This is a genomic window from Streptomyces sp. CRCS-T-1, from assembly GCF_024442335.1.
In the GTDB taxonomy this organism is placed as follows: Bacteria; Actinomycetota; Actinomycetes; order Streptomycetales; family Streptomycetaceae; genus Streptomyces; species Streptomyces koelreuteriae.
In genome coordinates this window covers 7,378,951-7,607,000 of the sequence record NZ_CP101651.1, presented here as the reverse complement: position 1 = coordinate 7,607,000, position 228,050 = coordinate 7,378,951, and the positions used below count along the sequence as shown (strand labels likewise).

Genomic DNA, 228,050 nt, shown 5'->3' with positions numbered 1-228,050 from the left:
CGGGCCTCCTCCTGCGACGCCGTCGGCACGGGCACCGGGAACCCGGCCTCCGTGGCGGCCGTCGCACCGGCCCGCCTCCCCTCGGCCAGGCAGCCGTCGAGGCCGTACGTCCCGCGCGCCGCCCCCACGACCTGCTGCCCGCGTACGGCGCCTTCGGGGACGAACGCGACCAGTTCCTCGTCCCAGCGCAGCCGCCCCTGCCGCTGGCTGTGCAGATGCACCACCGGGCTCCACCCGCCCGACACGGCGAGCAGGTCGCAGTCGAACGACTCCGGTTCACCCCCGTCGAGGGCCCGGACGGTGACACCCGTGATGCGCCTGTCCCCCTCGGTCGCGACCACCGCGCTGCCCGTCAGCACCCGCACCCCGGTCGCCGAGGCGGCCTCGGCCGCGCGCGAGGACAGCTCGGCGCGCGCGTCCACCACGGCGGCGACGGGGATGCCCGCCCCGTGCAGAGCGGCGACCGTGTCGTAGGCACTGTCGTTGGTCGTGCTCACCACGGCCCGCGAACCCGGGGCCACGGCATAGCGGTCGAGGTACGTCCGCACGGCCCCGGCGAGCATCACCCCGGGCCGGTCGTTGCCGGCGAAGACCAGCGGACGCTCGTGCGCACCGGTCGCCAGGACCACCTGACGGGCCCGGATGTGCCACAGCCGCTGCCGGGAGATGCCTTCCGGCGTTCCGAGGTGGTCGGTGCGCCGCTGAAGGGCCAGGACGTAGTTGTCGTCGTAGGAGCCGAAGGCCGTGGTGCGGGGCAGCACGACGACCTCGGGGGCCGCGTCGAGGGCCGCCCGGACATCGGCGACCCACTCGGTGGCGGAGAACAGCGAACCGCCGGGCTCGGGCTGGTCGTCGACGAGGATCACCCGGGCGCCGGAGCCCGCGGCAGCGGCGGCCGCCGCGAGTCCGGCCGGTCCGGCGCCGACCACGAGGACGTCGGTGTGGACGTACTTCTTGTCGTAGACGGCGGGGTCGGGCGTCGGGTCGAGCCGGCCCATTCCCGAGAGGGTGGTGGCGGACAGGCCGTCGTACAGCTCCACCGTCGTCGCCGGGAGCATGCCTTCCGAGCAGGGGCCGTCGAGCTGCACCAGGGCGTTGGGTTCCTCGGGCCCCGCGGCGACGATGCCGCGCGGGCGGCCCCGGTAGAGGGACGGGGCGACCTCGACGAGGCCGTTCGCCAGCAGGGCCGAGGCGAGGGTGTCGCCGGGGTGGCCGGTCAGTTCCCGGCCGTCGACGGTGAACCGCAGCACGGCGCCGCGGTCGATACGGCCGCCCTGGGGGAGCCGGAAGCGCTGGTCGGTCATCGGTTCCCTCCGGGACGGGGCTCGTCGAGGCGGTACGAGGTCAGCACCTCGTGGGTGGCGGTGTCGCGCAGGACGTTGAACCAGCGGCGGCAGCCGATGCTGTGCATCCACCGTTCCGCGAAGGGGCCCTTGGGGTTGTCCCGGTAGAAGACGTACGCGGCCCACTGCTCGTCGGTGAGTTCGCCCGGGTTCTCGGGGTGGGGGACGTGGGCCTGGCCGCCGTAGTGGTACTCGGTCTCGTCGCGCGGACCGCACCAGGGGCAGGTGATGAGCAGCACGGTGGTGTCCTCCTCAGTGGGCCACGGCCGCCGCGCCGTGTTCGTCGATCAGGGCGCCCGTGGTGAAGCGTTCCAGGGCGAAGGGGGCGTTCAGCGGATGCGGCTCACCGGTGGCGAGGGTGTGCGCGAAGGTCCAGCCGACGGCCGGGGTGGCCTTGAAACCGCCGGTGCCCCAGCCGCAGTTGACGTAGAGGTTCTCGACGGGGGTCCGGCCGATGATCGGGGAGGCGTCCGGGGTGACGTCGACGATGCCGCCCCAGGTGCGCAGGACGTGCGCGCGGGCGAAGACGGGGAACAGCTCGACGGCGGCGGCCATCTGCCGCTCGATGACGTGGAAGGAGCCGCGCTGCCCGTAGCCGTTGTAGGAGTCGACGCCGGCGCCCATCACCAGCTCGCCCTTGTGGGCCTGGGAGACGTAGACGTGCACGTGGTTCGACATCACCACCGTCGGGTGCACCGGCTCGTGCAGCTCGGAGACCAGCGCCTGCAACGGATGGGACTGCACCGGCAGCCGTACGCCCGCCCGTTCGGCCAGCACGCTGCTGTGCCCGGCCGCCGCGAGGCCGACCCGCCCGGCGTGGATGCGGCCCCGGTTCGTCTCGACGCCCACGACGCGGTCGCCGTCCTTGAGGAAGCCGGTGACCTCGCAGCCCTGGATCAGGTCCACGCCCAGCTCGTCGGCGCGGCGGGCCAGCGCCCAGGCGACGTGGTCGTGCTTGGCGATGCCGGCCCGGGGCTGGAAGGTGGCGCCGAGGACCGGGTAGCGGGTGCGGGGCGAGACGTTGAGGATGGGGCAGACCTTGGCGACCTCGTCCGGTTCGAGCCACTGGGCGTCGACTCCGTTGAGCCGGTTGGCGTTGGCCCGGCGCACGCCCTCGCGGACGTCCTGGAGGGTGTGCGCGAGGTTAAGGACGCCTCGCTGGCTGAACAGGAAGTCGTAGTCCAGCTCCTCGGGGAGCCGCTCCCACAGTTTCAGCGCGTGTTCGTAGATCGCCGCGCTCTCGTCCCAGAGGTAGTTGGAGCGGATGATCGTGGTGTTGCGGGCCATGTTGCCGCCGGCCAGCCAGCCCTTCTCCAGGACGGCGATGTTGGTGATGCCGTGGTTCTTGGCGAGGTAGTAGGCGGTGGCCAGGCCGTGGCCGCCCGCGCCGACGATGACGACGTCGTACGAGGAGCGCGGCTCGGGGGTGCGCCACAGGAAGTCCGGGTGCTCCGGCAGCGGCTGGGCGGTCATGCGGCGCCTCCGTTCGCGTGGGACAGGTGGGGGTAGAGGGGGAAGGCGGCGGCGAGCCTGCCGACCCGGGCGCGCAGTGCGTCCTCGGGCTGTTCGCCCTTGAGGGCCTGGGCGATGATGTCGGCGACCTCGCGGAACTCGGCGTCGCCGAAGCCGCGTGTGGCCAGGGCCGGGGTGCCGATGCGCAGCCCCGACGAGACCATGGGCGGGCGGGGGTCGAACGGCACCGCGTTGCGGTTGACGGTGATGCCGACGCGGTGCAGCCGGTCCTCGGCCTGCTGCCCGTCGAGCGCGGAGTTGCGCAGGTCGACGAGGACGAGGTGGACCTCGGTGCCACCGGTGAGCACCGTGATCCCGGCCTCGGCGACGTCGTCGGCGAGCAGCCGTCCGGCGAGGATGCGGGCGCCGTGCAGGGTGCGCTGCTGGCGTTCTTTGAACTCCTCCCCCGCCGCCACCTTGAAGGCGACCGCCTTGGCCGCGATGACATGCTGCAGCGGGCCGCCCTGCTGGCCGGGGAAGACCGCCGAGTCGATCTTCTTGGCCAGGCCGGCCCGGCTGAGGATCACACCGCCGCGCGGACCGCCGAGGGTCTTGTGCGTGGTGGTCGTGACGACGTCGGCGTACGGCACCGGGCTGGGGTGGAGGCCGGCGGCCACCAGCCCGGCGAAGTGCGCCATGTCGACGAGGAGATACGCGCCCACCTGGTCGGCGATCCGCCGGAACGCGGCGAAGTCCAGCCGCCGGGCGTAGGCCGACCACCCGGCGACGATCATCCGGGGCCGGTGCGCGAGGGCGAGTCGCTCGACCTCGTCCATGTCGACGCGCAGATCCGACGCGCGCACGTGGTACGGCACGACGTCGTAGAGCTTGCCGGAGTAGTTGAGGCGCATGCCGTGGGTCAGATGGCCGCCGTGCGCCAGGTCGAGCCCGAGGATGGTGTCGCCCGGGTCGAGCAGCGCGGACATCGCGGCGGCGTTGGCCTGGGCGCCCGAGTGCGGCTGGACGTTGGCGTGCTCGGCGCCGAACAGTTCCTTCACCCGGGCGATGGCCAGCCGCTCGACGGCGTCGACGTGTGCGCAGCCGCCGTAGTAGCGGCGGCCCGGGTAGCCCTCGGCGTACTTGTTGGTCAGGACCGAGCCCTGGGCCTCCAGGACGGCGGCCGGGGCGAAGTTCTCCGAGGCGATCATCTCGAGGGTGGACTGCTGGCGGTGCAGCTCGGCGTGCACGGCGGTGGCGACGTCCGGGTCGAGTTCGCCGAGCGTCAGGGCGAGGGGGGAGGCGAGTGTGCTGGTCGACGGGCTGGTTGCCATCTGTGCACCATCCTGGTGGCCGACTAATGCGCAACTGATATATCAGGCTCTGCGGTACGGTATGGGAGCTCGCCGGACAGGTCAAGGGGGCATTCATGCAGCAGCTGGCGACCGAGCCCAAAGGCGGACAGCCGAGCGTCGGAGAGCCCGGGAGCGAGGAGCTGTCGCTCGCCGAGCGGGCCTACCGCGCCATCCGCGACCGGCTCGTCATGCTCGAGATCCGCCCGGGCGCGCCGATCCACGAGGAGCAGCTCGCGCAGTCCCTCGGCGTCGGACGGACACCGGTGCGCGAGGCCCTCAAGCGGCTCCAGTACGAGCGGCTGATCACGACCTTCCCCCGGCGCGGCACCTTCGCCACCGAGGTCAACATCACGGACCTGGCCCATATCTCCGAGGTGCGCCAGGAACTGGAGCCGCTGGCCGCCGCCCAGGCCGCGCGCCGCGCCACGGCCACGGACCGGGCGGTCCTGACGGCCCTGCGGCAGGAGCTGGCGAGCGCGCACTCCGCCCGGCACGACGACACCGCGCTCATGCACCTGGATCTCCAGGTCCACCGCGCCGTCTACGCCGCCGCGCACAACCCTTACCTGGAGGACACCCTCGTCCGCCACGACAACCTCGCCACCCGCATCTGGTGCCTGTTCCTCGACCGCCTGTCGGACATGGCCGGTCACGTCGAGGAGCACGGTCCGCTGATCGAGGCGATCGTGGCGGGCGAACCGGAGAAGGCGGCGCGGCTCGCCCGCGGTCATGTCGAGGGGTTCGAGCGGGCGATCCGCGCGGCCATCTGAGAACACGATCGCCGGCGGCGGGGAGGGTAGACAGAAGCCGCGAAGGGGTACTCGGCGGCACCGTGGAGGGACGCGTACCGGAGGATCTCGCGGTCGTCGTCGATGCCCGCGGGGCGATCACGGCGTGGAGCGACGGTGCCCGCCGCCTGCTCGGATACGACGCCGCCGAGATCGTGGGCAGGTCCGTCACCGAGCTGCTCACCGCCGACCTCCCGGAATCCACCCGGCGACATGTGGCCGACAGGCAGCGGTGGGCGGGCGAGGTGGCGCTGCGGCACCGGGACGGCGACCGGGTCGCGGTGCGGCTGCAGGGAACGCCCCTGACGGACGCGAACCGCGAGCGGCTCTGGCTGGTGACCGGCATCGCACCTGCGCACACGGCGCGACGGGCCGGACAGGAAGCCCCGCCCCTGTGGGACCTCACGCTCTCCCAGCTCCCGGTACCGGTGGCGGTCTACGACCGTGAGGCCCGGCTGGTGGCCGCCAACGCGACCATGGCGCAGGTGATGGGCCGGACCGAGGAGGAGATGAGGGGCCTGACGCTGTGGGAGATCCACCCCAGCTGGCCCTTCGACGAGTACGACCGCCTCCAGCACGAGGTCCTGCGCACCGGCGAGATGATCTTCCACGAGGAGCACGGCCTGGCCCCGGGCGAGACCCGGCGGCACGCCTGGTCCATGTACATGTCGCCGCTGAAGGACGAGACCGGCACGGTCCAGGGGCTGTCCGCGACCGTGTTCGACACCACGGAGCAGTCCTGGGCCCGCCGCCGGCTGGCGGTGCTCAACGACGCGAGCCTGCGCATCGGCAGCACCCTGGACGTGGCCCGGACGGCGGACGAGCTGGCCGAGGTGGCCGTGAGCGGGTTCGCGGACTTCGTCACCGTGGACCTGCTGGAGTCCGTCGCCCTCGGGGACGAGCCGGAACCGCTGCCGCCGGACGCGCCGGTCACCGTACGGCGCACCGCGCAGCGATCGGTGCTGGAGGGCTGCCCCGAGTCGGTGATCCCCTCCGGGGACACGACCGTCTACCCGGTGGGCACGCTGCCGGTGCGGACGCTCGTCGCCGGCCGGGGCTCCCGGCACCGGCCGGGGGATCCGGGGATGCGGGAGTGGATCAGCTCCTCGCCCGCCCGCGCCGAGTCCGTGGCCAAGCACATGATCCACTCGGTGATGATGGTGCCGCTGCGCGCCCGGGGCGTGACGCTGGGGCTGGTGCACTTCCTGCGGCACCGGACGCCGGAGCCCTTCAGCGAGGACGACCTGCTGCTCGCTGAGGAGATCGCGGCCAGGGCGGCGGTGAGCGTGGACAACGCCCGCCGCTACACCCGGGAACGCCGTACGGCACTGGCGCTCCAGCGCAGCCTGCTGCCCGACCGGCCTCCGGACCTGGCGGCGATGGAGGTCGCCTACCGCTATCTGCCGACCGGTTCCGGGGCGGAGATCGGCGGCGACTGGTTCGACGTGATCCCGCTGTCCGGCGCCCGGGTCGCCCTGGTCGTGGGCGACGTGGTGGGCCACGGCATCCACGCCTCGGCCACGATGGGACGGCTGCGGACCGCCGTACGGACGCTCGCGGATGTCGATCTCGCCCCCGACGAGCTGCTCACCCAGCTGGACGATCTCGTCCTGAGGCTCGACCGGGAGGAGGGCCCGGAGGTGCGCGGGCGCTCGGCGGAGGCGTCGGGGCAGGTCGGAGCGACCTGTCTGTACGCCGTGTACGACCCGGTGTCCCGCCGCTGCACCATGGCCCGCGCCGGGCATCCGCAGCCTGCGCTGGTCACGCCCGACGGCGACGTGCGGTTTCTCGATCTGCCGGCCGGGCCGCCGCTGGGCCTGGGCGGTCTGCCGTTCGAGTCGGCCGAGGTGCGGCTGGAGGAGAACAGCCTGCTCGCCCTCTACACCGACGGGCTGATCGAGGCCGCCGACCATGACATCGAGGTCGGGCTCGGCCTGCTGCGCCGGGCGCTGGGCAGCCCGGCCGACGCGCTGGAGGAGACCTGTGACCAGGTGCTGCGCACCGTGCTGGCGGGCCGTTCCGCCGACGACATCGTGCTGATGCTGGCCCGGACCGCCGCGCTCGACGCCGGGCAGGTGCACACCTGGCGGCTCCCGCCCGACCCCGCCGCCGTGGCCCGCGCCCGCAAACTGGCGGGCGGACAACTGTCCGACTGGGGGCTGACGGAGGTGGCGTTCACCACGGAGCTGATCGTCAGCGAACTGGTCACCAACGCCCTGCGCTACGGCGGCGCCCCCATCGAACTGCGGCTGATCCGCGACTCGACCCTCATCTGCGAGGTGTCCGACGGCAGCAACACCGCTCCCCATCTGCGCCGGGCCCGCGTCTTCGACGAGGGCGGACGCGGCCTGCTCCTCGTCGCCCAGCTCTCCGACCGCTGGGGCACCCGCCAGACCGCCACGGGCAAGACGATCTGGGCGGAACAGCCGCTGCCCGCCGAGACGTCCGGCTGACGCGGCCGGCCCCGCGCCCTACGTCCGCCGCTCCCCCGCGCCGCGCGTGGGAGATCCGGCGTCGAGGGCGCTCTCGGTGTGCGTGACGAAGTCGTCGAGGAGCCTGCGGAGGAGCACGGCGAGCTGCCGCAGCTCCCCGGGGGTCCAGTCGGACAGCGCCATCTCCATGCCCCGCCGACGGACCTCCCGCATGCGCTCGACGGCGGCCAGACCGGCCCCGGTGAGCCGGACGAGCTGGGCGCGCCGGTCGGCCGGGTCGGCGACGCGGACGACATAGCCGGCCCGCTCCAGGTGCCGCAGCTGCCGAGTGACGTGGGAGGCCTCCACCGACAGCCGGGCGGCCAGTACGCCGGGGCGTGACGGCTCGCCCCCGGCGATGTGCTGCAGGACCGCCGCGGCGGCCCGGTCCAGGGCCAGTCCCGACTCGGCCATCACCCGCTCGTGCTGCCGGGCCCGGCCGGCCAGGTGGGTGAGGCGCGTGAGGGCCTGCTCGATCTCGGCGAGCGCCGTCGAGGCGGGCTCCGCCACGGGATGTGGTGTGGGCATGGGTGCAGCCTAGGAAAGTTGCTTGACTTAGGCAAGGAGAATCTGCTTGCCTAAGTCAAGCAACCGCGCTTCCCCGTCACTCCCGGAGGGCTTCCATGTCCCACCCCGTCACCGGCCACGCGAAGGCCGGATCGTCCGCCCCGCCCAGATCGAACGCCGTGGTCGGGGTACTGGCCTTCGCCGGGATCGTGGTCTCGCTGATGCAGACCCTGGTCATCCCGATCGTTCCCGAGCTGCCCCGCTATCTGGACGCCTCCCCCTCGAACGCCGCCTGGGCGATCACCGCCACCCTGCTGGCCGCCGCCGTCGCCACCCCGGTCGTCGGCCGCCTCGGGGACATGTTCGGCAAGCGCCGCCTGCTGCTCGTCAGCGTCGTGCTGCTGGTGTCCGGCTCGGTCGTCTGCGCCCTGAGCGACTCGCTCGTCCCGATGGTCGTCGGCCGCACGCTCCAGGGCCTGTCGGCGGCCGTCGTCCCGCTCGGCATCAGCATCATGCGGGACGTCCTGCCCGCCGAGCGGCTCGCCGGCTCCACCGCCCTGATGAGCGCCTCCCTGGGTGTCGGCGGCGCCCTCGGCCTGCCCGCGGCCGCCTTCATCGCCGACCGCTACGACTGGCACATGCTGTTCTGGATCTCCGCCGCGCTCGGTGTCCTCGCCCTGGCGCTGCTGGTGCTGATCGTGCCCGAGTCGAAGGTCCGCACCGGCGGCAGCTTCGACCTGCCCGGCGCCCTCGGTCTGTCCGCCGCGCTGGTCTCCCTGCTGCTGGCCGTCTCCAAGGGCGGCGACTGGGGCTGGACCAGCGGCACGACGCTGGGGCTGTTCGCCACCGCGGTCGTGGTCTTCCTGCTGTGGGGACGCTACGAACTGCGCACCGCCCAGCCGCTGGTGGACCTGCGCACCACCGCCCGCCGCCAGGTGCTGTTCACCAACCTCGCCTCGATCGCGCTCGGCTTCTCGATGTTCGCCGTGTCGCTCGTCCTGCCGCAGGTCCTCCAGCTGCCCGAGCAGACCGGCTACGGGCTGGGCAAGTCCATGCTGGCCGTCGGCCTGATCCTGGCCCCGCAGGGGCTGGTGATGATGGCCATGTCCGCCGTCTCCGCCGCCCTCACCAAGGCGAAGGGCCCCAAGGTCACCCTGATGATCGGCGCGGTCGTCGTGGCCGCCGGGTACGCGCTGAGCCTCGCGCTGATGTCCGAGGTCTGGCACATCGTCCTGGTCGCCTGTGTCATCGGCGGCGGTGTCGGTTTCGCCTACGGGGCCATGCCCGCCCTGATCATGGCAGCGGTGCCGGCCTCCGAGACGGCGGCGGCCAACAGCCTCAACACCCTGATGCGCTCCATGGGAACGTCGTTCGCCAGCGCCCTCGCGGGCGTCATCCTGGCGCAGCTCACCACCGACTTCGGGGGCCATGCCCTGCCCTCCGAGAACGGCTTCAAGACGGTCATGGCCATCGGCGCCGGAGCGGCCCTCCTGGCCTTCCTCCTCGCCTCCTTCCTGCCGCGACGGCAGGCCGCGGGCGAACCGGCCGAGCCGGCCGAAGCCCCCGCCGAGACGGCCGTGGTGTAGCAGGCTCCACCCCCGGTCCGGGAGCGCGCTCCCTCGTCGCGGCAGGCGGCGGACGGAATCGTGGTGAGCAGGCCGGAAACGCCCGAGCCACCCCTCCCTCCCCCGCATTCCACCCCGAGAGGTACCTCCATGTCCTCGTTCCTCGCCACCGTCAAGTCCTTCGTCGCCGACCTGCTGCTCTGGAGCCTCTTCACCATCGGTCTCGGCGCCGCCCTGGGCGCCGGTGCGGTCCTCGACGGCACCCAGAAGGACGTGGCCACCGTCGCCGGGTCCGCCGTCGCGCTCGTCACCGGTACGCGCCTCGCCAAGAAGCCGAGGATCAAGGGCTTCCTGTCCAGGCCGGGCACGCTGTGGTTCCTGTTCCTGTTCAACGGCGGTGCGGCCGTGGCGATGTACGTCGCCCTGGACGGCGTGAAGGCGATCGCCGCCGCTGCCGCCATGGGGCTGGTCTCACTCGGCGCGGCCGGCGGGATCGTCGCCGGCCACCGGAACGCGGCCCACGCCTGAGACTCCGCGACCTTCTTGAACCTTCCCCTCCCCCACCCCACCTCACCGACTCACCGAGGAGACGCCATGTCCGATGCCCTGTCCTGCCCCGTCACCGGCGCCACCGGCCCGCTGCCCGAGTACCCGCTGCCGCGCGCCGAACAGTGCCCGCTGGCCCCGGCCCCGGTCGCCCAGGAACTGCGGAACGAGAAGCCGATCACCAAGGTGCGGATCTGGAACGGCAGTACGCCCTGGCTGGTCACCCGCCACGCCGACCAGCGGGCCCTGCTGCCCGACTCCCGCGTCAGCGACGACGACCTCGACCCCGGCTTCCCGTACGTCAACGCGCACCGGGCGGAGATCGCGCCGATCACCCCGCGGCTGATCACCAACACGGACGCCCCGGAGCACACGCGGCTGCGGCGGACCGTGAACGGGCCGTTCGTGGTCAAGCGGATCGAGAAGATGCGCGAGCCGGTCCAGAAGATCGTCGACGAGCTGATCGACCGGATGCTCGCCGGCCCCGGCCAGGTCGATCTGCTCAAGGCGATCGCGCTGCCGGTGCCGTCCCTGGTCATCGCCGAACTGCTCGGAGTGCCGTACGAGGACCACGACTTCTTCCAGCGCAGCAGCAGCCTGGTGCTGGACGGTTCGGCGGCGCCGGAGGAGGCCAGGAAGGCCAGCGGCGCGCTCGCCGCCTACCTGGACAACCTCATCAAGCTGAAGACGGCCGACCCGGACGACGACGTGCTGTCGGAGATGGCCGGCCGTGTCCAGGCCGGCGAGATGACACACAGCGAGGCCGTGCACATGGGCGTGGCGATGCTGATCGCCGGCCATGAGACCACCGCGACGATGATCAGCCTCGGCACCCTCGCCCTGCTCCAGCACCCCGACCAGCTCGCCCTGTTGCGCGAGACCGACGACCCGAAGCTGATCGCGAACGCGGTCGACGAGGTGCTGCGCTATCTGTCCATCGTCCAGACCGGCGTACGCCGGGTCGCCAAGGACGACATCGAAATCGGTGACGTCGTCATCCGCAAGGGCGACGGCATCATCTTCGACCTGCACGCCGCGAACTGGGACCCGGAGGTCTTCCCCGAGGCCGAGCGCCTCGACATCACCCGCCCGGCCCGAATCCACCAGGCCTTCGGCTACGGCCCCCACCAGTGCCTCGGCCAGAACCTGGCCCGCCTGGAACTCCAGGTCGTCTACGGCACCCTCTACCGCCGCATCCCGACCCTGCGGCTGGACGCGGCGATCGAGGACCTGGAGTTCGACCACACCGGGACCACCTACGGCGTGCACAGCCTGCCCGTGGCCTGGTGACCACCCACTCTCCGAGAAGAACCGAGGTGACAACGATGCGTGTGGAACTGGACGTTCCGAAGTGCGTGGCGTCGGGCCAGTGCGTGATGGCCGCCCCTGACGTCTTCGACCAGCGGGACGACGACGGTGTGGCGATCCTGCTGGAGGAGCGGCCCGGCGAGGAGCTGCGCGGCGAGGTGGAGGAGGCCGTGGCGATCTGCCCGGCCGCCGCGATCCGGCTGGTGCAGTCGTGAGGCGGGTCGTGGTCGTCGGCGCCTCGGCCGCCGGACTCGCGGCGGCGGAGACACTGCGCCGGACGGGCTTCGACGGCACGCTCACCCTCGTCGGTGACGAGCCGCGCGCCCCGTACGACCGTCCCCCGCTGTCCAAACAGATCCTCTCCGGCGAGTGGCCGGCCGAGCGTCTGCCGCTGCGCCCGCCGTCCGACCTCGACGCGCTCGGCCTCGACCTGCGGCTGGGGACGGCCGCGACCGGGCTGGACATGACGGACCGTACGGTGTGTCTGGCCGACGGGGGTCGGGTGCCCTACGACGGGCTGATCGTGGCCACCGGGGTGCGTCCCCGGCGGCTGCCCGGTGACGCGGGCGCCCATGTGCTGCGCACCCTGGACGACGCCCTGGCGCTGCGCGAGCGGCTGAGGCCGGGCTGCCGGCTGGTCGTGGTGGGCGCCGGGTTCCTCGGTGCCGAGGCCGCCGCGGTGGCGCAGGGGCTGGGCGCCCGGGTGACCCTTCTGGAACCGGCTCCCGTGCCGCTGGCGCACGCCGTCGGCCACGAGGTCGGCCGGGTGCTCTCGCGGGCCCACCTCGACCACGACGTGGAGCTGCGCACCGGCGTCACCGTGACCGAGGTGACCGACGGGGGCGTACGGCTCGCGGACGGCGAGCCGGTCGAGGCCGACGCGGTCTTGGTCGCCATCGGCTCGCTGCCCAACACCGAGTGGCTGGCGGGCAGCGGGCTCGCGGTCGGCGACGGGGTGCTCTGCGACGCGTACTGCGCAGCCGCTCCGGGTGTGTACGCGGCCGGGGACGTGGCCCGCTGGGACAACCCGCTGTTCGGGACGTCGATGCGGATCGAGCACCGTACGAACGCCGCCGAGCAGGGCATGGCCGCCGCCCGCAATCTGCTCGCCGCACCGGATGCGCGCAGGCCGTTCGCGCCGGTGCCGTACTTCTGGTCCGACCAGTACGACATGAAGATCCAGGCGTACGGCTACCTGCGCGGGCACGACGAAGTCGCCGTCGTGGAAGGCGACTTGGCCGAACGCAGGTTCGTGGCCGCCTATCGCACGGGCGACCGCCTGACCGGTGCCTTGGCGGTCGGCATGCCGCCCAAGGCCGTCCGCGGCTGGCGGCAGGCCATCGCGGGCGGAACGGCCTGGCGCGACGCCGTACCGGCCGCCGGCACCGAGGCGGCCTGACCTCAGGTTCCCCGACTCCCGGCGGGGGCGGCCCCGTTGTCGCCCCCGCCCTTTCAGCGAAGGAGAGCGCAGATGCAGAACCGTACGGACGACCCGCGCGACGTGGTCGTCGTCACCGGAGCGGGCGGGATGGGAACGGCGGTCGCGCGCCGTCTGGGCAGCGGACGGACGCTGATCATCGCCGACCACTCGCGCGAACGGCTCGATCAGGTCGTGGCGGAGCTGAGCGCCGAGGGATACGAGGTGCGCGGCGTCCCGACCGACGTCTCCGACCGTGCCTCGGTCGAGGAACTCGCGAGAGTCGCGGCGGAACTGGGCCGGATCACCGCCGTGGTGCACACCGCCGGGGTCGCCGCCGCGACGGCCTCGGTCCGCAGGATCCTCGATGTGGACCTGCTCGGCACGGTGTATGTGATCGAGGCGTTCGAGAAGGTGGCCGTCAGAGGCACCTCGCTCGTCTGTGTCGCCAGTCTGGCCGGGCACATGGCCTCGATCAGCGCCGAGGACGAGGCCGCCCTGGCGACGGCTCCCGCCGAGGAGCTGCTCGGTCTCGACGCCGTCACCGGCCTCGGTGACGACGCGACCGCCGCCTACATCCTCGCCAAGCGCGCCAACCACGTCCGTGTGCAGGCCGCCGCCCTCGCCTGGAATCGGCTCGGCGCCCGCGTCAACACCCTCAGCCCCGGTGTCATCGCCACCGCGATGGCGAAGGCGGAGGCCGACTCGGACGCCGACGGGCACATGCTGAAGATGCTCGACGCGTGCGGGGCGGGCCGGCCGGGCACACCGGGCGAGATCGCCGACGCGGTGGCCTTCCTCACCGGCCCCGAGGCGCGCTACATCACCGGCACCGATCTGCTCGTCGACGGCGGGCAGGCCGCCTGGATCCGCCGCCACATGCGGCGCCCCGGATGACGGTGGCCGAACCGGCCCGCTGGGGCAGGGCGCTGGGGCAGGCGGGGCGGGCCACGCTCCACCTGTTCCTCGCCGCCCTGCTGGCCTTCGGCCTCTACCTGTTCATCACCGTGCTGCTCATCACGGCGATCGCCACGGTCTCCGTCGTCGGGGCGTGGCTGCTGCCCGAGACGGTGCTGCTGATCCGCCGGATCGCCGGGGCGAAGCGCACCCTGGTGACGGCCTGGACGGGCCGGGAGATCCCCGAGGCGTACGAGCCGGTCACCGGCCCGCTGCGCAAGCGGCTGCGGATCGCGGTCCGGGACCCCGGCACCCTGACCGATCTGCGCTGGATGGCGGCCTCGTATGTCTATGGGGCCCTGTTCTTCCTGGCCTTGCCCCTGTGGCCGCTGGGGCTGGTGGTCGACGGCGTGCGGTGCGGGCTGGGGCGCCGTGCGGCGCTCGTCCTGCCGTGGATCACCCGCCTCGCCGATGTGGAGGCCGGCTGGTCGGAGGCCCTGCTCAAGCCCTCGCCCCGGGCACGGCTGGCCGCCCGGGTCGAGGAGCTGGCCGCCACCCGGACGGACGCGATCGCGGCGCACGGGGCCGAACTGCGCCGTATCGAGCGGGATCTGCACGACGGGGCGCAGGCCCGGCTGGTGGCGCTGTCCATGCGGATCGGGCTGGCCGTACGCGCCTACGACCATGACCCGCGGGCCGCGCAGCGGCTGCTGGCCGACGCGCAGGACCAGGCCGAGGAGGCGCTGACCGAGCTGCGGCACGTGGTCCGCGGCATCCATCCGCCGATCCTCACCGACCGGGGTCTGATCGGTGCGGTGCGGGCGCTGGCCGCGATCAGTGGACTCGAGGTGGCCGTGCGGGTGGACGGTCTGGAGGGCGAGGGGGTCCGGGCCCCGGCCGCGATCGAGGCGGCGGCCTACTTCGCCGTGGCGGAGGCCCTCACCAACGCCGCCAAGTACAGCGGCGCCGACCGGGCGTCGGTCGTTCTGGAACGGCTGCGCACCGGGCTGCGCGCCGTCGTCCGGGACGAGGGCGTGGGCGGCGCGGACGAGTCCGGTGGCGGCTCCGGGCTGCCGGGCATCCGCCGCCGCGTCGCCGCCCTGGACGGGAGCGTGACCGTGACCAGCCCCGTCGGGGGGCCGACCGTGATCGAAGTGGAGCTGCCGTGCGTGTGGTGATCGCCGAGGACAACGCCCTGCTCAGAGAAGGGCTCGTGCTGTTGCTGACCTCGGCCGGGCACGAGGTGGCGGCCGTCGCCCGTACCGGTCCCGAGGTTCTCCCGGCGCTGCTCGAACACCGTCCGGACGCGGCCGTGCTCGACGTCCGGATGCCGCCGGGCTTCCGGGACGAGGGCCTGCGCGCAGCCCTGGAGGCCCGCGAGAGGATGCCAGGACTGCCCGTGCTGGTGCTCTCGCAGTACGTGGAGGAGTCGTACGCCGCCGAGTTGCTGGGCGGCGGGGCGAGCGGGGTCGGTTATCTGCTCAAGGACCGGGTGGGCCGGGTGGACGAGTTCCTGGAGGCGCTGGACCGGGTCGCGGGCGGTGGTACGGCCCTGGACCCGGAGGTGGTCACCGAGTTGCTCACCCGGCGCCGCGACTCACCCCTGGACTCGCTGACGCCGCGCGAGCGCGAGGTGCTGAAACTGATGGCCCAGGGCCATGACAACACCACCATCGCGCGGACCCTCGTCGTCACCGAACGCGCCGTCAGCAAGCACATCGGCAATGTGTTCCTGAAGCTCGGCCTCCCGACCGGCGACAGCGGTCACCGCAGGGTGCTGGCCGTCCTGGCGTATCTGAACGGACGGTGAGTCAGCGCGGGGTCGGGGCGGGCCGGGCCAGCCGGTCACCGATGACGCCGATCACGTCCGGCGCGTGGTCGATGAGGAAGAAGTGCCCGCCGGGGTAGCGCTTCATCTCGAAGTCGCCTTCGGTGTGGGCGCTCCAGGCCCGTACCTCGTCGTGGCTCGCCTTGGGGTCGTCGTCTCCGGTCAGCGCGGTGAGGGGGCTGCGGAGGCGGTGGTCCGACGCCCACACATAGGTCTCCACCGCGCGGTAGTCGTTGCGCAGGGCCGGCAGGATCATGCGCATCAGCTCCTCGTCCCCGAAGATGCGCTGGTCGGTGCCGCTGAGTCCGCGCAGCTCGGCGATGATCCCGGCGTCGTCCCGCCGGTGCACCCGCTCGTCGCGCCGGCACGACGGTGCGCGGCGGCCCGAGACAAAGACCCGCTCGGCGAATCGCCCGGCCCGCTCCAGCCGTACGGCGACCTCGAAGGCCAGGGTCGCTCCCATGCTGTGCCCGAACAGGGCGAAGGGGCGGTCGACCGTGCGCGTCACGGCCCGGCTGACATGGTCCGCGAGACCGTCGATAGTGTCGATCATGGGCTCGTTGTGCCGGTCCTGACGGCCCGGGTACTGGACGGAGAGCACCTCGACCCGGGGGGTCAACGCCTGGGCCACCGGCCGGAAGAAGGACGCCGAACCGCCCGCGTGGGGCAGGCAGATGAGTTGTACGGGGGCGTCGGGGCTCGGGAAGAAGCGTCGTATCCACGGATCGGTGGCGGTCATGGGGCCTTCCTGTTCTCATGCTCGGAACGACTTCTCGTGCTCGGAACGACATGCTGGTATCCGATTGCCAAGATAGACGGACCGACCGGCCAGGAGGGATCGCATGACGAACCACCCCACCCGCACGGAACGCGTCGAACTGACACCGGCAGCCGAGGAACTGCTGCGGAAGCTGACCGGGGCGCACGGGCCGGTGATGTTCCACCAGTCCGGCGGCTGCTGCGACGGCAGTGCCCCGATGTGCTACCCGCGCGGTGAGTTCCGGGTCGGCGGCTCGGACGTCCTGCTGGGGCAGGTGGCCGGGGACACCCCGTTCTGGATGAGCGGCGACCAGTACACGTACTGGTCGCACACCCATCTCACCGTGGACGTCGTCCCCGGCCGAGGCAGCGGCTTCTCCCTGGAGGCCCCGGAGGGCGTCCGCTTCCTGATCCGCTCCCGGCTGCTCACCGACGAGGAGCTGCGGCACATCGAGGCGGAGCCACCGCTGCCGACCGGGGCGGAGGAGCCCGGCCGGGCCTGAACGGCCGGGTGCGCGTGTCGCCGTAGGGTGGGCGCATGTACACGACGCGGGTCTCGGGCCATGTCGACGCGCCGCGTCCGGCCGTCTACCGGGCGCTGCTGAGCGCGGAGGCGGTCGAGCGCTGGCGGGTGCCGGACGACATGCGCGCCGAGGTGCACGAGTTCGACGCGCGCGAGGGCGGCCGGTTCCGTGTCTCGCTGACGTACGACGCACCCGGCGCCACCGGGAAATCGGCCGCGCACACCGACACGTACCACGGCCACTTCGCGCGGCTCGTGCCCGACGAGCAGGTGGTCGAGGTGCTCGCGTTCGAGTCCGCCGACCCCGCCATGTCCGGCCCGATGACCATGACGACGACGCTCACCGACGCGCAGGGCGGTGGCACCGACGTCCTCGTGGTCCACGAGGGCATCCCCGACGCCGTGCCCGCCGCGGACAACGAGACGGGCACGCGCATGGCCCTGGCGAATCTGGCCCGGTACGTCGAGACGGGCCCGAGCGCCGGCTAAGGCGCGGGGCGTCGTTCGCCGAGGTCCCAGCGCCCGCCTCGCAGCTCCTGTTCTGGCAGGCCCGCGCGGCCGCGGCGGAACTGGGAAGGCGCCCTGCGGGAGACCGCCGGCGCCGGAGCGAGCGACGGCAACTTCGTCTCCGCGCTGCTGGCCGGAATCCTCGGGGCGGCAGCCGTACAGCCGGACGGCCCACCCGGCCGATTTCCATGTTCATGCCAGGCACATGGGGCGACTGCCGTGCCCTTCAGGAGCACAGCCGGAACACGGATTTCTCCGTGCACAGAAACGCATTGACCAACTGAATGCACGAAGCAATCGTGATGCCCTCGACGCCCCTCCGTGCTTCCGTGCGCCCCTATGGAGAAAGGATTCGGCGAGCCGTCGGCGGATTTCACTGGGCAGGACTGTGGCGAGCGTCAAATCGACGCGACAGCAGCGCAATCCCGTGTGCCGACCGAGGCAGGTGGTATTCGATGAGCGGCTCCGTTCCCGGACCGGCCCGAAATTGGACAGTGGGCACTGCTCCAGGCATATTCCCATTCCTGGGCCACGGTATCGACTTGGTCCGTCGCCCGCTGGCTTTTCTGGAATCTCTGCCCGCGCACGGGGATCTGGTCGAAATACGCCTGGGTCCCCAGCGAGCCTGGATGGCCTGTCACCCGGATCTCGTCCACCAGGTACTAGGGGACCCGGAGACGTTCGACAAGGGCGGCCCGCTCTACGACCGGCTGCGGATGCTGCTGGGGGACGGCGTCGGCACCTGCCGCCACCAGGACCACCGGCGCCAGCGCAGGCTGCTCCAGCCCGGCTTCCGCAAGGCCCGCGTCGCCGACCAGGTGCACCTGATGGGCGAGGAGGTGGAGTCGGTGTGCCGCGGCTGGCGGGGCGGAGGGCCGGTCGACGTCAGCGCGGCCATGATGGACCTGTCGACCCGCGTGATCAGCCGCCTCCTCTTCTCCGACTCGCTCGACGCCGCGACCGCCGCCGAGATGCGCGGCTGCCTGGCCACCGTGGTGCGCGGCATGTTCGTCCGTACGGTGATGCCCGTCGACGCCCTGTTCCGGATTCCCACTCCGGCGAACCGGCGCTACCGGCACGCCTCCGACCGTCTGCGCGCGATCGTCGACGCGGCTGTCGCCGAGCGCCGGCGAGGCGCCGCCCGGGACGACCGGGACGATCTGCTGGGCACCCTGCTGGCGGCCGCCCGCGGGGACGGCGGGGAGCCGGCGATCACCGACAGGGAAGTCCACGGCCAGGTGATCACACTGATGTTCGCCGGCGCCGAGAGCACCGCCCTGTGCCTCTCCTCCGCCTTGGAACTGCTGGGGCGCCACCCCGAGGAGGAACGTCGGCTGCACGCCGAGGTGGACGCGGTGCTCGCCTCGGGACGGCCGCCCGGTCCCGACGAACTGCCGCGCCTCGTCCACACACGGTCCGTCCTCACCGAGACACTGCGCCACCGCCCGCCCGGCTGGCTCTTCACCCGCGTCACCACGAAGGAGACGCGGCTCGCCGGGCAGCTGCTCCCGCCGGGCGCCACGATCGTGTTCAGCCCGTACCTCCTGCACCACGACCCCGCCCTGTTCCCCGACCCCGACCGCTTCCTCCCCGACCGCTGGCTGCCCGGGCAGGCCGTCGCGGTCCGCCCCGGAGCGATGATCCCGTTCGGAGCGGGCCGCCGGAAATGCATCGGGGAGACACTCGCCCTCACCGAGGCCATGGTGGCCGTCGCGTTCATCGCCCGCCACTGGCGACTGCGCCATCTGCCCGGCTACGAGGAACGGCTGCGTCCCGCGGCGTCGTTGGGCCCGCGGGGACTGGTCATGACCTGCGAACCGCGCGTCAGGAAGACGGCGGGCACACCGCCCCGGGCGGATTCCATCGCACCCCGGACAGATGTCTGCCCCGTCGCCCACAACTCCCGAACGGCAGGTGGCAACGATGTCCACGGCGCATGAGGAAATAACGCTCGCCGCGCAGGAGAAAACTCGGGCGGTCGATCTGCGGGAACTGATCGACGCGAACCTCTACATGCCGTTCCCGTTCGAACGCAATCCCCACGCCTTGGAAGCGTCGGCGGGCGTCGACGCATGGCTGAGTACCTGGGGGCTGACCGACGACCCGGCGGTGGCGGCCATGATCTCCTACACACGTCCCGCCGAACTCGCCGCCTGCAACAGTCCGTCCATGGATTCCGGGCTCCTCCAGATCGTGGCCAATCAGATCGCCTACCAGTTCGTCTTCGACGACCGGGCGGAGGACGTCGGGCGGCGCTCGCCCGCCCGGCTGCTGCCCATGCTGAGCGAGAGCATCGCGATCCTGCGCGACGGCCGCCCGCCCACCACCCCGCTCGGGGCGGCCCTGACCGACCTGTACCGACAGGTCCGGGAGCGGTGCACACCCGATCAGGCCGCGCGCTGGGCCTGGTACAGCCGTGAGTATGTGCACGGCCTCCTGTACGAGGCGGTGGCCCAGGTCGACTCCGACCCGGTGGGCAGCGGACTGTGCCGGGACATTCGTTCCCTCATCGCCGGCGTCCAGCCGTTCTACCCGCTGTGCGAGGCCGCGCAGCCGTGCGAACTGACGCCGCAGGAGATCCACCACCCCGTCATGCGACGCCTGAGCCGGTTGTCGGCCGACGCGGCGGTGTGGATACCCGACCTCTTCTCCGCGGTGAAGGAACAGCGCGCGGGCGGCATGATCAACCTGGCCCTCGCCTACCAGAGGACCCACCGGTGCTCCCTGCCGGTGGCCGTCACCCTGGCCGCACGGCACATCAACCGCACGATCCGCGAGTTCGAGGAGCTCTACGGCGAGATCGGGCCGGAGCTGAGCCCGTCCGGCGTCGGCTATGTGGAGGGCATGGCCGGCTGGATCCGCGGTTGCTACTTCTGGTCCCGCACCGTGCCGCGGTACGCCGACACGATGGCGGCACCCGCAGGGCTCTGACCGTCCGTCCGACCGGTCGCGGCCCCCCGCAGGAACCCCGAAAGGGGCGGAAACGGACCACGCTACCCCGAAAGGTGGGCACTCAAAGCACTACCGCCGGAAATTCACTCACCCTGTCTACCTCCTATTACGTCCGGGCCAAACGACCTGTTTCCGGGCGTACGCTCGCCCCGTCCGGCGGGGAGCAACGACAGGAAGCGGTAGATCACATGGCCCATGGGCTGCGGCAACCGATCACCGAACACCGGCCTCTCCTCGAACGCGACGAGGAACTCCAGGCCATCGATCACGCACTGGCGGGACTCCGGGACACCGTGGACGGCGTGCCCCGGGTACCGCGCGGCGGGCTGCTCGCCTTCACGGGTGAGGCCGGGCTGGGCAAGACGACACTGATCGCGGCGGCGCGCGCCCGCGCCGCCGCACAGGGGTTCACGGTGTTCTCGGGCAAGGGCGGCGAGAACGAGCAGGGGCTGGCGTTCCGTGTCGTCCGTCAGGTCATGCAGCCCGTCCTGGCCCAGATGAGCGGGCCGGAGCGCCGGGATTTCCTGGGCAGTTGGTACGACATCGTCGGCGCCGCGCTCGGTCTCGAGGCGACGGACACCGCCCGGATGCCGGACCCGACCGGAGTGCGCGACGGCCTCGACTGGGTCATGACGCGCCTGACGATGCTGAACTCCCCCGTCGTTCTGCTCTTGGACGACCTGCACTGGGCCGACGCCGAATCCCTCGACTGGCTCGCGTCGTTCGCGCCCCGGGTCGCGGACCTTCCGCTCCTGGTCGTCGCGGGCTACCGGCCGGACGAACTCCCCTCCGACGCACCCTCGTTCCGCACGCTCGTCGAACGCCATGAGCAGCGCCCGCACGTCCTGTCCCCGCTCGGCGAGGCCGGTGTCGCGCGGATCATCAGGGAGGAAGTGGGCGAGGAAGCCGAGGACGAGTTCTGCGGCGCGTGCTGGACGGTCACCAACGGCAGCCCCTTCGAGACCGTCGAACTGGCCATCAGGCTCCGCGAGCGGCGGCTGCGGGGAACCCGGGACGAGGTGCCCGTGATGCGGGACCTCGCCGCGGCGGTCAAGGGCCCGGGCCTGATCGAGCGGCTCAAGCGGCTCGGGCCGAGCACGGTCCGCTTCGCGTGGGCCGGCGCCGTCCTGGGCGGGCCCTTCGAAGCGGAGGCCGCCGCCGATCTCGCGGTGGTCGGCAGCGCGGAGGCCATGGAGGCGACCGAGAAGCTGCGCGCCTGCCGCATCCTCAGGGACGCCTACGAGGCCGCGGGCGCGCTGGAGTTCGTCCATCCGCTGATCGCCACGACGGTCTACCGCGACATCCCCTCGGGCCTGCGCGTCGGCATGCACGACGCGGCCGCCAACGCCGCCCGGACGGTCGAGTCCAGCCCCACCGCCGCCGCCCGTCACCTGCTGGAGGTGCCCTGCGACGCCCGGCCCGAGACGGTCGCGTGCCTGCGCGCCGCCGCGCGGGAGTACCTCCGCGCCGGGGCCCCGGAGGCCGCCCGGCGGGTGCTGACCCGGGCGTTGCGGGAACCGCCGCCCGCCGCGGACCGCGCCGCCCTGCTGCACGAACTGGCCTCCTCGACCTTCCTGATCGAGCCCACGGCCACGGTGAGCCACCTCCGGGAGGCGCTGAAGGAACCCGGAATCGAGCCGGACCTGCGCGCCTCCATGGTCTATCTGCTGACGCAGGCGCTGGCCCACACCGACCGGCTGACCGAGGCCGCGACCGTGGCCGCCGACGAGGCGCGGCGCGCCACCAATCCGCGCGTCCGACTGCGCATGCAGGCGGATCACTTCGTCTGGAGCGCCTTCCGCGCCGACGAGCCGGACTCCTCCGCCCGCTCGCGCAGGCTGGCGAAGCTGGCCGGAATGCTGACCGGACGGGGCCTGGAGGAGCGCTACATCCTCGGTCTGCGGGCGTGGGACGCCCTGGTGCGCGGCGAGCCGCGGCAAAGCGCCCTCGGGTTTGCCGAGGAGGCGCTGAGCGGAGGGATGAGCTGGACCGACGAGAACCGCGGCTTCGAGGTGCCCGCGGCGGTCGCCCTGCTGTTCATGTACTGCGACCAGCCGCGGCGGGCCGAGGAACTCTTCGCCGAGGGGATGGCCGAGTGCGAGCACCGGGGGTGGCGGGGCTCCCATCTGGCGCAGGGCCAGACGCTGCTGGGCTACATCCGCTACCGCCGGGGCTGCCTCCCGGAGGCCGAGGAACTGGTGCGGGCCGGGCTGGACACGGCCGAGCGCGTCGAGGGAGCGGTGCCCGCGCAGTGGTTCGCCATCGGCATCCTCATCCAGATCCTGCTGGCGCGCGGGCGGACCACCGACGCGCGCCGGCTCGCCGACAGCTACCACTACGGCGACGTCGTCCCCAACGCCGTCATCTTCCCCGACCCGCGCACGGTCTACGCCGAACTGCTCCTGGCCGAGGGCCGGCTCTCCGAGGCGGCACGCCTGTTGGCCAGGGTCGGGAACTGGCTGGAGGGACGGGATTGGCACAACCCCTCCTGGTGCCCCTGGCAGCTCGGGCTGGCCTCGGCACTCGCCCGCACCGCTCCCGACCAGGCGGTGCTGCACGCCGAGGACGCCACCAAGCGAGCCCGGGACTTCGGCGCGGCGTCGGCGATCGGCCAGGCGCTGCGGGTCCAGGCGGAGGTCACGGGCGGGCAGGCGGGGCTCGATCTGCACACACAGGCCGTCGATCATCTGGAGCGGTCGCCCGCCGCGTACGAACTGGCCCACGCCCTGGTGAGCCATGGCGCCGCGCTCGTCCGCAACGGCCGGCTGCACGACGCCGCCGACCGGCTCTACCAGGGCCTGGAGGGAGCGGTGCACTGCGGTGCCGAGGGACTGGCCGACCGGGCCAGGCGGGAACTCTCCGCCGCGGGCCTGCGCCCGCTGCCCCTGCGCTACCCGCAGACGGACATACTGACGGGCCCGGAACGCCGCGCCGCCGAGAAGACAGCCCAGGGCCACCCGGCAACGGTGGTCGCGAAGGACCTGCGAATCACCGAACAGGGCGTACGCCACCTGCTGTCCTCCGTGTACCGCAAACTCGGCACGGACCCGGCGGGCCTCGCCGACGCCCTGGAGAACCGCGCCCGGCCGGGGCGGTAGCGAGCCCGGGGGCGGGTCTCAGCGCGTCCGCGGATCGTGCTGTGCTCGATGCCCCATCGACTCCCAGAACCGCCGTAGCTCCGTCAGATTCGTGCGGCGTTGCCACGAGGCCCTGGGATGGAGGGGGAAGCGCGAGCGGGTCAGGAGGGTGGACTGGGCGCGGCAGAATGCCTCGCCCAGTTCCGCCCGCTGGCCGTCGAGGTCCTTGGGCGGGTAGGGGCACAGTGCGAAGGCGCAGTCGTCGCGGCAGTTGGAGCCCGCCTGGGAGGATGCCTTGCGGACGGCGGTACGGCCCGGGTCGAGCGGGGTGCGGTCCAGGGTGAGGCAGGGTGGCAGATCGGGCCGAGCGGTGTGCTGAAGGCGCCGGATGCGGTCGGTGGGCCAGTCGCCCCGTTCTGCAAGGTTCAGGAGCAGCAGAACGTCGGCGAGGAGCTGTTGTGCGCTCGGGTGCAGGGCGCTCCAGCCCGTGGACGGCGGGATCCACAGATTGTGCTTGCGTGCCTCGCCCGAGGTCGTCTGGGAGCCCACGTGGGCGGCGACGCCGGACTCGTCGATCCACAGGAACCGGGTCGGCTGCCGGGTCTCCAGGGCCCAGACGCACAGTTTCCCGGCCGCCGTCACGAACGGGTGCTCCGGCTCGCCGTCCGGCCGGGCCAGCCACTGGCGGACCTGCTGGGCGGGGTTGGCCCCGTGACCACGGGAGGGAAAGCCGGCCGTGGCCCCGTCGGGCAGATCCCACAGAGTCAGCGCGTGCAGCAGCGTCAGGCGGGTGAACCAGAACCGGGTGCGCTTGAGCATGTACCACGCCTGCTCGCTCAGGTACTCACGGGCTTCGGGCCGGGCGTGCGGATGGCGGTGCCGGCGGTTCGCCGCGAACTTGAAGCCCTGGGCCAGCGCCACCTCCACGTTGAGGTCGAGTCCGGAGGACGTGCCGGTGCTGTCCGCAGGGATGCCCACGCGCCGTACCCAGCCTTCCAGGAACGCGTAGGGGGTGTTCTGGTGCCGGTGGGTGGTGACGGAACCCACGAGCAGCGGGATCAGCCACGCGCACAGGGTGTTGTCCCGCCACCGCCGTTCCTCGATCTCGCGGCCCTCGCGTTCCCGTCTGCGCTCCTGGCGCCGCTCCGTCTCACGCTCCTTCAGCTCCCGCTTCAGACGCGCCACCTGTCCCTCGCTCCGCCGGTGCTGTCGGGCCCTCTGCTCCGTGGCCAGCTCCCGCTGCTCCTCGTCGCCCTGCTTCTGCCGCCAGCCGGGCTCCCGCTCGACCGGCGGCCCCTTGACCGCCTGCGGAGCGCGCAGCCCTCGCTGAAGCGCGGCAAAGGCGAGATCCCCGCCGGCGCCGATCTCCTGGGCGATGGCCAGCCGGACCGAGTAGGAGGGTTCGAGACGGGCGATGTCGAACAGTTCCAGGTAGGCGGGCCGAAGGGTCTGGCGCTGCGCGACCCCCCGCATGGCCTCCCCGAGCCGGTCCACGAGCAGGGTCTTCGTGGTGCGCAGGGTGTGCGGGTCGCGGGCTCGCAGATCCGGCCAGGACGCGCACAGCCGCCCGGCGATGTCGTGCTGCTTCGGCTCGGCGTCGACGCTGTCGATCTCCAGGGCGGCCGCGTACAGCTCCAGAGCCTTGCTGTGCAGGGTGCGGCCGAAGAGGAGGCGGGCCGCCTGCTTGTCGCCACTGTCCTGGTCGGAGTTCCTGACCATCTGCGCCTGACAGGCGGCCTCCAACAGCAGGTCCCGGGCGGCGCTCACCGGGCACCACGCAGTCTCGTCCGGGTCGGCCGTTCCCGGCTCCTCGTGGACGCAGGCGCCGTCGGGCAACCGGGAGTGCAGCACCATGGCGATCAGCAGTTCGCGGCCCGGCCTGCGCAGGGCAGCCGGGAAGAACCAGCCCTCTGTCGGCTCCGCCGGGACGTCCGGGTGGATCACCGCGTTGAGGAAACGGGCCCCCAGCTGGGACTGGATCACGCTGTGCTGGAAGCGGACGCGGTCCCCGCCGAGTTCGACGAGCTCCATGCGGGCGCCCCAGTGGGCGGCGAGCCGCAGGTCGATGCCGCTGTCGCCCACCCTGCTCGCCAGCTCCCGGACGATCTCGGGATAGCGGGAGCGGGCCGGGTCCTGCTCGTCGACGACGTCGGCGAACCGTACCTCGGAGGTGTCGAGGGCCAGTCCGACACATGCCAGTGCGCACAGGTAGTGGACGGTCGAGCGTCGTTCCTCCGGGGAGAGCGGCAGGTGCGGCTGGAAGCGGCCGCTGATGAGGGCGCTGAGCCAGGTCTCGAACAGGTGGAACCTCAGGGACGCCCGGTCGCCGCCCCGCGTCTCCACGGCCTCCTCCTCCGCGGGGCCGCCGAGGGCGCGCTCCAGCAGTCCCTGTTCGTGCAGTTCGGCCGCGATCTCCAAGTAGGTGGGTGCCTCCGCGATACCGGCCCTTTCGACGATCCAGTCCAGCCGCTGCCGGTCCTCCCCGGCGCCCCCGGAGGAGATGTAGGTGAGGGCGGCCTCCTCGCTCAGTGGCTCCAGCTCGGTCAGGGAGGCCTCCATACCGCGCAGTGAGTCGTGCGGCCGGGAGGTGATGATCAGCGGCATGCCCTCCTCGTTGGCGCGGCGGATGGCCAGGCGGATGATGGTGTCGCGTTCCTCCTCCAGGTCCGCGGCGGTCAGCGCCTCGTCCAGGCCGTCCGCGAGCACCACGATCCGTCCCTGCTGGCACAGCCGCCGCCACACTTTCTCCGCCTCGGCGCCGGAGCGGATGTGGCCCTGCACTTCCCGACAGAAGCGTTCGAAGGCCAGCTCGCGGAAGTCGAGGTTCTTGTCGGCGGCGCGCAGTCGCAGCGGCACGGGCACCGCCCCGTGCTCGGCGAGCCGCTGCGTCAGCAGCACGACCAGAGCCGTCTTGCCGGTCCCGATGCCCCCGACGATGACGTGTGTACGGCGGAATCGGCGGTCCCGCAGGTCTTCCATGAGGACCGCGCAGAGCTGGTCGCGGCCGACGACCCGGCCGAAGATGCCGCCCGCGGTCTCCACCAGTTCGTGAGGCTCCCGGCGCGCCTTCCTCAGGTAGGCGCGGCGCACGGAGCTGAATCGGAAGAACAGGTAGGTGACGGTGGCCAGGGCAAGGGTGAGGAACGGCATGAACAGGGACTGCAGGACGGTACAGCTGAAGCCGTCGGGTTTGCATTGCCTGTCCACCCACCTGACGGGCGATTCGAAGCTCCTCTCCTGCGGCAGGGTGACGAGGGCGGTGACGGCCAGGAACAGTAGGAGCAGGGCGCCCAGGAACGTCAGCACCAGCAGCGTCACGTACCCGCCGCTCTTGCGGACCCGCCAGGTCCTGGTCCGGTCGTAGCCCTGCCTCATCAGCCGGCGCCGGTGCAGGGCGCGGCGGACGCCCAGCCCGTCGCGCAGCACTCGTCCCAGTCGGCGCGGCAGCTCTCCTCCTTCGCTCACCCTGTGAGGGTTCCGCGCGGGCGGCGTTTCGGGCGCGGGCGGCCCCAGATTCACCCGAGGGAAGCGCCGGAGGCACCCGCCACCCGGCCGTACGAGGTCGACACCGGCTCGGTCGCAGCCAATCACCGTTTCCGCAACTTACCTACGCCACAGACCACTTGATGCTGAACCATTCCACCGCATCCCTGGCGCCTGTCCTGGGCGGGCAGCTCGCCCGTCCAGGCCGCGTCCGGTGACGGCTCGGTGTCCGAACCGGACCGGCGCCTACCTGCGGACCGGCCTCACCGGCACCACGGTGAAGGTCAGGACCAGGAACGCCGTCGACCCGTACAGCAGCCTGCTCGCGCTGGAGGTGGGTCTCACATCGGGCCCGGGCCCGCCCCTCCCTTGAGGCGTTCCAGGTCGGAGGGGCGGACCTGGATGACGATCAGGGCGATCAGCGCGGCGACGGCGGTGAAGATCGCCGCCATGATGAAGGCGGCCGAGACGCCGGCGGTGAGGATCTCGTCGGACCAGGGTTTGGGCAGTTGCCCGGTCTGTTCGAAGCGCAGGCGCTCGGCCGGGGTCGCCTGCCGGAGGAAGGCCGGGATCTGCTTCTCGGCCTCGTTGGTGCTGGCCGTGCCGTACATCGTGACCAGGATGGACAGGCCGAGCGAGCCGCCGACCTGCTGGGTGGCGTTGAGGAGGCCGGAGGCGGCGCCGGTCTCCGGGGTGGCCACGTTGGACAGGGCCATGAGGGTCAGCGACACGAACTCCATGCCCATGCCGAGGCTGAAGACGAGCATCGGACCGAGGACACTGCCCGCGTACGTGGAGTGCACATCGGTCAGGGTGAGCCAGGCGAGGCCCACCGCCGCCAGGATCGCGCCCACCACCATGAAGGGCTTGGGGCCGTAGACGGGCAGGAACCGCGAGGCCAGTCCGGCGCCGACGGCGATGACCGCGCTGACCGGCAGGAAGGCGAGTCCGGCCGCGAGCGGGCTGAAGCCCAGCACGTTCTGCACGAAGAGGGTCAGGAAGAAGAACATGCCGAAGATCGCGGCGGCGAGGCACAGCATGATGCCGTAGGTGCCCGCGCGGTTGCGGTCGGCGAACATGTGCAGGGGCGTGATGGGCTGTCTGGAGCGCCGCTCGATCAGGATGAAGGCCGCCAGGACGACGACCGCGCCGATGAACGAGGCCACGGTGAGCGGGTCCCGCCAGCCGTCCTGCGCGGCTCTGATGAAGCCGTAGACGAGCAGCACCATGCCTGCGGTGGAGGTGAGCGCTCCGGCGATGTCGAAGCGTCCGGGGTGGCGTTCGGACTCCCGGATGTAGCGGGGCGTGGCGAGCACGATGAGCAGGCCGATGGGCACGTTGACGAAGAGCACCCACCGCCAGTTGAGCCACTCCACGAGCATGCCGCCGGCGAGCAGGCCGATCGCGCCGCCGCCGGCGGAGACCGCGGCGAAGACGCCGAAGGCGCGGTTGCGTTCGGGCCCTTCGCGGAAGGTGGTGCTGATCAGGGCGAGGGACGTCGGGGAGGCGATGGCGCCGCCGACGCCCTGGAGGGCGCGTGCCCCGAGGAGTTGGCCGGCGTTCTGGGCGAACCCGCCGAGCAGAGAGGCCAGTACGAAGAGCAGCACGCCGAAGATGAAGACGCGCCGCCGTCCCAGGATGTCGCCGGCCCGGCCGCCGAGCAGCAGCAGACCGCCGAAGGTGAGGGTGTAGGCGTTGACCACCCAGGACAGGCTGGTGGTGGAGAACTCCAGCGAGCTCTGGATGTGCGGCAGCGCGATGTTCACGATGGTGATGTCGAGGACCACCATCAGCTGGCAGGAGGCGATGACGAGCAGCGCCATCGCGTTTCCGCCACCACCGGTGTCCTTGGTGGTGGCCGCCTGTGGTGAAGCCGGCTGCGGGCTGCTGCCTGCGGTGTCCACCGTTCGACGGTACGCCCGCCTCCTGGACCTCACCACTCGATCACCGTCAGCCTCTGCGGTTGCCCTTCGGTGACAGCAGTTGCTCGCGCAGGACGGTCAGTTGGTGCGAGGTGTCCACCGCTCTCTCCTCGTCCAGGGTGGTCAGGGCCAGCAGCAGGACATCGGCGACGACGAGCGCGGTGAGTGCCTCGGAGGTGATGCCGGTCGGGGTGTGCGGGGCGGTGAGGACGGCGTCGACGCGGTCGCCGAACTCCTCGCCCAACTCGTCGGTGACGAGCACGACGCGTGCCCCGACCGCGCGGGCGCGTTCGACGAGGACGGTCAGCTCGGTGAGGGCGCGTCCGGGCTGGAAGATCACCACGGCGTCGCCCTGGCGCAGGCCGAGCAGATGGTCGGCGAGGGCGAAGCCGGTCGCGTCGAGGAACCGGGAGCGGCGGCCGATACGGCCGAGCGCGAGGGCCAGGTGCCGGGCGGCCGCCTCGGAGGCGGCGATGCCGAAGCAGTGCACCTCCCCCGCGTCCGCCAGCGCCGCGACCGCCGCGCGGAGCGACTCCTGGCCGGTCAGCCGCCGGGTCTGCTCGATCCGTTCCTGGGCCTCGTCGAGCACATCGCCCCAGATGCCGTCGAGGTCCCGCCCGACGTGGGCGATGCGCTGCTTCAGCCGCACCTCGGGCGCCACCGCCGCGGTGAAGCCGGTGGCCAGCTCGCGCTTGAGGGCGGGGAGTCCCCCGTAGCCGAGGCGCTGCAGTGCGCGGACGACGGTGGCGTTGCTGGTGCCGCTGGCCGTGCCCAGTTCCTGGGCGCTGGCGAACAGCATCTGCTCGACGGGAGCGCTCGCCAGGTACTGGGCGACCGCGCGCTCGGAGGCGGACAGGGACTCCCAGTGGTCGCGGACGGCCGCGCGGAGGCGGGCCACGCCCTCTCCCAGATCCCCGGGCTCTGAAATCTCCGTTACAGGCATTGACTTCCTCGTGTCGGCCGTTACTCTCCTGGACAACGCATTCCAAGAGGAGCGGTTTTCGTAATCGACGTTACAGCACGTCGGTGCGGCGGACAGCCCTCCACTGCGAGGAGAACAATGGCACCCCCTGCATCCCCGTCCCTCCCTCTCGTCGAGATCTCCGGCACTCCTCTCGAGCGCGGACGCCAGTACGGCGAGGCCGTCCGCGACCGGCTGCACACCGCGCTCGCCTACTACGAGGAGGCCTTCGGCCACTCCGCCGGACTGACCTGGGAGCAGGTCACCGCCCGCGCCGCCCGCTGGCAGGAGCCGGTCGCCTCCTACGCCCCGCACCTGCTGGAGGAGATGCGCGGCACCGCCGAGGGCGCCGGGGTCTCACTGCTGGACGTGCTCGCCCTCAACGCACGCGGCGAGGTGCTCTACGACCGGTCGTTCGCGGCCATGGAGACGGACTCGGGCACGGACGCAGCCGTCGTCGAGGAGGAGCCCGCCGAGGGCTGCACCTCCTTCGCCGCCTACGGACCCGCCAGCGGCGACGGGCACGTCTGGGCGGGCCAGAACTGGGACTGGCGGGCCGCGGCCGCCGGCACGGTCGTCATGCTGCGGATCGTGCAGCCGCCCGCGCCGACCCTGATCATGCAGGTCGAGGCGGGACAGATCGGCCGCCAGGGCGCGAACTCCGCCGGGATCGCCCTCAACGCCAACGGGCTCGGCGGACGCTTCGACGACGCGGTCGGCCTGCCGCAGACCGTCGTCCGCCGCAGCGTCCTCGACCAGCACGCGATCACCGACGCCCTCGACGTGCTGTGCCGCACCCGGGCCCATATCGCCTCCAACGCACTGCTGACCTGCCGCGAGGGCTTCGCCGTCGACCTGGAGACGACGCCCGCGGGCTACGGCTGGATGTATCCGACCGACGGCCTGCTGGTGCACGGCAACCACTACCAGGCGGGCGTCCCCGCGGCCATCGCCGCCGACTACCGTCCCCTCTCCCCCGACTCGCTGGTCCGCGTCCCCCGCGCCGAGGAGGGCCTGAGGGCGCTGCGCGGATCCACCGGCCCCGACGAGTCCCGCAAGCTGATCAAGCAGGCCCTCTCCGACCACCTCGGCCTGCCTGAGTCGCTGTGCACGCACCCCGACACCCGCAGGCCCGCCGTGGAGCACTGGGCCACACTCGTCTCCTCCTGCGTGGACCTGACCACCGGCGACTACCACGTCACAGCGGGCACCCCTTGCGACCGCGACTACCAGCACCTTCCCTGGAACCTCTACGACGGCCCCGACGGCTCCCCGGTCCGCCGCACCAGCTGAAAGAGAAACGCCGATGAACAGAAACTCACGCGGGACCGTGACCTGCGGCCTGGTCGTCACCGGTCTCCTCACCGCCGTCGGATGCAGCGGAGCCGACACCGCCACGACCGGCGGCAGCCCGGTCGACGCCGCGCGGCTGAAGCTCACCCCGACCACGCCCGCCGCCCAGGGCCCGGTCGCGAAGGTGAACTGGCTGCTGGAGGACGAGCCCGACTCCCTCGACCTCGACAGCCAGGGCTCCAGCGCCGGCCGAGTCGTCCTCACCAACGTCTGTGAGCGGCTCTACCAGCTCCAGCCCGACATGACTGTGAAGCCGTTCCTCGCCGAGAAGGCGACGACGCCCGACGGCAAGACCCTCGTGCTGAAGATCCGCTCCGGTGTCACCTTCCACGACGGCTCGAAGCTCACCGCCGACGACGTCCTGTGGAGCCTGAAGCGGCACGCCGACCCGGACATGGAGCAGAGCGACGAGTTCACCAACGTCTCCACCATGACGAAGACGGGCGCCGACGAGATCACCGTCCGCTTCAAGCAGCCCGACGCACTGTTCACCAAGGCCCTCGCGGGCGACGCCGGCATCGTCTGGAACAAGGAGCAGGTGGAGAAGGCGGGCAAGGAGTTCGGCACCCCGGGCCAGGGCGACGCCTGCTCGGGCCCGTACGAGCTGACGGGCTGGAAGTCCGGTGACTCGATCACCATCCGCGCCTACGACGGCTACTGGGGCGAGCGGCCGCTGACCAAGGAGGTCGTCTTCCGCTGGGCCTCCGACAGCGCCCTGGTCAACGCCCTGAAGACCGGAGCCGCCGACGGCACCTTCGCCGAGTCGCCCAACACCGCCTCCGCGCTGCGCGACGCCAAGGGACTCAGCCAGTACTACGGCCCCTCCACCGCCACCCTCGACCTCATCCCCACCGAACGCGGCGGTCTGAAGGACCCGCGCGTCCGACGCGCCGTCTCCCTCACCCTGGACCGCGCGGGCATCGCCAAGTCCGGCTACGGCGGTCTGGTGCAGCCGTGGGCGAGCCCGGTCGGTTCCGGCGCCTGGGGCTACGCGAAGCCGGAGTTCGCCGCCGCGCAGAAGCAGTTGGCGGCGGGCGCGCCCGCATCGCCCGACGCGGACGACATCGCCGAGGCCAAGAAGCTCGTGAAGGAGGCCGGCGCGCCGTCGGCCCCGATCGTCATCGGCACCGACGCCAGCCAGGGCCGCACCGTCGTCGCCAACGCCCTGCGCGCCGCCCTCCAGCGCATCGGGCTCAAGGGCGAGATCAAGACGGTGCCGACGACCCAGTTCGAGGAGTTCTACAGCGACCCGCAGGCCCGCACCGGCATCGACGTCCTGGTGGGCGACTGGTACATCTCCAAGTCCGACCCGATGGGCTTCTACGACAACGGTCTGTCCGACTCCTCCAACAACTGGATCGGCTTCAAGGACGCCGCCTACGACAAGAAGGTGCACCAGGCGCTGTCCACGCTGGACGACGCGCAGCGTGCCGCCCTCGCGATCGACGTGCAGAAGCGGTTCACGGACGCGGCGGTCTGGATCCCCGTCGCCCAGGTGCCCTCGGTGCTGGTGCTGAACAGCCGGCTCACCGGGGCGCCCGCCTCCCAGGCCTATCTGTACTACCCGTGGGCGGCCGGTCTCGGCGCGAGGAAGGGCTGAGCCGCCATGGCCGCCCGGATCGTACGGCGCCTGGCCGGTTTCCTGGCCACGCTTCTCGCCGCCTCCTTCGTCATCTTCGCGGCCGTCTACGCGGCCCCCGGCGACCCCGCCGTCTTCCTGGCCGGCGGTCGCGACGAGCTCACCCCCGAGCGGCTCGCGGCCGTCCGCGCCCAGTACCACCTGGACGAGCCGCTGGTCGTGCAGTACGGGCGCTGGCTCGCCGACTGCGTCCACCTCGACCTCGGCCGCTCCTTCAAGTACGGCGACCAGGTGGCCGACCTGATCGCGGCCCGGCTGCCCACCACCGTCGAACTGGTCGCCTACGCCACCGTGCTGTTCGTCGTCCTCGGTGTGGGCTCCGGCATCCTCGCCGCGATCCGGCAGTCCACCTGGGTCGACTCGGCCGTGGTCGGCGGGACGACGCTCGCCGCGTCCGTGCCGTCGTTCGTCGCGGCGATCGCCCTCGTGTCGCTGTTCGGCGTGCAGCTGGGCTGGTTCCCGGTGACGGGGGCCGGCAGCGGCCTCGCCGGGACCCTGCACCATCTGACGCTGCCCGCGCTGTCGCTGGCGCTCGGCGCGCTCGCGCTCATCAGCCGGGTCACCCGGCAGGCCATGGCGGACGCCGCCGCCTCCGACCACGTCGAGGCGGCCCGGGCCTCCGGGATCCCGGAGCGGGACATCGTCCGCCGCCATGTGCTGCGCAACGCGCTCGGCCCGATCGTCACCATGTGCGGCCTGGTCATGGCCGGGATGCTCGCCGGGACGGTCGTCGTCGAGACCGCCTTCGGCATCAGCGGCATCGGCTCGCTGCTGGTCGGCGCGATCAACACCCACGACTTCCCGGTGGCGCAGGCCGTGCTGCTGCTCATGGTCACCGGCTATGTCGTCGTCACCACCGTCGTCGACCTGGTCCATCCGCTGCTCGACCCGCGCGTCCGTGAGGAGGCCCGTACCGCATGACCGCGCTCACGCTCGCCCCCGTCCGGGTACGCCCCCGACGCCCCCTGGGTGTGCTGGTGGCCGGCGGTTTCCTGGGCCTGGTGGTCCTGGCCGCCGTACTCGCCCCGCTGCTGGCGCCCTACGCCCCCGACGCCATCGACCTGTCCGCCTCGCTCGCCGGCACGAGCCCCGACCACCTCCTGGGGACCGACTCCTCCGGCCAAGATCTCCTCTCCCGGGTGCTGTACGGCGCCCGCAGCAGCCTCATCGCCCCGCTGCTGCTCCTCGCGGTGGCCGCGCTGCTCGGCGTCACCCTCGGGGTGCTGGCCGCCTGGCGGGGCGGCTGGGTCGACGCGTTCGTCTCCCGGCTGACGGATGTGATGTATGCCTTCCCCGGGCTGCTGTTCACCGTCCTGATCATCGCGGTCTTCGGCACCGGCATGACCACGTCCGTGCTGGCCCTCGGTCTCGCCTACACGCCGACGGTCGCCAAGTACACGCGCTCCCTGGCCCTTTCCGAGTGCCGCAAGCCGTACGTCGACGCCTATCGCGTCCAGGGCATGGGCGGTGCCCGGATCTGCGCGGGGTATCTGGTGCCGAACCTGGGCCGGTCGGTCGCCGGTTATCTGGTGGTGCTGTTCGGTGAGGCGCTGATGTCGCTCGCCACCCTGTCCTACCTCGGCTTCGGCGCCCAGCCGCCCAGTTCCGACTGGGGTCTGATGGTGCAGGAGGGGCAGGCCGCCGTCGTCCAGGGCGCGCTGCTGCCCGCGCTGGTACCCGGCACCGCGATCGCCGCGGTCGTCGTCTCCTTCAATGTCGTCGGCGTCTGGGCGGCCGACCGGCTCGGAGGGCGGAACTGATGCTGCTCACCCTCGACCACCTCACGGTGCAGCTTCCGGGCGCGGCCCGGCCGCTCCTCGACGAGGTGTCCCTGCGCGTGGCCCCGGGCGAGGTCGTCGGCCTGGTCGGCGAATCCGGCTCGGGCAAGTCGACCACGGCGAAGGCCGCCCTCGGCCTGCTGCCCGGCGGCGCCACGGCCTCCGGCTCCGTCCGGGCCGGCGACGCTGACGTCCTCGCCCTCACCGGCGAGGACCTGCGCCGGCACCGGGCCCGTACGGTCGCCATGGTCCACCAGGATCCACGCGCCGCCCTCAACCCGGTGCGCCGCATCGGGGACTTCCTCCGCGAGCGGGGCGCGGACCGTGCCCGGGCCGTGGAACTCCTCGCCGCCGTCGGCCTGTCCGATCCGGAGCGACGGCTGCGGCAGCGCCCGCACGAGCTGTCCGGCGGCATGCTCCAGCGCGTCGTCATCGCGGGCGCCCTGGCCGTGGAGCCCCGGCTGCTGCTCGCCGACGAGGCCACCAGCGCGCTCGACGTCACCACCCAGGCGGAGATCCTCGCCCTGCTGCGCACCCTGCGCGCGGAGCAGGGGGCCGGGATGCTGTTCATCACGCATGACCTGCATCTGGCCGCCGCGTACTGCGACCGCGTGTACGTCATGTACGCAGGCCGGGTCGTCGAGGAGCGCACCGCCGAGGCGCTGTTCGCCGACCCCGCGCATCCCTACACCCGCGGTCTGCTCTCCTGCTCGCCCACCCTGGGCGACACCTCCCACACCCTGCTGCCCATCCCGGGACGCCCGCCGTCCCTGTCCGACGTCTTCACCGGCTGCCCGTTCGCCGCCCGCTGCCCCGACGCCGAGCCGGAGTGCGACACCTGGCGGCCGACGGCGGCGGAACTCCCGGACGGCGGAACGGCGGCCTGCCGCCGGATACCCACCGCCGTGACCACCGCGGCGGCCTCGGCCGAAAGGAGCACGCCATGACCGAAGGCCCTCTGCTGGTCGCCGACGGCCTGCGCAAGTCCTACTCCCTGCCCGGCCGCGGCCGGCTCACCGCCGCCGAGGACGTGTCGTTCGGTGTGCCCCGGGGCGGTTCGCTCGGGATCGTCGGGGAGTCCGGGTCCGGCAAGACGACGGTGGCGCGGATGCTGGTCGGTCTGGTGCGGCCCGACGCCGGCACCGTCAGTGTCGACGGACGCCCGCGGGAGGCGCGCACGCCCCGGCGCAAGGCGGCCCGGCTGGCCCGCGCCCGGGAGATCCAGATGGTCTTCCAGGACCCGTACGTCTCGCTCGACCCGCGCCTCACGGCCGACCGGTGCCTGCGCACCGCGCTGCGCCTGCACGGCCGGGACGAGGACCTGGCCGCGGACCTCCTCGACCGGGTCGGCCTCGGCGCACGGGAGGCCGCGGCCCGGCCCCGGCAGCTCTCGGGCGGCCAGCGCCAGCGCCTCGCGATCGCCCGGGCACTCGCCCCGGGCCCGCGGGTGCTGGTCCTGGACGAGGCCGTGGCCGCCCTGGACGTGTCGATCCAGGCCCAGATCCTGCGCCTCCTCGACGAGATCCGCCGGGACACCGGGGTCGCGCTCGTCTTCGTCGGGCACGACCTGGCGGTGGTGCAGCACATCACCGACGACGTGCTGGTGATGCGCCAGGGCCGGATCGTCGAACAGGGCCCGACCCGGCAGGTGCTCACCGATCCGGCCCACCCGTACACCAAGCTGCTGCTCGCGGCCGTCCCCGGGGAGGGATGGGACCCGGCCACGGCGGTGGAGGCCCGTGCCGCAGCGCTGAGCTCCTGAGGCGCGCGCTCCGTCAGCCCGTCACCGGATCCGCCTCCGCGTCCGGCTCCGGTGAAGAGAAGGGGTGGCGGAGCGGCAGCGGCGGCCACGACGGCATCGCACAGCGCTCCACAGTGAAGGTGTGGCTGCCCGACCCGATCTCGAACGGGGCTGCGCTGCCCGGGAGTTGAACCACGGCCGTGGTGTTGGGCGGGACCACCGCCGTGACCGTGACGGTGTCGCCCCGTCGCTCCCACCCGGCCTCGGCGCGCCCGTACGGCGTGAGGTGCGCGGCGTGCGCATGGGTCAGCGTGCCGCCGGGCACGGGTGCGACGCGCAGCCGCTTCCAGCCGGGCCCGGCCTGCCCGAGCCCGGCGACGGTGCGGTGCAGCCAGTCGGCGACCGCGCCGAGGGCGTAGTGGTTAAAGGAGGTCATCTCGCCCGGGTTGACGGTGCCGTCGGGCAGCAGCGAGTCCCAGCGCTCCCAGACCGTGGTGGCGCCCATGGTCACCGGGTAGAGCCAGGACGGGCAGCCGGTCTCCAGCAGCATCCGGTAGGCGATCTCGGGCGCGCCCGCCTCGGTGAGCGCGTCGCAGATCAGCGGGGTGCCGGCGAACCCGGTCGCGATCCGGAACCCGGCCCGGCGGACGATCTCCGCCAGGCGCCGGCCGGCCCGCTCGCGCTGCCGTGCGGTGGGCAGCAGCGCGAACCGCAGGGCCAGCGCGTACGCGGTCTGCGCGTCCGAGGCGAGCAGGCCGCCCGGGGTGACGAACTCGTCGGCGAAGGCGGCCCGCACCCGCCCGGCGAGCCGTGTGTACCGCTCGGCGTGCTCCCGCTCCCCCAGCAGATCCGCCACGTCGGCCATGATCTCGGCCGTGCGGGCCGCGTAGGCGTTGGCCACCAGGTCGCCGTCCGTCCGGGCGTCTCCCGGCCGGTCGGGCGGTGCGCCCGGGTCCAGCCAGTCGCCGAGCTGGAACGCGGCGCGCCACAGGCCACCGCCCTCCGTCACATACCGCTCCAGTTCGTCGGCCCAGGCGGACATCGACTCCCACTGGGTGCGCAACAGGCCCTCGTCGCCGAAGGCCCGGTACAGCGCCCAGGGGACGAGGACCGCGCTGTCGGCCCAGATCGCGTTCGCCGTGTCCGGGAAACCGTCGGGCAGGGCGTCGGGCACGACCAGCGGCGGGATCGCGCCGTCGGGGCGGGCGAGCTGCTCGGCGGCGAGGTCGCGCAGCCAGGAGCCGAGCATGCCGGAGCAGTCGTACAGGAAGGCGGCCGTGGGGGCGAAGACGGCGATGTCGCCGGTCCAGCCGAGGCGTTCGTCGCGCTGCGGGCAGTCGGTCGGCAGATCCAGGAAGTTGCCGCGCATGCCCCACACGATGTTCGCGTGCAGCTGCTCGACCAGGGGGTCGGAGCACGCGAACCAGCCGGTGCGTTCCATGTCGGTGTGCAGGACGACGGCTTCGATGTCGTCGGGGTCCAACTCACCTGGCCAGTCGTCCACTTGGGCGTACCGGAAGCCGTGGAAGGTGAAGAGCGGCTCGTACGTCTCGCCCTCGGGGGCGCCCTTGAGGGTGTAGCGGTCGGTGGCCTCGGCCTGCCGCAGGGGGCGCAGGGCGAGTTCGCCGTGTTCCAGGACCTCGGCGTGGCGCAGGGTGACGGTCCGCCCGGCCTCGCCGCGCACCCTGAGCCGCAGCCGGCCGACGAGGTTCTGCCCGAAGTCCAGCACCGTGTGTCCGGCCGGGGTGGTCAGGACGTGTACGGGCTTCAGCGTCTGCGTGCGGCGTACGGGCGGGCCGGTCGGTGCCACCAAGTCGCCCCGGGGCATGTCCGGTTCGACGACGGGCATCCAGCCGTCGCCGGACTCTCCGGGTGCGGACCAGCCGGGGCGCTCCAGGCGGGCGTCGTACTCCTCGCCGTCGTACAGCTCGGACCGCAGCGCCGGGCCGGTCGCGGCCTGCCAGCGGCCGTCGGTGGCGACGGTCTCTCGGCTCCCGTCGGTGTAGCGGATCTCCAGTTGGGCGAGCAGGGCGGGCCGGTCGCCGTAGACGCCCCGCCGGCCGCCGTGGAAGCCGAGCCGGCCGCTGTACCAGCCCTCGCCGAGCTGGGCGCCGAGCACGTTCGCGCCCTCGCGCAGGTGCTCCGTCACGTCGTAGGTGGAGTAGCGCAGCCGGTGGTGGTACGAGGACCAGCCCGGGGTGAGGACGTCCGCGCCGACCGGGCGGCCGTTGAGCTCCGGCCGGCAGACGCCGAGGGCGGTGACGTACAGGCGGGCCGCGGCGACCGGGGCGCGCAGCCGGAAGGAGCGGCGGAGCAGAACGACGGGCTGTGGTCGCCCCGGGTCGATGCCCAGGTCCGGGTGCGGGGCGACCGGGCGGGCCGTCCAGTCCGCCGCGTCCAGCAGTCCGGTCTCGGCGTACGCGACCGGAGACCAGGCGGAGATCCGGCCCTCGGCGTCCCTGACGCGTACCCGTGCCCCGACCCGTGTGCGGGAGGCCAGGTCAGGACCGGGCCACGGCACCAGCACCTGCGCGTCCGAGGCGACCGGGCCGTCCGTCCCGCCGATCCGGGTACCGGCGTCGTCGAGCAGCTCGATCTCGTACGCCGACTGCCGCCAGTCGGGTGTATCGGTCTCGGTGCGCCAGCTCAGCCGGGGCCGGGGCTCGCCGATGCCGAGCGGCTCCCGGTGGTGTTCGAAGACAGGGGCGGTGACCTCGGCCTGCATGGGAACGCTCCTCACTCCGCATGACATGAATCGATTCAATCGGGCCGGTCGCGCATACGGCCCGAACTGAAATTCCCGGGGCGGGCGGCGATAATCCGATCGTGATCCGCGTTCTGCTCGTCGAGCACACCCGCCTGGTGCGGGGAGCGTTCGCCGCGCTGCTGTCCCGTGAGGACGACATCGAGGTCGTCGCGGAGGCCGACGGCGACGGTGACGTGGTGGCACGCGCCCTGGCCTGCCGTCCCGACGTGGCCGTGATCGACGTGGACTCCCGGGCGGGCGAGGACATCGCCGTCCGGGGCGAGCTGCGGGCGCGGCTGCCGGAGTGCCGGCTGCTGCTGGTGATGGCCTCGACGACACCCGAGCGGCTGCGCCGCATGCTCGATCTGCACGCCGCCGGTGTCATCAGCACCAACGCCCCGCCCGACCGGCTGGTCCACGGGGTGCGCAAGCTGGTCAGGGGGCAACGGTTCGTCGATCCCGAGTTCGCGCTGGCCGCCCTGGACGCGGGAGCGAACCCGCTGACCCCGCGCGAGGTGGAGGTCCTGCGGCTGACCGCCGACGGCACGCCCACCCGGGAGATCGCCGAGCGGCTGTCGCTGTCCGTGGCCACGGTCCGCAACCATCTGTCGGCGATCACACGGAAGACCGGCGGGCGGAACCGGATCGACGCGATCCGGATCGCCGGGGAGTCGGGCTGGGTGTGAACCGGGTGAGCCGGGCAGGTCATCGAGGTGTACCTGCCCGGCTCTCGCGGGCCCTCACGCCCTTCCCCCGGGATCTGAGACGAGCATCCCAGGGCGGGGCGCCCCGCAACACCACCGTTCGTCACGCGTGCGGCGTGAGACCGTCACCCCGGAACCGGGAGAAACGGCGATACGAGGTGGGCGTTCCGGCCGGTCGCCTGACCGGCCGCGCGGTCAGCGGCCGCCGCGGATCAGGCCGGTCAGATAGCGCCACAGCGAGGAGCGCTGCCGGGCGGACGGGTCCGGCAGGACCTCCTCCGCCACCCCCGGCGCGGGATCTCCGGCCACCGGGCGCACGGGCACCGAGGCGAGTTCGTAGCGCACCGGCAGCGAGCGCAGGCCCCGCATGAACGGGGAGGAACGCCAGGGCAGTTGGTCGGCGGGCAGCGCGAGGTCGAGGTGGTCGAACCGCTGGAACAGGCGCCCCACACCGGCCGCCGCGACCGTCGAGGCGAGCTCCCTGGCCGGGCACTGGCGCGGACCGGCTCCCCAGGACAGATGCGCCCGGGTGCTGATGGTGGTGCCGGAGGCGACGTGGTCGGCGAAGAGCGGGTCGGCGTGGGCCGCGGCCGAGGAGACCCACACCGGATCGCCCGCGTGGATCGTGTACTTGCCGAGCGGGGTGTCCTGGGCGGCGAAGCGCGGGACGAAGTTCACCAGGGGCGGCTTGCGCATGACCACCCGGTTCATGCTCTCCCTGACCATCCCGGCGGACAGGCTGGCGCGCACGCTGCCCTCCCCCGAGATGACCTCGACGACGGTGTTGGAGATGAGGATGCCGACGTGGTCGGAGGTCATGCCGAGCAGCATGAACAGTTCGCGGGCGAGATGGTCGAGCGAGAGGTCCGGGTGCGCGGCCAGCAGGTACGAGGGGAAGTCGTCGCCCGGCTTCTGGAGCTTGCCCGCGGCCAGTTCCGCCAGGGTCGCGAGCAGGCGCTCCAGCGCGGCCTCGGCGTCCGGGCCGGCGTCGAGCACGCGCCACATGTCCATCAGCGCGTCATCGCCCTGCGAGCCGGGGAAGCCGAGCAGATGGCTCGCCACCATCAGCGGCAGCGGCCGGGAGAACTGCGCGGACAGGTCCGCCACGCCCGTTTTCCCGCCCTCCCCCACCAGGGTGATCAGCTCGTCGGCGTAGGCGGTGACGGCGGACTTCAGGCGCTTGGCCTGCGGGTGGCGCGGGTCCTGGAACGGCTTGAGGGCCACGTCCCACGCCGAGCGCAGCGGCCGGTAGCCGGCGCCGCCCTGGATCAGGATGTGGTTGACCTCCAGGGACGGGCCGAGCGGCCAGTCGGCCGGCACCCGGCCCTCGGAGCGGGCCCGCCAGTTCTCCAGCCCCTTGGGGAAGCCGTCGTTGTCCTGGAGTACCTGCAGCGACTCGCGGTAGCCGAGGACCAGCCAGGCGGGCACGCCCAGCAGGTCGACCGGCGCGACCGGGCCGTGTTCGTGCCTCAGCCGCTCGTAGACGAGGGAGGGGCGTGTCTCGTAGTCCCGGGTCAGCAGCGGTTCGGGGCTCAAGGCCTCCAGCCGCGTGTCGTCCAGGTCCACGGATCCGCCGTCACCCCGCTGGGATTCCATCGTCTTGCCACCCCTCCGACACGCCCCGTACCGGCACCCCATCAGCCGGTAGCCGGAAACGGTGGGGACCCTACCCCAGGTCGAACTCGTGGGTAACGACGGGGGTGGGGTGATGGGACGGGGCGACGAGGGCGGCCCGGTGGCGGGGCGCGGCGCGGATCAGGCTGCCGTGTAGCCGAGTTGGCGGCGCATGTAGGGCGTCATGAGCGTTTTCGCCTTGGCCAGGGTGGTGGTACGGCTGCCGAGGACGGCGGACTCGCCGCCAGGCACGGGCAGCACGGTCAGTCCGTCGGCCGGGCCGAACGGCACGATGAGCGGGGTGCGCTGGATCGGCCGGTAGAAGCGCGGCTCCTTGCGGTGCCTGCCGGAACTCTGCAGATAGGCGCGGATGTTGTGGGCGGCAATGTCCGCCTGGGCGAGGGCAGCAGGGGTGATCTTGAGTTCGCTGACGTCGTTCACGTCGCCGACGGCGAACACGTCGAGCCTGCCCTCGACGCGCAGCGTCCGGTCGACCTTGACGTGTCCGTCCCTGTTGAGCCAGTCGCCGAGTCCGGCCAGTCGGAGCCAGAGCGTGTTGGGGGTGGTGCCCGTCGCCCAGAAGGACAGGTCGGCCTCGATGATGTCGCCGCGGGCGTCGCGGTAGGTACCGAAGTCGTTGCCGGGGGACATGAAGGCGTCGAGCCGTACCTCGACGTCATGGGACTCCAGCCAGGCCAGGGCCTTGCGTCCCGGCCGGGTGCTGCCCGTGGAGTCGAGCAGCGCGGGCCCGGAGTGGGCGAGCGTGACCCGGGCGTCGGGGCGGGCGAGGCGGATCTCGGCGCTGAGTTCGACGCCGCCGGGGCCGCCGCCGACGACGAGGACGTGTTCGGCCGTGGCGACGTTGCGCTGGTGTTCGGCGAAGGACTTGGCCGCTTCCTCGGTGGTGGTACCGGTGAAGCGGGCCGGCTCGGGGTAGTCGGCGCCGGTGGCGATCACGACCACGTCGTAGGGCAGCCGCTCGCCGGTGGCGAGGACGACCTGGCGTTCGGCGGTGTCGACGCGGACGCACTTGCCCGCGACCACCCGGCCGTTGCCGAGCAGCCGGTCGTACGGGATGAAGGGGGTGTGGGTCCACTCGGGGCGGATGCCGGCGCGCAGGGAGGCGACGCGGTGGAAGAAGACCTCCTTGCGGTCCACCAGCGTGACCCGGGCGAGGCCGTCCAGCCGCTTCGCCAGCCGGACACCGGCGTAGCCGCCGCCGATCACCACTACGTCGCCGTCGTACACACCGAGTCTCCTGTGCCTGGTGGGGTCTGACGGTGAGATTAACCCTTGAAAATTAAAGGGATTCCGAGGTTCCGTGCATGTTCCGTGAAGGGATCGCCACCCTGACCGGCCGTCACTTCCCCCAGATCTCGCGGTACGCCGCCTGGTAGCCCGACGGGTCCCAGGTCGAGGCGCCTTCACTGTTTCCGGCGGTGGCGATGTGGATGGGGGCCGTGTATCCGCTGGCCGGGCGGTCGGCGAAGGCGCGGTTGAACTCGTCGACGATCTGCCAGCCCTGGAGGGTGAGCGGCTCGGGCACGGTGGCGGCCTGGTACTGCTCGCTGTTGATGCGCTGGAAGGCGGACGGGTCGCCGTCGCCCGCGCCGATGTTGAAGGGCGGCCCCGAGCCCTTCTCACCGGCCGCGCGGAAGGCGGGGGCGGCGTCGGCGAAGTACAGGTCGTTGATGGCGACGGAGTGCGTCCAGCGGTCCTGGAACCGGGAGAGCAGGGAGGAGATCTCCCGGGGGGTGCGACTGCTGGCGTCGGGGATCGGGATGTTCTCGACCGAGAGCACCCGCACGCCGGAGCAGGCGGCGAGTTCCTTCCTGATCAGGTCGGACTTGTTCCTGGCGAAGGGGATCGAGGCGTCGGTGATGACGACGACCCCGGCGCGGCCGTCCGAGTCGGAGATGATCCACTGCGCGCTGATGCGGGCCACGTCCTGGACCCTCGTGGTGACGTTGGTGAAGAGGTCGGGCTGCCGGCTGGGGCCGGGTTCGGGGACCGCGTGCCAGCCGATGAGCGGGATGCCCTGCGCGTTGGCCCGCGCGGCCTGCTGTGCCGTGGAGTCGGGGTCGAAGCCGCCGATGACGATGCCCGCGGGCCGCAGGGCCACGGCCTCGCTCATGGCCGCCTGGATACCGGCCGGGGTGCCTCCGCCGTCGATCACCCGGACGTCCCAGCCGATGACCCGCGCGGCTTCCCGCACGCCCTTCGCGGCGCCCGCGACGCCGGGATTGGTCATGGTCTGGGCGACATAGACGATCGTCCTGCCCGACACGGCCTCGGGGCCGTCGGTGGGACCGCCCCAGGGGATGTCGGTCCGCTCCGCCCGGGTGACGGCGGCCTGGGCCCTGGCGTGGACGGCGGGGCAGCCGCTCGGGCCCGTCGCGGTCTCGTCCGCGCCGTCCGAGGAGCCGCGTTCGCAGCCGACGAGGGCGGCCGCCGTCGCCAGCAGGGCGCAGGAGGCGAGCCGGGCGGTGCGGACCGCGGGGGCGGGCTTGTGGTTGCGGTGCACGGGAGCTCCATGGAGGGGATCGACGCGGCGGGACGTGCCAGGGGTCGGAACGCGCCGGGAGTCGCGGGACGTGCCGGGGGGTCAGGGGGGTGTGCCCGCCGTTCCGGCCTCGGGCGTCGGGGAGGACGGGGGCGGGGGCGGCGTGGCGGGCGAGTCGCGTGCCGCGGCCCCGCCGCGCAGCCTGCGCCGGGCGGCGTATCCGGCCAGGCCCACGGCGATGAGCAGGGTGCCGCCGTGGAACAGCGGGACCGTCCAGAACTCCGCGCCGAGCTGGGCGATGCCGGTGAGGCCGACGGCGAGGACGGCCACGGCGACGACGGTGCCGAGGGCGTTGGGGCGGCCGGGCTTGATCGCCGTGGACCCGAGGAGGGCGCCGACGAAGGCGGGCAGCAGATAGTCGAGGCCGACGCTCGGGTTGCCGATCTGCTGCTGGGACGCGAGCAGCACCCCGGCGAAGCCGACGATCAGGCCCGAGGCGGCGAAGGCGTAGACGGTGTACTTGCGGGTCGGGATGCCGACCAGGTCGGCCGCGCGCGGGTTGGACCCGACGACGTACAGATACCGGCCGAGCGGCAGCCGTTCCAGCACCAGCCAGAGGACTCCCGCGAGGGCGAGCACGTAGAAGGCGGGGACCGGGAGGCCGAGGAACGTGGAGTCGTACAGGTCGGTGAACGCGGGCGGGAGGCCCTGCGGGCCGGGGACGATGCGGCTGCCGTCGGTGATCCAGCCGGTCACGGCGTACAGCATGCTGCCGGTCCCCAGGGTGGCGATGAAGGAGTCGATACGGCCGAACTCGACGATGACGCCGTTGAGGACGCCCACGACCAGGCCTCCGGCGATCACCGTGAGGCAGGCGAGCGGCCAGGGCCAGGACTCGTTGACGATGAGCTGCAGCACCATCACATGGGCCAGGCCCAGGCCGTAGCCGATGGAGAGGTCGAACGCGCCGGTGACGATGGGGACCATGGCGGCGAGCGCCATGACGGCGGGGATCGACTGGTTGGACAGGATCGAGTCGAGGGTGTCCAGCGTGGGGAAGGTGCTCGGCAGGGCGAGGGAGAAGACCAGGTAGAGCACGGCGGTGAGGGCGAGCAGGCCGTAGGCGCCGATGTGGTGCCCGCCCTGCCTGCGCGGTCGGGTCCGTGGGCTCTTCATGGGTGCGTCGCGGTAGTGGACGGGGGCATGGCCGAGGCGGCCCGGGTGAGCCCGGCGACGGTGAGCGCCCTGCCGCTCAGCTCGGCCGTCACCGCCCCGCGGACGAAGACCAGGGTGCGCCGGCACACGCTCGCGACCTCCTCGAAGTCGGTGGACAGCAGCAGCACCGCCAGCCCTGCCTCCAGGGCCTCGTCGAGCAGGCGGTGGATCGCGGCCTTGGCGCCGATGTCCACGCTCGCGGTCGGCTCCTCGAGGATCAGCAGCCGCAGGTCCGTGCGCAGCCAGCGGCCGATCACGACCTTCTGCTGGTTGCCGCCGGAGAGGGTGGCGATGGGGGTCTCGCTGTCGCGGGGGCGCACGGAGAACCGGTCGATCAGAGCGGCGGCCGTGGCGCGTTCGCGCCGGGGCCCGATCCAGCGCGGTCCCGGCACGCCTCCCGCGCGCGGGTTGGCCAGGAGGTTCTCCCGCACGCTCAGCTCGGCGAGACAGCTCTCCCGGAGCCGGTCCCCCGGCACGAACCCCACACCGAGACCGACGGCCTCGGCGACCGTACGGGGGTGGTACGACCGTCCGTGCAGTACGGCCCTGCCGCCCAGGATCGGCCGGTCGCCGGCGAGGGCCCGGCCCAGATCCATGTGCCCGGCGTCGGAGAGCCCGACCAGCCCGAGCACCTCTCCGGGCGCGAGTTCCAGACTGACGGGTCCGGCCAGGGGGGTGCGTACGGAGTCGAGGGTCAGGACGGGGGGTGTGCCTGCCGCCGGGGGCGTCGGCGAGTAGGCGGGGGCGGGACGGGCGGCGAGGGTCTTCTCCTCACCGACGATGTCGTGGACCAGGCGGGCCGGGCTGTGGTCCGTCAGGCTGCCGTGGCTGACGAGGTGGCCGTCGCGCAGGACGGCGAAGGTGTCGGCGACCTGGTAGACCTCGTCGAGGCGGTGGCTGACGTAGAGGACGGCGTGGCCGCGGTCGCGCAGTTCGTGCAGGACGTGGAAGAGCCGGGCGCTGTCCGTGGCGGGCAGGCGGGCGGTCGGCTCGTCGAGGACGATGAGCTTCGCGCGCGCCGCCAGTGCCCTGGCGATGGCGACCAGCGAGCGGTCGGCCGGTGCGAGCCCGGAGACCGGGACGTCGGGGTCGAGGTGGGCGGCGACGACGCGCAGTGCGTCGACACAGCGCTCCCGGGTGCGGCGCCAGGAGATCAGCCCGGTCCGGCGCCCGTACCCGGTGGTCAGGGCGATGTTCTCGGCGACCGTCATCCACTCCACGAGACCGAGGTCCTGGTGGATGAAGGACATGCCGCGGGTGGCGACGGGGCTGCCGAGCGGTTGCCCGTCCACCGTGATCTGCCCGGCGTCGGCGTGATGCACCCCGGCGAGCACCTTGATCAGCGTGGACTTTCCGGCCCCGTTGGGCCCGAGGAAGGCGAGCACGCTGCCCGCGTGCACATCGAGGTCGACCCCGGCCAGCGCGACGGTCCCGCCGAACCGCTTGCTGAGCCCGCGGATACGGACCAAGGGCTCCGGTCCGAAGGGCGAGGCCGCCTTCGCCGGTGTGTCGGGAGCGTCGCGCACTCGATCAAATTACAGCATTTCGGTCATTTCACGGGGTGCTGTGGCTCCAGTGGGGATGCCGTGGCTCCCGGGGGGCGCTCGGCGCGAACGGGGGGGCTGGGGTCGAGCGGGGAGCTGAGGTCGAGGGGGCCGCTCGGCTCGCACGGGTTGCTCGCACGGGTTGACGGGCTCGAACGGGCCGCGGCCCGGGTCACGCGGCGTCGAGGCCGCATTCGGCCCAGATGACCTTGCCCTCCGGGAGGTAGCGCGTGCCCCAGCTCTGTGAGAGCTGCGCGACGAGGAACAGCCCGCGTCCGCCCTCGTCGGTGCTGGCCGCCCGGCGCAGATGCGGGGCGGTGTTGCTGGCGTCGGAGACCTCGCAGATCAGGGCGTGGCCGTAGAGCAGCCGCACCCGGATCGGCCCGGCGCCGTGCCGGATGGCGTTGGTGATCAGCTCGCTGAGGATCAGCTCCGCGGCGAACGCGGTCTCCTCCAGCCCCCACTCGGTCAGCCGCCGCATGGCGTCCGCCCGGACCTCGCCGACGAGTGCCGGGTCGGCGGGCAGCTCCCAGGTGGCGATCCGGTCGGAGTCCAGGGCGTGGACGCGGGCCACGAGCAGGGCGATGTCGTCGTGCGGGTGCGCGGGCGCCACGGTGTCCAGGACGGCCTGGCAGGTGTCCTCGGGCGCGCGCTCCGGGTGGGCCAGGGCCGTACGCAACTGCTCCAGGACCACGTCGACGTCGCGGTTGCGGTCCTCGATGAGGCCGTCGGTGTAGAGGACGAGCTGACTGCCCGCGGGGAGGTCGACCTCGACGGAGTCGAAGGGCAGGCCACCGAGGCCGAGCGGGGGCCCGGCCGGGAGGTCGGGGTAGGTCACGGTGCCGTCGGGGTGGACGAGTGCGGGCGGCGGGTGCCCGGCGCGGGCCATCAGGCACCGTTGCGAGGCCGGGTCGTAGACGGCGTAGAGGCAGGTCGCGCCGATGACCCCGGCACCCTTGCCGTCGGGGTCCTCACGGTCCAGTCTCCCCACGAGGTTGTCGAGGTGGACGAGGACCTCGTCCGGGGGGAAGTCGAGTTCGGCGAAGCTGCGCGCGGCGGTGCGCAGCCGTCCCATGGTGGCCGCGGAGAGCATGCCGTGACCCACGACGTCGCCGACGAGCAGTCCGACGCGGGCGCCGGAGAGGGGGATGACGTCGTACCAGTCCCCTCCCACGTCGGACTCGGCGGGCAGATAGCGGTGGGCGACCTCGACGGCGTCCTGGTCGGGCAGACCGTGCGGGAGCAGCCGGCGCTGGAGGGCCAGGACCATGGTGCGTTCATGGGTGTAGCGCCGGGCGTTGTCGATGGACAGGGCGGCGCGGGTGGCGAGCTCCTGGGCCAGCGAGCAGTCGTCGTCGCCGAAGGAGCTCCCGGCGCGGTAGAAGCTGGCGATGCCCAGGAGGACACCGCGGGCGAGCAGGGGCACCGCGATGAGCGAGTGGACGTGGGCCAGCAGGCGCGCGGTGTGCTCGGGGTCCTGGGCGAGCCAGCCCGCGGCAGCCTTCAGATCCGGCTCCAGCACCGCCTCGCGGCCGTTCAGGCAGCGCAGCTGGGGCGAGGTCGGACCGTAGTCGATGCGTTTGCCGGGCGGGGTGAAGGGCAGGCCCTCGCGTGCGCCGTACAGCACCGTGCGGCGCAGGTCGGCGAGCGGGTCGGCGGACTCCTCGCCGCGCAGGACGGCGTCGGGCAGGTCGATGGTGACGAAGTCGGCCAGTCGCGGAACGGCCGTCTCGGCCAGCTCCTCGGCGGTGCGGCGCACGTCCAGGGTGGTGCCGATACGGGCACTGGCCTCGGACAACAACTCCAGCCGCCGCCGCGCGGCCAGGGCATAGGCCCCTACCTGCGGCTCCCCCAGCATCACGAGCGCCCGGGCCGGGAAGGTGTCGTCGGGGCGATCGCCCATGGCGTCGCGCCCTCCGTCGGCCACGACGGCGTCACCCGGTCTGTCCGGTCCGCCCGGGACCGTCCCGCTGGGTCCGGCGGGTCCGGCTGGTCCTCGATCACCATCAGGCGCGACGGCATCGCCCGGCCCGGCCGTGACGGTCTCACCGAGCCCGGCGGCGCCGCGATCACCGTCGCCCGCGACGCCCTCACCAGGAGCCACGGCCCCCTGGCCGCCGTCACCCGCGACACCCCCGCCGGGCTGCCCGGCTCCCCTGCCGCCGTCGGCCGCGAGGACCGGGCCGGGGCCGGTGGGGTGCCCGGACGGGAGGGACATCGCGGACCGGGAGGTCAGGGGGGCGGCGGGGACGGCGGGAAGGCTCGGCAGGTCGTCGGCTCGTTGCGGAAGGAGGAGTGACCCGCTCGCCGAGGAGTCGTGCGGCACCGCTTCGATGGCGACACCCTGCACCCCGGACGCACTCGTCATCGGACGGCTCACGAGCGTCACCCGCCGCCCGTCGGGCAGGGTCACGTCGACGGCGGCCCGCTGGGCTCGGGAGATCAGCTCGGCCGCCTTCTCCCGCAGGACCGCCTGGTCACGAGGCTGGAATACGTGCACGGGCGCACCCGCCGAGACGCCGCCGCGCAGCCCGACGACCCCACTCCCACCCTCGACCCCGGCCCCGGCCGCCAGATACGCCCGCAGCAGCGCACGCTCGTGCGCGGAACTCTGCCCCAGCAGCCGCCGCTCGATGGCCTCGGCCGCCCGGCGGATCGCCGCGGCCAGCGCCGGGCGGTCGAAACCGCGCGGATAGCCGAAGCACAGGACGCCCTCGATGCGGCCGCTGAGCGGATCACGGACGGGAAGCGCGACGCAGGCGCTCTGCTGGGCGCGTTCCGCGAAGTGCTCGGCGCCGTGGACGCGGATGAGCTGCCGCTCAGCGAGGGCCAGCCCGATGCCGTTCGTCCCGGCCACCCGCTCGGCGAAGACGAACCCGGGGACCCGCTGGATCGCCGGCAGCTCCCTGGCCATCGCCGGATCGCCGAAGCGGCGCAGCAGAACCGTCCCGTTCGCGTCCGCGACCGAGATGTTGACCTTGCTGCCGGAGAAGGCGGACTGCAGCCGGTCGAGCACGGGAACGGCCGCGCGGACGATACGGCCCCCCGGGTCGAAGTCCTCCCGGTAGGGCAGATCGGACTCGTCCGGCGACAGCCCCAGGGTCCGGCAGCGCTGCCACGAGTTCAGGATGGACGCCCGTACGCCCGCCTCGACGGACTCGCCCTGGAGAAACCGCTCGCGAGGTCGGGCGGGCCCCGTGCCGTCAGTCGCACGCCCCGCCGGCTTGGGTTCCTCGCCGGACCGAACCACGCTTCGCCTCACTTGCGCCTGCGATGAATCCGCTCATCGGAAAGAATCGTGCATTGATGAGGATACGGGCATTGCGGTCATGAGTCACGATTCGCTTGACCCGCCAGGGCTTGATCCGAACGAGGGTCTCTGCCCCAGAAACTTCGGCTGCTGTCACCTCAAGATCGCCCCATCCACCCGGAGCCCCGATCTACTGGATCTCGCCGCCTCCCGGAATTTCGCTGGGCAGTCTCGTCATCGGCCGATACCGTGCGCGGCAGCGTCAAGGGGGGGGGAGCTAATGCGTCCAGTGCTGTTGGTGGATGTGGACGGGCCTCTGAATCCGTATGCCGCGAAGCCTCACCGACGACCTGCGGGATACGAGACGCACCGGCTGCTGACACCTCGCTGGGAGGCTGCTGAGCGGCGTCGGCTGACTGCGTGGGGGTTACCGAACAAGCCGGTGAAACCGCTGCGCGTGTGGCTCAACCCGCATCACGGCCCGGCGCTGGACGCGCTTCCCTTTGACCTGGTGTGGGCGACGACGTGGGAGGAAGAAGTCAACACGTTCGTCGCACCGGTCCTGGGACTGCCCGAGCTGCCCTTCCTCGCCTGGTCCGCGCCGCGCGCCGAGCCCGGCGGCGGTGTGTTCTGGAAGACGCCGGAGATCGTCGCGTGGGCGAAAGGGCGGGCATTCGCCTGGATCGACGACGAGATCACCGAAGCGGATCGCGTCTGGGTGAAGGAGCACCACGAGGGTCCCGCCCTACTGCACCGGGTCGACCCCCGACGCGGTCTCGTCATCGACGACTTCACCACTCTGACGGCATGGGCGACCGGCCTGGGCTGACTCCATGGTCAATCGACAGCGGCCCGCCACAGCTCTCGGCGGTGGAAGTCGTAGAGGCACAGGCTTCGTTGGCCGCCGTACCTGGTCTCAACGGCAGAGCACCCCGGGAAGGTCACCGGCCTTCACTGCGTCCTGGTCGATGATCACGCCCGTGTAGGCGCCCACGGCGGTGAACACCAGCTCGGGCAGGCGCTCGGCATGCTCCTCGAAGTGCGCGACGACGTCGGCCTCGCTGGCCTCGGGCATCGACGGGAAGACCGCGCCCGCGGCGCTGAGGGCGGCATCGAGGGCCGAGCCCTGTTCGGTGTCGGTGCCGAAGTCAGCCCGGTGTGCGCGGGCACCGGGCGCATGGATGATCAGGGCCGGAGGGCTGAAACGGTTGGCGGTCAGGCAGAGGATCTCCTCGCCCTCACAGGGAAGCATCGACCTGACCTTGCCTCGGTAGCCGGTCGCCCAGGTCGCCATGCCCCAGTCCTCGAGCACGTACGTCCACTCACCGCTCATGCCGTACATGGCGCGGTTGAGGTGAGGGGAGGGCCGGCCCGGCCGCTCGACCGGTACGCGCAACTCCCTGCACGGGGTGCGCGCGGCCAGTTCGTCGAGGTCGGCGCCCAGGTTGATGAGGAACTCGTCTCTCTCCATGCCTCGGGCCAGAGTCAGTGAGATGCCGCCGAGCATGCCGGGCACGGTCGATGAAGGGGTGTGATGGTGTGCGCCCATCCACGCGATGCCGTCACTCATGCCGTCAAACTATCGACCTGGCCGTGGCGGAGGTCCCAGTACGTGACGGGATGGAGCTACCGTCCCCGTCGCCGTCGGCAGGTCAGGCCGCGGCAGGGTCGAGGGACTTGGCCTTGAACGCAGGCGCGAGCAGCCTCCTCATCACGCGCTTGCCGACCGCGTTGCCCATCAGCGATGAGGTGAGGGTGCGGGTGAGCTTGTCCTTGCGGGTCTGAGGGACGAACTGCACCAGCTCCTTACGGCCGTGCTCCTGCATGCTGTCGATGAACGGCCGCAGCTTCTGGTCCCACTCACGCAGAGCCCGCGCGGGGTTGCCCGGGTTGCGCTGCAGCAGGGTGCCGAGCAGGTCCGCACCGGTGATGGCGCTGGAGGCACCCATCCCGGAGTACAGCGTCAGGCACCAGGCGGCGTCGCCGAGGAGGACGACTCGGTCGGTGTGCCAACGGGGCATCGCCACCTGATGGACGGAGTCGAAGAGACAGTCATCGGCCTGCTCGAACTGCCGCAGGAGGTTCTCCAGCACGGGCCCGGTCGGTTCGGGACCGAAGGCGCGGCGCAGCGACTCGATCGGCGGCCGGCTGAACTCCGCGTCCTCGTCCTCGGTGCGGTAGTTGAACAGCAGCCCCGGCTGGTGGTCGGTGAAGGGGAACACCCAGGCGGAGCGGCCCGGTTCGGCCAGGATCATGCCGTCGGTAAGGCTGAAGCCGGGGACCGCTTCCTTGAGGACGGTGGCGCCGATGATGTGGTTGAACGGCCGCAGGTAGTCCGAGTGAGGGCCGAAGGCCAGTTGACGCACGGTGGAGCGCAGACCGTCGGAGCCCACCACGAGGTCGAAGCGCTCCGTGGTTTCGGTGACGGTCTCGTCCGCCGCGGTGGTGCGCAGCGTGACGTCCACCCCGTCGGGGTGTTCCTCAAGGGCCACCGGGGTGGTGCCGTAGCGGATGTCGGTGAGGGACACGGCGGAGTCGTAGAGGGCACCCTCGATGTCGCCCCGGAGCAGCAGACGGGGCTCGCCCGGCAGGTCGCCGTATCCGAGACCCGGCCGACGGCGGCCCACCCGGTCGATGTCGTAGGTGGCGCCGCCCTCGACGGCCCGGTTGCCGATCGCGTCGAGCACGCCCATCCGCTGCGCGGCGAGCCGCCCGGTCTTGAACAGTCCGACGAAGTATCCGGCGGGACGGCGCTCGGGCGCGCGCTCGACGAGCAGGGTCTCCCAGCCGATGTCATACAGGCGCACGGCCGTGGCCAGGCCTCCGATACCCATGCCCACGATCAGGGCGCGCGGCTTGCTCATGGCGATCCTTCCTTCTTCCCTCTCGGCATCACGCACGGGCACACACAGCAAGTGGAGAAGTTATCTCCGCTTACCTGTTTCACTGTAGCACCGAAAATGGAGATGTCATCTCCGGTTTCGTCTACAGTGGATGCATGAGCAGCCGAGCCGCCTCCACCCCGCCCTCCGGGAAAACTCCGGCGCGCCCCCTGCGGGCGGACGCGGAACGCAACCGGCAGCGCATCATCGCCGCCGCTCGCGAGGTCTTCGCCGAACGAGGTCTGGACGTCACGGTCGACGACATCGCCCACCACGCGGGCGTCGGTGTCGGCACCGCCTACCGTCGCTTCGCCGGCCGAGAAGAACTCATCGAAGCCGTCTTCGAAGACGAGGTGGAGCGCGTGGTCGCGCTCGCGGAAGAGGCTCTCGCGCACGAAGACTCCTGGGACGGCCTCGTACAGTTCTTCACGGCCACCGCGCGGGTCTTCGCCGAGAGCCGCGGCCTGAGAGAGTTCCTGCTGGGAGTCACGCAGGGCAGGCCCCGCGTGGCCGCCATCCCGGACCGTCTCCATCCCGCCGTCGACGCCGTCATCGCGCGCGCCCGGCAGGACGGCCGACTCCGCGACGACATCGAACCGACCGACTTCCCGCTCATCCAGATCATGCTCGGTGCCGTAACCCAGCACAGCCGCGGCGTCGCCCCGGAGCTGTGGAAGCGCTACCTCACCCTCATCCTGGACGGCATGCGCCGCGACCGGGTCGGCCCGTCCCCCTTGCCCCACCGCGCACTCGTCATGGAAGAACTCGACCAGACCCTGACGTGACGCCGCCCGCCTCCACGCGGACAGCCCGAACACGGCCCCAGCGCGAGCGACCACGGGACGAGGCCGAGGTCTGCGGCCTTCTCTTCAGTGACAGTTGGGCCGACCCCGCCCGATAGGGGTCACCAGCGGGCCGCCGAGACAAACGGCGTGACACCCGCCGAGATCGCGCACCCTCGCGACGAGGAAGTTCAGCCCCGGTCGCGACGCAGCAGGACGAGTTCCTGGTTCATCTCCGTGAGGAATCGTGCGATCACCGCGAGTTCCTCCGGCGTGAAGCGGGCCCGCGCGGTATCGGTGCTGCGCGCGAGCGGCCGAAAGTACTCCCTGGCCAGGCCCCTGGCCGCCTCCGCGAAGTGCAGGTGGACCACACGCCGGTCGTCGGCGGCCCTGACCCGGCGAATGTGACCCGCCTTCTCCAGCCGGTCGAGGCACGCGGTGACCGCGCCGGACGTGAGGTTGAGCTGCCTGCGCAGGTTCGTGGGCGTCATGGGCTCGCCCACACCGTCCGGGTCGGCGTCCAGGATCGCGATCAGGGCCTGGATGTCGGTGAGATGAAGGCCGTGTGCCTGTGCGAACTCGTGGGCGATGCGATTGAACTCGCCGTTCATCCTGCGCAACAGGACGGCGAAGGACTGCAACCCCGTCGGGTCGTCTCCCGGAAGAGGTGTCGAAGGGGTGCCTGAGCCACTCATGGCTCCAGTATATGATCACTCAATGATTGAGATACTCACTCGTCGACTTACTTCCGCTGCTGGGCATGACCGCGGGAACCGCGCACCGCGCTGGGCCCGGTGGCTCGTACCCCTGGTGCTGCTGCTGGTCTGGCTGGGGGTGGGCGGAACGCTCGGACCGTACGCGGGCAAGCTGGGCGAGGTGGCCACCAACGACCAGGCCGCGTTCCTGCCACGGAGCGCCGAGTCCACCAAGGTCCTCACGGCCCGTGAGAAGTTCGACCAGTCCGAGACCCTGCCCGCCATCGTGGTCTGGACGGCGGACGGGAAGCGGGTCAGCGAGGCGCAGCGGGCAGCTGCCACCGACTCCGTCGGCGCACTGGCAGGGAGAGCCGGGGTCGTCGGCCGCCCCTCCCCCGCCCTGCTCTCCGACGACGGCCAGGCGCTGCAGGCCGTCGTCCAACTCAAGCCCGAGCTGGGCGAGGAACTGCCCAAGGTCCTCGACGAGGTGCGCGCCGCGGCACGGAAGGTGCCGGGCACCGAGGCGCAGGTCGCCGGCCCGGCGGCGAGCCAGGCCGACCTGTCGGACGCGTTCGCGGGCATCGACGGACTGCTGCTGGGCGTGGCGCTGGCCGCCGTGCTGGTGATCCTGCTGCTCGTCTACCGCAGCGTCCTGCTGCCGTTCCTGATCATCCTCGGCTCCGTCTTCGCCCTGGGACTGGCCTGTGCGGTGGTCTACGCGCTGGCGGAGCGGGACGTGGTCCGGGTCGACGGCCAGGTGCAGGGCATCCTGTCCATCCTGGTGATCGGCGCCGCCACCGACTACGCCCTGCTGCTGGCCGCGCGCTTCCGCGAGGAACTCGCCGTGAGCGGAGACCGGGCCGTGGCAGCCTGGGCCGCGGTGCGCCGCTCGTTCGGTGCGATCACCGCCAGCGCGGCCACCGTGGCCCTCGGGCTGCTGGCCCTGCTCGCCAGTGATCTCACCAACAATCGCGCCCTCGGACCGGTGGGCGCCATCGGCATCGTGTGCGCCGTGCTCTCCACGCTCACCTTCCTGCCGGCCGCTCTGGCCCTGCTGGGCCGTACCGCCTATTGGCCCTCGCGCCCGAAAGCCCCGGCCGCGTCCACGTCCGCGTGCGCGTCCACGTCCACGGAAGGCCACGCCATCTGGCGCAAGGTTGCCGCCCGGGTGGACGCGCGACCGCACCGGACCTGGGTCGTGACCGTGCTCGGCCTCGCCGTCTTCGCGGCCTTCTCACCCACGCTGTCCGCCAAGGGCGTGCCGCTGGACGAGATCTTCGTGAACGACGCTCCCTCCGTCGCCGCCCAGGAGACGATCAGCGAGCACTTCCCCGGGGGCTCCGGCAACCCGGCTGTCATCATCGCCGACGCCGACCGCGCCGATGCGGTGACGGCCGCCGTCCGGAACACCGAGGGCGTGGCATCGGCGGGCACGGTCTCCGCCTCGGGACGGCCCGGGGCCGGTGAGCCGCGGGTCGTCGACGGACGTGTCCGCATCGATGCCACGCTGGACGCGGCGGCGGACAGTGACGCGGCCAAGGAGACCGTCGAGCGGTTGCGCGAGAACGTGCACGCTGTCCCCGCGGCCGACGCGCTGGTGGGCGGCTACACGGCGCAGCAGTACGACACCCAGCAGACCTCGGCCCGGGACCGCACGGTGATCGTTCCCGTCGTGCTCGGCATCATCCTGCTGATCCTGGTCCTGCTTCTGCGCTCGTTTCTGGTACCGGTGCTGCTGGTGGCGACCGTCGCGCTCAACTTCCTGGCGACACTGGGAGTCTCGGCGCTCGTCTTCGAGCATCTCCTCGGGTTCAGCGGCACGGACGCGTCCGTCCCGCTGTACGGATTCGTCTTCCTGGTGGCTCTCGGCGTCGACTACAACATCTTCCTGATGTCCCGGGTACGGGAGGAGGCCCTCGAACGAGGCTCGCGTGCGGGGGTGTTGCGGGGGCTGACCACGACGGGCGGGGTGATCACTTCAGCGGGTGTGGTGCTCGCCGCCACGTTCGCGGCACTGATGGTCATCCCCCTGGCGTTCCTGGTGCAGATCGCCTTCATCGTGGCCTTCGGGGTACTCCTCGACACGCTCGTGGTCCGCTCGTTGCTGGTGCCCGCGCTCGTGATCGACATCGGCCCCCGCGCCTGGTGGCCCAGCGCCCTCGCCCGCGGCGACGGGCCTTCGGCCATGCCGGGACACGCGACGGGCCAGGACTCGGCCTAGCAGGCAGCCTGGGCGGTTTCCCGGAGACGAACGGGTCGGTGGGGTGGGGGGTCGAGCTTGTACCCCCCATAAACCCGACCTGCCTCGCCCGGCGCAGAAGCGGTTCGCTGGAGTCGCGCCTCGGTCACGACACCACCGACCGTCGCGCCTCTTCCCCCACCGATCGAATATGAGGTCCCCTCGATGGAACGTCGCAAAGCGCTCGGACTGTTCGCCGCCACCGGCGCCGCAACTGCCGCCTCCTTCACGGCTCTGCCCTCCTTCGGTGCGGAATCCGGCCGCGCCGCAGGCGCCACAGGACAGGGCAAGGCCGCAGCCAAGGGCGGCTACACCTTCGCGCTGGACAGGAACGTCAAGCGGACCTCGGTGCGGTTCAACAATCGCTACGGCATCGAGGTCGCGGCAGACCTCTACGTACCGAAGAACGCCAGGGGCACACTGCCCGCCCTGGCGGTCAGCGGCCCGTTCGGCGCGGTCAAGGAACAGTCCTCGGGGCTCTACGCCAACGAGTTCGCCCGCCGCGGCTACGTCGCCCTCGCCTTCGACCCCTCTTTCACCGGGGAGAGCGGCGGCACGGTGCGTGACGTGGCCTCACCCGACATCCATACCGAGGACTTCAGCGCCGCCGTCGACTTCCTCGGCCTGCAGAGGATCGTCGACCGCGAGCGGATCGGTGCGCAGGCCATCTGCGGCTTGAGCGGTATGGCGCTCACCGCGGCGGCTGCGGACAGCCGTATCAAGGCGGTCGCCACGGCCTCGATGTACGACATGTCGCGCAGCATGTCCCGCGGCCACGAGGACTACTACACGCGTGAGCAGCGCCAGAAGGTCGTGGACCACCTCAGCCGGCAGCGCTGGATCGACGCCGAGAAGGGCACTTACGCGCGGCTCTCCCACGAGGTGCCCTTCGACGAGAACGGCAACGTCGCCCCCTCGAACCGCGTCCTGCCCAAGACCCTCCCGGCGGACGCCGACCCGATCACGAAGATCTTCTTCGACTACTACCGCACCGAGCGCGGCTACCACCCGCGCTCGATCAACTCCACCACCGCGTGGACCGGGACCACACCGATGTCGTTCTTCGCCTTCCCACTGATGACGAACATCGACATGCTGGCGCCCCGCAAGGCCCTCCTGGTGGCCGGCGCCGACGCGCACTCCCGCTACTACTCCGAGGACGTCCAGGCCAAGGCCCCCGACACCGTCGACCTCGTGATCGTCCCGGACGCGGACCACGTCGACCTGTACGACCGCAAGAACCTCATCCCCTTCGACAGGCTCGACGAGTTCTTCACCAAGAACCTCGCCTGACCGGAATCACCCCCGACAAGCCGGTTGTCCAGACCGCCATCAGGCCATCCGGCTCCCACTCCTGCTCCTGCCACGCCCCGTGAGGCCTCTGGCAGCAGGGGCTGGTGACTACTGCGAACGACTCGGACGACCCGCTCCGGCTGCTGACGAGGACGATGCTGCAGCAGAGGCCGTGAGGCCCGGCGCGGTTGAGGACACCGGAGGGCTGAAGGCCCGGGTTCTCGCCGACGTCGCCGCCAAGAGGGGGGTCCTGCGCTTCGTGGAGCGGATGCAGCGGGACGCAGAGCACGACGACTTCATGGTTCACGGCCCCGCCATGATCACGCTCTCTGCGACTGCGTTCCCGCTCCGCCACCTTGTCGCAGCGTACGCCGCACACCCCGACTTCCGACCTGAGTGGGAGCCGAACGAGGAGGAAGTCAGGCCGGACCCGAGGTTCGATCGCCCCGGCAGGGCATGAGTCTTGGACTCATCGGTCGATCCGCGGCCCTGAGCGTGTCTCGAAGTCCAGGGATACCGGACCGAACCGCGCGCCGAATCCGGGCTGCCGGGGCCCGGAGGCGGGGTGCTACGCACCGGTGCCACCGATGCGGCGGCGTACGAAGGCCGACAGCTGATCGACGGCCACGACAAGCACCATCACCACCAGCAGATGGGTGGCCATCTCGTCGAACCGGAACAGCTTGATGGACTTGTTGACGAGGAATCCGATGCCGCCGGCGCCGACCAGGCCGAGGACCAGGGACGAGCGGACGTTGACGTCGAATCTGTAGAGCAGCAGGCCCACGAACTGGGGCACAACCGCCGGCAGCACGGCGTGCGCGGCAACCTGCAGACTTGAGGCTCCATTGGCGCGCAGGGCGTCACGGGGCCCCTGGTCGATCTCCTCCATCGCCTCGGCCCACAGCTTGCCCATCACACCGGTGTTGTGGAACACGAGCGCCAGCACACCGGCGAACGGCCCCAGGCCCACCGCGGTCACGAACACCAGGGCGAAGACGACGTCGGGCACCGCGCGCAGGAAGGACAGCACCGACCGCGCGGCCTGGTACACCCAGCGGTTCGGCGCGGTCGTGCGAGCCGCCGCGAGAGCCAGGGCCAGGGCGAACGGCACCGACAGCGTGGTGCCGAGCAGCCCGATGTACAGCGTGACCAGTGCGGCGTCGATACTCGGCTTCAGCACCTCGGACCACGACAGATCCGGTGGCAGGGCCTGGCCGATGAAGTCGGCCATTCCGCGCCATCCCTGCGCCAGTGCCGTCGGCGAGAAGTCAGTGCCCCGCCACGCCAGGACATGGGCGACGACCAGGACGGCAGTGATCGTGAGCATCACCGGGGACGGCCATCGCCGTCGCGGCGGGGCCGGCCGCTCGGCGGGCGTGAGGACATCCGTGCTCATGTGGACTCCTGCCGGGAGATACGGCGGTCAGGGGCGTAGAGGGCGTCCAGGTCGGCCTCGCTCACCTGGTCGGCGGGCGCGTCGAGCGTCACTCGTCCGCCCAGCAGACCGACGATGCGGTCGGCGTGGCGGCGGGCCAGTCCGGGCTGGTGGAGTACGGCGGCGACGGCCAGGCCCTTCTCTCGGGCCAGGTCCGCCAGCAGGGCGACCACCTGTTCGGCCGCAGCCGGATCGAGGGCCGATACGGGCTCATCCGCGAGGACGATGTCAGCGCGCTGACACAACGCCCGCGCGATGGCGACTCGCTGCTGCTGCCCGCCGGACAACCGTCCGACCGGCTCGGCCGCGCGGTCGGCCAGGCCGACCCGGTGCAGGCACTCCATCGCCTCCTCCCGGAGCGCGGCCGGAAACAGCAGCGGAGTCAGGGAACATCGCAGCTTGAGACGGCCCAGCGCCCCGGCACAGACGTTGTCCAGCGCGGAACGGCGGCGGACCAAATGGATGTCCTGGAAGACCATGGCCGTGCGCCACCGCAGCCGTGCCCTTTCGGCGCCATGCAGTCCGCCGATCTCACGGCCGTGGATGGCGATGGAGCCGCCGTCCGGGGTCTCCAGCCCGATGATGCAGCGCAGCGCGGTGGACTTTCCCGAACCGTTGGCACCGAGCAGGCTGACGAACTCCCCTGCCCGCAGGTTCAGATCGACCGAATCCAGCACGGCCGTTCCGGAGAAGGACTTGCTCAGCCCGCGGACCACCAGCGGCGTGCCCGATGCCGTGGGCCGCTCCATGGCGGAACCCCCAGGCGAGCCGGGGACAGGCTTGACCGCCCCCTGAACCCCCCGGACGGCTGCTGGCGAGTACGGCGCGTCGTCGGTCGGCATGGCGATCAGACGTCCTTCTCGGTCAGGTCGAGGCCGGATGCGAGCGCGAACAGCGGCTTGTAGGTCTCCTTGGTGACGGCTACCAGCGGGCCGGGCGGGTTGATGTCGAGGAAGGCGCCGACCTCGGCGACAGCGTCGGGCTCGAGGTCGAGCAGAGCCTTCTTCACCGCGTCCTGGAACTTGGGGTCGAGTCTGTCCGAGACAGTGATCGGGTCGTTCGGGATGGGGGAAGAGGTCCAGATCCGGCGGTACTCGGAAGGGTCGAAGCTGCCCTCGGCCTTCGCTGTCTCCAGCTGTTGGCTGTTGATCTCCGCTGCGTCGACCTTGCCCTTGGTGAGGGCGAGCAGCGCCTCGGGGTGACCGCCCGCGTAGTTGATCTTCACCTTGTCGACGTTCGTGGTCTTCAGCGCGTACCGGGGCAAGGCGTCACCCGAGGTCGAGCCGGGGCTGGAGAGTGCGAGCGACTTGCCCTTGAGGTCCTTGAGAGACTTGACGGGCGAGTCGGCGGGGACCCAGATCCCCCCGGTGTACGTGCTCAGCGCGCCCTTGGCGTCCGCGAAGGAGACGAGGGCCCGCGCATTGGCCTTCTCGCTGGCGAAGACGTAGCCGAGGGGGCCGAACTGGGCGATCTCGAGCTGGCCGTTGCGCATGGCGAGCACCTCGGCGGAGTAGTCCTCCACGACCTTCAGTTCCACCGGGCAGTCCAGCTTGCTCTCCAGGGCCTTGGCCAGCACCTCGTAGGCAGGCGTGAGCTTGGCCGGGTCCTCGTAGGGCTCGATGCCGAAGCGGATCTTGCCGCCCGGGCAGGAAGCGGCGGCCTTGCCGGAGCCCTTGCCGCCGGACGGGTCGGTGCTGCAGCCGGCGCCGAGCAGGGCCAGGGCCGAGACGGCCGCGAGGGCCGTCAGGGAGCGCGTTGTGCGCATGGTCGTTCTCTCTTCCGGGGGAGGCGCCGGCCTCCGGGTGGAAGTCCGGCGCGGGTTCAACAGGGGCGGAACGGATGTAGGGGGTCGCGGTGGGAGTGGGGCGGAGGAGGCTGCGAGGCGGGCAGCCGCGCGCCGGTCAGCGCAGCAGGTCGTCGAGGACCTCCGGGGCCAGCCCGAGCGCGGTGGTCATGCCGATGCCGGCGGTCACGGAGACCACCCGGACGCCGGGCATGGGCGAGGCGATCAGGAACGGCCGGTCGGCGGCCGCGTAGACGCCGCGCCAGCGTTCCCGGACGGTGAGCCGCTCGACCCCCAGGAGACGCGCGGTCTCCTTGAGGACGTGCTGGTCGAGGGCCTCCGCGTTGAAGGGATCGAGCGTGGTCGCGTAGGTATGTGTGTCGCCGATGGTCAGGTCGCCGTCGGGCCGCTGGGTGAACATCAGGTTGAGCCCGATGTCGATCAGCTCGGGGTGGTCCGCTCCCAGCCGGTCCTGGACCTTCGCCCGGGTCGGGCAGACCCCGAAGCCGTCGTACCGCAGAAGCGAGAAACCGCTGAGCACCGCGGGGTCGATGGCCCGGCCGTGCGGGTCGGCGACACGGAGCATGTGCAGGGCGCAGCGCCGCACTCCGGCCTGCTCGGCGAGCTCCGGGAAGTGCCGGTCGACGTCGTGGCCGACGGCCACCACGGTGCGTCCGGCCCGGATCCGGCCCCTGCTGGTGCCCACCAGGTCCGGTTCGATGGTGTGCGCCGTGGTCGCCCAGTGGAAGCGGACGCCCTGGAGGGCGAGCCAGTCGGCGATCGCGTGGGCCGCCTGACGCGGGTCGACGCGGATGTCCATCGGGAGCCAGGCGCCCCCGAGAACCCCGTGGCCGACGGGCATCCGCCGGGCCACCCCCGCCGCGTCGAGCAGCACCACCTGGTCGCCGCCCCGGGCGGCTCGGAACTCCTCGAGCACGGCGTACTCGTCCTCGGCCCGGGCAACCACCACGGTGCCGCTTTCGCGCATCCTCAGTCCGGCCTCGTCGGCCAGTCGCAACCAGCGGCTCCGTGCCTCGAGCGCGTACCGCAGTGCGTCGCCGTCCTGCGCCGTGAAACAACCGTGCCCGAAGTTGCGCACCGATGCGCCGGTGGCTCGCTCGTCACGCTCGACGACGGCCACGGACATGCCGCGGCGCACCGCGTCCACGGCATGGGCGAGCCCCACGATGCCCGCGCCGACGACCACGAGGTCGGCGGAGCCGAGAGGCTGGTTCCACTGCTGCACACTTGTCATGACAAGTAAACTCGCGGACGCCGAATCAGCCGTCAAGACTCAAGGGTGTGCGGTCATCCACAGTTCACCGCGAGGTCATATTCGCAGTTCAGCGAGACTTCCTTGACACAGACAGCCTTTCCGGACCCCTCCACTACCTGTATGGTCAAGTGTCATGGACGGACCTCTGCACGGGCGCATCGCATCTGACCTGCGCCGCCGGATCGCTTCTCAGGAACTGCCACTCGGGGCACCGGTGCCTTCCGAATCACAGTTGTGCGAGCAATGGAACGCCTCCCGCGGTCCGGTCCGGCAAGCGCTCGCCACCCTGCGCGCGGAGGGTCTCATCGGCGGCGGCCGGGGCAAGCCGCCAGTGGTGCGCAGCCAGGTGGCGCCGCAGCCTTTCGAGACCTTCTGGTCGTTCTCGCGATGGGCCGAGGAGCTGGGCCGCACGCCGGGCCAGCGCACCCTCGAGGTCGCCCGCCGCCCGGCGTCGCCGGAGGCGGCCGACGCCCTCGAACTCGAGGAGGGCGAACCCGTCGTCCAACTCCTCCGGCTGCGGCTTCTTGACGGCGTGCCCGCGATGATCGAGAGAACCACATTCGTCTGGCCGGTCGGCCACCTGCTCTTCGACTTCGACTGCGACTCGGGGTCGATCTACGCCTACCTCAGCGGCCAGGGCGTGGACCTCAGCATGGCCCGTCATGTGATCGACGCGGTCGCCGCGGACAGCACCGACGCCTCACTGCTGACCACCCCTCAAGGAACCCCTCTGCTGCGGGAGCGCCGGCGCACCCGTTCCCTGACGGGCGAGGCCCTCGAGTACTCCGACGATCGCTACCGCCCGGACGTCGTGTCCTTCACCATCGAGAACTCCCAGCAGTCTCACCCTGCGCTGCTCCGCAGCCCCAACTGACCTTGAACACCGGGCCCTTGAGCACTCGGGGCCACCGCACTCCCCTGAGGACAACTCTAGTGTTCGAACTGGCCGTTCTGGATATAGCCGGCACCACCGTCGAGGAGCACGGCTGCGTGTACATCGCCCTCGAGGAGGCCGTGCGCGCCGCGGGGGCGAATCCCGGTCTCGCCGACATACAGCTCTGGATGGGCGCGGACAAACGCGAGGCCATCACCGAAATGCTGACCGACGCCTTCGGTACGGCGCCGGAGACCGCCGTGGTCGACACCGCGTACGCCGACTTCCGCCGCCGGCTGGAGGCCGCGTACGCCGAACGCCCGCCGACGCCCCTGCCAGGCGTCGCGGAGGCGATCGCCGCGCTGCGGGCGGCGGGAGTCAAGGTGGCACTCACCACCGGGTTCGACCGCGCGGTGACCGACGCACTGCTCGGCACGATCGGCTGGGACGAGACGGTGCTCGACGCCGTCGTCTGCGTGGACGACGTCCCGGCCGGCCGCCCCTACCCGTACATGATCTTCCGCGCGATGGAGAGGACCGGCGTCAGGGACGTCAGCAAGGTACTCACCGCCGGTGACACGGTCCGCGACCTCGACGCGGGCACGAACGCCGGCGCCGGCATGGTTGTCGGGGTACTCACGGGCGGCCTGGACGCCACGGCGCTCGGCAAGGTCCGCCACACGCACCTGCTGTCCAGCGTGGCGGACATACCCGCCCTGCTGTCCATCGGCGCACCCCGGCCGGTCGGCCGCTGACGGTGGAACTCCGACGGCCCTGGCGACACCCACACTCAAACAATTGCGATCACATATTCCCACTTTCAACGGCATTCCAGTGCCGCATGAACACTTCACCCCCACCTATTCCAACAGCATCAAACATGCCCTAACTTGAACGCACATCAGCAGCGCGGTCAGGTCGGACCGCGCGCGCGAAGGTCAGAGGAGACGCACTGTGCACTGCTCACCTCTTCGCAAGAGCCGGCTGAGATCACCAGGAGGGTTATGCGTTCTGGCCTTCACGGCCATGAGCCTGTCCCTCCCCGCCGCCCCATCCGCATCCGCTTCCGCTTCCGCTTCCGAGGCCTCCCCCGCATCGCACGCCCAGGGCGTCTCGCCCGGGCAGGACGGACTCGCGCAGACCCCGCCGATGGGTTTCAACAACTGGAACGCCACCCGCTGCGGCCCGGAGTTCAACGAGCAGCTGATCAAGAACACGGCCGACCTCTTCGTCTCCAAGGGACTGAAGGACGCCGGCTACGAGTACATCAACCTCGACGACTGCTGGGCACAGCCCCGGCGCGATCGGAACGGCAAGCTCGTCCCGGTACCCGAGCGCTTCCCGAACGGCATGAAGGCCCTCGCCGAATACGTCCACTCCAAGGGCCTGAAGATCGGCATCTACACCAGCGCGGGCACCAAGACCTGCGACCGCCCACGCGGCTTCCCCGGCGCCCTGGGCCACGAGAAGTCCGACGCCATGCAGTTCGCCGAGTGGGGCATCGACTACCTCAAGTACGACAACTGCAACAACAACGGCATCGACGCCAAGAAGCGCTACCAGGACATGGGCAACGCCCTGAAGGAGGCATCCGAGGCCACCGGCCACCCGATCGTCTACAGCGTCTGCGAATGGGGAGAGAACAAACCCTGGGAGTGGGCCAACGGCGTCGGCGGCCACCTCTGGCGCACGACCTACGACATCCTGGACAACTGGGATGCCATGCTCCGCAACGCCAAGCAGACCCTGCCACTGGCGCAGTACGCGGGTCCCGGCCGGTGGAACGACCCCGACATGCTGGAGGTCGGCAACGGCGGGATGACGGACACGGAGTACCGCACCCATTTCTCCCTCTGGTCGATCATGGCCGCGCCGCTGCTCATCGGCACCGATCTACGCAAGGCCACTCCCGCGACCTATGAGATCCTCGGCAACCGCGAGGTGATCGCCGTCGACCAGGACCCGCTGGGCGTCCAGGGATCGGTGGTCTCCTCCGAGGACGGTCGCTGGGTCATCTCCAAGGAGATGCAGGACGGCAGCCGCACCGTCGCCCTGTTCAACGAGAGCGACCGGCCTCAGCGCATCTCCACCTCCGCGGCCGAGATCGGGCTCGGCCAGGCCCAGGGGTACACGCTGCGCGACCTGTGGAAGCACCGCACCTACCAGTCCGGCGGAACCGTCTCGGCCACCGTCCCCGCGCACGGCACCGTGCTCTACCGCGTCTCCGCCGACCGGAACTGGAAGTCCTACCCGCCCGCGGCCGACCTCGTCCTCGACGGCACCACGATCGCCGAGCCGAACGCCCCGGCCAGGCTGAACAGTGTCTTCACCAACCTCGGCCGCGGCCAGGCCCGTTCGGTGTCGGTCGACGTCGATGCCCCGGAGGGCTGGCGCGTCACGCCCACCTCGAAGCCGTACGGAAAGCGGGTGCAACCGGGCCGGTCGCTGACCACGGGCTGGCAGCTCACCCCGCCCGTCGACGCGAAGCCCGGCGTGTACACGGTGAACGTGCGCGCCGCCTACCACTCGCCCAGGCGCGTCAAGGGTGTCCAGGACTCGTCCCTGGAAATCCACGTGGCCAAGGCACCACCGACCGGCAACAGCCATGCGAGCGACCTGGACTGGGTCAGCGCGCAGAACGGATTCGGGCCGGTGGAGAAGGACAAGAGCAACGGGAACCAACCACCCGGCGACGGCCGTACGCTGACCATCGGCGGCGTCACCTACGCCAAGGGCATCGGCGTCCACGCAGCGAGCGCGGTCACCTACTACACGGGCGGCCGGTGCTCCGCATTCAGCGCGCAGGTCGGCTTGGACGACGAGACCGGCCAGGCGGGCAGCGTCACCTTCGAGATCTGGGCCGACGGCAGGAAGGTGGCCTCGACAGGAACGGTGTCGGCGACGGACCCCGCCCGGACGATCTCCGCCGCGATCGACGGCGCCCACAGCGTCCGGCTCGTGGTGACCGACGCCGGTGACGGCATCCGCTTCGACCACGCCGACTGGGGCAACGCCGTCTTCCACTGCTGAGGCGCCCCGTCTTCGACGCCTGGGTCAGACGCCGGTCGCATGAGCCATCCGTTGTTCACGGCTCGGTCGGCTCACCCACACACCGCACCCATACGTTCTCACCAGACCCTCTTCCAACCGAGGAGTATCGTGAGCGCCTCTGCTCTGAGCACTCTCACCGCCGCCCTGTTGATGGTCACGGGCGTGTCCGCCGCCCCGCAGCCGGTCCCCGTCTCCGCTCGCGTGGAGACACCCGCCGTGTACGACGACGAGGCGGGCGGCAACGCCGACGCCGACGACCCGGCCGTCTGGGTCGACCCCGGCGATCCCGACCGCAGCCTCGTGATCAGCACCCTCAAGGAGGCCGGCCTCGACGTCTACGGACTCGACGGCCGGCGCCTGCAGCACATCACCGCGCCCGCGGCGCCCGGCGAGGACGCCGCCCCGGGCCGCTTCAACAACGTCGACGTGGTCTACGGCTTCTCACTGGACGGCAAGAAGACCGATCTGGCCCTGGTCAGCGACCGCGGCCGGGACCGGGTGCGGGCCTACGCCATCGACCCGGCCGCCGTCGCCGCGGGAACGCCGCCGTTGAAGGACGTGACGGCGGCGGACATCGCGCCGGTCTTCGCCACGAGCGAGGCCGAGGTCGACGACCAGCGCACCGCCTACGGACTGGCCGCCTTCAGCGACGACGACCACGCGTACGCGGTGGTGTCCCGCCGTTCGGAGACCCGGGTACGGCTGCTGCAACTGGAGGACCACGACGGGCGCGTCGGCTACAAGACCGAGGACACGCTCGACCTTCCGCGGTCCTTCACCCTGCCCGACGGCGGGAAATGGACGCCGTGCGCCGACCCCGGAGACCACGCCCAGGTCGAGGGCATGGTCGTCGACCAGGAGGAACACGTGCTGTACGCGGCCCAGGAGGACGTCGGGCTGTGGCGGATCGGCCTCGACGACGAGGAGTTCGAGCGGCCGAAGCTGATCGACCGGGTGCGGGAGTACGGCACGCCGTGGACCTATCACACGGAGACGGAGGAGTGCGTCCTCGACACCGCGAACGACCCGGGCTTCGGCGGTGAACACCTGAGCGCCGACGCCGAGGGCGCCACGATCTACCACGCCGACGACGGCACGGGATATCTGCTCGCCTCCAGCCAGGGCGACAACACCTTCGCCGTGTACGAGCGCCAGGGCCGCAACGCCTACCTCGGCTCCTTCGCCGTCACCGACGGCGCCGCCACCGACGGGGTGCAGCAATCCGACGGGGCCACCGTGGTCAACGTGCCGCTGGGGCAGACCTTCCCCCAGGGCCTGCTCGTGACCCATGACGGCGAGGCCACACCCGCCGACGGGGACCGGGAGGGCACCGACTTCAAGTTCACCGGCTGGGAGTCGGTGGCCACCGCCTTCCCGAAGCCGCTGACCGTCGACACCGAGTCGTTCGACCCGCGCGACACGGACTGACCCACCGGCCCGAGGCTCGCCCGGATCAGACCATGACGATCCGGGCGAGCCGCCAGCAGGAGCGGCCTCGGGCGCCGGATGGAGGCGGACGCGGTGCATGCCCACAGGCCGGAGGTACGATCCTTCGCCGGGGGGGGACTGTGATCCGCATTCTGCTGGCCGAAGACATGCACATGATCCGTGGGGCGCTGGCAGCCCTGCTGGGCCTGGAGCCGGACATGGAGGTCGTGGCCGAGGTGGCACGTGGGGACGCCGTCGTCCCCGCCGCTCTCGCCCACCACCCCACCGTCGCGGTACTCGACCTGGAAATGCCCGGCGCCGACGGACTGTCCGCCGCCCGCGACCTCGGAGCCGCGCTTCCTGACTGCCGGATCCTCATCCTCACCGCCTTGGGCCGGCCCGAGGCACTGAGGTCGGCTCTCGCCGCCCAGGTGGGCGGGTTCGTGCTCAAGGACGCCCAGCCGGATCAGCTGGCCGCCGCGATCCGCAGCGTGGCGGACGGGGAGCATGTCATCGATCCAAGGCTGGCCGCCGCGGCGCTCACCGCCAAGGTGAACCCGCTCACCCCACGCGAGACCGATGTGCTGCGGCTGGCTGCCGCCGGGGCCGAACTCTACGAGATCGCCCGCGAGTTACACCTCTCGCAGGGCACCGTACGGAACTATCTCGGTGCGGCCGTCACCAAGCTCGATGCCCGCAACCGGCTCGACGCGGTGCGGATCGCCCGGGAGCAGGGCTGGTTGGAGTGACACGGAGTCACCCGCCGACGGGGACCGGAGCGGATTCCAGACGGACGGTCACCACGTAGCCGCGGCCGTGCGGGGCCGGTCCGGCCTCCAGGATCCCGCCGAGCGCGGTCGCGCGCTCACGTAGATTCCTCAGTCCGTTGCCGCCGGTACCCGCTCCGTCGCCCTCTCCCCGTGACGGTGGGGGAACCACGCGGCCGTCGTCCGCCACCCGCAGCAGCCCGGGGCCGAAGTACACCTCGCACCGGCGCGCTCCCGCCGCGTGTCGCAGCACGTTCGTCACCGCCTCGCGCAACACCGTCGCGAACAGTGCTTCCGACACCTCCTCCACCTCGTCCGCCCCGCCCCGGACCCGCACGGCGATGCCCGCGGCGGCCAGTACGTCCCGGGCGGAGGCCACTTCCTCGGCCAGCGAGATCTCCAAGCCCTCCCCCGGGATCGCCCGAAGGTCCGTCAGCGCCTGGTCCGCCAGCGCCGCCGCATCGGCGAGGTGCCGGCCGGCCCGCTCCCGGTCAGGGTCGCGGAGCGCCAGTTCGCCCTTCAGGGCGATCGCCGACAGCCCGTAGCCCAGCAGGTCGTGGACGTCCCGGGCGATGCGCCGGCGTTCTCGCGCCACGGCCAGCGACGCCAGCGCTCCGCGAGCCTCCCGCACCTGACGGACCAGGCCGCTGAGCAGGGCAAGGCCGTAGAAGACCGAAGCGATCACCACGATGTCCAGCAGGAGGACAGCGGTGCCATGAGCCCCGGGCCCGTCCGTCCTCAGCAGCATCGCGATCGCCGCCAGCGCGGTCAGCGCCCCGGCCGCCGGCCAGGCGGTGCGCCCGGGGAGGACGATCAGCACCGAGGCGGCCACGAACCCCACCGGCTGGGGGTACGGACCGTCCGGAGCGGCCAGCACGCCCAGGGCGACAGTGAGTTGCACACCCAGGGTCCACGCGACGTACGGGGGACGCACACCGGGCGGACGCGGCAGGGAGTGGTACGCCTGGAGTCCGACCACGGCCGCCAAGGCGGCCGCGTACCCGGCGACCCGCCCGCCCGGCATCCCGGCACCGAGCAGGAAGACAGTGCCCACGATCAGATACTCGACGTGGGTGGCGACCACGATGGGCCACACCAGCCGGGAGGCCAGGGCACAGCCGGGGGCGTCCGTCCCGGCGGCCGACTGTGCGGGCGGCGCGGCTCGTACGCGCTCCGTCGCAGCCCGCGCGACCGCCACGAGTTCCCGCGCCGCCCGCGTACCCTGCCCGGCCAGCCGGGTGATCTCCGCCAGGGCCGCTCCCAGTACCGCGTCCAGGTCCCGCCCGGCACGCTCCCGCTCGGCCGCGACCCGGGCCTGCGCCAATGCGCCACGCGTGGCGCGGAGTTCGGTGTAGAGGTCGGTGAGCCGGGTCAGCGCGTAGAGGACCAGTCCGTGGGCGAGGGCATTCCCGATGCCGTTGAGAACGGAATGGACGCTGCCGTCGCCGGATGAGAGCGGCCCCGCCGCCAGCACGACGACCGCGAACAGGGCCCATCGCAGGCGCCGTTCGAAGACCAGCAGCACGGAGGCGCCCAGGAAGCCGGGCAGCCCGGACCAGGGCATCAGCAGGACCTGTGCGGCGAGGGCCCAGGCCCCGCGCAGCCGCCGCGTCGAAGGCAGGCAGATGGCCAACTGGAGCAGCAGCATCGGCACGGCGGCCGGGCGCGGCAGGACGACAGCGGGCTCGAAGGCGAAGCCGAGAATGACGACGACGAGGATCACCGATACGACCGCCGGCGTCGGACCGTCATCGGCGTCGGCGCCTGAGCCGACGTCTGAGCCGGCATCCGTACCGGTGAAAGTCCTCCGCGCGGTGCCCCTGGGCCTGGTCCCCCGCCCGCACCGAAATGCCCAGCCCCACCCGTTCATGAGGTCACGTTAGACGCACGCCGGTGCACCGCACCCGCCCCACCCATGTGAAATACACATCGCCAGATGCGCCTCGCACTGCCGCCGCCCCGTTCCCGAACGAGATCGTCGACGCATGCGTACGACGTCGATACGGACCCTCACCACGATGGCAGCCGCCCTCACGATCGCCTCCGCCGCGCTGCTCTCCGTCGCGGCCCCCGCTCACGCGGCGGCTCCGCCCCGTCTCGAGTCCCTCGTCGACGCCGCCGTCGCCGACTTCCTGGAAGACGACCGCATCCCCGGCGCGGCCGTCACCGTCGTGGCCGGCGGCCGGACCGTCCTGGCCAAGGGCTATGGCGTCGCCGACGTCCGCACCCGGACCCCGGTCGACCCGCAGCGCACCGGTTTCTTCCTCGGCTCACTCGCCAAGCTGTTCACGGCGCAGGCGGCCTCCCAGCTCGTCGCCGAGGGGAAGGTCGACCCGAAGGCGGACGTCAACGACCACCTCCGTGCGGTCACCGTCCCCGACACCTACCCAGGGCGCCCCGTCACCCTGGACCAACTGCTCACCCACACCGGGGGCTTCGACAGTGACCTCGTCGGCCGGAACAGGACCCGAGCGAAGGACGTCGAACCGCTCGCCGAAAGCCTTGTGACACGCCGCCCGCCCCGGGTCCGTGCCCCGGGCACGACCGCCGCCTACGACAACTACGGCTACGCGCTCACGGGCCAGCTCGTCGCCGATGTCTCCGGCCGGTCCTTCCCCGCCTATGTCGACGAGCACATTCTGGGGCCCCTGGGCATGACCGGTTCCACGTTCGCCCAGCCGCCGCCGGCCTCGATCGCCGCCGGTCTCGCCCGCGGCTACCGCCCCAACGGCACGTCCGGCTGGACGGAGGACGAGGGCCAGTACGGTGCGTGGAGCCCGTCCGGGCCCGGTGCGGTCAGCACCGCCGTAGACATGGGCCGCTGGATGACGGGGCAGCTCACCGACGACACGACGGCGAACGGCCTCATGCAGCGGGTCCACTACCGGCAGGATCCCCGTATGCCCGGCCTGGGCTACGGATTCGAGGAGTGGCGGCGCGGCGGGCGCACCGGTTGGTTCAAGGACGGCGACATCCCCGGCTTCCACTCCAACCTGCTGCTCGTCCCCGCCCGCGACGTGGGGGTGTTCGTCGTCTTCAACGGCGACGGCAGGGACGGACGCGCCTCCTGGGACGGCAAGGACCTGATCGACCGGATCGTGGACGTCCTCGTCCCGGACAACCCCGCACCCGCCGCCCCGGGCGCCGTGACCGATCCGTCCCTCGCCTCGTACCCGGGCACCTACCGCCCGGGCCGGGTCAGCCGCACCGGTCTCATGGCGTTGGAGGGCCTGGTCGCGAGTGTCACCGTCCGGGAGGACGGCGAGAACGGGCTGCGCACCACCGGGCTCTCCCTCGACCCCGACCAGCCGGAACAGCGCTGGCTCGCGCTCGGCGACGGCCTGTTCCAGGAGCGCGGCGGAAGCGCGACGCTTGCCTTCACCCGGGGCGGCGTGCTCGTCTCGTCGGCAGTGCCGTCGAGCACATACGCGAAGCTGACCTGGCACCAGTCCCCGTCCCTGCACCTCGGACTGCTCGCTGCCGGCACGGGCACGCTGATACTCGCCGCGATCGCCCTTCCCGTCATCGCCCTGGTACGGCGGCTTCGGGGCCGAACCCCGCACCCTCCCGCGGCACGGGTCGCACGCGCCACGGCCTCGGCGACCGGGCTGATCGCGGCCGCGTTCACGGCCGCACTCGCCGCGGTCGTCCGGGACGGCAACGCGATGATGGAAGCCGTGCTGCTGGGACCCCCGCTGCTGTCCATCGTGACGATGCTGGGAACGGCACTCGTGCTGCTGGCACTGGGTGTGGTGGCGGGGGCGATCGCGGCCTGGTTCCGCGGCTGGTGGAACGTGTCCGGCCGCATCCTGTTCACCCTCACGGCGATGGCCGCGGTCGCGATGGCGAGCATGCTGCTCCAGTACCGCCTGGTGGGCGGCCCGTTCGTCTGACCTGCCGGTGAACTCCCGGCCCGTGCGTGCCCGGCCGGTCCTCAACCCATCTCCGACCCGTACGAGGCACACGACCATCCGATGCCACAGCCAGCAGAGGAGCAGATCATGAACACGTGGACCAGACGCGGTCTTCTGACCGCCGGAACGGCGACGGGAGTCGCCGCGCTCATCGGCGCCGGATCGCCGACTCGGGGACCGGAACCGCTCGACATCGTCACCGGCGAGGACGGGTTCAGAGCGCCGACGACCGCGGCCGCCGGCGCGGTGACCTTCCGGGTACGCACCACCAGTACCCGTACCGGCATCGTCGGCATCGCCCGACTCCGCCGCGGCGTCGGCGAGGCCGCCTTCCGCAGACACCTGCGCGACGTCTTCGAGAAGAAGAACGCGCAGGACGTCATTCAGGCGTCCAAGGATCTGATGGCCGACGCCGAGCTGTTCGGCGGCGCCATGGCGGTCCCCGGTTCACAGTCGTCCTTCACCGCGTGGCTGCCGCCCGGGCGGTACCTCGTCCTGGAGTACAAGGACTTCGAGGGGCCCCGCGTCGGACGCGATCCCCTCCCCGGCACGGAGTACGTCAGCCCGCTCCTCGTCCACGCGGCGGACGTCGCCGGAGCCGGGCGTCCGCGTCCCTCCGCCACCGTCATCGCCGTCGACACGAAGATGGGCCCGCGCTTCGTCCTGGAGGGACGCATACGCCGGGACCGGCCCGTGCGCTACGTGAACGCGATGCGGGGACAGGTCGACGAGCTCGCGGTGTACCCCCTCACCGACGACTCCGTCACCGAGGCCGACATCCAGAGGTTCTTCCAGGAACCGTGGAGCGCCGCGCCGTTCGACCTCGCCGCGCAACTGGGCACGCCCCCGCTCTCCCCGGGCCGGAGCGCGGTCCTCGGGATGCCCCTCGAGCCGGGCCGTTACGCCCTGACCAGCTGGGTCGCCGGTATGCAGGACGCACAACATCTGTCCGCTCACGGCCAGGTGCTCATCGTCACCGTTCCCTGATCCGCGCTCCGCGTCCGGCCGGGCCGGCTCGTCGGTCATGTACCGGCGTGGGTCTCAGACGTTGGACCCGCCGGGCGCGGTGCCGGTGCTCTCCCGCACGACCAGGTGGGTGGCCAGCTCCATCCGCAGCGTCGGACCGGGGAGCACCGCGTCCGCGCCCTGCAGCACGATGCGCGCCGCGAGGGCCGCCATCTCGCGCAACGGCTGGCTCACCGTGGTCAGCGGCGGGGAAGCCCAGGCGGCGTTCGGAACGTCGTCGAACCCGACGATGCTCACATCGGTCGCGACCCGGAGCCCGGCCTGTCTGATCGCCTCGTATGCGCCCAGGGCCATCAGATCGCTGCAGGCGAAGACCGCGGTGGGCGGGTCGGGGAGGGCGAGCAGGTCACGCATGCCGGAGAACCCGGTGGTGTAGTAGAAGTCGCCGGGCCGCTGCAGGGCCGGGTCGACCTCGATGCCCGCTCCCTCGAGTGCCGCGCGATACCCGTCCAGGCGCGCTCGCGCGCACAGCGCGTCCTCCAGGCCTCGCAGGATGCCGATCCTGCGGTGCCCCAGATCGAGCAGATGCCGGGTCGCGACCAAGCCGCCCTGCCAGTTCGTCGCGCCGACCGTCGGCACCCCGGCGTCGGGGCTGCCGACCGGGTCGACCACGGCCATCGGGATACCGAGGGCATCGACCTGCTCGCGCTGGGGCGGGGTGAGATCGGTGACCGCCAGGACGATCCCGTCGGAGCCGCGCGTGGACACATTGTCCAGCCAGCGCCCGGTGTCGGTGGTGGTTCCGTGGGCCGCGGTCACGACCACCTCGGCACCGTGCTCGGCCGCCGCGCTCTGCACTCCTTGCATCACCTCGCCCGCCCACAGGCTGTCCACCTCCCGGATGACCAGGTCGATCCAGCCGGCCGTCCTCTTCGGGCGGGCGCGGCGGCGCAGGTAGTTGTGCCGCCGCAGCAGTTCCTCGACACGGGCCCGAGTCTCCGGCGCCACCTGTTCGTGGCCGTTGAGGACCTTGGAGACCGTAGGTGCCGAGACCCCGGCTTCCCGGGCGATCTCGGCGATGGTGACACGCGCAGCGGGATCAGCAGCGCCGGTCCGGACCGTCGCTCCGCTGCTGCTCCGTCCGCCGGGCATGCATGACCTCGTCTCTGTATCGGCTTGCTGCGGCAAGCATACGCAGCGCCGCCGATAGTTTCGGCAAGCCCTTGCTATGCCGATCCGCCCTCCCTGGGCGCGCACTTGCCGCCACCTTCCCTTGACGACGCCCCGCACGTGCCCCTAACTTGCCCGACGTGCACAAGGAAAGTTGCCGAATGTTTCGGCCGTACGGGGGATGTGCCTCGATGAATCCAGGCGGTGCTCTGCGAGTCACCACGACCGTCGCCTCAGCTCTGGCGCTGGCTGTCGCCACCACAAGCTGCGACAGCTCCGACGGCCCGGCATCCGGAAGGGTCACCATCCGGATCTCCACCTTCTCCAACATGGGCTTCAACACGTCAGGGCTGTTCGAGGAGTACGAGAGACTCCATCCCGGCATCACCATCGAGGAGGACAACGCCGCCGACGAGGCCACCTACTGGCAGGCTCTGCAGCCCAAACTGAGCAGCGGTCAGGGCCTGGGCGACATCGTCAGCGTCGAGGTGGGCCGCATTCGCACCATCGCCGGGAGCAAGGCCGGCATGTTCGCCGATCTCTCACAGGCCCCGGGAGTGCGCGCCGACTCCTTCTACCCGTGGAAGTGGGACCAGGCCGAGGCCGAGGACGGCCGGGTGCTCGGCCTGGGGACCGACATCGGCCCCATGGCCGTGTGTTACCGCAAGGACCTGTTCCGGCAGGCCGGGTTGCCGACACAGCGCGATGCCGTCGGCGACCTGTGGGCAGCCGGCTGGGAGAGGTACGTGGACGTCGGCGAGAGGTTCCAGAAGCAGACCGAGGACAAGAGCCTGCGCTTCATGGACACCGGCAACGGCCTCTACAACGCCATGATCTTCGGACAGACCACGTCCTACTACGACTCCTCCGGCAAGCTGGTCCACGACAGCAACCCCGGTGTCCGGAGGGCCTACGACCTGGCCGCCCGGGCCAACGCCTCGGGGATGACCGCCAGGCTGCAGCAGTTCCAGACCAACTGGCGCAAGTCGTTCTCGGCTGCGAAGTTCGCCACCGTGGTCTGCCCCTCCTGGATGCTCGGCCAGATCTCCCAGGCCGCCGGTCCCGGGGGCGAGGGCCAGTGGGACATCGCCAGAGCGCCTGCCCCCGCCAACTGGGGCGGTTCCTTCCTGACCGTTCCCGAGAACAGCGAGGTCCGGGGCGAGGCCGAGAAGCTCGCCGCCTGGCTGACCGATCCGGCCCAGCAGGCCAAGACCTTCGCCGACGCCTCCGCGGGCAACTTCCCGTCCTCCCGCACCGCCGCCGCCGGCCCCTCGGTCGCCGGCACCCGGAGCCGGTACTTCAGCGACGCTCCCGTGGGACGCATCTTCGGGGCGGCGGCGAAGGACATGCCGACGCTGAACATCGGTCCGGATCAGGGCCTGATCACCAACGCCATCTCCAGCGGTCTGACCCGGGTCGAGCAACAGGGAATGAACCCGGACGAGTCCTGGCGGCAGTCCCTGGGCGAGGTCGAGTCGGCCATCGGGAAGGACTGAGCGATCCGCAATGGCATCCCCCCTCGCGCCCACCTCCTCCGCACGGCGCGGCCGGCGCTACCGCTGGGGCCTCAAGATCACCCCGTACACGTATGTGGCGCCGTTCTTCGTGCTGTTCGGTGCGTTCGGTCTCTATCCCCTGGCGTACACCGCCTGGTTGTCCCTGCACGACGTTCAGCTCGTCGAGCTGAACGCGCTGTCCTGGACCGGACTGGGGAACTACGACGACCTGCTGACCAGCCCGCGGTTCTGGAAGGCGACGCTCAACACGATCTCCATCGGGGTCATTTCGGCGGTTCCCCAACTGCTGATGGCGCTCGGTCTGGCGCACCTGCTGAACTACCGTCTGCGCGGCGCGCTGATGTGGCGGGTGGCGTCACTGGTGCCGTACGCGACCTCGGCGGGCGCCGCCGCGCTGTTCTTCCAGTTCGCGTTCAGCCGCGACTTCGGCCTGGTGAACTGGGCACTGCACAGCCTGGGCCTGGGCCCTGTGGACTGGGAGGGCGGCACCCTCTCCTCCCAGCTGGCCGTCTCCGCCATCGTCATCTGGCGCTGGACCGGCTACAACGCGCTGCTGTTCCTGGCCGCGATCCAGGCGATCCCGCAGGAGCGCTACGAGGCGGCGGCACTGGACGGCGCCTCCCGCCGGCAGCAGCTCCTCTACGTGACGATCCCCGGCATCCGCCCCACCATCGTCTTCACGATCGTGATCTCCACCATCGGCAGCATCCAGCTGTTCGGCGAACCGCTGATCTTCGGGGGTGGGTCGCAGGCGGTGCAGGGCGGTGCCGACGGCCAGTACCAGACACTGGGCCTGCTCCTGTACCAGACGGGGTGGGCGAACGGGAACGCCGGGCGGGCATCGGCGCTGGCCTGGCTGATGTTTTTGCTGATCATCCTGATCGCGCTGACCCAGGCGGTTGTCGCGCGACGCGCACGGAGGCGATGACGCCATGACCGCCCCGACGGAGACGACCCTCTCCCGCCGGCCCTCGCGGGTGCGCGGCCCCGATGCCCGCGGTGTCCGCCCTCGCCGCTCCGCGTCACCGTTCCGGCCCGGTGCCGGCCGGCAGGCGCACGGCGGGCCGGTCGCCTATCTGCTGCTCGGTCTGATGGCCGTGATCTCGCTGTTCCCCCTGTACTGGACGATCGTCGCCGCCTCGACCTCCAGCCAGGCCGTCAACCGAGCAGCCCCTCCGCTGCTCCCTGGCGGCAGGCTGATCAGCAACCTGGGCGCTGCCTGGCGGGACGCGGATCTGGGCAAGGCCGTCCTCAACTCCTTCGTGGTGTCCGGGTCGGTGGCCGCGTCCACCGCGCTGTTCGCCACCCTCGCCGGATACGCCTTCGCCAAGCTTCGTTTCCGGTTGCGCACCGCCCTGCTGCTGGTCGTCATCGCCACCGCCGCGGTGCCGCCCCAGCTCAGTGTGATTCCCCTGTTCCAGATCATGACCTCACTGGGCTGGTACGGCCGTCTGCCGGCGGTGATCGCCCCGACTCTGGTCAGCGCGGTCGGTGTGTTCTTCATGCGCCAGTACCTCGCCGAGGCACTGCCCGACGAACTCATCGAGGCGGCCCGGGTGGACGGCGCGGGCTCCCATCGGATCTTTTGGCACGTGGTCCTGCCCGCGGCTCGGCCCGGGATGCTGGTGCTGTTCCTGATCACGTTCGTGCAGTCCTGGAACGACTTCTTCTGGCCGTTCGTCGTCCTCACCTCGGAGAACCCGACCGTGCAGGTGGCGATGGTCAAGCTGGCCCAGGGCTATGTCCCCGACCAATCGGTGATCATGGCTGGAGCGCTCCTCGGGACCCTGCCGCTGCTGCTCCTCTTCCTGGTGTTCGGCCGACGCATCGTCGGCAATCTGACGCTGGGCGCCCTGAAGGGCTGACCGTGCCTCGCGGTTCGGTGAACCCGACCCGCGCGTGAGTGCCCGCTGACTGTGCATTCCAATGGATCCGACCCCGACGAGCAGGTGGGTTTGTGCTCTGGAATTCCGGCTCGCAACCGCAGGAGTTGTCCGATGCCGAACTGCTGCAGAGGGTGAGCGATGGAGCCCCCGACGCCTTCGGTGTGCTGCAACGCCGCCACGAACGCGCGGCGTGGGCCTATGCCTCCACCTGCTTGAAGTCACCCGGTGACGCACAAGCGGTGACCGCGTACGCCCTGACCGGATTGCGCCTGAGGATCGGGCGGGCCGAGACGGGTGAGAGCTGCGTCCGCGTCAGCATTCTCAACAGCATCCGCGGCGTGGCCATCCAATGGGCGGCTCTGAATCCGACCATGCTGACTCCGTCGTTCGGCCGATGGGTCGGTGGCGGAGCGGTGTGGTCACTGACGGAGGACGCCGAACTGCGTTCCGCCTTCGAGGAGTTGCCCGGCACCGATCAGTGTTTGCTGTGGCACTCGATCGTCGAGGGTGACAGTCCGGCCACCGTGGGCGGCATCGTGGGAATCCCGGCCGGCGGCGTGAGCGAGTATGTCGCGCAAGCGGTGCACTCCCTTCGCCGTGGCTGTGCCGAGAGGTACGCGTCGCGCCTGGACCGGGAGGATTGTCTGGGCTTCGTGAACGCGGTCGTATTCGGTTCGGCCGAGTCCTGGGCCGATGCGGCTGACACGACGCATCTGCGGGAGTGTCCGGAATGCCGCGAGGTCTTCTGGGAGCTGCGCAACCTGAGCGTCCGGCTCCCCGCCCGGCTTCCGCAACGACTGCTGGGGTGGTGGCCGGCCGATGCCTACCGCTCCGCCAAGTACGAGGTCGCCGGCGCCACCGCCCCGGTCTCGGCAGCCGCTCGACGTACCCGCGGCGCGTTCCCGCGCGTCGCCCGAAGCGGACGACGACGTCGCGCTCGGCCGCCCGGGTACTGGTACGTGGCCGCCCTGGGCTTCCTGCTCGTGCTCGTGGCGTTCGGCCTGTACGCGCTGGCCGCGAAGCGCCCATGAGGAACCTTCGAACTCACCGAGACAAGGGGGCGTCTTGACGTCATACCCGCCCTGTGACGACCCGTCATGCTCCGGGGAATCCATTGCCGGACAACACGTGTGCTCACGGTCCGTCCCGCCGGTCTTCCTGCCGAACACCGCTGCCCCATTGGACCCGGCGTCGGTGTCGGCCTTCGATCACCAGGAGCCGTCACCGGCCGTCCCGGCGAGCGACAACCAAGAGGTCAGCGAGCACCATCACGCGTTCCGCCGCGCGGCGGTGTTGGTCGCGGTGTTCGTCGGAGCGGCCTCTCTTCTCGCACTCCTCGTGTCTTCTCCCGAGAGGTCACCTACGACCAGCCTCGCCCCTGCGTCGAGAATGCCGCCGTCGCGACTGCCGACTCCCCAGCCTCCACCGCTCGTCACCGGTTCGCCTTCGGAATCGCACACACCGGTACGCAGAAAGGCGTCGCCCACTCCGTCCGCTTCCGAGTCGCGTGCCGAGCCCACCCGCCGGCCAGATCCGTCACCGACCGCTCGAGCAACCAATCAGCCGCTCGCCCATGCGTACGTCGGAACACGCTCGAGCCTCTGTCTCGATGTCCCCGATGCTTCGCGGGCCGAGGGCACGCAACTCACTATCTGGCCCTGCCACGGAGGAATCAATCAGCAGTTCACGCACACGGTCGACGGCGAACTGCGCGTCTACGGCGACCACTGCGTGACCGCGAGCGGGGGCGCCGTCCGAAGCGCCCCGGTCGTCGTCGCGCCCTGCACCTCCGACGCCCGGCAGCGCTGGCAACTGGCGGGCGACGGCACGATCCGGCAGGCGGGCATGTGTGTCGACGTGACCAACGGCTACAACGATCCCGGCACGCCCATCCAGATCTGGGACTGCGTGGTGTCGAGCAATCAGCAATGGTCACGTGTGCCACCCGCCGAGTGACACGAAGGTCCCCCCGCCCGACGATGTCCCGGACCGACGTCAGACCAAGTACGTCTCCCCGTCCCTGCCGATGGCGACCATCGACCGATGCTCCCGGCTGTACCGGATCTCCCACACCTGACGGGGATCGCCGGAGTCACACCGCGCCTGTGCGACGGGGGCCGCGCCGGCCTCCGAGACCCGCAGACACAGGCCCGTTCCCGAGTTGTGCAGCAGCAGCCGAGCGCCTCGGACGTGGTCCTCCACCCACGTCTGGTTCGTGCTGTCGTCGCAGTCGGCCGTGCGCACCCCGTTCGTCGACCCCGGCACCGGTTCCAGACAGTCGCCGCTCGCCGCGGACCGGAGCACGGAGGTCGGGCCGTACGGGATGTCCGGCCTGGTGGCGTCGCTCGGGGGCGAGGACGGCGTGGTGGTCGCCGACGCCGAAGGGCTCGGGGGCGGTGGTGTGATCGTCGACTCGTAGGGCTGCAGCGCGAAGTAACACGCCGTCACCACGGCCACTCCCGCGCCGACGGACGCGGCGCTCTTGGCGAAGGGGAGGCTGTGCCACGACGAGGCGAGCACCGTGGGGTCGGAGACCGCTGCCCCGGACGCGCTCAGCGCGACGGCCGACGCCTTCGCCGTGCCCGCGGCGGAAGCCAGCTCGGCGCCCACCCCGAACAGAATGGCGCCGGGCAGCACGACCCGCAGACGGGCATTGAGGTCGGTGAGGTCCACGAAGGCCTGTCGGCAGTGGGCGCAGTCGCCGAGATGACGCTTGAGGTCCCTGCCCGGCCGCCGCCGACGTCGTACGGCCGCTGCCAGCAGACCGCTGTACCGGCCGCAGAGGCTGTCCTCGTCCTGGTCGCCCGCATGGGCGTGGACGCTGAGATACGCCTCGCGCAACCCCTCCCGCGCCCGCTCGGCGAGCGACGTCACTCCGCTCTCACTGATCCCGAGGCGCTCGGCGACCTTCGCAGTCGGCTCCTTCTGCACCGTCGTGTACCACAGGACCGTCTGCCAGCGCTCCGGCAACTGCTGGAAGCTGCGGACGACGAGGGCACCCTCCTCGCGGCTGAGCACCATCTCCTCGCCGGTGAGGGCCTCGTCCACCTCGTCCTGAAGTTCGTCGCTGGGCAGTGCCCGGCCGTTCATGACCGCCCAGTCGATGACGATGCGTCTCACCGCGGTGAGGAGGTAGGGGCGCCACGGGCCACGCGGTCCACCACCGCGACGGACCGCTTCGATCGTCCTGGCGAAGGCCTCGGATGCCGCGTCGTCCGCCGTATGAGCGTCCCGGCAGCGGGAGACGGCGTACGCGCGCACCGCGGTGTGATGACGCCGGTACAGCTCGGCGAGCTCTTCTTCCGCGGCCTCACCGCCGCGCAGCGGTGCCGCCAGTTCGTCGTCCGTGCGGTCGACGTGGCTGCCTTGTTGCGTCGTAGACATCCAAACACCTGACTTCCGAGCAGGGAGGAGGCCCATCCCGGCGCGAAGCCGGCCCCTTCGGCCGACCCCGTGCATGTGCTGCCGTCACTGCCGTCACCAGGAAGAACGTGTGCGAGGCAACCGTGTCTCGCGACATTGCCCACGCTTTACCTTGACTCGTGCCGTCTGCGGGTGAACAGCCGAGCGGGCCGCTCCGCGAGTCGGTCGCGCGATGGATCAGTCCAGGTCCCGGCGCAGCCGACGGGCCATGCCTCTCGGATCGGAGTTGCGGAGTGCCAGATACCGCATCTGCCGATAGGCCGTGTCGTCCCACCACCCCAGGAGCAGGGCCGGCAGGTGCAGCCGGACGCCGATGTCCAGATGCGTGAGATCCGCCTCGGCCCGTGAGCACGAGGGGCAGTACTCCGCATGCCCTGTCGCGGCGATGTCGCGAGACGTCGTGTACACCGCGAGGTGCTGTACGAACGAGGTGCACGCGGGGCGACCGCTGACCGCTCGCCGATAGGCGGTCAGATAGAGGTCGCTCAGCATGTGCTGGGCGCGCTGCCGCGCCAGGGCCAGCCTGCCCGGCGACAGGCCCAGCATGTCGGAGATGAGCGCGGGATGGTCGTCCTCGACGGCGAGATGCCACAGAGCCGTCTGCCAGCGAGCCGGCAGACAGCGGTACGCCTCGTACAGCGGCGCGGGTCCTTGCGGGGGCCAAGGGCCGACGGACTCGACGATCCACTCCCGGAAGCCGTCGGTCACCGCGCAGGACTCGGGATGCGAACGCCATGCCCCGGCCGCCACCGACCGTGCCGTGTCCAGCAGATGGATGCGCGGGACGGCGTGCGACGGGTGATGCCCCGATGCTCGGACCACATGACGGAACGTGTGTTCAGTGGCCCAGTCCACCATGGCCGGATCCGTCAAGCAGGTGTTGAGGTAGCCGCAGACCGCGGCTTGATGCCGTCCTACGAGCACGCTGAGCGCTTCGCCGCCGCCCCGGTGCGCGCGGTCGACGAGCAGGGAGCCGCCTGCCGCCGCCCGACGCCGCGACAGGTGCGTCCATGGCAGTTGCCCGAGCAGCTCCCGCATGCGACTGCCTGTCTCCCGGGCTGCCAGCGCCTGTTGGGCCGGGTCCGGCCCGAACGACGCACGGGGTGGTTCGAGCGAGGGAGTGGCGAGAGTGCCGGGGGCGGTCCGCTTCGACGTGGCGATGAGGCCCTTGCGGTGCGAGGGGAGCCGTTTGGGAACATCCGCGCTGTTCATCGATGCCGGGCCTTTCCGTCGGGGGCGCGTGGTCCTCTGCTTGGTCGCGGTGGTCGTCAGGACAGACGGATCCGTCCACGCACAGTCCTGCCACTTGACTGTTCCTTTACCTTCCACCACCCCAGGTAAAGCATCGGCAAAGTGCCGGGACGGGTGGCGGGCGCGCCGGTCTGAACTGATGGCAGGACCGGACAGTGAGGAGACTTCCAGGCCTTGCCCGGATTCCCCATGCGATTTCCGCGGGCTCGGACAGCACGCGCCGCTCTACCTAATGCCCGAATTAGTGGGGGCCGACCCCTCCATTCCTTTTCCCCTTTACATGCCTGGAGGTGCGCTCGACATTCGCCTCAGTGCATTCGACGCCCGACCCCCACCCCTGAGCTGCGCTGCGACGTCACGCTGCGGAGCGCTGCAGCGCTGCCCAAATTCGGAATGCGGTGCATTTATGAACGGCGTGCGGTGCAGATTCAAGATTCTTTTCCGGGTTCGGCGGCCGGGGCTCGAACGGGGAAGCATGCAGGTCACCCCGGCAATACTCGGTGCAGGAATCCGAGACCGGGTTGCGGCCTCAGCGGGAGAATTCACGGGATCGGGTTGCGGAATCGTTATCCGGCGCGATAGCAATTCCCAGCAATCAATTGCTCCGGCGTTCGAAGCCGGAACTCCTTCGGCGAGCCCCCCCGTTCTGTGCCGCCGAAGTCCGACTGGAGGTCACACCATGTCCCATCAGCGACGAGCCAACCATCGCCGCATCAACAAGAAGACCGGAACCATCGCGGTCTCGAGTGCGGTGGCCCTCGCCGCGGCAGCGGTCCTCCTGCCCCAGGCCAACGCCGGCACCGACACCGACGACCCTCGTGAGCTGAGTCTGCGAGCCGCGACCGAGCTCGGCCAGACCCTGTCGTCCGACCTCGGTGATAAGGCGGCCGGCTGGTACTACGACGACCGTTCCGATCGCCTGGTCATGAACGTGCTGGGTGAGGACGAGGCCGACCAGGCCTCTTCCGAGGGGGCCGAGGCCCGGGTCGTGAAGTACAGCACCGAGGAACTCGAGTCCGCGGCGGAGAAGTTGGGCGCGTCGCCCGTGGGGGGCACCGCCTGGTCCGTCGACCCGCGCACCAACAAGCTGTCGGTGATCGTGGACGGCACGGTCAAGGGCGACGACTGGGCGAAGCTGTCGCGCCAGACCGAGAAGCTGGGTGACCGGGTCACCGTCAAGCGCGTCGGCGGCGAGTTCAAGCCCTTCGCCGGCGGCGGGGACGCCATCTACGCGGGCCGTGGCCTGTGCTCGCTCGGATTCAACGTCACCAAGGGCGGCAAGCCCGGGTTCCTGACGGCCGGTCACTGCACCGCGGCCGGCGGTGACGAGTGGTCCCTCGAGCAGGGTGGTCAGCCGGTCGCGAAGGTCACCGACAAGGAATGGCCCGGCAGTGACTGGGCTCTGGCCATGTACAACGACCCCGAGGCCGACGCTCCGAGCCTCGTGAACCTGGGCAGTGGGGGGAAGCAGAAGATCTCCGGTGCCGCGGCGGCGGTGGTCGGTATGGAGGTCAAGCGGATGGGCACGAAGACGGGGCTGCATGACGGCAAGGTCACGGGCCTCGACATGACGGTCAACTACCAGACGGGAGAGACGGTCGAGGGGCTCATCCGGACCGATGTCTGCGCCGAGCCGGGCGACAGCGGCGGTGCCATGTTCGCGGGTGACAAGGCGGTGGGGCTCACCTCGGGCGGGAGTGGCGACTGCGCCTCCGGTGGCGAGACGTTCTTCCAGCCGGTGCTCGAAGCCCTTGAGGCAACGGGGTCCCAGATAGGCGGCGGCGAGGCTCCGGGCACTCCCCCGAGCGACGACTGCGGCGGCGGAAAGCCCTCTGAGCCGGCCGAGCCGTCCCAGCCGGCCGAGCCGTCCCAGCCGGGAGAGCCGGGTCAGCCGGGAGAGCCGGGCCAGCCGGAGGAACCGGGTCAGCCGGGAGAGCCGGAAGAGCCCGGTCAGCCCGGTCAGCCCGGACAGCCCGGACAGCCGAGCGAGCCGGGTCAGCCCGGACAGCCGGGCGAACCGGGCGAGGGCGGTCAGCCGTCGGACCAGCCCGCGGCGTGACCGCGGTTTCGGGCCGTCGACCGCCCACACCTGACTCCCGGCTAGTCGGCGCCTGAGATCTCGCCTTCTCGGAGCGGGTGTGTCTGTGCCTCGTTCCGCACAGACACACCCGCTCCGAGGGCCACCGGCCCTCGACCGTCCGGGCCTTCCGCAGCACCGCGGCCGATCCCGGACGCCGTTTCTCCTCCCCCACCGCATCCCTCCTTGGAGGCACTGAGTGAAAAGACGTGTCGTCATCACGGCCCTGTCGATCACCGCCGTCGGCCTGACGGTGGCTCAGGGCATCGGAGCAACACCACCCGACTCACCCTCACCGAGCAAGGACGGCTACATCGTCGTCCTGAAGGAACAGGACAAGCGCCCGGCGCTCTTCGCTTCGGGGAAGCCGCGTGTCGACATCACCGCGACGTACGGCGCCGCGCTCGACGGCTTCTCGGCGCAGTTGAGCCGCGACGAGGTGAGTGAGCTGAGCGGGGACCCGGCTGTCGCCTATGTCGAGCGTGACGGCGAGGGACGTATCAACGGCCAGCAGACGCCCAAGGGGGTCAGCCGGATCCGTGCCCTGGAGAACAAGGCCCTGAAGACGGGTGACGGCAAGGACGAACGCGTCGACGCGGACATAGCCGTCCTCGACACCGGAGTCGCCGACCACCCCGACCTGAACGTCGTCAAGCGCGTCAACTGCAGCAAGGTCGACAAGTGTGTCGAGGACGAGGGCATGGACGACGACGGACATGGTTCCAACGTCGCGGGCATCGCCGCCGAGATCGACAACGACCAGGGGTTCACGGGTGTGGCGCCCGGTGCGCGGATCCACTCCCTCAAGATCCTGGACGAAGAGGGCAGGGGCAGCACCTCGGAGATCGTGGGCGCCCTCGACTGGGTCACCGCCCACGCCGACACCATCGACGTGGTCAACATCAGCGCCGGATACACGGGCGAGACCCGCGCGATCGCCGACGCCGTCAACCGTGCGATAGCCAAGGGGATCGTGGTCGTGGTCTCCGCCGGCAACGACGGCAAGGACGCCAAGTCGGCGTCTCCGGCCAACATCCCCGACGCCATCACCGTCTCCAACCTCGCCGACGGCGACGGAAAGGCCGGCGGTCAGGGCGACTTCGCCTGGTGCAACAAGGACAACAAGAACAAGGACGACACGCTCTCCGGCGACAGTAACTTCGGCCCGAGCATCGACATCGCCGCTCCCGGCGAGTGCATACAGGCGACGGGCAACAAGAACGACTACTCCAACTGGAGCGGTACGTCGCAGGCGGCGCCGCACGTGGCCGGCGCCGCGGCGCTGATCGTCAGCGGCTCCGAGAAGCCGAAGGACCGCGAGGGCGTGATGGCCGTGCGCGACAAGCTGCTGAAGGCGGGTCAGGACAACTGGACGGACACGTCGAAGGACGGAACGAAGGAGCCGCTGCTCGACGTGCACGACGCCGGGGTCTTCAAGCCGGCCTTCGCCGACGCCCAGGACCCGGAGCAGCCCGGGAAGCCGACCGAGCCGGGAGAGCCGACCCGCCCCGGAGAGCCGACCGAGCCGGGGGAACCCACCAAGTCCGGGGAACCCACCGAGCCCGGGAAGCCCACCGCGTCCGGGGAGCCGTCCGAGCCGGGAACCCCCGAAGCCCCGTCCGCGCCGGGCACCGGTCGCATAGAGGTCTCCTGCGACTCCTCCGGTACGTCCTGTGACCTGGACGCCGGCGCCCTCGGCAGCGCGGACGGCACCTACACCTGGGACTTCGGCGACGGCACGACCGGCACCGGAGCGAAGGTCACCCACGCCTTCCCGAAGGGCCTCGGAACATACGCGCCGACGGTGACCTACACCGATCGCGACGGCAAGACCGTCAAGGCCACGGCGACCGTCTCGTGCGCCGACTTCTACAACCAGATGTGCCACGGCTTCTGAGCGCCGAGCCGACCTGGTCCGGCCGCCGCTCCCCTCGGCGGCCGGACCAGGTCATCAGGAGCCATGGACCCCTGCCTGAACCTGAACAGCGAGGACGACGGGCGATGTACCTTCATGCCGGTTCCGAAAGATCCTGGCGGCGGCTGCGTGCCCACCGCCGAGTCCCGGCGAGAGCCGTGCACTCCCACGAGGAGCGTCACCACACGTTCGTGGACGCCCTCAAGTCGATGGAGCGGCTCTTCCGTCAAGCGGAGGAGCAGCCCCCGGCCGCTCGGCCCCTTCCCCTTCTCCACGGTCTGTGCCAGGCCGCTCGCGCCATCGCCAGTTGCGCGCCCGGAGTCGCCGACGACGGCTGGCGGCTCACGTCGAACGGCATACGCTCCACCGCTCCCCTGCCCGGCGACCTCGCGGACATCGCGCTGGTCACGGAGCCACCCGGATCCGCGGGTGGCTTCGCCCGGGTGAGCGAGATCCTCGGCTCACCGGTCTGGGGAGACACGCCCCTGCGCCTGGAGGACGCCTGGGACGCCCTGCCCGTCAACCTCGACCATCCGTTGACGGACAGGCGCCGGCGTACTCCCTTGTACGTCCACGGGGATGTGGGAGACGGATCACCGCACGCGATCCTGACCGTGGTCGTGTGCGACATCCCGGACCACGTGATCCGGGCGGGAACCAGCGAAGCACTGGACGAGCATCTGGGGTTCTTTCCTCCCGCGGCCACCTGCCACGGCTACGGCTGTCACGTCCGGGACGGAGCCCTGGTCCCGGCGCTCTCTCCCTTCCCGCACGGCCGCGGAGGGATTCGCATGAACTGGGTCATGCCGCAGGGCGAAACCGGCCGGTCCGCCCGCCTCGACCGGCTGCGCTCGATGACCACCGAATACGCGGGAAACCGGTACTTCATGCCGGTGATCCCATCTCTGCGGGCGGAGTTGCATCCGCTGATGGCCTGGTGGGCCGTGCTCTGCGGACTGGGCTCGCTCATGCATGACCGGCCGGACGACTGGCGCGCACACCTCGGTACCGAGGGCGCTGTCAGGCCGACCGAATCCGTGAGCCATCTGCTCCGCGAAGCTCCGAGAGAGCTCCCGCACCTCATCGCGGAAGCCCTGGAACAGGCGGCCGCCACGACTTCGTCGCACGACCAGGACCGGAGCAGTCGGCCCAAGTCGGGGCCGCACCACCCTGCCATGTGAACTCCGGCTCGCCGGCCTGCGCGTCCGCAGCAGCTCACCGCGCCGCTCTCCTTCCTGTGAGGTCCCTGAACACAGGTCCCGGGCACCCCGTATGTAGCGAAAGAACGGAAAAGAATCGCACGACGGGAGAAATCATGAAGCACGCATCGCGCATGAATTCGATGCCCGGGATCCGAGTGGCCGCCCTCTCGGCGGCCCTTGTCGTGGGCTGCGGCGGGATTGTCATGGCCGGTGTCTCCGCCTCCGCGGGAGAAAGCGGACAGAGGTCCGGCGAAAAAGCCGCGGCAGCGTTTCCTCCCGGCATCGAGGACATCGACCAGGCGTCGGCACGTGTCATCGAGTGCCCGGACGTGGAAAGTGAGATCCCGCAGTTCTCCGCGGAGCACACGGGGGAAGTGCAGCAGGCTCTGATCCTTCTGGATGCCCAAGTCATCGCCGCGGACAAGCGCTTCTCCGACGACAGAGAGCGACTCGAAAGCGATCCCGCCCTGGCGCGGGAGCAGATCCTGACTCCCCTGGAGAACGAACGACGCTCGACCATCCGCAGAATCGTTTCTCTGACTCAGCCGGGCGACGGCGGCACGGCAGGGCAGTTGGAGGAGCTGGCCGTGTGCACGCTGCGCACCGCCCCGGACGGCACCACCACACAAGAGCCCGAGACCGACGCCCCGGGCACGGGAATCACCGACACCGACGTCGTCCCGCCAGGGGCCGGCGGGAGCAGGCCCGGAGTCGGCAACGGAAATGGGAACGGCAACGGGAACGGCAATGGCGACGGCCGGAACAACGGAAACGGGAACGGCCAGGGCAACGGGAATGGCAGGGGCCAGAACAACGGAAACAACAACGGCAATGTCAACGGCACGGGAGACGGCCAGGACAGCGGCAATGCCAATGGCAACGAGAACGGCGCCGGAGACGGCCAGGACAACGGAAACAACAACGGGAACGACAACGGCGGCGACAGCGAGCGACTGAGTTCCGACCGTCGCGGCGACTCTGTCGGCTGAGCGTCTGGTCCAGGAGGGGGGCAAGGAAACGTTGTGCGCCGACTTCATCAGAACGTCGGCGCCTGCGTGACTCACGTCATGCGCCTCACCCCGTCATGGCAAGGGACACACAGCCGCACGCCCTTGCCCACTGACCGGAGCACCCCCTCTTGGAGAAACACGTGAATCGAGAAGCCGAGCGGTGACGGGCCGGCACGCGCAACGACGTCAGCCTCGGGTGCACTGGCTGTTCCTGGGGACGCTGTACGCCGCGATCGCCGCGGCACTGCTCTTCCAGGGCTGGACAGCCCACGAGGTCGACGCCGCCGAGGCCCGCCGGCCCTGTGTCACGCCCGCTCCGCGAGTGCTGCACGAGGCAGGGCCGGTGCTGCGTCTGAGAGGGGGTTCGGTCAAGTCCGCGTCGATGCCCGCTCGTACAGTGGCGCTCACCTTCGACGGCGGACCGGATCCGGTATGGACCCCCCGCATCCTCCGTCTGCTGCGCGAACAGGGTGCGCGTGCGACCTTCTTCCTCCTCGGCTCCGAGGCCGGCCGCCATCCGGAGCTCGCGCGGCGCATCCTCACCGAAGGCCATGAGATCGGACTGCACACCTACTCCGGTGCCGTCCTCGGTTCCGCGTCGCCGAGTCGCGCCGGTATCGAACTGGCGCTCAACCAGAAGGCACTGGCCGGCACCGCGGGCGTCACCACCACGCTGCTGCGGATGCCCGGAACCACGTCGGTGGACACACTGTGCGGCGCCGAGTGGCAGGCGGCCCTGCGCGCGGGCGGGGACGGATATCTGCTGGTCACCGCCGACCGGCGGTCCGTCGAACCGTCGAAGGGCGTGGTTCGGCAGTTCGATCAGTCCGAAGCCGCCTACCGACAGGTCAAAGTGCTGCTCCAGGGCCGTGATGCCGACCGGTTCACCACCGTGACGGCGGGACTGGGGATCCGCTCCGCCAACACGCCGGCCCCGCCGGCCCAGCGGGTGCAGGGCATGGCCTTGACGTGGATGGACACCGCCAGCCACGCGGTCGCGAACGGGGCGCTGTGGGTGCTCGCGATCGTGGGCGGACTCGGCACGCTCCGCCAGCTCCTCCTCGTCGTCTTCGCCCGCGTCCACGTCCGGCGTCTGGGCCGTTTCCGCCCCGGCTCGCCGTGGTTGCGGGGAGTCGACGAGCCGGTGACGGTCCTCGTTCCCGCGTACAACGAACAGGTGGGCATCGCGTCCACCGTCCGTTCGCTGCTCGCCTCCACCCACTCCCTGCTTCAGATCATCGTCATCGACGACGGGTCGACGGACCGGACCGTGGAGATCGTGCGGAACATCCCTGACCCCCGTGTCACGGTGGTCCGTCAACGCAACGCGGGCAAGGCCGCCGCGCTCAACAACGGACTCGCCCGCGCGAGTCACGGCATCGTGGTGATGGCCGACGCCGACACCCTCTTCGAACCCGAAGCCATTCACCGGCTCATCCAGCCGCTGGCCCACCCGGCCATCGGCGCGGTCAGCGGGAACATCAAGGTCGGCAACCGGCGCGGACTGCTCGGCCGGTGGCAGCACCTGGAATACGCCTGCGGGTGCAATCTCGACTTACGCATGCTCGAGGTACTGGAGTGCATGCCGACGGTGCCCGGCGCGATCGGCGCCTTCCGTCGCGAGGCGCTGATGGGCGTGGGCGGGGTCAGCGAGGACACCCTCGCGGAGGACACCGACCTGGCCATGACGCTGTGGCGAGCGGGCTGGCGGGTGGTGTACGAGGATTCCGCGATCGCCTGGACCGAGGTCCCGACCACCCTTCGTCAGCTGTGGCGGCAGCGCTACCGCTGGTGCTACGGCACGCTCCAGGCGATGCGCAAGCATCGTCGCGCCATGCTCGAAGTGGGGGTTGCCGGGCGCTTCGCCCGGCGCGCCCTGACGTATCTCACCGTCTTCCAGGTCGGGCTGCCCCTGTTCGCACCGCTCGTCGACATCTTCGGCCTGTACGGGGCGCTCTTCCTCGACTCGGCCTGGGCCGGCGCTCTGTGGGCCGGCTTCCTCGGTCTGCAGATCGCGTGCGCCGGCTACGCGCTGCGGCTCGGCGGTGAGCGGATGAGCGCACTGTGGGCGCTGCCGCTCCAGATCCTCGCCTACCGGCAGCTCATGTATCTGGTGGTCATCCAGTCGCTGGCGACCGCCGTGTTCGGCACCGGTCTGACATGGCAGCGCATCAGGCGGACCGGGACCGCCGTCGAGCAATTGGGCGGAGACCTCACGAACCAGGCCCTGCGACGGGACGAGGACGGGGCAGCCGGGAACCGCGGCTCCCGCCGTCTTGGGCCAGGTCATGGGCAGTTGGCCCCTGGACAGACGGTTCCGGGTGTCGTCCCGGCGCGGAGGGGGCCCCATGCGTGAGCGGTACGGCGACCGGCCGCACGCCGGCTCGTCCCGGGCGCCGCGGCACCGTGGCAGCGGACGAACAGCCGCCCCACCCCGGCGCCGAAGGGCGCTGCGCCGAGTACTGCTCCTCGTGCTCTCGGCGCTGCTGCTCACACCCCCGGGTGTCTGTCTGTGGGCCGATATCAGGCTCAACCGTGAGGTGGATCTGGGCGGAATCTCCGACCGGCCACCGCGAGGGACGGGCACGAACTACCTCATCGTGGGCTCCGACAGCCGCGAAGGCCTGTCCTCTCGAGCCAGGCGGGAACTGCACACCGGAACGGCCGAGGGCCGCCGTACGGATTCGATGATCCTGCTGCACACCGGCGCGCACGGCACCACCATGGTCAGCCTGCCGCGTGACTCCTGGGTCGTCCTCCCGCCGTACACCGAGCCCGAGACGGGGAAGCGCCACGGTCCGGCACCGGACAAGCTGAACGCCGCCTTCTCCATCGGCGGTCCCGAGCTGCTGGTGCGGACGGTGGAACGCAACACCGGCCTGCGTATCGACCACTACGCCGAGATCGGCTTCCGCGGCTTCGTCGACCTCGTGGATGACGTGGGGGGCGTACGGCTGTGCCTGGACCGCGACATCAGGGACGAGAAGTCCGGCGCGAACCTGCGCAAGGGCTGCCACAACCGCCATGGCGCCCAGGCCCTGGCCTTCGTCCGCCAGCGGCATCAGGAACGGCAGGGTGATCTGGGCCGTACGAGGAACCAGCAGCGTTTCCTCGCAGCGCTCGCCGACAAGGTCTCCCAGAGGGACGTCCTGCTCGATCCGTCCAGAATCTACCCGGCGACCCGAGACGCGCTGGAGACGCTGGTGGTGGACGAGGACATGGAGCTGTGGGATCTGGTGAGGCTGCTGCGCGCCATGAAGAGCGTCTCGGCGCCCGGCTCCGGGGCGCGGGTCAACGTCCCGGTCGCCGCTGTGGGCGTGCGAACCACCAAGGGCAGCGCCATCAGTTGGGACCGGGAGAAAGCACGGGACCTCTTCACCGCGCTGAGGAACGACCGGCCGCCGGGCAGAAGGTAAAGACCAGGGAAAGAGGCGGGATGCCTCCCTGGGTGGCCCGTCAGTTCAGGTACCGCGAGGCGCTCAAGAAGCAGCTGGAAGCGAAGCAGCTTCCCCTGCACTCGACCACCCACCTGAGGAGACCCACGCATGCCGTCCCACAAAGCGTTCCCCCGCAGAACCGTGCTGGCCGGAGCAGCTGCGACCGGTGCGGGAGCGGCTCTTTGGCCGACGCTCGGTCAGTCCGACGCCATGGGCGCGTCGAAGGCCGAGGCGGGCGCGTACACGATCCGCTTCGACAAGTCCCCCCGGCAGACCATCTGGGGACTGGGCTTCGAGATCCAGTCGGACTCCATCGGATCCGGCAACAACGGCATGGACGACAAGGTGATCAGCGGCGTCCCGTACGACCTGACGGAGGGCGAACGCGACCGGTTCTACCGGCAGATGCTCATGGGCGGCGGCGACCGGGGCTTCCGGTACTGCCGGCTGGCCCTGGGGCTGTACCACCGGGGTCTGGACCCCACGAAGAAGCACCTCGTCGACCGCTACAAGGGCCAGACGGATCTGCTGGCCGACATGATCAAGCGGACAGGGATCGAGGGCGTGTCCGCCGAGTACTGGTCACCGGCCCCCGGCTGGAAGAGCAACAAGTCCTACATCGGCGGGAAGCTCGCCTCGTTCTCCCCCGAGGCCCTGGATGCCCTCGGCGACGCCATGGTGGGAGACCTGGACTACCTCGCCGCCCGGGGCGTGCCGATCTCCATGTGGGGCCTGCAGAACGAGCCCCGCGAGTCGACCAGGTACTCGTCCTGCAAGTACACCCCCGACGAGTATGTGAAGGCCTTCAAGGCCGTCGCGCCCAAGATCAAGAAGAAGTATCCGAAGACGCTCGTCATCGCGGACAGTCAGGACGGCTGGAAGGGAAAGATCGGCGCGGCGATCAAGGCGGACCCCGACGCCGTCCGTCACGTGGACGCGTGGACCTTCCATCGTGTGGGGACGCCGAGCACCGAGCAGATAGAGGTCGACTTCACCTCCGGCCGCGTGGGCAAGCCCGTGTTCAACAACGAGTTCGAGTACCTCCATTACGGCAGCGTGACGCCCCAGCACACCATCCGTACGGCCCAGTCGATCATGAACTGGATGACGTTCCAGAACGCGCCCTCCTGGTTCTGGCTGCACGCCCTCAAGCCCACGTCCAACGCGGAGGCGACCGGCTACGCGCTGGGCTACTGGCGTTCGCCGCACGGCAAGCACCTCGACCGGTTCCCGGACGTGAAGCCACGTCACTGGACCTTCAACCCGCTGAACTGGAACGCGGTGGCGGGATTCCTTCGGTACATGCCGTGGGACTCCGTCCGCTACCACGTCGACGAGCCGAAGAACGCCGACGGCAAGCCGGACCCGCTGCACCGCATCATGGCCTGGCAGACGCCCAAGGGCGATCCGGTCTTCGTCGTCACCAACGCGTCCAAGAAGGACCCGTTCACCTATACCGTCGACACCCGGAGCCGGGGCACCTTCGCGGGCCACCGGTACGGTCCGCGCGCGGAGACGAACAACGTGAGCGTCGATGGCCAGAAGGGACCGAAGCTCACCCTCACCGTTCCTCCGCTGTCCATCGAATTCTGGACTCCGGGCTCATGAGCCCGGCAAGACGGTCCGACGGCAACGCAGCTGTCTCGCCGCGGCGTTGAGGACCGTTCCATGCCCCGTCGGTGTCCGTTTCGGCCACGCCGGCGGGGCTCTTCCGTTCGAGGAACTGATCGCCGGCGGCCGCGGTCACGTGTCCCGGATCCGTCGAGCCACGGGACGAGGGTCTCCGTCGCGGAGGGCCAGCGCCTTCATCTGCCGGTAGCGTCCGTCGTTCCACCAGCCGAGCAGCATGCCCGGCAGTTGTCGTCGGAGCCCGGCGTCGATATCGCTGAGGTTCCGCTCCACGCGGGCGCAGGGGCGGCAGTTCGGGGGGTGTTCGGTCATGGTCGTGCCCGGTGCTCGGCTGGCCAGGACCACCTGCTCCCGCGCGTAGGAGAGGCACGCCGGGCGGTCGATGACCGCTCGTTCGTAGGCGGCCAGGTAGAAGTCCCGAAGAGAATGCCGGGCCTTGTGCCCCAGTGACCTGACCCGCGCGGACGAGACGCCCAGCACGTCGCCGATCAGAGCGGGATCGTCCTCTTCCACGGCGATGTGCCACAGGGCCACCTGCCAGCGGACGGGGAGACACCGGTAGGCGTCGTACAGCGCCGCGGGAGTCGCGAGGGGCCACGCGCCGCCCGCCGCGATCCACTCCAGGAACTCCGGGGTGGCCGCACCGGCTCCGGGATCGGCGTTCCAGGTCTGGACGGCCACCGTACGCGCCGTGGCGAGGAGCCGGATCCGGTTGATCGCCAGCGCGTCCTCTCGCTCGGCCGCCTCGAGGACGCGTCGGAAGGTCTCCTCCGTGGCCCGCTCCACTGTCGCGTGGTCCATGAGGCAGGTGCTCAAGTAGCCGCATACCGCGGCCTGGTGACGTCCGACGAGGACGCTGAGCGCCTCACCGCTGCCCCGGCAGACCCGATCCACGACGAGTGTGTCGCCGACCGCGGCCCAGCGCTGCCGCAGTGCCATCAGCTTCAGGCACTCGAGTGCTGCCCGAACGCGTTCCCCTGTGGCGGTGACCCCCGGATGACGTGTCGAGCCGGCGCTGCCGGACCCGGGGCCGCCACCCGCCTGTACATCGCCTCGGCGTGTGCCGACGGCCGGTCGGTCCTGTTCGGACGGCACGGACCGGCGGCGGGTGGAACGGCGGGTGCGAGCCTGTGCTCGGGTCATGAGCTGGTGTCCTTATTGATCGTGAGCCTGGCCCGGATCATGTGAGGTAGGTCCATCCGCCACCGCTGACGGCCAGGGAACTGTGCTTCAGGCTGAACCGCACTCGCCACACCTGACGGTCGTCGCTCTGGTCACAGGCCACCTGGGTCGCCCGCGCCGCGCCGGGTCCGGGGGCGCGCAGGCAGAGGCCGGTCGCCGAGTTGCGCAAGAGCACTTGGGAGCCCAGGAACTGAAGCTGCGCCCACGTCTGGCCCGCGCTGCCGTCGCAGTCGCCGCCCCGCACCGCGGAGCCCGCGTGGGGCGCGGTCGGCTCAAGACAGCGCCCATCGGGGACGGAGCGCAGTGTCGTACGAAGACCTTCCAGGAGTACTCGCTCGGCCGTTTCCGTCGACGGCGCGACCGGACGGGAGCGGGAAGGCGTCGGTTTCTCCGTCGGAAGGCCCGGCGGGGTCTCGGGGGCGGGCGTTGCTGACGGTGACAGTGAAGGTGAAGGTGACAAGGCTGACGCCGACTGAGGCGGTCGCGGCGCCGGCAGCGGCGTCTCGGTCGGAGCGAGCATGAAGTAGCCACCGATACCGAGAGCGGCCGAAGTGCCCACGGTGACCACCCCCTTGACGAGGGCGGTCGTGGAGCCGCCTGCCCAGGCCGGGCCGGGCCCCCCGGCCGCCGCCCCTTTGGCGATCAGGACTCTCACGCTCTCGTCGAACAGAATCGCTCCCGGCAGCACGGCCCTCAGCCGGGAGTTGAGGTCGGTCAGGTCGTGCAGGGCCTGGCGGCAGTGGCCGCAGTCGGCCAGATGACGCTTCAGGTCTCTGCCCGGCCGTCTCGCCTTGCGCCGCACGACGGAAGCGAGGAGTCGGCCGTAACGCCCGCAGTCCTCCACGCCGTTGTCGTGCACATGGACGCTGAGGTAGGCCTCACGCAGACCCTCACGGGCCCTTTCGGCCAGGGAGGCGACTCCGCTCGCGCTGATGCCGAGGCGGCCCGCGACCGTGGCGGCGGGCTCGCCCTTCACGGCCGTGTACCACAGCACGGCCTGCCAGCGCTCGGGCAGCCGTCGGAAGCTCTGCACGACCAGATGGTTCTCCTCCTGGTCCAGCGTCAGCTCCTCTCCCCCGGGCGCTTCGTCGACCCGGTCCTGCACCTGACTGCTCGGCTGGGTGCGGTTCCTGTCGGCGGCCCAGTCCACGGCTATGTGACGGACCGCGGTCAGCAGGTAGGGCCGCCACGGCCCACGAGGGCCGCCGCCCTTTCGGATCGCGTCGATCGTTCGCGTGAACGCCTCGGAGGTGAGGTCGTCAGCCGTGTAGCGGTCTCGGCAGAAGGACACGGCATAGGAGCGGACGGCCCCGCGGTGACGCTCGTACAGCGCCGCGAGCTGCTCGTCGCCGGACTCGCCGCGGCGCAGGGGCGCGGCCAGTTCCTCATCCGTCCAGTTCACGATGGAGCGTTTCTGTGCTGTGGACATCGGCATCTGGCTTCCCCTTGGAGGGCCCTGAACGGACCCGTGGACGAGAACGACGGGGACCGCGGACGGTCTCGTCTTTCGTTCGTGACTGCCGAAGTGGACGCCGTGGTCACGCCTCGGGCTCTCCGCCCTTTGCGACCTTGAGCCCCTTGGGTACGGGCGGCAGCAGGCGTTCCTCGGACGTGGTCGTGGGGATTCGCCGTGGGTCGGCGTAGGACTGCGGGCTCGAGGCCTTGAAGCGGAGGGCAGGCCCGCGCTTGCTCAGATTGCGGCCCGCCGGAGGCGGGCCGGCCAGGGCGGGAAGGGTGTACGTGGTGGCCTTGCGCAGCGCTTGGGCCATGAAGGAGGCGGCGAGCTGGGCAGCCTGGTCGCGTGCCTCGGCCGGCCTGGCGACCTGGGCGGCCGAGCAGTCGCCGACACCGCCCTTCTCCTTCACCGAGGAGAGGTTGGTGTTGAGCATGGCGTGGCCGGTGGCGGGCAGCCGGACGTCGGCAACGACGTCGGTGGTGCCGGACTTGGCCAGCGCCTTGATCGTGTCCAGTCCGGCGTTCGGGCCCGTGTCCTCGTCGCAGGCGCCGCGGAGGTTGAGTACGGGCACCGTGTGGGGGGCCTTGTCGACCTCTTCGGCGGGCTCGACGGCGACGGTGGCGAACAGGCCGGGCCGCTTGCCCGCTGTGCTGTTCAGGACGTAGCCACCGGCGCGACTGTGCCCGACGAGCCCCACCCGGGAGGTGTCGATGCGCCCCTCGGCGCCTTCGAGGTTCAGACCGTGGCCGGTCCCCTCGTTCAGGTCGGCCAGCAGCTTCAGATGTGTGTCGATCAGCTGGGTGTAGCCCTTGGCCGGTGAGGGCTCGCCCGTGTACCAGGCCTCCGCGCTCTTCACGTCGATCGAGACGGCGGCGAAGCCCTTGCGGCTCAGGGCCTCCACGAAGTACGAGAGGCCGGCGTTGTGACGCACGTAGTCGGGACCGTACTTCCCCGGGTCGTACTCGGCCCCCGGCCGGCCGCACACCAGGGGCCAAGGGGCACGGACCGCGTCGCGGGCCACCGCGTCCGTCTTCCCGGGCCAGGCACAGGTGGGGTGCGAGCCGTGCAGGACGACGACGACCGGATGGGGCCCCGGCCCCTTGGGGATTCCGAGGATGCCGTGCAGCTGGGTGGGGTTGCCCTTGGAGGTGTTCTTGATCATGCCTGGCGGCAGCTCGTAGGCGGACAAGGTGGCCGGGGCGGTGTCCCTGGCGGGCAGGGTGGTGCTTCCGGACGCCTCGAAGCCGTTGACGGTGCACGAGAGGGCGAGAGGGACGGCCGCGAGAAGCATCACGGAGCAACGGGTCATCGGCATCACGTTGTTGTCACCTGCGCGACGGGTGAGTGCGAAGGGAGTTCGTGGCGGCATCGAGGCCACCTCCTGGTGGAACGGGGCGGGAATGTGGGCAGGGCGGGGCCAGGCGAGGAGTGGGGCAGAAGGATCCAGGGAGCAAGGGGCACGGCGGCTTCCCGCCTGCCGTGCCCCGCGGGTCACCCTGAGGCGGGTGCCGAGTCGGCACCCGGCTCAGGTGCCGCTCACTTGGTCAGCAGCATCCGGAACCCGGCAGCCGGCCCTCGGCCGGAGGGGGCGACAGAGGCTCCCTCGCCCTTGCCCTCGATCCGAAGCGGCTTACGGGTCTCGCGGTTGACGAGCTGATAGACGTCGGCTCCGTTCCCACGCCCCGAAGGCATCCACCACTCCTGACGCTTGTCACCGGCCTCGCAGGTGGTGAGCGCCGTCTTGCTCTTGCCGGACGGCGCGGTCAGGCACTTGTCGGTGCCCTTCAGCGCCACAGTGAGGTAGCCGTCCTTGCCGATGGCCCTCGACCAGACCTGCTTGTCGCCGGAGCCGCAGTCCTGCTGGACGACCGAGTCACCCTCGCCGCTCCCCAGGCAGACTCCGCCCCGCTTCCCGGCGAGCCGCATCTCGAGGGCGGGAGCCGGCTGATCCTTGATCAGATAAGGGCTGTTGGCGAGGTTGTACCCGGGCCGCTTCGCCAGCATGCTGCCCGACTCGGGCCGGGGGCGGAAGTAGGAGAACTCGTCCTTGGCGCAGTCCAGGAAGACGTTCGCCATGAGGTCACTGCAGCGCGGGGAGCGGTCGTATCCACGGCAGATGGGATCGCCGCCCTGGTCACGCTTGTTGTCGCAGTGACTGACACCGAACTGATGGACCATCTCATGCGTGACCGCGGGGACGGTCGCACAGCCCCACGACACAGCGGCCCGCCCTCTGAACATGGAGGATCGCAGGCGTGCCTTCGGCGTCGTGGCGACACCGCAGCCACGCGGCTTGGTGTCGAAGAAGTACACCGGCCGGGTGCGCTTGAACCGCTTCTTGACCGCCGCGGGAGCCTTGCGGATCTCGGCGGCCACGGCCGCCTCCGCCTTCATGCGGGCCTGGGGGAAGGAGGGCCTGCCCGGCAAGCCGTCGACGGCGACGCTCATGACGTCGATCTGGCAGTCCTTGTCCTGGACGAAGCGCAGACGGCGGCTGTCCCCCTGGCCGAAGCGCTTGGCACTGGCTTCGAAGATCTGGTCGGCGCTCCACATGATGTGACGGACGCTCTTCACTCCGGCCGCCGGGTCCTTGCCTGCCCGGTGAACGTAGACCGGCTGGTACCAGCCCTTGTTGGAACTGTCCTGCTGGTCGCAGGCGACCGGGGGCGTCGTGACGGCGGCGGCCGGCGGAGCCTTCTTCTCCGCCTGCTCCTCGCTCGCCCACCCGGGCATACCGACAGCTGCCCAGCCCAGCGCGGCCGCAACGGCCATGGCCACGGGGATCGCGGCCATGCGCGTCGCCTTGTGCTTGTTCCTTGCCACGTGCTCTCCAACGTTGGAGGACCCGGGGGCAGGGATGCATCGGAAGGAGTTCTGGAGATCGCCCGGCGAAGGTACAGCATGGCGCGCATGAAGCCAAGAAACCCGAACGACGGTAAAGGATTGGTAAACGACCGGGACGGGGTGCGGATTTCCAGGTCCCTCCCACGAGAACCCCTCAAGAAGCAGGACACCGGTCGAAGGGAACAGCACCGCGGAGCTGGAGATCGCCGGACGGAGTGACCGACCGAAGAGGATCGGTCCTCCGCTCCGTCCAGAACCGCACCTGATCCGCGAAGGAAAGGAGCCGTATCGAACGGACGACGCCGAGGCGCATCGCCTCGACAAGCCGCCCGCCTCTGCTACCCCCAACCGGGCGCGCTTCCCGTCCCCGGTCCGGCTGCCACCAGGCCGGTCCGGGGACGGGCCAGAGAATCGGCTCGGTCCCCCTGGTCAGCGGACGGGGACGAGATTCCAGCGTTGGTGCGAGCTGCCGCTCGCGGGCCGCTGGACGACCTTGGCACCCGCGGCCTTCGACGCCTTCGCCACCTCGGCCAGTTGGCCGTGCAGGCGGCTCTCGAGGACGAAGCCACCCGAGTCGGACCGTGCCACCAGCCACTGCTGACCAGGACTCTTGTCGCCGGTCGACAAGTTGAGCGGCGCTTCGGGCAGAACCGAGTTCCCGGAGACGGCCAGGACCTTCCCGCCGGCGACGCCGGTGATCGTGTAGTACCCGTCACCGGTCGACGTCAGGCGCCACCGCTGGTTGGTGCCGCCGTGGGCATCCCACTGGACGACAGGCGTCCCGTCGGCCGTACCCCGGGCGTGGGCGTCGAGCACCTTGCCGCTGTTGGCGTTGACCAGGGTGTAGGTGCCGTCGAGGGCGGTAGCGGAGCCGGGGGTGACCTTCAGCCCGCTGAACTGTGCGCCGTGGTAGCCGCCCGTGCCGAGCCCGATCTGACCGGCGCCGTAGCTGCCGTCCCTGACGGTGCCGACCTCGGTGCCGTCGATGCGCGCGGTGATGGTGTCGCCCTCGAAGGTGAGGGCGAGGTGGTGCCATGTGCCGGTGCCGGGGGGCGCGATCCTGCCGTCGGCAAGATTGGTGAAGTTCCAGTTCCTGTCGGTCTTCTGCAGCGACCAGCGGCCGGTGTCGGACAGACGCAGGTGATAGGCGTTCAGTCCCTTGTTGTTGCGGCGCTGGGTGCCGACACGGCCGAGGATCTCGATGGTGCCCGGCTCTTCCAGCAGGACATCCGAACCGACCGTGTAGTCAGCCCAGTGCAGTCCGCCCATCAGGGTGTACGGGTGATTGCTCGCTTCGTCGGTCCAGCGGATCGGGGAGAGCGGGGCCTGCTGCCTCAGGCACCGGCCGGCGCGCCCGCCGGCGCAGGGCGCCGTCTCGAAGGCTCCGTTCATGGTGGAGAAGAGGCGCGCCTCTTGGCCTGGCCCGGTGCCAGCGAGGCTGTCCGCGTAGGGCAGCGGGAGTGGTGAGCGGATCGGACCGGTCCCGGTTCCCGAGCCCTGGCCGGTGGTCGTGGTGACGGTGTAGATCCGGCCGGGCCGGAGGGTGAGGGTGTAGGCCCCGGCCGTGGGGGTGAGGTCGCCTTCGCGCACCAGGTGGCTGGTGGTGGTGCGGTCCGAGAGGTCGGTGGACCAGACACGCAGCGTGCCGCCCGGCAGGCCGCCGGCCGTTCTGAGGGTCACGTTCTGCGGGGCGTCGGCGTCCATGGTCTCGAAGACGGTGCTCCATGCCGACTTGTCCGCCGCCCGGTAGCTGACATGGCTGCCGTGGGCGCGGTTGCCGCCGAGGTAGCCGGACGCGGTGTCCAGGTACTTCCAACCGGGCCGGGTGAACTGCGTGGTGTGTGCGGTGGCCCAGGTGCTGCGTCCGACGCTGTACGCCCCGGACCAGGGCTGGTCGGCGATGACGAGGCCCATGGTGTTGTAGTGCAGGTTCTGATAAAGGGAGGCGACCAGCGGCCAGTTGAGGAAGCCGGTCATCCTGGCGTCCAGGTATCCGCGGTTGATGCCGCGTGCGATGGCCGGTGCTCCGGCGTTGGCGTCGTCGGAGCCGGTTTCGCCGGCCCACAGTTGTTTGCCGGTGGCCAGTGCGTCGGTGGTGGTGGCGCAGTTGGTCATCGGGGACCGGTACCCGCACGGGTAGTGAGCACCGATGACGTCGACGGCGTCCTGGAGGGCGCTGTCGGCGCGCATGCTGGTGGCGATGTCCCAGTTGTCGTCCGCGCCGACCACCTTGGTGGTGTGGCCCGCCGCTCTGAGGGTGGCGGCCAGGTCCTTGTACCAGGCGGCGTCGTACTCACGCTCGTTCCAGCCACCGAGGTAGTCGATGGACAGATCGTGCTGCCGGGCGCAGTCGAGCCAGTTCATCAGGTACCCGATCATGTCCCGGGACCAGAAGTCGCCGTTGCCGATCCAACCGGGCGCGCCCCAGGACAGGGCGTAGAGCTTGACCGACGGATTGCGCCGCTCGGCCTCCTTCATCAGCCACCATTCGTATCCCGCAGCGCAGTTGACGGTGTCCCGGCTGTGCTGGTGGCTGCTCTCGGCGCCGTCGGTGGAGTTGGTGTCGCCGCCGATCTCCACCTTGAGCATCTGGAGGGCCGCGCCGTGGCCCGGCTTGAAGAGGTGGTCGAGTATCTGTGACCGTTGCGGCTCCGGATAGTCGCGCAGCAGGCGGGAGTTGCCACCGCCGCCGCTGATCGCCCCGATGCCGTCGAAGGTTCGTCCGGCGCTGTCCCCGTCGAGTGTGATCTCCGTCGAGGCGAGGGCCGCGGTGGCGGCCGGCATGGTGGTCCCGCTGAAGAGGAGTGCGCAGCAGACGATCAGACCGGTGACGGCCCGGATCCAGGGAGCTTTGCGGCTTCTTGTTCGCTGAGCCGTGTGCATGGCGGATGGGTCTCCAACCTGGCCTGGGGGGCGGCTAGTTCTCCTTGAGGGTGATGTCGTCGCAGTACCCGTTGCCGGTGCCCGAGCGCGCGTAGCAGTAGATCCTGGCGGTGTCGGACGTGGCACCGGTGGTGAACGTGGTGGAACCCCTGGTGTAGGAGGTGCCGGTGAAGACATGGCGGGTGGACGAGCCGGCACTGTCGTATCCCTTGGCCCCGAGCGAGACTTGGGTGCCGGCGGACGAGACCTTCCCGTACCCGCTCAGCCGGTATCTGGTGCGGGTCTTGAGCTGGACGACCTGTTCGACGGCGGCCTGAGCCGGACCGACTCGTACGGCGTGGAGTCCGCTGTGTGTGCCGGTCGTGACGACGCCGACGCTCCCGTAGGGGGACCAGGCAGCGAGGGTGCCCGACTCGAATCCGGAGTCGATGGCGAGGTCGGGGGCCGGGCAGTCGCCGTCGTCGAAGTCGCTCAGTTGGTGGAACCCCGCGTCGGGGCGGCAGACTCCCGGGGCGGGTGATCCGAAGTAGTCCTCGGTGGCGCCCGCCGCGACCGGTCCTCCTGCGCGGAGCGCCGGGGAGCCGGGTGTCAGCCGGTAGTCGCCGGGCCTCGTGCCGCCGGGGTTCTCGATCTTCGGGTCCGCCGTGTTCCCGGCAGCGTCGATCGGCTGGTCGGCCGGGTGGTTGCCGTAGAAGGTGTTGCCGTTCCAGAGGAAGTCGGAGGGCGTGTACTTCGGTCCGGAGTAGCCGCCGGAGCCGAGGTTGTAGAAGATGTTGCCGCTCAGCACCATGTTGGTGGTGGCCGCCCGTTGGTGGACGACGGCAGTGCGCGACCCTGCGGGGAGATAGACGGTGTTGTTGTGGACCCTGGCGTTGTCGTCCTTGGTGACGTCGAAGACCCGGCCCTTGTCGGAGCGGCTGAGGTTGTACCGGACGACGGTGCCGTGACTGCTGGAGCCTGTTCCGCAGCCGCCGCAGAAGAGCATGAAACCGCCCTCGTTGTCGTGGCTGTGGTTGTACTGGAACACCGCCCGGTTGTTTCCGTAGTCGGAGTCGAATGCCTGGCCGTCGCCGTTGCCGGGGAGCTTGCGTACGTGGTGGACCTCGTTGTGCTGGATGAGGGTGTCATCGCTGTTGATGGTCCAGATACCGACGTTGGAGCCCATGGGGCGCATCGCGATGTCGTGGACGGTGTTGTGCTCGACCAGGGCGTGGCTGGAGGCACGGACCACGATGCCGTCGCCGCCGGTGTCGCTGATGTTGTTGCCACGGAAGACGATCCCGGTGTTGGCACGCCAGTTGACGGTGGATCCGCAGCCGTCGCCGGAGCCGTAGATCGGCCTGCACATCCAGGTGGTGCGGTTGGTGAGGCCTTCCCGGTCCACGGCGGTGATCCGGGAGTTCTGCACCAGGACGTCGTCGAAGTTGGTCGGCCTCGTGGTGCCGGAGACGCGGAACTGGATGCCGTTGGACCACTTGGTGGCGTCGCCGTCGACGTGGTGCACGGAGACGTCGTCGACCACGTAGTGGGTGCCGACGCCGTCCGGGAGATCGGCGATCTCGACCAGGAGGCCGTTGCGCTCGCGCCTGGTGGTGGCGCTGTCGGGGAAGGTGATCTCCAGGTCGCGGATCTCCCACTGCTCCACGTTGTGGAGGTGGACCGCGGCCTTCTCGGTGGTGGCGGCGTCGCCCGAGACGACGGGGCGGCCGCGGCCCGCGCCGTAGCCGGCGAGGGTGATGGGCGCGCCGTCCGTGCCGGAGCCTCGCGGCTTGAGCGTGCCCTTGCAGGTGGCACCGCGCTTGAGCAGTAACCGGTCACCGGGCCGGAACAGATGGGCGTTGGCGGTCGCCAGGCTGTTCCAGGGGCTGGCATGGCGGCCGGTGCCGTCGTGGGATGCCGAGCAGTCGAGATACCAGGTGGTGGGAGTCGCTGCCACGGCCGGGAAGAGGCTCTGGAGAGCGAGGATCACGGCGGTCAGCGGTACGAGTAAGACGCGTCTGAGTACGGCAGGCAGGAGCATGGTCGGACTCCCGGATCGGGGAGGAGTGAGGGGCCCGTGTCGCACCGTAGGCAGAGCGTTTGAGCGAGTCAACATGTTCGTATCAAAAGACCGAACATTGAGCGAATGATCGCTGCTACGCGCTCTGACTCGATGAGGGTGGGGCAGTCACGCTCACGCGCTCGGTGTGCCGCCGCAGGAAGCTCGGACCTTCAACTCCGGCAGGAGGTCGAGATGGTGGACGGGCAGCGCCGGGTCGCTCTTGAGCCGGCGCAGGATCAGCTCGACGGCCGCGGCGCCCACGGCGTGCCTCGGCGGTGAGACAGCGGTCAGGGGTGGGGCACCGAGGGCGGCGACCACATCGTCGTAGCTGACCAGCGCGATGTCCTCGGGGATCCGCAGGCCCTTGTCGCGCAGCATCGGGGACAGTTGAAGGGCGTCCTGGTCATTGTGGACGAGTACGCCTCGCACGCCGCTTTCAACGGCTTCGACGATCTGGCGGGCGATGTCCTCGGCATGCGCGGCGGGTTCGTCGATGTCGATCACCGGCTCGGCCGGCAGTCCGAGGAGCACGCAGCCTTCGGCGTACGCACCGCGCACCTGCAGGGCTGTCCAGGTGTCCTTGCGAGCGGCCAGGGCGACCCGCGCGTGCCCGAGCGCGGCCAGGTGCCGCAGGGCGATGAACACACCGTGGTGGTGGTCGGAGCCGACGGAGTCCAGCTCGGCGAGAGGGGTTCCGTGCGGCGCCCGGCGTTCGACCAGGACGGCCGGGACCGGCAGTTCACCGATCCAGCGCAGGTCGTCCGCCGACCGGGACGGCGTCCAGTTGGGAACGAGCAGCAACCCCGCGACGCCCGTGGCGAGCAGTTGCTCCACCTGGGCGCGGTCGGCTTCGGCTTGATAGGAGGAGATCCCGAGCGTCAGGTGGGCGCCCGCGGCTCCGGCGGCAGCGCGCGCACCAGCGATCACCTCTCCGAAGTACTGGCCCACCGTCGGCACGAGCAGGCCGAGTGCCGGCCCTCCCGCCTCTCTGGCCGGCAGGGAGACGGACCCATGGGACCGGCTGACAAGACCCGCTTCCGCGAGTGCCGCCACGTCCCGGCGCAGCGTGACCGCCGGCATGTTCAGGTGCTGTGCCAGATCCGTCACCCGGATCGTCTCCAGGCTCTGGAGCGCTGCGAGGATCCCCTCTCTGCGCCTGTCGGCGGCAGCGGACATGGCGCCCCTCCCCTGGTTGCCCAACACAAGGAAATCTATCATTCGATCGAATGACATCGAATTCGATATGTCGGCGATGGAGAGGTCAGGGGCGGGCGCCGGTGCCCCGGGCGCCCGCCCTCGTGGTCACTTGCCGGCGCCCATGGTGATGCCCTCGGTGATGCGGCGTCCGAGCCAGGCGTAGAGGCCGATCATCGGGAGGATCGAGATCGACACCCCGGCGAAGAGGGCGCCGAAGTCCGCGCCGGTGAACTGCTGTTGCTGGAAGTAGTTCAGCAGGGCCAGGGGGAGGGTGAACTTGTCGTTGGTCTGGATGAACATCAGCGCCAGAAGAGTCTCGTTCCAGATTCCCATCGCGTTCAGCAGGGTCGCGGTCAGCAGGCCCCCGCGGGCGAGCGGCAGCATGATCCGCCAGAAGGTCATCGCCGCGGACACCCCGTCGAGGGCCGCCGCCTCCTCCAGTTCGGCGGGCAGCGAGGCGAAGAAAGAGGTCAGCAGGAAGACGGTGAACGGCAAGGAGACGACCACATAGAGCACGAAGAGGCCGAACAGACTGTTGATCAGCTCCAGGGAGTTCATCAGCGCGTAGAGCGGGAGGACCATCACCTGGACGGGAATGCCCAGGCCCAGGACGAAGTACAGGTTGAGGCCGTTGGACAGCCGGCCGGGCCTCCTGCCCAGCACGTACGCGGCCGGACCGGCGATGACGACGGTCACGGCCGACGCGGTGACCACCAGCACCGTCGAGTTGATGAACGCCGGCCCGAAGCCGCCGTCGTTCCAGGCCGTCGCCCAGTTCTCGAAACGCGGGGTGGCGGGAAGGGACCAGGGGCGCTCCAGGATGTCCCTGCTGGCCTTGAACGAGCTGATCAGCATGAAGGCGAAGGCGAACAGGCAGAAACCGGTGAACAGCCAGACGGCGGTTGTTCCCGGCAGGCGGGCGAGAACGCGCGCGAGGCGTCTGCGGCGGGGGGTCCTGGCCGGGGCCCGGGGCTCGGCCGGCTGGGTCGCGACGGTGGTGGTCATCGCGGGTTCCTTCCTGACGGGTTCAGAACTGCAGCGGTTCACGGCGCATCAGGCGACGGAGCACGATCACCAGGACCGCGACGAAGACAAGGGTCGTCACGGCTGACGCGGCCGCGTATCCGAACTGGTTCACCGGGGTGATGCCGCCGACTGTCTCGCCGTAGACGAACATGGCGTTGTTCCACTGGTAGGTGGGCGGCAGAGCGCCCTGGTTGCCGCCGAAGGCGAGGATGAACTCGAAGATCTTCACTGAGGTGATGGTCCAGAGCACGGCCGCGGCCGCGGTGACGTCCCAGGACAGCGGCAGGGTGACATACCTGAAACGCTGCCAGGCGTTGGTGCCGTCGAGCCGGGCCGCCTCGTAGAAGGAGACGGGGATCCGGTCGACGCCGGCCATCAGGATCGTGACGTAGTAGCCCGTGTTGATCCAGACCAGGGCGACGAGGACGGCGCTCATCGTCCAGCCCGGCCTCAGCCACTCCACGGGGTCGATCCCGATCCCGTCGAGGGCCTGGTTCAGCAAGCCGTCCAGGCTGAGCAGGACGCCCCAGAAGATCGCCAGGACGACGGAGGAGACGATGTGGGGCAGGAAGATCACCCCGCGGATCACCCGGCGGCCCCGCATCTCACGGAGCATCAGCATGAAGCCGAAGCTCAGCACGAAGATCGCGGCGCCGACTCCGAACACGATCTTCAGGGTGTTGCCGAACGCGGAGCGGAAGGCGGGGTCGTTCAGCAGCTGGCTGTAGTTCCGGGTGCCCGCCCACTGGGGGGAGTTGATCCCGTCCCAGTCGGTGAAGCTGGTGTACAGCGAGTACAGGGTGGGCCCGATGAACAGCGCGGTGTACAGGGCCAGGGCCGGCGCCAGGAACGGTGCGAAGATCCGTCCCCGGCGACGTTCCAGCGGCGACCGGGTGGTCGCGCTCACGGGTTGGCCTTCCAGAAGTCGACGGAGGCCCGCCTGGTCTGGTCGATGAACTCGTCCGCGCTCGTCACGCCCTGGATGAACCGCACCACGTTCGGGGTGTACGCCTTGGTCGCCCAGGCCGCGTAGTCCACGAACAACCGTGCCTGATCGGCGTAGACGTCGTTGCCGTCGAGCGCCTTGGCGACCGCCGCGAGCTCTTCGGGCGCGGGGACGTCGGGGCGCGGGGCTATGTTGAGTGCCTGGGTGGCGATCCCGGTCAGGTGCTTCTTGTTCATGAAGTACGCGATGAACTTCTGTGCCTCCGCCGAGTTCTTGGCGGTCTTCGGGACGGCGAAGCCGAAGAAGTTGACGCCGACCGCGGTGTTGCCGCCGTCGATCGCGGGGAGCTGGAAGTTGCCGTACTTGAAGTCGGCGTCGACGTTGGGCTTGCTCTCGCCGGGCACCCAGGTGCCGTTCAGATAGAACGCGGCCTTGCCCTGTGCCCAGCTGGTCTGGGCCTGGGTGCCCTGTGTGGACTCGTAGCCCTTGATGAAGTGGTGGTCCCGCAGGTGCTCGACCTTCTTCACGGCGGCGCGGACCTCGGGGTCGTCCCAGGCGGCCCCGGACTTGTCGGCGGCGAGTTCGCGGACGCCCTCGGTGCCCAACTGGCGCTGCAGGGTGAGCAGGGTCCAGTAGGGGTCGTTGCTGGGCAGGGCGATCGGGGCGACACCGGTCGCCTTGATGCCGTCGAGCTTCTCGACGAGGTCCTCCCAGGTCTTCGGCGGGTTGGCCGCGAGCTCCGGGTACTTGGCGGCGTCGAACCAGACGCCCTCGGTGGCCACGGAGTACGGCACCATGAACGGCTTGCCGTTCTTGTCGTTGAGGTAGGCCTTGTACTTCTCCGGGATGACTTCGGCCACGGTCTTGTTCTCGCCGGGAATCGTCGCCGTGTAGACCGGGCTGAGGTCGGCGTTCTGACCGGCGGAGACCAGCGTGCCGAGCGCGTTGACCGAGTTGTCGACCAGGTCTGCCGCGGCGCCGCTCCTCAGGGTCGGGGTGATCTTCTGGATGACCTGCCGGCCCTGCCACTGGATGTTCACCTTGATGCCGGTGTCCTTGGTGAACTGGTCGGACGCCGCCTTGATGACCTTGGCCTGCGGCTCGTTCTGGTTCCACATCGACCAGTAGGTGAGGGAGTCGCCTTCGTCATCGGAGGAGGAGCCGCAGCCGCTCAGCGTGCCGGTGGCGAGCGCGAGAGCAGCTACGACGGCGATTCTTCTGGTACGGGCGGTGATGGTCATACGCGTGTCCTGTTCGGTGATGGTCGATCAGGTGGATGCGGTGGGGTGCGGCCCGAGGGCGCTTCAGGAAAGGGGCAGGCCCCAGCGGAACGTGCGGCAGTCGACGGGCTCGACGGTGAGGTCGGGGGTGTCGCCGGTACCGGTGATCAGGCACTCGGCTCCGGGAGGAAGGCTGATCCGCAGCAGGCCGTCGTCATCCCGGTTCCAGGTGGTCGGTCCGGGGAGCCCGTCGAGCGGGCGGACAGCCGCGGCGCCCGTGAGGGGGCCCGGTGCGAGAAGGCAGGGCTCCCCCGCCTCGCTGCGGACGCGGATCCAGCGCGTCACACCGTCACGCCGGCGGGCGCTGATCCGGAAGGCGCCCTCGGCGACCAGGTCGTGCACCGTCACGTCCGCCCAGGCACGGGGGACGGCCGGGAAGATCCGGATGACGCCGCCCCAGCTCTGCAGCAGCATGTCGTGCAGGCTCTGCGCGCCGGACAGCGGTGTCTCGATGACCGGGCCGGTCTCCGCGTACATGGTGTTCGGTTCGACATACATGTCCAGCAGCTCGCCGAGCCGGACCAGTGCCGTATCGCCGTCACCGAGGAGCGCGTGCATCGACGCGGCCCCGGTGAAGCTGTAGCCCTGGAGTTCGCCGGTCAGGCCGAGCCAGTGCTCCATGGTCCGCAGCAGGAGGGCCCGGTTGCCGGGGTCGGCGACGTCGAGCCGGTGGAGTGGATGGAACCACAGCAGGTGCGAGTAGTGCCGGTGGGAGCTGGTGAGCCGCAGGTCGCGGCCGATGAGGAGGCCTTCTTCAGCGTTCCGCGGCGGTGGAGTGAGGTGATCGAGGACGTGCTGCCACCGGTCCGCCAGCGGGTCGGTGATCCCGAGCCGGGCCGCTGCGTCGAGGAGCGTCCCGCACCCCCAGTGCAGCAGCGCGAGGTCGTAGTTGCAGTCGGCCGTGATGCCGTACTCGGGCGAGTAGGTGGCCGGCAGGTGCAGGTGGCCGGAGTCGTCCTCGGTGAGGAAGTGCAGGTGGTAGTTGACGGCTCTGCGCAACAGGGGGAAGACGGTCGTGCGCAGGAACGTCTCGTCCATGGTGTGCCGGTACGCGAGCCAGGCGTTGTGCAGGGCCCAGAGGAGGTTGCCCGTCTCGGGCAGTACCTCGGTCCGCCCGGGGACGCCGGCCGGTTCGCTGCGCAGGTCGTCCTGGCTGGAGCGGCCGATGGCCAGGGAGTCGCCGCGGTAGGCGGGCGGGGTCGAGGCGAGCAGTCCGGCTTCGCCGTTCTCCAACGCGGTACGCAGGGAGTCGAGTTCCGTGCGACCCGTCGGGTGGATCGGCGAGTACGCGAGCTGGACGTTGAGGTTCCACCAGGCGGCGGGCCAGGGGGTGTGTTCCAGCCAGGGTCCGTTGGTGGCGAGCACCGGCCTGTCCGCGCGGGTGGCGCAGGCCAGCTTGTACATCTGGATCCAGTAGAAGCTCTGCAACCGGCCGTCGGGGACCGAGAGGAAGCTCTTCGGGTAGTAGGCGTGCCACCAGTCGCGATGGGGGGCGACGAGCCGGTCGGTCGGCAGCTCGGCGGCGTCGTTCATGACGGCGACCGCCGTGTCGCTCGCCGAGGGGTCGGTGGCGCTGTGGGCCACCGTGCACAGCAGGGTGGTGGTCTCGCCGTCCGGCTCGGTACGGGTGCGCCAACGGGTCTCGGTACGTCCGCCGCACGCCAGATCCTGCGTGCACACGCTCTCGCCGTCGCGTCTGGTCAGCACGGGCAGCGGGTTGTCCTTGAGCCCGGTCGGGCGCTGCTCGGGGTAGAACGCCTCACGGGGAGGGACGGCCGCCTGAGGCACGAACCTCCAGGACACCTGCTCCGCGCCCCGCAGCGGACGGCAGTTCACCACGAGGAGATCCTTCGAGGCGTGGACGAACGCCCTGATGGTGACCGCGCCGCGGGTGGTCTCGACGGTGCCGGCGACTTCCGCGTCCCAGAGGGAGAGGCGGAGGTCGACGCCTGTGAGCTCCCCCCGCGTCGTCAGGACGAGGCGGCCGATGGGTAATCGTGTCCCGCCCCAGAGGGGGCCGCCGGCCTCCTGGTGGTCGCGGACCCGGCTGTCCCCGAGTACGAGGGTCAGCCGGGTGGCGTGTCTGGGCCTGCGCAGGGAGACCGAGAGACCGCCGTTGCCAAGGAAGGGGCCGTCGTGGAAGCCCGTGGGGACGGCCTGCCACACGGGGTCGAGCCCGCTGAGGAAGTCCCGCCAGCCGGTGCGGACGGCAAGCCGGTCTCTTGATGCCGGGTGGTCCGGGGAAGGTCGTGGGTGGGTTGTGTTCATGGGTCCTCTGCTCGGTTCGGCGCGAGGGGTGAGCGAACGGCACAGCGATGGGAGGCGGTCCGGGCTTGTCCTTTCGGGTTTGCCGGTATCGGTCGGCGGTCACCGGCCGAGCCAGCCGCCGTCCACGGGCAGCAGGGTTCCGTGGACGTAGTCGGAGGCGGGAGAGGCGAGGAAGACGGCGGTACCGGCGATGTCCTGTGGCGTGGCCCAGCGTCCGGCGGGGATGCGGTCGAGGATGGCGGCGTTGCGCCGCGGGTCTTCGCGCAGGGCACGGGTGTTGTCGGTGGCGACGTATCCGGGCACGAGCGCGTTGACGTTGACGCCCCGGGGCGCCCACTCGTTGGCCAGGGCCCTGGTGAGGCCGGCGATGCCGGACTTGGCGGCGGCGTAGCCCGGGACGGAGATTCCGCCCTGGTAGCTGAGGAGCGAGGCGGTGAAAATGATCTTTCCGGATCCTCGGCGCAGCATCTGCCGGCCGATCTCGCGCGCGAGGACGAACTGGCTGCTGAGGTCGACGGCCAGGACGTGATCCCAATCGGCGTCGCTGTGTTCCGCGGCGGGTGCGCGGGCTATGGTGCCGGCGTTGTTGACGAGGATGTCCACCGGCCGCTCCAGGCCGCCGAGTTCGGCGGCGAGAGCCGTGACGGCCGACCGGTCCGCGAAGTCGGCGCGCAGCGTACGGCACTGCCGTCCGAGGGCGGTGACCCGCTCGGCGACCTCGCTGCCGGAGTCCGGCAGATTCGCGCTCACGGCGACGATGTCGGCTCCGGCGGCGGCGAACGACTCGGCGATGGCCAGGCCCAGGCCCCGGCTGGCGCCGGTGACGACCGCGAGCCGACCGCTCAGGTCGAAGAGCCGCTGGTGTGGGTCGGCGGTCATGCCGGTTCGTTCCCTTCGCTTCTCCGGCAGTCGATCAGGACCTTCATCACGCCGGAGCCGGAGCCGGAGTCGAGAGCGGCGAACGCGACCTCGGCGCGGGTGAGCGGCTCGATCCTGGAGATCAGGCCGACCGGGACACGGCCCGCGGCGAGCAGCCGGGCGGCCTGCTCGAAGTCCTGGCGCCAGTAGAGCCGGGCGCCCAGCACGGTCAGCTCCCGCCAGAAGACCCGGTGCAGGTCGACTTCACGCGCGACGGGGTGGATGGCCACCACCACGAGACGTCCGTGCACTTGGAGGCAGTCGACGGCGCAGGTGACACCCGCGGCGGAGCCGGACACCTCGAAGGCGACTGCCGCGCCCACGCCTTCGGTCCACTCCTCGACCAAGCCACGGACATCGCCGGTATGTGGATCGGCACAGGTCAGTCCGAGGCGCTGGGCGATGGCCCGACGCTGGGCGTTGGGTTCGAACATGAGCACCTGGGCTCCGGCCCGGCGGGCGACGGAGGCGATCAGGACTCCGATCGGGCCGCCGCCGAACACGACGGCCTTCTCTCCGGGCCTCAGTTGAGCGCGGCGCACGTCGTGAACGGCGACGGCGGTGGGTTCCACCAGCGCGGCGTGGTCGAGGCGCAGGCTCTCCGGTAGGCGTACCAGGAGGTCGGCCGGGACCGTCCAGCTGTTCTGCATCGCTCCGTCGGAGTCGATGCCGAGGAAGACGAGCCGGTGGCAGACATGGGCGTGCCCTGCCGAGCAGGCAGGACAGTCACCGCACGAGACGGTCGGCATCACGGTGACGGCCTCGCCCGCTCTCCAGCCGGTGACACCGTCCCCGATCTCGGCGATCCGGCCGGCCATCTCGTGGCCGAGGACGGTGGGCGGGGTGACGCGGCCGTCCATCGCGCCGTGGAGGATGTGCAGGTCCGTGCCGCAGATACCGGTGTACGCGACATCGATACGGACCTGTCCGGCGGCGGGCGGTACCGGGTCGGCAGGGCGGACGAGCACCGTCCCCTTGCCGGTATAGGTGGCTTGGCGCATCGGGGCCTCCGATGGTGGGTGGTCGATGAGCGGTGAGGGCGTCGGGCCCCGTGGGGCTGTGGCCGAGGTCAGCTCGGGCCGGCGACCCCACCGCTGCTCCAGCCTCGGTCGCGGACCGGCTCGAGACAGGTCTCCACGGCCCGGAGCAGTTCCTGGTCGATGGGCTCGGCGAGCCAGGCCACGTTGCGGCGGACCTCGTCAGGGCTGCTGGTACCGACCACCGTCGTGGCGGCGGGAGTGGCGGTGACGGAGAACTGCAAGGCCAGTTTGGCGAGGTCGCCGCCGAGGGCCTCACACAGATCGGCGGCCTCGGCGCAGCGGGCGTGCAACGCGAAGGAGCCGGGGTGCCAGTCCGGCGCTCCCTGCCGGGTGAGTGCCCCCATGGCGAGCGGCGCGGCATTGACGACGCCCGCTCCGCACGCGGTGAAGTACTCCTCCCAGGCGGCCAGCCTCCGGTCTTGCAGGGTGTACTGGCAGTAGGAGAGCACGGTGTCGACATGGGCTCGGGCGGCGACATGGGCGAGCGTGGGCAGCGGATATCCGGTGATACCCACGTGGCCGACGAGTCCTTCGGTCTGGAGTGCGCGCAGTGCGGGAACGGTCTCTCCGACGATCTGCGCCGGCGAACCGAACTCGATGTCGTGGCACTGGATCAGGTCGAGGTGGTCGGTGCCGAGGCGGCGCAGGCTCTCGGTGACGCTGCGTCTGACCCGCTGGGCACTGAAGTCGAAGTCCGCCAGGCCGTATCGCCCCACTTTGGTGGCGAGCAGATAGGTGCCGCGGTCGACACCTCGCAGGGCATCGCCGAGGGCGGTCTCGGCTGTCGTGGCGCCGTAGTAAGGGGCGACGTCGAACAGGTTGACGCCCGCGTCGAGGGCCGTACGGACGGCGTCGACGCCGTCCTGCTCGGCGAACACACCGAACATCGATCCCAACGGGGCGGCGCCGAAGGCGAGTTCGGAGACGATCAAGTCGGTGTGGCCGAGTCGGTGGTATCGCATCTGCCATCCAGGGGTGTGGAGCGGAGAGGCGGGTGAGGTGAGCGAGCACGGCGGGGGGCGCAGCGGGTGGCGGTGGGCTTCAGCTCCTGGCGGAGCGGCTCCGGACAGGGCCGTCGAGGTACAGGTGATCGGCCACCGAGGCCAGGCGCGATCCCACACGGCGTTCACGCCAGCGGCGGCGGCCCTGTGGATGGCGCCACGCACGTCCAGCGCCCGACCCTGGTGATGAGGTTCATGGCCACCGCCCTTTCAAGGCGTGACGGGATGCGAGTGGATGCCGATCAAGGCCTCAGAGAGCGAGACATGGGATGTATCGAGGTACGGCAAGGAATCGCAGATGCCTTCGAAAGAGCCCCGCCTCAGGCGGCGACGGAGAGGCCGGGCAGGAGATCCGCCTCGATCGCCGGCCCATCAGGAACGGCGCGCCGGAGCAACAATCCGCGACGCACGCCGCGTTGCTCGGACTGAGGCATGCGCTGCTCCTTGGGGCTGCGGAGGGTCAGTGAAGGACCGGGCCCGACCGACCCAGTCCAACTACGATATCGGATATACGATCTACCCGCCACCATCCCTCAGGACAGCCTGAACATCTGCCGGTCGGAGCCGTCGAACGGCCGCTGGGTGAACTGGTCACCCCGGCTGGAGCCACTCGTCAGGTAGAGCCCGCTGTACCGGTTGACGAAGCGGACGCGTCCCCTGCCGGCGTCCTCCGCCAGCCACTCGTCGTTGGTCTTGGGACCCTGCGCGTACTCGCACTGGACGACCTTGGCGCCGGCATCGCGTGAGGCTCCCTGGACGACCACGTCCTCACCGCTGCCTTCGCTGACGACCCGCACATGGCCGTCGCCCACCGGTGCGAGCCGGAACCGGCGGCCCGCGCTGCCGTCCCCCGGGGCCCGGACGATGCGCGCGCCGCATCCGGCCGCACCGCCCTCGACGGCCATCACGTCGTCGCCGCCGACAGGCGTGAAGGTGCGGTAGCCGCTCGGCGACGCGGCCACCTTCGTGAGCTTGACCGCATGGCCGCCCCGGGCCACAACCGGGACTTCCAGGGAGTCACCGGCCCGGATGATCCTGCTCGAGCGCACGAGACCGTCGGGACCGTCCGTGGTGATCTCGGCGTGCCAGCGCCCACCGCCGAGGAACGCGGTCGGATACGTGAGGGTGCCGGCGCCCCCACCCGTGATGGCACCCACGAACCAGCGGTCCCCCGCACGGCGAGCGATGACCGCGCCACCCACCGGGTCGCCCTGGACGAATGCGGTCTCGTCCCAGACGGTGGGCAGTTGTCGCAGCCAGCGCTGAGCCTCGGGCCGTGCCCGATAGTCGGAGACCCTGCTCCCGGGCAGCATCAGACCGCTCTCGTAGAGCACGCCCAGGGCGAGTTCCGCGCCGTCGCTGTTCGGGTTGGCTCGCTGGAAGCTCATCGGCGAGTAGTCGGCCGATCCGAGCGCGCCCCGGGTGAACGGAACCGCGGTGACGTGCCCGATGGTGCGGCCGGTGTTGTACTCCTCGCCGCGCACGGCCTCGGTGGTGAGCACATGCGGCCATGTCCGGTGCACGCCGACCGGCAGCCGGGACCCGTGCAGGTCGACCACCAGCTCGGCTTCGGCCGCGTCCGCCAACGCCTCGTCGTACCAGCGGTGGCGCTCCTGGGACTCCGATCCCATGAAGTCCATCTTCACGCCGGCGACACCCCAGTCGCCGATCCTGGAGAACTCGGCCCGACGCTCGGACTCCGTGTCGAGGTCCTTCCAGTGGTACCAGAGCATGATGCGCACACCACGGGCCTTGGCGTACTCGACCAGTTCGGGCATCCAGGTGACGCCCTTCCATCCGTCGTCGACCAGCAGGTAGGACCAGCCTTGCGTCGAGGCGTAGTCGGCCCAGCCCTTGAGCTTGGCGAGGTCGCGCTGCGTCGCGTGCTTGCCGTCGAACCAGGGCCAGGCCGCGACGCCCGGCTTGATCCACGAGGTGTCGCTGACCTTGGACGAAGGGGCGACGTCGTCCTCCAGCGTCGATTCCACGACGGTCTCGGTGCTCCCGATCGCCGCGACCCGCCACGGTGTGGCGAACGCGGATTCCCGCACGACCCGAGCATCGGCGAGCTTCACGGTGAATCGGCCGGTTCCCCGTTCGTGAGTGAAGCGCCCGCCGGAGTAACCGCCGTCGACACCGGACTCGGAGAGCAGGACCCGGGCACCGTTGGCCAGGCTGCCGAACATGCTCATCCCGTACTCGCCGGTCGGCACAGCGGACACGGCTGACGTGCGATAGAGCGCTTCGTGGGCGGATGAGAACGTGTCGTGGCTGAGCTGCGCGTCGGCGGGGAGTTCGAAGGAGGTGGCCTCGCGCAGAACGGTCGCCCCGGAGGGCACCTCGTAGCGCAACGCCACACCGTCCGCGGAGGTGCGCACGGTCACGGTGATCCGCTCCCCGCCCTTGGCGAAGACCAGGCGCGTCTCGGTGGCGGTGCGCTTGCGGACCCGGGAGTTGCCGACGGTGGTCCGGTACGTCTGCGTGATCTTCTTGTCCGCGCGGCTGACGAAGTCCAGGCCGGAACCGAAGTCGGTGTCGTCGGTCACCAGACCGATCGGCGCCGGACGCAAGACCTGCTTGCAGTTCCATGAAGCCCTCAAGGACGGATTCCCGCTTCCGTCGAGCTCGACGGTCGCTCGAACGCCTCGACAGCCGGTGGGCCCCGCGCCGGGCTGGACGGAGGTCCAACTGTTCCGCGCCGACGCCGAGGCCGGGCCGGCGGTCGCCGTGACGAGGCCGGCCGTCATGGCCAGTGCCGTGGCGGCGATGACGAGTTCACGTCTGTGGGTCATGAAGGTCCCTTCATCGGTTTCGCGAAGTCGATGGCAGCGGCGACCACCGGGGCATGAGGACGGAAGCCAGGCTGAGGCGAGAGCCCAGCGGCATGCATGCGCGAGGGTGTGGGAGGCGTCGGCGACGGAATGTGTTCGAGAAACCGTACACACGACCAACCATTAACAAACAGAATGGAACGTAGAGTGCGGTAGAGCGGACGTCAATCCCCTGAACTCGGCCAGATCCCCGGTCCGTTCACCTCGCCGGAGAGCTGCCGCGGAAGCAAAGCGACCAGGGGTCTTGACATGACGGAGCTTCAGGGATGTCATATCCACGCCGCGTTCGAATCTGTTGACTTTGGCCCAGAAGCGGGCAGCCCGCTTCGCCAGATCGTTCGCTCGTCGTGTCACCGACCACCACGACGGGCGCCCTCGCGGCCTCTTCCCACCCGTGTTTCGTTTCCGCCTGCCCGGCGGATCGGGTGTGCGTATCCAAGGAGCCCTCCATCATGCCCCTGTCCCACCGCCATGCCCCCGTGGCCGCAAGCCTGTTACTCACGCTGGGCCTGACGACGACCGCTTGTTCCTCCGGCAAGGAGGAGGCCAAGAACGACACCGTCGCCAAGGCCGACGGCAAGATCACCTTGACGTACCTTCAGAAGCAGGGAGATCAGGAGTACTTCGTCGGCGAGGCCGCCGGCGCCAAGGCGAAAGCCGCCGAACTCGGTATCGATCTCAAGGTCGTGAACCTCGGCAACGACGCCAACAAGACGGTCAGCGAGGTCCAGTCGGCCATCGCCCAGAAGACCAACGGCGTCATCGTCGTCGTGCCGGACCCGGCCGTCGGCCCCCAGGTCGTCCAGACCGCCAGGGACGCGAGGATCGCCCTGCTGACCTCGGACGACCAGATCTGCACCACCGGCCCGGACCCGGCCGCCTGCGCCAAGGGCGACCTCGTGCCCCGGGTCGGCTTCAGCGGCTCCCAGATGGGCAAGGAGGTCGGCCGGCGTGCGGCGGCCGAGTTCGAGAAGGCCGGCTGGAATGCGGCCGAGACTCGCGTCATCTCCGCCTGGAAGCAGGACGTCACCGTATGCGGCGACCGTGTCGCCGGGGCCAAGAAGGCATTCGAGGCAGCCGTGCCGGGCGTCAGGAACATCGACGTCGCCACCGACAACACCCCGACCGGCGCGCAGGACAAGATCGCGGCCACCGTCACCGCCAACCCGAGCGTCAAGAACTGGGTCGTCTGGGGCTGCAACGACGAGAACGTCATGGGCGGGGTGACGGCGCTGCAGAACGCGGGCGTCAAGCCCGCCCACGTCGTCGGCGTCGGGCTCGGCGCATATCTGGCCTGCAAGGAGTGGCAGTCGGACAAGCCGACGGGCATGAAGGCCGCGCTGTTCATCAACGGCAAGGACGTCGGCGCGCTCGCCGTCCAGACCATGTACGACAAGCTCAAGAACGGCATGGACTTCCCGCTCGAGGCCTTCGCCCCCACCACCATGGTCGACTCCACGAGCTGGAAGAAGGCCGGACTCACCTGCGGCTGACCCCCTGTGCCGGCCGGTGGTCACCACTGCGACCACCGGCCCTCCGGGCCCCGGCCGGCCTCTTCCCCCAGCGAACCGGCCGGGGTCCCCTTGCCCACCGCACGACGGCTTCGAGGTGAACCGACACATGACCAGAGCACCTGATCCGAACAACCGCCCGAGCCTCGTCGACGGTCCTGCCGCGGCCCCGTCCCCGGCGGGCTCCGTCGGCGTGGCCGGGGTGGTCAAGCGGTTCGGCGCCGTCCAAGCGCTGGGCGGCGTCTCGCTCGACTTCCCCGGCGGCCGGGTCACCGCCTTGATGGGCGAGAACGGCGCCGGGAAGTCCACCCTGCTGAAGATCCTCACCGGTGACCATCAACCGACCGAGGGCCGGGTCGTCGTGGACGGCGAGCGCGTCGAACTGGGCTCCCCCGCCGATGCCCGCGCCGCGGGCATCCGGATCATCCCGCAGGAGCCGGAGATCATCCCGCACATCTCGGTCGCCGAGAACGTCTACGCCGGCTCGCTGCCCCGTCGGCGCGGACGGTGGTTCGACCGGGCCGAACTGCTCCGCCGGGTCGAGGCGGACCTGGAGCGGCTCGGGTTCGCCGGCGTCCTCGACCCCGGGCTGCTGGGCTCCGAGCTCACTCCGGCCCAGCGTCAACTCGTCGAGATCATGCGTGCGTTGACGGGAGACACGCAGGCGCGGCTGATCGCCTTCGACGAGCCGACCTCCTCGCTGTCCGAGCACGAGGTCGAGGCGCTCTTCGCACTGATCCGCCGGCTGCGGGACCAGGGCATCGCGGTCGTGTACGTGTCCCATCGGATGCAGGAGATCTTCCAGCTCGCCGACCGGATCGCCGTACTGCGCGACGGCGCTCTCGCCGGCGTCCAGGACGCCCACGCCACCGACGAGGGCGAACTCGTACGCCTCATGGTCGGCCGCGACCTGACCACGATGTTCTCCCGCGAGCGCGTCTCCCCCGGCCGCCTGGTCCTGGACGTCCAGGGGGTCACCACCGACGACGTCACCGGCATCGACCTCCGGGTGCACGCCGGCGAGGTGGTCGGGCTGGCCGGACTCATCGGGGCGGGACGGTCGGAGCTGGCCCTGGCCCTCGCCGGTGACCTGCCCGTCCACAGCGGTGTCGTCACCCTGGACGGCCGGCATCTGCGGCCGGGCAGGCCAGGCGAGGCCGTCCGGGCGGGTCTCGGGCTGGCCCCGGAGGAGCGCAAGGCGCAGGCTCTGTTCCTGCACCGCTCGATCCGCGACAACACCTCCACGGTGGTCCTGGACCGGCTGCGCCGATTCCGCTTCGTGCGGCGGGGTGCGGAGCGGCGACTGGCGCAGCAGTACGTGGACCGGCTGCGGGTGCGCACCCCCTCGATCGAGCACGAGGTGCGCAAGCTGTCCGGAGGCAATCAGCAGAAGGTCGTGCTGGCGCGATGGCTGGCCCGTAAGCCGAAGGTGCTGATCCTCGACGAGCCCACGCGCGGCATCGACGTCGGCGCGAAGGCGGAGATCTACCGGATCATCGCCGACCTGGCGAGGGAGGGCGTGGCTCTGCTGGTCATCTCATCCGAGCTGCCCGAACTCCTCGGTCTCGCCGACCGCGTCGTCGTGATGCAGTCGGGCCGGATCACCGGCGAACTCGACCGCGACGAAGCCACCGAAGAATCCATACTCGCCCTCGCGATGGCGGACGACATCGTCGGCGCCGACGCCTCTGGAGCATCCTCATGAGCATCACCGGCACCTCCCCGCACATCAAGGACACGGAAACCCCAGTGCCCCCGCGGCCGAAGCGGTTCGCGGGCCTCGGTGGACAGAACGTCAGCCTCATCGGCGCCCTGGTGTTCGTCCTCGTCCTGTTCGGCCTCCTCAACGACAACTACCTGAGCCTGTCCAACATGCAGGTGATCGCGGAGGCCGCCACCATCACGGGTCTGCTCGCCATCGTGCAGACCGTCGTGATCATCTGTGGCGGGCTGGACATCTCGGTGGGCTCCCAGGTCGGCGTGGCCTCCGTCGTCAGCGCCATGGTCTTCACCACCTCCGGCTCCCACGCGTTCGTCGGCGTGCTGGCCGCGATCGGCGTCGGCCTGCTGGTGGGTCTGCTCAACGGCGTCGTCATCGTCTACGGCCGGGTCAACCCCACCATCGCGACGCTCGCCGGACTCGCCGCCTACAAGGGCCTCGCGCAGCTGCTGTCCGACGGGCGGGCCCAGGGCTACGTCCTCAACGACGATGTCTTCGTCTTCCTGGGCCGCGGCAAGATCGCCGGGCTGCCGGTGATGGTCTGGATCCTGGTCGTCACCGCCCTCGCGGTCCATCTGCTGCTCAAGTACACCGACATCGGCCGCAACCTGTATGCCATCGGCGGCAACGACACCGCCGCCCGCCTCGCCGGCATCGGCATCAACAAGTACCTGGTCTTCGTCTACGCCCTCATCGGCGTGGTGTGCGCGGTCGCCGGCGTTCTGCTGACCGCCCGCACCGGCTCCGGCCAGCCCGTCTCCGGCAGCGAGGGCCTGGAACTCAAGGCGATCACCGCGGCGGCTCTCGGCGGCTGCGCCCTCAAGGGCGGCAAGGGCGGAATCGGCGGCACGCTCCTCGCCGTCGCGCTGCTCGGCTGCCTGGAGAACGGCCTGACCGTGGAGGGCATCAACTCCTTCTGGCAGAACGTCGCCCAGGGCGCTCTGCTGGTGGTGGCCGTCGTCATCCAGCAGCGCCGGAGCGGCGAACGGGCCGTCGGGCTGCCCCACTGATCCGGTTCGGTCCGGCCCGTTCGACGGGCCCGATCGGCCCGCCCGACGGGCTCGGTGCCACGACACGACACATGTCCCCGGGGACTCCACGTCCCCGGGGATCGGCGCGTTCGGGAGTACCCGGACTCCCTCAGTCGCTCTCCACCTCGTGGCGCGCCTGCGACACGGTGTGGGCGCGCGCCGCTTCGGCCGCGGCGGCGGGGTCGCCGGTGCGCAAGGCCTCGATGATGGTGTCGTGTTCCTCGATCACGGCACGCCAGTTGACCGGGTCGGTCGGCGCGACGATGCGATAGCGCCGGATGGTCATGAGTAGCTGCTCGGTCAGTTCACCGAAGATGCGGTATCCGGTCGCTCCGGCGAGCGCCTGGTGGAAGTCCGTGTTGAGTTCCGGCAGACGGTCGAGGGCGGCTTCGTCCAGCGCCGCGCGCATGGCCTGCTGAGTCTCCTCGAGCCTCGTCAGCAACTTGTCGTCGGCGCTCTCGGCCGCGAGGCGGGCCACCAGGACGTCGATGGCCTCACGTGCGAGGAAGACGCCCCTCATCTCGGTGACATCGACCTCGGCGACCGTCACGCCGGCATGGACTCGGGCGACGAGCAGTCCTTCCGATTCCAGCCGCTTGACCGCCTCGCGGACAGGGATCTTGCTCACGCCGAAGTCCCGGGCGAGCTCGTCCATGTTGACGCGCTCGCCCGGGCGCAGCTGCCCCTCGGCGATGGCCGCTCGCAGACTGTCGTAGACGAGATCGGCTTTGCTCTTCACTGCGGGCAGTCGCCCGACCCAGGCCTTTTCCACCATCCGTCCATCGTATCCGATATCCGGCTAGCCGGGCCCCGGCGGGATCCCTGTACCTGGCCGTCGGCCGCTTCCTTACTCACTCCTTCACTGCGCCGCCGGTCAGTCCTCGGACGAAGAGGCGCTGCAGGAGCACGAAGCCCAGCACGACGGGGACGGCCGCCATGACCGACCCGGCCATCAGCAGGTCCCAGCGAGGCGCGAACTGGTTCTGGAAGCGGGCCAGTCCGACCGGAAGGGTCCGCATCAGCTCGTTGTTGGTGACCAGGCTGGGCCAGGCGAACTCTCCCCATGTCCACATGAACTTGAGCACCGCGACCGTCCCCAGCGCGGCCCATGAACTCGGCAGCAGCACGCTCCACAGCGTGCGCAACCGGCCGGCGCCGTCCATCGCCGCGGCCTCGTCCAGCTGCATCGGCAGGGTGACGAAGTGCTGGCGGAGCAGGAAGATGCCGGCCGGGCTCGCGAGGAACGGGATGATGAGCGCCCAGTAGGTGTCGATCCAGCCGAGGTCGCGCATCATCAGGTAGAGCGGCACCAGGATGACCTGGGTCGGGATCATCAGCGTGGCGAGGATCAGGGTGAGGACGACCTGTCTGCCGCGGAACCTGATCCGGCTCAGCCCGTAGGCGGCGAGCGTGTCGAAGACGAGGTTGCCCGCGACGACCGCGGCCGCGACGAGGAACGAGTTGCCGAACCACTCCCAGAACGGGAACCTCGTGATGACCTCGCGGTACGCGTCGAGGCTCACCGAGGCCGGGACGAGCCGCGCGCTGGTGCCGAGGAGTTCCTCCATGGGCTGGAGTGATGTCAGCACCATCCACAGGACGGGCAGTCCCGCGAAGACGCTGATGAGGCAGAGCCACAGGGCTCTGGGGAGCCCCTCGGCCGGACGACGTGTCATGACTCCTCCCGGGAGGTCAGACGCAGCCGGATCACCGTGATGAGCAGCAGGATCACGAACAGCACCACCGAGGCCGCCGAGGCGACACCCACGTCGGTGAGCAGCTTGGTGTAGATGAACGTGACGACGGTCAGCGTCGAGGTGCCCGGCCCGCCCTCCGTCATCACCCACACCTGGTCGAAGACCTTGAAGGAGTTGAAGACGAGGAGCAGGAAGACCGCCGCCGCGGCGGGGCGGAGCATGGGCAGGGTGATCGAGCGGAACTGCCGCCAGGGCCCCGCGCGGTCGATGGTGGCCGCTTCGTACAGCTCGGCGGGGATGCGCTGGAGCCCGCCGAGGAGGATCAACGCGTAGATGCCGAAGTCCTTCCAGACGCTGACCAGCGCCACGGCCGGCAGAGCGAGGTCGTTGTCGAACAGCCAGCGCGCTCCGTCCACGCCGGCGAGGCCGATGAGGGTGTTGATCAGTCCGTGGTCCGGTTCGTAGAGCCACTTCCAGATCAGGCCCGCCACCACCATGGGGATGACGGCCGGCAGGACGGTGATGGTGCGCACGATCCGGGCGGAGGCGAGTTCACGGTTGGCGGCCATCGCGGTGGCCAGGGCCAGGACGTAGGTGCCCACCAGGGTGAGGAGGGTGAACACCAGCGTGTTGAGGAGGCTCTCGCGGAAGGTGCCCGGCCCGAGGATCGTGGCGTAGTTCTCGGCGCCGACGAACTGCTTCGGGCCGAGCATGTTCCACCGGTCGGTGCTCAGCAGCATCGACTGGACCATGGGATAGAAGGTGAAGCCGAGGATGACCAGCAGGGCGGGGGCCACGGAGAGCCAGCCTGCCAGCGCCCCGGTGGGCCTGCGCCGGCGGCGCCCGGGGCCGTGCGGGCGGTCGGGGTGGCCGCCCGCACGGTCCGAGGTGAGCTTCGGCGAAAGCTCGGTCGCGGTGTGCATCGTTTCTACTGCTCCGCGTCCAGTGCCTTGCCGACTTCGCCGTCGACGCTCTTCAGTGCCTCGTCCACCGGCAGCTGGCCGTTCACTCCGGCCACGATCGCGGACTTCTGGGCCTCCCACCGTGTGGCCCAGCCGTGCCGGTCCTGGAGGACCAGGTCGGGCGAGTTGCGGCTCGCCTGTTCCAGGATGGGCTTCCAGCTCGGATCACCGGCGATCTTCTTGTCGTACGTCGCCTTGACGGATGGATCGATCTTGGCGGGGTCGTACGGGAAGATCGCGTGGAAGTCCATGTACCGGACACTGCGTTCGGGCGAGGCGAGCCACTTCATGAAGGTGCCGGCGGCCTTGAGGTCCTGCCCCTGGGCGTTGGCGACGAGGCTGTGGCCGCCGACCATGGAGCAACCGCTCTCGGGGCCCTTGGGCATGGGGGCGACGGCCCACTTGCCCTCGGTCTTGTCCCCGCCGGCCTCGACGTTGGCGATGACGGACTGGAAGAAGGAGAACATCGCGACCTTGCCGTCGATGAACCCGTTGAGCGCGCTGGTTCCCACCGGGGACGTCTTGTCCTGGTAGAAGGAGCGCATGTAGTTCATCGTGGTCTTGCCGGCTTCGGTGTGCTGCGTCGACTTCTTGTGGTCCGGCGAGGTCAGGCTGCCGCCGGCCTGGCAGAGGAAGCTCTCCCAGGTGGAGTTGATGGCGTTGACGTGGTCGTCCATGCCCTTGAACTGCCAGCCACTGATCTTGCCGCCGTCCGCTGCGGACTTCTCGGTGATCGCCGAGGCGGTCCGCTTGAGCTCCTCCCAGGTGGCGGGAGGCTTCTCGTAGCCGTACTTCCTGAGAACGTCGGTGCGGTAGAGCATGACGCCGGCGTCGAAGTAGAGCGGGGCGCCGTACAGCTTGTTCTCGTACTCGTTGACCTCGACGAGGTCGCTGAACCGCGCGGTGTCGGCGGCGGTGTAGCCGAGCTTGTCGAGCGGGGCGAGGGACCGGGCCTTGAGGTAGTCGAGTTCGAGGCCGTTGTTCATGAGCCACACATCAGGGCCCTTGCCGGCGGCGATCGCCTGCTTGATCTTCTCGCGGCCGTCCTTCCACTCGAGCTGGGTCAGGTTGACCTTCACATCGCTCTGCGACGCGTTGAAGTCGTCGACGAGTTCCTTGACCTTGTCGTCCTGGCCGATCCAGTAGGGCATGGACCAGAACTCGACCGTTCCCTTGCCGTCACCCGCCGACCCGGTGGAGCCACCGGAGGAGGGAGAACAGGCCGAGGCGGTGATCGCGGATACGGACGCCAGGGACACGGCTGTGAGCCAACGACATCGGGGTCGTGCCATGGTGCGTTCTCCAATGTGGACGAGAGGAGGCGAGGGATCAGGCGCCGCGAACCCAGAACTCGATCGAGAGCGGCGGAACGGTGAGCGTCAGCTTGGGGCCCTTCTTGGAGCCGATCCGCTGGTCGTTCGTCTTCGGGCCGTAGCGGTGCCCCTCGAACGACGCGGAGGTCTGGGTGTCCACGGTGTAGGTGAACGACTCGGTCTCGGAGCGGTTGGTGATCGCGAACACCTCCTTGCCGGAAGGCGTCTTCCAGGCCATGATCCGCTGGTCCGACAGTCGCTTCGACTCGTCGACCATGTAGCGCACGGAGTCCCACGGCATGTACTTCACGAAGCCCGCGACGGCGTTCCAGTTCTGCGGGTTCCAGGTCCAGTGACCCGGCTTCAGGTCCGGGTAGCGGGAGAAGTCCTTGTCGGACGGCGGGCGCCAGAAGCCGAGGGAGTAGCCGGCCCCTTCGCCGTTGCCGATGGGCTTGAGGGCGTGGAGCCAGAACCAGGTGGGCGCGTCCTGGAAGACCATCCAGTTCATGATCGACTGGGCGGTGTTGATGCAGCGCCAGTCCGAGGTCTTGAAGTCCAGGTACTCGAACTCGTTGTTGAAGACCGGCTTTCCGGCGGCACCCGACCGGAAGTTCCTGGTCATCTGCTCGTTGCTGTCGGTACCGATGCGGTGGTACGTCCAGGCATCGATGTGGGACATGGCGTCGGGGTCCTTGGAGAGCTTCTTCCCGATGGCTCCGGACCAGCCGTCGATGCTGTCCGCCATGATCATGACATCCGGGTACTTGGCGCGGACCTTGGGCGCCACGGCCTTGAAGGCGGCCAGGTACTGGTCGGCGTTGTAGTGGCAGTGCGAATAATTCTGGATGTTGTTGTGGCGGGGTTCGTTCTGCAGTCCCCACATGGACACCGGGATGCCGTTGCCGGTGAGGTGATCCAGGTCGGCCACCATGGCGTCGCCCAGCGCGTCGAGGTCTTTGCGGGCGAAGGAGGCGAGCCTGCCTCCTCCGAGGTAGGACTTGTTGCTCTTGAAGGCCGGTGCCGGGGACCAGTACTCGACGGAGGTGCCCTCGATGCCGGCCTGCTTGATCATGTCCGCGAGCAGCTCGTCCTGTTCGGGGTAGCGCCCGCGCATATGGCGGCGTGAGTCGTCGAGGCCCCGGTAGTAGAGGCCCATCGCGAGGCGGCAGTAGCGGAAGCCGCGGTCCGAACGCCCCGCCTTGAGCATCTGCCGGTAGAACCGGGTTCGCTCGGACTGCGTGAGGTCGTACGGTACAGCGCTGACGGCCTTCGGCAGCCCGTCGTTCTTGGAGCCGATGGAGTCGGACTGGATCTCGAACCCGAGACCCAGGATCGTCTGCTGACGCTTCTTGTCGTACCGGATGACATAGCTGCCGGAGGCGGCTGCCTGGGCGCTGAAGGCCCCGGCGAAGGGGCTGACCGCGGCGACGGCTCCCGCTGCGGCGATTCCGCCGATGATCTTCCTGCGGCTCGGGCGGCTTCGGTGTGTGGACACTGTGCGATCTCCTTTGAAAGCCAGGTGTCTGAGAGGCGGATGGAGGAAGTACTTCGCTGCGGCGCCCGGCCGTCCCGTGGCCGGACGCCGCTGACCCGGCGGTGGGTCAGAACCGGGCGATTGTGTAGCGGTCGACGACGTCGTCGTCGATCTCGGCGCCCAGGCCGGGAGCTTGGGGGACCGTCAGCGCGCCGTCCCTGAACTCGGGCGGGTCGGTGAGGATGCGCTCGCGGATCGGGTTGGGCAGGCGGTTGTACTCGTAGGTGCGCAGGTTCGGGGTGGCCGCGCAGAGCTGCAGCGCCGCGCACAGGCTCACTCCCGAACCGACGCCGTGCGGGGCGATGTCGACGTGGAACGCCGAGGCGAGGGCGGCGAGCCGGGTGGCCTCCGTGAAGCCGCCGCAACGGGCGACGTTCGGCATGAAGACGTCGATGGCCCGGTTCAGCAGCGAGTCGCGCAGGTCGAAGCGGGTGAAGTGCGTCTCGCCGTTGACGATCGTGAGGCCGGTACGGCGGCGCAGCTCGCCGAGGTTGGCCAGGTCGTCGACCTGGAGGGGCTCCTCGTACCAGGAGATGCCGAGGTCGCGCAGGACGCCGCCGACGCGGGTGGCCTGGTCGAGGTCGTACGCGCAGTTCACGTCGGTGAGGATGTCGATGTCCTCGCCCACCGCTTCGCGGACGGCGGTGAGATGGGCGCGGTCCGTGCGCTCACCGCGGCCGATCTTGACCTTGAGGGCCTTGAATCCTTCCTCGACGAATCCGAGGGCCTGGCGGGCCGAGTCGGCGGGGTCGGCGTGCAGGGCGACCGGGCTGGCGTAGCAGTCGATCCGCTCCCGGACCGGGCCGCCGAGGAGGCGGTGCACGGGGACACCGGCGAGCTTGCCCCGCAGGTCCCACAGGGCGAGGTCGATCCCGGCCAGGGCCTCCAGGTAGAAGCCGCGGTTGTGTCCGCCGGCCGCCTGGCCCTGGTAGAGGCGCTCCCAGACCGCGGTGGTCGCGAGGGCGTCCTGGCCGATGAGGAGCGGTGCGAGGACGGTGGTGACGACGGTCGCGGTGACCTGGGGGGAAGGGAGCCCGTAGCACTCGCCGATGCCGACCGTGCCGTCCTCGGCATGGACCTTGACCAGCGTGGCGTACTGGCCGCGCCGTGGCAGGACGAGGTGGCTGGAGGCCGGGTAGCGCAGCCAGTCGGGCACGTCGTCCGGTGAGTCGTAGAGCTCGTCGAAGCTGGCGGACAGGGCCAGGGCCTCGATCTTGGCGATGCGCACGGGGTGCGAGGACATGAGGTGGTTTCTCCAGTGGATCGTGCCGCCGGGCGGGTGGGCGGCCGCCCGGCGTCGGTGCGGGTGCCGGTCAGTCGCGGGCGGTCTCGCGCCCGGTGAAGACCGCGACGAGGGTGACGACGCAGCCGGCGACGACGTACAGGGCGACCGGGGCGGTCGAGCCCGTCGAGGCGTGCAGGGCGGTGCCGATGAAGGGAGCGGTGCCGCCGAAGAGCGCGCCACCGATCTCACGGCCGGTGCTCACACCGCTGAAGCGGACCTTGGCGTCGAACTGCTCGGCCACCAGGGCGGCCTGGGGCCCGAAGACCATGTCCTTGCAGATCGGCATCGCGATGACGTAGGCGAGGAAGACCAGCGGAGTGCTGCGGGTCTCCAGGAGCTGGAAGAAGGGATGGACGAACGCGGCGGTGGCGAGCAGGCCGAGGGCGACCGTCTTCCGCCGGCCGATCTTGTCGGAGACCAGCCCCCACAGTGGGATCGCCCCGATCTCCAGGGTCGCGGCGAGGGCGATGGCCCACAGCAGTGTGGACTTCGGGATGTCCAGCGTGCTGGTGGCGTAGGCGAGTGTGAACGCCTGGATCAGGTAGCCCCACACGAACCCGGAGACGGTGATCCCCATGGTCCGTACGACCGCGCCGGGCTGGGTACGCAGGGTGTGCAGCAGCGGGAAGCGGACCTTGTCGTCCTGCTCCTCCAACTCGGCGAAGACGGGCGTCTCCTCGATACCGCGGCGGGCCCACACACCGAAGATCACCAGGCCGAAGCTCAGCAGGAACGGGATGCGCCAGCCCCATTGGAGGAAGGCGTCCTCGGGAAGCAGGGAGATCAGGCCGAAGACGGCGCTGGCCAGGACGAAGCCCGCTCCGGTGCCCATCGCGGGGATCGCTCCGTACAGGCCGCGCCGCCCCGGTGGGGCGTTCTCCACGGTCAGCAGAGTCGCCCCGGCGAACTCGCCGCCGACCGCGATGCCTTGGGCGATGCGCAGGACGATCAGCAGGATCGGGGCCCCGACGCCGATCATCGCGTGTGTGGGCAGCATGCCGACCAGCGCCGTCGACAGGCCCATGACCAGCATCGTGACCAGCAGGACGTACTTGCGGCCGACCCGGTCGCCGATGTGGCCGAAGACGATGCCGCCGACGGGGCGGGCCGCGAAGCCCACCGCGAAGGTGGCGAAGGAGGCGAGGGTCGCGCCGGTCGACGACGACCCGAAGAACAGCGGGCCGAAGACCAGCGCCGAGGCCAGGCCGTAGAGATTGAAGTCGTACCACTCCATCACCGTGCCGACTGTGCTGGCGACCATCGTGCGCCGCCGGCCGGCGGGCTCCGGCCGGCTCACCGCCGGGGATCTGGGGGTCGAGAACGTGCTCATGGGGACGTACACCGCCTAGAGAGGAAGACCGGACGCCAGGAAGAACATCCAGCGAAGGCTGAAGGTATTCCGTATACGAAATAACGTCCAGAGGTGCGGCGGGAAATTTTTCAGCTTGTGACCGGCGGGGCTCTACGGCTCGGCCGGGGCATGAGCCGGCCGCGTCGCCCCGAACGGCAGCGCCGGTGGCGCCGTCACGGCGGTCGCGCTGGCGAGCACGGCACCGTCGAGCAACCCCGGCCTCTCCAGACGATGCAGAGCCGTCGTCACATACATCCGGCCGCCGCCGAAGGCGATGCTGCTGACGTGGGGCGTGGGCAGGCGCACGGTGCGTAGACGCCTCCCGTCCGGCCCCAGACACAGGACGCGTCCCCCGCCCCAGAGCGCCACCCACAGGTTGCCGTGATCGTCGACCGTCATGCCGTCGGGACGGCCCTCAGCGAGCGTGAATTCGGCGAACGGCTCGGGCGGGCCCAGCGCACCCGTGACAGGGTCCGCCGCATAGCGCGTGATGGTGCCGCGGGCGCTGTCGGCCAGGTACATGAGCCGTCCGTCCGCGGTGAAGGCAGGCCCGTTGGGGACGGTGAGACGGTCGAGCACCTCGTGGACCGTGCCGTCGGGATCAGTGCGGTAGAGCGAGCCCGCGTCCCGTGCGGCGTGGACCTCCATGCTGCCGGCCCAGAACCGGCCCGCCGGATCGCAGACTCCGTCGTTCATCCGCATGGCCCGGTCGGCTCTGTCGCCGGGCCGCGCCAGCCACTCCGGTGCGCCGCGGCCGTCGGTCAGCGCGATGCCGACGCCGGCCGCGACGATCCAGCCCCGCCTTCGCCCGACGGCGGCAGGCGCCACCGCCCCCAGCGGCACACCGAGACCGAGGACTTGCTCCGGCCTGCCACCGGAGCTCTCCCGGCAGCTGTACAGGTCGCCGCGGAGAAGGTCGACGAAGAACAGCCGGCCGTCGAACCATCGGGCGCCTTCGGCGAGTTGATACCGGTCCGCGACACAGGGCCGCCACCGCCTGGCGACCCTTGCCGCCCTCATCGGAGCGTGCTGCCCGGAACGGCGTGCACCAGCCCGAGCTCTTCCCGCACGGGAAGCCCTTCCCAGTCTCCTCGGGAGGCGACCGCGAACGCGCCCAGGGTCACAGCGCGTTCGAGGCGCCGGTCGATGGGCTCGCCGTCCAGGAGGGCCGAGAGATAGCCGGCCACGAAGGCGTCCCCGGCCCCCACCGTGTCCTCCACGGGCACGTCGAGGGCGGGGCGGGCAACGGCACCCGAGGCGTTGAAGACTTCGGCGCCTTCGGCCCCCCGCTTGACGACGATCTCCCGGACACCGCACGCCAGAAGGGCCTCCACCTGCTGCGCCTCGGTCACGGTGCCGCCCGGCGCGGCCAGGGCTAGTTCGTCGTCGGACGCCACCAGGATGTCGGCCTGCGCCGCGAGCGGGCGCAGTGCGGCGGTGGCCGTCTCCCGGGACCAGAGCTTGGCGCGATAGTTCACGTCCAGGCAGAGCGTGGCTCCGCTCGCCCGCACGGCCGACACAGCTGTGCGCACGGCCCGTAGAGGTCCGTGGCCCAGGGCCGCGGTGATGCCGGTCATGTGCACGACCCTGGCCCCCTCGCGCAGGGGTGCCTTGAGGTGCCGGGGAGTCAGCCGCGAACCGGCGGACCCGGACCGGTGGTACGACACGCGGGTGACATCCGCGATGCGGGATTCGAAGACGGCCAGCCCGGTGGGCCCTTCGGCCTGCTCCACGTTCGCCACGTCGACGTTCTCGGCGCGCAACGTGCGCAGCACGAGCGCTCCGAACTCGTCACGGCTCGTGCATCCCACCCAGCGCGCACGGTGGCCGAGGCGGGCGAGGCCTATCGCGACATTCACCTCGGCTCCGGCGACGGACATGTGCAGCGCTCCGCCGCTGCGGATCGGCCGGTCGGCGCGCAGCGTGACCAGCGCTTCTCCGAAGGTCAGTACGTCGGTCATGCCACCACCCCGGTCAGGGCACGGAAGGCGCGCACCCGTCCGGCGAGTCCGCTGGAATCGCCGTCGGCGGCTCGCCCCACGAGCGGGGAGCCGACACCGACCGCGACGGCGCCCGCTTCCAGGTACTCGCGTGCTCGGACGACGTCGACGCCCCCGACGGGCACGAACGGAACGTCGGGGAAGGGCGCCCGGAGCGCGCGCAGCAGCTCCACCCCGCCGACCGCCCCGGCCGGGAAGAGCTTCACCGCGGTGGCGTCCTGCGCGAGCGCGGCCGCGACCTCCGTGGGTGTCACCGCGCCCGCGAGGACGGGCAGTCCGAGTGCGCGCGACGTGCCGACGGCGTCACTGAGGCCGGGTGTGACCACGTACCCCGCGCCCGCCTTGGCCGCCCGCCAGGCGTCCTCGGATGTCACCACGGTGCCCGCCCCCAGGAGCGCCTCCGGCCCGAGGACACTGCGGGCCTGTTCGATCACCCACACCGCGTCCGTGCCGCTCAATGACACCTCGATGAGCGGAATCCCGGTCCGGGCGAGGGTCAGGACCGTGGCGAGCGCCGCCTCGGGGTCCGCCCCGCGGACGATGGCCATGACCCGTTGGGTCTGCAGGGCGAAAAGGAAGTCGTGTGGTCGCACGGATGCCTCCGAGGCACGATTGAGGGAGTTTCGTAGATCGTATACTCTTCCCCTCCGACTTCAACCCTCCTCGCCCTGCCCGGGGACACGGACAGCTACCTGTGAGGCACCGCCCATGACCCGTACCGCCTTGATCACCGGAGCGGCCGGAGGTATCGGCCGCGCCATCGCCGCTCGCTTCGTCGCCGACGGCTTCCGCGTCGTGGGCGTCGACATCACGGACCCCGAACTTCCGGGTGTCACCTATCGACGCGCGAACGTGACCGACGCCGCGGAGGTGGTCTCGGCGGTACGCGTGGCGCAGGCGGCGAGCGGCGCCGTGGACGTCCTGGTCAACTGTGTCGGCATCACCGAGGGCCGGCCGCTGCACCGAACCAGCCTGGAGGAGTGGAACTCCGTCATGACAGTCAATCTGTCATCGGTCTTCCTGTACGTACGCGAGGTCCTGCCCGCCATGATGACGGCGGGAACCGGTGCCGTGATCACGGTCGGCTCCGTCCTGCACCGGACGGCCGCACCGGGTCTTCCCGCCTACGCGGCGTCCAAGGGCGCCATCGCCGCACTCACCCGCCAACTCGCCGTCGACTACGGCCAGTACGGCATTCACTTCGCCACCGTCTCCCCCGGATGGGTCCGGACGCCGGCCACCGAGTCCCGGCTGGACGGCGAGCGCGATCTGGAACGGCTGCGTCAGAGCAATCCCCTGAGGCTGTTGTGCGAGCCCGAACAGATCGCGAACACGGTCGCCTTCGTCGCCTCACCGGACGGGGCGATGCTGACGGGCAGCGAGATCGTCCTGGACGCCGGCGCGTCGGCCGTCAGCCCCGCGAGCCTGCTGCGGGACGCGCACCGGACGCGGATGGGGCTTCCTCCTTTGTGAGGCCTTGTGAGGCCTTGTGAGGGCGGTACGACCCCCGGGGCGCCCGCTGGAGGAAAGGAGGAGACGTCCCACCGCGGCACGACAAGACCATCCCGACGGCCACCGCCACCCCGGAAGGAATGCGACCACAGTGATCGAACTGCCCGCCGATGACCGCGAGTCCAGCCCGTACACCGGCTACACCCGTGCTCACTGGGAGGCCGCGGCCGATGCCCTGCTCGCCGCCGTGGCACCGTACGCCACCGCCGACCGCGCCCTCTATCACCTGCCCGGCAGCCATGTGAGCCAGGCGGGCCGCCTCTCCGACGGCCTGGAGGGGTACGCCCGCACACTGCTGCTGGCCGCCTTCCGTCAGGACGAGACCCTTCTCGGCCGCTACGCCGAGGGCCTCGCGACCGGCCCCGGCGGCGTATGGCCGCGGATCGAGGACCACAGCCAGCCGCTTGTCGAAGCCGCCTCGATCGCTCTCGCCCTGCGGCTGACCCGGCCGCTGCTGTGGGACCGCCTGGAGCAGCGGGTGCGCGAGCGGACGGCGGACTGGCTGTCGGACGCGCTCACCGCAGAACCCCGGCCGAACAACTGGGAGTTGTTCCCCGTCACCGTCGGCGGCTTCCTCCAGGAGATCGGCCACCGGCCGGACGCGGCGCGCCGGGCGATCGATCGGGGCCTGGAACGCATCGAGGACTGGTACCGGGGCGACGGCTGGTACACGGACGGCGACGGCCGGAAGTTCGACTACTACAACGGCTGGGCCATGCACCTGTACCCGGTCCTGCACGCATGGCTGGCCGACGACAGCGCACTGCTCTCCCTGTACGGCGGACGGCTGTCCCAGCACCTCGAGGACTACGCCCGGCTCTTCGGCGGCGACGGCGCCCCCGTGTTCCAGGGCCGTTCCCTGACCTATCGCTTCGCCACGACGGCCCCGCTCTGGCTCGGCGCGCTGACCGGGCACACTCCGCTGTCCCCGGGCGAGACACGACGACTGGGCTCCGGCGCCCTGCGGTACTTCCTGGACGGCGGGGCGGTCGACGAGCGAGGTCTCCTGCCACTCGGCTGGCTCGGTCCCGACGAGTCGCTCGTACAGACCTACTCGGGCCCGGCCTCCCCCTACTGGGCGAGCAAGGGCTTCCTCGGCTTGCTGCTGCCGCCGGACCACGAGGTGTGGACGGCACCGGAACAGCAGGCCCAGGTCGAGCGTGCCGACCGGGTCACGTCCCTGCCCGCGCCCAACTGGCTGCTGGTGTCGACCTGTTCGGACGGCCTGGTACGGCTGCACAACCACGGCAGCGAGGACACCCGCTACGCGGCGTTGTACACCCGTCTGGCCTACTCGACCGCGACCGTGCCGGCACCGTCGTACGACAACAGCGTGTTCGTCGGCGGGGACGCCACCCGGACGGAGATCGAGCCGCTCGGCACGGGTGAGGGGTGGATCGCCTCCCGGCACACCGTGCGCGACGGCATCACCGTGACCAGCGTGGTCCTCGCCGAGGGGGCGGTGGAGGTACGGGCCTTTCTTGTCGCCGGTGCGCCGCCGGGTACGCGGGTGCGGCTTACGGGATGGGCGCCGCGGGAGGGTTTCAGGGCCGAGCTTGTGCCTGCTATCGGCCTGACCGGCACCCTCGCAGGGGTCGAAGGGGTCACGGGGGTCGAGGGGGTCACAGGGAAGGGGGACGCCCTGTTCGTCGCTTTGGCCCGACTGACCGCCGATCCGGATCCGTTGCCGCATCCGTTGCCGTTGCCGCTGCCGCTGCCGCTGACCGAGCTGGTGTCCGTGCGAGCGGACGGCGTCGGCGGGCTCGAGGTCCACTGGAGCGGTCGAGCCGGGATCGGGGTACGGCTGGACGCATCGGGCGTGGACGTCACTGTGCGCGAATGAGGGCTCTGCGCGGCAGGCTCGGAGCAGGACAGCCACTGCAAGAGTCCCGAACCATACCGTGGGCACCCCCACGGCGATCTCGCGCTCGTCGGCACTTGCCGACGGCTCTTCTCGTCGTGGACGGGGACCTGTTCCGGCACCGCCGGCCACACGTCGGCCGACTGCACCGGAACAGGTCACGCCGGCTGAAGGATCGGCCGGCCGTCCGAGGGGCGGGGCCCGGCCTGCGCTACGCGCGCCGGACTAGGTGCGCTCCTCGGTGGCCGGCAACGCCGGATCCCCTGGATCAGCGGTCAGTTGCGGCGAGCCACTGCTCCCACTCGTTCTGGCCCTGGGCCCACTGCCGGTCGACCTCGTCGGCCTCCTCCGCGCTGGGCTTCGCGTTCTTGCAGTCGGCCGGCGCGGAGCCGCCGGACATCAGATCCGAGCACTGGCCTGTGCGGTTGTCCGGCAGACCAAGGATGTGACCGGTCTCGTGCGAGGTGACCCGGGTGGAGCTGAACTCCTTGGTCTGCTCGAAGTCCAGGAAGATGTAGCCCTTGCCGTTGCCTTCGACCCTCGCGTGCGACCCCTGGGGGTCATTGCCCTCGCGGTAGGTGAAGTCAGGATTGCTGCCCTCCTTCAGCTCCACGTTGTCCACGGCCGCGTTCCATATTGCGGCGCTGCGCTTGATCTGCTTGCGGAAGTGCGGGGCGTCCTTGGCGCTGTAGGTGACGGTGACGGCGGCGGCCGTGCTCTTCGTCGTGTTCTCCTTCTTCGCCAGGGCTGACTTCAGCACGGCCTGGATGAACGCGTCGGTGTCGGCCTTGTCGTCCTTGCCCGCGGTGTAGAGGTCGGTCGCCGCCGGCTGCCCGGATCCGTCACCCGACGTGTCGGGGGACGCGGATGCGATGGACAGACCGGAGGCGAGGAGGCCGACGCCCAGAGCCGTGGCGAGCGCCAACTTGGGGAGCTTCATGTGTGGGGTTCCTTGTAGTTCGCGCGCAGTGCGTGGGAGAGGGTCGCAGGATCCCCAGCGCCCTTCCCCTGCCCGCGCGTTCTGGCAGTTTCCACAGAGGAGGACTGGCAGTCGGGCAGGGGATCCCGCAGCTTTACCCATGCTTTACCCGTGGAGGTGGGCCGAACTGTCAATCAGCGCAGGTCAGTTGAACATTTCGCTCCACCGAGTTTCGCGCTGGCGCGGAGGCAGGAGCCTTGTCCCTCAACGCGTACTCGCTCACGCCGCCCGTCGACAGGCAGCGCTCGGCGCCGCCCGGCCCAGATGAATGAATCCGATGCTCTGCCGACCGCGACCATGCTCGAACAGCACGGCGGCCGAACACCAGCAGGAGTCTTCGCCCGCACCCGACAACGACTCGCCCTCGCCGTCGGCATCTGGAGGATCAGCCCCTCGGGGCGGGCATGATGCCCGCGCCTCGGAGGGCTCTTGGCCTCTGGCTGCTGCAGCCCTGCGCGACCCGGAGGCCGTCGATCTCGACGATGATCGCCAAACGCAAACAGCGGGCCGGTCCAAAGGCAGGCCGCCAGCCTTCGAGAAGACCGCCACCGTCTACCTGGCCGCACTGCCCATCGCGGCCGTCTTCATCTGGTCCGCCCGAGGATCCAGAAGAAACGGCCTAGGTCATCCGAGGAAACTCAACCGCACCTGACGGTTGGGATTGTCCCTATTGGTGTCCGCCAACCTCCGCAAGGACAACCCCGACCCTACTCACCAGCGCAAGCGCTCCGCGCGACGTCACACACTCCGGATCCTGTCTCAGCATCGACGCCACCGCACTGGCGGAGGTTGCAGTCCAGCTTCCCGCCGTCGAAGCCGCGGCTGTCCTGGCCCACCGTCCCGGCGCCCTCTACGGACTGGGAGTCCAGGATCACCGCGACGGTGCCGGGATTGAGGCCGTCGTGGGTTCGGATCATCGTGCAGCTCGGCATGGATACGGGCCATTGTTCCGTTCGCCCGCCATCGCTGGAACAATCCGTAGACCGTCCGCCAGGGGATGCCGAAGTCGACGGGAACGGACCTCCTTAGGTGGAATCGAGCCGAGCTAGTAGTACGGCCGATTGCAGAGGAAGCAGCCGTCCCAGAGCGGGAGCGCGCTGAGGACGCGGTGCCGCACGCACGAGGCCATCGCGGCCTCGTCCGGGCCAGGGAAGCCACGAGCGGCGCTGCTGTCGGCGGGCGGGGTGCAGGACTCCACCAAGGTTGCGAAGCGGTGCAGGTAGTCATGCACGCGGGGCGGGTGGTAGCCCAACTCGCTCCAGCGATGTCCGCTCGCCGCGAGTGCTGTGGCACGCAGCACGAAGTCCTTCGCGCGGGCGCGTTCCCGCTCCGTCGCACCCCAGTCGAACTCCGCCAGGTCGAACCCGACGGCACCGCGCCCCATGACGTTCTGGTCCTGCAGGGTCAGCAGCGCCGCGAAGCGGAAGTCCCAGTCCTCGGAAGCGAGATCAGACACGGCCAGCATCAGCACGTCGATGAACACCGCGGTGGCGCCATTGGACAGATCCAGGTCGTGGCTACCGCCGGAGAAGATGTTGCTCACCGACCTATGATGCGATCCCGGCCCTCCACATGCTTGGAGAGGACGCATGACGGATGCGAGCAGCGGCAAAGTGGTCGTGAACAGGGTGATGTCCCTCGATGGGTTCATCGCCGGTCCCGGCCACACGATGGACTGGATCTTCGAGCACATGACGTCGGCGACATTCCCGGAGGTCATGGCGGCCACGGGCGCCATGCTCATCGGCCGGGGCACGTTCGAGGTCGGCAAGCGCATGTCCGACGAGAACACCGACTACGACGGCGGGGCGCATTTCGTCCTCACTCACCGCCCGCCCGACGAGCCGGACCCCAACGTCATCTTCCTCACCTGCGACATCGAGGAAGCCGTGGCCACGGCACGCCGCGCCGCCGGCGACAAGAACCTGGAGATTCTCGGAGCCGACGTGGCCGCCCAGTGCCTGCAGCGCGGCCTCGTCGACGAGATCCTCGTGTACGTGCTGCCAGTGCTGCTCGGCGACGGCGTCCGCTTCGCACCGCCGGGCCTCGACCGGATCGACCTGGAACCGTTCAGCAACGTCCAGTCGGGCGGGGTCACCATGCTGCGCTTCCACGTGCACAGGTAGGCACGGTCGCAACTACTAGCCTGCTGTCACGGCCCCCTTCTCGTGGGACACGTTCTCCATCACGAGGCTGACCGCGCCCCGTGCGCTGTCAACGGGATCGCCTTCTGGCTGCACAACGCGTATCTGCGGCGCTGTCAGGACGTGATGACCGTGCGCAGCAGGAAGCCGGTGGGCGTGCCGGAGTTCAGCGTCGGACCGCCACGGCCTCCGTGCGGAGCGTCGGCGTTCAGCGCCGGGCTGCCGCGGCCGCATCCTGGCCGCGGCCGCGGCCAGGATGCAGTGCAGGACAGGGACCGGGATCGCCGGGTTGGTGACCGCTGCGGATGCCGTGTCGCGGTCGTGCAGCAGCCCGGCCAGGACGCGGGCTGGCAGCCGCGGACTGCGCACCGCGGTGTCGCGGACGTAAGCCTCCGGGTCGTTCAGCAGCCGCACCGCGTCGGCCGGTGACAGCCGGGGGTCCTCAGCCGCGCGGCGGCGCACCTCGGCTTCGGGATCCCGTGCCAGGCGTGCGACGTCGGCCGGTGTCGACTCCGTATCGTCCAGAGCCAGGCGGCGCATCCGCCCGCTGGGGTCGTCGGTGTAGCGCAGCAGGCCCACACGGGGGAAGTTGGGGTGGTTGCGGGGCCGGCCGGGGTGGCTGAAGCTGCCGTCCCACCAGCGCCAGACCTCCAGCAGCATGTCGGCCGGCGCGTCCTCGCACGATTCGGCGAGGAACAGGCGGACCGCCCGGTCCTCGTCCCGCGTCAGGCGCGCCACGACATCCGGTGGGAGGTGCCGGGCCCGGGCCACACTGCGGCGGACCAGCGGGTGGGACGACGCGGCCAGACGGCGCATCGCGTCGGCGTCGCCGTGGAGGTTCTCGACCCAGGGCAGGGTGTGCGACATCGACGTGGCGTCGAAGTCGTAGTGCATCGCGGCACGTTGTTCCTCGGTGAGGTCGGGGCGCAGCGCCACCGCGGAGCGGATGTCGTCCTGCGGGTCCTGTGCCAGCACGGCAACGCCGTGCTGGCACAGGCACGGGTTTGGCGGCCAACGCCCGACGCACCTCCGCGTCCCCGTCCCGGACGAGCTCCGCCTCCAGCTCGGGCGCGAGGCGGCACCGTTCGAGCGCCCGCCGCCGGTCGGGCAGGGCGGCGAAAACCTCGCGAGGCATGGGTACGCCGACGTGGTGGGCGAGCAGCGCAGCCGTTCGCACCACGTCGTCGGTGTCGGCCAGCAGCCGCTCCCGCAGCGGCGCAGCGAGGCCCTCCCACCGGGCACAGGCCGCCGCCCGCACCCGGGGATCAGCGTCGGCCGCGAGGCCAGGGAGGTTCAGGGAGTGAGAGGAACCGCGCAGTGGAGCCCCCTGCCGGAGTCCGGCAGTCAGGAGCCAGGGCAGCGCCAGACGATGCTGACGCCGCCCGAGCTTGCCGGTGATGGAGTTCAGCGTGCCCTCCGGTTCGTGAATGAACCCGGTGTCGACGTCGTTGGTGGTCGTGGAGGTCAGGCCGAGTGCGGTGTGGTGGAACCAGGTCGAACCCAGCTTGGTGCGCTCGGAGTTGTCCGTGCGGAGAGCTGGTTGCAGTCCGTCCACGTCTCGTTCGTGCGGGCGGTGGTGCTCGCACCTGCCGTCTTGATCTGTAAGTCTTGTGTCAGGAGCGGGTCTTCCGATGGGCTGAGAAGGCGAAGACCGCCAGAATCACTCCACCTGCCGCTGCGATTACTCCGAGCACAATCGGCACGGTGTCGCCAGTGAGCCTTTTCCAACCTCAGTTTGTGCATGTCAGGTGCAGGGTGAGGACGGCCTGGACGAGGCTGGTGATACGGCTGGTAGAGCATCGCAGTTTGCGCATGAGTCGCCAGGTTTTGAGGGTGGCCATGGCCTGTTCGACGAGGGCACGGACCTTCGCGTGTGAGCAGTTGACGGCCCGCTGACCAGGGGAGAGAGTCTCCCAGCGCCCCCAGTAGGGAACTCGCACGGTGCCGCCGGCGCCCCGGTAGCCCTTGTCGGCCCAGCAATCCACCCCGGCCTCCGCCAGGGCACCGATGATGCCGTGGGTTCGCGCGGCCTTGATGTCGTGGACAGATCCCGGCAGCGCGGGCGAGGCCACAGCAACCGTCCCGCCGGGTCGGCGATCACCTGCACGTTCATGCCGTGCTTCTTATGTTTCCCGGAGTAGAAGGGTCGGTCGGCGGCGATCCGGCCGATCGGCAGCAACGTGCCGTCCAGGATCACGAACGCCTTGCCGGAGGCTGTCCTCACCGCCTCGGCGAGGGTTGGAGCCAGAGCGGCCAGGATGTCGACGGCCTCGGCGATGTACCGGTAGGCGGTGGTGGTGCCCACGCCGAACCCGGCGGCGAGCTGGGCGTAGGTATGGCCGCATCGTAGATGAGCCAGCACGAGCAGCGCCTGCCGTCCGGCGGCCGGCCGGCGACATCGTGTCCCTTGCGCAAGACGACGTGCGGTCAACTCACGGGCGAGGAAGCGCAGAGCGGAGGTGGGCAGATCGACCCCGGCTGGGTAGACGAGCGTGCGGAAAGCTCCTGGCAGGATGGCTTGGACTCGACACGCACCCCTCTACCAGGAGCTTCTCTACGCCCGGGCCTCGCCCTCCCCCCCCAGTGGCCCTGCTCCGCACGCAGGTTGAGGAAACCTCAGTGGGTGTGGGCGTGAGGGAGTATGCGGAAGAGTCCGGCGCCGATCACGAGCGCGGGACGGTGGTCGAAGCGACACCGATCCATTCGTGTCCGCGTCGTACTCGGCTGCCTGCGAGCCGGGCGCGGGCTGGATCCGGTCGAGCTCGCGGCTCAGGGCCGACTCGGACTCCTTCCGGTGTGCTCAGCTGTGTTCAGCGAGGAGCAGTACCGCCCGGGGACTCTGCACCCAGGAGCGTGAGCAGCCCGGGGAATCTCTTCTCGATGTCCGCGCGTCGTAGTCGGATGCCCTTGCGGTTGCCGTAGTCGATCTCGTCAATGAGACCTGCCTCGCGCAGGACCCGGAAGTGGTGGGTCTGGGTCTGCTTCGAGATCGGAAGATCGAACGAGTTGCAGCCCCGCTCGCTGTCGCTGCGGTCGGCGGACAACTGCGTCATCACCGAACGACGGTGCTCGTCGGCGAGGGCACGAAACACCGCACCCAGATCGAGCGCATCGGCCTCCGGGCCGACCAGGTTCCTCCCGGCCACGCGGCACCCCCTTCAGGTATGACTTGCATCGTACCTGAAGGACGCGCTTCTCTGATGAGGTACGAAATTGATCGTACCTTGGTCCGGTTGCACCGCCCCGTGCCGCCGCTCCCTCAGACCCGGCCCGGCACTCGCCGGGCACCTGGTCATCGACACTCCGAGAGGTCATCGTCATGAAGAAGCCCGAGGTGCTGATAGTCGGTGCCGGAATCGCAGGGCCCGCACTCGCCTACTGGCTCTCCCGGAATGGATTCCGGCCGACAGTCGTCGAACACGCCCGGCAGCTGCGCTCCGGTGGTAGCGCGATCGTCGTGAAGGGGCCCGCGATCCCGGTCGCCGAGCGCATGGGCATCCTCCCGCAGCTCCGCGAGCTCGCCACCCGCAATCGGTCGCTGACCCTGCTCGACCCCGGCGGCAGGCGAATCCTGCAACTCCCGCTCACCTCGGACAAGGCGCCGACGGTCGAGGTGACCCGATCCGACCTGTCTGAGCTGCTCCACCGGTCGGCGCAGACCGAGGCCGAGTTCCTGTTCGACGACACGGTCACCGCTCTCGACCAGGATGAAGGCGGGGTGGACGTCACCTTCCGGCGGTCCGCGCCACGGCGCTTCGACTTGGTCATCGGCGCCGACGGGATGCACTCCACCGTACGGCGCCTGGTATTCGGACCCGAGCGGCAGTTCGCGAGCGACCTGGGCCTGTACGGCGCGACCGTCCCGCTGGAACCCGACGCCATCGAGGACCCGAGCGAGATGACGATGCTGACCGTGCCGAACCGGATGCTGGTCGTCCACCCCTCGCGGACCACCCCGCTCGCGATCTTCACCTTCCGGGCCGCACAGCCGGCGCCCCACGACCGCAAGAACATCGCCCTTCACAAGCAGACCGTGGCCGACGCCTACGCCGACGTGCGGTGGCGGGCACCAGAACTCGTGGCGGCGTTCCTCGACCACCCAGCTCCGTTCTTCGACCCCCTGACCACCATCCGGGTGCCCTCGTGGTCCCGCGGACGGGTCGTACTGCTCGGAGACGCGGCGGCGACAGCCCTACTGGGCGACGGGTCCAGCATGGCGATGACGGGCGCGTACGCCCTCGCAGAAGAGCTCGCTGCCCATCCCGGTGACCACGCCCGCGCCTTCGCCGCCTACGAGTCGCGGCTCCGCCGTGAGGTAGGCCCGCGGCAGCGACGCGTCGGTCTGCTCTCCAGGCTCATGGTGCCCCGCACCCGGCCGGGCCTCGCGGTGCGCAACGCGGTGGGCCGCGCGGTCGGTCGCAAGAACCGGATCGCCTCTCGCGAAGCCGCGAACCGGTAGACCGAGCCCGCACCGACCGGTCACCGGCCGGTGCGCAGCTCCCCTATAGCTCCCAACCGGGTCGGCGCCGCCATGTCCGACGAACCCGGCGTGGTAGGCCATCGCCGATGCGGCAGGCCGACTGCTGTCGGCCTCACCCACCGTTCCCGGCGCTCGCCACGACACCGGTGCTGTCGGTGACTACACCACCCGCGACGCGGAGGTGAAGTGCTGGACGGACAAGGCGTATCAAGGCGCCGGCGGCACCACCCGGGCGCACTTCCGCGGCCTGCGTATCAAGCTGCGACAACGTCGGCACAACAGCACCCACGCCCGGATCCGTTGCCTCGGCGAGCAAGCCATGGCCGCTCTGAAGGGCTGGCACCTCGCGCGGAAACTCCGCTGTAGCACCAACCGAGTCACCGCCATCGTGAAGACCATCCCCGCCCTTCGTCACGCCTCAACCTGAGGTTGGAAAGGGCTCAGTGAGTGATCCAGCAACGCACGCACATATTCCGCCGGTGATCGAAATTGCGGGAAAGATTCGTACTCTCCTGATCGCATTGCTCAACGACGCGTCCCTCCCGCGTATCCCAGAGCCCTATCCGAATTCGCGGCCAGCTGATGGGTCGGGAGTCAGCCGTTACCGACCACTACCAACTCGCTCTCACCTTCTCTGCCTATGGCGGGAAATGGCCATGGTGGTCAGTGCCAGCCCTCCGAGAGCGGCAAGAATTCCGGCGCCCACTAGTACATAGTTCTGATTGAGGACGCCCAGGATGATGCAGAACAGTCCAAAGGCGGTGCCGATTACTACGAATATTGTCAACTTCTTGGCCGGGCTGATGGACATGGCACCCTTCTCTTCTACGTTCCGTGACGAACGGCTTGCGCCAGAAGCGCCGTCGAGGACAGTCCGGAGACGGAGCCACCGCTCGACGACGCTCCCTGTGGCTCCTGTTGCCTTAAGCCTTGATTCCTCTCATGCGCTTGTTACCCATAGGAGATGATGTCTGCCCCAATCAAGGCTGCCCCTGCACCCGCGCCACAGGCGAGGACCCCGGCCGCCACACCACCTGGCGCTCCGAAGAAGCCCGTCGCCGCTGTGAGAATTCCGGATTCACCCGCAGCCCCGACTCCAGCAAGACATCCTGTGGCAGCGCTGAAGATCTTCTCCCCTGTATCGAGAGCGTCGGACAGGCTGAAGAGTCCTGTGGGATCGCTGTTGTTGATGAAGTCGCCGGCGGCGTAGAGGTACGGGTTCTTCTCCTGGCCGGAGGGGTCGGGCTGGGTGAAGCGGCCGAGGGTGGGGTCGTAGTAGCGGTGGCCCATCTTGTACAGGCCGGTCGGGTCGAGGTAGGCGCCGGTGTAGCGGTGCGGCTGGGGGGTGGCCTCGGTGGTGGTGCCGCGGGGCAGGCCGGTGGGGCCGTAAGCGTAGGTGTGGGTGCGCTTGCCCGCATCGTCGACGAGGCCGAGGACGTTGCCCGTGGCGTCGGTGAGGTAGTAGGAGGACTTCCCCCCAGTCGTCATGGAGTTCAAGGTGCCCGCCGGTTCGCGGATGAATCCGGTGTCGACGCCGTTCGTGGTCGTGGACGCCAGACCCCGCGCGGTGTGGTGGAACCAGGTCGAACCCAGCTTGGTGCGCTCGGAGTTGCAGGTGCCGCGTGGACCAGGTCGTAGGTCTTGCCGCCTGCGGTGATGCCGGACAGTTGGCTGTAGTCGGTCCAGGACTCGCCTGTGCGGGCGGTGCCGCTCGCCGCGGCGGTCTCGTTGCCGAGCTTGTCGTAGGACCAGCCCGTGGTGGAGCCGTTCCTGCCGGTGAGTTCCGAGGCGTTGTCGTAGGTGTACGTCGTGCCGCGGGGGCAGGCGCTCTTACTGCCGTCCTGGGAGGTGAGGTTGCCGGCCTTGTCCCAGCAGTACAGCCACGACGCCTTGCGGGCACCCGCTGAGTCGGCCTCCAGGGCGTAGCGCAGCCGGTCCTGGGAGTCGTAGTCGTAGGTGGTCTTGTACTTGGTGAGGTTGTCGGTGCGGGTGCGGATCTTGGTGGTGTCCTTGCCCGCGGTGTTCTTGTAGCTGTACGACAGGTCGATCAGCGCGGTCGTACCCGAGGTGGTCTTGATGGCTTCGGGGCGGCCGTTGTCGTCGATCGTGAGCGACTGTGTGGTGCCGCCGGGGTAGACGGTCTTGGTGCGCTTGTCGTTGTCGTTGTAGTCGAAGTCGGTCTTCTTGCCGTCCGGGGCGGTCAGGTAGTCCAGGCGGCCGGCCTTGTCCCAGGTGTAGTCGGTCTTGCCGGTGGGGTCGATTCCTCGGGGACCCTGAAGTAGTCCGCCAACAGCACGGCGGAGTCGGCGAACCGTCCGGGTTCCAGAGACTCTTCTTCATGTGTCGAGGGGTTCTCCGGCATGGCCGAGGACCTCTGCGTTCTGGTCAAGCAAAGGCAGGCGGAAGAGTATCGGTGCATGGCCTGCAACATCCGGTCGGCATGGAGCGGAAAGCTCGAAGCAAGCGGGTGAAGCTGGCCCATCTCGACATCCGGAAACCGAGCGACCTCAACTCGCAGCCTCCGCGCTGTACGCCGTGGGTCCCTATCGCGAGGCCGGGATCTCCCCGTGCCAGGAACAGGCATCCCGACCCTTGGCTGGTGCGGGAGCGCTGAGCACCGCTCCCGAAGCCGGCGTCGGGTCCTTCAGCCCGTGCTGGGCCGTGGTGATCAGGATGCGGAGGTCCGAGGGGTGCAGGCATACGGAGGTGGGTTGAGGAGCGGGCAAGGTCAGGGTGTGGAGCAGACGGCCGGTGGGATCGTAGCGGCGGACCGCGCCACCGCCCCACATCGCGACCCACAGGCAGTCCTCGTCGTCGACGGTCATGCCGTCGGGGCTGCCCTCTTCTCCACGGAAGCGGACGAAGGTCTCCGGGCCGGTGAGGTCACCCGTCGCAGGGTCGACCCGGCAGCGGTGGATGATTCCGGCGGCGGTGTCCGCGAGGTACAGGGTCCTGCCGTCGGCCGTGAACGCCGGGCCGTTGACGATGGTCAGGCCGTCCAGCACCCGGACGACCGTACCGTCGTGATCCGTGCGGTACAGCGAACCCGCGCCGGGGGTGCCGTCGTAGGCCATGCTGCCGGCCCAGAAGCGACCGGCGGGATCCGCGACGCCGTCGTTCATCCGGCTGGGGAGAGGGGTGCGGTCCTCGGGACGGTCCAGCCATTCCACCGCGCCGTCGGCGCTGAGCAGTGCGATCCCGGTGCCCGCGGCGGCGATCCATGCGTCCGGCCGGTGGCGTACCGGGGCGACCGCGCCAAGGGGCACGTCCAGCCGGGCCAGTTGGCGCGGTACCTGGCCCGCTCCGTCGCGCAGTTCGAAGAGCCGGCCGCTCAGAATGTCCACGTACACGTACCGGTCGCCGACCCGGCGTCCCCCTTCGGCGAGTTCGTAATCGCCCTGGACGGTGACCGTCGTCGTCGCCTCTGCGGCAGCTGCCATGGTCGCTCTCCTCCGTCAGCGGATGGTGGTGCCGTCCGGCTCGTCGAGCAGGCCGAGTTCGTCCCGCGTCGGCAGGCCCTCCCAGTCGCCCCGGGTGGCGACGGCGAAGGCCGCGGTGGTGACGGCCCGGTGCAGGCGGGCCGGGACGGTGGAGCCTTCGAGATGTCCCGACAGGTATCCGGCCACGAAGGCATCGCCCGCGCCGACCAGGTCGACCGCATCCACCATCCGCGCCGCGCAGTCAGCTGTCTCGTGGGCGGTGTAGGCGGTCGCTCCGCGCGCGCCGCGCTTGATGACCACCTCGGTGACACCTTCGTCCAAGAGCCTGCGCACACCCTCGGATTCGTCCGCGGCGGGTTGCTCCAGTGCCGGCGACAGTTCGTCCTCAGAGGCGATGAGCAGGTCGGTGCGGGCCAGGAGTGGCCTCAGAGCCGTGCGGGCACGGTCGGCGGTCCACAGCCGCGACCGGTAGTTGACGTCGAGGCACACGGTGATGCCCGCCTCACGGGCTGCCGTGGCGGCGGCCACTGCGGCCTCGGCGGCCGACGGGCTGAGCGCGGGCGTGATACCGGTCAGGTGCAGGACACGGGTACCGGGGGTCAGCGTGGGCAACACGTCGGCCGGTGACACGGCCGACCCCGCGGAGCCGGCGCGGTAGTAGCTGACGCGGGTCAAGGTGCCCAGGCGGGGTTCGGTCAGCAGCAGTCCCGTGGGGCGGCCGGTGTCATCGGTCACCGCGTGGCCGACGTCGATGTTCTCGGCGCGGAGTGTGCGCAGCACCAGCGCGCCGAGTTCGTCGGCACCGACCCGGCCGGCCCATCGCACCCGGTGTCCGAGCCGGGCGAGGCCGATGGCGACGTTGGATTCGGCTCCCGCGATGGACAGTCCGAGGCTGCCGCCCAGCCGCAGTGCGCCGCCGGCTCGTAGCGCGGCCATCGTCTCGCCGAAGGTCACGACGTCCGGTGCGGCGCCGTCGGCCGGTGCCGTCATGGCGTCTCCCCCGCTATCACCTTGCGGAACTCGGCTGCACGGACCCGGAGTCGGCCCAGGTCGCCGCCGTTGCCTGCGTCCCCGACGAGGGGCGAGCCCACACCGACGGCGACCGCACCCAGGTCGAGATAGGCACGTGCTGCCGAAGCGTCCACTCCTCCGACAGGCACAAAGGGCACGTCTGGGAACGGGTCGCGCAGGGCCCGAAGATAGTCCGGTCCGCCGAGGGAGCCGGGGAAGAGCTTGATCGCGTCGGCTCCTCGGGCGAGGGCGGCTTCGATCTCGCTCGGCGTCAGGGCGCCCATCAGCACGGGTACGTCGCTGACCTCGCTCGATCCCAGGCCGTCGACGAGTGCCGGCGTGACGAGGTACGAGGCGCCGGCGTCCACGGCGCGTTCGGCGTCGGCGACCGTGCGCACGGTTCCGGCGCCGATCAGCGCGTCCGGACCGAGTTCGGCGCGCGCCTGCTTGATCACCGCCAGGGCGTCGGTGGTGGTCAGGGAGACCTCGACGGCCTCGATGCCCTCCTCGACGAGGGTGCGTACGGTGCGCAGGGCGGCGCCAGGGTCGTTGCCGCGCACGATTGCCAGCAGGCGATGCTTTCGGAGTGCTTCCACGAGGTTCACGGTGTGAGGTTCTCCTGCGGTGCGAAGTTCAAGGCGGGGCTTCACCATTCGGTGAACGCCCCGTCGGCGCCCCGCCATACGGGGTTGCGCCAGCGGTGCCCGGTCTCGGCGGCGCGGCGTACGGCCTTCTCGTCGATCTCGACGCCGAGCCCGGGGCGGGACCCCCGGGCGGCGTAGCCGTCCTCGAAGCGGAAGGGCTCGGGGTCCATCACGTACTCCAGCAGGTCGCACTGCTGGTTGTAGTGGATGCCCATGCTCTGCTCCTGGATGAGGAAGTTCGGCACGGAGAAGGCGATCTGCAGACTCGCGGCCAGGGCGATCGGGCCGAGGGGGCAGTGCGGAGCCATGGCGACGTCGTGCGTCTCGGCCATGGCCGCGATGCGGCGGACCTCGGAGATGCCGCCGGCGTGCGACAGGTCGGGCTGGGCGACGGCGATGCCGCTGGCCAGTACCTCGCGGAAGTCCCAGCGGGAGTAGAGGCGTTCGCCGGTCGCGAGCGGGATGCTCGTGGACTCGACGAGGCTGCGCAGGTGGCCCGAGTGTTCCGGCAGGACGGGTTCCTCGACGAACAGCGGGTGCAGGGGTTCGAGGAGGGGCAGCAGACGGCGTGACATGGCGGTGGAGACACGGCCGTGGAAGTCGACGGCGATGTCCCACTCGTCGCCGAGCACCTCGCGGACGGCCGCGACGCGTTCGACGACCTCGGCGGTGCGGGCCGGGGTGTCGATCGGGGCGAGTTCGGCCGAGGCGTTCATCTTCACGGCGGTGAAGCCCGCCTTCATCTGCTCCTCGGCCAGCTCCGCCACGTCACTCGGCCGGTCGCCCCCGATCCAGGCGTACATCCGCACGCGGTCCCGCACCGGGCCGCCGAGGAGACGGTGCACGGGAGCGCCGTAGGTCTTGCCGGCGATGTCCCACAGGGCCTGGTCGATGCCGGCGACGGCGCTGGAGAGGATGGGCCCGCCACGGTAGAAGCCGCCCTTGGTGAGAACCTGCCAGTGGTCCTCGATACGCAGCGGGTCGCGGCCGACGAGGTAGTCGGCCAGCTCGTGGACGGCGGCGCGCACGGTGTCGGCGCGTCCCTCGACCACGGGCTCGCCCCAGCCGGTGATGCCCTCGTCGGTGGCGATGCGCAGGAACAGCCAGCGCGGGGCGACCAGGAACGTCTCAAGTCCGGTTATCTTCAAGGAGTTTCCTCCGGCACGGCGTCGGTGTCGGCTTCGTCGAAGGTGTCCTGCGACTGCACGGCCGCCAGGTCCTGGGACGCCTGGGCCAGGAGTGATGCGACGGCGGCCACGGCGGCGTCCGGGTCGCCCGCCTCGACCGCGTCCAGCAGTTCCCGGTGCACGGGTATGGAGTCGGAGAAGTGCCGGGCGCCGTGCACGATCCGGTCGCGGACGCGCAGCCCGGCCTCGATGACGACCTCCATGCGGCTCAGGAGTTCGTTGTGCGCGGCATCCAGCAGGGCACGGTGGAAGGCCAGGTCCGCCTCGACCATGGCGTCCGCGTCCGTCCCCGCCGCCGCCATCGCGTCCAGCGCCCGCCGCATCGCGTCCAGGTCGGCGTCGGTGCGGCGGCCCGCGGCGAGCCGGGCCCCGGCGGGCTCGACGATCGCGCGGACCTCGGCGAGGTCCTCCAGGAAGCCCTCCGTCGGAGCGCTGCTGCCCTGCCAGCGCAGCAGATCACTGTCGAGCAGGTTCCAGTCGGCCCGGGGCCGGATGGTCGTACCGCGCTTCTGCTTCGACTCCAGCAGGCCCTTGGACGCCAGCACCCGCATCGCCTCGCGGACCACGGTCTTGCTGACCCCGAGTTCCGTCTCCAGTCCGACCGGGTCCACCACGGAGCCCGGAGGGTAGTCGCCGCGGATGATGCGCCGGCCCAGCTCCTCCACGGCCTGGCCGTGCAGCCCCTTACCGGGATGGGTCACCACGTTCTCCGTTTCCGTTCAGGTCCAGAACCGCTGTGCGCGCCGTTCACGAGGACTCCTTCATGACACTCCATCCTCCATCGACCACGAGGCTCGCGCCGGTCACGTACGACGCGTCCTGTGATGCCAGGAAGGCGACGGCGGAGGCCACTTCCTCGGGCATGCCGAAGCGCTTGGCGGCCGTGGCCGCCACGCTGAGCGCCCGGTCGGCTTCCGGTATCCCGTCCCAGGCGGCGGTGAGGATGGGGCCGGGCAGCACGGTGTTGACCCGGATGTCCGGCCCGTACTCGACGGCCAGCTGCCGCCCCAGCGAGCACAGCGCGCCCTTCGCCGCGGCGTAGGCGGCGTGGCCGGGCAGGCCGATGACCGCGTGCACGGAGGAAGTGAGGATGACGGAGCCCGACGCTTCACGCAGCGGGACCGCGAAGGTCTTCATCGCCCGCCAGGCCGGCTTGAGCAGCACGGCCATCTGACCGTCCCACTCCGCCTCGCTCAGTTCGTGGGCGGGCTTGTTCAGTTGAGCGAAGGCGTTGCTGTGCAGCACGTCCAGCCGGCCGTGACGCTCGTCGACGTGGCGGGCCAGGTTCTCCCAGTCGGCGGCCGAGGTCACGTCACAGCGGACGTACTCCGCGCTCCCGCCGTCGTCCGCGATGGCTCCCGCGACCGCCTTGCCCGCCACGTCGTCCACGTCCGTGACCACGATCGCCGCGCCTTCAGCCGCGAGCCTGCGCGCCGTGGCCGCTCCGATCCCGTGCGCCGCGCCGGTGATCACCGCCACCCGCCCCGCCATCCTGCGGCATCCCGTCATCGTGCGCTCTCCCCTTCGACTGCCCGGCCCCATGAGTCGGTGCCCTGGACCCAGGATAGCTCTTTCAATTAATAATGCATATATCTTGACGGGGCTGCTCGGCGCTCCAAGACTGACCGGCACGCACCACACAGCACGGCCGGCCGCACCGACCTGTGGTCGGAGGCCGTCGCGGCAGGTCCAGGCGCGCAAGCCGTAGAGCAAAGGGACACACATGGACACCTCAGCACCATCGCGGAGAGCCGTTCTCCGGTGGGGGGCCGGAACGGCCGCGGCGCTGGCAGCCGCCCCGGCTCTGACCGCCTGCGGCGAGGCCGTCGGGGCCGCCCGCACGACCAGGCAGGCACCCACGCGCCGCGGCCAGAAGGTCAAGCTCGTCTTCTGGACGTGGGTACCGATGCAGAAGACCGTCGACTTGTGGAACCGGACGCACCCCGACATCCAGGTCGAGATGCAGACCATCCCCGCGAACGTTCAGGGCGGCTACCAGAAGATGCACTCCTCGCTGACGGCCGGGAACCCTCCGGACCTGGCGCAGGTCGAGTACCACGAGCTTCCCGGCTTCATGCTGGTCAACGGCCTGACGAACCTGAGTGACTACGGTGCTGACGAACTGCGCGACAGCTATGTGCCGTGGCAGTGGCAGCAGGGCGTCTTCGACGGCAAGGTCTACACCGTCCCTCAGGCGTCCGGCCCGATGGGTCTCTTCTACCGGCGGGACCTCTTCGCGAAGTGGGGCATCGAAACACCCACGACCTGGGCCGAGTTCGAGCAGGCCGCCCGCGTGGTCAAGGCCCGCGGCAACGGCGCCCGGCTGTGCGCGTTCGCACCCAACCAGCCCACCTGGTTCGCCGCGATGTGCTGGCAGCGCGGCGCCCGGTGGGTGCGCACCGAGGGCGACACCTGGATCGCCGACATGGACAACGACCTCTCCCGCGAGGTCGCGGACTACTGGGAGCGAATGGTCCGCGACGACCTCGTCTTCGTCGAACCCGACATGTCCAGCGCCTGGTACAAGCATGTCCAGACCGGAAAGATCGCCGCCTGGGTCGGACCTCAGTGGGGCGACGCCCTGCTGCGCGGCAATGCGCCGGGCACCGCGGGGAAGTGGCGGGTCGCCCTGCTGCCCCAGTGGAAGGCGGGGCAGAATGCCTCCGCCAACTGGGGCGGTTCGTCCACCGCGATCCTGCAGGGAACCCGCCACCCGCGTGAGGCGCTGCGGTTCGCGCACTGGATCAACACCGACCGCAAGGCCGTCGACCTGAACATCTCCGTCGGCTACGGCTGGCCCGCCGCCACGGGCATCTTCCGCGGATCGGCACTCGACAAGCCCGACCCGTTCTTCGGCGGACAGCGCTACAACGACGTGTTCACCGTGTCCGATCGGACCATCGACACCTCCTGGAAGTGGTCTCCCACCACGGACGCCGACTTCGCCCAACTCCAGGATGCCTTCGGCGCTTCGATCGCCGGAGACGGCAGCCTCGCCGGGTCGCTGGCCATCGCCCAGAAACGGACCGTGGACAACCTGCTGGCCAAGGGTCTGAAGGCGAGGAGCGCGCGATGAGCACAACGACCAGCCGGAGGACGACGTCCGCACCGGGCGGCAGCCGGCGCTCCGCCCGCCCCGACCGGGCGGCATGGGGCTTCCTGCTCCCCTTCGTCGCCCTCTTCCTGTTCACCTTCGTCCTCCCGCTCGGCTACGCCGTCTACCAGAGCCTGCTCACACCGGTCCGCTCCGGTCCGCTGGGCCTCGGCCCGGCCACTCTCGGCTTCGCCGGACTGGACAACTACGCCCTCGCGCTGCAGCAGTCGGCCTTCCTGGAGAGCTTCGCGCGGGTGCTGCTCTTCGGGCTCGTGCAGATCCCCGTGATGCTGCTGCTGTCCACGGCGCTGGCCCTGGCGCTCGACACGCTCTCCCACCGCTGGGCGGGCATCCTGCGCGCCGCCTACTTCCTGCCCTACGGCGTGCCCGGCGTCATCGCGTCGATCCTGTGGGGCTTCCTCTACGTGCCCGGAGTGAGCCCCATCGTCGACCTGCTCGGCAAGGTCGGTCTCGCGCCCGACTTCCTCGGATACGACAACGTGCTCTGGTCGATCGCCAACATCGTGATCTGGGAGTTCGCCGGCTACAACATGCTGGTGATCGTCGCCCAGCTCAAGGCGATCCCCCAGGAGCTCTACGAGGCCGCCCGCATCGACGGGGCGAGTACCTGGCAGACGGCTGTCCGGATCAAGCTGCCCCTGGCCCGGCCGGCCCTGGTGCTCACCGGCGTGTTCTCCATCATCGGAACGCTGCAACTGTTCGCCGAACCGCTGGTCATCAAGCCACTGACCTCGACGGTCACCAACTCGTACACACCGAACCTGAGCGCCTACAACGAGGCGTTCGCCAACAACAACATCTACCTCGCCGCGGCCGAGTCGGTGATCCTCGCCCTGGTGGCGAGCGTGCTGTCCTTCGGCTTCCTCAGCCTGGTGAACCGCAAGGAAAGAAGGGATGCCCGGTGAGCGTGTCCACACCTCCCGCCGAGAAGCCCGTGCCGGCCGCGTCCGCCCACACCTCACAGACCGCCGGAACGCGCCGTGACGGCAGGCCGCGTCGCGGAGTGAAGCCCTCTCGGATCCTGCTCGTCGCGCTCCTGACCATCGCAGCCCTGTACTTCCTGCTGCCCGTCTACTGGCTGGTGGTGGCCTCCACCAAGAGCAGCGCCGGCCTCTTCGGCACCTTCGGACTGTGGTTCTCCGACCCGCAGTGGCTGGACAACCTGTCGAAGGTCTTCTCCTACAGCGACGGCATCTTCTGGAGCTGGACCTTCAACAGCGTCCTGTACGCGGGAGTGGGCGGCGCACTGGCCACCCTGCTGGCGGGGGCAGCCGGATACGCCCTCGCCGTCTACCGCTTCCGCGGGCGGGAGGCCGTCTTCAAGGCCGTGCTCGCCGGTGTGCTGCTCCCCAGCACCACGCTCGCCCTGCCGATGTACCTGCTGTTCAGCAAGGCGGGCCTGGCCAATACGTACTGGGCCGTGCTGATCCCCAGCATGGTCAGCCCGTTCGGCGTGTATCTGTGCCGGATCTACGCGGAGGCCGCGGTACCGGCGGAGATGCTGGAGGCGGCACGGGTGGACGGCGCCGGCGAGTGGCGGATCTTCGGCACCCTCGTCCTGCGCACGATGACGCCCGCGCTGGTGACCGTTTTCCTGTTCCAGTTCGTCGGTATCTGGAACAACTACTTCCTGCCGCTGGTGATGCTCTCCGACGACCGGAAGTACCCCATCACGCTGGGCCTGACCACCTGGCAGACGGCGGCCGACCGCACTCCCGAGCTCTACCAGCTCACGGTGGGCGGCGCGTTCCTCTCGATCCTTCCACTGGCCGCAGCGATGCTCGTCCTGCAGCGCTACTGGCGTTCGGGTCTGACCCAGGGCAGCGTCAAGGGCTGACGCACGGTGGCGCGTGCCCGGCGTTTCATCGCCGGGCCCGCGCCACTGTCTTGCCTTCTACGGCCTGGGGTTGACCGCCTTCCGGAACGTCTCGTGGACGAGCTTGGGCCGCTCCTCGCCGAAGGTGAGCAGGCCCATGACGGAGATGCCGTTGTGGTCCTGGTTGTACCCGGCCCGCTGCTTGTAGTCCTTCAGGACCCAGTAAGTGAAGCCGGCGACGAACTCGCTGCGCTCGGCCACTTGATTCCAGTGGGCGGTGAAGCTCGCCGCCTGCCACTCCTCAGTGCCCTGGGTGGTGCTCGGGCCGTGATTGCCGGCATCCGACCAGGTGCCGTTCTCGGTGATCAGGATCGGCTTGCCGGGGTACTTCGCGTGCACCGCGTCCAGCGTCGGGCCGAGGTCGGCGTCCTTGCCGTAGAAGTAGCCGAAATACTCGTTGAACCCGATCACGTCGGCCAGGTCGAAGGCGGGGTCGTTGCTGGTGTTGGAGGCCCACGTCACCGGCCGGGCGGTGAGATCGACCGCCTTCACGGCCGCCTTCATGTCGGCGAGCCAGGCACGGTAGACGGGGGCGCCGTCGGCGTCGATCTCCGACTCGTTCTGCAGACACCACAGGATCACCGACGGGTGGTTGTGCTGGTTCCACGCCATCGTCAGGGCCAGTGCCCGGGCGAGTCCGTAGCGTTCGGTCTGCAGCTTCTCCTGGGCCGTGTTGAGCCACATGGTGTCGACGTCGTCCATCACGAGCACTCCGTGCTCGTCCGCCCAGTCGTAGACGTACGGGTGGCGGTTGTAGACGCAGTTGCGGACGAAGTTGGCGCCCACTTCCGTGATGTGGCCCAGCTCCTTGTCGTACGCGGCGCGCGTCATGGCCCGCCCGTGGGCGCCGGTCTCCTCGTGCCAGTTGAGACCCTTGAGGAACAGAGGCCTGCCGTTCAGCCGCAGTTGCCCGTCCGCCACCGACAGGTCACGCACGCCGTAGCGTGTGGACAGGGTGTCCACACGCGGCCCCCCGGGCTTCCTGGCGGTCAGGGTGGCGCGCGCCGTGAGCGTGTGCGGCGAGGCCGGACTCCACCGTGGCGCGCGGGGCACGGGGACCGAGACGCGCACGACGCCGGCCGACCGGGCCGGTATGCGGGCCGTGACCACGGTCGGCCGCGCACCACTCCCCCGGCCGGCATCCAGCGTCAGAGAACCGTCGAAGTCGGCGGGACCGTGATTCTCGATCACCGCCCGCGCCTCGAGTCTCCCGTTCGCACCGGTCACGAGCAGCTTGGCGATGGTGACCCGTGGGACCGCCTCGATCCAGGCGGACCTGGTCAGGCCGGCGTAGGGCCAGTAGTCGACCGGCTTGTACGGGATCTCGTGGTCGTCGGTGACCGGCTGCCCGGGCGAGGCCGTGTAGTCGGTGTAGGTCGCCCTGCGGAACACCCGCACCGCGATCGTCTGCCGGGTTCCCGGCTTGAGCGCCTTGCCCACCGGAAGCGCGAACGGGGAATTGGCGCCCTCGTGCTTGCCGAGGTGGGTGCCGTCGAGCCAGACCTCGGCGCTGTAGCCGGCGGCCAGGAAGGCCATGCGCACATGGCGGGCCCGCCAGGAGCCGGGAACGTCGACGGTGGTGCGGTACCAGGCGTAGCCGTCGGCGAACGCGGTGCCCTTGCCGAATCTGCCGGTCTCCGAGGCGAATCCGGGCGTGTCGAGCAGGTCCCAGGCCGACGGGACGTCGATGCGGCCCCACGCCCGGTCGTCGAAGCGCGGGGACTGCCAGCCCTCGTCGAGGCCCTTGTTGCCGGGGTCGAAGCGGAAGCGCCAGCGCTTGTCCAGGGACAGGTACTCGCGGGTGGGCTCATGCGTGCGCCAGCCGTCGAACGCGGGGAGCACCGCGCCGTACTGGAAGACCACGTTGGTGCCGGCGACCTCGCGCACGTGCGTGCCGGACGGTTCGGTGGCCGGATGGGTGTCGAGCACCGGGCCGTCCTGCGCTGCCGAGGCCGCACGGTCCGCGGCCCGCGCCGTGTCCGGCCAGGCGGGCAGGGCGACGCAGCCGACGGCGCCGAGTGCGGCGACGACACTGCGCCGGGACGGGTGGGCGGCCTTCCGGGGGCGCCCCTGTGGCGGGTGGATGGGATCGGTCATGACGGAGAACTCCCTCGGTCACCGTCCGCGCGGCGGACTGGGTTCGCACGGCGGCTGAGCGGCACGCACGTGTCCATTGCCCCAAGAGCCTGATCAGCTCCACGAACACCGTCAAGGGAATATTCATAAATAATGAATTCATGTAGCGTGATGCCGTGCAGCCGCCGGAGCGCGGCCGCACGGCACAGCAGCGCCGTGACCAAGACAGCCGGGCTCGCACCGGCACCGGCCCCGCCACCATTCCTCACCGCACGCGAACGACGGGTGACCTCATGACCGCACACCGACAGGCCACTACGGGCGAGAGCGGCGACCGGCTCGCCATCACCCTCTGGGACTTCAGCTGGTACACGCAGGCAGGCCCCGGCGAGCCGTTCGCCGACCTGGACCGCGCCTTCGCCGAGACGGTGGAGCGCGGCTTCAACACCGTCCGGATCTGCGCCATGCCCTTTCTGCTCTTCTCCGGACGTGTCCCGAACCCGGAATCCATCCAGGTCCGCGGCCTGGGCAAAGAGTTCGGACAACGCACCCGCTGGTACAACGTCAGCGGCGGCTACCCGCTGGACGGCCTGAGGCGGCTGGTCGACCTGTTCGAGGCGGCCGCCCGGCACGACTGCCGGGTGATCGTGTCCTCGTGGGAGTACCAGCAGTCCCCGAGCTTCGCCGACACCGACGCCTGGCACCGCGCCCTGGCCGCGATCCCCGGCCCGGACCGAGCCGAGGTGATGGCCGAAGCACTGGCCGGACTGCTGGACTTCCTCACCGAGCGCGGCCTGGCCGACCAGGTCGCCTACGTCGAGGTGCACAACGAGGTCGACAACTGCTCCCTCGTACCGGGCGACGGCACCACCTCCCACTACGCCCGGCTCCGCGACCCGCTCAGCCGGGCCGTGGACCTGCTGCGGGCACGCCATCCCGCCATCCCCGTCACGTACTCACTGGGAGAGCCCTGGCCCGACGAGATCGACGACCTGCCGGAGCAGGCGCAGAACGCGCACTTCCACTTCTACGTCTACGGCGTGCTCGGCGCGCTCTACGAGGCTGTCGGGCTCGGGCACGGCACGGAGGCGGCGCCCGAAACAGCCGCCTGGCCCACTCCCGAACTGGCCGGCATGCTGCGCCCCGACGCGCCCGCCTTCGCCGACTACCACCCCGACGAGCCCTGGCGGCTGCAGGCCACCGGGATTCCGCGCGAACTGTTCTACGTACACGACTGGGTCGACCCCGACCGCTGGGACCTGTGGCTCTACGAGAACTACCAGTCGCACCGGCAGGCCATGCGGGAGACCCTGGCCCTGTGGGTCGACTCCGTCGCCGCTTTCGCCCGGCGCCGCGGCGTCCCCGCATTCCTCGGCGAAGGCGTCGTGGGATACACCCCTCTTCTGACGCGCTTCGAGGAGGACGCCGTCGGCAAGGACCTGGCGGAGTTCGTCGTCGACCGCTGCCTCGCGGCAGGCTTCCACGGCGTCGTCCTCACCTCCAACGCGGCCCCCCATCACCCCATGTGGCTCACCGACAGCGACTGGATGCGACGGGTCAACGCCCGCGTCACCGCCGGCTGAACCCGACGAGCCGGCTGGCGGGGCCGCGGTACTGCGACACGTGGCCACCGAGTTGGTCGCCCTGGGCCATCCCAGGAAACCGGGCTACACCCTGCGGGTCAGCGCCCTTGCCCCGACCGAACCATGATCATCGCCAACAGCTCTACCGATGCATCAAGGCCGGTGGGCGTTGTCGCTGAGCCAAGCCAGGACGTGGTCGGCGTGCTTGTCCGGCGGAAAGATCGGGTAGAAAACATGCTCGATCACGTTGTCCTTGATGATCAGCGTGAGCCGCTTGTACAGCGTCAACCCGCTTGTGGTGAATGTGGGAAGGTCCAGTGCCCGGGCCAAGCTCCATGCGGGGTCGGACAGCATCTGGAATGGGAGGCGGAGCCGCTCGGTGACCTCACGTTGGTAGTCGCTGTCCTGGCTGGAGAGGCCGTACACCTGGGTCGCGCCGGCCGCGAGCAGGTCCTGATGGTGGTCGCGGAAGCCGCACGCCTCGGCGGTGCAGCCACGGGCGCCGGGGATGGAGTCCCAGCCCTCGGGCAGATCGGTACCGGGGCGGCCCGTCAGCGGGTAGATGTAGAGCACCGTGCGACCTGCACCCAGCGCCTCAAGGCTGATTGTGGCGCCGTCGGTGGCATGGAGTTCCAGCTGCGGCATTCTCGCCCCGCGCAGGTGGGCAGCAGCGCCGTCGTCCTCGGGAACGGGCAGGTCGGCAGGCAGGCTCGTGTAGTCGGTCATCGGTTCCTCTCCGTTGGCCGGTGAGAATCGGCTGTTGCGGTGAGCGGCCTCGTGCAGCTGCGCCACCAGCACCGCCCGGCGGGCGGTGAGGCCCTCGATCCGCTGCGTGAGCTCATCAATGGCGTCCCGGTACCCGGCCAGCGCGGCCGGACAGTCGTCCGCGTGCCGGTGCCCCAGAGCCAGGCATTCCAGAAACGGCCGTGTCGCCTCGACAGGGATGCCGAGGCGGCACAGCGCCCGGATCTCCTGCGTGAGCCGTACGTCGTACTCGTCGTAGTCCCTATAGCCGTTGGCCAACCGCACCGGCGTGAGCAGCCCCAGCGATTCGTAGTAGCGCACCGCCTTGGTCGTCACACCCGCTCGCGCGGCCAGCTCACCGATCCGCATGCCTCTCACCTCGAAGAACGCTAAACCTTGCCCTTGAGGGTAAGGTCAAGCGCTTTGTGGGGATGCCTCCACGACCCGCAGGCGAAGGTTGGATTTCGGTGTGGACGGAGAGATGGGACGCGGGGGCGGCCTTCGCCGTGGTTGGCAAAGGAGGCGCCGTACTCGGAGAACGTCGCCGTTGGTGCCGTCGATCGGCGCCATTCCACCGGCTGGGTTTCGTACTGGACCACGTCCACGGCCCGCGGGCGGGGTGTCGCCTCGCAGGCATGCAGGGCTCTGGACTGGTTGTCGCTGCCGGGCTGCGCTCATCGGACCGGCGACACTGGCGGCGCGCGGCGGGCGGACCTGCTCCCCCGTACAGGCCGGACCGCGCCCTTCCCGGTTGACCGGCCGGTGACCAACGCCTCGGGGTTCGCAGGGTGCCCTGAGGCCGTAGGTCGGCCCGTATGTGGCCGCTCAGCCTCGCCCGCGTGGTGTCAGGCCGGGTGGGGTTCGGAGAGGCGGCCAGCCACGCGTGGAGCTCATACGAGTCGGGCGCGGCATGGGCAGCGGGTTGGGCCTTCCAGTCCTGTGACAACGTGGCGTGAGGGACACGGGATGAGGGCCGACGGTCGTGCGTCGGCCCTCCGAGGTCGCGTGTTACTCCGTGGGGATCGGGTTCTGGTATTCCAGGGTCCAGGTCTCCTGGAACTCGGGCTTGGGATAGGCGAGTTGGATCTGGGCGCCGCGGTGCCCGGTGCGCAGAGCGAGCCCCTTGTCCGAGAGGATCTTGATTCCGCCGATGACCCTTTCAAGGTGAACTTCGCCCAGTCGGCGCGCGGCACGGTGTTGACGAAGAGCTTGTCCTCGGCGACGGGGGCACCGTGCTCGACGGCTGTTCGGTGGCCGACAACAGGCTGGTGGGGCCGATGATGTGGGCGCGGATTTGGTAGATGCCAGGCTTGATCGGGGTCGGAGCCATGGGGGGGACTCCCTTTCTCACCGAGCGCGCCGGGCGCCACGATTTACGCAAACACGCCATGGCCATGCAGCTGCACGACTATGACCCAAGTCACGCCCTGTCACGTGAAACTGACAGGCCCTTCCCCGTGTCGCCGCCCCTCATCGACCCGTCGTGCCACCAGGGCAGGATGACGCCTCAGACCACGGGCAGGCCGTCATGTCACCCGGCAGCACCGCCCACGAGGCGGGGGCGCGAACGCCCGGCGAGGGTGCACGCCTGAAACCGAGAACCGCCCGCACGGGTCAGTTCGACTCGAACGAGGGCCGCTCGATCGCCTCATGATCAAAGTCTGGACGCGGGCGTTGCAGCCATCAGGAGAGAGCCGCCAGGTCTGGCCACCACTTGGGGTGCTCCGACACGACAGCTCGGAGGGTTGGACTGCGCTCCAGCAGGTACCGGCAGTACGAAGCCCAGTCCTCCTCGGACTCGTTCTGCGGGATGCGCCTGGTCACTTGGATGCCACTGTCCAGTACATCTGCCAGCGAGTCGGCAATGATCAGGACCCGCTCGCGGTCCGGTTCCTGGGTAGGCAGGGGATGACCTTCGTAGAAGTACGCCCGCATGCCGGGGTACTCCAGCATCTTGAAGTGGACTTCACGCAAGCCCGCGAACGTGTGATCGAGGGACTGAGTCCCGGCGAGGTTGTTGCTTGCCGCCACCTGCTTCGAAACCGCACGTGTCTGTACGGCGAGGAACACCAACGACACGATCAGGCCCAACAGACCACCGATAGCGGTCACCGACGTAATCATGCTCTTCTCCCCCCGAGGGTGTGGGTGTGGAGCATGCCCCCCTCTGACAGCCGCCAGTACATGACCACCCGCGCTCCGGGCACGACGCGGTTCATCGGCCGGTGAGCGCTGCAGCAGCATCCTGAGAGCGTACGAAGGTCCGGCCTACGCAATCCCGCCAGGCCGCAGCCCGCGGCTCTGCGCCCGAGGCAGCCGGCTCCGAGGTCGCGCAGACCTCGGAACCGACCACGCCGAAAGGGTGCGCCGCCCAGACGGTGGCGCGGCTGCCCCCGAGGGCCGGATCAGCCCGCCTCGCGCCACCACGCGGGAGACACGCTGAGGCTCCAGACCACACCCGCCTGCCCCTGGGAATGTTCGTCCGCGCGGACGAAGATTCTCACGCCGGACTCGGGCACCCGGTAGCGGTGAATGTCCTCAGCCGTGCCGTCCTCATCCGGTTCGGGTTCGACCGAGCAGCCGAGCCCGGCAATAGCGGCGGCCAGATCGTCGAAGCGCATCGAGGGAGCGAATTCGCCGTACGCGCCGCGCAGGGCCGCCGGTACGGACGACTCGGTGTACTCGCCGCTTGCGGCTTGCTCTTCCTCGAATGGCTGCGACCGCCCTCATCGCGGGTAGGGCACTGAGCGCTCCGGCGGTACCTGATCCGGCGCCCCGGCCGCGCCGGGCGGCTCGGGCGAGGTCACGTCGTGTTGATGTCGCTCGTGTCGGCCTCGCTGCCGAGGGCCGCGTGGTCATCGGTCGGAACAGCTGGCGGTCCCCAGTGCACGGCCCGCGAGCCAGGCAGCGATCCGCTTCTGCAACTCCCTGTCGGCGAGCGGATAGTCCCAATGTGCGTACCATTCCAGGTCCTGCAGGATGTTCTCGGAGCGGGCCGGGTGAGCCACCACCCTCACGTCGACCCCGATCTCGCCCGTCGAGCAGCTCATGTACACGCTGCTGTCGAGCGCCATCATGCCGAAACCCGGGTGGCCCGCACGTATGCCGAGGAACGCCGATGCCGCACCCCGACCCATGATGTCCCAGCGGTCAAGGAGCCGGACCCGGGTCCAGACCCGCGATGGGGCACGGCGGCCGTAGTGCGGGTTCTCCTTCGGCAGGACGGCCTGGTGCGTGCAGGTGCCGTGAGGAAGCAGGACGAGGAACTCGCGCCGGTGGTCGAAAAGGCCCGAGGAGACCGCCAGGTCATGCCAGTCCTCGTTGAGACGCTCGACGAGCCGTGGGGTTTCGTACCGGTGGGAGAAGCCGCCGACGATGTCCTCGGGACGATATCCGGAGACGAACGGCATCGTGCCGTCCGGCACGGCGTCCGGGATCACCTCCAGGCCGGCCCGCCACAGCGGCCGGTACATCTTGCGTTCGCGCTCCTGGATACCCACGTGTCAGTGTTCTACCAGGTGCGGCGCGCCAAGTATCCCTGGCCCGGCGCGTCTCCCGTTCCCGACCTCCCGGATCAGACCGGTGCTCGGATCAGATGCATGATCGGCCGGACAGGTCCTAGGTGGCTCATCGAAGCCCTGCCGGGGCTGTTCGGCCCCGGTGCGGGGGACCTTCGGGCCCGTGGACCTTCCGTTCACCGGTGAACCCGCCCGTGCGCACGAGTAGCACGCCGTCGAGGACCTGGAAGCCGGGCTTCATGCGCCGGCCGGGGAGAACCCGGCCGACGGGTGCGCCGACGCACTGTCGATGGCCGCCCCGCGCGCACCCTGCTGATCGACGCCTCGGCCGATGCCGCTCTCCTCGTGGTCGGCGCCGAGCGTACCCACGACCTCGGGCCGCGAACGGCCGCGTCACGCTGACCTGCAGCTCACCCGTACGCCCTGTCCGCTCCGGTTGCCTTGCTCAGCTGGGCGGCGAGACGGACGGCGGTCTTCTGTCCAGCTCGCTGTCTGATCAGCCCCTCTTTGGCAGCTGCACGAAGCCAGACTTCCGAGCTGGCCTCATTGGCCTTGAGCACTCGCGCGGTCACCACAACGGGATTCAGACCGCCGACACCGCCTCTGGCGACAACGCGGATCGTCTCGTCCTCGCCAGAGCCAACTGACAGGGTCTCGACTGCGCGGCCCGCCCCGTTGAGCACACCGGAGACGCGCTCCACCGCGTCGTCGAACGGCAAGGGAACAAGCAGGTCGATCTCATGGACGTCTTTCCTCATCAGCTTGGCCACCACCCGGACCAAGAGACCACTACCCCCGCCCACCGCGCCAAGAGCAGCGAGCTCATCAGCCAAGATCCTGTCTTCGCTCTGATCCACGGACCCCACCCTCACCCATCGATCGCCCCATCCGGCCGCCACCTTTCCGCCCGGCAGACCATGTTGACGTACGCAGACCGATGAGGCGCACCCCCGCTTTCCCTCACGCGGTTCAGGCAGACGACTCAACTTGTCGATCGCCTGAGATGTCTTGCCCCAAAGACGTAGGGGCACCCCCTCGCCTCACCCGACGGCATCGAGGACCTGGACGGATGGACAATCCATCGGCTACGGCACAGGGCCCTCACTCACGACGCTGAGGACGGAACCTTCACCCCGATGCTGCTGGCCCCCTCCAGCGCCTCCGTCCGCTCCGTGGCACTCAACCGAACGCCGCTTACGGCCAAGGTCCCGAGGACGACGCCGGTGCCCCCCAGCCGCAGGTCAGCGCGAAAGGGAGCAGCGGCGCGCAGACGCATCAGTCGGCAGTGCCCTCGTATCGGCCAGCCCTCATGGTCTGCTCGACGAATGTGCGGGCACGGGCCAACCTGCGTTTCGAGGACAAGAAGGGGCGACGTTCCTCACTGCTCTACGGGCTGTCAGGCGACGGTAACCCTGTCATCTCCCGGATTCCGCTGCCGGAGGCGATGAAGGCGGTCGCCTTCCGGGTATTTGCCGCTGGCGGCCGGGAGACGTGGACGGCGACCCCGGCACACCGCTGCGAGAAGTTCCCCGCTTCCACGACGAGATCAACGGCACCGGGTCCGATGTCGTGCACTACCGGGGAGAGCCGGGTCCGGGTGTGCTGCGGTACGAGGGACCGAGCATGATCCAGTTGGAGGCTCTGGATGACCGGCTCGCCTACCGGGTGACGTTGGTCGAGGGCAGCGCCGGGGAGCGCACGTTCCAATGGCCGGCCGCGGCTGCTGCCCCGTGCGCTCGGCCGAGCATGGGGTCTGCCCGCCGCGTGACGTGAGACGCGGGGAGATTGCTGCCCTCCGGCCAATCGTGATGCGCAAAGTGGCCAACTGGCGCCCCACAGACCACGACCCCAACGGCACCCGGCCTTGTCCGCGTCGGCCCGGACATCGGAAGTCCGATCACAGGAGCCCGTCTCCCTCACCGCCCTCAGCCTGGGTCCTCGGCATCCAGTGCGACCCGCACTCGGCATCCACAGGCACCGACATCACCCACCACGGCAACTGGCCCGTCAGGCTGGAGACTTCACTCCCTGACTTCGGAGCGACGCCCCCAGCCCCTGAGTCTCAGGCGGTTCCGCCGCGACGGCTCCTGAACCACCAGACGCCGCCGCCGAGTACGAGGACGCCTGCGCCGATGCCCAGAGGGACGGCGGCGGACATGCCGTCGTTTCCGTCGGTACTGTCCGCCGCCGGCTCCGCCGAAGGCGTCTCGGTGTCCGGCTCTGCCGAGGGGGCGGCGGTCGTGGGTTCCTCCGAAGGACTGGGCGTGGGACTCACCGGCTTCGCGCCGGCAGCTGCGGCCTTCAGGTCCAGTCGGGGCGCGGGGTGCCCGTGACCGTGGCCGTCCCCCTCGGACTGCTCTTCCAACTGGATCCAGCGGTCCACCCTGCCGTCGCTGTAGGACTGGAGGGTCTTGAACACCAACGACGTGACGTCGGGCAACTGCCTTACGGTGACGACGTATTCGACGTCCTCCCCCACCGGAAGCTTCTCGCCGGAGACCGTCCAGCCACGGCCGGTGGGGGCGAACTTCCAGCCGTCCGGGCCCTCCCCGTAGGTGATGTCGGCGGGGACGATGCCCTTCGGCAGGATCACCTCCACCTTGGTGATGCCGGCGGAGGCGGACTCCGATTCCGCGGAGAAGGTCAGTTCGACGTTCTGGTCGAGGGCCCGGGCGCCCTCAGCCTCAACCTCCGCGTGGGCCGCGGCCGGCCCCCCGGTGGCGAAAACGAGTGCGAGCGTGATTGCCGTGAGCGCGCCGGAGCGGCGCAGGATGCGGACCAAGGCAGGGCGATACACGGGGAACTCCTCTGAATGGATGGCGGGGAGGGTATGGCGGGAGGCAGGGCGGTCGCCTGGCTCGGACGCGATGGGCAGTTCGGCGTTCGTCCTGGGGCTCAGGCCGCGACAGCCACCGGTGTGCGGCACTCGGCGTCGTCGAGCGACTCGATCAGCGAGGTGCGGGCGCGGGCGACCCGTGAACGCACCGTGCCGATGGGGCAGTCGCTGGCGTCGGCTGCGTCCGCGCAGGGAAGGCCCACCAGTTGGGTGAGGACGAACGCCTCACGGCGATCGTCGGGAAGCGTGTCCAGCAGTTCGAGGAGAGCTATGCCGTCGTCGAATCCGGGCAGACCGCGCGGCTGAGCGCGTTCGGCGGCCGACTGCCAGTCGTCCGTGTCGGACAGGCGTGGGCGGGACGTGTTGTAGCGGATGCTGTCGATCACCGCGCGGCGGGCGATGGCCAGGAGCCAGGTACGGGCCGAGGAGCGGCCTTCGAACCGGTGCAGGCTGCCCAGCGCCCGCAGGAACGTGTCCTGGGTCAGGTCGTCGGCGTTCTGGTGGTCACCGCCGAGGGTCGTCACGTAGCGGTGGACGTCTCGGTGCAGGGCGCGGACGAACCGCTCGACGGCCTCGGGGTCACCGCTGCGGGCTGAGAGGGCCCAGGCTGTGGTCGACGCGTCGCGCGACACTTCACTCGGCTGTTCGTTCGCTTCTTCGCGCGAGGAGTTCATGGCAGGAGTGATCACCTGATGTGTGTCCTTCTCGGGAATCCGGATACGGCTGTCCGAGCCGGCGCACGCGGACAGCGGGCGGCACGGTACGAACCGATGCGGGTACGGGCGGCCGGGCACGGGAATGCGCGGCCGATACCCGAGGCGTGGAGCCGACAGGTCGTCGCCTCCGGAAACGGCCCCGGGGAAACCGGCTGTCGTCAGACGACGGCAGCGGTCCCGAGGGGCGGTCCCCGAGAAGTGATCGCATAGGTGAGGAGGAAGCCGTGCGGCGCTCGGTCGGAACGGTCCCGGCGGGCACGGGCCTGGGGACGGTGCGGCGGTACGGGCATGCGGAGGAGCAGACGGAGCGGCGCGGTCAGCCACCCCGCCAGCGCCCGCACAATGCGGAACGCGGCGCGCTCACCGTGGGCGAGCCACAGACCGCACACCAACGCGGCCAGCAGGTGGGCGGCGAGCATGCCGGTCGAGGACATTCCGCTCATACCCTGGTGGAGCGAGTGCGCGATCCCCTCATGGTCCATGCCGTCCGTCGTCGCCATGGAGTGCGTGGCGTGGGTGGCGCCCATCATGTGACCCAAGGAGTCCATGGAGGTCGCCATGGAGTCGCTTTCCGCGCCCGGCCCCGAGTGCGAAGCGCCCTGCAGATGGTTCATCCACAGCTGGACGAGCGACCCGCTTCCGGCCGATTCCGGCTGAACCACGGCCTGGGCGAGCGAGAACAGCGCGTGGAGTACGGCCTGCGCGACGACCGTGGCGGAGCCGACCAGAACCGGCCCGCGCTCCCAGCCGCCCCACCACCAGGCCGCGCCGCCGGTCACCACCGCTCCCGCCGCCATGGCCCACCAGGGCACCGCGGTCCCCGACATCATGACGTGCCCCAGGGAGGTGAGCAGCACACAGACAGCCGCGAACACGGCGGCCCTGAGCGTACGAGAACACCTCCCGGCAGTCATCGCGCCACATCCTCGCAGTCCATGCCTCACGCGTCACGAGAGAGTACGGAAATGCCCCTGGTCTCCCACTCATTCCAGCCGTTGTGATGCCCGTCACATCTCAGGACGGAACTCGCCGACTGGCTTGGCTCGATGGCGCCCGCCGTCGTCCAGAACCTTGACTGTGGTGATACAGCGCCGGCCACGCGCCAGTTGCCGGCGCGGGCCGACGCAGCGGCAGCGGCAGCGGCACACGGCCTGGCGGGGCGATGCCTTCGGTCCTGATGCCCCCTGTGCCGCGGCGAACCGCGACGCCTGTCCGCTGTCCACCCGAGAACGCCGCGCCACCCTTCGCCGTAGTGACTGTGCTCACACCGCGCGCGGGGAACTCGAGCCGGTGCCCTCTCGACTCCTCTTGTGGACCTCGCGCAGTTCAGCCACCGCGCCGGGAGTGTCGAGCAGTTGAAGGACAGACGCCCTGTCCCGCACTCCTGTCTCCACCTGACCCAGGCCCGCAGGCGTGTGACACCAATCCTGCGGTGGCGCCGGAAACCTCTCAGTCATCGGCCCAGGCAATGATGTGCCCGCCGATGGCCGCGGCGGCCGCCAGCACATCCTCCCGCTACCGCTCCGGCGAGGTTGCCGCCGCCTGCACACGCGACAGTCGACGTACTCCGAGCAGGCACTTTCCGCAGCCGTCGTACGGCCGCTCGACCTCGTCCGTGGTGGTACCGCGCATCTTTCTCCCGTTTCGACGCCAGAGCGTAAGGAGAATCGGCGGCCGCACCCAGGACGATCTTGGTCGTCCTAGGTCATCCCAGGAAACTCAACCGCACCTGACGGTTGGGATTAGAGATGTTCGTGTCCACCAGACACACCGACTGCCACGTCCCGAGCTCCAGCCGCCCGTTCAGCACCGGCAGGGTCGCGTGGGGTGGGACGAGGGCGGGTAGGACGTGGTCGCGGCCGTGGCCGGGGCTGCCGTGGCGGTGCTGCCAGCGGTCGTCTGCGGGGAGCAGCGTGTGCAGTGCGGCCAGGAGGTCGTCGTCGCTGCCGGCGCCGGTCTCGAGAACGGCGATGCCGGCTGTCGCGTGGGGGACGAAGACGTTGAGGAGGCCGTCGCGGCCGGCGGCCGACTCGCGCAGGAAGGACTCGCAGTCGCCGGTGATGTCGACGACCTTCTCCGTGGAGCCGGAGGTGATGTTCAGGACTCGGGTGGTGAAGACATCTGACATGTCTCCCATCCTGACGTACCCGCGGCGGTTCACCGGGTCACGTCGGACCGAGTGGCGATACCGGCGTCCACTGGACGAGACGCCGTTGACCGTGCGCATGCCACCTGGCTAGGTTCAGCCGCATGTTGCGTTCAGCCCTGCTCACCACGCGCGGTCACATCGACCTGCTGCGGGTGGCCTCCGCCGCGTGTCGCCGCGGCTGCTGACGCCCTTTTCTCTCCTCTCTGCATCCCCCTCAGCTCGCCTCGCCTTCGTGGCGCCTGTCCGCCGGTCGCCCCTGATCCCGCGGGCGCGGCGATGACGAGGCCTGCCTCCATCGGCCCCCGCTCTCCCCCTGTGGAGCCCCTTCATGAGCATCAGTCATGCCCCGCCGAGGTCATCGGCACCCGATATTCCGGCTAAATCAGCCTCTGATCTCGACCTCCAGCCCATCACACCCGCCTCCTCCCGTCGCACCCGCGTCCCCCGCTGGCTGCGCCGCACCACCGGCCCGGTCCTTCTGCTGGTGTTGTGGCAACTCCTCAGCGGCGCGGGCGCGTTGCCGCCGGATGTGCTCGCCTCGCCCGGCCGGATCGCCCAGGTCGCCGGGGACATGGTCGCCGATGGTTCGCTGCCCGCGGCCATGGGCACCTCGCTCCAGCGGGTCGCGGCCGGGCTGCTGTTCGGCCTGGTCGTCGGCACCGGACTCGCCCTGCTGTCGGGCCTGTTCAGGATCGGCGAGGACCTGGTGGACGCGCCTTTGCAGATGCTGCGGACCGTGCCGTTCGTGGGGCTCATACCGCTGTTCATCATCTGGTTCGGCATCGGTGAGGCCCCCAAGGTCGCCATCATCACGCTCGGCGTGACCTTCCCGCTCTACCTCAACGTCTACGCCGGGATCCGGGGCGTGGACTCCCAGTTGATCGAGGCCGGGGAGTCCCTCGGACTGTCGCGGTGGGGCCTCGTACGGCATGTCGTGCTGCCCGGTGCGCTGCCGAGCGCGATGACCGGTCTGCGCTACTCGCTCGGCATCGCCTGGCTCGCGCTGGTCTTCGCCGAGCAGGTCAACGCCGATTCCGGCATCGGGTTCCTCATGGTGCAGGCGCGGGACTTCCTGCGGACCGACGTGATCGTGGTCTGCCTGGTCGTCTACGCCTTCCTCGGCCTGCTCGCCGACTTCATCGTCCGCTCTCTCGAAAAGGTGCTGCTGCAATGGCGACCGACGTTCACCGGCCGGTGACCCCCCAGGCCGTCCATGTCGACGGGCTCACCCGCTCCTTCGACGGCCGTGCCGTCATCGACGACCTGCGACTGGACGTCGAGCCGGGCGAGTTCGTGGCCCTCCTCGGCCGCAGCGGCTGCGGCAAGTCGACGCTGCTGCGCATCCTCGCCGGGCTCGACCGCGACATCGAGGGCAGCGTCCTGGTGCCGCGCCGCAAGGCCGTCGCCTTCCAGGCACCGCGGCTGATGCCGTGGAAGAAGGTGTGGCGCAACGTCCTGCTCGGCCTGCCGGGCAAGCCCGAGCGGGCCGTCGCCGAGCAGGCCCTCGACGAGGTCGGCCTCGGCCACCGCTCGGACGCCTGGCCCAAGACCCTCTCCGGCGGCGAGGCCCAACGCGCCTCCCTGGCACGGGCGTTGGTGCGCGAGCCCGATCTGCTGCTGCTCGACGAGCCGTTCGGGGCGCTCGACGCGCTCACCCGCATCAAGGCCCAGCGGCTGGTGGGCGAGTTGTGGCAGCGCCGGGGGTGCGCGGTGCTCCTCGTCACCCATGACGTGGAGGAGGCCGTGCTGCTCGCCGACCGCGTCCTGGTGATGGACAACGGCGTCATCGCCCACGAGCAGCGCATCGACCTCGACCGTCCCCGCGACATCGCCGACCCGCGCTTCGCCGCGCTGCGCGCCGGACTCCTCGAACGCCTGGGCGTCGAGGCGACGGCAGCCGAGGCCGCCTGACCCGCCTCGCGCACCGCACCGTACGAACCGTACGGCCGAAGCCGCCTGACCTGCGCCAACCCCTCACGCACGACCCGTACAACCCGTACGACCCACACGAACGGAACCGCCATGCGACGACGCCTCGTCCCCGCCGCCCTGCTTCTCCCCCTCGCCCTTCTGCTCTCCGCCTGCGGCGGGAACTCGGCCGCCGGCACGTCGGACGGCGGCACCGACGGCCAGGGCGACGTCACGATCAACGTCGGTGACCAGAAGGGCGGTTCGGAGGCCATCCTGCGGGCCGCCGGGGAGCTGAAGAACCTCGACTACAAGATCAAGTGGTCGACGTTCACCTCCGGCCCGCCCCTGCTGGAGGCCGTCAACGCCAAGGCCGTCGACATCGGCGGTGTCGGCAACACCCCGCCGGTCTTCGCTGCCGGGGCGGGTTCGAAGATCAAGGTCGTGGCCGCGTGGCACGGCACCTCCAAGGGCGACACCATCCTCGTCCCGAACGACTCGTCCCTGAAGAGCCCCGCGCAGCTCAAGGGCAAGTCGGTCGCCGTCGCCCAGGGATCCTCCGCGCACTTCCAGCTCGTCGCGAACCTGAAGAAGGTCGGGCTGAAGCTGAGCGACGTCAAGGTCAAGTACCTCCAGCCGGCCGACGCGCTCGCCGCGTTCACCGCCGGCAAGGTCGACGCGTGGGCGGTGTGGGACCCGTACACCTCGCAGGTGCTCAAGGCCAAGCAGGGACGTGTCCTGTCCGACGGCGACGGTGTGACCAACGGGCTCACCTTCCAGGTCGCGGCACCGGAGGCGCTGAAGGACAAGAAGAAGGCCGCCGCCGTCAAGGACTACCTGGAGCGGCTGCGGCGCGCCTACACCTGGGTGTACGACCACGAGGAGGAGTGGGCGAAGGTCTGGGCGAAGGACACCGGGCTCCCCGAGGACGTGGCACTGGCGGCGGTGAAGCGCACCTACACCACCCGGGTCGAGGTCGCCGTCGACAAGCCGCTGATCGCCTCCGAGCAGGAGATCGCCGACACGTTCACGGCGCTGAAGCTCATCCCGCGCAAGGTCGACTTCGCCGACTTCACCGACACCCGGTTCAACGGCGACCTGCCGCCGTCGACCACCGCTCCGCGGCCCTCGGAAGGCTCATGACCTGACCCGACCCCGACCTGACCGTGCGGGAAGATCCACGCCTCCCGCACGGTTGGTAGAAATCGTGAACAACACGCGCGAGGTCGAGGTGGTCGTCATAGGCGCAGGTCAGGCCGGTCTGGCCGGCGCCTTTCACCTGCGGCGGGCCGGTTACGAGCCGGACCGCGACTTCGTCGTGCTGGACCACTCCCCCGGGCCCGGCGGCGCCTGGCAGTTCCGCTGGCCGTCGCTGACGTACGGCAAGGTGCACGGCATGCACGCGCTGCCGGGGATGGAGCTCACCGGTGCGGACCCGGAGCGGCCGTCCGCAGAGGTGATCAGCGATTACTTCGACCGCTACGAGCAGGCCTTCGAGCTGCGGGTGCGGCGGCCCGTCGACGTACGGGCGGTGCGCGAGGGTTCCGGCGGGCGGCTGCTCGTGGAGACTTCGGACGGCGTGTGGTCGACGCGGGCGCTGATCAACGCGACCGGCACCTGGGACCGGCCGTTCTGGCCGCGCTACCCCGGGCAGGAGACCTTCCGGGGACGGCAGGTGCACACCGCGCGGTATCCCGGGCCCGAGGAGTTCGCCGGGCAGCGGGTCGTGGTGGTGGGCGGCGGTGCTTCGGGCACGCAGCATCTGCTGGAGATCGCCGCGTACGCCGCGTCCACCACTTGGGTGACGCGGCGCCCGCCCGTCTTCCGTGAGGGGCCCTTCGACGAGGACGCGGGCCGGGCGGCGGTCGCACTCGTCGAGGAGCGGGTGCGGCAGGGGTTGCCGCCCAGGAGCGTCGTCTCGGTCACCGGGCTGCCGCTCAACGACGCGATCCGGCGGGGCATCGAGGACGGGGTGCTCGACCGGCAGCCGATGTTCGACCGGATCACGCCGACCGGGGTGGACTGGAAGGACGGTCGGCACGTCGACGCCGACGTCATCCTGTGGGCCACCGGCTTCCGGCCCGCGGTCGACCACCTCGCCCCGCTGCGGCTGCGCGAGCCGGGCGGCGGAATCCGTATCGAGGGCACGCGCGCGGCCACCGATCCGCGGATCCACCTCGTCGGCTACGGACCGTCGGCCAGCACAATCGGAGCGAACCGGGCCGGGCGTGCGGCCGTCCGCGACATCAGGCGACTGCTGACGCAGGAGCCGGTCGCGGCGTGACGGCACCATGACGTGACGTCGGCTGCGGGCCGTTCACGGCTGGTCGCGCGGTGCCCCGCTCCCCTGAGGGGCCGCCGCCGGGACCGTGCTCTTCACCTGGGCGTTGAACTCCGCGACATTGCGCTGGTGTTCCGCGTAGTCCGCGGTGAAGCGGGTGTCGCCCGGCCGGACCGTGACGAAGTACAGCCAGTCGCCCGCGGGCGGGTTGACGGCGGCGTGCATCGCCTCCTCGCCCGGATTGTCGATGGGTGAGGGCGGCAGACCCATGCGCTGGTACGTGTTGTAGGGGCTCTCGATGCGGGTGTCGCTGTCCGTCGTCCGCAGGGTGGAGCGGCCCAGCGCGTAGTTGACGGTGGAGTCCATCTGGAGCGGCATACCGCGTTCGAGGCGGTTGAAGACGACCCGGGCCACCTTGCCCATGTCGTCCGCGGTGGCCGCCTCCGCCTGGACGATGCTGGCGATGGTGACGGCCTGGTAGACGTTCATGGCGTTGCGCTGCGCCCCCGCGGCGATGGGCGCGCCGTTGAACTTCTCGTTCGCGGTGTCGACCATCCGCGCCAGGAGCTTCTCCGGCTTGGCCTTCCAGGGGAGCGGATAGGTCGCCGGGTAGAGGTAGCCCTCCGGGTTGCCCCGGGCGTCGTCCGGCAGTTTCGCGGCGGCCTTCGCGAAGGACTTCTTCGCGCTGCCGGGCGGCAGGGCAAGGGCCTTGTCGACGGCGGCGTAGACCTGGCTCGCGCGCCAGCCCTCCGGGATCACCAGGGTCGCGGTCCGGCCGCCGCCGTCCCCGGGGCCCAGGATCAGCAGCGGCACCGCCACGGCGGTGCCGACCAGGACGGCTCCGGTCGCGACGAGGACGATACGGCCCCGGCGCGTCAGTCGCATGGGGCTCCGTGGCGGAGTGTTCGTCTGCATGCGGGCACGGTAACCCGCATTTCGTCACAAACCTGGCATATCTTCAGCTTGTCGCTTCCAGTTGGGCATCCCGGCGTACGAGTGCCGCGTACCGCCCGTCCCGCTCCAGGAGTTCTGCGTGCGTGCCGCGTTCGACGGCGCGCCCCGTGTCGAGGACCACGATCTGGTCGGCATGCCGCACCGTGGACAGCCGGTGGGCGATGGTCACCGTGGTGCGGTCGGCCGACAGGGCGTCGATGGCCTCCTGGACGGCGGCCTCGGTCCGGGTGTCCAGGGCGCTGGTGGCCTCGTCGAGGATGAGGACCGGCGGGTCGCGCAGAATCGTGCGCGCGATGGCCAGGCGCTGCTTCTCACCACCGGAGAAGCGGTGGCCGCGCTCGCCGACGACGGTGTCGTAGCCGTCGGGCAGGGACGCGATGTGGTCGTGGATCTGTGCCGCCTTCGCCGCCCGGTACAACTCCTCGTCGGTGGCGTCGGGCCTGGCGAAGCGCAGGTTGTCGGCGACCGAGGCGTGGAAGAGGTACGTCTCCTGCGAGACGACGCCGACCGCGCGCGCCAGGGTGTCGAAGTCGAGGTCGCGGACGTCGACCCCGTCGAGGGTGACGCGGCCGCCGGTGACGTCGTAGAGCCGGGGCACCAGATAGCCGAGCGTGGACTTGCCGGCGCCGGTGGAGCCGACGAGGGCGAGGCTGCTGCCCGCCGGGACGGTGAGGTCGATGGCGTCGAGGACCGGGCCGCCCTGGTCGTCGTAGCCGAAGGAGACGTTCTCGAAGCGGACCTCGCCCTTGACGCGGTCGATGCGGACCGGGTCGGTGCGCTCGGTGATGTCGATGGGCAGATCGAGGTACTCGAAGATGCGCTGGAAGAGGGCGAGTGAGGTCTGGATCTGGACACCGGTCGACAGCAGGCTCACGGCCGGGCGGAACAGGCCCTGCTGGAGCGAGACGAACGCGACGATCGTGCCGATGGAGACCTGGGGGCCGCCCAGTTGGAGTGCCATGCCGGCGGTCCAGTAGATGACGGCGGGCAGGGCGGCCATCACGATCGTGATCACGGCCATGCGCCAGCGGCCGGCCATGTTCGACCGCACCTCCAGGTCGACGAGTTCCTCGGACTCGTCGGCGAAGGTCTTCGTCAGCGAGTCGGAGCGGCCCATCGTGCGGCCCAGCAGGATGCCGCTGACGGAGAGCGACTCGGTGACCGTGGCGGCCATGGTGGCCATCTGCTTCTGGCGCTGGGTGGTGATCCTGCGGCGCTCCTTGCCGACGCGGCGGCTGATCCACACGAACACCGGCAGCAACAGCAGGGATACGACGGTCAGGCGCCAGTCGAGGGCGATCATCGCGACGATCGTCGCGATGACGCTGGTCAGATTGGAGACCAGGGAGGTCGCGGTGGAGGTGACGGTGGCCTGCATGCCGCCGATGTCGTTGGCGATGCGGGACTGCACCTCGCCGGTGCGCGTACGGGTGAAGAACGCCAGGGACATGCGCTGGAGCCGGCCGTAGACGGCGGTGCGCAGGTCGTGCATGACGCGCTGGCCGACCGTCGTGGAGATCAGGGTCTGCAGCACGCCGAAGACGCTGGTGAGGACGGCGCTGAGGATCATGCCGAGGGCGAGCAGGCTGAGCAGGCCGGTGCGCCCCTCGGGGATCGCGACGTCGAGGATCTCCTTCAGCATGAAGGGCGTGGCGACCGAGACCAGCGAGGCGGCGCCGACCAGCAGGCCGACGATCGCGAGACGGCCGCGGTAGGGGCGGAAGAGTCTGAGGATGCGGCGGACCTGCCGGGGCTGTTCCTTCGAGCCGTCGGGTGGGGTCCAGGGGGTTTCGTGATCGGGAGGCATGGGCTCCTTCGAGAGCGGTACGGCACCGGCGGGCGCCGGGCGGGTCGGATCGTAGCTCATTGTTACCTATACTCACAATGAACTGCATCCTGATATTGTTCCCGTATGACCACGCCCGATCCCGACGGCCTGCTCGCCGAGCAGTTGCTGCGGCTCACCCGCCGGGTGCATCGCATCCAGAAGCGTCATCTGGAGCAGCGCGACCTCGGTATCACCCCGGCTCAGTCCCGGCTGCTGCGCACCCTCGCGCACTGGGGTTCGCCGCCGCGCATGGCCGATCTGGCCGAGCGCCTGGAGGTGGTGCCCCGGGCCGTGACGACGCTGGTCGACGCGCTGGAGGCGAGCGGGAAGGTGCGGCGGGTCCCGGACCCGGTGAACCGGCGGGTCATCCGCATCGAGCTCACGGACGACGGCCATGGCGCCCTGCGCGAGCTGCGGGCGGCCCGCAGATCGGCCGCGGAGGAGATCCTCGCACCGCTGACCGGGGATCAGCGTGCGGCGCTCGGGGGGTTGCTGGACACGCTGATCGACGGGGCGCCGATCGGGCGGTGCTGAGGGCTTCGCCGATCAGCGGGGAGGCGGAGTGGCAGTACTCAGGGCTTCGCCCTTCAACCAGGTTTCGGCCGGGCGGAGTTGAGAGCGTCACCGACCAGGCGGGCCGGGGCCCTGCGGCGCTCAGCGCCCCGATCAAGCCGCGTACGAAAACGGGCCGCGGCCGCCGCTCGTGCTGCTGGAGCGGTGGCCGCGGCCCGTTCGGTTTCGGTCAACCGACCTCGGGGGCGGGCTCCTTGGGCTTCTGGGTGGGGATGCCCGACGCCGGGGTCTCGGCTGTCGTGGGTGCGATCGCCGGGGTTTCGGCGGCGGCATCCTTCCCGCCGCCGTCCTCGTCGCCGCCCTCCGGCGGAGCCGCGTAGTCACCGTCGAGCGTCTTCTTCGCCCGGTCGGTGTCCAGGGCCCCCTCCCAGCGGGACACCGCGAACACGGCGACGCAGTTGCCGAGCAGGTTCGTGACGACGCGCATCGAGTCCATGATGCGGTCCACGCCGAGCAGCAGGGCGACCGCTCCGGCCGGAATCGCACCCAGGGAGGAGGCCGTCGCGGACAGGGCGAGGAACGCAGAGCCGGGGATGCCCGCCATGCCCTTGCTGGTCAGCATCAGCACCAGGACCACGGTGACCTGCTGACCCAGGGTCAGATCCACGCCCACCGCCTGGGCGATGAACAGCGTGCCGATGGACAGGTAGAGCGAGGCTCCGTCGAGGTTGAACGAGTAACCCGTGGGCAGCACGAGGCCCACGGCGTCGTCGCGGGCACCGGCCCGCCGCAGCTTCTGCATCACCCTCGGCATGACCGCCTCGGTGGACGCGGTACCGAGCGCGAGCAGCATCTCCTCGCGGATGTAGCGCAGGAACTTCCACAGGCTCAGCCCGGTCACCAGGCGCAGGGCGACGGCGAGCAGCACGATGAACAACGCCGCCGCGACATAGCAGAGCACGATGAGCTTGGCGTACGTCTTCATCACGCCCAGCCCGTAGTTGCCGACGAGGTGGGCCATCGCACCGAACACGGCGATCGGCGCCAGGCGCATGACGAAGCCGACGACCGCGAAGATGACCTCCTGGGCCTGGTCGATCGCGGGCAGGATCTTCGGCACCTTGGTGTGCCCGAGGTGCAGCAGGGCGGCGCCCACCAGGCAGGCCAGGATCAGGACCTGGAGCAGCTCGTTGTCGGCGAAGGCGCCGACGAAACTCTCGGGCAGCGCGTGGAGGAGGAACTCGGTCGTCGAGGGCAGATGTTCGCCGCCGGTCGTCTTCTCCACGGCGGCCGCGTCGAGCGAACCGGGGTCGACGTTCATGCCCTTGCCGGGCCCGACGAGGTTGGCGGCGAGGAGACCGATGACCAGGGCGACCGTGGAGGCGACCTCGAACCAGATCAGGGCCTTGACCCCGATCCGGCCGAAGGCCTTCAGATCGCCGGCCTTGGCGATGCCGACGACGACCACGCAGAACACCAGCGGTGAGATCACGGTCTTGATGAGGCGGGTGAAACCGTCGCCGAGCGGTTGGAGAGCCGTGGCCGTGTCCGGCCACAGCTTTCCGACGACGATTCCGAGGACGAGCGCGCAGAGGACCTGCGCGAAAAGTGAGGTACGCAGTGTGCGTGCGACACGTCGCGGCAGAGACGGTACGGACGGTGGCACGAGGCCTCCTTGGGGGACGGGCTACACAGAGGCCGGAGGGGACTTCTGCGATACGGAAAGCTGCTTCCGTAACCGAACACTTTGGAGGCTGTCTTGATCGCGCACAAGACCGCAATGTTTCGGACACGTAAAAGTGGCTTAAGTGACGCATGTCACACTGGCCACACCGCTCCCGTCAGCACCGGCCACACCGCTCCCCTCAGCACCGGTCGCGGTCGCCCGTGAGCACCCCCTGAACCGTGGTCAGCGTGCGGTCGTAGCAGCCGCGTGAGCCGTACAGCCGGTAGCGCTCGCTCGTGGTGCCGACCGCGTGCCGCTGGTCGCGGGGCACGTTCGCCGTGTACGTGGCGTCGCCCGTGTAGGAGTCGTCGAGGCGCGACCAGGCGGTGCGCCGCCCGCCTCGCGTCTCGACGGTGGTGGCACGGTCGCCGAGGGCCAGTACGGTGCGCAGCCGGTCGCCCGCCCCGAGGGTGGTCGTGCCGTCCATCGTGTAGGTCCGGTGGGTGCGGGTGCTGCGGGCCGGTCCGCGCCCGTCGACGGTGACCGACTCGTCGTCGGTCCAGACGGCCCCCAGACCGTCGTTCGTCTCGCCGTCGGTCCAGCGGTGCTCGGAGGTGTGGGCGAGCGAGCGGCCGACGGTCGTCGTGACGCGGCCGTGCGAGGTGTCCACGTATCCGGCGACGGTCAGCCGGTGCGCGCCCTCGGTGTCCACGCGGTGCTCCGCGCCGGGCGTGTAGTCCGAGGTGTCGGTGAGGTCGCCCTCCCGGTGCGCGGTGAGCTTCCCGGTGACGTGGGCGCGCCGCTCGTCCTGCCAGACGAGGACGTTCACGGGAGTGCTCCAGCCGGCCTGCCCCTCCGGGACGCCGACGACCGAGACCTCGACGCGGTGCGGCCGGCCGTCGTTGAGGAGCCCGGCGAAGGGGGTGAGGTCGTAGGTGATCGGCTTGATGTCGAAGGCGCGCGGGCCCGGGGTCACGTACCAGAGGAACGGGTTGGACCAGCCGCCGGTCCACACGGTCGGGAACGGCGTGGCGATGCCCGCGAGCCGGCCGTCCACACGGATCTGGACCTCCCGGTAGGGGCCACGGCCCGCCTTGCAGGAGTAGGGCGCGGGGTCGGGCACCGAGAGGTACCAGTACTCCTCGCAGCCGCCGCCCGAGCCGGTGGCGTACACCTCGGCGACGATGCGTTCGCTGTTGCGCGGGGTGGTGAGGGCCGAGTCGTCGTCGAGGGTGAGGACCCGGTCGGGGCTCTTGCCGTCCGGGCGGCCCTCGTAGAACGTCAGCGTGACCTTGACGTCGAGGACGCCCGTGTAGGTGTCGTCGACGACGTTGCCGATGAGCATCTCGACGTCCTGGCGCCCTCGGAAGGTGTCGCCGTAGCGCGTGACGTCCTTCTCCACGGACCACTCGATGCCGTCGGGCGAGGGCTGCGGCGTCGACGTACGGAAGATCTCCACGCCGCCGACGTGCAGATAGCCGAGGCGGTCGTACTGGCGCCCCTTGACCTTGCCGTCGAGCCGCAGCACCACCTTGCTCCAGCGGTCGCCGCAGTCGCCGGGCGGGGTGTACGTGCCCCGGTACGGGGTGAAGTCGCGGAACTGCGCCTGGGCGACGGTGACTTCGCAGGACTTGCCCGACGGCTTGGCGACGGGCGGGGCGGCGGTGACCGGGTCGTGCCAGTCGGTGCCGAACTCGGCGGGGACGTCGGCCGCCCGGGCGGGACCGGCTCCGAGGAGGGTGCTCGTCAGGAGGGTCGCCCCGGCAAGCATGGACATGACGATCCGTCTCTTCATGGCCGGTGTTCTACGGGGAGTCCGGCGCCTGTGCAATGAGCAACTGCCCGTCGAGACAGCGCTGTTCCCACCTCTGTCGGCCGGTTCCGGTCGGTATGCCGCCCGCCCACCGTAAAACCGGTTGCCTCCGACCACGCCGCGACGCGAACCTGTCACGGTTTGCTGCCACCGGCCGAACCCTCCATACCCCCTGACACGAGCCACTGGGACGTCATGCAGATTCAAGACCTTCCCTACGCCGACCCCGGCGTGCCGGACGCGCGTTCGGGTCCCCGATTCCTGTGGTGGCTCTTCCGCAATCAACTGGGCGGACAGCTCAAGTCGCTGGCCTGGGGGCTGCTGCACTTCGCCTCCGTCGCCGCGCTGCCGTTCTGCGTCGGAGTCGCCGTACAGGCCGTCGTCGACCGCTCCGGCACACGGCTCGCCCTGGCGGGCGGGCTGTTGGCGCTGGTCTGCGTCACCAACGCGGTCGGCGACACCTTCCTGCACCGCACCGCCATCACCAACTGGATCACGGCGGCCGCCCGCGTCCAGCAGCTGCTCGCCCGCAAGGCGGCCCAGCTGGGCTCGGCGCTCACCCGGCGCGTCGCCGCCGGTGAGGTCGTGGCCGTGTCCACGGGTGACGTCGAGAAGATCGGCTGGTTCGTGGAGGCCCTGTCGCGGTTCACCGCCGCTCTGGTCACCATCGTGCTGGTCTGCGTCGGCCTGCTCGTCTACCAGCCCGCGCTCGGCGTGGTCGTGGCCGTCGGCCTGCCCGTGCTGGCGCTCGCCGTGCTGCCGCTGCTGCCCCGCGCCACCCGGCGGGCCGACACCCAGCGCGAGAAGGCCGGACGCGCCACCGAACTCGCCTCGGACACCGTCGCCGGGCTGCGCGTGCTGCGCGGCATCGGCGGCGAGGAACTGTTCCTCGACCGCTACCGCAGCGCCTCCCAGGAGGTCCGGCACGCGGCCGTGCGCAGTGCCCGGATGTGGTCCCTGATCTCCGCGATCCAGGTCCTGCTGCCGGGGCTGCTGCTCATCGCCGTCGTCTGGCACGGCGTGCAGCTGGCCCGCCAGGGCCGGATCACCGTCGGCGAACTGGTCACCGTCTACAGCTCGGTGATGGTCCTGACCTATCCGCTGCGGCACTTCGAGGAGATCGCCATGGCGTACTCCTTCTCGCGGCCCTCGGCCAAGCGGGCGGCGGGCGTGCTGTCGCTGGAGCGGGCCACGGACACCGCCGGGTCCCGCGCCGCCGAGGCCCCCGCCGGAGACCTGTACGACCCGGACACCGGGCTGCTCGCGACCCCTGGCCGGCTCACCGCCGTGGTGTGCGGCGACCCGGACGCGGCGGGCCGGCTGGCGGAACGGCTGGGCGGACACCCCTCGCAGGAGGGCACCTCGGTGCTGCTCGGCGGTGTGCCGCTCGACGAACTCCCGCTGGACTCGGCCCGTACGGCCGTCCTCGTCCAGGACAAGGACCCGGTGCTGCTCTCCGGCTCGCTGCGCGAACTGCTCGACGTACCCGCGTCGGGTGCCGTGGAGCCGCGTGAGGCGCTGGCCGCCGCGCAGTGCGACGACGTGCTGGCGGCGCTCGTACAGGGCTCGCTGGACGCCGCCGACCCCATGGACGCCCGGATCACCGAACGCGGCCGGTCCCTTTCCGGCGGGCAGCGCCAGCGGCTCGCGCTCGCCCGGTCGCTGATCACGGACCCGGAGGTGCTGGTCCTGGACGAGCCGACCTCGGCCGTCGACTCGCACACCGAGGCACGGATCGCCGAGGGCGTGCGGGAGCTGCGCGCGGGGCGCACGACCGTGGTGTTCACCTCCTCCCCGCTGCTGCTGGACCGCTCCGACCGGGTCGTGTTCCTGCACGACGGCGAGGTCGCCGCGGTCGGCGCCCATCGCGAGCTGGTGCGCACCGAGCCCCGCTACCGGGCGGTCGTCACCCGCGAGACCGAGGACGAGGCCGCCCTGAACGGCGAAGCCGACCTGACCGACGTACTGGCGGAACTGGAAGAGATCGAGGAGAAGGCATGATCGGCGTCGCGCCACCGGCGTACGACCCGGCCGCCCCGACGACGGCGAACACCCTGCCGGTCGGCGCCCCCGCGACCGTCCGCGCCTACGCGGGCGAACTGCTGCGCCGGCACCGCCGGGCGTTCGTACTGCTCATCACCGTCAACACGGTCGCCGTCATCGCCTCGATGGCCGGTCCGTGGCTGCTGGGCGGGCTCGTGGAGAGGGTGTCCGCGGGCACCCGGGACCTGCGGCTGGAACTCACGGCGGGGCTGTTCGTGGCCGCGCTCGCCGTCCAGGCGGCGTTCGTCCACCAGGTGCGGCTGCGCGGCGCGATGCTCGGTGAGCGGATGCTGGCCGATCTGCGTGAGGACTTCCTCGTGCGGTCGGTCGGGCTGCCGCCCGGCGTGCTGGAGCGGGCCGGGACCGGGGACCTGCTGTCGCGGATCACGACGGACATCGACCGGCTGGGCAACGCCATGCGCGAGGCCGTGCCGCAGTTGTCGATCGGCGTGGTGTGGGTGGTGCTGCTGATGGGCGGGCTGGTGGTGACGGCGCCGCCGCTGGCGCTCGCCGTGCTGCTCGCCCTGCCGGTGCTGGTGGTCGGCTGCCGCTGGTACTTCCGGCGGGCGCCGGCCGCGTACCGCTCGGAGTCCGCCGGGTACGCCGCGGTGGCCGCCGCGCTCGCCGAGACGGTGGACGCCGGGCGTACGGTCGAGGCGCACCGCCTCGGTGATCGCCGGGTGGCCCTCTCCGAGCGCCGGATCAAGGAGTGGACGGCCTGGGAGCGCTACACGCTGTGGCTGCGGTCGGTGCTCTTCCCGGTCTTCAACGTCACCCACGTGACCGTCCTCGCCTCGGTCCTGCTGGTCGGCGGTGTGTTCGCCCTGCGGGGCTGGATCGACGTCGGGCAGCTCACGACGGGGGCGCTGATCGCCCAGATGCTCGTCGACCCGGTGGGCATGATCCTGCGCTGGTACGACGAGCTGCAGGTGGCCCAGGTGTCGCTGGCCCGGCTGGTCGGGGTCCGGGACATCGAACCGGAGGCCGGCGACTCCTCCGTGGCGCCCGAGGGACGCCATGTGCGGGCCGACCGGGTGCACTTCGGCTATCTGGAGGGCGTGGACGTCCTGCGCAAGGTGTCCCTGGAGGTCTCCCCCGGCACCCGGCTGGCCCTGGTCGGGCCCTCGGGTGCGGGCAAGTCGACGCTGGGCCGGCTGCTCGCCGGGATCTACGCGCCCCGGGACGGCCGGATCACCCTGGGCGACGCCGAGCTGTCCCGGATGCCGGCGGAACGCGTCCGCGCCCATGTCGCGCTGGTCAACCAGGAGCACCACGTCTTCGTCGGCTCCCTGCGCGACAACCTCCGCCTCGCCCGGACCGACGCGGTCGAGGCCGAACTCTGGGCGGCGCTGGGCGCGGTCGACGCGGACGGCTGGGCCCGGGCTCTCGACGACGGCCTGGACACCGAGGTCGGCTCCGGCGGCCTGGCGCTCACCCCGGCCCAGGCCCAGCAGATCGCCCTGGCCCGCCTGGTCCTCGCGGACCCGCACACGCTGGTCCTGGACGAGGCGACGTCCCTCCTCGACCCCAGGGCCGCCCGCCACCTGGAACGCTCCCTGGCCCGCGTCCTCGACGGCCGCACCGTCGTAGCCATCGCACACCGCCTCCACACCGCCCACGACGCGGACGTCATCGCCGTCGTCGAGAACGGCCGCATCAGCGAACTGGGCAGCCACGAGGAACTGGTGGCGGCGGAGGGGGCGTACGCGGCGTTGTGGAGGTCTTGGCACGGGTGACGCGCGCCGGACCTGCGGTGTGGGGGCGGCGATGGGTGGGCCTCGGCTTTTTTGGGGGGGCCGGGGCGCCCGGGCCGGGGATGCCGGGGCCGGGACGCCCAAGTCGGGGACACCGGGGCTGGGCGCTGGGGCCGGGACGCCTAAGCCGGGAATACCGGGGCCGGGGTGTCGGTGCCGGGGCCGGGGCGCGCTGAGCCGATGGCGCCGCGGGCCGTAGCGCGAGGCCTGAAGCGCCGAGGGCCAGGGCGCCAGGCCGAGGACACCGAAGGCCGGAGCACGAGGCCTGAAGCGCTGCGGGCCCGAAGATGCCGAAGGCCGGAGCGCCGAGGGCCAGACCGCGAGACCGAAGACGCCGAAGGCCGGAGCGCGAGGCCGAGGGCGCTGAGCGCGGGGCCTTCGGCCCGGCCGTCGCCGGGAAGTCGACGCGTCCGGACGGCCGACCCAGCTCGGCATGTCCGGAGTGGTCGGCCACGCGGCGACGGCCGGGCCGGGCGGCCGGGACCCACACGGCCCTTGGCCGGCCGGCAGCCGCCGATCTCGCGGACACGGCCGCCGTCAGCAGGGGTGACCAGCCCACTCGCCCCGCCCCTGGGCGATAGACAGATCGGGATTCCACCCACCGGGCGGAGGGCCCCGGCGTCTGCGGCAGGCCAGAGTCCTCAAGGGCACGGCCGAGCCCCCGGCAGGGGCCCGTGGCGTTGCGCGGGGACGAGGCCGGGTGGAAGGCTGGAATCAGGCACCGGCTCGGGGAACGCCCGGGAACCGGAGCGGTTCGGCGGCGGGCGGCGTCAGTGCTCCGTGCGGCGGCGGCCCGGCGCGGGCCCCGGTGAGAACGGGCCCGTCCCCACCCCCTGGAGGTACCCGTGAACAGGTCCGACGGTTGGGGAGACGATGTCTACCAACCGGATCAAGACGAGCAGCGAGAGGACACGGGGCTGCTCGACGCCGAGGACACCCTGGTGGACGACGGCGTCGACGATCCCCTGGACCGGGGCTGGTCCCCTCCCGAGCGGCCCTGGGCCGTCGAGCACCTCGGTGTGACGGCGGCCGAGCGGCACGCGGGCGAGACGCTGGACCAGCGGCTCTCCGAGGAGCTGCCGGACGCCGCCGCCCCCGACGGTGACGGCCTCGGGGACTGCCAGGGCACCGACGGGGAACTCCTGGACAACGAGGTCGGCGACGCCCGCTCCGGCCGGCTCGTGGCACCCGACGAGGGCGCGCACGAGGACGAGGAGAGCGCGCTGGTCGCCATGGACGTGGGCATCGACGGCGCCGCGGCGTCGGCCGAGGAGGCCGCCGTGCACGTCGTCGACGAGGACACCCTGTCCGGCTGAGACGAGGAGCATCCATGCAGCAGGACCAGCACCCCGACTACCACCCCGTCGTCTTCCGCGACCGGACCGCCGGATACGCCTTCCTGACCCGGTCCACCGCGACCAGCGGCGAACGCATCGAATGGGACGACGGCGAGACCTACCCCGTCGTGGACGTGGAGATCTCCTCGGAGAGCCACCCCTTCTACACGGGCAAGGCCCGCACGGTGGACTCGGAGGGCCGGGTCGCCCGGTTCGAGCGGCGGTACGGCGGCGCCTGAGCCCCGCCTTTCAGGCCCGGGGCGCGCTCAGATGAAGTTGAGCGCCGCCGCGCAGCCCACCCCGCCGAGCAGCATGAACACCGGCATCAGCACCCTGAGCTCGACCCAGCTGCCCGCCCGGAACCGCAGGGCCTTCGGCGGCCCGAGCGGGTACCAGCGCTTGCGCCCCACGGGTATGGGCCACAGGATCGGGCACCCGGACACGGTGAGCGCGTCCCCGATGTCGTGGACGATCGCCCCCAGCACGACCGGCAGCCCCAGCCACAGGTACTCCTGCCCCGGCGCCGCGAACAGCCAGTCCGCGCCGTTGCCCGGCTTGTCCAGGACACCCGCGAGGATCCACGCCGTGGTCGCGGCCAGCAGCCACACCAGGACATCGCTGCTGGAGCCGCGCGCCGCCCGCCACAGCAGACCCTCGATGGCCAGGACCATGTGTACGAAGAGGATCGCCAGCACGCCCCAGCGGTCACTGGTGATCGCCACGACCGAGGTGCCCGCACCGATCAGGACCGCCCACAGCCAGGTGTGCGTGAGCGTCCGGTGCCCCCCGGAGCGGCGCGGGTCGCCCGGCTTCCTCGTCGCCTTGTAGACGGCGTACGACAGCTTGTCCACGATCTCGCACAGCCAGCGTGAGAGCGGTCCGAAGGACCGGGAGATGGTGGCGGCCTTGTGGTCGAGGTCCGGGGCGAGCGCGGCACCGGCGCAGATCAGGGCACCCACGAGGAGGACCGGCCAGGGCATCGGGTGCCCGGCCGCGGCGGCCGCCGCGCCGACGCCGAGCCAGGCGGCGGCGCCCGACAGTGAGTGTGCTGGTCCCATCATGGCCGTTGCCGCCCCATTCCTCGTGTGCCGCTGTCCAGTTGACCGGGTGCGCTGACATGTCGTCGGCGACCCAGCGTAGCGTTCGTGATCTTCGAGCCCGCAGCCGATTCCCCCATCGGGCATCAGGCCAGGCAAGATGGGGGCGTGACCCTCATCGATCAGCTCCCGCGGACCCCCGACCCCGATGCCTTGTACGAAGCCTTCGAGTCGTGGGCCGGCGAGCGGGGTCTCACGCTCTATCCCCACCAGGAGGAGGCGCTGATCGAGGTGGTCTCCGGCGCGAACGTGATCGTGTCGACACCCACCGGTTCCGGCAAGAGCATGATCGCGGCGGGTGCGCACTTCGCCGCGCTGGCCCGCGACGAGGTCACCTTCTACACGGCTCCGATCAAGGCGCTGGTGTCGGAGAAGTTCTTCGAACTGTGCAAGATCTTCGGCACCGAGAACGTCGGCATGCTGACCGGCGACGCGTCCGTGAACTCCGACGCCCCCGTCATCTGCTGCACCGCCGAGGTCCTGGCGTCGATCGCGCTGCGCGACGGCAAGGACGCGGACGTCGGCCAGGTCGTGATGGACGAGTTCCACTTCTACGCGGAGGGCGACCGCGGCTGGGCCTGGCAGATCCCGATCCTGGAACTGCCGCAGGCGCAGTTCGTGCTGATGTCGGCGACGCTCGGCGACGTCTCCTTCTTCGAGAAGGACCTCACCCGCCGCACCGGCCGCCCCACCGCGGTGGTCCGCTCGGCGACCCGCCCGGTGCCGCTGTCGTACGAGTACCGCTACACCCCGCTCACCGAGACGCTGACCGACCTGCTGGAGGCCCGGCAGGCGCCCGTCTACATCGTGCACTTCACGCAGGCGCAGGCCGTGGAGCGGGCGCAGGCGCTGATGAGCATCAACATGTGCTCGCGTGAGGAGAAGGAGCGGATCGCCGAGCTGATCGGCAACTTCCGCTTCACCACGAAGTTCGGCCGCAACCTCTCCCGCTACGTCCGGCACGGCATCGGCGTCCACCACGCGGGCATGCTGCCCAAGTACCGCCGCCTGGTGGAGAAGCTGGCGCAGGCCGGTCTGCTGAAGGTCATCTGCGGCACGGACACGCTCGGCGTGGGCGTCAACGTCCCCATCCGCACGGTGCTGTTCACGGCCCTCACCAAGTACGACGGCACTCGCGTACGCACCCTGCGGGCCCGGGAGTTCCACCAGATCGCGGGCCGCGCCGGGCGGGCCGGTTTCGACACGGAGGGCTTCGTCGTCGCGCAGGCGCCCGAGCACGTCGTGGAGAACGAGAAGGCGCTGGCCAAGGCGGGCGACGATCCGAAGAAGCGCCGCAAGGTCGTCCGCAAGAAGGCGCCGGAGGGCTTCGTCGCCTGGTCGGAGCAGACCTTCGAGAAGCTCATCGGTTCCGAACCGGAGCCGCTGGCCTCCCGGTTCCGGGTGACGCACACGATGCTGCTGTCGGTGATCGCCCGCCCCGGCAACGCCTTCGAGGCGATGCGCCGCATGCTGGAGGACAACCACGAGCCGCGCAAGCAGCAGTTGCGGCACATCCGCCGGGCCATCGCGATCTACCGTTCGCTGCTGGACGGCGGCATCGTCGAGAAGCTCGACCAGCCGGACGCCGAGGGCCGCATCGTCCGCCTCACGGTGGACCTCCAGCAGGACTTCGCGCTCAACCAGCCGCTGTCCACGTTCGCGCTCGCCGCGTTCGAACTGCTGGACCCCGAGTCCCCGTCGTACGCCCTCGACATGGTGTCCGTCGTGGAGTCGACGCTCGACGATCCGCGGCAGATCCTCGCCGCCCAGCAGAACAAGGCGCGCGGCGAGGCCGTCGCCCTGATGAAGGCCGACGGGGTCGAGTACGAGGAGCGCATGGAGCGGCTCCAGGACATCACGTACCCCAAGCCCTTGGAGGAGCTGCTCTTCCACGCGTACGACACCTACCGCAAGAGCCACCCCTGGGTCGGCGACCATCCGCTGTCGCCGAAGTCGGTCATCCGTGACATGTACGAACGGGCGATGTCCTTCACGGAGCTGGTGTCCCACTACGAGCTGGCCCGCACCGAGGGCATCGTGCTGCGCTATCTCGCCAGCGCCTTCAAGGCCCTGGACCACACCGTCCCCGACGACCTCAAGTCCGAGGATCTGGAAGACCTGATCGCCTGGCTGGGCGAGATGGTGCGCCAGGTCGACTCCAGCCTGCTGGACGAGTGGGAGCAGCTGGCCAACCCGGCGGAGATGACCGCCGAGGAGGCCCAGGAGAAGGCCGACGAGGTCAAGCCGGTCACCGCGAACGCCCGCGCCTTCCGCGTGCTGGTCCGCAACGCCATGTTCCGCCGGGTCGAGCTGGCCGCCCTCGACCAGGTCGAGACGCTGGGCGAGATGGACGGGGAGTCCGGCTGGGACGCCGACGCGTGGGGCGAGGCGCTGGACAAGTACTTCGACGAGTACGAGGACCTCGGCACCGGCCCCGACGCCCGCGGCCCCAAGCTGCTGCTCATCGAGGAGGAGCCGGAGAACGCCCTGTGGCGGGTCCGGCAGATCTTCCACGACCCGAACGGCGACCACGACTGGGGCATCAGCGCGGAGGTCGACCTGACCGCCTCCGACGCGGAGGGCCGTGCCATCGTCCGCGTCACCGACGTCGGCCAGCTGTGAACGGCCGGACCGCAGCGACCACAGGAGAGTTCCACTCATGACGACGAACCCGGCCGAGAGACTCGTCGACCTGCTCGACCTGGAGCAGATCGAGGTCAACATCTTCCGCGGCCGCAGCCCGCAGGAGTCCCTGCAGCGGGTCTTCGGCGGCCAGGTGGCGGGCCAGGCCCTGGTCGCCGCCGGCCGCACCACGGAGGGCGACCGCCCGGTGCACTCGCTGCACGCGTACTTCCTGCGCCCGGGCATCCCAGGTGTGCCGATCGTCTACCAGGTCGAGCGGGTGCGCGACGGGCGGTCGTTCACGACCCGCCGGGTCACCGCCGTGCAGCAGGGCCGGACGATATTCAATCTCACCGCCTCCTTCCACAAGCCGGAGGAGGGCAGCTTCGAGCACCAGCTGCCGCCGGCCCGCAAGGTCCCGGACCCGGAGTCCCTGCCCACGGTCACGGACGAGATCCGTGAGCACCTGGGCGCGCTGCCCGAGCAGCTGGAGCGGATGGCCCGCCGCCAGCCCTTCGACATCCGCTATGTGGACCGGCTGCGCTGGACCACCGAGGAGGTCGAGGACTCCGAACCGCGCAGCGCGGTGTGGATGCGCGCGGTCGGACCGCTGGGCGACGACCCGCTGGTCCACACCTGCGCCCTCACCTACGCCAGCGACATGACCCTCCTGGACGCCGTCCGCATCCCGGTGGAGCCGCTGTGGGGCCCGCGGGGCTTCGACATGGCGTCCCTGGACCACGCGATGTGGTTCCACCGCCCGTTCCGCGCCGACGACTGGCTGCTGTACGACCAGGAGTCGCCGATCGCGGTCGGCGGCCGCGGTCTGGCCCGGGGCCGGATCTACGACACCGAGGGCCGGCTGGTCGTCTCGGTCGTGCAGGAGGGACTCTTCCGCAAGCTGGACTGACCGGTTCGCGGCCCGTCCGGCCCGGCCTTGCGCCGCTCGGGGCACGCGCGCTTCGGCACTCCGTTCGCGCCCGTGCCCCGATCCGGTGACCATGGCAGGAGGAGGCACCGCAGGCGTCACACGCCCGCCGATCCGGGAGGTGGCCACGCTGCACACCGTGCTCCCCGTCGTCTTCGCGGTCTGCGCGGCCCTCAGCAACGCCGTCGCGACGGTGCTGCAACGCAAGGCGGCGCTCACCGTGCCACGCTCCCAGGGGCTGCGGGCCGGGCTGATCCTCGATCTGCTGCGCCGGCCCGTGTGGCTGGCCGGCATCCTCGCGGTGATCGGCGCCGCCGTCTGCCAGGCGCTGGCGCTGGCTACCGGGCCGCTGACGATCGTGCAGCCGCTGTTCGTGCTGGAGCTGCCGCTCACCCTCATCGTTGCCTCTCTTCTGATGCACCGGCATCTGCCGGGCGCGGGCTGGCTGGCCGTGGCGGTTGTGGTGGCAGGGCTGGCGGTGGCGCTGGCCGCCGCGTCCCCCTCGGGCAATCGCACCCATGTGGAGCTGGACCGCTGGATTCCGGCGCTCGCCGTGTGCGCGGGCGCGGTCGTCGCCCTCGCCCTCGCCGCCCTCAAGCGCCCGGAGGGCCGCGCCCGGGCCGCCTGCCTGGGTGCCGCGACGGCGATCAGCTACGCGGTGACCGCGGCCCTGATGAAAGCCGCCATGCACATCCTGGATGAGCAGGGACTCGTGGGTTTCTTCACCGCGTGGCAGACGTACGCCTTCGCCGCGACCGGCGTGTGCGCCCTGTTTCTGCTGGAGAACTCCATGCAGGCCGGCCCGCTCGTCGCCTCGCAGCCCGCCCTCACCCTCGGCGACGCGCTGGTGAGCCTCGCCCTCGGCATCCTCCTGTACGAGGAGACGATCCGCTCCGGGTGGTGGCTGCTGCCCCAGTTGTTCGGCGTCGCGCTGATCGCCGCGGGGGTGCTCGCCCTGGCACGGATCCCGCTCACCCAGTCGCTGGTGGCTCCGGGTGAGGCTCCGGGCGGGGAGCGTCAGACAGCGGGAGCACCCTGAGCCGAGGAGGTCACGATGGAGCGTCTCAGTGAACAGGTGGCGATCGTCACCGGTGGGGCCGGGGGCATCGGAGCCGCGGTGTCCCGCGCCCTCGCGGCCGAGGGCGCCTCCGTGGTGGTCACCGACATCCGGGACACCGAGGGGGCGGACCTGGCGGCCGGCCTCGGCGGCCGTTCTCGCTACCTCCATCTGGACGTCAGCCGCGAGGACGACTGGCAGCGGGCCCTCGCCGAGACGGAGCGGGACCTGGGCCCGGTCTCGGTCCTGGTCAACAACGCGGGGATCGTCGACTGGGGCCCGATGGAGGAGCAGAGCCCCGAGGCCTTCCGCCGGGTCGTCGACGTCAACCTCACGGGCGCCTGGCTGGGCATGCGGGCGGTGGCACCGTCGCTGCGTCGGGCCGGGGGCGGTGTGATCGTGAACATGTCCTCCCTTGCGGGGCTGACCGCCTACGCAGGTGTCGGGGCGTACGCGGCCGGCAAGTGGGGCCTGCGGGGCCTGACGAAGGTCGCCGCGCTGGAACTCGCGCCCGACCGGGTCCGGGTCTGCTCCGTCCACCCCGGTGCCATCCGCACCCCGATGACGGCCGGCTTCGGCGACGCGTACACCGCGGGGCAGCCCATCCCCCGGTTCGGCGAGCCCGAGGAGGTCGCCCGCATGGTGCTCTTCATCGTCGCCGAGGCGACCTTCTCGACGGGCTGCGAGTTCGTCGTGGACGGCGGCATCCTGGCCGGGGCGCCGACCGTTCTGAATCCTGACGAGTGACCGATCAGGGTTCCTGGAGCACGGACAGCACATTCCCGGCGGGGTCGGTGAACCAGGCGATCAGCGGACCGCCGCCGCGGAAGATGCCCTTCTCGTCTGGCTTGAGGTGGTCGTAGTGCTCGAACTTCACGCCTCTCTTCGTCAGCTCGTCGACCGCGGCCTCGATGTCGTCGACGGGGAAATTGAGGATGGTGAACGATGCGGGAGTGTGGTCCTGCTTGGGATAGACCAGGGTGTCCCGGTCGCCAGCGATGTGCAGGAACAGCAGGCCGTTCTCCTCCGACACCCGGAGTCCGAGGGTGTCGCCGTAGAACGCCTTGGCCGCGTCGATGTCGTTCACCGAGAACCCGCTGAACGCCTTCGTCTCACTGAACATGATCGCCTCCTGGAATGGTCTCCTCAGAATTCCGACCGGGATGCGTCCGCAAACTCATCGCTTTTCATCCTGAATGTCGCCGGCCTCTGCGGTGCAGCCATCCCAGAAGGCCGTGTGGAGGAGTGCGGTCCGGGGCCTCGGGCCGGTCTCCGGCCGGAGCCGGGGGTGGCGCGGTCGGCTCTGCGGGTGATGCCGGGGCGGGTTCACGGGCCGGTTCCGGGACGGGACGCGGTGCCGGGTGGTGCCTTCGCGCGGTCTCCATCGTGTGAGCCAGGTCCGCCAGGAACCAGGCCACTTCGTCCGGCTCGCTCGCCGTCATCAGGGTCTCGGCCCGTTCCGCGGCGGGTGAGCCGGGGGCGCCGTGCGCCGGGAGGCGGGGACGGAGGAGGTCCAGGTGGGCGCGCTCGTAGGGGTCCGTGACGGCTTCCGCCACGTCGGCGGGGTCGAGAAGAGCGGCGACGGCCGCCGCGTGAGCCCACGCGTCGTGCCCGTCCTGCCGCGTCAGGAACCCGACCTGGCGTCCCCGCCAGTTGCGGGGCCGCCGGTCCAGCCCGTCCTTCTGCCCTTCCCGGATCTGTGCGGGTGTGCGCCCCTTCAGCAGCCGGGCGTTGCTCCCCTCTGCCGCGAACTGCCGGAGTTCCTCGGCCAGATACAGCCAGACGACCGCCCGGTAGCGGTTGAGGTAGAACCTGACCGGCACGAGCAGGCCGTAGCGGGCGAGACTCGTGAATCTGGCGGGCGTCACGCCCAGAAGTCCGGCGCCCTCACTGGTGCCGACGGTCGCGACGCGCTCGCGCAGCACCTCCGGGAAGCGGTCCTCGGCGCGCAGCCGGTCGATCTCGGCGCGGGCGACGCACAGCCCTCCGCCCCCTTCGTCCGGGACGGTCCGGATGAGCCCGAGATTCACGGCGAGGTCGAAGTCACCGCGCTTGAGGTCGAGTTCGCGGGCGGCCCGGCTCGGAGCGAGGATGAGGCGGTCGGGTTTCGCGATGGTGCCTGACATGGTCGGTCTCCCCCGTGGAGTCGGCGGCTCACGCCGTGTGCGGTCGCCGTGAGAAAACCGTAGCCGATCCGGCACTCTGCGTGACGAGCCTGTGGATAACTCCGCGAGGGAAGACGACTCCGCAGGTCAGACGTCTGTGGCCGGTTTCCGTTCGGGCTGGCGGGCATCCACGTCCAAGTGCTCGCCGACCCGGTTCACCAGAAGGGTCATCTCGTAGGCGATCTGGCCGATGTCGGCCTCGGCGCCGCTGAGGACGCACAGACAGCTTCCCGTGCCGGCCGCGGTGACGAAGAGCACCGCGTCGTCGAACTCGATCATCGTCTGGCGTACGCTGCCCGCGCCGAAGTGCCGTCCCGAGCCCTTGGCCAGGCTGTGCAACCCGGACGACACGGCCGCGAGGTGCTCCGCGTCCTCGCGGCGCAGTCCCGTGCTCGCCCCGGTCACCAAGCCGTCGTTGGACAGGACCAGTGCGTGCCGCACCTGGTGGACGCGCTCGGTCAGGTCGTCCAGCAGCCAGTCGAGTCCCTGGTTCTGCGCCATGTTCCGATCTCCCCGTTTTCTCCCCGTGCGATTCTCCCCCTGGCCGGAGGATCTCCACGCCAGCCTTCCCCACGACCGCTGCCGGGGCAAGGAGGATGGGAGCCATGGCAGAGAAGATGACCGACGCGCAATGGCGGGAGTTCGTTTCCCACGGCACCCGCACCGCGAAGCTCTCCACCGTCAGGGCCGACGGGAGCCCGCACGTGGCCCCGATCTGGTTCCTGCTGGACGGGGACGAGGTGGTGTTCAACACCGGCGAGAACACCGTGAAAGGGCGCAATCTCGCCCGTGACGGCCGGGTCGCCCTGTGCGTGGACGACGACCGGCCGCCGTACTCCTTCGTCGTGGTCCAGGGCCGCGCCCGCCTGGTGAGCGACCTCGACGAGGTCAGGCACTGGGCCACCCGCATCGGCGCCCGGTACATGGGCGACGACCGCGCCGAGGAGTTCGGCGCCCGCAACGGCGTCCCGGGCGAGCTGCTCGTCCGTGTCGCCGTCGACAAGGTTCTGGCGGAGCGGGACATCGCGGACTGACCGCGCGCGTACCCCCGGTCAGCCGACCGAGTCGAGGAGCCGGGCGGTGTGCATCCGCCCGGCGTACTCGACCAGCCTGATCAGCACCTCCTTCCCCGAGTCGCGGTCCCTGGCGTCACACAGCACCACGGGCGTCCCCCGGTCGAGGTCCAGGGCGCGGGAGACGTCGGGGGCACCGTGCTGCCGGGCGCCCGGGAAGCAGTTGACGGCCACCACGAACGGGATGCGCCGGTGCTCGAAGTAGTCGACCGCCGGGAAGCAGTCCTCCAGGCGGCGGGTGTCCGCGAGCACCACCGCGCCGAGCGCCCCTTGTGACAACTCGTCCCACAGGAACCAGAACCGGTCCTGGCCAGGCGTGCCGAACAGGTAAAGGGAGAGCCCGGACCGGATGGTGATGCGTCCGAAGTCCATGGCGACGGTCGTGGTGGTCTTGTGGTCCACGCCGTCGGTGTCGTCCACCGACTGCCCCGCTTCGCTGAGCAGTTCCTCGGTGCGCAGCGGCCGGATCTCGCTGACGGCGCCCACCAGCGTGGTCTTGCCCACGCCGAATCCGCCGGCGACCAGGATCTTCAACGCCAGTGCGGCGGAGTCGCCGTCGGATGCGTCGGAGTGCTCGGAGACCATTGATCACTTCTCTCGTGTCGGGTGGGGTGTGCGTCCCTGGTGGGGGTGTGTGGTCCGCTACAGCGCCCTCAGTCCCGCGATCACCTCGCGCAGGATCCGTTCGTCGGGCAGCTGGGCCGGCGGTACGGGGCGGCTGACGGTGACGCAGCCCAGTTCCAGGAGGTCGCCGAGGAGGACCCTGATCACACCCACGGGCAGGTCCGCTCCGGCGGCGAGTTCGGCGACCGACTGGGTCTCCGGGCGGCACAGGTCGAGGAGGGTCCGGTGTTCTGGGCCGAGCGGGGCGTCGTCCACGCCGGGCGCGCCGGGGTCCAGCGTGACCAGGGCGATCAGGTCGAACCGCACGCCGGTGGGCCCGGACCGGGTGCGTCCGCCCGTCATGGCGTAGGGGCGGACGAGCGGGCCGGCGTCCTGGTCGTACCACTGGCTGCCCTGCTCGCTCAGGGTGCCCGTCATGTCCTCGGTCATCTGCGCGAACCGCTCTCTCGGCTCATCCGGCGGCGGGCGGCCGCGCGCCGGCGCGGGGCGCCGTGCCGAGGTGCTCGCCGACGCGTTTGACCAGGCGGGCCATCTCGTACGCCACAAGGCCGATGTCGGCGGTCACGGCGGTGAGCAGGGCGAGGCAGGAGCCGTCGCCGGCGGCGGCCACGAAGAGGAACGCCTCGTCCATCTCCACCATGGTCTGGCGGACCCCGCCTGCGCCGAAGTGCCGTCCCGCTCCCTTGGCGAGGCTGTGGAAGCCCGAGGCGACCGCCGCGAGGTGTTCGGCGTCCTCGCGCCGCAGACCGGTCGAGGCGCCCACGGCTAGGCCGTCGTTGGAGAGGACGACGGCATGCCGGATGTCGCTCACGCGGAGCACCAGATCGTCCAGCAGCCAGTCGAGTTCGCCGGAGCGCCGGGCGGCACGCGTGCTCGGGTCCTGGATCATGCGGGGTCTCCTTCGCTGCTGTCTCTGCCCGTCACGGGGCCGGGAGTGGCGCCGCGGCCGGGTTTCCTGCCGCCGCCGCGTGCCCAGCCGTCGCGGTACGCCGCCATGCGGTCGCGTACGACTTCGGGGGTACGTTCGTCGTCCCGGGGGGCCGGCGTGGGCGGCGGTTCCTCGGGGCGCCCCTCGCGCAACTGCGGGGCGAGGCTGGCCTGTCGTACGCGACGCGGGAGGTCCTCGGAGCCTTCGGGTTGCTCCTGGGGTCGGTGCAGTCGCAAGGTGGCGACTCCTGGGGGTGGGGTGTGGCTCGTGGGCTCGGCAGCGGCCGGGACCGGGGCCACGAGGGCGCGCCGGTCGGCCGGTGCGGGGACGACGTCCCGGAGCGGGGTGTCGTCGGGCACGCGCGCGTGGGCGCGTTCCTCGGGCCGCGGCGGATGGGCCGCCTCACCGGGGGAACGTTCCGTCGCCGCGGTGTGCAGGAGGGCGGTGGGCAGCAGGACGACGGCGGTGGTGCCGCCGTAGGGCGAGGTCTTCAGGTGGACCTTGACGTCGTGCCGGGCGGCGAGCCGGCTGACCACGAACAGGCCGAGCCGGTCGCTGTCGAACAGGTCGAGTGCCTCGGACTGCTCGATGCGCCGGTTGGCCTCGGCGAGGGTCTCCTGGCCCATGCCGAGGCCGCGGTCCTCGACCTCGACGGCGTAGCCGTTGCCGACGGGTTCGCCGGTGACGCGCACGCGTGTGTGGGGCGGTGAGAACTGCGCCGCGTTCTCGATGATCTCGGCGAGCAGGTGGGTGAGGTCGGCGACGGCCGTGCCGATGACGGCCGCTTCGGGGAGTTGCCGTACCTCCACGCGCGCGTAGTCCTCGACTTCGGAGACGGCCGCCCGGACCACGTCGGTCAGGACGACGGGCATGCGCCAGGCCCGGCCGGGGGCGGCTCCGGAGAGGATGATCAGGCTCTCCGCGTGGCGCCGCATACGGGTGGTGAGGTGGTCGAGGCGGAAGAGGTCGCTCAGTTCGTTCGGGTCGTCGGAGCGGCGTTCCATGCTGTCGAGGAGGCTCAGCTGCCGGTGGACGAGGATCTGGCTGCGGCGGGCGAGGTTGACGAAGACGCCGGAGATGCCGCTGGCGAGCTCGGCGCGTTCCACAGCGGCCCGCAGCGCGGCGCGGTGGACCGTGTCGAGGGCTTCGGCGACCTGCCCGGCCTCGTCCTCGGCGGGTGGTCCCGACGGCGCTTCCGCCCGGATGTCGATCTCCTCGCCCGCGCGCAGTCTCCGCATGGCCTCGGGGAGTTTGCGCCGGGCGATCTCCAGGGCGCCGTTGCGCAGGCTCACCAGTTCCACCACCAGGCCGCGTCCGATGCGTACGGAGATGACGAGCGAGGCGGCGACGGCGGCGAGTCCGAGCAGAACGGCGGCGCCGGCCGGGGTGAGCAGTCCTCGGGTGAACGGGTCGGCCCGTCGCGCGACGCCGCGTGCCGCCTCGTTCTCGATCGTGCGCATGCCGTGCTGCACGCGCGTGTGGGCGGTGTTCCAGGTGCTCTCGGGCACGGTCTCGACCGCCTTGGCGCCCGGCCCGCGGGCGAGGATGCCCTCCTCGGCGTCGCTCAGGCCCGCATACGCGCTGCTGTCGGCGAGGGCGTTCCACGCGGAGTGTTCGGTGCCGCGCAGGTCGGCCACGGACGACGCCGTGAGGGTGCGGCGCAGGTCGACGGCGCCGGTGAAGAGCCGCAGCCGCTCCCCGGTCAGGGTGCCGGACAGCCGGGCGCTCGCCAGCACCGCGTCCTCCTGGGCCAACGCCTCGCCCGCGCGGGCGAATTCGAGCAGCACGCGCGCGTCGGAGCCGAGGTCGGCGTCCCGGATGCCGGTGAGGGCACCACCGGCGCCGAAGGCGGCCGAGATGGTCCGGGTGTAGCGGCCGTACGTCTCGGCCCAGCCCACGCGCCGGTCCTGTACCGCGGTCCGCAGCGGCGGCAGTTCCTCGGCGCCGGTGACGAACGCCTCCAGTCGGCGGTCGACGCCGGCGGGCAGTTCCTCGCTGTCGGCGACGGTGCTGCCCTTGCCGAGGCGGAGTTTCGCGACGGCGCGATCGGTGCGCCGGGCGAGTTCGTCCAGTTCGCCGGACGGTACGGCCGACGGGTCGGTGGCGTGGCGTACGGCGGCCGCGCGTTCGGCCTGGAGGGCGGCGACCGCCGCGGAGACGGGGGCGCGGACCGTGGCGTCCACGCGCTGGACCTGCCGCAGCCGGGAGACGTCCTGGGCGGTGGTGACCGTGGCGTAGGCCCACAGGGCCAAGAGGGAGACGACCGGCACCATCAGCAGGCAGACGATCTTGGCGCGCACGGTGCGCGGGCGTATGTGCCAGCCCTCCACGCGCGTGACCGTCCCGTCCGGTGCGGCGCCCGAGGGCGCCTCCGGGCCCTCGTCGGCCGGTGGCCCGGCGTGCGCGCGGCGACCGCGCACGGGCGGGGGCGGCGCCTCGGCGCCGGTTGTGGGGCTCCTACGGGGTGTACGCATGGCTCCTCGCTCGGGAGTGGTTCGGGCCGTGCGCGGCCGGGCCGGACAGGGCCTAGGGGGCGACGCTCTCGACCGGCCGCTGGGCCGAGGCGGACGCCTCGCGCTCGCCTGCCGTCGGCGAGAGCGCGACGAAGGCCGAGGTCAGGAAGAGGTAGGACCCGAGACCGACGGCGAGGGGGAAGATGAACTGCATCGCCGTCGCCCCGGGCAGGACCGCCCCGGAGGGCGTGACCCGCACGCTCACCGCGAGCATCCCGGTGTAGTGCATGCTGCTGACGGCCGCGCCCATGATCAAGGAGGCGATGGTGACCGCGACGGGCGACTTGATGTTGAGCGCCGCCCACAGGGCCGCCGTCGCCGCGACGACGGCGATCAGGACGGAGAGCCCGACGAGCACCGGGTCGTAGGTCACGTCGCCGTGCAGACGAACGGCCGCCATGCCCAGGTAGTGCATGCTCGCGACACCGAGGCCGGTGGTGAGGCCGCCGAGGAAGAGGGCCCGGCCGCGGTCCCGGCCGTAGCCGACGGCGAAGACGCCGGCGCAGACGACGACCATGGCGACGAGCAGGCTCAGCAGGGTGAGCGGAACGTCGTAGCGGATGTCGGTGCCGGTGACGGCGAAGCCGAGCATGGCCACGAAGTGCATGGTCCAGATGCCGGTGCCGATCGCCGAGGCGGCGGTGACGAGCCAGTTGCGGCGCGAGCGCCCGGTGGCGGCGAGGGCGCGGACGGTGCAGCGCAGTCCGAGCGCGGCGCCTGTGCAGGCCATCGCGTACGACAGCACGGGGGTCAGCCACCCCAGGGCGGCGTGGTCCAGGTGTCCCATGGCCCCGGGACGCTAGACCCGGCATGGGCGCACGAAGGGGGCGCATTTCGAAAGGTGTTGGAATATGACGCAAGGATGTACCGGAACGATCGCGTCACGCTCGAACATGTGCACCGGGGCGTGATCCGTGCCGGTGAGGAATCATGCGGTACATGAGCGACGACCAGACGCGTGTCCAGGAGTTCTTCACCGCCCGCGCCGCCGACTGGGACAGCCGGTTCCCGGACGACGGTCCGGCCTACGCGGCGGCGGTCGCCGAGCTGGGACTGCGCGCGGGTGACCGGGTGCTCGACGCGGGGTGCGGCACCGGACGGGCCCTGCCGCCGCTGCGTGCCGCCGTGGGGCCCTCGGGGAGCGTCCTCGGGGCCGATCTGACCCCGGCCATGCTGCGGGAGGCCGTACGGGCCGGACGGGACCGTGACGGGCAGCTGCTGCTCACGGATGTCGCCGCGCTGCCCTTGCGGTCGCGGTCGCTGGACGCGGTGTTCGGGGCGGGACTCGTCTCGCATCTGGCGAGTCCGGCGGAGAACCTGCGCGAGCTGGCGCGTGTGGTGCGTCCTGGTGGTGTGCTGGCGCTGTTCCATCCGATCGGCAGGGCGGCACTGGCCGCCCGCCACGGCCGCCCGCTCACCCCGGACGATCTGCGGGCCGAGCCCAACCTCCGGCCGCTGCTGGCCGGTTCCGGGTGGCGCATGACGTCGTACGTCGACGAGGACACCCGCTTCCTGGCGCTCGCCGTCCGCGAGGACTGAGCCGCCGCGTCACCCTGCCTCGGTGCCCGTCGCCTCCGCCTGCCGTACGGGGCAGCCTCTGAGGCCCGGGACCGGCCGCGTGCCGAGGTCGGCGAGCCGGTATCCGTACGGGTAGCCCTTGATCTCCCAGTTCTGGCGGGCGAAGTGCGGGGCGCGCCGGGGTGCCGTCAGCCGGACGGCGCGCCCTCGCAGCCGTACGGCACGACGCACCCACGCGCGCGTGGCCGGGCTCGGCGGGGTGTAGCGGAAGGCGTGCAGGAGTGGGTCGTCGAGCAGCGCGAGGGTCGTGGTGCGCAGCAGGGGTGCGAGCGGGCGCGGGTACCAGGACGCCATCAGGTCGAGCGTGGCGTCCGAGACCCGCCGGGCGTCCGGGTCCCAGGCGAAGTGGGCCGCCTCGTAGTCGTCGAGGCAGGTCTCGAACTCCTCGTACGTCTCGGGGATGTCCTTGATGCCCATGTGCCGGCCCAGCGTGCCGTAGTGGACAGCGCTGGCGACGATCTCGTGGCGCGACATCCTGCGCCATCCGTAGGCGTCGATCCACCGTTTGGGCATCACGACGAAGGTGCAGAGCACGTAGCGCATGTCGTCGTCGCTGATGTCATAGGCGCGGTGCATCTGGTTGATGCGGCGGATCGCGGTCTTTCCCCGGTCGCTGCCGAAGCCGTGCTCGACGACGGCATCGAGGAGCAGCGAGGTGTCGTCGTAGCGCTTCTGCGTCCGCTCCGTGAGCTCCGCCGTCCGCGCGAGCAGGCGGCCGATGCTCGGTACGGCGTAGGTGCGGTACAGGGCCAGTTCCAGAGCGCGGGTGAAGTCCCAGGGGAACTCGTACGCCACGCTCAGCCGGTAGATGTCCGTGGCCTCCCGGTACGGGTCCATCCGCCGGATCCGCACCAGCCGGTCGAAGCGTCTCACCGTGTCCCCCTTCTGCCACAGGATCTCCAACTTTACGTTGGTGGCCGGGAGATGAAAGATCAGACACAACAACCGCACAGGGGGAAGGTGGTCAGCATGTGGGGCAGGTTCCGCAAGGCCGGGGGAAGAGTGGCCGACGCCTTGCGCACGGAGGCCAAGACCGACGGGGACAAACGTCCACACAACCTTTTCGAGGCCGCCGCGGTCTATGTCGCGGCGGGCGCGGAGGACGACCAGGAGCGGGCCGACGAGGCGGCCGGCTGGGTGTCGCCGGAGGCCTTGTCGTTCGGGGTGAACGAGCTGGCCTGCCGGGCCGTCATCGCGCTCGCACGGGAACGCGGCGAGTCGCCGCGGACCGTGGCCCGTGAGTTGCTGGGGCTGCCTACGGCGCCGTGAGCACGGTCCGGACGGCCGATTCGCCCCGTCCGCCGGAAAATTGCAGCTCGGGTGCGCTTGCGGGGCCGTGACAAGCGGCTTCCGCGCGCACTAGGGTGCGCGCCGTTGGACGAACCGATGGGGAGGCTGGGATGGCCGGGACGGACGAGGACGTCGTCGCCGCCGCGGACGACGCGCTCTATGTGCTCACGGCGGTACTGCTGACGCCTGCGAAGTTCCCGAGCGTCCTCGGCGACGACTATCCGGAGGCGTGCGCGGCGCTCGGTCTCGCACCGCTCGCCGAGGGATACGGGCTGGTGCTCGGCCAGGACGGCGACGGCTCCCGCTGGACCGTCGCCATCGACGACGTCTCCCTGGTCGCCGTCGCGATCGCCTCCTGGGACTGCGGCATGGAGTACGAGCTGTCGCCCGACGAGCGCTCCGTCGTCGCGGCCCTGCCAGGCTGGCCGCTCGCGGTCGCCGTCGCGGCGCCCGGAGTGCCCGCGCCGCACGATCCCGACCCGGAGGCCGACGACCGGCCGCCGCTGGCTCCGCCGGACACCACCGTCTGGGGGCCGGCCCAGCGGCGCCTGGGCGCGGACGAGATCGCGCTGCAGTGGGCGACATGGCGGGAGCAGGTCGACGACTCGGCCTTCGTTGCACCGGGTTCTTCGAAGGCGCCGGGTTCTTCGAAGGCGCCAGATACCTCGGAGGCGCTGGAGGCTTCGGAAGCACCAGGGTCTTCGGAGGCGCCGGAAGCCTCGGAGAAGCTGGAGTCCTCGACAGCGCCGGGCGACGACGAGGGCCAGGCGGCCGACACCCCGGACGAGAGCGCGGAGAAGGCTCTGCCGAGTCACAGCGGCATCCGGCGAGTCCTCGCGGAGGCCCGCACCTACATCGACTCGCCGCCGCCGCTGGGACGGGTCCGGTCGTCGTTCGCGACGGCCGACGCCCGGACCCTGCGGGCGGACGGCCCGGGCTGGTCGCTCGTGGCCAGGACCGACGACATGGCCTTCGTGCTGCTCGACGAGGAACCCGGCGAGGTCCTGCCGGTGGGCCGGGGGCCGGAGCTGCCGGGGCTCCTCGAAGCGCTCGACAAGATGGCCGTACGGCCGAACTGATCCGGGGGAATCCAGGTCGTCCGGCTGGTCCGTCTGATCCGGCGACGGTCTCGGCCGCGCCGGGTCAGCGCCTCGGCGGCCGCATTCCTAGCGGCCGATCTCCTTGCGGGTGGCTCGGCGCAGCCTGCGGCGCTGCGACGGGTCCAGCGCGAGATACGCGGCGGCCGGGACCCCCAGGATGATCAGGAGCGCTGCCCACCAGGGCAGCCAGATCAACAGGATGAGCCCGACCGCCACACCACCTGCGGCGATCTTGGCGTTCTTGGACATGTCTGTCGCCTCCTTCGCGGCCACTGCCGCTCTCTGTCTCGAAAACGGGCCCGCGCCCGCGGCGGTTCCTGACCGCGACCCTGAGACATCCCTGAGGTGCGACCCCTACACACCCCTGACCCACTCATAGTGACTCGGATCACACCTCAGTCATACCCGTGTACGCCAGACGTGCTGTACCCTCGGCGACTCCACCCCGCTAGTCAAGTTTGAGGAATTAGCCATAAGCGAGCATCCGACTCTCCCGGCACCCTCCTCCGCACTCTCCTCCGCACCTCCCCCCTTGTCCCCCGAATGGGCCCACTGCCGCGCCGTGTTCCTGCCCGGCGACCCGGCCCGCACCGGCCACATCGCCTTCTGGCGCCCCGACGGCGAAGCCCTGCGGGCCATGGCATCGGCGTCCGCCACCGACCTGACTGTCGCCGTCCCCGGCAGCGAGGGAATCGAGGCGGAGAGCGTGCCCGCCGTCCTGCTGCCGGTGCGCACGGCCCTGCCGGTCCTCACCCGCGCAGGGGTGAGCGCCCAGGGGCACCGGTCCACCGTGTTCTGGGGCGCGGCGGCCGTGCACGCCCTGCACCTCGTGGCGCGCGGTCTGCTGCTGCCGGGACTGTCCCAGGGCGACCACGACGCCTGGCGGACGGGTCCCCTGCATGCCCAGGACGTCGAGGCCGTCCGCAGGCTCGCCGCCGCGATGCCGCCCGAGGCGCACTCCGTGCCGCTCGCGGGATCGGGGCCGCTGCGGCTGCCCGACCCGGAGCGGCTTCTGCGCGCCTTCCTCGACGCCGTCGCCGACACGCTGCCCCGCTCCCCCGCCGCGCCGCTGGTGACCGGCGGTGCCGCGTACGCGTCGCCCGAGCCGGTGCTCCTGCCCGAGCAGCGCGCCTGGGCCGCCGATGTCGCGGCGGGCCATGACGCGGGCGTGCGGCTGTCGCTGCGGATCGAGGCACCCGGTCTGACGGACGCGGCGGCCGACGCGGACGTGACGTTCCGGGCCGTGCTCCAGGTGCACAGCGTGAGCGATCCCGCACTGGTCGCGGACGCCGCCGACGTCTGGGCCGGTGCCGGGGGCGAGGCCTTCGGCCCGCGCGCCCGGATGGACGTCCTGCTCGCCCTGCGCCGCGCGGCCCGGGCCTGGGACCCGCTCACGCCACTGCTGTCGGCGACCGTGCCGGACGCGGTCGAACTCGCCGACGAGGAGGTCACCGCACTGCTGGGCGCGGGCGCCCGTGCGCTCGCGGCGGCCGGGGTCGACGTGCACTGGCCGAAGGGACTGACCCGCGAGTTCACCACGCGCGCGGAGGTGGGGCCGATGGGTCCCAGCGGCGACGGCGAGGAGGAGCAGGAGTCCGGCAGGTCCGTCGCGGCCCTGCCGTCGTTTCTGTCCGCCGACGCGCTGCTCTCCTTCAACTGGTCGTTCGCGCTGGGCGACCGGCGGCTGAGCCGCGAGGAGCTGGACCGGCTCGCCGAGGCCAAGCGTCCCGTGGTGCGGCTGCGTGACCAGTGGGTCCTGATCGACCCTCAGGAGGTACGGCTCGCCCACTCCCGGCAGGACCACAAGGTCACACCGGTCGACGCGCTGGGCGCGGCCCTGATGGGCTGGGCCGAGGTGGAGGGCAGCCGGGTCGAGGTGCGGCCCACCGGGTGGCTTGCGGCCCTGCGGGAGCGGCTCGCGGACCCCGAGGCGCAGCGGCCCGTGGAGCAGCCCGCCGCCCTCGCGGCCACCCTGCGGGACTACCAGAGGCGGGGCCTGAACTGGCTCGCCGGTATGACGTCCCTGGGCCTCGGCTGCTGTCTCGCCGACGACATGGGGCTCGGCAAGACGATCACGCTGATCGCCCTGCATCTGCACCGGCAGACCGACGCCGAGTCCGCCGGGCCCACCCTGGTGGTCTGCCCGACGTCCCTGATGGGCAACTGGCAGCGGGAGATCGAGCGGTTCGCGCCCGGCACCCCCGTGCGGCGCTTCCACGGCACTCGGCGCAGCCTCGACGACCTGGCCGACGGGGAGTTCGTGCTCACGACGTACGGCACGATGCGCCTGGACGCGCCCCGGCTCACCGGGGTGCCGTGGGGCCTGCTCGTGGCGGACGAGGCCCAGCACGTGAAGAATCCGTACTCCTCGACCGCGCGGGAACTGCGGGCGATCGGCGCACGCGCGCGTGTGGCGCTCACCGGCACCCCGGTGGAGAACAACCTGTCGGAGCTGTGGGCGATCCTCGACTGGACCACTCCGGGGCTGCTGGGCCGGCTCGGCACCTTCCGCAGGCGGTACGCGCAGGCCGTCGAGGGCGGTCAGGACCCGGCCGCCGCGGACCGGCTGGCCCGGCTCGTACGGCCGTTCCTGCTGCGCCGCCGCAAGGCGGACCCGGGGATCGCGCCCGAGCTGCCGCCGAAGACCGAGACCGATCACGCCGTGTCGCTCACCCAGGAGCAGACGGGTCTGTACGAGGCGGTGGTACGCGAGGCGCTGGCGGAGATCTCCGGCGCCGGCAGCATGGCGCGACGCGGCCTGATCGTGAAGCTGCTGACCGGCCTCAAGCAGATCTGCAACCACCCGGCGCAGTACCTCAAGGAGGAGAGCCCGGTGATCGCCGGACGCTCCGGGAAGCTGGAACTGCTGGACGAACTGCTCGACACGATTCTCGCCGAGGAGGCGGGCGTACTGGTCTTCACGCAGTACGTGCAGATGGCCCGCCTCCTCGAACGGCATCTGGCCGCCCGCGGCACACCCTCGCAGTTCCTGCACGGCGGGACGCCCGTCGCCGAGCGCGAGGCCATGGTGCGGCGCTTCCAGGACGGCGAAGTGCCGGTGTTCCTGCTGTCGTTGAAGGCGGCGGGCACCGGTCTGAACCTCACCCGGGCCGAGCACGTCGTGCACTACGACCGCTGGTGGAACCCGGCCGTCGAGGCGCAGGCCACCGACCGCGCCTACCGCATCGGCCAGACCCGGCCCGTGCAGGTGCACCGCGTCATCGCGGAAGGAACCATCGAGGACCGCATCGCCGAACTCCTCATCCGCAAGAAGGAGCTGGCGGACTCCGTCCTGGGCTCCGGCGAGGCGGCGCTCACGGAGCTGTCGGACGCGGAACTGGCGGAACTGGTCGAACTGCGAGGGGCGCGATGAATCGACACGACGGAGACATGGAGCGCACGTTCGCGGCACTGCCGCCCGCGCGCGGCCGGGGCTTCGCGCAGACCTGGTGGGGCCAGGCCTGGCTGAAGTCACTGGAGGACACGGCGCTGGACTCGGCGCAGCTCAAGACGGGCCGTCGGCTCGCCCGGGCGGGAGCGGTCGGCGCGGTGTCGGTGCGCCCGGGGCGGCTGACGGCCGTCGTCCAGGACCGCGACCGCACGGCACACCGGGCCGATGTCCTGCTGGCGGAGCTCTCATCCGAACAGTGGGACCACTTCTTGGACATGACGGTGGAGCGGGCCGGGCATGTGGCGGCGCTGCTGGACCGGGAGATGCCGCCGCACCTGGTCGAGGACGCGGCGGCCGCAGGCGTCGAACTACTGCCGGGCCTGGGCGATCTGGAGCCCAAGTGCGACTGCGACGCCTGGGACCACTGCGGGCACACGGCAGCGCTCTGCTACCAGGTGGCACGGCTGCTGGACCAGGACCCGTTCGTCCTGATGCTGATGCGGGGCCGGGACGAAGCCGCCCTGCTGGACGCTCTCCAGACCCGCGGCGGCGGATCCCCCGCGGAGTCCTCCGGGCCGGAGGGTGTGGACGCGGCCGAGGCGTACGCGGCCGGTGACATCCTCCCTCCGCTGCCGGACCTGCCCGGACTCCCGGGCGAGCCGGGGGTGCCACGGTCCCTGGACACCGAGACCCCGCCCGCTCCCGGCATCGACCCGGCCGCGCTGGAGTTCCTGGCCGCGCGGACCGCCGTACAGGCCCACCGCCTGCTCGCGGAGGCCCTCCGGGGTGCCTCCGAAGCGGAGTTGACTCTGACGCAGGACGCGGTGCGGCTGGCCGCAGGCAATCCCGGACGCGAGGTGGCGGACCGTCTCGCCGACGGGTCGGGACGGGGCCCGGAGGCGCTCGAAGCAGCGGTCCGTGCCTGGCACCTCGGCGGTACGGCCGCACTGGCCGTGCTCGACGAGGAGTGGCAGGTGGAGGGCGAAACGCTCGCACGCGCGCGTGCCGCCCTGGAGTCGGCCTGGGACACGGACGAGCGGCCGGAGCTGCGGGCGAGCGGCAACCGGTGGACGGTCGTCGGCGCACCGGTCCAGCTGCGCCTCGGCCGGGACGGCCGATGGTGGCCGTACGTCGAGGAACGCGGCCGCTGGATGCCCGCGGGAGGCGCCGCACAGGATCCGGCGACGGCCCTGACGACGGCGGATCCGGCCGCCGGGGACGGATCAGCGCCGGAGGAGGCGCCTCTACGGCAGTAGCTCGCCGGTGTCCAGGGACGGGAGGAGCGATTCGAGGTCGCTGGGCAGATCGCTCGGCAGCCGGCTCGGAAAGTCCGACGGCAGCCGGGTCCGCAGCTCGCTGGGCACTTCGGTGGGCAGCTTGGTGGGGATGCCGTAGGACGGGGCAGGGGTGCGGCTCGTGCTCCCGGCGGGCGGCTCCCGGTCCGGCGAGTCGTCGCCTCCCCTGGCCATCAGCACCACCGCGCACACGGCTGCGGCGGCCACGAGCACGGTGATCAGGATGAGCAGCGGATTCCGCCGCTGAGGCGGTACGGGCGGCATGGCCATACCGACCAGGGTCACCGTGCACCGCTCAAGGCGCGAGCGGTGCACGGGAGTTGCTACGGACTCATGGCGTGGATCGCATGATTCCGTAGCATTCCAGGCGGTACGGCCGACGCCCGCACAGGCACGCGTCCACGCGCGCGTGTGCTCAGCCGCGCGCCCCCAGCAGGTGGTCCATCGCCAGCTGGTCCAGGTGCTCGAAGGCCATGCCCCGCGCGGCGGCCGCGTCGACGTCGAAGGCCTCGAAGGCCGACCGGTCGGCGAGCAGGGCCTGGAGGCCGTCCGCGGCGGTGGGCTGGGCCAGCTCGTCCAGGCGGGCCGCGCGCAGCGCCGCCTGGACCTCCGGGTCGGCGCGGAAGGCCGCGGCACGCTCCTTGAGGATGAGGTAGTTGCGCATGCAGCCGGCCGCCGACGCCCACACCCCGTCGAGGTCCTCGGTCCGCGGGGGCTTGAAGTCGAAGTGCTTCGGGCCTTCGTAGCCGGCCGACTCCAGCAGGTCGACCAGCCAGAACGCGGCCCGCAGATCGCCGGCGCCGAAGCGCAGGTCCTGGTCGTACTTGATGCCGGACTGGCCGTTGAGGTCGATGTGGAACAGCTTGCCCGCCCACAGGGCCTGCGCGATGCCGTTCGGGAAGTTCAGCCCGGCCATCTGCTCGTGCCCGACCTCGGGGTTGACGCCGTACAGCTCCGGACGCTCCAGACGGTCGATGAACGCCAGGGCGTGGCCGACGGTCGGCAGCAGGATGTCGCCGCGCGGCTCGTTCGGCTTGGGCTCGATCGCGAAGCGCAGGTCGTAGCCCTGGGAGGTGACGTACTCGCCGAGCAGGTCGAAGGCCTCCTTCATCCGGTCCAGGGCCACGCGGACGTCCTTGGCGGCGCCGGACTCGGCCCCCTCGCGGCCGCCCCAGGCCACATACACCTGGGCGCCGAGTTCGGCGGCGAGGTCGATGTTGCGGATGGTCTTGCGCAGCGCGTAGCGGCGCACGTCACGGTCGTTGGCGGTGAACGCGCCGTCCTTGAAGACCGGGTGCGTGAAGAGGTTGGTGGTCGCCATCGGGACCTTCATGCCCGTGGCGTCCAGCGCCTGCCGGAAGCGCTTGATGTGGGCCTCGCGCTCGGTGTCGCTCGAGCCGAACGGGATCAGGTCGTCGTCGTGGAAGGTGACGCCGTGCGCGCCCAGTTCGGACAGGCGCTGCACCGACTCGACCGGGTCGAGGGCACGCCGCGTGGCGTCGCCGAAGGGATCCCGTCCCTGCCAGCCGACGGTCCACAGGCCGAAGGTGAACCTGTCCTCGGGGGTGGGCTGGTAGCTCATGCCGCGGCTCCTCGCTCGCTGAGACTATTTCGTCATGGCGATTTACAAATTAGTATGCGAGCACCTCTCTGGGAAGAGACAGCGCCCTTCCGGGAAGAGACAAGGTGTCCCGGAGTGAGAGAAGCAGGACCGGAGCAGGACGAGAGCAGAGGGAGAAACCCGATGTCAGCAGCCGAGGGTCCGCTCGTCGTCGGCGTGGACTCGTCCACCCAGTCGACCAAGGCGCTGGTCGTCGACGCGGCCACCGGCCGGGTCGTGGCGAGCGGCCAGGCCCCGCACACCGTCTCCTCGGGGGCGGGCCGCGAGAGCGATCCGCGCCAGTGGTGGGACGCGTTGTGCGAGGCCCTGCGCCAGTGCGGTGACGCGGCGCACGAGGCCGCCGCGGTGTCGGTCGGCGGGCAGCAGCACGGCCTGGTCACCCTGGACGACCGGGGCGAGCCGCTGCGGCCCGCCCTGCTGTGGAACGACGTGCGCTCGGCGCCGCAGGCCCGCAGGCTGACCGAGGATCTGGGCGGCGCGAAGTACTGGGCTGAGCGCACCGGAAGCGTCCCCGCCGCGTCCTTCACGGTCACGAAGTGGGCCTGGCTGGCCGAGCACGAGCCGGAGGCGGTCCGGGCCACGAAGGCCGTGCGCCTCCCCCACGACTACCTCACCGAGCGGCTCACCGGGCAGGGCACGACCGACCGCGGCGATGTCTCCGGGACGGGCTGGTGGGCGTCCGGGACGGAGTCGTACGACGAGGAGATCCTGGCGCACGTGGGGCTCGACCCGGCCCTGCTGCCCCGTGTGGTCCGGCCCGGGGAGGTGGCGGGCACGGTGCACAGCCACGATCTGCCGTTCTCCAAGGGCACTCTGGTCGCGCCCGGGACCGGCGACAACGCCGCGGCGGCGCTGGGCCTCGGGCTGCGTCCGGGCGTGCCGGTGATGAGTCTCGGCACCTCGGGCACGGTGTACGCGGTGTCCCGGCACCGGCCCGCCGATCCGAGCGGCACGGTGGCGGGCTTCGCCGACGCGCGCGGTGACTGGCTGCCACTGGCCTGCACCCTGAACTGCACACTCGCCGTCGACCGCGTCGCGACGCTCCTTGGCCTGGACCGCGACGCCGTGGAGCCCGGCACGGCCGTCACCCTGCTGCCCTATCTGGACGGCGAACGCACCCCGAATCTGCCCAACGCCTCCGGCCTGCTGCACGGTCTGCACCACGACACCACCGGCGGCCAACTGCTCCAGGCCGCCTACGACGGTGCCGTGCACTCCCTGCTCGGCGCGCTCGACCTGGTCCTGGACCAGGACGCCGACCCCTCGGCGCCCCTGCTGCTGATCGGCGGCGGCGCCCGGGGCGCGGCCTGGCAGCAGACCGTACGAAGGCTGTCGGGGCGTCCCGTGCAGGTGCCCGAGGCCAAGGAGCTGGTGGCGCTCGGCGCGGCCGCGCAGGCGGCCGGGCTGCTGACCGGGGAGGACGCGGCGGCCGTGGCACGCCGCTGGGACACGGCGGCCGGGCCGGTGCTCGACGCCGTCGAGCGGGACGAGGAGACGCTGGCCAGGATCGCCGGGGTACTCTCCGACGCGGCCCCGCTGCTGGAGCGGCCCACGGACACCCACTGAGGACTGGCGTCAGGCATGACCGCACCGCCGCACGAGGCTCACCCCGCCGGGCCGGGACGCGGGCTGCCCGACACCCAGCAGGGCATGCGCCGCCGCAATCTCGCCCGGGTCCTGCACACCGTCCGCGCCGAGGGGCCGCTGTCCCGGGCCGCCGTCGCCTCGCGGATCGGGCTGACCCGGGCAGCGGTTTCGACGCTCGTCGACGAACTCGTCCGCTCGGGGCTGATCGAGGAACTGGGGCCCGAGCGGCCCGGCCGGGTGGGCCGCCCCGGCTCCGCGCTCGCCGTCAGCGGACGCGGGCCGGCCGGGATCGGCGCGGAGATCGGCGTCGACCATCTCGCGGTCTGTGCCGTCGACCTGCGTGGCACGACCCGGGCGCGGGCGATACGGCAGGGCGCGAACCGCGGCCGTTCTCCCGGGCCCGTCACAGCCGAACTCACCGAGCTGATCGGCCGGGTCGTCGCCGAGGCGGAGGGCGAGGGCCTGTGGCCCGCCGGGCTCGCCGTGGCCGTACCGGGACTGGTGGCCCGGGACGCCCGGACCGTCGTACGCGCCCCGAACCTCGACTGGCACGACACGGACCTCGGCGCCCTGCTGCCGGCGGATCTGCCGCTGACCGTGGACAACGAGGCCAACTTCGGGGCACTCGCCGAACTCTGGCTCCAGGACGGCACACCGCGCGACTTCCTGCATGTGTCGGCGGAGATCGGCATCGGTGCGGCCGTCGTCGTGGACGGCGGGCTGCTGCGCGGAACACGCGGTTTCGCGGGTGAGTTGGGACATGTTCCGGTCCGGCCGGACGGACCGGCCTGCGCGTGCGGCGGACGCGGCTGCCTGGAGCAGTACGCCGGTGAGGAGGCGGTGCTGCGTGCGGCGGGCCTGGAGCCGGACGAGGACCGGGTGGGACTGCTCGCTGGACGCGCCGCCGAAGGTGACGAGGACGTACGCCGTGCCCTGCGTGACGCGGGCACCGCGCTCGGTGTCGCCCTGACCGGGGCGGTCAATCTGCTCGATCCCGAGAGCGTGGTGCTGGGCGGGGAGCTGTCCGGTCTCGCGCCCTGGCTGCTGCCCTCGCTTCGGGAGGAGCTGGCGCGGCGCACCGCGGGTCCGGCCTGTCCCGTGTCCGTGTCACGGCTGGGCCCTCAGGGACCGCTGCTGGGGGCCGCGCACTCGGTCGTGCGGGCGGTGCTGGACGATCCGGCGGCCGTCGCCGCGCGGGCCTGAACCCTCGGACAGCCCGCATCACCCACAAGAGTGGGCGAGTTATCCACATTCGCCGGTCAGTCCACCGAAACACCTCGCTCCCTTCTGACGGTCCGGCAGGCGCCGTAACGTGAGGATCCGTCGAAGCGAAAGGCATCCCGTCATGGACCAGGCAGCACCGCTCCCCAACAGGCGAGGCATCCTCGTGGGCGCCGCCCTCACCGCCGTTCCTTACGTCCTTCTCCCGGGCACACGGGCCGCGGCCCGGCCCCAGGCCCCCGACCACCCCGGGGCCGAGTGGCACCCGGCGACCGGAGCCAACTACACGGCGTCGAACCGCCCCCGAGGCCATCCCGTCGACCGCGTGATCATCCATGTCGCGCAGACGACCTTCGCCGGCACCCTGTCCATCTTCCGGAACCCGAGGAAGCAGGTGTCCGCCCACTACGTGGTGCGCTCGGCCGACGGCCATGTGGCGCAGTGCGTACGCGAGGCCGACATCGCGTGGCACGCGGGGAACTGGGACTACAACAAGCGCGGCATCGGCATCGAGCACGAAGGCTGGGTCGACCAGCCCGACTACTTCACGGACGCCGCGTACGAGGAATCGGCCCGGCTCACGGCGGCGATCTGCGCGCGGCACGGCATCCCCCGGAACCGGGACCACATCATCGGCCACCACGAGGTACCGGGCAGCGACCACACCGACCCGGGCGGCCACTGGGACTGGAAGCGCTACATAAGACTGATCAGAGACGCCACCTGAGGAAAAGCCGCCTCCCCCGCCCCACCTCACGTCCCGGTTACAAAGCGCTCAACCTCTGGTTGCGACACGGTAAGCGCGCAACGATGGAGCCATGACTCTGGCCCAGCGCGCCATGGAGCGCCTGCAGGCCTGGCCCGACCTGATGCCGGGCCCGGCGAGTTGCGGTACCGGACGGGCGATCCGTTCCGTCCGTGACGAGATCCTCCACTTCCACTCGGCACGGGACGTGGACCTCCACCTCACCCGCCGGGCCATCCAGCGCATCCACTACGACCTCGCCGGTTCGAGCGCGATCCACCTGGTTCCCGGATCGTCCTGGGTGACGGTCCACCTCGACTGCGAAGCGGACGTCGATCTGCTGCTGGGCCTGGTGAGCATCGCGCTCAAGGCCCACCAGACCCCGCCCGCCGCCGACGAGGCGCGCCCCGCCGGATGCAACTTCCACCGTGTCAGGGTGCTTCCGCGCGACGCCGCCGCGGGCGGCTGAGCCTTGGTGACACCGTCGGAGGAGGTCAACGCCGAGGCCTGGCGTGCGTACGGAGCCCACCATCTGCGGCGTGGCACGGAGCTGCCCGAGGTGGCGCGGTTCGACTGGGGTTGCGAGGGCGCCGGGCCGGGGACCGAGGTGCTGGGCGAGCTCGCGGGCCGGCGGGTACTGGACCTCGGATGCGGTCCGGCCCGGCACGCCGCCCATCTGGTGCGTGCCCACGGCGCGCTGGTGGACGCGGTCGACGCCTCGGCCGGACAACTGGAGCGGGCCCGTGCCCGGTACGGCTCGCTGCCCGGGCTGCGGCTGGTCCTGGCCGACGCGGTGGAGCATCTGCGCACGGCGGAGCCGTACGACGTCGTCTACGCCCTGCATGCCGTGCCGTATCTCGACCCGCACCGGCTGCTGCCCGCCCTCGCCTCGGCGCTCAGGCCTGGCGGCAGGCTCTGCTTCACGGTGCTGCACACCAACTCGCGCGGTGACGGCCCGTCGGACCGGGTCACGGCCCGGCCCGAGATCCTGCGGCTGGCCGGCGGCGGTGACGTCACCGTGCACATGTGGGTCCTCGCCCCTGACCTCTGGAAGGAGTTGCTCACCGAGTACGGGCTGCGTGTGGAGCGGGTCGATGTCCTCGACACGCCGGAGGCGGGCAACCACGCGTCCTACCGGCTGTTCCAGGTGACCCGGCCCGTCCGCGTCTCCTCCCGGCCGCGCGTCGACCGGCCGCCGCCGGCTCATGCCGCGATCGGGGTCGGCGCCATCCTGTACGGGCCCCGGGGGCTGCTCCTGGGCCGGCACCGGCGCGGGACGTGGGAGCTGCCCGGCGGGACGGTGGAACCCGGGGAGTCGTTGCGGGAGACGGTGGTGCGCGAGCTGGGCGAGGAGACGGGGCTCAGGGCGCGGCCGGAGGACGTCCGGCTGCTGGGGTCGCTCCTCGACGACGCGGGCGGTGTCGTCCGGGTGACCGTGGCCGCCCGGGTCACCGTCTGGCAGGGCGAGCCGGCGGACCAGCCCGACGAGAGCGTGGGCCGCTGGCGCTGGTTCGGCCTGGACCGGCTGCCCGATCAGCTGTTCGTGTGCAGCGCGCAGGCCCTCACGGCGTGGCGGCCCGGGCTGCCGATCGACCACACGCCCGCGCACTACACGCCGTACGCCACCGGAGCGGACGGCGGCTGAAGCACCCGGAGGGGTGTGTTTTTCCGACTTTTTCCGCGTGGTCGGCGGTCAGCCGTACTCCTGTGCCCCGACGTCTGGTCCACTGCCCTGAGGACTTCTGACGAGGCATCAGGGGGTACGGTGACAGGTCGTCACAAGCGGCGCGGAGCAGGCAGAGCGGTTCTGGCGTTTCTCACGGTGTTCGGCGCACTGGCCGGTGCGGGTGTGGCGGAGGCGGCTGAGGCCGATGCCGTCCACAAGCGCGTCCGGGTCGCGCCGGGCGTCACCTATGAGCACTTCGACATCCAGGCGGCCAAGGGGGTGACCCACGCGCATGTGCTCAAGGTCGACCTGGGCAACCCTCGGGTTCAGGTCGACCTGCTGTACCCCGGGGCGGTGGCCTCGCGCGCGCTGGTCTCGCGGATGGCCGACGCCCAGGGCGCCGTCGCCGGTGTCAACGGCGACTTCTTCAACATCACCGAGACGCAGCACCCGGGCGTCGAGGCGACCGGTGCGAGCGTGGGCCCGGCGATCGCGGCCGGGCGGGCGCTCAAGGCGGCCGTGCCGAAGGGCCAGCGTTTCGGGCCCGCGCTGCCGCCCGGCACGACCACGAAGGACGTGCTCGGGGTCGGAACCGACCGGCGGGCCCGGCTGGACCGGCTGGCTCTCGACGGCTCGGTCCGCACCTCCTCCGCGCGGCTGCCGCTCGGCGGGCTCAACCAGTACGCGCTGCCGGTGGGTTCCGTCGGCGCGTTCACCTCCGCGTGGGGCAGCGCCTCCCGGGTGCGGGCCACGTGCGGCACGGACACGGACCGGGCGGCTCCGTGCAGCAAGGACACTCACGAGGTGACGGTCCGCGACGGCAAGGTCGTCTCGACCGCCGACTCCCCCGGCAGCGGCCCGATCACCGAGGGGACGACCGTGCTGGTCGGCCGGGAGGAGGGTGCCCAGCAGCTTCGGAAGTTCTCCACCGGGGAAGCGGTCGAGGTCGAGCACGCCCTCGTGGCGGCCACGAGCGGCGTCCCGTACCGTCTCGCCCTCGGCGGTTATCCGGTCCTCTCGGGCGGCAGACCGCTGCCGGGGCTGGACGACACGGCGTCGGCCGTCCGTACGGCCGTGGGGCTCGCCGACGACGGGCAGCGCATGCTGCTGCTCGCGCTGGACGGTGGCGCCACGTACCGCAGCGGCCTGACGATCGCCGAAGTGGCCGACACGATGCGGCGGCTGGGCTCACAGGACGCCTTCAGCCTGGACGGCGGCGGGTCGTCGACGCTGGTCGCCCGGAAGTCCGGCGCGAGCGCCGTGTCCGTACGCAACCACCCCAGCGGCGGCGCCGAACGCGCCGTCCCGAACGGCATCGGCGTGTTCTCGAGCTGAGGGCCCCCAAGGCCCCCACCCAAGAACTCAAGGCCTCAAGGCCTCAAGGCCTCAAGGCCTCAAGGCCTCAGGCTGCTGACGATCTCCGCCGTCGCCGTGATGCCGCTGTGGATGGTGGGGGCGATGCTCGTGCTGGCCAGGTAGAAGCCGAGCAGCAGGCAGACCAGCGCGTGGGAGACCTTCAGCCCGCCGTTGCGCAGGAAGATCACCGCAAGGATCACAAGCAGCAGCACCACAGAGATGGAAATGGCCATCGTCAACTCCTCCGCCACGCCGCCCTATCCGATTCACGGCGTTCGGCCGCAAGTGTGGCGTAGCGGAGGGTTCGTCCGGGTGGCTGACCTGTCCGCCGAACGTGTGAAGTCCTATGCCGCCCGGCGGGCGTCCAGGAAGGCTTCCAGTCCGGCGAGGTCGTCGGTGTTGAGGTGGTCGACGTCTGCGGCGAGCAGCTCGGCCCACACCGCGTCACGGGCGGGCCCGGCCAGATCCGGGGTCGCCCAGAACCGCACCCTCTGCCCCCGCGCGTGCGCGGCTCGGACGATGCCCCGCAGCTTCTCCCGCTCGGCGTCCGGGAACGCGCCGACGCCCTGCCAGGTGAAGTTGAGGGTCCAGTTGTCGCTGATCAGTGGGATGAAGGAGGCCGGCGACTGGCTGCCGAGGTCGGCGAGGCGGCCGTCGTAGAAGGCGCGCCGGACGCGCTGGGCCTCCATGGGGGCGCGGGCCGCGCGGTCGCCGGAGATCACGGCGGTGACGGGCCCGGGGAGGACACGGCCGTGGGCGTACGTCGTGAACAGGTGCCGGTAGCGCCGCAGATGCCGGTCGAGCTCGAGGTACGTCGACGAGCCCTCGGTCTTGATGTCGACGAGGAGTTGCAGCGAGCCGCGGTGCCCCCGGTACACGCGGCCCTTGTTGGCGCGGACGCGGGCGGCGAGCGGGTCGAGGTAGAGGGACTCGAGGGTGCGGGAGGGGTCGAGGTCCTCCGGGTCGTGGGCGACGAGCAGCCGGTCGCCCACGAGGTAGATGTCGGCCTCGACGCTGCCGAAGCGGTGGTCGAGGGCGTCGAAGAGGGGGCGCGGATGCTCGTAGTCGTTGTGGGCGTGGGCGCGCCACAACGGGCGGCAGCCGTGCCGTCGTTCGCCGGCCACGGCCTGGGTGGCGGGGAGGGCGACCGAGCCGACGAGGGCGGCGCCGAGGGTGGTGAGGGCTCTGCGACGGGTGGTGAGGGCCATGCTCTGCCTCCCTGGAAGTGGCGGACGGGAACCCTGCGAGTATGGGTCCCGGCAGGTTCAAGAGGCAGGCCCGTGCACGGAGTTGGCCGGACCGCCGCTCCGCGTTCACTTCACCGGAGCGGTGCGCACGGAAAAGCCCGCCCCAGGTGGGACGGGCTTTCCCCGGGCGTCGACCAGGTGTACGTCAGGGGGCCTGGAGGTCGACGAGTCCGGCCAGGGCCTCGCGGTGGGCTCCCGCCGTGCCGTAGGCGATCGAGTCGGCCTTGGCGCGCTTCAGGTACAGGTGCGCCGGGTGCTCCCATGTCATGCCGATGCCGCCGTGCAGTTGCAGTGCCTCCTCGGCGGCGTGCACGGCCACGGGTCCCGCGAAGGCCTGGGCGACGGTGACGGCCACCTCGACGTCCTCGCCCGTGGCCAGCGCGTCGGCGGCGTTTCGGGCGGCCGCGCGGAGGTTGACGACCTCCAGCCAGAGCTGGGCCAGCCGGTGCTTGAGCGCCTGGAAACCGCCGACGGGCCGGTTGAACTGCTTGCGTTCCTTCAGATAGCGGACGGTCTCCGTCAGCGCCCAGTCGGCGAGCCCGAACTGTTCGGAGGCGAGCAGTCCGGCTCCGGCGGTCAGGGCCCGGCGTACGGCGGGCTCGGCGTCGCCCAGCAGCCGGGCCGGTGCCCCGTCGAGCGTGACGGTCGCCAGCGGGCGGGTCAGGTCCAGGGAGACCTGGGGCGTGACGGTCGCGGCCGTGGCGTCGACCGCGTACAGGCCGCCGTCGTCGGCGGGCACGAGCAGGACGTCCGCGACGGCCGCGTCCGCGATGCCGGTCAGCTCGCCGCGCAGTGGGCCGTCCTCGTGCCGGACCACCTTGTAGGCGGTGCCCGGCGCGACGTTCAGCGCAACGGCGAGGGCGCCGATCCGCCGCCCGGACGCCAGGTCGGCGAGCAGGTCGTCGGCGTCGCACGCGAGCAGGGCCTCGGTGGCGACGACGGCGCTGGTCAGGTAGGCCACGGGAGCGACCGCGCGGCCCAGTTCCTCCAGGACGACGGCGGCTTCGCGGTGCGTGGCGCCCTGGCCGCCCTTGTCCTCGGGCACGAGGAGCCCCGCGAGGCCCATGCCGTCGGCGAGCGCCTTCCATGCCTCACGGTGGTGCGGGGTGTCCGACTCGGTGCGGGCGATCACGCCGGGCGCGTCGCAGTGGTCGGCGAGCAGGTCCCGTACGGCGGCCCGCAGCGCCTCTTCCTCCTCGGAGTAGAGAAGATCCGTCATCGGGCCAGGTCCTTCCAGGCGACGTCCTTGTCGGTGCGCGGTTCGGCGGGCAGGCCGAGGACGCGTTCGGCGACGATGTTCAGCAGGACCTCGGTGGTCCCGCCCTCGATGCTGTTGCCCTTGGAGCGCAGATAGCGGTAGCCGGCCTCGCGGCCGGTGAAGTCGACCAGTTCCGGGCGGCGCATCGTCCAGTCGTCGTACAACAGGCCCTCCTCGCCGAGGAGTTCCACGTCCAGGCCACTGATCTCCTGGTTGAGGCGGGCGAAGGCGAGCTTCATGCCAGCGCCTTCGGGGCCGGGCTGGCCCACGACGAGCTGCTGGCGCAGCCGTTCGCTGGTGAGCCGGGCGACCTCGGCCTCCACCCAGAGCTTCAGCAGCCGCTGGTGCAGGTCGTGGGTGCGCAGCTCGGGCCGCTCGCGCCAGGTCTTGGAGACGAGTCCGATCATGCCGCCCTCGCGGGGCAGCCGCATGCCGCCGATGGCGACGCGTTCGTTGTTCAGCGTGGTCTGCGCGACCCGCCAGCCGTCGCCGACCTCCCCGAGGCGGCGCGCGTCGGGGATCCGGACGTCGGTGAGGAACACCTCGTTGAACTCGGCCTCGCCGGTGACCTGCCGCAGCGGCCGCACCTCGACGCCCGGGTCGGTCATGTCGCAGACGAAGTACGTGATGCCCCGGTGCTTGGGCACGTCCGGGTCGGTGCGGGCGATGAGGATCGCCCAGCGGGAGTTGTGCGCGCCGGACGTCCACACCTTCTGCCCGTTGACCACCCACTCGTCGCCCTCGCGTACCGCGCGGGTGCCGAGGGCGGCGAGGTCGGAGCCGGCGCCGGGCTCGCTGAACAGCTGGCACCAGACCTCCTCGCCGATCCACAGCGGCCGCAGAAAGCGCTGCTTCTGCTCCTCGGTGCCGTACTTGAGGATCGTCGGGGCGGCCATGCCGAGCCCAATGCCGTTGCGGCGCGAGTCGTTGTCGGGAGCGCCGGCCGCCTCCAGCTCGGCGTCCACGACGGCCTGCTGCGAGCGCGGGGCGTCGAGCCCGCCGAGGCCCTCCGGGTAGTGCACCCAGGCGAGTCCGGCGTCGAAGCGGGCCCGGAGGAAGTCCAGGCGGTCGGTCGAGGCGGGCGGATGGGCGGCCAGCAACTCCCGGGTACGACGGCGCAGTTCCTCGGCGCTGGTCATGCTGCTGCCTCCTCCATGACGACGGCGATCCGTCCGGTGGTCAGGCCGTCCGCGACCTTCTGCACGGCGGCGGCCGCTCCCGAGAGCGGGACGCGCTCGCTCACCAGCGGCTTGATCGCGCCCCGGGCGGCCAGCTCGGTGAGCTGCTCGTGGCAGTGCTGGACCAGCTTCGGGTTCTTGGTGTTGTAGAGGCCCCAGTGCAGGCCCATGATCGAGTAGTTCTTCACCAGGGCGTGGTTCAGGGCCGGGCTGGGGATCGTGCCGCCGGCGAAGCCGACGACGATGATGCGCCCCTCGAAGGCGACGACCTTGGCGGACTGGGTGTAGGCCTCGCCGCCGACCGGGTCGTAGACGACGTCGGCGCCCCGGCCGCCGGTGGCCTCCTTGACGGCGGCGACGACGTCCTCGGCGCGCCGGTCGATCACGACGTCGCAACCCAGCTCACGGGCGACGGCCGCTTTCCCGGGGCCGCCGACGACACCGATGACGGTGGCGCCGGCGGCCTTCCCGAGCTGCACGGCCGCGCTGCCGACCCCTCCTGCGGCAGCGTGGACGAGCAGGGTCTCGCCGGCCTCCAGACCGGCCCGGCGGTGCAGTCCGAACCAGCCGGTCTGGTAGCCGATGTGCAGGGCCGCGGCCTCCGCGTCGTCCAGGGCGTCCGGCGCGGGCAGCAGGGCGGCGGCATCGGCGACGGCGTACTCGGCGAAGCCGCCGTGGGGCAGCGCCGGGTTGGCGATCACGCGGCGGCCGTCCTCGGTCTCGCCGCAGATCTCCACGCCGGGGGTGAAGGGCAGCGGCGGCCTGACCTGGTACTGGCCCCGGCACAGCAGGGCGTCCGGGAAGTTGATGTTCGCGGCGCGCACCTTCAGCAGGACCTGGCCGTCGCCGGGGACCGGCCGCGCCACGTCCGCCAGGCGCAACACCTCGCCGGGCTCGCCGTTCTCGTGCACTTGCCATGCCTGCATGCGGGGCCTCCACGGGACTGCGTCGACTGCGTCGTACGACCGGGGTCGGTTCGCATACTAAGCGGTTGCTTGCCGATCAGGGAACAGTCATCGGCTCACGACTTCCTGGGCCGCGCCCGCACGTGCATCCGCTCCCCCTGCGGTCCGAACAGGCTGAGGAACTCCACGGGCCCCTCCCCCGTCGACCCGAACCAGTGCGGCACGCGTGTGTCGAACTCGGCGGCCTCACCCGCCGTGAGCACCACGTCGTGCTCGCCCAGCACGAGGCGCAGCTTCCCGGACAGCACGTACAGCCACTCGTAGCCCTCGTGCGTGCGCGGATCCGGCTCCAGGCTCCGCCGGGGTTCCAGCACCTTGTAGGCCTGGAGGCCGCCGGGCTGGCGGGTGAGCGGCCAGTGGGTGCGGCCGCCCATCACGATCGGCTTCGCCCGCACGCGCGGGTCGCCCGTCGGCGGTGCACCGACCAGCTCGTCCAGGGCCACCTGGTGAGCGCGCGCGATCGGCAGCAGCAGTTCCAGACTGGGTTTACGCAGTCCGGACTCCAGTCGCGACAGGGTGCTGACGGAGATGCCGGTGGTCTCGGAGAGCGCCGCCAGGGTCACTTCCCGCTCCTTGCGCATCTGCCGCAGCCGGGGGCCGACACCCGCGAGTACCTCGTCCGTGGTCATGGTCGTATTGCAGATTCGGCAAACATGTTTGTCAATACCGCGAGACCGGGGCGACGCTCGGCAGTGGAGGTGGTCACATGACCGAGAAGCACACCGAGACGTACGACGAGACGTACGACGTCGTGATCGTCGGCGGCGGTGCCGCGGGCCTGTCGGCGGCGCTGGTGCTGGGCCGGGCCCGGCAGCGCACGCTGGTCGTCGACGCCGGCGAGCCGCGCAACGCGCCCGCCGCGCACATGCAGGGCTTCCTGACACGGGACGGCATGCAGCCCGCCGAGTTCCTCGCCATCGGCCGGGAGGAGATCGCCCGCTACGGCGTGGAGCTCGTGCGAGGCCGGGTGGTGGAGGTGGAGCGGGGCGAGGACGCCGCAGTAGGGCGGGGCGAGGACTTCACCGTCGTACTGGCCGGCGGCCGGACCGTACGGGCCCGGCGGCTGGTCGTCGCGACCGGGCTGAAGGACGAGCTTCCGGCGATCCCCGGGCTGGCCGAGCGGTTCGGCCGGGACGTGCTGCACTGCCCGTTCTGCCACGGCTGGGAGGTGCGCGACCAGCCGTTCGGCGTGCTCGGGACGTCCGCCAAGAGCGTGCACCAGGCGCTGATGGTGTCCCAGTGGTCGAAGGACGTGCGGTTCTTCCTGCACACGGTCGCCGAGGAGGAGCTGTCCGACGAGGATCTGCGCCGGCTCGCCGCGGCCGGGGTCGATGTGGTGCCGGGCGAGGTCGCGGGGCTGGTGGTCGAGGACGACCGGCTCACCGGCGTCCGGCTCGCCGACGGCTCGACGCACGCCCGCTCCGCGCTGTTCGTGGCCCCGCACGCCGTCCCGCAGACCGGCCTGCTGGAAGAGCTCGGCGCCGAGCTGCAGGAGACGCCCTTCGGCGCGTACCCGGTCATCGACCCCACCGGTCTGACGACCGTGCCGGGCGTGTGGGCCGCGGGCAACGCGATCGGCTTCGCCGAGCAGGTCGTGCACGCGGCGAGCGGCGGATACCGGGCGGCGTCCGCGATCGTCGGGGATCTGCTGATGGAGGACCTCGACGCGGCTGCCCAGCGGTAGATGCTCCGATGACCGGCCTCCGCAGTCCGCCCGGGTGTAGAGGCACCGCCTCCGGTGCACCATGGCTGCATGCTGCTGCACCGGCTGGCCCGAGTGTCCCAGGAGGTCGCCGCCACCTCGGCGCGGTCCCGGAAGACGGCGCTGCTCGCGGAGCTGTTCCGGGACGCGGAGGCGGACGACGTGCCGATCGTCATCCCCTACCTCGCGGGACGGCTGCCGCAGGGCCGGATCGGCGTCGGCTGGAAGGTGCTGAGCCGCCCGGTCGCCCCGGCGGCCGAGCCGGGCCTGACCGTGCGGGAGGTGGACGCCCGGCTGGCGGAGCTGAGCAAGGTGTCGGGTCCCGGCTCCCAGACGGAACGGGCCCGGCTGGTCGGGGAGTTGATGGGCGCGGCCACCGAGGACGAGCAGCGGTTCCTGCTCGGGCTGCTCACCGGCGAGGTGCGGCAGGGCGCGCTGGACGCCGTCGCGGTCGAGGGACTGGCCCAGGCGACCGGGGCGCCCCCGGCGGACGTACGGCGGGCGGTGATGCTCGCGGGCTCGCTCCAGGCGGTGGCCGAGGCGCTGCTCTCGGACGGCCCCGCCGCCCTGGACCGCTTCCGCCTCACGGTCGGCCGCCCGGTCTGGCCGATGCTGGCGCACAGCGCCTCCTCGGTCGCCGAGGCGCTGGACAAGCTCGGCGCCTGCGCGGTCGAGGAGAAACTGGACGGCATCCGCGTCCAGGTGCACCGGGACGGCGGCACGGTCCGGCTCTACACCCGCACCCTCGACGACATCACCGACCGGCTGCCCGAAGTGACGGCCGCCGCACTGGAGTTGAGGGGCGAGAGGTTCATCCTGGACGGGGAGGTGATCTCCCTCGACGAGGGCGGGCGCCCCCGCTCGTTCCAGGAGACCGCCGGTCGCGTCGGCTCCCGCTCGGACGTGGCGACGGCCGCCCGCGCGGTCCCCGTCTCCCCCGTCTTCTTCGACGCGCTGTCCGTCGACGGCCACGACCTGCTCGACCTGCCGTGCGCCGAGCGGCACGCGGAGCTGGCCCGGTTGGTCCCCGAGCCGATGCGGGTGCGGCGCACGACGATGTCCGGCCCGGACGACGTGGGCACGGCGGAGGAGTTCCTCGCCGCGACCCTGGAGCGCGGCCACGAGGGCGTCGTCGTCAAGGCGCTGGACGCCGCCTACAGCGCGGGCCGGCGCGGCGCGTCCTGGCTGAAGGTCAAACCGGTCCACACGCTCGATCTGGTGGTGCTGGCCGCCGAGTGGGGCCACGGCCGCCGCACCGGCAAGCTCTCCAACCTGCACCTCGGCGCCCGCACCGCCGACGGCGGCCTCGCCATGCTCGGCAAGACCTTCAAGGGCATGACCGACGCCCTGCTGACCTGGCAGACCGAACGGCTCCGGCGGCTCGCCGTCGAGGACGACGGCCACGTCGTGACCGTACGCCCGGAACTCGTCGTCGAGATCGCCTACGACGGTCTGCAACGCTCCACTCGCTACCCGGCGGGCGTCACCCTCCGCTTCGCCCGCGTGATCCGCTACCGGGAGGACAAGCGCCCGCAGGACGCCGACACGGTGGAGACCCTGCTGGCCGCGCATCCGCGGGTGCGTCCGTGAAGCGCAGCGCGGGCCTGCTGCTCTTCCGCCCCACCGGCAACGGCCCGGAGGTGCTGCTCGGCCATATGGGCGGCCCGTTCTTCGCCCGGCGCGACGCGGGGGCGTGGACCGTCCCCAAGGGCGAGTACGAGCCCGACGAACCCGCCTGGGCGGCCGCCCGCCGCGAGTTCCAGGAGGAACTGGGGCTGCCGCCGCCCGACGGCGAGGCCATCGCCCTCGGCGAGGTCCGGCAGACGGGCGGCAAGATCGTCACGGTGTGGGCGATCGAGGCGGACCTCGACCCGGCGACGATCACGCCCGGCACCTTCCGGATGGAGTGGCCGCCGAAGTCGGGACGGCTCCAGGAGTTCCCCGAGCTGGACCGGGTGGCGTGGTTCGCCCTCGACCGGGCCCGCGAGGTGATCGTCAAGGCGCAGACGGCGTTTCTCGACCGCCTGGCTGAGCACTCGCCCTGAGCAGACGCTCCCGCGTTGCGGTCCCCTCCGCCGCGCGGGAAGGTCGAGACACAGCCCGCACCGAGGGAGGTCAGCCATGCCCATCGCAACGGTGAACCCGGCGAACGGCGAGACGCTCAAGACGTACGAGGCCATGGGCGAGGAGGAGATCGAGCGCCGGCTCCAGCTCGCCGAGGCCACCTTCCGCACGTACCGGACGACGACGTTCGACGAGCGCGCCCGGCTGCTGAACAAGGCCGCCGACCTCCTCGAAGAGGATCAGGACGACATCGCCCGGGTGATGACCACCGAGATGGGCAAGCCGATCAAGCAGGCCCGGGCCGAGGCCGCGAAGTGCGCCAAGGCGATGCGCTGGTACGCCGAGCACGCCGAGGAACTGCTCGCCGACGAGGAACCCGCCGCCACCGATGTGAAGGACTCGGGCGCCTCACGCGTCCGCGTGCGCTACCGGCCACTGGGTCCGGTGCTGGCGGTGATGCCGTGGAACTTCCCGCTGTGGCAGGTGATCCGCTTCGCCGCGCCCGCGCTGATGGCGGGCAACGTGGGCCTGCTCAAGCACGCCTCGAACGTCCCGCAGACCGCCCTCTACCTGGAGGATCTGTTCCACCGGGCCGGCTTCACCGAGGGCGCTTTCCAGACCCTGCTGATCGGCTCCGGCGCGGTCGACGAGATCCTGCGCGACGAGCGGGTCAGGGCGGCCACCCTCACCGGCAGCGAACCGGCGGGCCGCGCGGTCGCCTCCACCGCAGGCGAGATGATCAAAAAGACCGTGCTGGAGCTGGGCGGCAGCGACCCGTTCGTCGTCATGCCCTCCGCCGACATCGACCGGGCGGCGAAGGTCGCGGTGACCGCGCGGGTGCAGAACACCGGGCAGTCCTGTATCGCCGCGAAGCGGTTCATCGTGCACACGGATGTCTACGACGCCTTCGCCGAGCGTTTCGCCGAGGGCATGCGGGCGCTGAACGTCGGCGACCCCACGGCCGAGGACACCGACGTCGGCCCGCTCTCCAGCGAGCAGGGGCTGCGCGATGTGGAGGAACTGGTCGACGACGCGGTGCGCGTCGGCGCGCAGGTGCTGTGCGGTGGCGAACGGCCCGAGGGGCCCGGCTGGTACTACGCGCCGACGATCCTCGCCGGCATCACCCGCGAGATGCGCATCCACCGGGAGGAGGCGTTCGGCCCCGTCGCCACGCTGTACCGGGCGGCCGACCTCGACGAGGCCGTGCTGATCGCGAACGACTCACCCTTCGGGCTGAGTTCGAACGTGTGGACGCGGGACGAGGCCGAGGTGGACCGGTTCGTACGGGATCTGGAGGCGGGCGGCGTGTTCTTCAACGGCATGACGGCCTCCCATCCGGGGTTCCCCTTCGGCGGGGTGAAGCGGTCCGGGTACGGCCGTGAGCTGTCCGGGCACGGAATCCGGGAGTTCTGCAACATCACGACTGTTTGGCATGGTGCGTGAGTGTTGCGGGGCTACGATCCCGTCTGTGAACCGCGAAGTGACTCTGCCGTTGATCGTCGACGACCACGGGACCTTGCAGGTGGCTGCGGCGGATGTCAGCAAGCTGTTGCGGACGTTGGGGGGGCGGTGGGTGCGGTTGGTGGAGGCCGGGGAGTCGGGGCTGGATGAGGACACGGTCGCGGCGTTGACGATCGAGCTTGCGAAGCTGGCCGATCGGATTGATGTGGCTTGTATCGCGCACAGCAGTGGGGGCGCGACCTAAGAGGGCAGATGACCCAGCGTGGACCAGAACATCGCCTCGTAAAGCTGGAGCAGGCGGCCGTATCCGTGTGCCAGGGACTCGTTCAGTTGCCCGGTGTCCAGACCCGCCTGTACCGCCGTCACGGCCTTCTCGTCCAGCTCGGGTGACGGGTCCGCGAAGAAGTCGAAGAATGCGCAGGCCTCGTCCGTGAAGCCGTGGTGAGCCCGTAGGGCTTTCGCGATCGTCGCGCAATAGCCGCCCCACGCCGAGAAGTTGGCGGTCAGAGCCAGGACGACGTCCGCCGGTGAGCCGTTGAGGGAGAGCCAGGCGACGTACGCGGGGTAGGCCTGACAGCCGGCGAGGGGTTCGTACGACGCCGCCGCCGTCTCGTCCACACCGCACGCCTGTGCGAGCGAGGGCAGCAGTTCCTCCGCCAGCGCCTCGCCCTCCGCGAGGCTCCGGAAGAAGGCCGCGGCCTCGGGGGCGGTGACGAGGGAACGCTCGGCCAGATGGAGGAACGCGCGGCGGTCCGCGGGGATCACCCAGGACTGTTCCAGGGCGAGGGCGGCGAGGGCGCTGCGGGGTGCCGTGCCCTGGGCGATCCGGGGGACCAAGGGGTTGGACCGCGGGTCTGGGGCGAGTCGGGTGGTGGTCGTCCGCAGCAGGTCCCGGGCCGTGCGCGTCATCGCGTCCTCCGTCGGTGCGTGTCCGTGGACAGGTCTGCCCCGAGCCTGGCACGGGGTCCCCGAAATGGAGCAGTCCGACGCGAAGTCGGCGTCCCACCGGGTGATCGTGGAGGGACCACCCTCTGAGGTGAACCACCTTCTGACCGGGAGGCGAAAGGCCTCCCGGGAGGCGAAAGCAGGCACGGTTCATGGCGACTTTGTGCAGACCCTCGGTGTCCGTTCCAGAGCACGTGATCACGATGGAGGAGACGCTTGAGCTGGCGCGGGAGCGCCACGCCGATCACCCCCAACTGCCGCTGGCCCTCAGGCTGATCGAGAACACCGGCGTACGCACGCGGCACATCGTCCAGCCCATCGAGGAGACCCTGAAACACCCCGGGTTCGAGGACCGCAACAAGCTCTACGAGGCCGAGGCGAAGGCGCGGGTGCCCGCGGTCATCCAGGAGGCGCTCGACCACGCCGAGCTGCTCACCACCGACGTGGACGTGATCATCTACGTGTCGTGCACGGGCTTCATGATGCCCTCGCTCACGGCCTGGCTGATCAACGAGATGGGCTTCGACCCGACCACCAGGCAACTGCCCATAGCCCAGCTGGGCTGCGCGGCCGGCGGTGCGGCGATCAACCGGGCGCACGACTTCTGCACGGCCTACCCCGAGGCCAACGCGCTGATCGTGGCCTGCGAGTTCTGCTCGCTGTGCTACCAGCCCACCGACATCGGTGTCGGCTCGCTGCTGTCCAACGGCCTGTTCGGTGACGGCATCGCCGCCGCCGTGGTCCGCGGCCGGGGCGGCGAGGGCGTCAGCCTGGAACGCAACGGCTCGTACCTGATCCCCAAGACCGAAGAGTGGATCATGTACGACGTACGGGCCACCGGCTTCCACTTCCTGCTGGACAAGCGGGTGCCGGCCACCATGGAGCCGCTCGCGCCCGCGCTGAAGGAGCTGGCGGGAGACCACGGCTGGGACGCCTCCGACCTGGACTTCTACATAGTCCACGCGGGCGGGCCCCGCATTCTCGACGACCTCAGCACCTTCCTGAAGGTCGACCCGCACGCCTTCCGCTTCAGCCGGGCCACGCTCACCGAGTACGGCAACATCGCCAGCGGTGTCGTCCTGGACGCCCTGCGCCGACTGTTCGAGGAGGGCGGCGCCCAGGACCGGGCACGCGGGCTGCTCGCCGGGTTCGGACCCGGCATCACCGCCGAGATGACCGTGGGCCGCTGGCACCGCGCGGACGAGACGATGTGAGATGAGCGAAGAGACGATCACGGAAACGCTGCCCCCGGTCCGGGACTGGCCCGCGCTCGATCTGTCCGGCGCGGACTTCGACCCGGTGCTGCGCCGGCTGATGGACGAGGGCCCGGTCACCCGCATCAAGCTGCCCAACGGCGAGGGCTGGGCCTGGCTGGTCACCCGCTACGACGACACCCGGATGGTGACCAACGACCCGCGCTTCAGCCGCGAGGCCGTCATGGACCGGCAGGTCACCCGGCTCGCACCGCACTTCATCCCGGCCCGTGGCGCGGTCGGCTTCCTGGATCCGCCGGACCACACCCGGCTGCGCCGCAGTGTCGCCGCCGCGTTCACGGCGCGCGGGGTGGAGCGGGTGCGCGAGCGGTCCCGCCGCATGCTGGCGGAACTGGTCGAGGAGATGCTCCAGGACGGCCCGCCCGCCGACCTCACGGAGTCCGTGCTCGGCCCGTTCCCCATCGCGGTCATCTGCGAGCTGATGGGCGTCCCGGCCGCGGACCGGCAGGACATGCACCGCTGGACCCAGTTCATCCTGTCCTCCTCGCACGGCGCCGAGGTCAGCGAGAAGGCCAAGCAGGAGATGAGCTCCTACTTCGCCGATCTGATCGGCGTGCGCGAGGGCAGCACGGGCGAGGACGTCGCGTCCCTGCTCGGCGCCGCCCTGGGCCGTGGCGAGATCACCCTGGAGGAGGGGGTGGGACTCGCGGTGCTCCTCCAGATCGGCGGCGAGGCGGTCACCAACAACAGCGGCCAGATGTTCTACGTGCTGCTGACCCGGCCCGACCTGGCCGACCGGCTGCGCGCCGAGCCGGAGATCCGTCCCCAGGCCATCGACGAACTGCTGCGCTGGATCCCCCACCGCAACGCGGTCGGCCTGTCGCGGATCGCCCTGGAGGACGTGGAGATCAAGGGGGTGCGGATCCGGGCGGGCGACGCGATCTATGTGTCGTACCTGGCCGCGAACCGCGACCCCGACGTCTTCCCGGACCCGGAGACGATCGACTTCCTGCGCAGCCCCAACCCCCATGTGTCCTTCGGGTTCGGCCCGCACTACTGCCCGGGCGGCATGCTGGCCCGGCTGGAGTCACAACTCCTGGTCGACGCGCTCCTCGACGGCGTTCCGGGCCTGCGGCTCGCCGTACCCGCCGAAGAGGTGCCCTTCAGGAAGGGCGCGCTGATCCGCGGTCCCGAGGCCCTGCCCGTGACGTGGTGAACGGGCCATGACGGCGACGGAAGGACTGCTCGTACCACCCGGCCACGGCCGGGTGGTACAGGCCCCTGCCCAGCACGTCACCTTCAAGGTGACCGGCTCGCACTCGCGCATGGCCTCCACCTTCGAGGTGGTCGTGCCGCCGGGATTCGACGTCGGCGCCCATGTGCACACCCGCAGCGAGGAGTTGTTCTATGTACTCGAAGGCGAGCTGGATGTCCTCGCCTTCGAACCGCGGATCCGCACCCCCGACAACTGGCAGAAGTGGGAGTCCACTTCGGGCAACCGGGTGGTGCGCGCGACACCGGGCACGGTGATCGTCGTGCCCCCGGGCTGCCCGCACGCGTTCGCCAACCCGACGGACGGACCCGCGAAGATGTTCTTCCAGGCGAGCCCGCCGCCGGATCACGAGCGGTACTTCGAGGAACTGCTGGAGATCCTCGGCAGTGGGGGCCCGCCCGATCACGCGGCGATCCAGGAGCTGCGGGCGCGGTACGACATCGAGCAGCTCACGCCGCTCAGGCACCGTTAGCGGATGGGCGTGCCGGCCAGGGTCCGGGCGATGACCAGTCGCTGGATCTCGCTGGTGCCCTCGAAGATCGTGTAGATCGCGGCGTCGCGGTGCATCCGCTCCACCGGGTACTCCCTGGTGTAGCCGTTGCCGCCGAGGATCTGGATCGCCTGGCCGGTGACCTTCTTGGCCGTCTCGCTCGCGAACAGCTTGGACATCGAGCCCTCGGCGGCGGTGAACGGCCTGCCGTTGACCGCCATCCAGGAGGCACGCCAGACGAGGAGCCGGGCCGCGTCGATGGACGTGCGCATGTCGGCGAGCTGGAAGGCGACGCCCTGGTTGTCGATGATCGGGCGGCCGAACTGCTCACGGGTCTTCGCGTAGTCGAGGGCGACCTCGTAGGCGGCGCGAGCCGTGCCGACGGCCATCGCGCCCACGGCGGGGCGGGACGCCTCGAACGTGGCCATCGCCGCGTTCTTCACGCGCTCCCCGCCCTGCTTGGCCTTCTCCCGGGCACGGGCGAGCCGCTCGTCCAGCTTCTCCTTGCCGCCGAGCAGGCAGGAGCCGGGAACGCGCACGTTGTCCAGGACGACCTCGGCGGTGTGCGAGGCGCGGATGCCGTGCTTCTTGAACTTCTGCCCCTGGGCCAGACCCGGTGTGCCCGCCGGGACGATGAAGGACGCGTGCCCCTTGGAGCCGAGCTCGGGGTCGACCACCGCGACCACGACATGGACGTTGGCGATACCGCCGTTGGTCGCCCAGGTCTTGGTGCCGTTGATCACCCACTCGTCCTTGGCCTCGTCGTACTCGGCCCGCGTCCGCATGGAGGCGACGTCGGAGCCGGCGTCGGGCTCGGAGGAGCAGAAGGCGGCCACCTTGACATCGCCCGCGTCGCCGTACATCTGGGGAATCCAGGTGCCGATCTGCTCCTCGGTGCCGTTGGCGAGGACGCCGACGGCGGCGAGGCCGGTGCCGACGATGGACAGGGCGATGCCCGCGTCGCCCCAGAAGAGCTCCTCCATCGCCATCGGTATGCCGAGGCCGGTGGGGTCGAAGTACTGCTGGGCGTAGAAGTCCAGGGAGTAGATGCCGACCTTGGCGGCCTCCTGGATGACCGGCCAGGGAGTCTCCTCACGCTCGTCCCATTCGGACGCCGCGGGGCGGATCACATCGGCGGCGAAGCCGTGCAGCCAGTCCCGGACCTCCTTCTGTTCGTCGTTGAGCTCCATGGTGAACTCGGCCATGTCGTCCCCTCCAGCGGCGGCACACGTGCATGTTACTTGCGGTAACACCATCCTGTTACCGGTCGGTAGTCGAAGTCAACTCCTACCGACCGGTCGGCACCCGTTCGGTGTGCGGTGCATGCTTGGGTGTTAGTTTGCGCTGGCGTCATCGAATCAGCACGGGTGGGGAGAGCACATGGACACCACGCAGCGGACCGATCAGCAACGGTCCGCCGACCGCCGGCGGCGCGAGTTGCTGGAGGCCGCCGACCGGGTG

192 protein-coding genes and 3 pseudogenes (2 of these 195 only partly in view) are annotated in these 228,050 nt (G+C 70.8%); 95 read left to right on the top strand and 100 right to left on the bottom strand.

The genetic code is table 11. The annotated features are described in order from the left end of the window. The 4 genes in view from NNW99_RS34460 to glyA are tightly spaced (at most 13 nt apart) and all read right to left on the bottom strand, a layout consistent with a single transcriptional unit that may run on beyond the window. Positions 1–1,304, bottom strand: partial view of a sarcosine oxidase subunit alpha family protein gene (locus NNW99_RS34460; protein WP_215123077.1) — the beginning only. The gene continues 1,507 nt to the left of window position 1, outside the view; only the first 1,304 of its 2,811 coding nucleotides appear in the window; the start codon lies at positions 1,302–1,304; its stop codon lies beyond the left edge, outside the window. Then, positions 1,301–1,582, bottom strand: coding sequence for a sarcosine oxidase subunit delta (locus NNW99_RS34455; RefSeq protein WP_215123076.1), 282 nt, complete (start codon positions 1,580–1,582; stop codon positions 1,301–1,303). The genes NNW99_RS34460 and NNW99_RS34455 overlap by 4 nt, the downstream gene beginning before the upstream one ends. Before the next feature lie 13 nt (positions 1,583–1,595). Continuing rightward, on the bottom strand, positions 1,596–2,816 hold the full coding sequence (locus NNW99_RS34450; protein ID WP_215123075.1) for a sarcosine oxidase subunit beta family protein: 1,221 nt from the start codon (positions 2,814–2,816) through the stop codon (positions 1,596–1,598). After that, on the bottom strand, positions 2,813–4,126 hold the full coding sequence (glyA, locus tag NNW99_RS34445; RefSeq protein ID WP_215123074.1) for a serine hydroxymethyltransferase: 1,314 nt from the start codon (positions 4,124–4,126) through the stop codon (positions 2,813–2,815). Before glyA ends, NNW99_RS34450 begins: the two co-directional genes overlap by 4 nt. A 95-nt stretch (positions 4,127–4,221) precedes the next feature. Between glyA and NNW99_RS34440 the strand changes: the two genes are divergently transcribed. Both NNW99_RS34440 and NNW99_RS34435 read left to right on the top strand, forming a co-directional pair. Further along, positions 4,222–4,917: a GntR family transcriptional regulator gene (locus NNW99_RS34440; RefSeq protein WP_215123073.1), complete on the top strand. Its 696-nt coding sequence runs from the start codon at positions 4,222–4,224 to the stop codon at positions 4,915–4,917. A 62-nt stretch (positions 4,918–4,979) separates the two neighbouring features. Beyond that, positions 4,980–7,388 (top strand): SpoIIE family protein phosphatase, encoded by a 2,409-nt coding sequence (locus NNW99_RS34435; protein WP_215123072.1) that lies wholly within the window; start codon positions 4,980–4,982, stop codon positions 7,386–7,388. 18 nt (positions 7,389–7,406) lie between these two features. Here the strand turns inward: NNW99_RS34435 and NNW99_RS34430 are convergent, their stop codons facing one another. Continuing rightward, positions 7,407–7,934: a MarR family winged helix-turn-helix transcriptional regulator gene (locus NNW99_RS34430; protein WP_215123071.1), complete on the bottom strand. Its 528-nt coding sequence runs from the start codon at positions 7,932–7,934 to the stop codon at positions 7,407–7,409. A gap of 95 nt (positions 7,935–8,029) precedes the next feature. On the opposite strand from NNW99_RS34430, the gene NNW99_RS34425 reads away from it, so the two are divergent. The 8 genes from NNW99_RS34425 (at position 8,030) to NNW99_RS34390 (ending at position 15,456) form a co-directional block, all read left to right on the top strand. After that, a complete protein-coding gene (locus NNW99_RS34425) occupies positions 8,030–9,499 on the top strand; it encodes an MFS transporter (protein WP_215123070.1) in 1,470 nt (489 codons plus the stop codon). Between the two features lie 129 nt (positions 9,500–9,628). Further along, complete coding sequence (locus NNW99_RS34420) at positions 9,629–10,006, top strand: hypothetical protein (protein WP_215123069.1); 378 nt, start codon at positions 9,629–9,631, stop codon at positions 10,004–10,006. 66 nt (positions 10,007–10,072) lie between these two features. Continuing rightward, positions 10,073–11,314, top strand: coding sequence for a cytochrome P450 (locus NNW99_RS34415; protein WP_215123068.1), 1,242 nt, complete (start codon positions 10,073–10,075; stop codon positions 11,312–11,314). 35 nt (positions 11,315–11,349) lie between these two features. Beyond that, positions 11,350–11,547 carry a ferredoxin gene (locus NNW99_RS34410; protein WP_215123067.1) on the top strand — a complete coding sequence of 66 codons (198 nt, stop codon included), beginning with the start codon at positions 11,350–11,352 and terminating at the stop codon, positions 11,545–11,547. After that, on the top strand, positions 11,544–12,731 hold the full coding sequence (locus NNW99_RS34405) for an NAD(P)/FAD-dependent oxidoreductase (protein ID WP_215123066.1): 1,188 nt from the start codon (positions 11,544–11,546) through the stop codon (positions 12,729–12,731). Before NNW99_RS34410 ends, NNW99_RS34405 begins: the two co-directional genes overlap by 4 nt. A 72-nt stretch (positions 12,732–12,803) precedes the next feature. Beyond that, entirely contained in the window at positions 12,804–13,646 is an 843-nt protein-coding gene (locus NNW99_RS34400; protein ID WP_215123065.1) for an SDR family oxidoreductase, read from the top strand. Then, positions 13,643–14,824: a histidine kinase gene (locus tag NNW99_RS34395; RefSeq protein ID WP_215123064.1), complete on the top strand. Its 1,182-nt coding sequence runs from the start codon at positions 13,643–13,645 to the stop codon at positions 14,822–14,824. The genes NNW99_RS34400 and NNW99_RS34395 overlap by 4 nt, the downstream gene beginning before the upstream one ends. Then, complete coding sequence (locus NNW99_RS34390) at positions 14,812–15,456, top strand: response regulator transcription factor (RefSeq protein ID WP_215123063.1); 645 nt, start codon at positions 14,812–14,814, stop codon at positions 15,454–15,456. Before NNW99_RS34395 ends, NNW99_RS34390 begins: the two co-directional genes overlap by 13 nt. Before the next feature lies 1 nt (position 15,457). On the opposite strand, the gene NNW99_RS34385 is transcribed toward NNW99_RS34390, so the two are convergent. Then, positions 15,458–16,213 (bottom strand): thioesterase II family protein, encoded by a 756-nt coding sequence (locus tag NNW99_RS34385; protein ID WP_215123062.1) that lies wholly within the window; start codon positions 16,211–16,213, stop codon positions 15,458–15,460. Positions 16,214–16,316: 103 nt separating this feature from the next. Here NNW99_RS34385 and NNW99_RS34380 point away from each other — a divergent pair, with 103 nt between their 5' ends. The 5 genes from NNW99_RS34380 to NNW99_RS34360 all read left to right on the top strand — a co-directional run bounded on the left by NNW99_RS34380 (position 16,317) and on the right by NNW99_RS34360 (position 23,313). Beyond that, positions 16,317–16,736: a DUF779 domain-containing protein gene (locus tag NNW99_RS34380; RefSeq protein WP_215123061.1), complete on the top strand. Its 420-nt coding sequence runs from the start codon at positions 16,317–16,319 to the stop codon at positions 16,734–16,736. A gap of 35 nt (positions 16,737–16,771) precedes the next feature. Beyond that, positions 16,772–17,245 (top strand): SRPBCC family protein, encoded by a 474-nt coding sequence (locus NNW99_RS34375; RefSeq protein WP_215123060.1) that lies wholly within the window; start codon positions 16,772–16,774, stop codon positions 17,243–17,245. A 473-nt stretch (positions 17,246–17,718) separates the two neighbouring features. Further along, positions 17,719–19,203 carry a cytochrome P450 gene (locus NNW99_RS34370; RefSeq protein WP_215123059.1) on the top strand — a complete coding sequence of 495 codons (1,485 nt, stop codon included), beginning with the start codon at positions 17,719–17,721 and terminating at the stop codon, positions 19,201–19,203. Next, a complete protein-coding gene (locus NNW99_RS34365) occupies positions 19,187–20,194 on the top strand; it encodes a (-)-alpha-amorphene synthase (protein ID WP_215123058.1) in 1,008 nt (335 codons plus the stop codon). Before NNW99_RS34370 ends, NNW99_RS34365 begins: the two co-directional genes overlap by 17 nt. A gap of 209 nt (positions 20,195–20,403) precedes the next feature. Continuing rightward, the gene (locus NNW99_RS34360) at positions 20,404–23,313 is read left to right on the top strand and encodes an AAA family ATPase (RefSeq protein ID WP_215123057.1); all 2,910 of its coding nucleotides are present in this window, start codon (positions 20,404–20,406) and stop codon (positions 23,311–23,313) included. Between the two features lie 18 nt (positions 23,314–23,331). Here NNW99_RS34360 and NNW99_RS34355 read toward each other — a convergent pair whose 3' ends face one another. The 3 genes from NNW99_RS34355 to NNW99_RS34345 form a co-directional block, all read right to left on the bottom strand. After that, entirely contained in the window at positions 23,332–26,757 is a 3,426-nt protein-coding gene (locus NNW99_RS34355; protein ID WP_251058003.1) for an NACHT domain-containing protein, read from the bottom strand. A 359-nt stretch (positions 26,758–27,116) separates the two neighbouring features. Then, positions 27,117–28,598 carry an MFS transporter gene (locus tag NNW99_RS34350; RefSeq protein ID WP_215124552.1) on the bottom strand — a complete coding sequence of 494 codons (1,482 nt, stop codon included), beginning with the start codon at positions 28,596–28,598 and terminating at the stop codon, positions 27,117–27,119. Positions 28,599–28,725: 127 nt separating this feature from the next. Then, positions 28,726–29,640 (bottom strand): MurR/RpiR family transcriptional regulator, encoded by a 915-nt coding sequence (locus tag NNW99_RS34345; protein WP_215123056.1) that lies wholly within the window; start codon positions 29,638–29,640, stop codon positions 28,726–28,728. Positions 29,641–29,757: 117 nt separating this feature from the next. Here NNW99_RS34345 and NNW99_RS34340 point away from each other — a divergent pair, with 117 nt between their 5' ends. From NNW99_RS34340 to NNW99_RS34315, 6 genes are read left to right on the top strand one after another with little or no spacing between them, the layout of a single operon-like run. Then, entirely contained in the window at positions 29,758–30,951 is a 1,194-nt protein-coding gene (locus NNW99_RS34340; protein WP_215123055.1) for a C45 family peptidase, read from the top strand. Between the two features lie 13 nt (positions 30,952–30,964). Then, positions 30,965–32,611: an ABC transporter substrate-binding protein gene (locus tag NNW99_RS34335; protein WP_215123054.1), complete on the top strand. Its 1,647-nt coding sequence runs from the start codon at positions 30,965–30,967 to the stop codon at positions 32,609–32,611. A 6-nt stretch (positions 32,612–32,617) separates the two neighbouring features. Next, a complete protein-coding gene (locus NNW99_RS34330) occupies positions 32,618–33,571 on the top strand; it encodes an ABC transporter permease (RefSeq protein WP_215123053.1) in 954 nt (317 codons plus the stop codon). Then, on the top strand, positions 33,568–34,410 hold the full coding sequence (locus NNW99_RS34325; RefSeq protein ID WP_215123052.1) for an ABC transporter permease: 843 nt from the start codon (positions 33,568–33,570) through the stop codon (positions 34,408–34,410). The genes NNW99_RS34330 and NNW99_RS34325 overlap by 4 nt, the downstream gene beginning before the upstream one ends. Next, on the top strand, positions 34,410–35,375 hold the full coding sequence (locus tag NNW99_RS34320; protein ID WP_215123051.1) for an ABC transporter ATP-binding protein: 966 nt from the start codon (positions 34,410–34,412) through the stop codon (positions 35,373–35,375). The genes NNW99_RS34325 and NNW99_RS34320 overlap by 1 nt, the downstream gene beginning before the upstream one ends. Continuing rightward, complete coding sequence (locus NNW99_RS34315; RefSeq protein ID WP_215123050.1) at positions 35,372–36,190, top strand: ABC transporter ATP-binding protein; 819 nt, start codon at positions 35,372–35,374, stop codon at positions 36,188–36,190. The genes NNW99_RS34320 and NNW99_RS34315 overlap by 4 nt, the downstream gene beginning before the upstream one ends. Positions 36,191–36,203: 13 nt before the next feature. On the opposite strand, the gene NNW99_RS34310 is transcribed toward NNW99_RS34315, so the two are convergent. After that, positions 36,204–38,894 (bottom strand): alpha-L-rhamnosidase, encoded by a 2,691-nt coding sequence (locus NNW99_RS34310; protein ID WP_215123049.1) that lies wholly within the window; start codon positions 38,892–38,894, stop codon positions 36,204–36,206. Positions 38,895–38,995: 101 nt separating this feature from the next. Here NNW99_RS34310 and NNW99_RS34305 point away from each other — a divergent pair, with 101 nt between their 5' ends. Next, positions 38,996–39,601 (top strand): response regulator transcription factor, encoded by a 606-nt coding sequence (locus NNW99_RS34305; protein WP_215123048.1) that lies wholly within the window; start codon positions 38,996–38,998, stop codon positions 39,599–39,601. A 213-nt stretch (positions 39,602–39,814) separates the two neighbouring features. Here the strand turns inward: NNW99_RS34305 and NNW99_RS34300 are convergent, their stop codons facing one another. The 6 genes from NNW99_RS34300 to NNW99_RS34275 form a co-directional block, all read right to left on the bottom strand. Continuing rightward, positions 39,815–41,215 (bottom strand): cytochrome P450, encoded by a 1,401-nt coding sequence (locus NNW99_RS34300; protein WP_215123047.1) that lies wholly within the window; start codon positions 41,213–41,215, stop codon positions 39,815–39,817. 159 nt (positions 41,216–41,374) lie between these two features. Then, a complete protein-coding gene (locus tag NNW99_RS34295) occupies positions 41,375–42,481 on the bottom strand; it encodes an NAD(P)/FAD-dependent oxidoreductase (RefSeq protein WP_215123046.1) in 1,107 nt (368 codons plus the stop codon). Positions 42,482–42,593: 112 nt separating this feature from the next. Next, complete coding sequence (locus NNW99_RS34290) at positions 42,594–43,757, bottom strand: substrate-binding domain-containing protein (protein ID WP_215123045.1); 1,164 nt, start codon at positions 43,755–43,757, stop codon at positions 42,594–42,596. 81 nt (positions 43,758–43,838) lie between these two features. Next, positions 43,839–44,912, bottom strand: a complete 1,074-nt coding sequence (locus NNW99_RS34285) for an ABC transporter permease (RefSeq protein ID WP_215123044.1) — start codon at positions 44,910–44,912, stop codon at positions 43,839–43,841. Then, the gene (locus NNW99_RS34280; RefSeq protein ID WP_215123043.1) at positions 44,909–46,477 is read right to left on the bottom strand and encodes a sugar ABC transporter ATP-binding protein; all 1,569 of its coding nucleotides are present in this window, start codon (positions 46,475–46,477) and stop codon (positions 44,909–44,911) included. The genes NNW99_RS34285 and NNW99_RS34280 overlap by 4 nt, the downstream gene beginning before the upstream one ends. Before the next feature lie 190 nt (positions 46,478–46,667). Then, positions 46,668–49,745 carry a SpoIIE family protein phosphatase gene (locus NNW99_RS34275; protein ID WP_215123042.1) on the bottom strand — a complete coding sequence of 1,026 codons (3,078 nt, stop codon included), beginning with the start codon at positions 49,743–49,745 and terminating at the stop codon, positions 46,668–46,670. A 280-nt stretch (positions 49,746–50,025) separates the two neighbouring features. On the opposite strand from NNW99_RS34275, the gene NNW99_RS34270 reads away from it, so the two are divergent. Beyond that, positions 50,026–50,574: a hypothetical protein gene (locus NNW99_RS34270; RefSeq protein WP_215123041.1), complete on the top strand. Its 549-nt coding sequence runs from the start codon at positions 50,026–50,028 to the stop codon at positions 50,572–50,574. Between the two features lie 87 nt (positions 50,575–50,661). Here the strand turns inward: NNW99_RS34270 and NNW99_RS34265 are convergent, their stop codons facing one another. Next, positions 50,662–51,315 carry a hypothetical protein gene (locus NNW99_RS34265; protein WP_215123040.1) on the bottom strand — a complete coding sequence of 218 codons (654 nt, stop codon included), beginning with the start codon at positions 51,313–51,315 and terminating at the stop codon, positions 50,662–50,664. An 82-nt stretch (positions 51,316–51,397) separates the two neighbouring features. Then, positions 51,398–52,609, bottom strand: coding sequence for an FAD-dependent monooxygenase (locus NNW99_RS34260; protein ID WP_215123039.1), 1,212 nt, complete (start codon positions 52,607–52,609; stop codon positions 51,398–51,400). Between the two features lie 134 nt (positions 52,610–52,743). Here NNW99_RS34260 and NNW99_RS34255 point away from each other — a divergent pair, with 134 nt between their 5' ends. Then, a complete protein-coding gene (locus NNW99_RS34255) occupies positions 52,744–53,412 on the top strand; it encodes a TetR/AcrR family transcriptional regulator (RefSeq protein WP_215123038.1) in 669 nt (222 codons plus the stop codon). Between the two features lie 188 nt (positions 53,413–53,600). On the opposite strand, the gene NNW99_RS34250 is transcribed toward NNW99_RS34255, so the two are convergent. Next, positions 53,601–54,104, bottom strand: coding sequence for a MarR family winged helix-turn-helix transcriptional regulator (locus NNW99_RS34250; RefSeq protein ID WP_215123037.1), 504 nt, complete (start codon positions 54,102–54,104; stop codon positions 53,601–53,603). Between the two features lie 22 nt (positions 54,105–54,126). Here NNW99_RS34250 and NNW99_RS34245 point away from each other — a divergent pair, with 22 nt between their 5' ends. The 3 genes from NNW99_RS34245 to NNW99_RS34235 all read left to right on the top strand — a co-directional run bounded on the left by NNW99_RS34245 (position 54,127) and on the right by NNW99_RS34235 (position 58,096). Next, positions 54,127–56,325, top strand: a complete 2,199-nt coding sequence (locus NNW99_RS34245; RefSeq protein ID WP_215123036.1) for an MMPL family transporter — start codon at positions 54,127–54,129, stop codon at positions 56,323–56,325. A 183-nt stretch (positions 56,326–56,508) separates the two neighbouring features. Continuing rightward, positions 56,509–57,636, top strand: coding sequence for an alpha/beta hydrolase (locus NNW99_RS34240; protein WP_215123035.1), 1,128 nt, complete (start codon positions 56,509–56,511; stop codon positions 57,634–57,636). A gap of 79 nt (positions 57,637–57,715) precedes the next feature. Then, positions 57,716–58,096: a DUF6221 family protein gene (locus NNW99_RS34235; RefSeq protein ID WP_255961318.1), complete on the top strand. Its 381-nt coding sequence runs from the start codon at positions 57,716–57,718 to the stop codon at positions 58,094–58,096. Between the two features lie 108 nt (positions 58,097–58,204). Here the strand turns inward: NNW99_RS34235 and phnE are convergent, their stop codons facing one another. The 4 genes from phnE to NNW99_RS34215 all read right to left on the bottom strand — a co-directional run bounded on the left by phnE (position 58,205) and on the right by NNW99_RS34215 (position 62,112). Beyond that, complete coding sequence (gene phnE / locus NNW99_RS34230) at positions 58,205–59,035, bottom strand: phosphonate ABC transporter, permease protein PhnE (protein ID WP_215123033.1); 831 nt, start codon at positions 59,033–59,035, stop codon at positions 58,205–58,207. Next, positions 59,032–59,823 (bottom strand): phosphonate ABC transporter ATP-binding protein, encoded by a 792-nt coding sequence (locus NNW99_RS34225; RefSeq protein WP_215123032.1) that lies wholly within the window; start codon positions 59,821–59,823, stop codon positions 59,032–59,034. Before NNW99_RS34225 ends, phnE begins: the two co-directional genes overlap by 4 nt. A gap of 98 nt (positions 59,824–59,921) precedes the next feature. Then, the gene (locus NNW99_RS34220; RefSeq protein WP_215123031.1) at positions 59,922–60,839 is read right to left on the bottom strand and encodes a phosphate/phosphite/phosphonate ABC transporter substrate-binding protein; all 918 of its coding nucleotides are present in this window, start codon (positions 60,837–60,839) and stop codon (positions 59,922–59,924) included. Positions 60,840–60,975: 136 nt separating this feature from the next. Continuing rightward, on the bottom strand, positions 60,976–62,112 hold the full coding sequence (locus tag NNW99_RS34215) for a TIGR03364 family FAD-dependent oxidoreductase (protein WP_215123030.1): 1,137 nt from the start codon (positions 62,110–62,112) through the stop codon (positions 60,976–60,978). 154 nt (positions 62,113–62,266) lie between these two features. Here NNW99_RS34215 and NNW99_RS34210 point away from each other — a divergent pair, with 154 nt between their 5' ends. The 5 genes from NNW99_RS34210 to NNW99_RS34190 all read left to right on the top strand — a co-directional run bounded on the left by NNW99_RS34210 (position 62,267) and on the right by NNW99_RS34190 (position 68,235). Beyond that, on the top strand, positions 62,267–63,007 hold the full coding sequence (locus tag NNW99_RS34210; protein ID WP_215123029.1) for a GntR family transcriptional regulator: 741 nt from the start codon (positions 62,267–62,269) through the stop codon (positions 63,005–63,007). Positions 63,008–63,066: 59 nt separating this feature from the next. Continuing rightward, positions 63,067–63,762, top strand: a complete 696-nt coding sequence (locus tag NNW99_RS34205) for a phosphonatase-like hydrolase (protein ID WP_215123028.1) — start codon at positions 63,067–63,069, stop codon at positions 63,760–63,762. A 271-nt stretch (positions 63,763–64,033) separates the two neighbouring features. Further along, positions 64,034–66,037: an NPCBM/NEW2 domain-containing protein gene (locus NNW99_RS34200; RefSeq protein ID WP_215123027.1), complete on the top strand. Its 2,004-nt coding sequence runs from the start codon at positions 64,034–64,036 to the stop codon at positions 66,035–66,037. Between the two features lie 129 nt (positions 66,038–66,166). Next, a complete protein-coding gene (locus NNW99_RS34195; protein ID WP_251058002.1) occupies positions 66,167–67,486 on the top strand; it encodes a phytase in 1,320 nt (439 codons plus the stop codon). 140 nt (positions 67,487–67,626) lie between these two features. Next, the gene (locus NNW99_RS34190) at positions 67,627–68,235 is read left to right on the top strand and encodes a DNA-binding response regulator (protein WP_215123025.1); all 609 of its coding nucleotides are present in this window, start codon (positions 67,627–67,629) and stop codon (positions 68,233–68,235) included. A 7-nt stretch (positions 68,236–68,242) separates the two neighbouring features. Here the strand turns inward: NNW99_RS34190 and NNW99_RS34185 are convergent, their stop codons facing one another. Continuing rightward, on the bottom strand, positions 68,243–69,976 hold the full coding sequence (locus NNW99_RS34185) for a sensor histidine kinase (RefSeq protein ID WP_215123024.1): 1,734 nt from the start codon (positions 69,974–69,976) through the stop codon (positions 68,243–68,245). A gap of 262 nt (positions 69,977–70,238) precedes the next feature. On the opposite strand from NNW99_RS34185, the gene NNW99_RS34180 reads away from it, so the two are divergent. Together NNW99_RS34180 and NNW99_RS34175 are read left to right on the top strand one after the other, a co-directional pair. Next, complete coding sequence (locus NNW99_RS34180; protein ID WP_215123023.1) at positions 70,239–72,146, top strand: serine hydrolase; 1,908 nt, start codon at positions 70,239–70,241, stop codon at positions 72,144–72,146. Between the two features lie 108 nt (positions 72,147–72,254). After that, positions 72,255–73,154 carry a twin-arginine translocation signal domain-containing protein gene (locus NNW99_RS34175; protein WP_215123022.1) on the top strand — a complete coding sequence of 300 codons (900 nt, stop codon included), beginning with the start codon at positions 72,255–72,257 and terminating at the stop codon, positions 73,152–73,154. A 54-nt stretch (positions 73,155–73,208) separates the two neighbouring features. On the opposite strand, the gene NNW99_RS34170 is transcribed toward NNW99_RS34175, so the two are convergent. After that, a complete protein-coding gene (locus NNW99_RS34170) occupies positions 73,209–74,285 on the bottom strand; it encodes a LacI family DNA-binding transcriptional regulator (RefSeq protein WP_215123021.1) in 1,077 nt (358 codons plus the stop codon). A 209-nt stretch (positions 74,286–74,494) separates the two neighbouring features. Between NNW99_RS34170 and NNW99_RS34165 the strand changes: the two genes are divergently transcribed. The 5 genes from NNW99_RS34165 to NNW99_RS34145 all read left to right on the top strand — a co-directional run bounded on the left by NNW99_RS34165 (position 74,495) and on the right by NNW99_RS34145 (position 79,662). Next, positions 74,495–75,799 carry an ABC transporter substrate-binding protein gene (locus tag NNW99_RS34165; protein ID WP_215123020.1) on the top strand — a complete coding sequence of 435 codons (1,305 nt, stop codon included), beginning with the start codon at positions 74,495–74,497 and terminating at the stop codon, positions 75,797–75,799. Positions 75,800–75,809: 10 nt separating this feature from the next. Continuing rightward, the gene (locus tag NNW99_RS34160; protein ID WP_215123018.1) at positions 75,810–76,748 is read left to right on the top strand and encodes a carbohydrate ABC transporter permease; all 939 of its coding nucleotides are present in this window, start codon (positions 75,810–75,812) and stop codon (positions 76,746–76,748) included. 4 nt (positions 76,749–76,752) lie between these two features. Next, positions 76,753–77,685, top strand: coding sequence for a carbohydrate ABC transporter permease (locus tag NNW99_RS34155; RefSeq protein ID WP_215123016.1), 933 nt, complete (start codon positions 76,753–76,755; stop codon positions 77,683–77,685). A gap of 92 nt (positions 77,686–77,777) precedes the next feature. Beyond that, complete coding sequence (locus tag NNW99_RS34150; protein ID WP_215123015.1) at positions 77,778–78,737, top strand: RNA polymerase sigma factor; 960 nt, start codon at positions 77,778–77,780, stop codon at positions 78,735–78,737. A 163-nt stretch (positions 78,738–78,900) separates the two neighbouring features. After that, on the top strand, positions 78,901–79,662 hold the full coding sequence (locus NNW99_RS34145) for an RICIN domain-containing protein (protein ID WP_215123013.1): 762 nt from the start codon (positions 78,901–78,903) through the stop codon (positions 79,660–79,662). A 39-nt stretch (positions 79,663–79,701) separates the two neighbouring features. On the opposite strand, the gene NNW99_RS34140 is transcribed toward NNW99_RS34145, so the two are convergent. Together NNW99_RS34140 and NNW99_RS34135 are read right to left on the bottom strand one after the other, a co-directional pair. After that, complete coding sequence (locus tag NNW99_RS34140) at positions 79,702–81,090, bottom strand: sigma-70 family RNA polymerase sigma factor (protein WP_215123011.1); 1,389 nt, start codon at positions 81,088–81,090, stop codon at positions 79,702–79,704. A gap of 216 nt (positions 81,091–81,306) precedes the next feature. Then, entirely contained in the window at positions 81,307–82,341 is a 1,035-nt protein-coding gene (locus NNW99_RS34135) for a hypothetical protein (RefSeq protein ID WP_215123009.1), read from the bottom strand. Positions 82,342–83,059: 718 nt separating this feature from the next. Here NNW99_RS34135 and NNW99_RS34130 point away from each other — a divergent pair. The 7 genes from NNW99_RS34130 (at position 83,060) to NNW99_RS34100 (ending at position 93,629) form a co-directional block, all read left to right on the top strand. Next, a complete protein-coding gene (locus tag NNW99_RS34130; protein WP_215123008.1) occupies positions 83,060–84,439 on the top strand; it encodes a S1 family peptidase in 1,380 nt (459 codons plus the stop codon). A 217-nt stretch (positions 84,440–84,656) separates the two neighbouring features. After that, a complete protein-coding gene (locus NNW99_RS34125) occupies positions 84,657–86,354 on the top strand; it encodes a S8 family serine peptidase (protein ID WP_215123006.1) in 1,698 nt (565 codons plus the stop codon). Between the two features lie 176 nt (positions 86,355–86,530). After that, positions 86,531–87,553 (top strand): hypothetical protein, encoded by a 1,023-nt coding sequence (locus NNW99_RS34120; RefSeq protein ID WP_215123005.1) that lies wholly within the window; start codon positions 86,531–86,533, stop codon positions 87,551–87,553. A gap of 134 nt (positions 87,554–87,687) precedes the next feature. After that, positions 87,688–88,563 (top strand): hypothetical protein, encoded by an 876-nt coding sequence (locus NNW99_RS34115; RefSeq protein ID WP_215123003.1) that lies wholly within the window; start codon positions 87,688–87,690, stop codon positions 88,561–88,563. A 181-nt stretch (positions 88,564–88,744) separates the two neighbouring features. Further along, a complete protein-coding gene (locus tag NNW99_RS34110; protein ID WP_215123002.1) occupies positions 88,745–90,940 on the top strand; it encodes a bifunctional polysaccharide deacetylase/glycosyltransferase family 2 protein in 2,196 nt (731 codons plus the stop codon). After that, a complete protein-coding gene (locus NNW99_RS34105; protein WP_251058001.1) occupies positions 90,933–92,000 on the top strand; it encodes an LCP family protein in 1,068 nt (355 codons plus the stop codon). Before NNW99_RS34110 ends, NNW99_RS34105 begins: the two co-directional genes overlap by 8 nt. A gap of 129 nt (positions 92,001–92,129) precedes the next feature. Next, positions 92,130–93,629: a hypothetical protein gene (locus NNW99_RS34100; protein WP_215123000.1), complete on the top strand. Its 1,500-nt coding sequence runs from the start codon at positions 92,130–92,132 to the stop codon at positions 93,627–93,629. 135 nt (positions 93,630–93,764) lie between these two features. Here NNW99_RS34100 and NNW99_RS34095 read toward each other — a convergent pair whose 3' ends face one another. The 15 genes from NNW99_RS34095 to NNW99_RS34025 all read right to left on the bottom strand — a co-directional run bounded on the left by NNW99_RS34095 (position 93,765) and on the right by NNW99_RS34025 (position 116,524). Next, positions 93,765–94,589, bottom strand: coding sequence for an RNA polymerase sigma factor (locus tag NNW99_RS34095; RefSeq protein WP_215122999.1), 825 nt, complete (start codon positions 94,587–94,589; stop codon positions 93,765–93,767). A gap of 241 nt (positions 94,590–94,830) precedes the next feature. Then, the gene (locus NNW99_RS34090) at positions 94,831–96,261 is read right to left on the bottom strand and encodes a sigma-70 family RNA polymerase sigma factor (protein ID WP_215122998.1); all 1,431 of its coding nucleotides are present in this window, start codon (positions 96,259–96,261) and stop codon (positions 94,831–94,833) included. 109 nt (positions 96,262–96,370) lie between these two features. Then, the gene (locus NNW99_RS34085; RefSeq protein WP_215122997.1) at positions 96,371–97,597 is read right to left on the bottom strand and encodes an alpha/beta hydrolase; all 1,227 of its coding nucleotides are present in this window, start codon (positions 97,595–97,597) and stop codon (positions 96,371–96,373) included. Between the two features lie 227 nt (positions 97,598–97,824). Beyond that, a complete protein-coding gene (locus NNW99_RS34080) occupies positions 97,825–99,111 on the bottom strand; it encodes an RICIN domain-containing protein (RefSeq protein ID WP_215122996.1) in 1,287 nt (428 codons plus the stop codon). Between the two features lie 450 nt (positions 99,112–99,561). Beyond that, positions 99,562–102,015 (bottom strand): RICIN domain-containing protein, encoded by a 2,454-nt coding sequence (locus NNW99_RS34075; protein ID WP_251058000.1) that lies wholly within the window; start codon positions 102,013–102,015, stop codon positions 99,562–99,564. 34 nt (positions 102,016–102,049) lie between these two features. After that, entirely contained in the window at positions 102,050–104,035 is a 1,986-nt protein-coding gene (locus NNW99_RS34070; RefSeq protein ID WP_215122995.1) for a carbohydrate binding domain-containing protein, read from the bottom strand. 153 nt (positions 104,036–104,188) lie between these two features. Further along, the gene (locus NNW99_RS34065) at positions 104,189–105,232 is read right to left on the bottom strand and encodes a substrate-binding domain-containing protein (RefSeq protein ID WP_215122994.1); all 1,044 of its coding nucleotides are present in this window, start codon (positions 105,230–105,232) and stop codon (positions 104,189–104,191) included. Between the two features lie 126 nt (positions 105,233–105,358). Further along, positions 105,359–106,258 (bottom strand): carbohydrate ABC transporter permease, encoded by a 900-nt coding sequence (locus tag NNW99_RS34060; RefSeq protein ID WP_215122992.1) that lies wholly within the window; start codon positions 106,256–106,258, stop codon positions 105,359–105,361. Positions 106,259–106,280: 22 nt separating this feature from the next. Beyond that, on the bottom strand, positions 106,281–107,186 hold the full coding sequence (locus NNW99_RS34055) for a carbohydrate ABC transporter permease (RefSeq protein ID WP_215122991.1): 906 nt from the start codon (positions 107,184–107,186) through the stop codon (positions 106,281–106,283). Next, complete coding sequence (locus NNW99_RS34050; protein ID WP_215122990.1) at positions 107,183–108,466, bottom strand: ABC transporter substrate-binding protein; 1,284 nt, start codon at positions 108,464–108,466, stop codon at positions 107,183–107,185. The genes NNW99_RS34055 and NNW99_RS34050 overlap by 4 nt, the downstream gene beginning before the upstream one ends. 63 nt (positions 108,467–108,529) lie before the next feature. Next, entirely contained in the window at positions 108,530–110,773 is a 2,244-nt protein-coding gene (locus NNW99_RS34045; protein ID WP_215122989.1) for a glycoside hydrolase family 95-like protein, read from the bottom strand. Between the two features lie 99 nt (positions 110,774–110,872). Further along, on the bottom strand, positions 110,873–111,652 hold the full coding sequence (locus tag NNW99_RS34040; protein WP_215122988.1) for an SDR family oxidoreductase: 780 nt from the start codon (positions 111,650–111,652) through the stop codon (positions 110,873–110,875). Then, positions 111,649–112,692, bottom strand: coding sequence for a zinc-binding dehydrogenase (locus tag NNW99_RS34035; protein WP_215122987.1), 1,044 nt, complete (start codon positions 112,690–112,692; stop codon positions 111,649–111,651). Before NNW99_RS34035 ends, NNW99_RS34040 begins: the two co-directional genes overlap by 4 nt. Positions 112,693–112,760: 68 nt before the next feature. Continuing rightward, the gene (locus tag NNW99_RS34030) at positions 112,761–113,693 is read right to left on the bottom strand and encodes an aldo/keto reductase (protein ID WP_215122986.1); all 933 of its coding nucleotides are present in this window, start codon (positions 113,691–113,693) and stop codon (positions 112,761–112,763) included. 572 nt (positions 113,694–114,265) lie between these two features. After that, complete coding sequence (locus NNW99_RS34025) at positions 114,266–116,524, bottom strand: glycoside hydrolase family 97 protein (protein WP_215122985.1); 2,259 nt, start codon at positions 116,522–116,524, stop codon at positions 114,266–114,268. A gap of 491 nt (positions 116,525–117,015) precedes the next feature. Between NNW99_RS34025 and NNW99_RS34020 the strand changes: the two genes are divergently transcribed. From NNW99_RS34020 to NNW99_RS34010, 3 genes are all read left to right on the top strand, one after another. After that, the gene (locus tag NNW99_RS34020; protein ID WP_215122984.1) at positions 117,016–118,056 is read left to right on the top strand and encodes a substrate-binding domain-containing protein; all 1,041 of its coding nucleotides are present in this window, start codon (positions 117,016–117,018) and stop codon (positions 118,054–118,056) included. Positions 118,057–118,183: 127 nt separating this feature from the next. Next, the gene (locus NNW99_RS34015) at positions 118,184–119,779 is read left to right on the top strand and encodes a sugar ABC transporter ATP-binding protein (RefSeq protein WP_215122983.1); all 1,596 of its coding nucleotides are present in this window, start codon (positions 118,184–118,186) and stop codon (positions 119,777–119,779) included. Then, on the top strand, positions 119,776–120,804 hold the full coding sequence (locus NNW99_RS34010; protein WP_215122982.1) for an ABC transporter permease: 1,029 nt from the start codon (positions 119,776–119,778) through the stop codon (positions 120,802–120,804). Before NNW99_RS34015 ends, NNW99_RS34010 begins: the two co-directional genes overlap by 4 nt. A gap of 130 nt (positions 120,805–120,934) precedes the next feature. On the opposite strand, the gene NNW99_RS34005 is transcribed toward NNW99_RS34010, so the two are convergent. From NNW99_RS34005 to NNW99_RS33960, 10 genes are all read right to left on the bottom strand, one after another. After that, positions 120,935–121,600, bottom strand: coding sequence for a GntR family transcriptional regulator (locus NNW99_RS34005; RefSeq protein ID WP_215122980.1), 666 nt, complete (start codon positions 121,598–121,600; stop codon positions 120,935–120,937). A gap of 76 nt (positions 121,601–121,676) precedes the next feature. Further along, positions 121,677–122,501: a carbohydrate ABC transporter permease gene (locus tag NNW99_RS34000; protein WP_215122978.1), complete on the bottom strand. Its 825-nt coding sequence runs from the start codon at positions 122,499–122,501 to the stop codon at positions 121,677–121,679. Beyond that, the gene (locus NNW99_RS33995; protein ID WP_215122977.1) at positions 122,498–123,445 is read right to left on the bottom strand and encodes a carbohydrate ABC transporter permease; all 948 of its coding nucleotides are present in this window, start codon (positions 123,443–123,445) and stop codon (positions 122,498–122,500) included. The genes NNW99_RS34000 and NNW99_RS33995 overlap by 4 nt, the downstream gene beginning before the upstream one ends. A gap of 5 nt (positions 123,446–123,450) precedes the next feature. Next, entirely contained in the window at positions 123,451–124,743 is a 1,293-nt protein-coding gene (locus NNW99_RS33990; RefSeq protein ID WP_215122976.1) for an ABC transporter substrate-binding protein, read from the bottom strand. Between the two features lie 70 nt (positions 124,744–124,813). Next, positions 124,814–126,292 (bottom strand): hypothetical protein, encoded by a 1,479-nt coding sequence (locus NNW99_RS33985; RefSeq protein WP_215122975.1) that lies wholly within the window; start codon positions 126,290–126,292, stop codon positions 124,814–124,816. A gap of 106 nt (positions 126,293–126,398) precedes the next feature. After that, positions 126,399–127,574: a mandelate racemase/muconate lactonizing enzyme family protein gene (locus NNW99_RS33980; protein ID WP_215122974.1), complete on the bottom strand. Its 1,176-nt coding sequence runs from the start codon at positions 127,572–127,574 to the stop codon at positions 126,399–126,401. 70 nt (positions 127,575–127,644) lie between these two features. Beyond that, the gene (locus tag NNW99_RS33975) at positions 127,645–128,877 is read right to left on the bottom strand and encodes an MFS transporter (RefSeq protein ID WP_215122973.1); all 1,233 of its coding nucleotides are present in this window, start codon (positions 128,875–128,877) and stop codon (positions 127,645–127,647) included. A gap of 201 nt (positions 128,878–129,078) precedes the next feature. After that, positions 129,079–129,987, bottom strand: coding sequence for an SMP-30/gluconolactonase/LRE family protein (locus NNW99_RS33970; protein ID WP_215122972.1), 909 nt, complete (start codon positions 129,985–129,987; stop codon positions 129,079–129,081). Further along, positions 129,984–130,928, bottom strand: coding sequence for a sugar kinase (locus tag NNW99_RS33965; RefSeq protein ID WP_215122971.1), 945 nt, complete (start codon positions 130,926–130,928; stop codon positions 129,984–129,986). Before NNW99_RS33965 ends, NNW99_RS33970 begins: the two co-directional genes overlap by 4 nt. After that, positions 130,925–131,560 (bottom strand): bifunctional 4-hydroxy-2-oxoglutarate aldolase/2-dehydro-3-deoxy-phosphogluconate aldolase, encoded by a 636-nt coding sequence (locus tag NNW99_RS33960; protein WP_255961316.1) that lies wholly within the window; start codon positions 131,558–131,560, stop codon positions 130,925–130,927. The genes NNW99_RS33965 and NNW99_RS33960 overlap by 4 nt, the downstream gene beginning before the upstream one ends. 115 nt (positions 131,561–131,675) lie before the next feature. On the opposite strand from NNW99_RS33960, the gene NNW99_RS33955 reads away from it, so the two are divergent. Next, a complete protein-coding gene (locus tag NNW99_RS33955; RefSeq protein WP_215122970.1) occupies positions 131,676–132,440 on the top strand; it encodes an SDR family NAD(P)-dependent oxidoreductase in 765 nt (254 codons plus the stop codon). A gap of 133 nt (positions 132,441–132,573) precedes the next feature. Then, a complete protein-coding gene (locus NNW99_RS33950; RefSeq protein WP_215124549.1) occupies positions 132,574–134,322 on the top strand; it encodes a DUF2264 domain-containing protein in 1,749 nt (582 codons plus the stop codon). Positions 134,323–134,608: 286 nt separating this feature from the next. Here the strand turns inward: NNW99_RS33950 and NNW99_RS33945 are convergent, their stop codons facing one another. Continuing rightward, positions 134,609–135,280, bottom strand: coding sequence for a snapalysin family zinc-dependent metalloprotease (locus NNW99_RS33945; protein ID WP_215122969.1), 672 nt, complete (start codon positions 135,278–135,280; stop codon positions 134,609–134,611). Positions 135,281–136,364: 1,084 nt separating this feature from the next. Beyond that, entirely contained in the window at positions 136,365–136,862 is a 498-nt protein-coding gene (locus tag NNW99_RS33940) for a hypothetical protein (protein WP_215122968.1), read from the bottom strand. Positions 136,863–136,908: 46 nt separating this feature from the next. Here NNW99_RS33940 and NNW99_RS33935 point away from each other — a divergent pair, with 46 nt between their 5' ends. After that, positions 136,909–137,445 carry a dihydrofolate reductase family protein gene (locus tag NNW99_RS33935; RefSeq protein ID WP_215122967.1) on the top strand — a complete coding sequence of 179 codons (537 nt, stop codon included), beginning with the start codon at positions 136,909–136,911 and terminating at the stop codon, positions 137,443–137,445. A gap of 15 nt (positions 137,446–137,460) precedes the next feature. Here NNW99_RS33935 and NNW99_RS33930 read toward each other — a convergent pair whose 3' ends face one another. The 3 genes and pseudogenes from NNW99_RS33930 to NNW99_RS33920 all read right to left on the bottom strand — a co-directional run bounded on the left by NNW99_RS33930 (position 137,461) and on the right by NNW99_RS33920 (position 140,609). Then, positions 137,461–138,438 carry a hypothetical protein gene (locus NNW99_RS33930; protein WP_251057999.1) on the bottom strand — a complete coding sequence of 326 codons (978 nt, stop codon included), beginning with the start codon at positions 138,436–138,438 and terminating at the stop codon, positions 137,461–137,463. 755 nt (positions 138,439–139,193) lie between these two features. Next, positions 139,194–139,975: pseudogene (locus tag NNW99_RS33925) on the bottom strand (transposase family protein). Between the two features lie 298 nt (positions 139,976–140,273). Next, on the bottom strand, positions 140,274–140,609 hold the full coding sequence (locus NNW99_RS33920) for a helix-turn-helix transcriptional regulator (protein WP_215122966.1): 336 nt from the start codon (positions 140,607–140,609) through the stop codon (positions 140,274–140,276). A 173-nt stretch (positions 140,610–140,782) separates the two neighbouring features. On the opposite strand from NNW99_RS33920, the gene NNW99_RS33915 reads away from it, so the two are divergent. After that, positions 140,783–141,922: an FAD-dependent monooxygenase gene (locus NNW99_RS33915; protein WP_215122965.1), complete on the top strand. Its 1,140-nt coding sequence runs from the start codon at positions 140,783–140,785 to the stop codon at positions 141,920–141,922. Positions 141,923–142,022: 100 nt separating this feature from the next. After that, the gene (locus tag NNW99_RS33910) at positions 142,023–142,370 is read left to right on the top strand and encodes a transposase family protein (protein WP_215124548.1); all 348 of its coding nucleotides are present in this window, start codon (positions 142,023–142,025) and stop codon (positions 142,368–142,370) included. 198 nt (positions 142,371–142,568) lie between these two features. Here NNW99_RS33910 and NNW99_RS33905 read toward each other — a convergent pair whose 3' ends face one another. The 8 genes from NNW99_RS33905 to NNW99_RS33870 all read right to left on the bottom strand — a co-directional run bounded on the left by NNW99_RS33905 (position 142,569) and on the right by NNW99_RS33870 (position 149,734). Next, on the bottom strand, positions 142,569–142,754 hold the full coding sequence (locus NNW99_RS33905) for a hypothetical protein (protein WP_215122964.1): 186 nt from the start codon (positions 142,752–142,754) through the stop codon (positions 142,569–142,571). Between the two features lie 140 nt (positions 142,755–142,894). After that, the gene (locus NNW99_RS33900; protein ID WP_251057998.1) at positions 142,895–143,431 is read right to left on the bottom strand and encodes an RHS repeat-associated core domain-containing protein; all 537 of its coding nucleotides are present in this window, start codon (positions 143,429–143,431) and stop codon (positions 142,895–142,897) included. Positions 143,432–144,486: 1,055 nt separating this feature from the next. Beyond that, a complete protein-coding gene (locus NNW99_RS33895) occupies positions 144,487–145,383 on the bottom strand; it encodes an SMP-30/gluconolactonase/LRE family protein (RefSeq protein WP_215122963.1) in 897 nt (298 codons plus the stop codon). Between the two features lie 15 nt (positions 145,384–145,398). After that, complete coding sequence (locus NNW99_RS33890) at positions 145,399–146,373, bottom strand: sugar kinase (protein WP_215122962.1); 975 nt, start codon at positions 146,371–146,373, stop codon at positions 145,399–145,401. After that, on the bottom strand, positions 146,370–146,999 hold the full coding sequence (locus NNW99_RS33885) for a bifunctional 4-hydroxy-2-oxoglutarate aldolase/2-dehydro-3-deoxy-phosphogluconate aldolase (RefSeq protein ID WP_215122960.1): 630 nt from the start codon (positions 146,997–146,999) through the stop codon (positions 146,370–146,372). Before NNW99_RS33885 ends, NNW99_RS33890 begins: the two co-directional genes overlap by 4 nt. 41 nt (positions 147,000–147,040) lie before the next feature. Then, entirely contained in the window at positions 147,041–148,186 is a 1,146-nt protein-coding gene (gene dgoD, locus NNW99_RS33880) for a galactonate dehydratase (protein ID WP_215122959.1), read from the bottom strand. Then, entirely contained in the window at positions 148,183–148,929 is a 747-nt protein-coding gene (locus tag NNW99_RS33875; RefSeq protein WP_215122958.1) for a FadR/GntR family transcriptional regulator, read from the bottom strand. The genes dgoD and NNW99_RS33875 overlap by 4 nt, the downstream gene beginning before the upstream one ends. Before the next feature lie 43 nt (positions 148,930–148,972). Continuing rightward, positions 148,973–149,734 carry an SDR family NAD(P)-dependent oxidoreductase gene (locus NNW99_RS33870; protein ID WP_251057997.1) on the bottom strand — a complete coding sequence of 254 codons (762 nt, stop codon included), beginning with the start codon at positions 149,732–149,734 and terminating at the stop codon, positions 148,973–148,975. Between the two features lie 214 nt (positions 149,735–149,948). On the opposite strand from NNW99_RS33870, the gene NNW99_RS33865 reads away from it, so the two are divergent. Genes NNW99_RS33865 through NNW99_RS33855 form a run of 3 tightly spaced genes read left to right on the top strand, consistent with a single transcriptional unit; the run spans position 149,949 to position 153,177 of the window. Continuing rightward, entirely contained in the window at positions 149,949–151,301 is a 1,353-nt protein-coding gene (locus NNW99_RS33865; protein WP_215122957.1) for an ABC transporter substrate-binding protein, read from the top strand. Next, a complete protein-coding gene (locus tag NNW99_RS33860; protein WP_215122955.1) occupies positions 151,298–152,245 on the top strand; it encodes a carbohydrate ABC transporter permease in 948 nt (315 codons plus the stop codon). Before NNW99_RS33865 ends, NNW99_RS33860 begins: the two co-directional genes overlap by 4 nt. Then, positions 152,242–153,177: a carbohydrate ABC transporter permease gene (locus NNW99_RS33855; RefSeq protein WP_215122954.1), complete on the top strand. Its 936-nt coding sequence runs from the start codon at positions 152,242–152,244 to the stop codon at positions 153,175–153,177. The genes NNW99_RS33860 and NNW99_RS33855 overlap by 4 nt, the downstream gene beginning before the upstream one ends. Before the next feature lie 57 nt (positions 153,178–153,234). Here the strand turns inward: NNW99_RS33855 and NNW99_RS33850 are convergent, their stop codons facing one another. Continuing rightward, complete coding sequence (locus tag NNW99_RS33850; RefSeq protein WP_215122953.1) at positions 153,235–155,313, bottom strand: glycoside hydrolase family 2 protein; 2,079 nt, start codon at positions 155,311–155,313, stop codon at positions 153,235–153,237. A 272-nt stretch (positions 155,314–155,585) separates the two neighbouring features. Between NNW99_RS33850 and NNW99_RS33845 the strand changes: the two genes are divergently transcribed. Next, a complete protein-coding gene (locus tag NNW99_RS33845; RefSeq protein ID WP_215122952.1) occupies positions 155,586–156,875 on the top strand; it encodes a cellulase-like family protein in 1,290 nt (429 codons plus the stop codon). Positions 156,876–157,028: 153 nt separating this feature from the next. Here the strand turns inward: NNW99_RS33845 and NNW99_RS33840 are convergent, their stop codons facing one another. Further along, positions 157,029–157,988 (bottom strand): redoxin family protein, encoded by a 960-nt coding sequence (locus NNW99_RS33840; RefSeq protein ID WP_215122951.1) that lies wholly within the window; start codon positions 157,986–157,988, stop codon positions 157,029–157,031. A 122-nt stretch (positions 157,989–158,110) separates the two neighbouring features. Here NNW99_RS33840 and NNW99_RS33835 point away from each other — a divergent pair. Next, positions 158,111–158,267 (top strand): annotated as a pseudogene (locus tag NNW99_RS33835) (GNAT family N-acetyltransferase); the annotation flags it as partial. A 1,035-nt stretch (positions 158,268–159,302) separates the two neighbouring features. On the opposite strand, the gene NNW99_RS33830 reads toward NNW99_RS33835, so the two are convergent. The 4 genes from NNW99_RS33830 to NNW99_RS33815 form a co-directional block, all read right to left on the bottom strand. Continuing rightward, on the bottom strand, positions 159,303–159,743 hold the full coding sequence (locus tag NNW99_RS33830) for a hypothetical protein (protein WP_215122950.1): 441 nt from the start codon (positions 159,741–159,743) through the stop codon (positions 159,303–159,305). Positions 159,744–160,024: 281 nt separating this feature from the next. Further along, complete coding sequence (locus NNW99_RS33825) at positions 160,025–160,240, bottom strand: hypothetical protein (protein ID WP_215122949.1); 216 nt, start codon at positions 160,238–160,240, stop codon at positions 160,025–160,027. A gap of 234 nt (positions 160,241–160,474) precedes the next feature. Then, positions 160,475–161,119 carry a hypothetical protein gene (locus tag NNW99_RS33820; protein WP_251057996.1) on the bottom strand — a complete coding sequence of 215 codons (645 nt, stop codon included), beginning with the start codon at positions 161,117–161,119 and terminating at the stop codon, positions 160,475–160,477. A 428-nt stretch (positions 161,120–161,547) separates the two neighbouring features. Next, positions 161,548–161,994, bottom strand: coding sequence for a hypothetical protein (locus NNW99_RS33815; protein ID WP_251057995.1), 447 nt, complete (start codon positions 161,992–161,994; stop codon positions 161,548–161,550). Between the two features lie 634 nt (positions 161,995–162,628). On the opposite strand from NNW99_RS33815, the gene NNW99_RS33810 reads away from it, so the two are divergent. Then, positions 162,629–162,910: a hypothetical protein gene (locus NNW99_RS33810; protein WP_215122947.1), complete on the top strand. Its 282-nt coding sequence runs from the start codon at positions 162,629–162,631 to the stop codon at positions 162,908–162,910. 289 nt (positions 162,911–163,199) lie between these two features. Here NNW99_RS33810 and NNW99_RS33805 read toward each other — a convergent pair whose 3' ends face one another. The 4 genes from NNW99_RS33805 to NNW99_RS33790 all read right to left on the bottom strand — a co-directional run bounded on the left by NNW99_RS33805 (position 163,200) and on the right by NNW99_RS33790 (position 166,817). After that, positions 163,200–163,934, bottom strand: a complete 735-nt coding sequence (locus tag NNW99_RS33805; RefSeq protein ID WP_215122946.1) for a DUF1775 domain-containing protein — start codon at positions 163,932–163,934, stop codon at positions 163,200–163,202. A gap of 98 nt (positions 163,935–164,032) precedes the next feature. Then, entirely contained in the window at positions 164,033–164,662 is a 630-nt protein-coding gene (locus tag NNW99_RS33800) for a sigma-70 family RNA polymerase sigma factor (protein ID WP_370869178.1), read from the bottom strand. 185 nt (positions 164,663–164,847) lie between these two features. Continuing rightward, complete coding sequence (locus tag NNW99_RS33795; RefSeq protein ID WP_215122945.1) at positions 164,848–165,603, bottom strand: hypothetical protein; 756 nt, start codon at positions 165,601–165,603, stop codon at positions 164,848–164,850. A gap of 791 nt (positions 165,604–166,394) precedes the next feature. Continuing rightward, positions 166,395–166,817: a secondary thiamine-phosphate synthase enzyme YjbQ gene (locus tag NNW99_RS33790; protein WP_215122944.1), complete on the bottom strand. Its 423-nt coding sequence runs from the start codon at positions 166,815–166,817 to the stop codon at positions 166,395–166,397. Between the two features lie 122 nt (positions 166,818–166,939). Here NNW99_RS33790 and NNW99_RS39225 point away from each other — a divergent pair, with 122 nt between their 5' ends. From NNW99_RS39225 to NNW99_RS33770, 5 genes are all read left to right on the top strand, one after another. After that, positions 166,940–167,023, top strand: coding sequence for a putative leader peptide (locus NNW99_RS39225; protein WP_349817350.1), 84 nt, complete (start codon positions 166,940–166,942; stop codon positions 167,021–167,023). Between the two features lie 143 nt (positions 167,024–167,166). Then, positions 167,167–168,036: an ABC transporter permease gene (locus tag NNW99_RS33785; RefSeq protein ID WP_215122943.1), complete on the top strand. Its 870-nt coding sequence runs from the start codon at positions 167,167–167,169 to the stop codon at positions 168,034–168,036. After that, positions 168,009–168,749, top strand: a complete 741-nt coding sequence (locus NNW99_RS33780; RefSeq protein ID WP_215122942.1) for an ABC transporter ATP-binding protein — start codon at positions 168,009–168,011, stop codon at positions 168,747–168,749. The genes NNW99_RS33785 and NNW99_RS33780 overlap by 28 nt, the downstream gene beginning before the upstream one ends. Positions 168,750–168,860: 111 nt before the next feature. After that, positions 168,861–169,889, top strand: a complete 1,029-nt coding sequence (locus tag NNW99_RS33775) for an ABC transporter substrate-binding protein (protein WP_215122941.1) — start codon at positions 168,861–168,863, stop codon at positions 169,887–169,889. A 64-nt stretch (positions 169,890–169,953) separates the two neighbouring features. Continuing rightward, entirely contained in the window at positions 169,954–171,030 is a 1,077-nt protein-coding gene (locus NNW99_RS33770) for an NAD(P)-binding domain-containing protein (protein WP_215122940.1), read from the top strand. 33 nt (positions 171,031–171,063) lie between these two features. Here the strand turns inward: NNW99_RS33770 and mltG are convergent, their stop codons facing one another. After that, entirely contained in the window at positions 171,064–171,942 is an 879-nt protein-coding gene (mltG, locus tag NNW99_RS33765) for an endolytic transglycosylase MltG (RefSeq protein WP_215122939.1), read from the bottom strand. A gap of 43 nt (positions 171,943–171,985) precedes the next feature. Next, the gene (locus tag NNW99_RS33760; RefSeq protein WP_215122938.1) at positions 171,986–173,788 is read right to left on the bottom strand and encodes an ABC transporter ATP-binding protein; all 1,803 of its coding nucleotides are present in this window, start codon (positions 173,786–173,788) and stop codon (positions 171,986–171,988) included. Positions 173,789–173,893: 105 nt separating this feature from the next. Here NNW99_RS33760 and NNW99_RS33755 point away from each other — a divergent pair, with 105 nt between their 5' ends. Next, positions 173,894–174,343: a MarR family winged helix-turn-helix transcriptional regulator gene (locus NNW99_RS33755; protein WP_215122937.1), complete on the top strand. Its 450-nt coding sequence runs from the start codon at positions 173,894–173,896 to the stop codon at positions 174,341–174,343. A gap of 208 nt (positions 174,344–174,551) precedes the next feature. Here NNW99_RS33755 and NNW99_RS33750 read toward each other — a convergent pair whose 3' ends face one another. Together NNW99_RS33750 and NNW99_RS33745 are read right to left on the bottom strand one after the other, a co-directional pair. Next, a complete protein-coding gene (locus NNW99_RS33750; RefSeq protein WP_215122936.1) occupies positions 174,552–175,988 on the bottom strand; it encodes a cation:dicarboxylate symporter family transporter in 1,437 nt (478 codons plus the stop codon). A 199-nt stretch (positions 175,989–176,187) separates the two neighbouring features. Further along, positions 176,188–177,783: a peptide-N4-asparagine amidase gene (locus tag NNW99_RS33745; protein ID WP_215122935.1), complete on the bottom strand. Its 1,596-nt coding sequence runs from the start codon at positions 177,781–177,783 to the stop codon at positions 176,188–176,190. Between the two features lie 213 nt (positions 177,784–177,996). On the opposite strand from NNW99_RS33745, the gene NNW99_RS33740 reads away from it, so the two are divergent. The 4 genes from NNW99_RS33740 (at position 177,997) to NNW99_RS33725 (ending at position 183,174) form a co-directional block, all read left to right on the top strand. After that, positions 177,997–179,802: an ABC transporter ATP-binding protein gene (locus NNW99_RS33740; protein WP_215122934.1), complete on the top strand. Its 1,806-nt coding sequence runs from the start codon at positions 177,997–177,999 to the stop codon at positions 179,800–179,802. Next, positions 179,799–181,580: an ABC transporter ATP-binding protein gene (locus NNW99_RS33735; RefSeq protein WP_215122933.1), complete on the top strand. Its 1,782-nt coding sequence runs from the start codon at positions 179,799–179,801 to the stop codon at positions 181,578–181,580. The genes NNW99_RS33740 and NNW99_RS33735 overlap by 4 nt, the downstream gene beginning before the upstream one ends. 863 nt (positions 181,581–182,443) lie before the next feature. Further along, positions 182,444–182,914 (top strand): DUF5709 domain-containing protein, encoded by a 471-nt coding sequence (locus NNW99_RS33730; RefSeq protein ID WP_215122932.1) that lies wholly within the window; start codon positions 182,444–182,446, stop codon positions 182,912–182,914. A gap of 14 nt (positions 182,915–182,928) precedes the next feature. Continuing rightward, a complete protein-coding gene (locus NNW99_RS33725; protein WP_215122931.1) occupies positions 182,929–183,174 on the top strand; it encodes a type B 50S ribosomal protein L31 in 246 nt (81 codons plus the stop codon). A 27-nt stretch (positions 183,175–183,201) separates the two neighbouring features. Here NNW99_RS33725 and NNW99_RS33720 read toward each other — a convergent pair whose 3' ends face one another. Beyond that, positions 183,202–183,996, bottom strand: coding sequence for a metal-dependent hydrolase (locus NNW99_RS33720; RefSeq protein ID WP_215122930.1), 795 nt, complete (start codon positions 183,994–183,996; stop codon positions 183,202–183,204). A 144-nt stretch (positions 183,997–184,140) separates the two neighbouring features. On the opposite strand from NNW99_RS33720, the gene NNW99_RS33715 reads away from it, so the two are divergent. The 4 genes from NNW99_RS33715 (at position 184,141) to NNW99_RS33700 (ending at position 189,386) form a co-directional block, all read left to right on the top strand. Beyond that, on the top strand, positions 184,141–186,654 hold the full coding sequence (locus NNW99_RS33715) for an RNA helicase (RefSeq protein ID WP_215122929.1): 2,514 nt from the start codon (positions 184,141–184,143) through the stop codon (positions 186,652–186,654). Positions 186,655–186,691: 37 nt separating this feature from the next. Continuing rightward, entirely contained in the window at positions 186,692–187,564 is an 873-nt protein-coding gene (locus NNW99_RS33710; protein ID WP_215122928.1) for an acyl-CoA thioesterase II, read from the top strand. Positions 187,565–187,712: 148 nt separating this feature from the next. Further along, positions 187,713–188,621, top strand: a complete 909-nt coding sequence (locus tag NNW99_RS33705) for a DMT family transporter (RefSeq protein ID WP_215124544.1) — start codon at positions 187,713–187,715, stop codon at positions 188,619–188,621. Between the two features lie 15 nt (positions 188,622–188,636). Then, a complete protein-coding gene (locus NNW99_RS33700) occupies positions 188,637–189,386 on the top strand; it encodes an SDR family oxidoreductase (RefSeq protein WP_215122927.1) in 750 nt (249 codons plus the stop codon). 4 nt (positions 189,387–189,390) lie between these two features. On the opposite strand, the gene NNW99_RS33695 is transcribed toward NNW99_RS33700, so the two are convergent. The 3 genes from NNW99_RS33695 to NNW99_RS33685 form a co-directional block, all read right to left on the bottom strand. Next, on the bottom strand, positions 189,391–189,762 hold the full coding sequence (locus NNW99_RS33695) for a VOC family protein (RefSeq protein WP_215122926.1): 372 nt from the start codon (positions 189,760–189,762) through the stop codon (positions 189,391–189,393). Between the two features lie 64 nt (positions 189,763–189,826). Then, complete coding sequence (locus NNW99_RS33690) at positions 189,827–190,765, bottom strand: DUF6397 family protein (protein WP_215122925.1); 939 nt, start codon at positions 190,763–190,765, stop codon at positions 189,827–189,829. A 126-nt stretch (positions 190,766–190,891) separates the two neighbouring features. Further along, positions 190,892–191,305, bottom strand: coding sequence for a roadblock/LC7 domain-containing protein (locus tag NNW99_RS33685; RefSeq protein ID WP_215122924.1), 414 nt, complete (start codon positions 191,303–191,305; stop codon positions 190,892–190,894). A gap of 104 nt (positions 191,306–191,409) precedes the next feature. Here NNW99_RS33685 and NNW99_RS33680 point away from each other — a divergent pair, with 104 nt between their 5' ends. Continuing rightward, entirely contained in the window at positions 191,410–191,838 is a 429-nt protein-coding gene (locus tag NNW99_RS33680; protein WP_215122923.1) for a PPOX class F420-dependent oxidoreductase, read from the top strand. Between the two features lie 18 nt (positions 191,839–191,856). Here the strand turns inward: NNW99_RS33680 and NNW99_RS33675 are convergent, their stop codons facing one another. The 5 genes from NNW99_RS33675 to NNW99_RS33655 are packed head-to-tail and all read right to left on the bottom strand — an operon-like array spanning position 191,857 to position 196,729. Next, positions 191,857–192,462 (bottom strand): ATP/GTP-binding protein, encoded by a 606-nt coding sequence (locus tag NNW99_RS33675; protein WP_215122922.1) that lies wholly within the window; start codon positions 192,460–192,462, stop codon positions 191,857–191,859. A 57-nt stretch (positions 192,463–192,519) separates the two neighbouring features. Beyond that, the gene (locus tag NNW99_RS33670) at positions 192,520–192,930 is read right to left on the bottom strand and encodes a DUF742 domain-containing protein (protein ID WP_215122921.1); all 411 of its coding nucleotides are present in this window, start codon (positions 192,928–192,930) and stop codon (positions 192,520–192,522) included. Between the two features lie 22 nt (positions 192,931–192,952). After that, positions 192,953–193,390, bottom strand: coding sequence for a roadblock/LC7 domain-containing protein (locus NNW99_RS33665; RefSeq protein ID WP_215122920.1), 438 nt, complete (start codon positions 193,388–193,390; stop codon positions 192,953–192,955). Beyond that, complete coding sequence (locus NNW99_RS33660; RefSeq protein ID WP_215122919.1) at positions 193,387–195,903, bottom strand: nitrate- and nitrite sensing domain-containing protein; 2,517 nt, start codon at positions 195,901–195,903, stop codon at positions 193,387–193,389. Before NNW99_RS33660 ends, NNW99_RS33665 begins: the two co-directional genes overlap by 4 nt. A 52-nt stretch (positions 195,904–195,955) precedes the next feature. After that, entirely contained in the window at positions 195,956–196,729 is a 774-nt protein-coding gene (locus tag NNW99_RS33655; RefSeq protein ID WP_215122918.1) for an MHYT domain-containing protein, read from the bottom strand. Between the two features lie 152 nt (positions 196,730–196,881). Between NNW99_RS33655 and NNW99_RS33650 the strand changes: the two genes are divergently transcribed. Beyond that, positions 196,882–197,481 (top strand): class I SAM-dependent methyltransferase, encoded by a 600-nt coding sequence (locus NNW99_RS33650; protein ID WP_215122917.1) that lies wholly within the window; start codon positions 196,882–196,884, stop codon positions 197,479–197,481. Between the two features lie 9 nt (positions 197,482–197,490). Here the strand turns inward: NNW99_RS33650 and NNW99_RS33645 are convergent, their stop codons facing one another. Beyond that, positions 197,491–198,393: an oxygenase MpaB family protein gene (locus tag NNW99_RS33645; RefSeq protein ID WP_215122916.1), complete on the bottom strand. Its 903-nt coding sequence runs from the start codon at positions 198,391–198,393 to the stop codon at positions 197,491–197,493. A 96-nt stretch (positions 198,394–198,489) separates the two neighbouring features. Between NNW99_RS33645 and NNW99_RS33640 the strand changes: the two genes are divergently transcribed. Then, positions 198,490–198,789, top strand: coding sequence for a hypothetical protein (locus NNW99_RS33640; protein WP_215122915.1), 300 nt, complete (start codon positions 198,490–198,492; stop codon positions 198,787–198,789). A 131-nt stretch (positions 198,790–198,920) separates the two neighbouring features. Next, complete coding sequence (locus tag NNW99_RS33635) at positions 198,921–199,889, top strand: hypothetical protein (RefSeq protein ID WP_215122914.1); 969 nt, start codon at positions 198,921–198,923, stop codon at positions 199,887–199,889. An 87-nt stretch (positions 199,890–199,976) separates the two neighbouring features. On the opposite strand, the gene NNW99_RS33630 is transcribed toward NNW99_RS33635, so the two are convergent. After that, the gene (locus NNW99_RS33630) at positions 199,977–200,159 is read right to left on the bottom strand and encodes a hypothetical protein (protein ID WP_215122913.1); all 183 of its coding nucleotides are present in this window, start codon (positions 200,157–200,159) and stop codon (positions 199,977–199,979) included. Positions 200,160–200,442: 283 nt separating this feature from the next. On the opposite strand from NNW99_RS33630, the gene NNW99_RS33625 reads away from it, so the two are divergent. Together NNW99_RS33625 and NNW99_RS33620 are read left to right on the top strand one after the other, a co-directional pair. After that, positions 200,443–203,283 (top strand): DEAD/DEAH box helicase, encoded by a 2,841-nt coding sequence (locus tag NNW99_RS33625; protein WP_370869177.1) that lies wholly within the window; start codon positions 200,443–200,445, stop codon positions 203,281–203,283. Continuing rightward, positions 203,280–204,557 (top strand): SWF or SNF family helicase, encoded by a 1,278-nt coding sequence (locus tag NNW99_RS33620; protein ID WP_215122912.1) that lies wholly within the window; start codon positions 203,280–203,282, stop codon positions 204,555–204,557. The genes NNW99_RS33625 and NNW99_RS33620 overlap by 4 nt, the downstream gene beginning before the upstream one ends. Here the strand turns inward: NNW99_RS33620 and NNW99_RS33615 are convergent. Continuing rightward, positions 204,546–204,866 carry a hypothetical protein gene (locus tag NNW99_RS33615; protein ID WP_215122911.1) on the bottom strand — a complete coding sequence of 107 codons (321 nt, stop codon included), beginning with the start codon at positions 204,864–204,866 and terminating at the stop codon, positions 204,546–204,548. The genes NNW99_RS33620 and NNW99_RS33615 overlap by 12 nt on opposite strands. Before the next feature lie 145 nt (positions 204,867–205,011). Further along, positions 205,012–206,178 carry a xylose isomerase gene (gene xylA, locus NNW99_RS33610; protein ID WP_215122910.1) on the bottom strand — a complete coding sequence of 389 codons (1,167 nt, stop codon included), beginning with the start codon at positions 206,176–206,178 and terminating at the stop codon, positions 205,012–205,014. Between the two features lie 162 nt (positions 206,179–206,340). Here xylA and xylB point away from each other — a divergent pair, with 162 nt between their 5' ends. From xylB to NNW99_RS33580, 6 genes are all read left to right on the top strand, one after another. Beyond that, the gene (gene xylB / locus NNW99_RS33605) at positions 206,341–207,783 is read left to right on the top strand and encodes a xylulokinase (protein WP_215122909.1); all 1,443 of its coding nucleotides are present in this window, start codon (positions 206,341–206,343) and stop codon (positions 207,781–207,783) included. A 15-nt stretch (positions 207,784–207,798) separates the two neighbouring features. Continuing rightward, positions 207,799–209,007, top strand: coding sequence for an ROK family transcriptional regulator (locus NNW99_RS33600; protein WP_215122908.1), 1,209 nt, complete (start codon positions 207,799–207,801; stop codon positions 209,005–209,007). A gap of 142 nt (positions 209,008–209,149) precedes the next feature. Beyond that, complete coding sequence (locus tag NNW99_RS33595; protein ID WP_215122907.1) at positions 209,150–209,752, top strand: N-acetylmuramoyl-L-alanine amidase; 603 nt, start codon at positions 209,150–209,152, stop codon at positions 209,750–209,752. 91 nt (positions 209,753–209,843) lie between these two features. After that, positions 209,844–210,239, top strand: coding sequence for a luciferase family protein (locus tag NNW99_RS33590; protein ID WP_215122906.1), 396 nt, complete (start codon positions 209,844–209,846; stop codon positions 210,237–210,239). Between the two features lie 6 nt (positions 210,240–210,245). After that, the gene (locus NNW99_RS33585; RefSeq protein WP_370869176.1) at positions 210,246–211,415 is read left to right on the top strand and encodes an NUDIX domain-containing protein; all 1,170 of its coding nucleotides are present in this window, start codon (positions 210,246–210,248) and stop codon (positions 211,413–211,415) included. Between the two features lie 120 nt (positions 211,416–211,535). Beyond that, complete coding sequence (locus NNW99_RS33580; RefSeq protein WP_215122904.1) at positions 211,536–212,771, top strand: phosphodiester glycosidase family protein; 1,236 nt, start codon at positions 211,536–211,538, stop codon at positions 212,769–212,771. 59 nt (positions 212,772–212,830) lie between these two features. Here NNW99_RS33580 and NNW99_RS33575 read toward each other — a convergent pair whose 3' ends face one another. The 6 genes from NNW99_RS33575 to NNW99_RS33550 form a co-directional block, all read right to left on the bottom strand. Then, positions 212,831–213,025 (bottom strand): hypothetical protein, encoded by a 195-nt coding sequence (locus tag NNW99_RS33575; protein WP_189724366.1) that lies wholly within the window; start codon positions 213,023–213,025, stop codon positions 212,831–212,833. Between the two features lie 111 nt (positions 213,026–213,136). After that, positions 213,137–214,000, bottom strand: a complete 864-nt coding sequence (locus NNW99_RS33570; protein WP_215122903.1) for a phosphatidylinositol-specific phospholipase C/glycerophosphodiester phosphodiesterase family protein — start codon at positions 213,998–214,000, stop codon at positions 213,137–213,139. Positions 214,001–214,184: 184 nt separating this feature from the next. Further along, the gene (locus NNW99_RS33565; protein ID WP_215122902.1) at positions 214,185–215,258 is read right to left on the bottom strand and encodes an acyl-CoA dehydrogenase family protein; all 1,074 of its coding nucleotides are present in this window, start codon (positions 215,256–215,258) and stop codon (positions 214,185–214,187) included. Next, the gene (locus tag NNW99_RS33560; RefSeq protein WP_215122901.1) at positions 215,255–216,436 is read right to left on the bottom strand and encodes an acyl-CoA dehydrogenase family protein; all 1,182 of its coding nucleotides are present in this window, start codon (positions 216,434–216,436) and stop codon (positions 215,255–215,257) included. The genes NNW99_RS33565 and NNW99_RS33560 overlap by 4 nt, the downstream gene beginning before the upstream one ends. Continuing rightward, entirely contained in the window at positions 216,433–217,401 is a 969-nt protein-coding gene (locus tag NNW99_RS33555) for an NADPH:quinone oxidoreductase family protein (RefSeq protein WP_189724369.1), read from the bottom strand. The genes NNW99_RS33560 and NNW99_RS33555 overlap by 4 nt, the downstream gene beginning before the upstream one ends. Before the next feature lie 95 nt (positions 217,402–217,496). Continuing rightward, the gene (locus NNW99_RS33550) at positions 217,497–218,069 is read right to left on the bottom strand and encodes a helix-turn-helix domain-containing protein (RefSeq protein WP_215122900.1); all 573 of its coding nucleotides are present in this window, start codon (positions 218,067–218,069) and stop codon (positions 217,497–217,499) included. Positions 218,070–218,146: 77 nt separating this feature from the next. On the opposite strand from NNW99_RS33550, the gene NNW99_RS33545 reads away from it, so the two are divergent. The 5 genes from NNW99_RS33545 (at position 218,147) to NNW99_RS33525 (ending at position 222,911) form a co-directional block, all read left to right on the top strand. After that, on the top strand, positions 218,147–219,124 hold the full coding sequence (locus NNW99_RS33545; RefSeq protein WP_215122899.1) for an NAD(P)/FAD-dependent oxidoreductase: 978 nt from the start codon (positions 218,147–218,149) through the stop codon (positions 219,122–219,124). A gap of 69 nt (positions 219,125–219,193) precedes the next feature. Further along, positions 219,194–220,732, top strand: a complete 1,539-nt coding sequence (locus NNW99_RS33540; RefSeq protein ID WP_215122898.1) for an ATP-dependent DNA ligase — start codon at positions 219,194–219,196, stop codon at positions 220,730–220,732. Next, complete coding sequence (locus NNW99_RS33535; RefSeq protein WP_215122897.1) at positions 220,729–221,187, top strand: NUDIX domain-containing protein; 459 nt, start codon at positions 220,729–220,731, stop codon at positions 221,185–221,187. The genes NNW99_RS33540 and NNW99_RS33535 overlap by 4 nt, the downstream gene beginning before the upstream one ends. A gap of 76 nt (positions 221,188–221,263) precedes the next feature. Beyond that, a complete protein-coding gene (locus NNW99_RS33530; RefSeq protein ID WP_215122896.1) occupies positions 221,264–222,649 on the top strand; it encodes an NADP-dependent succinic semialdehyde dehydrogenase in 1,386 nt (461 codons plus the stop codon). Between the two features lie 25 nt (positions 222,650–222,674). Next, on the top strand, positions 222,675–222,911 hold the full coding sequence (locus tag NNW99_RS33525) for a DUF6213 family protein (RefSeq protein WP_215122895.1): 237 nt from the start codon (positions 222,675–222,677) through the stop codon (positions 222,909–222,911). On the opposite strand, the gene NNW99_RS33520 is transcribed toward NNW99_RS33525, so the two are convergent. After that, on the bottom strand, positions 222,908–223,576 hold the full coding sequence (locus NNW99_RS33520) for a transcriptional regulator (RefSeq protein WP_215122894.1): 669 nt from the start codon (positions 223,574–223,576) through the stop codon (positions 222,908–222,910). The two genes, NNW99_RS33525 and NNW99_RS33520, sit on opposite strands and share 4 nt — an antisense overlap. Positions 223,577–223,758: 182 nt before the next feature. On the opposite strand from NNW99_RS33520, the pseudogene NNW99_RS33515 reads away from it, so the two are divergent. The 3 genes and pseudogenes from NNW99_RS33515 to NNW99_RS33505 all read left to right on the top strand — a co-directional run. Then, a pseudogene (locus tag NNW99_RS33515) lies at positions 223,759–224,826 on the top strand (type III polyketide synthase); the annotation flags it as partial. A 1-nt stretch (position 224,827) separates the two neighbouring features. After that, positions 224,828–226,042 carry a cytochrome P450 gene (locus NNW99_RS33510; protein ID WP_215122892.1) on the top strand — a complete coding sequence of 405 codons (1,215 nt, stop codon included), beginning with the start codon at positions 224,828–224,830 and terminating at the stop codon, positions 226,040–226,042. A gap of 7 nt (positions 226,043–226,049) precedes the next feature. Continuing rightward, positions 226,050–226,571 (top strand): cupin domain-containing protein, encoded by a 522-nt coding sequence (locus tag NNW99_RS33505; protein ID WP_215122891.1) that lies wholly within the window; start codon positions 226,050–226,052, stop codon positions 226,569–226,571. Here NNW99_RS33505 and NNW99_RS33500 read toward each other — a convergent pair. Next, positions 226,568–227,794, bottom strand: a complete 1,227-nt coding sequence (locus NNW99_RS33500) for an acyl-CoA dehydrogenase family protein (protein ID WP_215122890.1) — start codon at positions 227,792–227,794, stop codon at positions 226,568–226,570. The two genes, NNW99_RS33505 and NNW99_RS33500, sit on opposite strands and share 4 nt — an antisense overlap. 175 nt (positions 227,795–227,969) lie before the next feature. Here NNW99_RS33500 and NNW99_RS33495 point away from each other — a divergent pair, with 175 nt between their 5' ends. Beyond that, positions 227,970–228,050, top strand: the start of a protein-coding gene (locus NNW99_RS33495; protein ID WP_215122889.1) for a TetR family transcriptional regulator. The gene runs 564 nt beyond the window's last position; 81 of the gene's 645 nt are visible here — the first part of the coding sequence; its start codon is at positions 227,970–227,972; its stop codon lies off the right edge, out of view.

What these genes read in the sequence shown, in the direction of transcription:
- NNW99_RS33565 (WP_215122902.1), bottom strand. Translation starts at nt 215,258, where the DNA reads ATGACGGATCTTCTCTACTCCGAGGAGGAAGAGGCGCTGCGGGCCGCC.
- NNW99_RS34200 (WP_215123027.1), top strand. Translation starts at nt 64,034, where the DNA reads ATGAGCCTGTCCCTCCCCGCCGCCCCATCCGCATCCGCTTCCGCTTCC.
- NNW99_RS34375 (WP_215123060.1), top strand. Translation starts at nt 16,772, where the DNA reads ATGTACACGACGCGGGTCTCGGGCCATGTCGACGCGCCGCGTCCGGCC.
- NNW99_RS33840 (WP_215122951.1), bottom strand. Translation starts at nt 157,988, where the DNA reads ATGCGGATCGGTGAGCTGGCCGCGCGAGCGGGTGTGACGACCAAGGCG.
- NNW99_RS34165 (WP_215123020.1), top strand. Translation starts at nt 74,495, where the DNA reads ATGAATCCAGGCGGTGCTCTGCGAGTCACCACGACCGTCGCCTCAGCT.
- NNW99_RS33975 (WP_215122973.1), bottom strand. Translation starts at nt 128,877, where the DNA reads ATGGTCGCCAGCACAGTCGGCACGGTGATGGAGTGGTACGACTTCAAT.
- NNW99_RS33575 (WP_189724366.1), bottom strand. Translation starts at nt 213,025, where the DNA reads ATGGCCATTTCCATCTCTGTGGTGCTGCTGCTTGTGATCCTTGCGGTG.
- NNW99_RS34425 (WP_215123070.1), top strand. Translation starts at nt 8,030, where the DNA reads ATGTCCCACCCCGTCACCGGCCACGCGAAGGCCGGATCGTCCGCCCCG.
- NNW99_RS33760 (WP_215122938.1), bottom strand. Translation starts at nt 173,788, where the DNA reads ATGCCTCCCGATCACGAAACCCCCTGGACCCCACCCGACGGCTCGAAG.
- xylB (WP_215122909.1), top strand. Translation starts at nt 206,341, where the DNA reads ATGTCAGCAGCCGAGGGTCCGCTCGTCGTCGGCGTGGACTCGTCCACC.
- NNW99_RS34210 (WP_215123029.1), top strand. Translation starts at nt 62,267, where the DNA reads ATGGACGGACCTCTGCACGGGCGCATCGCATCTGACCTGCGCCGCCGG.
- NNW99_RS33635 (WP_215122914.1), top strand. Translation starts at nt 198,921, where the DNA reads ATGGCCGGGACGGACGAGGACGTCGTCGCCGCCGCGGACGACGCGCTC.
- NNW99_RS33825 (WP_215122949.1), bottom strand. Translation starts at nt 160,240, where the DNA reads ATGCGCTTCGACGATCTGGCCGCCGCTATTGCCGGGCTCGGCTGCTCG.
- NNW99_RS33665 (WP_215122920.1), bottom strand. Translation starts at nt 193,390, where the DNA reads ATGATCCAGGACCCGAGCACGCGTGCCGCCCGGCGCTCCGGCGAACTC.
- NNW99_RS33510 (WP_215122892.1), top strand. Translation starts at nt 224,828, where the DNA reads ATGAGCGAAGAGACGATCACGGAAACGCTGCCCCCGGTCCGGGACTGG.
- NNW99_RS33640 (WP_215122915.1), top strand. Translation starts at nt 198,490, where the DNA reads ATGTGGGGCAGGTTCCGCAAGGCCGGGGGAAGAGTGGCCGACGCCTTG.
- NNW99_RS33630 (WP_215122913.1), bottom strand. Translation starts at nt 200,159, where the DNA reads ATGTCCAAGAACGCCAAGATCGCCGCAGGTGGTGTGGCGGTCGGGCTC.
- NNW99_RS34335 (WP_215123054.1), top strand. Translation starts at nt 30,965, where the DNA reads ATGAACAGAAACTCACGCGGGACCGTGACCTGCGGCCTGGTCGTCACC.
- NNW99_RS33710 (WP_215122928.1), top strand. Translation starts at nt 186,692, where the DNA reads ATGACGACGAACCCGGCCGAGAGACTCGTCGACCTGCTCGACCTGGAG.
- NNW99_RS34320 (WP_215123051.1), top strand. Translation starts at nt 34,410, where the DNA reads ATGCTGCTCACCCTCGACCACCTCACGGTGCAGCTTCCGGGCGCGGCC.
- NNW99_RS34380 (WP_215123061.1), top strand. Translation starts at nt 16,317, where the DNA reads ATGACGAACCACCCCACCCGCACGGAACGCGTCGAACTGACACCGGCA.
- NNW99_RS34395 (WP_215123064.1), top strand. Translation starts at nt 13,643, where the DNA reads ATGACGGTGGCCGAACCGGCCCGCTGGGGCAGGGCGCTGGGGCAGGCG.
- NNW99_RS34250 (WP_215123037.1), bottom strand. Translation starts at nt 54,104, where the DNA reads ATGAGTGGCTCAGGCACCCCTTCGACACCTCTTCCGGGAGACGACCCG.
- NNW99_RS33970 (WP_215122972.1), bottom strand. Translation starts at nt 129,987, where the DNA reads ATGAGGGCGGCAAGGGTCGCCAGGCGGTGGCGGCCCTGTGTCGCGGAC.
- NNW99_RS33505 (WP_215122891.1), top strand. Translation starts at nt 226,050, where the DNA reads ATGACGGCGACGGAAGGACTGCTCGTACCACCCGGCCACGGCCGGGTG.
- NNW99_RS33620 (WP_215122912.1), top strand. Translation starts at nt 203,280, where the DNA reads ATGAATCGACACGACGGAGACATGGAGCGCACGTTCGCGGCACTGCCG.
- NNW99_RS33745 (WP_215122935.1), bottom strand. Translation starts at nt 177,783, where the DNA reads ATGAAGAGACGGATCGTCATGTCCATGCTTGCCGGGGCGACCCTCCTG.
- NNW99_RS33945 (WP_215122969.1), bottom strand. Translation starts at nt 135,280, where the DNA reads ATGAAGCTCCCCAAGTTGGCGCTCGCCACGGCTCTGGGCGTCGGCCTC.
- NNW99_RS39225 (WP_349817350.1), top strand. Translation starts at nt 166,940, where the DNA reads ATGTTGCGTTCAGCCCTGCTCACCACGCGCGGTCACATCGACCTGCTG.
- NNW99_RS34035 (WP_215122987.1), bottom strand. Translation starts at nt 112,692, where the DNA reads ATGCGCCAAGCCACCTATACCGGCAAGGGGACGGTGCTCGTCCGCCCT.
- NNW99_RS34175 (WP_215123022.1), top strand. Translation starts at nt 72,255, where the DNA reads ATGAACACGTGGACCAGACGCGGTCTTCTGACCGCCGGAACGGCGACG.
- NNW99_RS33685 (WP_215122924.1), bottom strand. Translation starts at nt 191,305, where the DNA reads ATGGCGCAGAACCAGGGACTCGACTGGCTGCTGGACGACCTGACCGAG.
- NNW99_RS34430 (WP_215123071.1), bottom strand. Translation starts at nt 7,934, where the DNA reads ATGCCCACACCACATCCCGTGGCGGAGCCCGCCTCGACGGCGCTCGCC.
- NNW99_RS34115 (WP_215123003.1), top strand. Translation starts at nt 87,688, where the DNA reads ATGAAGCACGCATCGCGCATGAATTCGATGCCCGGGATCCGAGTGGCC.
- NNW99_RS33700 (WP_215122927.1), top strand. Translation starts at nt 188,637, where the DNA reads ATGGAGCGTCTCAGTGAACAGGTGGCGATCGTCACCGGTGGGGCCGGG.
- NNW99_RS33695 (WP_215122926.1), bottom strand. Translation starts at nt 189,762, where the DNA reads ATGTTCAGTGAGACGAAGGCGTTCAGCGGGTTCTCGGTGAACGACATC.
- NNW99_RS34440 (WP_215123073.1), top strand. Translation starts at nt 4,222, where the DNA reads ATGCAGCAGCTGGCGACCGAGCCCAAAGGCGGACAGCCGAGCGTCGGA.
- NNW99_RS34225 (WP_215123032.1), bottom strand. Translation starts at nt 59,823, where the DNA reads ATGGAGCGGCCCACGGCATCGGGCACGCCGCTGGTGGTCCGCGGGCTG.
- NNW99_RS33890 (WP_215122962.1), bottom strand. Translation starts at nt 146,373, where the DNA reads ATGACGGCACCGGCCGACGGCGCCGCACCGGACGTCGTGACCTTCGGC.
- NNW99_RS34410 (WP_215123067.1), top strand. Translation starts at nt 11,350, where the DNA reads ATGCGTGTGGAACTGGACGTTCCGAAGTGCGTGGCGTCGGGCCAGTGC.
- NNW99_RS33860 (WP_215122955.1), top strand. Translation starts at nt 151,298, where the DNA reads ATGAGCACAACGACCAGCCGGAGGACGACGTCCGCACCGGGCGGCAGC.
- NNW99_RS34350 (WP_215124552.1), bottom strand. Translation starts at nt 28,598, where the DNA reads ATGGCGCTGCTCGTCATCGCCTCCTGCCAGCTGATGGTGGTCCTCGAC.
- NNW99_RS33590 (WP_215122906.1), top strand. Translation starts at nt 209,844, where the DNA reads ATGACTCTGGCCCAGCGCGCCATGGAGCGCCTGCAGGCCTGGCCCGAC.
- mltG (WP_215122939.1), bottom strand. Translation starts at nt 171,942, where the DNA reads ATGCAGACGAACACTCCGCCACGGAGCCCCATGCGACTGACGCGCCGG.
- NNW99_RS33785 (WP_215122943.1), top strand. Translation starts at nt 167,167, where the DNA reads ATGAGCATCAGTCATGCCCCGCCGAGGTCATCGGCACCCGATATTCCG.
- xylA (WP_215122910.1), bottom strand. Translation starts at nt 206,178, where the DNA reads ATGAGCTACCAGCCCACCCCCGAGGACAGGTTCACCTTCGGCCTGTGG.
- NNW99_RS33965 (WP_215122971.1), bottom strand. Translation starts at nt 130,928, where the DNA reads ATGACCGACGTACTGACCTTCGGAGAAGCGCTGGTCACGCTGCGCGCC.
- NNW99_RS33720 (WP_215122930.1), bottom strand. Translation starts at nt 183,996, where the DNA reads ATGATGGGACCAGCACACTCACTGTCGGGCGCCGCCGCCTGGCTCGGC.
- NNW99_RS33520 (WP_215122894.1), bottom strand. Translation starts at nt 223,576, where the DNA reads ATGACGCGCACGGCCCGGGACCTGCTGCGGACGACCACCACCCGACTC.
- NNW99_RS33675 (WP_215122922.1), bottom strand. Translation starts at nt 192,462, where the DNA reads ATGGTCTCCGAGCACTCCGACGCATCCGACGGCGACTCCGCCGCACTG.
- NNW99_RS34095 (WP_215122999.1), bottom strand. Translation starts at nt 94,589, where the DNA reads ATGGCACTGCGGCAGCGCTGGGCCGCGGTCGGCGACACACTCGTCGTG.
- NNW99_RS33690 (WP_215122925.1), bottom strand. Translation starts at nt 190,765, where the DNA reads ATGTCAGGCACCATCGCGAAACCCGACCGCCTCATCCTCGCTCCGAGC.
- NNW99_RS34315 (WP_215123050.1), top strand. Translation starts at nt 35,372, where the DNA reads ATGACCGAAGGCCCTCTGCTGGTCGCCGACGGCCTGCGCAAGTCCTAC.
- NNW99_RS34000 (WP_215122978.1), bottom strand. Translation starts at nt 122,501, where the DNA reads ATGACACGTCGTCCGGCCGAGGGGCTCCCCAGAGCCCTGTGGCTCTGC.
- NNW99_RS34220 (WP_215123031.1), bottom strand. Translation starts at nt 60,839, where the DNA reads ATGCGCACAACGCGCTCCCTGACGGCCCTCGCGGCCGTCTCGGCCCTG.
- NNW99_RS33845 (WP_215122952.1), top strand. Translation starts at nt 155,586, where the DNA reads ATGACCGCACACCGACAGGCCACTACGGGCGAGAGCGGCGACCGGCTC.
- NNW99_RS34400 (WP_215123065.1), top strand. Translation starts at nt 12,804, where the DNA reads ATGCAGAACCGTACGGACGACCCGCGCGACGTGGTCGTCGTCACCGGA.
- NNW99_RS34420 (WP_215123069.1), top strand. Translation starts at nt 9,629, where the DNA reads ATGTCCTCGTTCCTCGCCACCGTCAAGTCCTTCGTCGCCGACCTGCTG.
- glyA (WP_215123074.1), bottom strand. Translation starts at nt 4,126, where the DNA reads ATGGCAACCAGCCCGTCGACCAGCACACTCGCCTCCCCCCTCGCCCTG.
- NNW99_RS33870 (WP_251057997.1), bottom strand. Translation starts at nt 149,734, where the DNA reads ATGACGGGATGCCGCAGGATGGCGGGGCGGGTGGCGGTGATCACCGGC.
- NNW99_RS33755 (WP_215122937.1), top strand. Translation starts at nt 173,894, where the DNA reads ATGACCACGCCCGATCCCGACGGCCTGCTCGCCGAGCAGTTGCTGCGG.
- NNW99_RS34265 (WP_215123040.1), bottom strand. Translation starts at nt 51,315, where the DNA reads ATGAGTGACGGCATCGCGTGGATGGGCGCACACCATCACACCCCTTCA.
- NNW99_RS34155 (WP_215123016.1), top strand. Translation starts at nt 76,753, where the DNA reads ATGACCGCCCCGACGGAGACGACCCTCTCCCGCCGGCCCTCGCGGGTG.
- phnE (WP_215123033.1), bottom strand. Translation starts at nt 59,035, where the DNA reads ATGAGCACGGATGTCCTCACGCCCGCCGAGCGGCCGGCCCCGCCGCGA.
- NNW99_RS34450 (WP_215123075.1), bottom strand. Translation starts at nt 2,816, where the DNA reads ATGACCGCCCAGCCGCTGCCGGAGCACCCGGACTTCCTGTGGCGCACC.
- NNW99_RS34255 (WP_215123038.1), top strand. Translation starts at nt 52,744, where the DNA reads ATGAGCAGCCGAGCCGCCTCCACCCCGCCCTCCGGGAAAACTCCGGCG.
- NNW99_RS33540 (WP_215122898.1), top strand. Translation starts at nt 219,194, where the DNA reads ATGCTGCTGCACCGGCTGGCCCGAGTGTCCCAGGAGGTCGCCGCCACC.
- NNW99_RS33555 (WP_189724369.1), bottom strand. Translation starts at nt 217,401, where the DNA reads ATGCAGGCATGGCAAGTGCACGAGAACGGCGAGCCCGGCGAGGTGTTG.
- NNW99_RS33935 (WP_215122967.1), top strand. Translation starts at nt 136,909, where the DNA reads ATGACGGATGCGAGCAGCGGCAAAGTGGTCGTGAACAGGGTGATGTCC.
- NNW99_RS33995 (WP_215122977.1), bottom strand. Translation starts at nt 123,445, where the DNA reads ATGCACACCGCGACCGAGCTTTCGCCGAAGCTCACCTCGGACCGTGCG.
- NNW99_RS34365 (WP_215123058.1), top strand. Translation starts at nt 19,187, where the DNA reads ATGTCCACGGCGCATGAGGAAATAACGCTCGCCGCGCAGGAGAAAACT.
- NNW99_RS34045 (WP_215122989.1), bottom strand. Translation starts at nt 110,773, where the DNA reads ATGAACACAACCCACCCACGACCTTCCCCGGACCACCCGGCATCAAGA.
- NNW99_RS34105 (WP_251058001.1), top strand. Translation starts at nt 90,933, where the DNA reads ATGCGTGAGCGGTACGGCGACCGGCCGCACGCCGGCTCGTCCCGGGCG.
- NNW99_RS33550 (WP_215122900.1), bottom strand. Translation starts at nt 218,069, where the DNA reads ATGACCACGGACGAGGTACTCGCGGGTGTCGGCCCCCGGCTGCGGCAG.
- NNW99_RS34270 (WP_215123041.1), top strand. Translation starts at nt 50,026, where the DNA reads ATGCGTCCAGTGCTGTTGGTGGATGTGGACGGGCCTCTGAATCCGTAT.
- NNW99_RS34310 (WP_215123049.1), bottom strand. Translation starts at nt 38,894, where the DNA reads ATGCAGGCCGAGGTCACCGCCCCTGTCTTCGAACACCACCGGGAGCCG.
- NNW99_RS33790 (WP_215122944.1), bottom strand. Translation starts at nt 166,817, where the DNA reads ATGTCAGATGTCTTCACCACCCGAGTCCTGAACATCACCTCCGGCTCC.
- NNW99_RS34180 (WP_215123023.1), top strand. Translation starts at nt 70,239, where the DNA reads ATGCGTACGACGTCGATACGGACCCTCACCACGATGGCAGCCGCCCTC.
- NNW99_RS34025 (WP_215122985.1), bottom strand. Translation starts at nt 116,524, where the DNA reads ATGACCCACAGACGTGAACTCGTCATCGCCGCCACGGCACTGGCCATG.
- NNW99_RS34360 (WP_215123057.1), top strand. Translation starts at nt 20,404, where the DNA reads ATGGCCCATGGGCTGCGGCAACCGATCACCGAACACCGGCCTCTCCTC.
- NNW99_RS33830 (WP_215122950.1), bottom strand. Translation starts at nt 159,743, where the DNA reads ATGATTACGTCGGTGACCGCTATCGGTGGTCTGTTGGGCCTGATCGTG.
- NNW99_RS34070 (WP_215122995.1), bottom strand. Translation starts at nt 104,035, where the DNA reads ATGCTCCTGCCTGCCGTACTCAGACGCGTCTTACTCGTACCGCTGACC.
- NNW99_RS33595 (WP_215122907.1), top strand. Translation starts at nt 209,150, where the DNA reads ATGGACCAGGCAGCACCGCTCCCCAACAGGCGAGGCATCCTCGTGGGC.
- NNW99_RS33980 (WP_215122974.1), bottom strand. Translation starts at nt 127,574, where the DNA reads ATGTCCTCGCACCCCGTGCGCATCGCCAAGATCGAGGCCCTGGCCCTG.
- NNW99_RS34050 (WP_215122990.1), bottom strand. Translation starts at nt 108,466, where the DNA reads ATGACCATCACCGCCCGTACCAGAAGAATCGCCGTCGTAGCTGCTCTC.
- NNW99_RS34160 (WP_215123018.1), top strand. Translation starts at nt 75,810, where the DNA reads ATGGCATCCCCCCTCGCGCCCACCTCCTCCGCACGGCGCGGCCGGCGC.
- NNW99_RS33895 (WP_215122963.1), bottom strand. Translation starts at nt 145,383, where the DNA reads ATGGCAGCTGCCGCAGAGGCGACGACGACGGTCACCGTCCAGGGCGAT.
- NNW99_RS33650 (WP_215122917.1), top strand. Translation starts at nt 196,882, where the DNA reads ATGAGCGACGACCAGACGCGTGTCCAGGAGTTCTTCACCGCCCGCGCC.
- NNW99_RS34040 (WP_215122988.1), bottom strand. Translation starts at nt 111,652, where the DNA reads ATGACCGCCGACCCACACCAGCGGCTCTTCGACCTGAGCGGTCGGCTC.
- NNW99_RS33615 (WP_215122911.1), bottom strand. Translation starts at nt 204,866, where the DNA reads ATGGCCATGCCGCCCGTACCGCCTCAGCGGCGGAATCCGCTGCTCATC.
- NNW99_RS33780 (WP_215122942.1), top strand. Translation starts at nt 168,009, where the DNA reads ATGGCGACCGACGTTCACCGGCCGGTGACCCCCCAGGCCGTCCATGTC.
- NNW99_RS33865 (WP_215122957.1), top strand. Translation starts at nt 149,949, where the DNA reads ATGGACACCTCAGCACCATCGCGGAGAGCCGTTCTCCGGTGGGGGGCC.
- NNW99_RS33900 (WP_251057998.1), bottom strand. Translation starts at nt 143,431, where the DNA reads ATGACGACTGGGGGGAAGTCCTCCTACTACCTCACCGACGCCACGGGC.
- NNW99_RS34100 (WP_215123000.1), top strand. Translation starts at nt 92,130, where the DNA reads ATGCCGTCCCACAAAGCGTTCCCCCGCAGAACCGTGCTGGCCGGAGCA.
- NNW99_RS33795 (WP_215122945.1), bottom strand. Translation starts at nt 165,603, where the DNA reads ATGACTGCCGGGAGGTGTTCTCGTACGCTCAGGGCCGCCGTGTTCGCG.
- NNW99_RS34240 (WP_215123035.1), top strand. Translation starts at nt 56,509, where the DNA reads ATGGAACGTCGCAAAGCGCTCGGACTGTTCGCCGCCACCGGCGCCGCA.
- NNW99_RS33740 (WP_215122934.1), top strand. Translation starts at nt 177,997, where the DNA reads ATGCAGATTCAAGACCTTCCCTACGCCGACCCCGGCGTGCCGGACGCG.
- NNW99_RS33905 (WP_215122964.1), bottom strand. Translation starts at nt 142,754, where the DNA reads ATGTCCATCAGCCCGGCCAAGAAGTTGACAATATTCGTAGTAATCGGC.
- NNW99_RS34285 (WP_215123044.1), bottom strand. Translation starts at nt 44,912, where the DNA reads ATGAAGAGCCCACGGACCCGACCGCGCAGGCAGGGCGGGCACCACATC.
- NNW99_RS33670 (WP_215122921.1), bottom strand. Translation starts at nt 192,930, where the DNA reads ATGACCGAGGACATGACGGGCACCCTGAGCGAGCAGGGCAGCCAGTGG.
- NNW99_RS34065 (WP_215122994.1), bottom strand. Translation starts at nt 105,232, where the DNA reads ATGTCCGCTGCCGCCGACAGGCGCAGAGAGGGGATCCTCGCAGCGCTC.
- NNW99_RS34385 (WP_215123062.1), bottom strand. Translation starts at nt 16,213, where the DNA reads ATGACCGCCACCGATCCGTGGATACGACGCTTCTTCCCGAGCCCCGAC.
- NNW99_RS34330 (WP_215123053.1), top strand. Translation starts at nt 32,618, where the DNA reads ATGGCCGCCCGGATCGTACGGCGCCTGGCCGGTTTCCTGGCCACGCTT.
- NNW99_RS34325 (WP_215123052.1), top strand. Translation starts at nt 33,568, where the DNA reads ATGACCGCGCTCACGCTCGCCCCCGTCCGGGTACGCCCCCGACGCCCC.
- NNW99_RS34135 (WP_215123009.1), bottom strand. Translation starts at nt 82,341, where the DNA reads ATGAACAGCGCGGATGTTCCCAAACGGCTCCCCTCGCACCGCAAGGGC.
- NNW99_RS33660 (WP_215122919.1), bottom strand. Translation starts at nt 195,903, where the DNA reads ATGCGTACACCCCGTAGGAGCCCCACAACCGGCGCCGAGGCGCCGCCC.
- NNW99_RS33560 (WP_215122901.1), bottom strand. Translation starts at nt 216,436, where the DNA reads ATGACCAGCGCCGAGGAACTGCGCCGTCGTACCCGGGAGTTGCTGGCC.
- NNW99_RS34130 (WP_215123008.1), top strand. Translation starts at nt 83,060, where the DNA reads ATGTCCCATCAGCGACGAGCCAACCATCGCCGCATCAACAAGAAGACC.
- NNW99_RS34370 (WP_215123059.1), top strand. Translation starts at nt 17,719, where the DNA reads ATGAGCGGCTCCGTTCCCGGACCGGCCCGAAATTGGACAGTGGGCACT.
- NNW99_RS34140 (WP_215123011.1), bottom strand. Translation starts at nt 81,090, where the DNA reads ATGTCTACGACGCAACAAGGCAGCCACGTCGACCGCACGGACGACGAA.
- NNW99_RS33775 (WP_215122941.1), top strand. Translation starts at nt 168,861, where the DNA reads ATGCGACGACGCCTCGTCCCCGCCGCCCTGCTTCTCCCCCTCGCCCTT.
- NNW99_RS34300 (WP_215123047.1), bottom strand. Translation starts at nt 41,215, where the DNA reads ATGGAATCCCAGCGGGGTGACGGCGGATCCGTGGACCTGGACGACACG.
- NNW99_RS34260 (WP_215123039.1), bottom strand. Translation starts at nt 52,609, where the DNA reads ATGAGCAAGCCGCGCGCCCTGATCGTGGGCATGGGTATCGGAGGCCTG.
- NNW99_RS34005 (WP_215122980.1), bottom strand. Translation starts at nt 121,600, where the DNA reads ATGGTGGAAAAGGCCTGGGTCGGGCGACTGCCCGCAGTGAAGAGCAAA.
- NNW99_RS34170 (WP_215123021.1), bottom strand. Translation starts at nt 74,285, where the DNA reads ATGCCCGGCGGACGGAGCAGCAGCGGAGCGACGGTCCGGACCGGCGCT.
- NNW99_RS33570 (WP_215122903.1), bottom strand. Translation starts at nt 214,000, where the DNA reads ATGGCCCTCACCACCCGTCGCAGAGCCCTCACCACCCTCGGCGCCGCC.
- NNW99_RS34345 (WP_215123056.1), bottom strand. Translation starts at nt 29,640, where the DNA reads ATGCCTGTAACGGAGATTTCAGAGCCCGGGGATCTGGGAGAGGGCGTG.
- NNW99_RS34245 (WP_215123036.1), top strand. Translation starts at nt 54,127, where the DNA reads ATGATTGAGATACTCACTCGTCGACTTACTTCCGCTGCTGGGCATGAC.
- NNW99_RS34020 (WP_215122984.1), top strand. Translation starts at nt 117,016, where the DNA reads ATGCCCCTGTCCCACCGCCATGCCCCCGTGGCCGCAAGCCTGTTACTC.
- NNW99_RS33655 (WP_215122918.1), bottom strand. Translation starts at nt 196,729, where the DNA reads ATGGGACACCTGGACCACGCCGCCCTGGGGTGGCTGACCCCCGTGCTG.
- NNW99_RS34085 (WP_215122997.1), bottom strand. Translation starts at nt 97,597, where the DNA reads ATGACCCGTTGCTCCGTGATGCTTCTCGCGGCCGTCCCTCTCGCCCTC.
- NNW99_RS33530 (WP_215122896.1), top strand. Translation starts at nt 221,264, where the DNA reads ATGCCCATCGCAACGGTGAACCCGGCGAACGGCGAGACGCTCAAGACG.
- NNW99_RS34215 (WP_215123030.1), bottom strand. Translation starts at nt 62,112, where the DNA reads ATGACAAGTGTGCAGCAGTGGAACCAGCCTCTCGGCTCCGCCGACCTC.
- NNW99_RS33680 (WP_215122923.1), top strand. Translation starts at nt 191,410, where the DNA reads ATGGCAGAGAAGATGACCGACGCGCAATGGCGGGAGTTCGTTTCCCAC.
- NNW99_RS33725 (WP_215122931.1), top strand. Translation starts at nt 182,929, where the DNA reads ATGCAGCAGGACCAGCACCCCGACTACCACCCCGTCGTCTTCCGCGAC.
- NNW99_RS34015 (WP_215122983.1), top strand. Translation starts at nt 118,184, where the DNA reads ATGACCAGAGCACCTGATCCGAACAACCGCCCGAGCCTCGTCGACGGT.
- NNW99_RS33735 (WP_215122933.1), top strand. Translation starts at nt 179,799, where the DNA reads ATGATCGGCGTCGCGCCACCGGCGTACGACCCGGCCGCCCCGACGACG.
- NNW99_RS34060 (WP_215122992.1), bottom strand. Translation starts at nt 106,258, where the DNA reads ATGACCACCACCGTCGCGACCCAGCCGGCCGAGCCCCGGGCCCCGGCC.
- NNW99_RS33500 (WP_215122890.1), bottom strand. Translation starts at nt 227,794, where the DNA reads ATGGCCGAGTTCACCATGGAGCTCAACGACGAACAGAAGGAGGTCCGG.
- NNW99_RS33600 (WP_215122908.1), top strand. Translation starts at nt 207,799, where the DNA reads ATGACCGCACCGCCGCACGAGGCTCACCCCGCCGGGCCGGGACGCGGG.
- NNW99_RS34075 (WP_251058000.1), bottom strand. Translation starts at nt 102,015, where the DNA reads ATGCACACGGCTCAGCGAACAAGAAGCCGCAAAGCTCCCTGGATCCGG.
- NNW99_RS33850 (WP_215122953.1), bottom strand. Translation starts at nt 155,313, where the DNA reads ATGACCGATCCCATCCACCCGCCACAGGGGCGCCCCCGGAAGGCCGCC.
- NNW99_RS34340 (WP_215123055.1), top strand. Translation starts at nt 29,758, where the DNA reads ATGGCACCCCCTGCATCCCCGTCCCTCCCTCTCGTCGAGATCTCCGGC.
- NNW99_RS34415 (WP_215123068.1), top strand. Translation starts at nt 10,073, where the DNA reads ATGTCCGATGCCCTGTCCTGCCCCGTCACCGGCGCCACCGGCCCGCTG.
- NNW99_RS34030 (WP_215122986.1), bottom strand. Translation starts at nt 113,693, where the DNA reads ATGCGATACCACCGACTCGGCCACACCGACTTGATCGTCTCCGAACTC.
- NNW99_RS34010 (WP_215122982.1), top strand. Translation starts at nt 119,776, where the DNA reads ATGAGCATCACCGGCACCTCCCCGCACATCAAGGACACGGAAACCCCA.
- NNW99_RS33955 (WP_215122970.1), top strand. Translation starts at nt 131,676, where the DNA reads ATGACCCGTACCGCCTTGATCACCGGAGCGGCCGGAGGTATCGGCCGC.
- NNW99_RS34090 (WP_215122998.1), bottom strand. Translation starts at nt 96,261, where the DNA reads ATGTCCACAGCACAGAAACGCTCCATCGTGAACTGGACGGATGAGGAA.
- NNW99_RS33915 (WP_215122965.1), top strand. Translation starts at nt 140,783, where the DNA reads ATGAAGAAGCCCGAGGTGCTGATAGTCGGTGCCGGAATCGCAGGGCCC.
- NNW99_RS33545 (WP_215122899.1), top strand. Translation starts at nt 218,147, where the DNA reads ATGACCGAGAAGCACACCGAGACGTACGACGAGACGTACGACGTCGTG.